This window comes from Pseudomonas sp. P108, assembly GCF_032613195.1.
Lineage (GTDB): Bacteria > Pseudomonadota > Gammaproteobacteria > Pseudomonadales > Pseudomonadaceae > Aquipseudomonas.
Map to the genome: position 1 here is coordinate 3,165,110 of NZ_CP126691.1, position 230,686 is coordinate 3,395,795.

The following is a 230,686-nucleotide window of genomic DNA, read 5'->3' on the forward strand; positions in this document are numbered from 1 at the left end:
ACGGAACCTTGAGAAGCGCGGCGAGGACTATGACGCTCAGCGCGCACTATACCAGTCCGAGAGTCTGCTGAATGACCATCTGGAACGTGTCTTCGGTCCCACTTTGGAGCGTTTGGCCGATCTGGGATATCCCGGGGTCAATAATCCTCGGCTGCTGATCAAGACTGCATTGAACCCTGCGACCATCCTGAGTAGCCATGAAGGGGCACGTGTTCACTACGCGCTCGGCGCTCTCGGAGCAGCAGAGGTCACGGCAACCTTGCCTGATAGGTACAACGGCCTCGGTTTCAAGAACCTGATTTATATGGTTGTTGAACTGCTCGATGTTCATGGTCGATGGTTGGACATTGAGGAAAACCGCCCACCGCTCCACCTGATCTTCATAGAAGAGCCGGAGGCGCATCTCCATGCTCAGTTGCAGCAGGTATTCATTCGGAAGGTGTTAGACATCCTCGCCGTGCCCGAGGAAGACGCCCCATATTGCACCAGCCAGCTTGTAGTCTCGACACACTCGCCTCACGTCCTTTACGAACGAGGCTTTAAACCCATACGGTATTTTCGGCGAGTAGCGGATGCCGGCACACAGCAATCTCAAGTGCTCAGCATGACAGCTTTTTATGAGGCGGCCGTAGATCCTAGCGACCCAAATGACCGCACTAGGGATTTTCTTGAGCGATACCTTAGGCTAACGCACTGCGACCTGTTCTTCGCTGATGCGGCCATTTTGGTTGAGGGGAACGTCGAGCGGCTACTGATGCCGCAAATGATTGCTAAAGCTGCACCTCGACTTCAGTCGAATTATTTGAGCGTTTTAGAAGTGGGTGGCGCGTTCGGCCATCGATTCAAAGGCCTTATTGATTTCTTGGGGGTCACTTCTCTGATCGTGACCGACATTGACAGTGTTTCGCCGCCCGCAGGGGGCGCTTTACCCGCAAACGGCGAGGTACCGGTTGATGAGGATCCAGCGGATGCAGAGCCTGACGACAATGAGGAAGCTGAAGAGGCTGAAGCGAAACGTACAGGGCGCAAGGCGTGCATGGTTCATGAAGCAGGAGCTCTTACTTCAAACCAGATGTTGATCAAGTGGCTGCCGGGGCACACCACGATCGACGATCTGCTGGCTGCGACTGCCGAACAGCGCACTCAACTCCGAGATGAAGAAGGCGGCGCCCTCGTGCGCGTTGCCTACCAGACACCTGTAGAGGTGGTGTGGAGCGGGGCGACTCAAGTGAGGACAGGTAGGACGTTGGAGGAAGCGTTCGCACTGCAAAATCTAACCTGGACGCAGCACCTGGACCGCAAGGATCTTGGCCTACGCATCAAGGGTTCCAACAATCTGGAAATCGAAGGTATTGCGGAGCGCCTCTACCGTAAGGTCAAAAGCTCAAGTTTTCGTAAAACTGATTTCGCTCTCGGGCTGCTGGCTCAAGAGCCGTCTGCATGGGCGGTGCCAAATTACATTTCGGATGGTCTTCGTTGGTTAGAGGATCTGGTCGCCCCACCACCGCCGGCAGTAGCTGCGGTGGAAGAACCTCTCAACGGAGGCGACGTATGACTGCACGTATCGGTCAGCCGGATACTCAAGCAGATATTGAATTGCGAATGTGCTTGGATCAGCGTCCTCAACGCAGCTTTGTCATGGTTGCCGGCGCGGGTTCTGGGAAGACGACGTCGCTGGTAAAAGCCCTTGCGCACCTCGGCCAGACGCGAAGACTAAAACTCAACGTGCGTGGTCAGAGAGTCGCTTGCATTACCTACACTGAAGTAGCGGTCAAGGAAATCTGGGGTGACGTAGGTAACGATCCGCTGTTCCACGTGTCGACGATTCATAGTTTTCTGTGGACGGTAATTAGGCCATTCCAAGTAAATTTGAAGGCTTGGGTCATCGCAAGGATCCACGAGAAAATCGCCGAGGCGCAACAACATCACGACAAGCCTAGGACTCGGGCAGCAACTCGTGAGCGGCTCGTGAAAGATATCGCGCGTTACCAGCGTCACCTTGAGTCCGTAAGGCATTTGACTCATTTTAACTACGGCGCGGGAAGCGATTTCGGACGAGGTGTACTCGGGCACTTCGACGTTATTTCGGCGGCGGTCGAGCTAATCGAGCAGAGCCAGTTGCTTCGTGATGTCATCGCCAGCAGGTATCCAGTCCTCTTCATTGATGAAAGCCAAGACACGCGTCCCGAGGTAGTGACTGCATTTAGAAGGATTGCCGAGACGACTCCTGTGGAGTTCTGCCTTGGATTTTTTGGCGATCCCATGCAAAAAATCTACCTTGACGGTGTTGGAGTTATCGAGACGGCCACAGGCTGGGAGCAAATCACCAAGCCCGAAAACTTCAGGTGTCCGCAACGAGTGCTCCAAGTAGTGAATGCTATCCGGGAGCCCGATGACGGTTTGTGTCAAACACGAGGCCGGATGAACTGGGTTGACGGCAATCCTGAACCTGTCATGGGATCTGCACGCTTCTTCCTACTGAGAGCGGATGACCATCGCTCAGTGAAGCTAGACAAAGTTCGTGAATGGATGCGGCGTGCGAACGAAGACGATCATTGGGTGAGTGATGACTCTGCCGCTGACTTCCGAGTGTTGGTGGTCGTGCATCGGATGGCTGCGGCGAGGCTCGGCTTTCCTAATCTTTACGCTGCTTTGAATGACAACGAAGCACCACCGTCCATCAAGGAGGGTCTCAAGGACGGCACCGCATGGCCACTGCGGCCGTTTCTGAGTTACTTGATACCCTTGGCAATTGCGGTTTCAGAAAACCGAAAGCTCGACGTCATGACTTTCCTGCGTTCGGAATGTCCGTTACTACAGCCAACGGCTCTTGTCGGTGGCGATCCGGTAGCGGTGCTTCGGGCATTGCAAGTATCCACAACAGAGTTGGCCAGACTCATTTTTTCGAGCGATGCATTAATGCAGGACGTGCTCGTTCACTCCCAGGCAGCAGGTCTGCTGCAGCTGGACGAAGCGTGGGAAAAATACTTGGGCCCAGACCGCCCAGCCGACGATGATGATCCTGAGATCCCTGCAGTGTCGGCTTTCCTACGTTGCGGTGTCGGTGAATTAGCTGGCTATCGTCACTACCTCGAAGATCTTTCACCGTTTGCGACCCAGCAGGGAGTGAAAGGGGCGGAATTTGAACGAGTTTTGGTGCTCATAGATGACGAAGAAGGCAGGGGGCAAAGGCAGTTCTCCTACGAAAAGTACTTCGGCATTGTGGAACCCTCAGATACTGATATGGAAAACTTTGCGCAGGGCAAGGATAGCGTGATGGATCGCACCAGAAGGCTTTTCTACGTGTGTTGTTCCCGAGCGACTAGGGATCTCGCTGTCGTCATGTTCGTGCAGGACATCGAAAATGCTCGAGAAAAAATCGCCGAGACCGGAATCTTCGAGTCTGTCGACATCGTGGATGAGTATGCTTTGGACGCCGCTCTAACTTAGCTCTGGATTGTTTCCGCGTTCATTGCCTGTGCCTTTCATGACTGTACGGCATCGGTAGAATGCCGCTTACGGCGACTGACTCATGTCGACCCAAAGCTACGCATCTCTGGTTACGACAATTGGTTTAGAACAGACATCGAGACTAGTAGAGTAGAGCCTACACTCGATTGCTAACGATCAAAACAGTTGGTGCGATGGTGGTTTGCGAGCAGTAGCGTATGATTTTTCCGAAAAAGGGCTATTGGACTTCAGGCTGGGGGCATCCTTTTCAAACCATCCAAAGCATGCCCTCTAATATGCCCCCAACGTATTAATCCACTGGAAGTGAATGGAGCTTCATGGTTTGTGGAAAGGCAGAGTGATCAGATGAACAGCCTGCCCCACGACGCCTAGAGACTCTCAGGGTCGCCAAAAAACATCTGAATCCGCGACCGTAACCACCGCTCACCCGGGTCATTATCCTGCGACCCACGCCACGCCATATGCAGTTCAAACGTGCGCGTCGGCAGCGGTGGATCTTCCGCGCGAACCCCGCCAGCCGCCGTCAGCGCATCTGCCGTGTAATCCGGTACGGTCGCCACGATGTCAGTGCCTGCCAGCAACGTACTCAAGCCATTGAACTGCGGAACGGCCAGCACCACATGACGTTTGCGGCCCAGTTTCTCCAGCTCTTCATCAATAAAGCCACTGAGGTCGCCAGCAAATGACACCAGCGCATGCGGACGTGCGCAGTAGTCGTCCAGGCTCAACGGCCCCGGCACGGTATCGGCGCGCAGCAGTTTTGGTGCGCTGCGACGCAGGACCTTGCGTTTGGCGTTGGCCGGCAGGTCCGTGGTGTAGCTGACGCCAATGGAGATCTCGCCGGAGGCCAACAGGCCCGGCATCAATATGTAGTTGACGCGACGAATCACCAACACGATTCCCGGCGATTCGGCGCGCAGGCGTTTGAGCAGCATCGGCAGCAGGGCGAATTCGACGTCGTCGGACAAACCGATCCGAAATACCGAAGTGCTGGTGGCCGGGTCGAATTCGGCCGCGCGGCTGACGGCGGTCGAAATCGAATCGAGGGCCGGGGAGAGCAGGGCGAAGATTTCCACCGCGCGGGCGGACGGTTCCATGCTGCGCCCGGTGCGTACAAACAGCGGATCATCGAACAGGCTGCGCAGGCGCGAGAGCGCCGCACTGATCGCCGGTTGACCGAGAAACAGTTTTTCTGCCGCCCGGGTCACACTGCGTTCGTGCATCAATGTTTCGAATACGATCAGCAGGTTCAGGTCGACACGACGCAGGTCATTACGATTCATCTGGAGTCCTGGCAGAGTCATCAAGCTTGACGAGAGCGGCCATATGAGAACAATGGCCGGCATGAATCTTACGGGGAAAGGCTGGTACTCTGCACCGGAAAATTCAGCTTTACTGAGACGGTGGCAGCAGTTTTTCATGGATTTTGCCAATGCCGCCCCTGTTGCGGAATCAATGACAGGCATGTCGACTATTAATAGCCACTGATAGTCTTGGGTCAAAAGCCCAGATAGAGTTCATGGCATTAGAGGTTACTTTGACGAGGTTTGCGATGTCCCGCACGATCCGTTTTCACAAGTTTGGTCCGGCCGAGGTGCTCAAATGCGAAGAGCATGCGGCCGCTCAGCCAGGTCCTGGCGAAGTGCAGGTGCGTGTCGAGGCGATCGGCATCAGCTGGTACGACACCCTCTGGCGTCAGAATCTGGCCTCGTCTCAGGCGCGACTGCCTGCGGGTCTTGGTCACGAGATGGCCGGTGTGATCACCGCTGTCGGCGACGGTGTCGATGATCTGGCAGTGGGTGACAAGGTCGCCAGCTTTCCGGCCGAGAGTGCGAACGACTACCCGGTCTACGGCGAGTCGATCGTACTGCCGCGTACCGCGCTGACCCGTTATCCGGATGTGCTCACCCCGATCGAAGCCAGCGTGCATTACACGCCATTGCTGATCGCCTACTTTGCCTACGCCGATCTGGCGCGGGTCAAACCGGGGCAGTTTGCTCTGGTCACGGACGCCAGCCATTGCGCCGGTCCTTCGTTTGTCCAGTTGGGCAAGGCGATGGGCGTACGCGTGATCGCTGCGACCAAAGAAGCAGAGGAACGCGAGTACCTGCTGTCCCTTGGTGCAGAAAAGGTCATCGTCACCGAAGAGGAAGATCTGTTGATGCGAATCAACAAGATCACCGACAACCGTGGCGTTGACGTGGTGTTCGACGGCCTCGGCGGTCCACAGATGTCGCTGCTTGGCGATGTACTGGCGCCGCGTGGCAGCCTGGTGCTGTACGGCTTGCAGGGCGGCAACCAGACGCCGTTCCCGGCCTGCGCAGCGTTCCAGAAGAACATCCAGTTCTTCGTGCACTGCATCGGCAACTTTACCGGCAAGCCGGAACTGGGCATCACTCAGGACCACGTCGCGTTGCAACGCGCCCTGCGTGATATCAACCAGTTGACCGCTGACCGTGTGTTGCTGCCGCTGAAGACGCGTGTATTCCCGTTCAACGAGTTCGTCGAAGCGCATCGCTACATGGACGAATGCCCGTGCCGCGAGCGGGTAGCGTTGCAAGTCGAACCGGCGTAAGCCCTGTTATCAGAGTCCGTGGCCCCACGGACTCTTCTGCGTTTAGCTTCCCTCCTGAAAAAACAGCGCACTGTGATAATGCCCCCATGACCGTTCAGCAACTGAACTGGTTTTTGCTCGCGATCTGTATCTTCTAATCACAATGTAAGCCCTGATAATTGAATGATTACTTTCATCTCAAGGAATGAGCCATGTCTGTGTATTCAATTTGTCCTGTGCGATATAAAACGGCTAAATCTGTTGGTCGCGCCTATTTCTGTTTAATTGTTGTAGGCCTATTCGGAAACCGCTTCTCTTTTTCTTGTACTCACTTGTCGTGGGACCTTGTGGGAAGTTTCCTAGGACTGCGTTCAGAAAAAATTATCCCAGCAATTACAGGGGGTTGAGGCTGCCATTCAGCGGCTGAAGGGGTTTTGTCAGCTCAAGTGTTTCAAATAACTTCAAACTTGTAAGTGTTAGCATTCGAACGTCTATTACTTATTGATGAATTGTCGCCTGACTGATGTTTCAGTGCGTGCGGCAGGAAACTTTCGATACTGGGTAAATACCGATGAGCACGATCCATGATCAGGCAATGAACTATGTCTACCAGCAAGTGTTGCAACGTTTGCTGAGTTTCTTTTCCCGCGCGGAGCGCACGGCGCTGCAGTTGCTGATCCAGCGACTGGCAGTGGCGGCGGGCGGCATGGAGAACATCGGTCATTTCAAGGTGCTGGTGAACCAGTCCGGGTCGCGCGACAGTTGTTACACCCTGGCATTGCTGCGGGCCGCGCAGTTGAGCATTGCTGGCCGTTCGCCTGCGACCTTTCAGCTAAGGGTGGCGACCTTGCGCTGGAACGGCAACAGTGAGACGTCCCTGCAAAACATGCACCGCAGCTACAGTGCACTGTTTCTGTATGACGACCCTCGGGTAGAGCTGGTGATGGTGGATCACCGCGAGGTTTTGCCGTTTGATCATCAGGCTCCCATTGGCGAAGCAGGTCGCGAGACCAATCGTATCAACCTGCTGTTGATCGGGCATCGTCGAGCCTGGAATGAACCGCTTGAATTGTGGGATGACGCTTATCTGGCCACCGCCGAGTTCTACGGTCAGGTTGCGCGCTGGAACAATGGCGTTGACGCGATGATCGGCAGTGAGTCCGCACGTCGTCAGCGGCACTTCCTCGACGGCCTGGAGCGCGCCACGCACAAAGCCGCGATTGCCGCGCCGCAGATGAGCACCGCCGGTTTTGAAATGCTGTTCCCGCTGCTCGACGGGCTGGGCGGCGATTATTACCGCGAGTTTTACTCTGACGAGGAGCGGGTAACCTGGCGCCCGGAAGGCCATTTCGAGGCCTGTCGGCGCACCAGTTTTATCAATATCAACGACATGATTGTCGGCAAACTCGAAGAACGCTGGCCTTTGTTGAGTGATTTTCTGGGCTTTCAGGCTGACGACGTGACGCTCTATCAAGGAGATGATGAACACGTGGAGCCAGTGGTGGCCGCGCATTTGCGAGGTTTGCAGGCGCAATTCATCGAGGGGCGGACCTATGAGGCCGGCGTCAGTGATTACCTGACCAGTCTGCTGATAACAATGCGGCAAAAGCAGGTTCCTGAGCCTGTTTGCGAACAATTGCTGGCGAGCTTCGGCGATCTGCAGGCGCCTGAGCATCTGCGTTTGCAGGCGGCAAACGCTTTGCAGGCCAATTTCGAGCTGAATGAAATCCAGCTGACATGCCTTTTGTTTGCGCCTTTTATCAACGCGGGTGCCGGGCTTGAGCGGTTCCTGCGTAATTGTCATCCCGGGATGCTGGTGGCGTTGCCGGATCTGCATCGGGCAATGCAAGGGCTGCATGCTCCGGAGCAGGTACTGAAGTGGTTGACGGATGTCAGCGGGCTGCCCGTCAGGATGGTTGTGCGTCTGTATGCAATGGGGCCTGTGAGCATGCCTGAATCCAGCGAAGGTGCAGCGCAGAACGAAAATGAGGACGACACGCTGGCTGAGCCTCCCGCCGATCGATCGGCGGAAGGTTGATTGTGCGCTGCCTGTCCGGAGGTGAACCTGTGCCCATGGGCGCGGGCTCGTGAAAACATCGAGAGAAAATGACTTCGTTTACCAGGCGGTTTATCGCTATCTGAAGTTACTGATAGACGAGGCGGGGAGTAGCCCACCGGTGCGCTTGCCGTCGCTGCGACAATTGGCTGATCGGCTCAATGTGTCGATCTCGACCGTCCAGTACGCTTATTCGCTGCTGGAGAAGGAAGGGCGGGTCTATTCGATTGCCAAGTCCGGTTACTACGCGCAGCCGCTGCACGTGATGGATTCGCCCGACAGCGGCAGTGATTTGCTGGAAACCGTTTACGTCAACGCGAGGCGACCCGGCATGTGCGTGTTGAGCGGTGATGAACCGGCCTCGCTGCAACCACTGGACAGTCCATTGCTGATGCTGGAGCGTGAACTGCTGCGCCAGTATCCTCGTCAACCGCAAGCGTTGGTGCAACCTTGCGGAGAGCTGGAACTGCGCACGGTGCTGGCCGCGCGCTACACCTCGTCTACCGCCAATTACTGGCGCGCGGATGACGTCTACATCGGCGCCGACTTGCGCGGTGTCCTGGAAATACTGATTTCGGTGCTTGAGTTGCGTCGGGCCACGGTGATCGTTGAATCGCCTTGTGACTGGGTGATCTTGCGCCTGCTGGAGGCCGCTGAAGTGCGGGTTATCGAGCTGCCGCTGCTCGCCGGTGGCGTGATCGATTCGCAGCGACTGGAGTCGTTGCTCCAAAGTGAGCCGGTGCGTTTGATTCTTTTGTCGGCGGCGTTGAGCATGCCCCGAGGCACCTTGCGCCCACTGAGCAACCAGCAGGCAATCGCGCATCTGCTCGGGCATCACGGCACGTGGGTGCTGGAAAACGATTGTTACAGCGAACTTCATGAGGGCAGTGTCGTCCTGCGATTGCGCGACTGCCTGGACCCTGATCGTTTGCTGGTGTTCTCCACGTTCGAGAGATTCATCGGTGCCGAAGCGCCTTTCGGCTTTTTGCTGTCGCGTCATTGGCGCAATGAATTGCAAAGGCATTTCCTGTTGCGCGCGTTTCGCTTGTCGCCCATCCGCCAGAAGGCCATCGCCAGGCTGCTTGGCGGTGGTCGGCTGGATCAACATCTGGCCATATTGCGGCGAATGCTCAAGGAGCGGCGCACGCAGTTGATCGACCTGTTGCGCGAGCGCCTCGGTGATGCGTTGCAGATTGTCGAACCGCAGGGCGGCGCAACCGTCTGGGTGCGCTCGCTGCGACCGGTGAACATGGGCTATGTGTTTCAGCGCCTGCTCAGGCAGCAGATCGTTATTGCGCCGGGCGAGCTGTTCAGCCTGCAAGGTCTGCATGCACACCATCTGCGTTTAAGCCCGCTAACTCATGCCGACCATGACCTGGCCTGTGTGGTCGGGCTGATCGGTGACGCCTTGCGGCTGGCTCCCGCTGACTAACGTTAAAAAACATCGGGAGAGTTCCGGATAGATCCCATCGCACTGCGGTCAAACTGCCAGTAAACTGCGCTCCATTCCTGAACCACTCTATTTCAGAGGTTTTGCATGACACTCAGTCCTTTTGCGGGCAAACCGGCACCGGCAGAATTGTTGGTCGATATCCCGCGACTGGTAACGGCTTATTACACCGGACAGCCCGACGCCTCGATTTCCACTCAGCGTGTGGCGTTCGGTACATCCGGACACCGGGGCAGCTCGTTCGACTTGAGTTTCAACGAGTGGCACGTTCTGGCCATCAGCCAGGCGATCTGCCTGTACCGCGAAGCCCAGGGGATCACCGGGCCGCTGTTTGTCGGCATCGACACGCACGCACTGTCTACTCCGGCCGGTGCCAGCGCCCTGGAAGTGCTGGCCGCCAACGGTGTCACCGTGATGATCGCCGAAGGTGATGAATACACGCCGACACCGGCCATTTCCCACGCCATTCTCTGCTACAACCGTGGCCGCACCTCGGGCCTGGCGGACGGCATCGTTATCACGCCGTCGCACAACCCGCCACAAAGCGGTGGTTACAAGTACAACCCAACCAATGGCGGCCCGGCCGACACCCACATCACCAAGTGGATCGAAGCCAAGGCCAATGAACTGTTGGCCGCGAAACTGGCCGGTGTGAAACGCATCAGCTACGAGCAGGCGCTCAAGGCCAGCACCACGCATCGTCACGATTACCTGAACACCTACGTAGCCGACCTGATCAACGTGATCGACTTCGATGCCATTCGTGACGCCAAACTGCGTCTGGGCGTTGATCCGCTGGGTGGAGCAGGCGTGCGCTACTGGTCGGCGATTGCCGAGCATTACCGCCTCGATCTGCAAGTGGTCAACAAGGAAGTCGACGCGACGTTCCGATTCATGACTGTCGACTGGGATGGCCAGATTCGTATGGACCCGTCGTCCAGCCACGCGATGCAGGGCCTGATCGGCCTGAAAGAGCGCTTCGACGTCGCGTTTGCCTGCGACCCGGATCACGACCGCCACGGCATCGTGACGCCGTCCGGTGGTTTGCTCGCGCCGAACAACTATCTGGCGGTGTCGATCGATTACTTGTTCCAGAATCGTCCACAGTGGCGCGCGGATGCCGGTGTGGGTAAAACCGTGGTCAGCAGTGGTCTGATCGATCGTGTTGCCAAGCGTTTGGGTCGTCGTCTCTACGAAGTTCCGGTCGGTTTCAAATGGTTCGCTGACGGTCTGTTCGATGGCTCGCTGGGTTTCGGTGGTGAAGAGAGCGCCGGCGCATCGTTCCTGCGCAAGGACGGTGGCGTGTGGAGCACCGACAAGGATGGTCTGATCCCGGCATTGCTCGCCGCGGAAATGACCGCGCGCACCGGTCGCGATCCGAGCCAGGCTTACAAAGCGTTGACCGATGAGCTGGGCGAGCCGTTCTCGGTGCGCGTCGATGCCAAGGCCAATCCGGAGCAGAAAGCACTGCTAAGCAAGCTGTCACCTGACCAGGTCACCTCGACCGAACTGGCCGGCGAGCAAATCCAGAGCATTCTCAGCCATGCCCCGGGTAACGATCAGGCAATTGGTGGTCTGAAAGTGATGACTGAAAACGGTTGGTTCGCCGCGCGTCCGTCGGGCACTGAGGACATCTACAAGATCTACGCCGAAAGCTTCATCAGTGACGACCACCTCAAGCAATTGGTGGTTGAAGCGCAGACCTTGGTGGATGGCGCCATCTCCAGTAAGTGATGTTCGCAAGCGCATGAAAAAAGGGGCAACCATGATGGTTGCCCCTTTTTTTGCCCGCCATTCAAGCAATCAAGCCAGATCCACCAGCACAATCTCGCTGTCCTCAATGGCCGTGACGGTCAGTACGCGTTCCTGTGCCACCGCCACACCGTCTCGAGCTTGTGCACGCAAACCATTGACTTCAATCACGCCGGTGGCCGGTACCAGATACGCGCGACGGCCTTCATCCAGACGATATTCCGCCGTTTCACCCGCCTTGAGATTGGCCGCGACCAATCGCGCATCAGCGCGAATCCGCAGGCTCTGGTCATCACCATCCTTGCCGCTGGCCAAGGTGACAAAGCCTTCGCGCTGGCCTTTCGGGAATGGTTTGGCACCCCAGGATGGCGGTGCGCCGGTTTCCGTCGGCAGAATCCAGATCTGGAAGATCTTGGTGTCTTTTGCTTCCAGGTTGTATTCGCTGTGTGCGATGCCGGTGCCGGCGCTCATCACCTGGACGTCGCCAGCCTCGGTGCGGCCCTTGTTGCCCAGGTTGTCCTGGTGAGTAATCGCGCCTTCACGGACATAGGTGATGATCTCCATATCGCGATGCGGGTGCTGCGGGAAGCCAGTGCCTGCTGCAATCACGTCATCGTTCCACACCCGCAGGTTGCCCCAGTTCATGCGCTGCGGATCGTAGTACTCGGCGAACGAAAAGTGGTGATGGGCATCCAGCCAGCCGTGGTGGGCGCCGCCCAGCGAGCTGAAAGGTCTGAGTTCAAGCATGATCGTCTCCTCAAAAGGCTCGTCATGGGGTGTGAATGGATGACACCCGACGCGACACCGGTGGTTTATGACGGCCATCATCTATCAGCTAACAATCGATAAAAAGCGTAAAAAGTGCGGCGTTATGATCGAAATGACCGATAAGAAAACACCTCGAAAGGGTTTCATCTCACCTTCAGTTCATCGCCTAAACCAATGACCTGTAAGCATTTCGCTAGAACTGAACGGCAAATACAGACACCATAGCCGCAACAGCCTCACACACTGGAGCCCGTCAGCGTGGCGCAACACACCCCCGATCTTCCTCCCGAACTTCGCCCCTTGGCCGAGATGCCTTGGTTCAAACGCCTGGCTGCACGCTTCTTCGGTCATGGTTTGACCCGTTTGCGCGCGCAGCACCGTGCGTCTTGGTTGCACGGTCAGGCCGATGGTTTCCGCAGCGGCCACACCGCTGGCGTCGAATATGGCTTTAACGAGGGCAAACTTGAGGGCTTGGAAGAGGGCCGTCAGGTGCTGCTGATCCGTGACAGTCGCAACCCGGAGCATCGCCCGCCCAGTGTCGATAACCACCTGTTTGACGATTGGCGCCTGCCGCTGACGGCCGAGCTGAAAAAGCGCATGAAGGCCGATGTCGCCCGTTTGTTGCCCGAGCACGCGCAGCCGAGTACCGCGCAATGGAAGATGATCTTCAGCGAAACACCGTCAACCTCAGTGGTCGCTGGTGCAGGCGCGGGCAAGTCCACCACGCTGGTGCTGCGCATCCTGTTGCTTAACCACTATCTGGGCTTTGAGCTGGATTCGATGACCGTGGTGACCTTCACCCGCGAGTCGCGCAAGGATTTCATCAATAAACTGATCGAACTGTTCGCGCTCTGGGGTCTGGCGCTGAATCTGCGCCAGGCGCGAGAACTGGTGCGCACCTTCCACTCGCGCATCCTGCCGATGGTGCGCAGCCTGCCGGGTTTTGAACGCTTGCAGGCGTTTGAGAACCTGAGCAATCGGCCACATGGTGCTGACGAGGAGGTCGACAGCAATCCGTTCGACTTGCGTATCAACGATGTGCAGCGCCAGCAACTCAACGGCTGTTATCACCGCCTGTTCAACGAAGACGAACGTTTCCGTCAGCTGATTCAGCCATTGTCCCGCGCCGGTCTACAGCTCAAGGAGCTGGAGCGCGATCACCCGGACGTGCAAAAACGCGTTGCGGTGACGCAGTTGGCCTCCCAGCGTGATGAAGAACTGTGCGATGCCATTGAAGATCTGTGGTTGCGCGCCGGAGCCTGGCCGATCAAAGGCATCGAGCCTAACCGCCAGAGTTTCGATATCAACGGCGCGAAATTCCATTGCCATGGCTACATTCCGAGCCTGGATGCCTGGGTGGTACTCGGTTTCGATCCACGGGAAAATCCGCAGGTCAGTCGGCCAAACGCCAAGCTCAGCGTGCGCGCAGAGTGGGCAGTGAAGCGCACCCTGTTTCAAGCTTTCTGTCGTAAGCCTTTGATTTGGCTAGATAGTTATGATGCGTCAAAGCGTGTTCTTGCGACTTTGGCAGGCGATGCCAGCGCCGGGCCGGGCTTCGATTACAAGGTCAAAGGCGAGTTGGCGTCGGCGCCGTTGCTCGACTGTTTTGTCGCCGCAGCAGGTTTCATCGAGAACCTTGGCCTGGATGTGCCTGACGCGGTCGGTCGCATGAGCTTTGCCAAGGATGACCCGGACCGGTTTTTCTTTGAGGCGTTGAGCCTGTTCTGGCGCGCCTTTGAAGATCATCTGCTCGATCAGAAACCGCCGGTCATGACCTACAACCGAATGTTCGCGTTGTTCAGCGAGCACTCACCGGAGAACCTCAAGCTGTTGAGCGATGAGCTGCTGAGGCCGTTGTCGCACCTGATGATCGATGAATTTCAGGACGTTTCCCCGCAGATCGTTTCGTGGATCCGTGCCAGCCTCACGGAAATCCGCAGTCGAGGCCCGGCGATGCATGTCGGACGGGGAGCGCAGCGCTCGTCGCTGTTGTGCGTCGGTGATGACTGGCAGTCGATTTACGGCTGGCGCGGCAGTTCGCCGAGCTACTTTATGGCGTTCGACAAGGAATTCCCGTCGCCCGCTACGACGCGGGTGATGCTCAGCGACAATTACCGCAGCCACCAGCACATTATCGACGCGGCCGAGCACATCGTTCGCGCCGCCCCGGCGATCCCCGGCAAGAAGGCCAAGGCCAGCGGCGCAGTCAAGCCACTGCAGCCGGTCAACGTGCTGGAGCGCGATGATCAGGCTTTGGGCCAGCGCCTCGCCGAACATTATCGTCAGGGCCACTCAATATTGATGCTTTATCGAAAAAGCAGCGATAAGTCATTGATTGAAGAGCATATTCAGTCCGTAGTTAATGTGGATTCGAGCTTGCCGTACCAAGCTCGACGGCTTAAGCAACTGACCTACCACAGCGCCAAAGGCTTGCAGGCTGACGCGGTCTTTCTGCTCGGTGACTGTCAGCACCTGACCAGTTCGCCCTATAAGAATCAGGTCTATCGCATGGCAGGACTGGGCAAGTCCGGCGACAGCGAGCCGTATGACACGGCGCAAAAAGACGAGATCCTGCGCCTGGCGTATGTCGGCATCACCCGCGCGGTCAGCCATTGCTACTGGTATGTCGAACCGCAGGAAGCGCAAGCGGTGAACACGCCCCGGGCGTCTGACCGGGTGGCCAAAGGCAAGCCGTTCTTCGTTGATCACCGCATCGCCAAACAAACCGCATAAGCACAAAAAAGCCCACATCGCTGTGGGCTTTTTCGTTTTAAATCAAAGGGCTATGCGTAACTCCTGAGAGACTCCGGAGGTACGAAAGCTTCCAGCTCGTCCTCCACAGCCTCGATAATTCGTTCGACATCCGCTGCATTCATCACCGTCGCACACGGGATGCCCGCGATGGCGATCATGGTTTCGCCACTGGCGCGATCAAACAGTCGGGCGATCATGCTGCCCGGCGCGTCCATCGTTGCCTCGAAACCCATAGGATGAAAATGCCAGCGCATCAGTTGGCATGCATTGGGGAACGTGACTTTGCTTGACCCTTTATTCATGTGTTGCCCGCCTTCTTCATCGAGCGCTTCCGTTTGCTCATGTTAGGAGGGAAGAGCCTTCATTGGCTCAACCGGTGACTGACATTAAAAGTAGCATCCCGATGTGAAATTCCTGTGAGATTTTTCAGTTCTTTTTGCGATTGCTTCGCATTTTTTGATGTAAGTCACGGCCTACGCAGTCATCGCCAAAAGGCCACTACGGATTAACCATTGAAGCGCGTGCCGAACTTGGGCAAGCTCGATTCTTTTTCGCCGAGCCCTTTATGCACGCCGACGACGACGGCCCAGAACAGACCAAAGCTACGGCGGCCACGGTCATGCGCTATCACCTGAGCTGGAAGCACCGCGACCTCGACAGCGTCATGGCGCTGTATCACCCGGACATCCAGTACAACGATTTCTTTCAGAACCGCGTGCTCGGTCTCGCCGAGTTGCGCGAATACGTGCGCGTCAGCATGCCGCGTGAATCCGACGAACTGCTCGAGCATTGCGACCGCATTCGCGTCGACGGCAATACCGCGTTCATTCAATACGAAGTGACCTTGCGCGGCGGCGACGGGCTGGTGTCGTTTCGCTCAAGCGAAGCGATCACGGTGAAGGACGGGCTGATCTGGCGCGTCAACGAATACGCATCACTGGTGCGTACACAAACCGACGGCAAGAGTCCGCCAAGTCAGCGCCCGGCGGTCAGTCGCCTGGGCTTGTCGCCGCGTCAATTGAGTTTCATGGCTGAAGACCTGCAACAGTACTTTGAAAAGCAGCAGCCGTATCTCGATCCTGAACTCGACTTGCAACGGGTGGCGAAGGAGTGTGGTTACAGCCGCAATCAGATTTCCTATCTGCTCAACCAGGTGCTCGGGCAAAGTTTCTATCGCTACGTCAATCAGGCGCGCCTGCAACATTTGCTGCGTGCGCTGGATAACGCCGCGCCGCCGGTGCGCATTGATGAACTGGCCTTCGCTGCCGGTTTCAATTCGTTGTCGGCGTTTTACAGCTGTTTCCGCCAGCACACTGGCCAGTCTCCGAAGGCTTACGTTAAACAAATTTCTTTGCGGACACGCGCGCAAGACATCGACTGAGCACAGCCACTAGGATCGACGCCATCGAAGGTTTTCAGTGGCGGAGTCTTGCATGCCGGCGTGGCGCACTATCAGTTTGTGGATGGATCAACTCGATGAGCCGCTGACCGCGCGGCCCGAGCTTGAGCGAGATCTGGACGTCGACGTGGCGATCATCGGCGCCGGCTACACCGGGCTGTGGACCGCGTACTACCTGAAGAAACTCGCGCCGGGGCTCGACATTGCGATTGTCGAGGCGCAGACCGCCGGTTTTGGCGCGTCCGGTCGTAACGGCGGCTGGCTGATGGGCAATCTGCTTGGCGAGGACCGTCTGCTGGCCGGGCTGTCGCCGCAGCAGCGCCGCGCTTCATTCGATCTGCTACACAGCATTCCTGATGAAGTCGAGATCGTCCTCGAACGCGAAGGTATCAACTGCGATTACCGCAAGGGCGGCGTGCTGTATTGCGCGGCGCGCTATCCGGAGCAGGAAGCGTCTCTGCGTGAATACCTGAACAAATTGCACGCCCAAGGCCTGACCGACGACGACTACCGCTGGCTCAGCCCTGAACAACTGGCGCAGCAGATCCGCGTGGCCAAACCGTACGGCGGGATTTACGCGCCGCATGTGGCGACCATCCACCCGGCGAAACTGGTGCGCGGTCTGGCGCGCACCGTGCAGAACATGGGCGTGAAGATCTACGAAAACAGCCCGGTCACCCACTGGCAGTCGGGCAGTTTACGCACCGCCAAGGCCAGCGTGCGCAGCCGCTGGATCGTGCCGGCCGTCGAGGGTTATTCGGTGACCTTGCCGCCGCTGGGCCGCTATCAATTGCCGGTGCAAAGCTTGATTGTCGCTACCGAACCGTTGTCTGCCGCGACTTGGGATGAAATCGGCCTCAATCGCGGCCAAGCCTTCAGCGAATTCAGCCGCCAGGTCACCTACGGCCAGCGCAGCGCCGACAATCGCCTGATCTTCGGCGCCCGTGGCGGTTATCAGTTCGCCGGCAAGTTGCGCCATAACTTCGATCTGACCCGCGATGAAGTCGAGCTGCGCCGCTATCTGTTCGGCGAACTGTTCCCGCAACTGAAAAACGTGCAGATCACCCACGCCTGGGGCGGCAACCTCGGCATGTCGCGGCACTTCAAACCGCACATGCTTTGCGATCGCGCCAACGGCATCGCGCTATCCGGCGGTTACGGCGGGGAGGGCGTCGGCGCCAGCAATCTCGGCGGGCGCACGCTGGCTGATCTGATTCTTGAGCGTGACACCGAGCTGGTTCATCAGCCCTGGGTGCTGCCGGACGGCGGCATTCATGCACTGCGCGCGTGGGAGCCGGAACCGTGTCGCTGGCTCGGCTATAACGCGATCATCAAAAGCTTCGTCCACGAAGACCAGACCCTGGCCAACCCGGCGACCGCGCCATGGCGGCGCAAGCTCGCCAGTCAGGTGGCGGGTTTCATGGAAGGTTTCATGCACTAAACGTCGATTTACTTCAAGAAAGCCCAAAAAACAGGTCAGACCATGAGCATTACCCAGTTCAAAAACACCGCGACATTGCAACTCGACGAGTCCAATCCGGTGGCCGTGCCGCTCGGCGAACCGGTCGCCATTGCTTCGACCACCAGCGTCGAGCGCGATGACGGCGTTGAAACCGGCGTCTGGGAATGCACCCCGGGCCGCTGGCGTCGGCAGATTACCGCGCAAGAGTTCTGCCATTTCATTTCCGGGCGCTGCACGTTCACCCCTGACGGTGGCGGCGAAACCCTGCACATACAAGGTGGCGACGCACTGATGTTGCCGGCCAATACGCTCGGGATCTGGGATATCCAGGAAACCGTGCGCAAGAGCTACGTGCTGATTTTCTGATTGTTTGATCCTTTGATTGCCTGCCAACAAAAAAGAAAACCCACACAGGAATCGATCCATGATCCGCAAGACCCTCGCTCTGGCACCGCTGATGCTCGCTGTTTCCCTTGCTCAGGCAGCGGAAACGGTCAAGGTTTACAACTGGTCCGACTACATCGCGCCGGACACCACCAAGAACTTCGAGAAAGAGACGGGCGTGGGTGTCACCTATGACGTCTACGACAGCAACGAAACCCTCGACGGCAAGTTGATGACCGGTAAATCCGGGTACGACGTGGTGTTCCCGTCCAACCACTTCATGGCTCGGCAGATTCAGGGCGGGGCACTGAAGAAACTCGACAAGAGCCAGTTGCCGAACTGGAAAAACCTCAATCCGGTGCTGCTCAAAGCCCTACAGACCAACGACCCGAACAACGAGCACGGCTTCCCGTACCTGTGGGGCAGCACCGGCATTGGTTACAACATCGCCAAAGTCAAAGCCGTGCTTGGCGACAATGCGCCGGTGGACTCCTGGGACCTGATCTTCAAGCCCGAGTACATGGAAAAGCTGCAGAAGTGCGGCGTAGCGATCCTCGACAACGGTCCGGAATTGCTGCCGGCGGCGCTCAATTACCTGGGCTTGCCGCACCACAGCAAAAATCCCGAGGACTATAAAAAAGCCGAAGCGCTGTTGCTGAAGGTGCGGCCGTACGTCAGCTACTTCCACTCGTCGAAATACACCAGTGACCTGGCCAACGGCGACATCTGCGTGGCGGTCGGCTTCTCTGGCGACATCCTGCAGGCCGAGAACCGTGCCAAAGAGGCGAAGAATGGCGTCGACATCGGCTACGCGATTCCCAAGGAAGGCGCGGCGATCTGGTTCGACATGGTCGCCATGCCGGCCGATGCGCCGGACGAGAAGGCCGGTTACGCGTTCATGAACTACCTGCTGCGCCCGGACGTGATGGCCGGCATCAGTAACTACGTGCACTACGCCAATGGTAACGAGCAGGCCGACAGCCTGATCGACCCGGCGATCAAGAACGACACCAAGGTTTATCCGAGCCCGGAGATGATGGGCAAGCTGTTTGCGCTGGAGGCGATGCCGTTGAACATTGACCGGATCCGCACGCGGGTGTGGAACAAGATTCGGACTGGTAGTTAATCACCCAGGCATACATAAATCCCTGTGGGAGCGAGCTTGCTCGCGAAAGCGGTCGGTCATTCAACATCAATGTTGTCTGGCCCGACGCCTTCGCGAGCAGGCTCGCTCCCACAATGTCTTTCAGCGTTTAACTGGTTGATATCAATACACTGGCATCGCACTAATAAAGTGCAGCAAAGTGAGACGCGCCTAACAAAAAACAACTTACCCATATTTAATATTTAAATAGAAAATCGTCAGACAATTAGGCAAAAGCCGCGCAACTAAAACATTCTTTCATCCCCGCACGCTTTGTTTACGGCAGTTTCCCGAAACAGCCCGATTTGATCTCAAAAAAATCCTTTACGGCAGATTTCAAATTGTGTCAGGTTTCTTACGCCTTCATTGGGCGAGTGATAGGACGACCTCGCCAGAGATCGTCCTGTCGGACAAAAACTGTTCCATTGCTAAACAAGGAAGTGTGTTTATGTCGAAAGTTAAAGCGAATGCTATTGATGCCGCCGAACAGGCTTTTCAGCTGTCTGCCTTCAGCTCGGCGTACAACCAGATCAATAGCTTCAGCCATCAATACGATCGTGGCGGCAACCTCACGGTCAATGGCAAACCCTCCTTCTCCGTCGACCAGGCCGCAACCCAGTTGCTGCGCGACGGCGCTGCCTACCAGGACAAGGACGGCAGCGGCAAGATCGAACTCACCTATACGTTCCTGACTTCGGCATCGTCCAGCACGATGAACAAGCACGGGATCAGCGGGTTCAGTCAGTTCAGTGCACAACAACAATCCCAGGCCAAGCTCGCCATGCAATCCTGGGCTGACGTGGCTAACGTGACCTTCACCGAGAAAGCCTCGGGCGGTGACGGCCACATGACCTTCGGCAACTACAGCGGTGGCCAGGATGGCGCTGCAGCGTTCGCGTATCTGCCAGGCACCGGCGCCGGTTATGACGGCACCTCGTGGTACCTGATCAACAGTGGCTACACGCAGAACAAGAACCCGGATCTGAACAACTACGGCCGTCAGACCCTGACGCACGAAATCGGCCACAGCCTGGGTCTCGCTCACCCTGGCGACTACAACGCCGGCAATGGCAACCCGACCTACAACGATGCGTCCTACGGGCAAGACACCCGCGGCTACAGCATCATGAGCTACTGGAGCGAAAGCAACACCAATCAGAACTTCAGCAAGGGCGGTGTCGAAGCGTATTCGTCCGGCCCGCTGATGGACGATATCGCTGCCATCCAGAAGCTCTACGGTGCCAACACCACCACCCGTACCGGTGACACCACCTACGGCTTCAACTCCAACACTGGCCGCGATTTCCTCAGCGCTTCGTCGTCGAGTGACAAAGTGGTGTTCTCGGTGTGGGACGCGGGTGGCAAGGACACTCTGGACTTCTCGGGCTTCACCCAGAACCAGAAGATCAACCTCAAAGACGCCTCGTTCTCTGACGTTGGCGGCATGGTCGGTAACGTGTCCATCGCCAAGGGCGCGATTATCGAGAACGCCATTGGCGGTTCCGGCAACGATCTGCTGATCGGCAACAGTGTGGCCAACGAGCTCAAGGGTGGTGCTGGCAACGACATCCTCTGGGGTGGCGGTGGTGCTGACAAACTGTGGGGCGGCGCGGGTTCGGACACGTTTGTGTTCGCAGCCAGTTCCGATTCCAAGCCGGGTGCGATCGATCAGATCCTCGATTTCGTCAGCGGTCTGGACAAAATCGACCTGACCGGCATCACCAATGGCGCAGGCCTGCACTTCGTCAGCAGCTTCACCGGTGCTGCCGGTGACGCCATCCTGACGTCGTCGGGTGGCAACAGCCTGCTGTCGGTGGACTTCTCCGGGTTCGGCGTGGCTGATTTCCAGGTCAGCACCGTTGGCCAGGCAGCGACCAGCGACATCGTGGCGTGATGTAGCAGTGGGAAGCGGCGTGTGATGCGCCGCTTTCTTTGCTTGCATCGTATTGGCAGGTAAGCAAGGCTACACGCCGGAGCGAATATTCCTATGATCTATAAAGCTTTTACCTGCACGGTAGCGGCGTGGCTCTCGGCGGCGCTCTTCATGATTTCAGGAGAAACCAGCATGGCAAGCAGCCTCAGACTCGAAGATCCATCGGTGTTTGCGGGGCAATGGCAAGCGACATTGTCTACCCGGGATGATGATCGAGAAGCGCAAAAGCAGCAGGACAAGCCTTCGAATACTTGTCTGATCGACCTTGAATCCAATCAGACCTTGGGCAAAGGGGCCGACTGTCTCGGTGCATGGCTTGAGCAAACCCCGATCGGCTGGTTTCCCGATCCGGACGGCCTCTCGATTACCGGCAAGGAAGGCTCAAGAATCCAGTTCTTCAGCCGACAAAGTGGCGGGCTTTACTCGACCACTTTGAAGTCGGGTCTGGTGATCACGTTAACGCACACAGTGAAACAGCCTTGATTATCGAATCCGCGACAAAGTTTTAATATAAAGCGCCACAAGCTGGTTATAAGAGACGGCGAATGACAACTGCACCGCTGTTAATTACGCAAGTTGTTATGAAAGTGTAAGCGGGTACTTGCAAGTCATCTTTCGCAGGTAAGCGGAACATTAATTGAAGCCTCGCCCAAGTGTGGCGAGACCGAACATTTCAGGAAGAATCAATGAAGATGGCGAAGGCCCCAGCCACCGCTCCGTTATTCAAGGCTTTGGGAGACTATAAAAGCATTCTGATCAGCGTCGGCTGCTTTACCGCACTGATTAACGTGCTGATGCTGGTGCCCTCCATCTATATGCTCCAGGTCTATGACCGGGTGCTGTCGTCGCAGAACGAAACGACCCTGGCGATGCTGTCGCTGATGGTTGTCGGTTTCTTCGCCTTTATCGGCCTGCTCGAAGTGGTGCGCAGCTTTATCGTGATCCGCATCGGCAGCCAGTTGGAGCGCCGCTTCAACCTGCGTGTTTACCAGGCGGCGTTCGAGCGCAACCTGTTCAAAGGCGAGGGCAACGCCGGGCAGTCGCTGGGTGATTTGACGCACATTCGCCAATTTGTCACCGGGCCTGCGCTGTTCGCGTTTTTCGATGCGCCGTGGTTCCCGGTCTATCTGTTTGTGATCTACCTGTTCAACGTCTGGCTCGGCGTGCTCGCTACTGCGGGCGCACTGTTGCTGATAGGGCTGGCGTGCCTGAACGAGTACATGACCAAAAAGCCGCTGGGCGAAGCCGCCGGTTATTCGCAGAAGTCCAGCCAGTTGGCCACCAGCCATTTGCACAACGCCGAAACCATTCAGGCGATGGGCATGCTCGGTTCCCTGCGCAAGCGCTGGTTCCAGGTGCACTCGCGCTTCCTCGGTCTGCAGAATCAGGCCAGCGACACCGGTGCGGTGATCAGCTCTGTGAGTAAAACCCTGCGTCTGTGCCTGCAATCGCTGGTGTTGGGCCTGGGCGCATTGCTGGTGATCAAGGGCGACATGACCGCCGGAATGATGATCGCCGGTTCCATCCTGATGGGCCGCGTGCTCAGCCCGATCGACCAGTTGATTGCCGTATGGAAGCAGTGGAGCGGGGCGAAGCTGGCTTACCGCCGTCTCGATGCGCTGCTGCAAGCCTTCCCGCCGAGTGACGACGCCATGGCGCTGCCGGCGCCGAAAGGCCAGATCACCTTCGAACAGGTCAGCGCCGGCCCGCCGGGGCAACGCGCGGCGACCCTGCAGATGGTCAATTTCAATCTGAATGCCGGCGAAGTGCTCGGCGTACTCGGGGCTTCCGGCTCCGGCAAATCGACCCTGGCCCGCGTGCTGGTGGGTGTCTGGCCGACCCTCGGCGGCACTGTGCGCCTCGATGGCGCGGACATTCATCGCTGGAACCGCGATGACCTTGGCCCGTACATCGGCTACCTGCCGCAAGACATCGAGTTGTTCAGTGGCAGCATCGCCGAGAATATCGCGCGTTTCAGCGAGGCCGATCCGCAGAAGGTCGTTGCCGCTGCGCAACAGGCCGGCGTGCACGAAATGATCCTGCGTCTGCCGCAAGGCTACGACACGCAACTGGGCGAGGACGGCAGCGGCCTGTCCGGCGGCCAGAAACAGCGCGTGGCCCTGGCGCGCTCCATGTATGGCACGCCAAGCCTAGTGGTGCTGGATGAACCGAACTCCAACCTCGACACCGTCGGTGAAGCGGCATTGGCCAGCGCCATCGCTGCGCTTAAAGCCCAGGGCACCACGGTGGTATTGGTGACGCACCGTTCTTCGGTGTTGGCCCAAGCCGACAAATTGCTGGTCCTGAATGACGGGCGTCTGCAAGCCTTCGGTCCGAGTCAGGACGTGCTCAAGGCACTCTCCGGCCAGCAAGAACAGCAACGGGAAAAAGCTGCACCGGCACCGGGCGGGCTCAGCATGAGCCGACAGTATCAGCCCTCGACAAGGAACTCGGGTGTATGAGCAGCGCAAGCATGAACACTGAAAACGAAGCGAGCATGGAACACGCCTACATCACCGAACGCCCGGAGCGCGATGCGAAGTTTTTCGCGCGCATGGGCTGGATTCTGGCGATCGTCGGCGCCGGCAGTTTCTTCACTTGGGCCGCTCTGGCCCCGCTGGATCAGGGCATCCCGGTGCAAGGCACCGTGGTGGTGTCAGGCAAACGCAAAGCTGTGCAGTCGATGAGCAGCGGCGTGGTCAGCCGGATTCTGGTGCGCGAAGGCGAAATCGTGAAGCAGGGCCAACCGCTGTTCCGCCTCGATCAGACGCAAGTTGCCGCTGATGTGCAGTCACTGCAAGCGCAATACCGTATGGCCTGGGCCAGCCTCGCGCGCTGGCAGGCCGAACGTGACAACCTCAAGCAAGTGACCTTTCCGGCCGAGCTGAGCAATGATCCGGACCCGCGTCTGGCACTGGTGCTGGAAGGCCAGCGCCAACTGTTCAGCAGCCGCCGCGAGGCGTACTACCGCGAGCAGGCCGGGCTGCGCGCGAGCATCGAAGGCGCCACCGCGCAACTGGCCGGCATGCGCCGCGCCCGTACCGACCTCAACGCCCAAGCCGACTCGCTGCAACAACAGCTCAGCAACCTGCAACCGCTGGCGGACAACGGCTACATCCCGCGCAACCGCTTGATGGAATACCAGCGGCAACTGTCGCAAGTGCAACAGCAACTGGCGGAAAACACCGGCGAAAGCGGCCGCGTGGAGCAGGGCATTCTTGAATCGCGCCTGAAACTGCAACAGCACGCCGAGGAGTACCAGAAGGAAGTCCGCACGCAACTGGCCGACGCGCAACTGAAAAGCGTGACCCTGTCGGAGCAACTGACTTCCGCCGGTTTTGATTTGCAACACAGCGAAATCATCGCCACCGCTGACGGTGTGGCAGTCAACCTCGGCGTGCACACTGAAGGCGCTGTGGTGCGTCAGGGTGAAACCCTGCTGGAAATCGTCCCGCAAGGCACCCGGCTGGAAGTGGAAGGGCACTTGCCGATCAACCTGATCGACAAGGTCGGCGCGCATCTGCCCGTGGACATCCTGTTTACCGCCTTCAACCAGAGCAAAACCCCGCGCGTTCCGGGTGAAGTCAGTCTGATTTCCGCCGACCAGATGGTCGATGAGAAAACCGGCGTGCCGTACTACGTGTTGCGCAGCAGCGTCAGCGATCAGGCCATGGAAAAACTCAACGGTCTGGTGATCAAGCCCGGCATGCCGGCAGAAATGTTCGTGCGCACCGGCGAACGTTCACTCCTCAACTATCTGTTCAAACCGCTGCTCGACCGGGCCGGCTCCGCGTTGACCGAGGAATAAGGATGTTCGGCTGTATGAATAAGCGTTCCCTGCTCGGCGCGGCAATGATGCTGCTCGCGAGTCACTCAGCAGTAGCGGCCATGGGGCCGTTCGAGATCTACGAACAGGCGTTGCGCAATGACCCGGTATTCCTCGGGGCGATCAAGGAGCGTGACGCCGGCCTGGAAAACCGTGCGATTGGCCGTGCCGGATTGCTGCCGCGCATCGGCTACACCTACAACAAGGGCCGCAACTCATCGAAAGCCACCTCTCTGGATGAGCGCGCGCGTAACCGTACCGATGACCGCAACTACAGCAGTTATGGCTCGGCCTTGACGCTGCAACAACCGTTGCTCGACTACGAGGCCTATGCCGCGTATCGCAAAGGCGTCGCGCAGTCGTTGTTTGCCGACGAGAATTTTCGCGGCAAGAGCCAGGAATTGCTGGTTCGGGTGCTGGATAACTACACCAAGGCGTTGTTTGCGCAGGACCAGATCGACATCGCTCAGGCGAAGAAGAAGGCTTACGAGCAGCAGTTCCAGCAGAACGAGCACATGTTCAAGCAAGGCGAGGGCACCCGCACCGATATTCTTGAGGCTGAGTCGCGCTATGAACTGGCGACCGCCGAAGAGATCGAGGCGCGCAACGAACAGGATGCCGCGCTGCGGGAACTGGGTGCGCTGGTGGGCACGCCTGCGGTGGATATCGGCGATCTGGCGCCGCTGGGCCCAAACTTCCAGACCTTCGCGCTGATGCCGGCCAATTACGACACCTGGCACGAGATGGCGGTAAGCAATAACCCGAATCTGGCCTCGCAGCGTCAGGCCGTGGAAGTCGCGCGTTATGAGGTGGAGCGCAATCGCGCCGGGCATCTGCCGAAAGTCAGTGCTTACGCGTCGATGCGCCAGAACGAATCGGAAAGCGGCAACACCTACAACCAGCGCTACGAGACCAACACCATCGGTTTTGAGGTCAGCGTGCCGTTGTATGCCGGTGGTGGGGTTTCGGCGTCGACGCGTCAGGCCAGTCGCACCATGGAGCAGGCCGAGTACGAGCTTGATGGCAAGACGCGTGAGACGCTGATCGAACTGCGTCGTCAGTTCAGTGCCTGTTTGTCCGGAGTGAGCAAGTTGCGCGCTTATCAGAAGGCATTGAGCTCGGCGGAAGCGCTGGTGGTGTCGACCAAGCAGAGCATTCTCGGTGGCGAACGGACCAACCTCGACGCCTTGAACGCCGAGCAGCAACTGTTTACCACCCGCCGCGATCTGGCGCAGGCGCGGTACGACTATTTGATGGCCTGGACCAAGTTGCATTACTACGCCGGGACCTTGAACGAACAGGATCTGGCGCGGGTGGATGAGGCTTTTGTGGTCGCTCAACAGCCCTCACCCTAACCCTCTCCCAGGGGGAGAGGGGACCGATTGGGGGATATTGCAGAAGTACACCGACTTGAACGAACGCTAGCGAATCCAACATTTCAGGTCGATGAATAACGCAAGACACCTCGGTCAGCTCCCTCTCACTTGGCGAGGATGTGCTTCACCGAATCCATAATCGACCCGATTCTTCAGGTCGATGTAAGACGCAAGACATCGCGGTCGGCTCCCTCTCCTGGGGGAGAGGGCTGGGGTGAGGGGAACAGGCAACACCGCAAAACAACCTGCATAAAACAATAAAAGTGAGTGGTGAACATGGACGTACGCATCAAGCCGGTTTCGGTCGGCACCCTGTTGCTTGTGATTTCTGCAACCCAGGCGCAAGCCCAATACCTCGAAAGCGGCCAACCCGGCGATCCCGCCAGTTGGCGCAGCGCTGAATTCCTCCGCGACTGGGGCCTGAGCCGCATGCAGGCCGAGCAAGCCTACGCCGCCGGCATCACCGGCCAAGGCGTGAAAATCGGCGCCCTCGACTCCGGTTTCGATGCCGCCCACCCGGAATTCGCCAGCGATCGTTATCACCCGGTGCAGGCCAGCGGCAGCTACATCGACGGTTCGCTGTTCAACGTCGATGGCACCCTCAATCCCAACAACGATTCCCACGGCACCCACGTGGTCGGCACCATGGGCGCCTCGCGCGATGGCAGCGGCATGCACGGCGTGGCGTACAACGCGCAAATCTACGTCGGCAACACCAACAAGAACGACAGTTTCCTGTTCGGCCCCAACCCCGATCCGCGCTATTTCAAAGCGGTCTATGACGCCCTGGCCGATGCCGGCGTGCGCGCGATCAACAACAGTTGGGGCAGCCAGCCGCCGGATGTCAGCTACCGCACACTGGCTGATCTGCACGCCGCTTATGCGCAGCACTGGAACAAAGGCACTTGGCTCGATGCCGCCGCCGATGTGTCCCGACGCGGTGTGATCAACGTGTTCAGCGCCGGCAACAGCGGCTACCCGAATGCCAGCGTGCGTTCGGCGTTGCCGTATTTTCAGCCGGATCTGGAAGGTCACTGGCTGGCCGTGTCGGGCCTCGATCAGAGCAATCAGCAGAAGTACAACCAGTGCGGCCTCGCCAAATACTGGTGCATCACCACGCCGGGGGCGAAGATCGACAGCACCATTCCCGGTGGCGGTTACGCGATCAAATCCGGCACCTCGATGTCGGCGCCGCATGCGACCGGTGCGCTGGCGTTGGTGATGGAACGCTATCCGTACATGAACAATCAGCAGGCCCTCGAAGTGCTGCTGACCACCGCCACGCAACTGGATGGCTCGGTCACCGATGCGCCGACTGACCGAGTCGGCTGGGGCGTGGCCAATCTGAATCGGGCGATGCGCGGGCCGGGGCAATTGCTCGGTGCGTTTGATGCCAGCCTGGGGGCAGGGCAGCGCGATGTCTGGAGCAATGACATCTCCGACAAGGCGCTGATTCAGCGTCAGGCCGAAGACCTCGCCGAGCACAATGCCTGGCAGCAAACCCTGCAAGACAAGGGCTGGCAGAATGGCGTTCCCGCAGGCGCCAGCCAACAGGATCAGACCGACTACGCGGTCGGCACTGCCCGTGATGCAGCGGTGGCGAGCCGGGTGTATCAGGGCAGCCTGATCAAATCCGGCGGCGGGCAGTTGATCCTCTCCGGTGACAACACCTATCGCGGCGCAACTACGGTCAATGGCGGTTTGCTGACGGTCAACGGTTCGCTGACTTCCGCTGTCACGGTGAACGACAGCGGCACCCTCGGCGGTTCCGGGCGGATCGGCGCGCTGACCGCCAACAGCGGCGCTCGCGTGGCGCCGGGCAACTCCATCGGTACGCTGAATGTGGCCGGTGACGTGACCTTCGCGCCCGGTTCGACTTACGCCGTTGAACTGTCACCGACCAGCAGCGACCGCATCGTCGCCGGTGGCACCGCCAATATCAGCGGCGCCACCGTCAGCCTGTCGCTGGAAAACAGCCCGACGCTGCTCAGCACCACCGAGGCGCAAAGCCTGCTCGGGCGCCAGTACGACATCCTGCAAGCGGCCGGCGGCATTCAGGGCCAGTTCGGTGCGGTGCTGCCGAATTATGTGTTTATCGGCGGCAGCCTCGACTACGCCGCCACCGGTATTCAGCTCGATATCGAACGTAACTCGACAACCTTCGCCAGCGTCGGGCAAACGCCGAATCAGCGCTCGGTGGCCGTTGCCGTTGAAGGTCTGGGCGCGGGTAACTCGGTGTTCGAAAGCCTGTTGCGTTCACCCGACGCGGCTTCGGCGCGACAAGCGTTCCAGCAGTTGAGCGGCGAGATCTACCCGGCGTTGAGTTCGATGCTGATCAATGACAGCCGCCAGTTGCGCGACGCGGTGGGCGAGCGTCTGCACGACACAACGGCTGCGCAAAGCAACGGCTGGATCAAGGCTCTCGGGGCATGGGGCACGACCGATTCGAGTCACGACACGGCGGGCTACAACACTTCGATTGGCGGATTGCTGGCCGGTGTCGATGGCGCGCTGGACGAGCAGACCCGCATCGGTCTGGTCACCGGTTACAGCGACAGTTCGCTGAGCATGGGTTCGGGCACGCATTCCTCGGCCAAGGTCGACAGCTATCACCTCGGCGCGTACGCCGGCCGTGAAATCGGCGCCTGGCGCTTGAGCACCGGCGCGGCGTACAGCTGGCATCGCGCCGATGTGAAACGCGATCTGCAATACGGCGACATCAGCGGCAAACAGAAAGCCAAGGTGGATGCAGCGACCACGCAAGTGTTCGGCGAAGCGGCTTATCGCTTGCACCTGCAACCATTGGCGCTGGAACCGTTCGCCAACCTGGCCTACGTGCATCTGGACACTGAAGGCTTGACCGAGAAGGGCGACGCGGCCGCGCTGAAAAGTTCGGGCGATCAACGTGACGCCGTGCTGAGCACCCTCGGCGTGCGGGCGATCAAGACCTTCAATCTTTCGCCTGCGCAATCACTCGACGTCAGCGGCCACCTCGGCTGGCAGCACAGCCTGAGCGACATCGACTCCGAACAGCATCTGCGCTTTGCCAGCGGCGGTACGCCGTACGCGGTGGAGAGTTCGGCGCTGGTACGCGATGCCGCGCTGGTCGGCGTGCAGGCGAGCCTCGCGTTGAGCAAAGACGTGCGCGTCAACCTTGATTACAACGGACAACTGGCCAGTCGCGAGAAAAGCCATGGCGTCGGCCTGAGCCTTAACTGGCAGTTCTAACCCACGCTGATCGTTCCCACGCTCTGCGTGGGAATGCAGCCCGTGACGCTCCGCGTCACTGGACGCAGAGCGTCCCTAGAGGCATTCCCACGCGGAGCGTGGGAACGATCATCGCCCTCAGTGGCAACGATCAGGATTTTTCGCAACATCACTAAGGAAGGTCGCTGGATGAATAACAACAATACCCCCGCGCAAACGGGTGGCCGCTTTGCCCTGAAAACCCTCACGCTCGCCGTGCTCTGTGCCATCGGTACAGCCCACGCCGTGCCCTACGTGGAGAGCGGTCGCACGGGCGATCCGTCGAGTTGGCGCAGTGCCGAGTTTCAGGCCGATTGGGGCTTGGGCGCGATCGGTGCCGATCACGCTTACGCCGCCGGTTATACCGGCAAAGGCGTGAAACTGGGGATCTTTGACCAGCCAGTGTATGCCGCGCACCCGGAGTTTTCCGGCAGCAATAAAGTCGTCACTCTGGTCACCAGCGGGATTCGCGAATACACCGACCCGTACATCCCGGTCAAAGCCGGCGATGCGTTCCGCTATGACGGTTCGCCCTCGGTCGGCTCCGACGGCAAACTCGGCGCCCACGGCACCCACGTCGGCGGTATCGCCGCCGGCAGTCGCGACGGCGGGCCGATGCACGGCGTGGCGTTCGGTGCGCAGATCATCAGCGCCGACAACGGCGACCCGGGCCCGGAGGACGGCATTGTTCGCGGCAACGACGGCGCGGTGTACAAGGCCGGTTGGGATGCACTGATCGCCAGCGGCGCGCGCATCATCAACAACAGTTGGGGCATCGGCATCACTGACCGTTTCGACCTCGGCGGCCGCGATCCGGCGTACCCGCATTTCACCGTCAACGACGCGCAGTTGCAGTTCAACGAAATCCGCACACTGCTCGGCACCAAACCCGGTGGCGCCTACGACGGCGCTATTGCCGCCGCGCGCAGCGGCATCGTCACGATCTTCGCCGCCGGTAACGACTACAACCTCAACAACCCGGACGCCATCGCCGGCCTCGGCTATTTCGTTCCAGACATCGCGCCGAACTGGATCACCGTCGCCGCGTTGCAGCAGAACCCGGACCTGGCCAGCGCCAACCCGTACATCATGAGTACGTTCTCTTCGCGCTGCGGCTACACCGCGAGTTTCTGCGTCTCGGCGCCGGGCACGAAGATCTTCAGCGCGATCATCGAAGGCACCAACGCCGACAACCTCACCACCGGCTACAAAAATTACAACGGCACCTCGATGGCCGCGCCACACGTGGCCGGTTCCATGGCGGTGCTGATGGAGCGCTTCCCGTACATGACTGGTGATCAAGTCGCCACGGTCTTGCGCACCACCGCCACCGATCTCGGCGCGCCGGGCATCGACGCTTTGTACGGCTGGGGCATGATCAACCTGCGCAAGGGCATCGACGGCCCGTCGATGTTCGTTACCGAGCAGGACATTCCGGCGGAATTCCGTATCGACGGCGCTTACGGTTCCGGCCAGTTTGTCGCGGATCTGCCGGGCATCGGCGCGATCATCGATCAGGGCAAACCGACCGAGCGCGTGTGCACCGACATCACTTGCGGCCTCGATACCTGGCGCAATGACATTTCCGGTCACGGCGGTTTGACCAAGCAAGGTATCGGCACGCTGGTGCTGACCGGCAACAACACTTACAGCGGCCCGACCTTGGTCAATCAGGGCCGCCTGGCCATCAACGGTTCGCTGCAATCGGCGGTGACGGTGAATGACGGCGGTATCCTCGGCGGCAATGGCCACATCGGCGCGCTGTCGGTGAACAGCGGCGGTACGGTCGCACCGGGTAACTCCATCGGCACCCTGAACGTGGCCGGTGACGTGACCTTTGCACCGGGTTCGACCTACGCCGTAGAGCTGTCGCCGACCAGCAGCGATCAGATCATCGCTACCGGCAAAGCCGTGATTGAAGGCGCCACGGTGAGCATGTCGCTGGAAAACAGTCCGACCCTGTTGACCACCAACGAAGTGCAAAGCCTGCTCGGCACTCAGTACAACATCCTGCAAGCGGCGGGCGGCATCGAAGGACGCTTCGGTCAGGTGTTGCCGGATTACGCCTTCCTCGGCGGCACGCTGGCGTACTCGGCCACTGGCATCCAGTTGGCAGTCGGGCGTAACGATGCCTCGTTCGCCAGCGTCGGTTTGACACCGAACCAACGCGCCGTGGGCGCTGCGGCTGAGCGTCTGGGCGCTGGCAATGCGCTGTTCGAAACCCTGTTGCTGTCGCCGAATGCGGCGTCGGCGCAGCAAGCCTTCCAACAGTTGTCCGGCGAGATCCATCCGGCCATTGGCACGATGCTGATCAACGACAGCCGTTACCTGCGTGAAGCGGTGGGCGAGCGTCTGCGTGAGCGTGACCTGTTCAATGCCGGCGCACCGACTGATGAGCGCAGCAACGCTTGGGTCAAGGTCTTGGGTTCGTGGGGCAAGAGCGATGGCGGGCATGACAATGCCGATTCCAACAGTTCCATCGGTGGCTTGCTGGCCGGTGTCGATGGCTTGATCGCTGAAGATACCCGTCTGGGTTTCGTTACCGGTTATAGCGACAGCTCGTTGAGCATGGGCAGCGGCACGCATTCGTCGGCGTCGGTCGACAGCTACCACTTGGGTGCGTACCTGGGGCATCAGATCGATGCGCTGCGTCTGACCGTCGGTGGCGCCTATAGCTGGCACCGTGTCGACGTCAAACGTGACCTGCAGTTCGGGGACGTCAGCAGTAAACAAAAAACCAAGCACGATGCCGCAACCACGCAAGTGTTCACCGAGGCCGCTTATGATCTGGGCCTGCAACCGATGAACCTGGAGCCGTTCGCCAATCTGTCTTACGTGCACCTCAATACCGAAAGCTTCACCGAGAAGGGTGATGCTGCAGCGTTGAAGGGGGGTGAGGACAACCGCGATGTGGTGCTGTCGACCCTCGGCGTGCGCGCCAAGCGTTCGTTCGCCTTGTCGGATCAGCAGCAGCTGGAGCTGGGTGCGAGCCTCGGTTGGCAGCACAACCTGAACAACGTCGATGCCGACAGCCATCTGGCCTTCGCCAATGGCAACAGCGCGTTCACTGTGCAGGGCGTGTCGATGGATCGCGATGCCGCGGTGGTCGGCGTACGCGCGGGTCTGGCGCTCAACCGCGATGTGCGGGTGAACCTGGATTACAACGGACTGATCGGTAGCAACGAGAAAGACCACGGTGTGGGTCTGACCCTCGACTGGCAGTTCTAAGGCGTGCTGGCAGCTCTGCAAAGAGCTGCCAGTCATTTGAAGGAAGAGAGAGCACAACATGGGACTGTTCGATTATAAAAATGCCGATGGCAAAGCGTTGTACAGCGACGCCATCGCACTGACGCTGTATGCCTACACGCCGACCGGCAAACCGTTGCCGGCCACCGCTTGGGCGCCGGTCACGGCGACGGCGCTGGGCTATCAGGGCAAGGTCGGGCCACAAGGCACGTTCTTTGGCGAGAAGGACGGCTTCACCAGCGCCGAAGCCGAAGTGCTCGGCAAATACGACGCTGCCGGCAAGTTGATTGGCATCGGCGTGGCCTTTCGCGGCACCGGCGGGCTGGGTTACAGCGATACTTTCGGCGACCTGAAAAACAACCTGCTGGCCGCCATCGGGCCTTCGGATTACGCGAGCAACTACGCGAAAAACGCCTTCGACAATCTGCTCAAGGCTGTCGCCGCGTTCGCCATTGCCAACGGCATCGGTGCCAAGGACGTGCTGCTCAGCGGCCACAGCCTCGGCGGGCTCGGGGTCAACAGCGTGGCCGAGCTGAGCGCGAGCAACTGGGGCGGCTTCTTCAAGGACGCCAACTACATCACCTTCGCCTCGCCAACCCAGAGCAGCACCGGCAATAACGTGCTGAACATCGGTTTCGAGAACGACCCGGTGTTCCGCGTGCTCGACGGCACCACGTTCAGCAGCGCGTCGATGGGCAAGCACGACAAGCCCCACGATTCGACCACCGACAACATCGTCAACTTCAACGACAACTACGCTTCCACCGCGCAGAACCTGGTGCCGTTCAGCATCGTCAATCCGCTGAACTGGTCGGCCCACAGCTCGTTGGGGTATGCCGATGGCTTGAATCGGGTCATCGATTCGAAGTTCTACAACCTGACGCATAAAGACTCGACGATCATCGTCTCCAATCTGGAAGAAGCGTCTCGCGGCAAGACCTGGGTTGAGGATCTCGGCCGTAGCGGCGAGCCGCACACCGGCAGCACCTTCATCATCGGCACGCAGAGCAACGACTGGCTCAAGGGCGGCGCGGGTAACGACTTCCTCGAAGGCCTGGGCGGCGATGACCGTTTCCGGGACGACGGCGGCTACAACATTCTGCTCGGCGGCCAAGGGCATAACACCTTCGAACTGCAGAAACCGCTGCAGAACTTCAGCTTCGCCAACGACGGTGACGGCACGCTGTACGTGCGCGACGCTTACGGCGGCATCAGCATGACCCGCGACATCGGCGCGCTGGTGAGCAAGGAGTCGGGGTCGTGGTGGGGCAGCAAGGAAATCACCTGGGGCGTCACCGCCAAGGGTTTGACCAACGGCAGCGAGCTGACCCAGTACAACCACTCGCTCAGCGGCGATGGCTACGGCAATGCGCTGCACGCCACGGCCGACGGCGACTGGCTATTCGGCCTCGGTGGCGATGACAAGCTGATCAGCGACAAGGGCCATGTGACCTTCGTCGGCGGCGCCGGTAACGACGTGATGACGGCAGTGGGTGGCAACAACACCTTCCTGTTCAGCGGCGCGTTTGGTTTCGATGCCATCAACGGTTATCAGGGCAGCGACAAACTGGTGTTCATGGGCGTCGAAGGCGCGGGGCAGGGCTACGACTACAAGCAACACGCGTCGCAGACCGGCAGCGATACCGTGCTGAAGATTGGCGACTATGCCGTGACCCTGATCGGGGTGGGAGTGGCTAACCTGTCGGACTCCAGTTTCATGTTCGCGTAGATCCAATGTGGGAGCGAGCCTGCTCGCGAATACGTAGTGTCAGTTGAAGTCTTCGTACCTGACACCCCGCCTTCGCGAGCAGGCTCGCTCCCACAGTAAAAACAGCAGTAAGTAGTACTGAAATGCTCCGGGGCGTCCCCGTGGGGCGCCCTGGCTGTGAGCTATCTCTAACAATTCCAACAAGAGAGAGGCAATAGCAATGGGTGTGTATGACTACAAGAACTTCGGCACAGCCGATTCCAAGGCGTTGTTCAGCGATGCCATGGCGATCACGCTGTATTCCTACCACAACCTCGATAACGGCTTTGCCGCCGGTTATCAGCACAACGGTTTCGGCCTCGGCCTGCCCGCCACGCTGGTCACGGCGCTGCTCGGCGGCACCGATTCACAAGGGGTTATTCCCGGCATTCCGTGGAACCCCGACTCGGAAAAACTCGCCCTCGACGCCGTGAAACAGGCCGGCTGGACGCCGATCACCGCCTCGCAACTGGGCTACGACGGCAAGACCGACGCGCGGGGAACCTTCTTCGGCGAGAAGGCCGGTTACACCACCGCGCAAGTGGAAATTCTCGGCAAGTACGACGCCCTGGGCCATCTCACCGAACTCGGCATTGCCTTTCGCGGCACCAGCGGCCCACGGGAAAACCTGATCCTCGACTCCATTGGCGACGTGATCAACGACCTGCTCGCCGCCTTCGGCCCCAAGGATTACGCCAAGAACTACGTCGGCGAAGCCTTCGGCAATCTGCTCAATGATGTGGTGGCGTTTGCCAAGGCCAACGGTCTCAGCGGCAAGGACGTACTGGTCAGTGGCCACAGCCTCGGCGGCCTGGCGGTCAACAGCATGGCCGATTTGAGCGGCGGCAAGTGGGGCGGTTTCTTCGCCGATTCCAACTACATCGCCTACGCCTCGCCAACCCAGAGCAGCACCGACAAAGTGCTCAACGTCGGCTACGAAAACGACCCGGTGTTCCGCGCCCTCGACGGTTCGACCTTCACCGGCGCCTCCGTCGGCGTGCACGATGCGCCCAAAGAGTCTGCCACCGACAACATCGTCAGTTTCAACGATCATTACGCCTCGACCGCGTGGAATCTGCTGCCGTACTCGATCCTCAACATTCCCACCTGGATCTCGCACTTGCCGACTGCGTATGGCGACGGCATGAACCGGGTGATCGACTCAAAATTCTACGACCTCACCAGCCGCGACTCGACGATCATTGTCGCCAACCTCTCGGACCCGGCGCGGGCCAACACCTGGGTGCAGGACCTCAACCGCAACGCCGAAACCCACAAGGGCAGCACGTTCATCATCGGCAGCGACGCCAATGACCTGATCCAGGGCGGTAGCGGCAACGATTATCTGGAAGGTCGCGCCGGCAACGACACCTTCCGCGACAGCGGTGGCTACAACGTCATCCTTGGCGGGCAGGGCAGCAACACCCTCGACCTGCAAAGCGCGGTGAAGAACTTCGACTTCGCCAATGACGGCGCCGGCAATCTCTACGTGCGCGACGCCAACGGCGGGATCAGCATCACCCGCGACATCGGCAGCATTGTCACCAAAGAACCGGGGTTTCTCTGGGGCTTGTTCAAGGACGATGTGACCCACAGCGTCACGGCCAGCGGCTTGAAGGTCGGCAACAATGTCACTGCGTACGAATCCAGCGTCAAAGGCACCGGCGGCGCTGATACGTTGAAGGCGCATGCGGGTGGCGACTGGTTGTTCGGGCTGGACGGTAACGATCACCTGATCGGTGGCGCGGGCAACGACGTGTTTGTTGGCGGCGCCGGCAACGACCTGATGGAGTCGGGAGGCGGGGCGGATACGTTCCTGTTCAACGGGGCGTTCGGGCAGGACCGGGTGGTCGGTTACACGTCCAACGACAAACTGGTGTTTCTCGGTGTCCAGGGTGTGTTGCCGGCGGAGGACTTCCGTGCCCATGCCGCCACCGTTGGGCAGGACACGGTGCTGACGTTTGGCAATGATTCAGTGACGTTGGTCGGGGTGTCGCTGAATAGCCTGAGTGCTGAGGGTGTTGTGATCGCCTGAGGTTGATGGGGCGCCGGTAAGGGCCCTTTCGCGAGCAAGCTCGCTCCCACACTGGATCTGTGTCGTTTACAAATCCCCTGTGGGAGCGAGCCTGCTCGCGAATAACGATAACGCGGTTTAAAAGTGACTCGACAGCCATTCTCTGACTCAAACCCCTGCGAAAACAGGAAATGCGGCCTAAAGCCAGCACGTGCACACACGTTCTATAGCTAGCCGCCATTGAGTACAGGAGATTCAAACGTGAAAGGTTTCAAGGGGTATGTCGGGTTCGTTGCACTGGCGCTGTGTTCGGCCAATGTCTGGGCCGATCTGCCTCAAAGTTCGATTCTGAGCCGTTACGGCATCACCACCGACCAACTGCCGAGTCCGCCGAAAACCGAGGCGGTCGAGCCGGTTGAAGAGAAGAGCCGCTTTCAGATTCAGCCCGAACAACCGTTCGTGACCCTGCGCCTGGGTGACGGCAAGCAGCCGCAGACCACCGGCAATCTGAGCATCGATCGCATGGCGCAGCAGGATCTGGAACGCTGCCGGCGTTTGCAGGGAGAAGTGGTCAAGCGGGGCGGCACGTACATGCCTTGTGACGGCAGCATTCCCGGTATGCCGACCTTTGAATAACACTCAATGATCGTTCCCACGCGCAGCAAAGGAATGCCTCAACGGACGCTCCGCGTTCGGCTTTGAAGGGACGCGGAGCGTCCCGGGCTGCATTCCCACGCGGAGCGTGGGAACGATCGACGCGGAGCGTGGGAACGAGCGAAACCTAGTCTTCTTCGCGCACCGTGGCGACTTCATCGGCGCGGACCTTCACCTTGGCCCCGGAAATATCCTCGAACTCATAGAAGCCGTCCTTGGTTTTGGTTTTCGGCATGTCCTTGGTCAGATACTGGGTGCCGTTCTGCAGAGTGACTACCGTCGGCGTCGAGCAACCGGCCAGTGCCAGCGCGGCGACGATGGCGAAAGGGATGCCCAGTGACTTGATTTTCATACCCACTTCTAAATCCTCATTCGATGTGATGCCGAGCATTGTCGGCCTTCTAACGCGGTTGGTGCTATCTCCGTGAGAAAAGTTCGATAGCCCGGCGAAAAAATGCCATTGATCATTTTCCGTTTGCACCGGGCGGGGCACAACTGTTATCTGTACGCATAACCAGTGCTCGCTCGCCATGGCCCCAGAATTCCCGTGACTGCCAATCCCCTCGACGATCCGTTCTATTACCTTAACAACTTCCTGCAAGTGCTTGATTGGCTTGAACTTCGCTATGTCGATGTGATGAGCGAAACGGAACACGCGTTCATTCGCGACTTCAAGGCCTTGCCCCGTGCTTCGCAAGGTTTGCTGGTGCGGATGGTGATGCGCAAGGGTGTGCATTTTCGGGCCGGCAAACTCAATTACGTTGAAATCGGTGACATCGCCGCGGCCGCGCAGCCCTTGCTGGAGCGTGGCTGGATCGACGAACACGCGCCGCTGGCCCTCGCCGAGTTGTTCGACGTGCTGCTCAAAGCCGAGATCCTGCAAGCGTTTGCAGCCTTCATCGAGCAGCCCAAGGGCCGCAAGGACGATTGGCTTGCGGTACTCGCCGAGCAGTTTGCAGACACTCGCAGCCTGCGCGATTGGGCGCCGCAGCTCGATGATCGTTTGTTCAGCCTGACCCTCATGGACCTGTGCGACCGCTTGCGTCTGATGTTCTTTGGCAACCTGTATCAGGACTGGTCGGAATTCGTCCTCGCCGACCTGGGCATCTTCACCTATGAAAAAGTCGAGTTCTGCGCCGACTCGCGAGGCCTGCGCAGCCGTGAAGACGTCGACGCCTGTCTGTTCCTGCACCACTGCCAAATGCGTTTCGAGGCCGGCGAGCCGCTGCAAACCATTGTCGAGCAGGTGAGTGCGTTGCACTTCGACAATCCGTGGCTGCAACGCCGGCGCGGCAAGGTGTTGTTCCAGATCGGCCAGTATTGCGAGCGCATCAGCGAATTTGCCCTGGCCCTGAGCATTTACCGCGACTGCGCCTATCCCGGCGCGCGTTTGCGCATGATTCGCGTGCTGGAACGCAGTGGCGAATACCCGTTGGCGTTGGAACTCGCCACGCTGGCAGAACAGGCGCCGGAGAGCGCCGCCGAGCAGCAAGGCCTGCAACGGATATTGCCAAGGGTGCGGCGCAAGCTCGGCGGCCCGCCGCTCAAACGCGCGACGGCCAGGCCGGTCGAGCGTCTGGACCTGCAATTGCCGCGTAGCGATCCGGCGTTGTCCGTGGAGTATTACGTGCAGGCCCATCTGCACGATGACGATGGCCCCGTGCATTACGTGGAAAACAGCCTGATCAACTCGCTGTTCGGCCTGTTGTGCTGGCCGGCGATTTTCGCGCCATTGCCCGGGGCGTTCTTTCACCCGTTCCAGCGTGGCCCGGTGGACCTGCTCAACGAAGACTTCCAGCAACGCCGCGCCGAGCTGTTTCAGGCGTGCCTGCGCGAACTCGATGACGGTCGCTATGCGGCGACCATTCGCCAGCGCTTCATTGACAAGTGGGGTATCCAGTCGCCATTCGTGTTCTGGGGCGCATTGAATGAAACGTTGCTGGAGCAAGCACTGGCCTGTTTGCCTGCCGAACACCTCAAGCACTGGTTCAGCCGCTTGCTGCTCGACATCAAGGCCAACCGCGCCGGCATGCCCGACCTGATCCAGTTCTGGCCGCAGCACAAAACCTACCGAATGATCGAGGTCAAAGGCCCCGGCGATCGCCTGCAGGACAACCAATTGCGCTGGCTGGAGTTCTGCCATCAACATCAGATGCCCGTGGCGGTGTGTTACGTGCAATGGGCGGAGCAGAGCGCTTGAGCTACAACATTGCCGTGCGCGCACTGTGTGAGTTCACCGCCAAGACCGGCGACCTCGATCTGCGCTTCACCCCATCACCCACGGCGCTGGAAGGCATCGCCGGCCACCGCACCGTGGCCTCGCGACGCAGCGAAAAATACCAAAGCGAAGTGGCGCTCGAAGGCGAGTTCCGGCAATTGAAGGTCAAGGGCAGGGCAGACGGTTATGACCCGGCGCAAACCTGCCTGGAAGAAGTCAAAACCTACCGTGGCGACCTGAGCAAACAACCGGCCAATCACCGCCAGTTGCACTGGGCGCAGGCGAAGATCTACGGCTGGTTGATGTGCTGCAAACTGGAACTGGAACAGATCAATCTGGCGCTGGTGTATTTCGATATCGTCAGCGAGAAAGAGACGTGTCTGGTCGAGGCCTTCAGCGCCGATAGCCTCAAGGCCTTTTTCGAACAGCAATGCACGCTCTTCCTGCAATGGGCCGAACAGGAAATGGCCCATCGTGAGGCGCGTAATCTGGCTGCGCAACAACTGGCGTTTCCCCATGCGGATTTTCGTCCCGGTCAGCGGCATCTGGCCGAGTCGGTGTTCAAAGCCGTCAGCACCGGCCGTTGCCTGATGGCCCAGGCGCCGACCGGCATCGGCAAAACCCTCGGCACGCTGTTCCCGATGCTCAAGGCCCTGGCGCCGCAGCAACTGGACAAGGTGTTCTTCCTCACTGCCAAGACACCGGGGCGCAAACTGGCGCTGGATGCCAGTCAGGTGTTGTTCGATCAGTCGCCAGCCTTGCCCTTGCGGGTGCTGGAAATGGTCGCCCGGGACAAGGCCTGCGAACACCCGGACAAAGCCTGCCACGGCGAATCCTGCCCGTTGGCCCAAGGCTTTTATGATCGCTTGCCCGCCGCCCGGGAAGCGGCCAGCCGAATCCGCCTGCTCGATCAAGCGGCCCTGCGCGAGGTCGCCGCGCAACACGCGGTGTGCCCGTATTACCTCAGTCAGGAAATGGCCCGTTGGGTGGACGTGGTGATTGCCGACTACAACTATTACTTCGATTTCAGCGCGATGTTGTTCGGCCTCGCGCAACTCAATCAATGGAAAGTCGCGGTGCTGGCGGACGAGGCGCATAACCTCGTCGAGCGGGGTCGGCAGATGTACAGCGCCAGTCTCGATCAGTTCACGTTGGGCAGCGTGCGCAAAACCGCGCCGGTGGCGCTGAAGAACTCCCTGCAACGGATCAACCGCGAATGGAATGCCCTGCATGCGCCGAAACTGGCGGCCTATCAGGCGTACGACAAGGCTCCGGAAAAACTCCTGCAGGCGATTTCGCTGTGTTGCGCGGCCATCGGCGATTACCTCAATGATCATCCGCAGGGCCTCGACAGCGCCTTGCAGAACTTCTACTTCGACCTGCTGCAATTCGCCCGGGTGGCGGAGTTGTACGACGAACATTACCTGTTCGATATCAGCACGCGTGACCTCGAGCGTAAAAAGCCGCTGTCGCAATTGTGCCTGCGCAACGTGGTGCCGGCGGCGTTCATCGGCCCGCGCCTGAAAGCGGCGCGCAGCAGCGTGCTGTTCTCCGCGACCCTCAGCCCGCGCCACTACTACGCTGACTTGCTCGGTACGCCCGACGACACAGTCTGGATCGACGTCGAATCGCCATTTTGCGCCGAACAATTGCAGGTGCAGATCGTCAGCCGCATCTCGACACGCTTCAATCATCGTCAGGCTTCGCTGGAGCCGATCGTCGAATTGATTGCGCGGCAGTTCAGCGAGCGTCCGGGCAACTATCTGGCGTTTTTCAGCAGCTTCGATTACCTGCAACAAGTGGCGTCGTTACTCGCCGAGCGCCATCCGCACATCACCCTCTGGCAGCAATCGCGGGGGATGCTCGAAGGCGCACGGCAGGCTTTCCTCGATCAGTTCACCGCCCACAGCCAGGGCATCGGCTTTGCCGTGTTGGGCGGTGCCTTCGGCGAAGGCATCGATTTGCCCGGTGCGCGGTTGATCGGCGCGTTCATTGCCACACTGGGGCTGGCGCAGTTCAATCCGGTCAACGAACAACTCAAACACCGCATGGCCGCGATCTTCGGCGCCGGTTATGACTACACCTACCTGTACCCCGGCGTGCAGAAAGTCGTGCAAGCCGCCGGGCGAGTCATCCGGACCCGCGAGGATCGCGGCGTGGTGATGCTGATTGACGACCGCTTTGCCGAGAGCCGGATCAAACAGCTGCTGCCGCGCTGGTGGGCAATCAATCATGAGACGGCCGCTTCCCAATTCGCCGGATTGACGCATACTCCCGATCATGACAATGGCTGGTGAGTGTGATGAGCGAGAAAAACAAGACCGCGGCGATCGAAGAGATGCGTTTTCGTCTGCTGATCGATGCGGTGGTCGACTATGCGATCTACATGATCGATCCCGACGGCATCATCACCAGCTGGAACTCCGGCGCCAAGCGCTTCAAGGGCTACGAAGAAGCGGAAATCCTCGGCGAACATTTCTCACGTTTCTATACCGCTGACGACCGCGCCGCCGGTCTGCCGCAACGGGCGCTCGATACGGCGATTCGTGAAGGGCGCTTCGAAGGCGAGGGCTGGCGGGTGCGCAAGGACGGCACCAACTTCTGGTCGCATGTGGTGATCGACCCGATCATTGATCCCAGCGGCAAACTGCTCGGTTTCGCCAAGATCACCCGCGACCTGACCGACCGCAAAATGGCCGAGGAAACCCTCAAGCAAAGCGAACAGCAGTTCCGCTTGCTGGTGCAGGGCGTCACCGACTATGCGATCTACATGCTCAGCCCCGAAGGCCGGGTCAGCAACTGGAACCAGGGCGCCCAGCGGATCAAAGGCTATCTGCCGGAAGAAATCATCGGCCAGCACTTTTCGATCTTCTATACCCCCGAAGACCGCGAACTCGGCGAGCCGCAACGGGCGCTGGAAATCGCCACCCTCGAGGGCCGCTTTGAAAACAAGAGCTGGCGCATGCGCAAGGACGGCACGCGGTTTCTCGCTCATGTGGTGGTCGATGCGATCCGTGGTGACACCGGCACATTGCTCGGGTTTGCCAAGATTACCCGCGACATCACCGAAGCCCATCAGGCGCAGCAGGCTTTGGAGAAAACCCGGGAAGCGCTGTTCCAGGCGCAGAAGATGCAGGCTATCGGTCAGCTCAGCGGCGGTATCGCCCATGACTTCAATAATCTGCTGACGGTGATTCTCGGCAATCTGGAAATCGTGCAAAAACGCATGGGTGACGATGCGAAAATCAGCCGGTTGCTGGAAAACGCCACTCAGGGCGCATTGCGCGGCGTGTCGCTGACCCAGCGCATGCTGGCGTTCGCCCGTCGCCAGGAACTTAAGACCGAGTCGGTCGATATCCCGCAACTGGTGCAGGGCATTACCGGTTTGTTGCGCAGTTCCCTGGGGCCGGGCATCCGCGTCGAAACACAGTTTCCCGAGGATCTGGAGCCGGTGCTGGCGGACAGCAACCAACTGGAACTGGCTTTGCTCAACCTGGCGACCAATGCCCGCGACGCCATGCCCGATGGCGGCACGGTGATCATCAGCGCTGAACCTCAAGTGGTGCTCGAACTCGGTCACGCGGATTTGCCAGCAGGACGTTATGTCTGTCTCAGCCTGATCGACAGCGGGGAGGGCATGGACGCGCAAACGCTGGCCTCGGCCAGAGACCCGTTTTTCACCACCAAAGGTTTGGGCAAAGGCACCGGGCTTGGGCTGTCGATGGTTCACGGCTACATGGAACAACTCGGTGGCCGCTTTGTCCTCAACAGCAAAAAAGCCCACGGCACTACGGCTGAACTGTGGATCCCGGTCGCTGCCGAGGGTGTGGTCAGCAAACCGCTGTATCCGCCAGCCGAACCGATTACGGTGCCGAGGCTCAGCGTACTGGTGGTGGATGACGATTCGCTGGTGTTGACCAGCACCAGCCTGTTGCTGGAAGACCTCGGGCATCGGGTGGTCAGTGCGACGTCTGGTGCGCAGGCGCTAGCGCTGTTCGATCAGGGCGAGGTGATTGACATGATGATCACGGACATGGCCATGCCGCAGATGAGCGGCGCGCAGCTGGCCCACGCAGTGCGGCTGCTTAAACCGGATCTGCCGATCATCCTGGCCACCGGTTATGCCGAACGTCTGGAAGGTTTCGCGGCACAACTGCCACGCTTGCCCAAGCCGTTCACGCAAATGAATCTGGTGGCGATCATCGCCCAGTCGATGAAGGGAGGCGGCGGTCAATCGTTCTGAACTTGCGCGCCAGTGGGGACTTCTAAATGTTTTCCCCACCCCGGAGCGTGCATCTTTTGCCTCGCATATTGACCCAGCCCACCGCTGAAGAAAGCCTGACCGAACATGACGCCAAGATGTTTGGCTCACCCAAGGAGCGGCTGGATTTTTATCGTCGGGAGATCCAGTACGAAACCAGCATTCTTGCCAACCGCACCGATGCCTATCTGGCGGCGCAGTCGTTTCTGGTGATTGCTTTCGCCTCGTGCATGGCCAACCTCAATCCGGAGTGGGGCAAGCTGTTCACGCTGGTGGTGCCACCGTTTCTGGCGCTGCTCGGGTTGCTCAGTTCACTGAACGCCTGGCCGGGGATTCGTGCGGCGTACGACATCATCGATCATTGGCATTTCAAGCAGAGCCACTTGCTCCACAGCGAGCCGCTGATGGGCCTGGCGTATGACGAATCGCCGTTGTTCAGTGAGATGGAGTCGAGCCACAAGGGGTATCGCAAGTCGCTGCTGTTTTCGGTGCGCACGCCGTGGATCTTTGCGACGTTTTGGGTGTTGCTGGGGAGTTATGCGGTGTTTATTCAGGTGACCAATCCCGGGGGGTGATTGGTCTTCACGTAAAAGCCCGGCTTATATCGCCGGGCTTTTTCATTCGCTTGGATTTTGTGTTGCCATGCAGATCGATCCCCCTCACCCCAGCCCTCTCCCCCAAGGGGGGCGAGGGGGAAGGGAGCAGATTGTTGTGCTGTTCAACATCTGAGTTCGGCTCGGTATCTCAGGTCAATGTCTGAGTTCAACCCGGTATCTCAGGTCGGCGTAACTCGACCATTCACCTCGGTCAGTCCCCTCTCCCTGTGGGAGAGGGCTAGGGTGATGGGCTGTCAGGGTTCACTCGGAAGGGAGCCGATCTTTGATGTAGTCAAAACCTGAGTCCGACTCGGTATCTCAGGTCGGCTTACCTCGACCATTCACCTCGGTAAGTTCCCTCTCCCTCTGGGAGAGGGCTAGGGTGAGGGGCTGTTCTGGCTCACTCCACGGTCTCAAGCTCTCGACGCAACGCCACCGAGTTCTGCGACGACATCGGGATCGGCGGGAAGTCTTCGTTCAACACACACAAATGATCGATAGCATCTTCAAACATCGAGTCGGCTTTCTTGCGCAGCGCCCGGTAGTGCTCAAACTGTTCAATGTCCATATCAGCCACGTCAAGCAGCGCATTGGCCGCTCGATTAAGCGTATGGGCGTTATCGAACAATTGACGATTGCGTTCCAGAGCCAGTGCTCTGCAAGCCTTGATTTGCGCCGGAGTCGAGCATTCTTTCATGACGGTAACCTTATTCTTCAAGGATTCCTTTAACAGGCTTAAACGCCGCAGTGGAACCGAACCTGCCGGGCCCCGCTGGACACATCCGGCGAGGGGTTATGCTTGTGACTGTCGGCGTTTGCCGAGGGATCCATTTTTTTAAAGAAAAAAATTCGATCAATCCTCTGAATAAATCCAAGAAACAAAAATCAGTTTTTTTGTTTTTTACGCTGTTGATAGCGAGCCAGGATCGGTTGCGTGCTGATGCCGTGAAGCAAAATGCTCAGCGCCACCACCGACAAGGTCAGGTCAGTGCATACGCTGGCCACGCTATCGGTCAGCCCATGATTCAAGGCATAAAACAGATAGAACAGGCTGCCGATCCCACGAATGCCGAACCAGCCGATCAACAGCCGTTGCCGTCCCTCCATCAGTGCACCCCAAGGCATCAGTGCAACGCAGATCGGGCGGATCAGGCAGAACAACACGCCGCCCACCAGCAATGCCCGCCAGTCCCAGTGAGCCACCAGCACCACGCCGAGCAGGGTCACCAGAAACACTTCCATGGCGCGCTCGACCAGACTGCCGAACGACAACATATCGCCCATCATTATTCCTGCAGCCACCTGACTGCTTTCCAGCCGCTCGGTATCGCCGTGCACCGCGTGCTGCGGTTCGACGTTCTGATGGCCGACCACCGGTTGCACCAGATGCTCGGCAGGCGTTTGGCTGGCGCCGGTGGATTTCACTTCAACCTGACGCAGGCCCAGCCCGGCGGCGAATACCGACAGGAAGCCGTAACCGCCGATGGCTTCGGCAACGACATAGGCCAGGGCAATCAACGACAACGCCAGATAATCATTGGGGCTGAGCGTGCTGTCGTCATTGTGGATTCGCAACGAAAGGGTCACGCGACCGATACCTCGGCCCATCCAGTAACCGGTAAGCAATCCGGCAGGCACTGCCCACAATACGTTGCGCAACACCCAGCCTTGCCATTCGGCAGCACTGCCGTCGCCGTGCATCAACAACAGACCGAGAATCACAAACGGAAAGGCAATCCCATCGTTCAACCCTGCCTCACCAGAGAGCCCGAAACGCACGCTGTCGACATCCCGCGCATCGTTGACCTGCACCAGCGCCGCCAGCACCGGGTCGGTCGGTGCCAGAATTGCGCCGATCAACAGTGACGGCCCCCAAGGCAAGTGCAACGCAAAGTGCAACAGCAGACAAACCCCGGCGATGGTCAGCACCATCACCGGTCCGGCGAGGCCAAAAGCGATTCGCCAACGCTTGTCGCGCAGGGGCAAACGTAATTTCAAACCGCAGACGAACAGGGAAAACAGCACCGCGACTTCCGTCAGGTGCTCCATCCACAGCGAGGCGTTTTCCAGTGACAGTTTCAGCAGATCAAGGCCGCTGGGGCCGATGCCGATCCCCAGCAACAAACACACAGCCGACGTCGTCACCGGCATCCAGCGCAAGTACGACGAGGTCAGTGCCAAGGTCAACAGCACGGCGCCGAGCACCGCCACCCACACGATAAAACTCATGATCTGCCGCCCTCAAGTGGTCGATGTGACGGCAATCGCACCGTGTTCAATGGGCCTTCAGTTTTACTGTAGGCGTTGGCGAAGGGGGCATCACAGCATCGGCTTACCACCGGTCACGCCATAACGCTGGCCGGTGATGTAACTGGCTTCGTCCGAGGCCAGCAGCACGTAGATCGGCGCCACTTCCACCGGTTGCCCGGGGCGGCCGAGCGGGGTGTTGCCACCGAAGTTCTGCACTTCTTCATCGGGCATGGTCGAGACGATCAGCGGCGTCCAGATCGGCCCAGGTGCCACGCAATTCACGCGGATTTCCTTGGGCCCGAGCATCTGCGCCAGGCCGCCGGTGAAGTTGGCGATCGCGCCTTTGGTGGTGGCGTAGGCGAGCAGGGTGGGTTTGGGCATGTCCGAGTTGACCGAGCTAGTGTTGATGATCGACGAGCCGGCGCGCATGTGTTTGATCGCCGCCTGACACAGGCGGAAGATTGCGGTGATGTTGACGTCGAAGGTCATCACCCATTCTTCGTCAGGGATTTCCTCAAAGTTTTCGTGAGTCATCTGGAACGCGGCGTTGTTGACCAGCACGTCGATGCGGCCAAAGCGTTCGACGGTCTTGTCGACCAAGGCCTGACACTGGGCCTTTTGCGCGATATCGCCCGGCAACAACAGACACTGACGCCCGGCCTGTTCAACCCAGCGCGCGGTTTCCTTGGCGTCCTCGTGCTCATTCAGATAGGCGATCGCAACGTCGGCGCCTTCACGGGCGAAAGCAATGGCCACGGCGCGGCCGATACCGCTGTCGGCGCCGGTGATCAGGGCGATCTTGCCGGCCAGGCGCCCGGAACCGACATAACTTTGCTCGCCGCAATCGGGATAGGGCTCCATTTTGCGTTGCGAACCGGGAACGGCTTGGGCTTGTGCGGGGAAGGGTGGTTTTGGATAGTCGGTCATCGCGGGTCTCCGAGGTCTCATGGCTGGTATGGGCGGTTGACCCGGGGTGTTTGCCGTGAGTTCGATCGGATTTACGCCGAAGATTTTGCGTGAACACACATCCCCTGTAGGAGTGAGCCTGCTCGCGATAGCGATATTTCAGTCAACATTGATGTTGAATGTCAGGACGCTATCGCGAGCAGGCTCACTCCTACAGGGGGATGTGGTGATTTCAGGTGTTGCGTTGTGTCAGGGCGCGCTCCATGCGGGCGATACCTTCTTCGAGCAACGAACGCGGGCAGCCGAAGTTCAGACGTACGAACTGCTGGTGTTGATCGCCGAAGTCCAGACCGGCGCTGAGGCCCACCTTGCCCTGCTCGAGGAAGAACTGCTGCGGGTTGTCCAGATCCAGCGCCGAGCAATCCAGCCAGGCCAGATATGTGCCCTGCGGCACGTTGATGGTCACGCCCGGCAAGCGGCTGCGTACTGCTTCAACCAGCCAGTCGCGGTTGGCCTGCAGATAGGTTTTCAGCTCGGCCAGCCACGGCGCGCCTTCGCTGTAGGCGACGCGGGTGGCTTCCATGCCCAGCGGGTTGACGCTGTCGACCATGCCGCAGCGGGCGTGGTTGACGCGCTCACGCAGGGCCGCATCTTGAATGATCATGAACGAGGTTTTCAGGCCGGCGATGTTGTAGGCCTTGCTCGCCGACATCAGGGTGATCGTGCGCCTGGCAATCTCCGGGCTCAGGGAGGCGGTCGGAATGTGCACGCGACCGTCGTAGCACAGCTCGGCGTGGATTTCGTCGGAGATGATCCATGCGTCCTGCGCCGCACAGATATCCGCCACCGCTTGCAGCTCTTCACGGCCAAAAACCTTGCCGATCGGGTTGTGCGGGTTGCTCAACAGCAGCGCGCCGCCACCGTTCAGCGATTCACGCAACACATCCAGCGGCGTCAGGTAAGTACCGTCGGCCTGCGCAATGAACTCCAGCTCGACCTTGTTCAAACCCCAGTGGCCCGGCGCGTGGCGCAGTGGCGGATAGTTCGGCACTTGCACCACGACGTTCTGTTGCGGCTGCACCAGCGCTTTCAAAGCCATGTTGAAACCGGACTCGACGCCTGGCAGAAAGATCAGCTCTTGCGGTTTGACCTTCCAGGCGAACTTGTTCCACAGGTCGGCGACGATGGCTTCACGCAGGTTGTCCTGCGCCACGCTGTAGCCCACCAGTGGATGCAGCAGGCGTTGTTGCAGCGCCTCGATGATCACCGGTGGCGCGGCGAAATCCATATCAGCGACCCACATCGGCAACACATCGGCCGGGTAGCGGCTCCACTTGGTGCTGCCGGTGTTGTGGCGGTCGAATAGCTGATCAAAATCGAAAGTCATGCGCGGTCTCGTGAAGGCGGGATTGGTCCTGCGGGCATGATAAGCCCATGGCCGTGCAGGAGCACACAAAACCTGTGGGAGCGAGCCTGCTCGCGAAAGCGGTCTGTCAGTCAATAGTTGTCTCAACTGACAGGGCCTCTTCGCGAGCAGGCTCGCTCCCACAGGTTTTCCAGTGCATGACCGATTGTCGCCGACGGTCGGTTTTCACACAGATCGTGTGGTCATTGTCTACAGTGAAAAGGTCGGCATTCGTTTGCCGCAACCGTGATTGTCCAGATAAAACCCGGCTCAAGTACCGGGTTCCACCTGATCAGGAGTGCACGATGGATCTCAGCCGTCGTCAGTTCTTCAAGGTCGCCGGTATCGGCCTTGCAGGCTCGAGCCTGGGCGCGTTGGGCATGGCCCCGACGCAAGCCTTCGCCGAGCAGGTGCGCCACTTCAAGCTTGCCCACACCCATGAAACCCGCAACACCTGCCCGTATTGCTCGGTCGGCTGCGGTTTGATCATGTACAGCCAGGGCGATGGAGCGAAGAACGTAGCGCAGAGCATCATTCACATCGAGGGCGACGCCGACCACCCGGTCAACCGCGGCACCCTCTGCCCGAAAGGCGCAGGCCTTCTCGACTTCATTCACAGCCCCGGCCGTTTGCTCTACCCGCAAACCCGTAAGCCGGGCAGCAGTGAATGGACGCGAATCGGTTGGGACGAAGCGCTCGACCGCATCGCCGACCTGATGAAAACCGACCGGGACGCCAACTTCATTGAGAAAAATGCCAACGGGCAAACGGTGAATCGCTGGCTGACCACCGGGTTCCTCGCCGCGTCGGCAGCGTCCAACGAAGCCGGTTACATCACCCAGAAGGTGATTCGCAGTCTCGGCATGCTGGGGTTCGATAACCAGGCGCGTGTCTGACACGGCCCGACGGTGGCAAGTCTTGCCCCGACGTACGGCCGTGGTGCCATGACCAATACCTGGACCGATATCGCCAACGCGAATCTGATCCTGGTGATGGGTGGCAACGCAGCAGAAGCGCATCCGTGCGGCTTCAAATGGGTGACCGAGGCCAAGGCGCACAACGCTGCGCGGCTGATCGTGGTTGATCCGCGTTTTACCCGGACCGCGTCCGTGGCCGACTACTACGCGCCGATCCGCACCGGCACCGACATCGCCTTCATGGGCGGGCTGATCAATTACCTGCTGACCGAGGACAAGATCCAGCACGAATACGTGCGCAACTACACCGACGTGTCGTTCATCGTCAAAGCAGGCTATGGCTTCGAAGACGGCATCTTCAGCGGTTACGACGTCGCCAAACGCAGCTACACCGACAAATCCGGCTGGGGTTACGAGTTGGGCGAGGACGGCTTCGTCAGAGTCGACCCGACCCTGCAAGACCCGCGCTGCGTCTATCAATTGATGAAGCAGCATTACAGTCGCTACAACATCGACCTCGCCAGCCAGATCTGCGGCATGCCAGTCGATGCCATGCAGAAAATCTGGGAAGAGATCGCCACCTGCTCGATCCCGGGCAAGACCATGACGATTCTCTACGCCCTCGGCTGGACCCAGCACTCGATCGGCGCGCAGATCATTCGCAGCGCGGCAATGGTGCAACTGTTGTTGGGCAACGTCGGCATGCCCGGTGGCGGTGTCAACGCCTTGCGCGGTCACTCGAATATTCAGGGCCTGACCGACCTTGGCTTGCTCTCCAATGCACTGCCGGGCTATCTGACCTTGGGCCAGGACAGCGAGCAGGACTACAACGCCTTCATCCACAAGCGCACGCAAGTCCCGTTGCGTCCGGGGCAACTGTCCTACTGGCAGAACTACAGCAAATTCCACGTCAGCCTGATGAAGTCGTGGTACGGCGCCAACGCTACCGTCGAGAACAATTGGTGCTACGACCATTTGCCGAAACTCGACATCCCCAACTACGACGTCCTGAAGATGTTCGACCTGATGAGCCAGGGCAAGGTCAACGGCTACTTCTGCCAAGGCTTCAACCCGATCGCTGCGCTGCCGGACAAAAACCGGGTGATGGGCGCACTGGCCAAGCTGAAATGGCTGGTGGTGATGGACCCGCTGGCCACCGAGACCTCGGAGTTCTGGCACAACGTCGGGCCGTACAACGATGTGAAAACCGACGAAATCCAGACCGAAGTCATTCGCCTGCCGACCACTTGTTTTGCCGAAGAGGACGGCTCGCTGGTCAACAGCAGCCGCTGGCTGCAGTGGCACTGGAAAGGCGCCGACGGCCCGGGCGAAGCGCAAACCGACATTCGCATCATGAGCGAATTGTTCCTGCGCCTGCGCAAGCGCTATCAGGCCGAGGGCGGCAAATTCCCTGATCCGCTGCTGAAACTGACGTGGCCGTACAAGATCGCCGACGAGCCTTCGCCAGAGGAATTGGCCAAGGAAATCAACGGCAGCGCTGTCGCTGATTTCACTGACGCCACGGGTGTGACGGTCAAAGCCGGCTCGCAACTGGCCGGGTTCGGCTTGCTCAAGGACGACGGCAGCACCGCGTCCGGCTGCTGGATTTTCGCCGGCAGCTGGACCGAGGCCGGTAACCAGATGGCGCGGCGCGACAACAGCGACCCGTTCGGCATGCATCAGCATCTCGGCTGGGCGTGGGCCTGGCCGGCCAATCGGCGGATTCTCTATAACCGCGCTTCGGCAGATGTCTCGGGCAAACCGTGGGACCCGAAAAAACGTCTGGTCTGGTGGAACGGCAAAGCCTGGGGCGGCACCGATGTGCCGGACTACAAGGCCGATGTGCCGCCGGAAGCCGGGATGAACCCGTTCATCATGAACCCCGAAGGCGTCGCGCGGTTCTTCGCCGTCGACAAGATGAACGAGGGGCCATTCCCCGAGCACTACGAGCCGTTCGAAACGCCGATCGGCATCAACCCACTGCACCCGCAAAACAAGAAAGCCACCAGCAACCCGGCGGCGCGGATCTTCGATTCGGTTTGGGAAACCCTCGGCGAGGCCAAGGATTTCCCGTACGCCGGCACCAGTTACCGACTCACCGAGCATTTCCACTTCTGGAGCAAACACTGCAAGTTGAACGCGATTGCCCAACCCGAGCAGTTTGTGGAAATCGGTGAAGTGCTGGCAAAAGAGAAGGGCATCGCTGCCGGTGATCGCGTACGGGTCAGTTGCAAACGCGGCTTTATCGAAGCGGTGGCGGTGGTGACGAAAAGGATCCGGCCGCTGCAGGTCAACGGCCAGGTCGTGCATCAGATCGGCATTCCGCTGCACTGGGGTTTCACCGGCCTGACCCGTCACGGTTACCTGACCAACACCCTGGTGCCGTTCCTCGGCGATGGCAATACCCAGACCCCGGAATCCAAGTCATTCCTGGTCAACGTGGAGAAACTGTAAATGGCCAGCCAAGACATCATTGCCCGCTCGGCCACCACCACGGTGCCGCCATCGGTGAGGAATCAGGAAGCGGTGGCGAAGCTGATCGACACCACCAAATGCATCGGCTGCAAGGCCTGCCAAGTCGCCTGCTCGGAGTGGAACGAACTGCGCGACGAGGTCGGCCACAACCACGGCACCTACGACAACCCGCAGGATCTGAGCGCCGAAACCTGGACGTTGATGCGCTTCACCGAGCACGAAACCGACGCCGGTAACCTCGAATGGCTGATCCGCAAGGACGGCTGCATGCACTGCGCCGAGCCCGGTTGTCTGGCGGCGTGCCCGAGCCCCGGCGCGATCATCAAGCACGCCAACGGCATCGTCGATTTCGATCAGGATCACTGCATCGGCTGCGGCTATTGCATCACCGGTTGCCCGTTCAATATCCCGCGTATTTCGCAGAAAGACCACAAGGCCTACAAATGCACCTTGTGTTCGGATCGGGTCGCGGTAGGGCTGGAACCGGCCTGCGTGAAAACCTGCCCGACCGGCGCCATTGTTTTCGGCACCAAGGAAGACATGAAGGAACACGCTGCCGAACGCATCGTCGATCTGAAAAGCCGTGGCTTCGAAAACGCTGGTCTGTATGACCCGGCCGGTGTTGGCGGCACGCATGTGATGTACGTGCTGCACCACGCTGACACGCCGACGATCTACGCCAACCTGCCGCAGGATCCGGCGATCAGTCCGTTGGTGGGGTTGTGGAAAGGCATCAGCAAACCTCTGGGCCTGTTGGCCATGGGCGCGGCGGTATTGGCCGGGTTCTTCCATTACGTGCGCATCGGCCCGAACCGGGTCGAAGAAGATGAACATCCAACGCCACCCGACACCTCGGTGCACGTTGTCGATCCGGCGGTGCACACCTTCGATCCACGCGGGGAGGAGCGGCCATGAGCAACAAGACGATCCTGCGTTACACCGCTAACCAGCGCACCAATCACTGGCTGGTGGCGATCCTGTTTTTCATGGCCGGGCTGTCCGGGCTGGCGTTGTTTCATCCGTCGCTGTTCTGGCTGAGCAACCTGTTCGGCGGCGGGCCGTGGACGCGGATTCTGCATCCGTACATGGGAATAGCGATGTTCGTGTTTTTCCTCGGTCTGGTGCTGAGTTTCTGGCGCGCCAACTTCTTCATCAGCAACGACGGCAAGTGGATGCGCCGCATCGATCGGGTGTTGGTCAACGACGAAGAAAGCGTACCGCCAGTGGGCAAATACAACGCCGGGCAAAAGCTGCTGTTCTGGACTTTACTGCTGTGCATGCTCGGTTTGTTGTTCACCGGGCTGGTGATCTGGCGCGCCTGGTTCAGTGCGTATTTCGGCATCACCGTGATTCGTTGGGCAATGCTCCTGCATGCGCTGGCCGGGTTCATTCTGGTGCTGAGCATCATCATTCACATCTACGCCGGGCTGTGGATCAAGGGCTCGGTCGACGCGATGATGCATGGCTGGGTCAGCCGCGCCTGGGCGAAGAAACACCATGAACTCTGGTATCGCGACGTCACCCGCGATGAACGCCAACCGGACGTGCCGGAGCGACCGATCACCAAAAAGGGCTGACTTTTGCCAACCATTCTTGAACCTGGGGAAATCGAAGCGGCGGCCAGTTCGCCGCCGTTTCTGCACCTGCCGCCGTCCAACCTGTTTGCGCTGCGGGCCGCTCGACTGGAACAACTGGCCGAGGGGCATGCGCTGGCTGAATATCTGCGGCTGATTGCCGGATTGTGCCGGGCGCAGCAGCAGGTATTCGATGATCCGCCGCTGGTGGCGCCTTTTGATCAGCAACGGATCGAGGCTTGTCAGCAGCATGGTTTGCCGCCGTTCGCGGCTGATACCTTGGTGCGCGAAGAGGGCTGGCAGGCTTATCTCGAAGCTTTGCTGCAGCGTTATGAACCTGACGAACAGCCCGCCGTTGTCGATGCGCTGGACACTTTGCGCGCCGCCAACCCCGGCCAGTTGCGCGCGTGGGCCGTGGCGTTGGTCAGCGGTCAATATTCGATGGTGCCGGCGCAGTTGGTGCCGTTTCTTGGCGCGGCACTACAAGTGGCGTGGAGTCACTGGCTGCTCAGCGCCGCCAACCTGCAACTGAAACCCGGCGACAGCCTCAGCCAATGCCCGGCCTGTGGTTCGCCAGCCATGGCCGGGGTGATCCGCCATCGCGGCAAGCACAACGGTTTGCGTTATCTGGTGTGCTCGCTGTGTGCCTGCGAATGGCATGTGGTGCGGGTCAAGTGCGTGTATTGCGAGTCGAGCAAAGGGCTTGATTATCTGAGCCTTGAGGATGATCGCCATGCCGCGAATCAGGCGCCGCTGCGGGCGGAGGTCTGTCCGGGTTGTAACAGCTATCTGAAACTGGTTTATCTGGAAAACGATGCTGATGCTGAGGCATTGTCGGCGGATCTCTCCAGTTTGCTGCTGGACATGCGACTGGCGCAGGACGGTTATCAGCGGCTGGCACCGAATCTGTTGCTGGCACCGGGAGACGAATGACGAGAGCAAAACTGTGGGAGGGAGCGTGCTCCCGAAGGGGCCATTTCAGCCACATCAGCTTTGACTGACTTACCGCCTTCGCGAGCAGGCTCGCTCTCACAGAGATTGGCTGCGTGCACTCATTTTGCAGGCCGCCCCAAAACAATGTGGGAGCGAGCCTGCTCGCGAAGGCGTGATGTCAGTCACATCCACACTAACTGGCACAGCGCTTTCGCGAGCAGGCTCGCTCCCACAGTGCGTCTACACTTCTGAAACCCTTGTGGGAGGGAGCTTGTTCCCGAAGGGGCTGTTTCAGTTGAATCAGGAGTGGCTGATGTCTTCCAGCGTTGCCCTGCGGTTGCCGTCTATTGACGGGTTGTTGCGTCACCCGGCGTGCGCGCCGTTGGCCGAGCGTTACGGCCGGGATTCGTTACTGACGGGGCTGCGTCAGCTGCTCGATGAGCTGCGGCCCAGCGTGTTGAGCGGGCAGTTGTCCGCCGTTGAAATCGGCGCTGAAGTCCTTGCCGGCCGAGTCGGCGAACGCTTGGCGCAACAGCAACGCAGTCAGGTTCGTCGGGTGTTCAACCTCACCGGCACGGTGCTGCACACCAACCTCGGCCGCGCCTTGTTGCCGGACGAAGCCATCGACGCCGTGCAAATGGCTGCGCGTTATCCGCTCAATCTGGAATTCGATCTTGCCAGCGGTAAACGCGGTGATCGCGATGACCTGATCGAAGGCCTGATCCGCGAACTGACCGGCGCCGAAGCCGTCACCGTGGTCAACAACAATGCCGCTGCCGTGCTGCTGACGCTCAACAGCCTCGGCGCGCGCAAGGAAGGCATCATCTCGCGCGGTGAGTTGATCGAAATCGGCGGCGCGTTTCGCATCCCCGACATCATGGCCCGCGCTGGCGTGCGTCTGCATGAAGTCGGTACGACCAATCGCACCCATGCTCGTGACTATGAAGCGGCGATCAGCCCACGCAGTGGTTTGATCATGCGCGTGCACGCGAGCAACTACAGCATCGAAGGGTTTACCGCGCGCGTGCCGACTGCGGAACTGGCGGAGTTGGCGCACCGGCATGGCTTGCCGTTGCTGGAGGATCTGGGCAGTGGCAGCCTGTTGGATCTGACGCGCTGGGGTTTGCCGGCCGAACCGACGGTGCGGCAGGCGTTGCTGGATGGCGCGGATATCGTCACCTTCAGCGGCGACAAATTGCTTGGCGGCCCGCAGGCCGGGTTGATCGTCGGGCGCAAAGAGCTGATCGCGAAGATCAAGAAAAACCCGCTGAAGCGCGCATTGCGGGTCGATAAATTGACCTTGGCGGCGCTGGAGGCGGTGCTCGGTCTGTACCGCGATCCGGATCGCCTCGCTGAACGTCTGCCGAGTTTGCGGCTGTTGACCCGCCCGCAGGCTGACATCTTCGCCCAGGCTTCACGGTTGCAACCGGTGCTGGCTGACAGGTTGGGTGAGACTTGGAGTGTCTGTGCAGTCGAGGCCTTGGGCATGATCGGCAGTGGCAGCCAACCGGTCGCGCGTTTGCCGAGCGCGGCGTTGTGCATGCGCCCGCAAGTTTCCAAGCGTTTGCGCGGGCGTTGCCTGCTGAATCTGGAAGCGGCGTTGCGGGCCTTGCCGATCCCGGTGCTCGGGCGCATTGACGACGATGCGCTGTGGCTGGATCTGCGCCAGCTCGACGATGAGCCGGCATGGCTCGCGCAACTGCCGCAGTTGCAGGTCGAACCGTGATTGTCGGCACGGCGGGGCATATCGACCATGGCAAGACGTCGCTGCTGCAAGCCCTGACCGGACAAACCGGCGACCGTCGCCCGCAGGAGCGCGAACGCGGGATGACCATCGACCTTGGCTATCTCTATGCCGAACTGGAACCGGGCGCGGGGCTGACCGGGTTTATCGACGTGCCCGGCCACGAGAAATTCACCCACAACATGCTCGCCGGCGCGCAAGGCATCGATCTGGTGTTGCTGGTGGTCGCGGCGGACGACGGCGTGATGCCGCAGACCCGCGAGCATCTGGCGATTGTCGAATTGCTCGGCATTCCGCGTGCCGTGGTGGCGATCACCAAATGTGACCGCGCAGAGTCGGGCAGGGTGGAAGAGGTGCAGCGGCAGGTGCTGGATCTGCTTGCTCCCGGACCGTTTGCCGAGGCGCCGATCCTGACCGTGTCGAGCCTGAGCGGGCAGGGCATTGAGGCTTTGCGCGAGGTGTTGCTGCAGACGCAAAGCGAAGTGCACGAGCGCAGTCGTGACGGCGGTTTTCGCCTGGCCATCGACCGCGCGTTCAGCGTCGCCGGTGCGGGCACTGTGGTCACCGGCACGGCGTTGTCGGGCGCGGTGGCCATCGGCGACAAACTCACCCTTGGGCCCTCCGGCAAACCGGTACGAGTGCGTGGTCTGCACGCGCAGAATCAACCCGCCGAGCAGGCCTTCGCCGGTCAGCGCGTGGCGTTGAACCTCACCGGCGAACGCCTCGACCTGGCGCAGATCCATCGCGGCCAGTGGATGTTGAGCGAGTGGCTGCACGCGCCGACGCAACGGGTCGACATCGACTTTCATCTATTGCCCGGCGAGCGCACTTTCGAACACTTTCACCCGGTGCACGTGCACCTCGGCACGCAGGATGTCATCGCCCGGGTGGCCTTGCTCGAAGGCTCACGGTTGAATCCCGGCGAGCGCATGTTCGCGCAACTGCTGATCAATACGCCGGTGCACGCGGTGAAGGGTGATCGACTGATTCTGCGTGACCAGAGTGCACAGCGCACCTTGGGCGGTGGCCAGGTACTCGATCCGTTCGCCCCGGCGCGACAACGCCGCAGCCCTGAACGTCTGACGCAACTGCGCACCTTGGCTTCTGGCGACGAACTTGAACACGTCTTGCCCGTGCTGCTCGACTACAGCGCTGGCGGCCTCGATCCGCAACGGCTGGAGCGCCAATTCAATCGCCCGCGCGCGTCGTGGTCGTTAGCGGAAAACGTCCGCCTCATCGACACCCGCCAAGGCCCGTTGCTGTTCAACGTGCAACGCTGGTCGCAACTGAAGTTCACCTTGCTGGAACAACTCGCGCAGTTTCATGAGCAGGAGCCCGATCAAATGGGCCCGGATCGTGATCGCTTGCGTCGCTTCAGTGGTCTGGCGCTGGAGCGTGCGACGTTTGTCAGTCTGCTGGATGAACTGCTCACCGCCGGATCGATCCAGGCGAGCGGGCCGTGGCTGCATCGGCCCGATCATCAGGTGCGCTTGAATGCCGAGGACGAAGCCCTCTGGCAGCAACTGCAACCGCTGTTCGAAAACGCCGAATTCGACCCGCCGTGGGTGCGCGACGTCGCGAAAATACTGGGCCAGGACGACGCCGTGGTCCGTCTGCTGCTGCGCAAACTGGCGCGGCTGGGCTTGATGCATCAAGTGGTGCGTGACCTGTTTTTGAGTGATGGGCAACTGCGCCGAATGGCCGACGTGTTGTTAAAACTGGCCAAGGAAAATCCGCAGATCCAGGTGACAACCTTCCGCGATGCGCTAGGCTTGGGACGCAAACGCTGTATTCAGTATCTGGAGTATTTCGACCGCGTCGGCCTGACCCGACGCATCGGCGAATCCCGCCAGATCCGCCCCGACAACGCGCTGGCCCACGCCGACGCCCAATGAGTTAAAGGAAGGCAATCGCGCCCGGTGGCGCGGCCGGGCTTCAAACCCGGTTGGGGACGGCATCCGTTCCCGGGCAGGTTCGACTCCGGCTGCCTTCCGCCAGTTTCCAGAAAGCCAAAGAACGGCTGCCGTTGATTGATCGTTCCCACGCTCCGCGTGGGAATGCAGCCCGGGACGCTCTGCGTCCCATCCAGAGCCGAACGCGGAGCGTCCGTTGAGGCATTCCCACGCAGAGCGTGGGAACGATCATTGAGGCCCGCTACTGCGGCAACTCCAGATTATCCATCACCCGATTCACCGCCAGCTCGCCGAGCATGATCAATTGCGCGATGCCCAACAGCGTCCTGCGCTGCGACGCGGGTATGAGATGAGCGAAGTCATGGGCGATGGTTCTGGCGGAGGCGAGTGTTTCGCTGGCATCGGCCAGCAGTTCCTCGTTTTTGAAATCTGCAGTAACGGCGTACATCCGGCGGGTTTTGCGTGGTGGCGGGGTGGAGCCGGGTGGACAGAGGTAGTGATCGAGCGCGCGTTCGGCGGCGTCGTTGAGCTTTTTTGAATCGAGAGATTCGTAGGGGGAGGCGAGGTCGGTTTCGGGCGGGTTGGGTGTTGGTTTGATCATCGGTAAAGCCTCTAGAGTAGTGAAGCTGCCACCGTTCGCTGCTAACGAAGGAGGTGGCGGCTGTACGCGGGTTAGCAGACCAGGACTCTAGAACCCGGCGCACCGAAGTGCCCCACGCAAGCCGCCATTACGGCAACAGACTTTGTGCGTCTAGAGTTAACCCGGGCTGCTAAACCCGATCACTGAAGTAATCAGCGACCGCACCACAATAGAACCCGCCCCCAAGGCGCACAAGCCGGCGGATTCTGGCGTAGCTGTAGGCAAAGGCGCAAGAATTTGTAGCCTTGAAGGCGTGTCTTGAGGTGTCTTTTAAACACTAAAGTTTAAAAGGCAAAAATCGGACGAAGATCTGCGGGGAACCGTGGGCTGTCCCTGATAACGCTTACTGGAAAAACGTAGTCTGGTCCCGTTTAGTCGGCCCCGTTTAGTCTTTCCGGTTTAAAAGGCGAAAAGTCGGGCAAAGATCTTGAGATCCCTCAGGGTCTCGCCCCGGTTACTCCTGATCAGACCTCAATCACCGAGAGCGTTAGGGATAGACTTTTGCTGACGTAAACGCGGGTACCGTCCGGGTTGACGGCAATGTATTTCGGCTTGAAAACGTCCGGGATACTCCTCATTACTTGGTTGGTCGCCGTATCAATCACTAATACCGCGTTTTCAAAGTTGCAGACATAAGCGCGGGTACCGTCCGGACTGACGGCTATCCCGTACGAATATAACCCTATCGGGATGTTGATCAGGACTTGATGAGTCGCAGTATCAATCACACTGACCGTACCGTCACTAGCGCAGCTGACATAGGCGCGGGTATTGTCCGGGTTGAAGGCGATCCAGTACGCATAGCGCCCGACCGGAATATTCGTCTGGACTCGATCCGTCGCCGTATCAATCACCGAAACTACGTTTGTAGAACTAATGGCAACATAGACGCGGGTACCGTCCGGGCTGACAGCGATCCCCATTGGAGAGCCTCCAGCCGGGATGCTCGCCACGACTCGATCCGTCGCCGTATCAATCACCGAAACCGTATTGCTTTTGTTGTTCGACACATAAACGCGGGAACCGTCCGGACTGACAGCTAACCAGAACGGATCGCGCCCGACCGGGATGCGGGCGAGGACTTGATGCGTCGCCGTATCAATTACAGAAATTATGTCTAAACGTCCGTGGCAGACATAAGCGCGGCTTCCGTCCGGGCTGAAGGCGACCCCATTCGAAGAGTCCTCGGTAGGGATGTTCAAGGCTATATTCGTAGCCGTATCAATCATCGAGACCATCGCTGGGTGAATAGTGTTGCCGACATAGGCACGTGTACCGTCCGGGCTGATGGCGATCCCGTTAGGACTCCCCTCGATCCTGACAGTACCAACCGGCCCCAGCTCCGTAACGGTTACGCTTGCGTTTGCAGTCTGCGCTCCACTGGTGGCGCTCAAACTGTAACCGCCGGGACTGCCAGTTCCTTTAACGCCACCGACGCTGAGCCTGCCGAAACCATCGGTGATGAAATCGCGCTCACCACTGCCACCATCGGCGTACGTGAAGCCTTCCGGCAGCACCAAGCTGAGCTTGCTCCCGGGCATGGGGCTTTCATCGCTGGAGACGAGGAACAGTTCAATATTTTTCAGCCGGCCAGACGGGGCGATGGTGTAGGGCGCGTTGGTGAAGCTCGGTACAGCATACTGCACTGCGCTAACCGTATAGGTGCGTACCGGGAAACTCACTGCCGTGGCATCACTGGCGACTTTGTCGAAGTTCACTCTAAAGGTCACCGTCAATGCGCAGCCGTCCTTGAGGGCCCTTAGCCAATCCATGGGGGCCAGATAGGTTAATCCGTCCGTGTAGTGGTGCGGACTTCCGACCCAAACAATATGTTCGGCCGGTGTGCCATTCTCATGGGTACTGTCATAGCGTAACCAAACGTTTTGCCCCGAAAGCTGAAAAGGCCACGCTGTCACCCGAAGGTTTTCGGTGCCCGTCAGACTCCTGACATCCAGCTTGTCGCCGATGGCACCGTCGATTTCAGGGCGGGGTAAGTCCTTCTGTTGCAGTGATTGCACCGTCAGTCTTAATGTCAGCGACGACATTGGCTCACTGCTACCGCGGGTCACGGTGTAGCTCACCACTACTGGCTTGCCAAGGTTGAAGGCCACCACTGATTTCAGCAATGGGATATTCTGCTGCCCCACCGTCGTCACCGGCCACGGCTCGGTGGTATGCGTGCCGTCCGCGGGCGTGTTTTCGCCGCCAGCCCAGGTCACGGTAATCTTGTCTCCAGTCAGCATTCCCACATAATCCACGATGGCCGTGAGGCTGGTCTGGGCGTCCAAGGGATTCAGGGTGTCGTTGGATGCTTCCTTGATGTGGGGCGCTGCCAGATCCAGCGCCTTGATCGTATAAACCTTCACCGGCGCATCAATTGCCTCGGCTTCCTCCCGACTCAACGTCAGCGCGGCTTTGAAATGCAACTCCAGCCGACTGCCATCCGCCAGATCCTTGATGGCGTTGTACGCCAGCGTATGTGTGTATTGACCGCTGTTGAACCAGTTTTGATTAACGTAGGAAGACGGCCACGGCCATACCACGTGATGGAAGGCATCGCCGTTATTCTTCGTACCTTTGAGGTTCAGTCCTACCCGATGATTGGCGGCTATAAACGCCCAGACGCCAGCGAGAATCGTTGCGCCCAACGTCACCTTCGATAGATCCAGCACCGTGCCCTCGGCTTGTTCAATGCTGATTTTGTCCAGCTCTGTCGCAGGCAGCGGCGTGACGCTGACGGTCAAAGGCAAAGATGGAGTTGTCTGGCCTGCGGTGACTTCGTAGCTGAGTGTGAAGGTTTTGGTTTCGTTGCCGATGTTGGCTGCGATGGCTGTGGCGGGAATCAGGAACTCGACGCTGCCGCTGGCAACGCCTTGTTTGGCGGGGATGTCCGGTGAGCCGGCGCCGGGCGTGCCCGCCATGGTCAGTTTGATGTTTTGTGTATCGTTCATCCCCGTGTAGGCCACGATGACCTTGGCTCCGGTCTGAGCGTCCAGAGGTGCCAGCGTCACACTCGCGCCCGAACCGTTGGCGATTGGCATCTGCGGCAAAGGCAATGGATTTTCCAGCGCCACCCCGACACTGAACTCCAGCGTATCCGAATAACTCGTCCCACCCGCTGCGCGTTTGAGTTCGTACGAGGCCTTCACTGTCCCGCCTTCATTGCCCTTGATCAGTTCGGCCTTGATGGTGAACGGCACAGGCTGGCCGGCGGTGATGGTACTCAGTTTGACCCAGTCGCTGCTTACGCCAGTGATCGAGCCTTCCCAGAAACGGGTGACGATGTCGTCCTTGAACGTCTTGAGGTAGTTCACGGTCAGCGTGGTGCTGCTGGTATCGGCTGGCAGGGCGCCGTTGACCACGCCGTCAACTGTCGGCTCCGGCAACTCTTTGCGTGGTTCGCCGATCTGCAGAATGTCGGCGTGGATCGATTCGCGGATGGCGTGGGTCTGGTTGAGTTTGCTCATGGTGGCGAGCACCGAGTCATCGATCAGCAACTGGTAATACAGCTCCAGTTTGCCGCCAATGATCGGTGTCAGGTGCTGCTTGTCGACGATGATCTGCAGCGGCAGTTGGGCGTCCATATCGCCTTGGGTAATCGGCCGCAGGTTCAGGTTCGGCAGGTAGGTGCTCAGGTCGGGGCGAGTGCCGAGCCAGAACAGCTTGATCGCTTGGCCGACGTCGAAGGCGGGGTCGAAGGCGATTTCGATGGTGACCTGTTTCAGGTCCGGATCCAGCGGATCGATGGCGCCTTGTTTGGCCTCCAGTGCCACGGGAGCGGCGAGTCGATGAATCTCGCCAATGGCGCTGATGAACTGGGTTTTGGCATTCCGTTGTGCGCTGCCGTCGGCCTTTTCCAGGCGATAAGAGAGGGCGATCTGAGCCTGAGCCAGTTGGCGCAGCACGGCGTTGGACACAGTGATCTCGGGAACGCTGGGCACGCCGATCAAGACCTTTGCCGGCAATTCAATGTCGATCGGCGGACCTTCTTTCGGGGTGCCTTTGATTCGGACAAAAATGGTGTCACCGACCTCGAAGTCAATCGGTCGAGGGGGGATTGGAGGGGGGGAAGGGTTTACGGCCACAACTTGAACCGTACCGTCGGCGTCGCCCAGTTTGTCGACGTCCAGCACGTTGTTCAGTGCCTCCTTGAGCAACGGCGCGCCCAGCCGGGTTTCGTCAAGCGTCACGACGACCCGTTGCTCGACACTCCAGCCGTCGGAGCGATTGTGGACCAGGTCGTACACTTCGAAGGCGACGGCCAGCCCGGCCTCGCCAGAGTCGCCGGCGTCCACAATGGTTTCCTTTGGAATGGTCACGATAACCGGCGTCTTGCCTTCAGCCTGTTCCTGGGTCAGCGCAGGGCCAGAAACGAACACCCCGCCCCAGCTGAATTGAGGCGTATCGCCAGCGGCGGCGAACGGATAAGGCGGCGAACCGTCCGCTTTTCCGAGGGTGATCGATATGCCAGTGCCAATGTTGTCCTGGTGGACACCGTCCTTGAGAATCTCCTCGGGAATGCGCATCACCAGTTCCGGATGCCCCGGCCCCTCGCTGTGATCAGGGCCGCCGGGGAGGGTGAGTTTGACCAGCACCTGCATCACTTCCGAGTGTTCGGGCGTACCGCCGAGGCGGGTGACGGCGTAGGAGATTGCGTGCATACCTTCGGGAAGGTGTTTGGCCTCCACGAACATTTGCAGCTCGGTGTCGACCTCATCCTTGTCAACGATTTCCAACCCTATCTGCACATCGGCATCCCGCAAGATCCGCAGCGAGTCGCGGAGACCCATCGTCCCCCAAGGCCCGGCCCGGCACAGCAGACCCTGACGCGGGAAGTTGTCCAGCAACGCGCCACGGTTGATGCCCCATATCAGAGGCGTCGGTGACACCGGACCGGTACGGCCGGGGATGTCGAGTTCCTTGAGCAGTCGCGGGGCGTTGTTGGATGGGTCGTTGTCGGACATGGCGTGGCACTCCGTGAGTTTCAGCGATGGAGTGATTGAACGGCTAAACGGCGGATTGCGCACCTGTCAGATCTGACAGGTGGCGACGAGTGGTCATTGGCGCGAGACTGAAAAGCCAAAGATCGCAGCTTTCGGCAGCACCTACAGGGATCTGTGCAGGGCATGGCGAAGGCTGCGATCTTTTGATCTTGCCGCTATCAGGCGCGCAAACGAATCTGCCGGCGCAACACATTCATCACATCTACTAACAGCCGTCGCGCACCATCACACGTCACGGCTGATACGGAATTACCTTGTCCTTGTCCATTTCCACCAGCAACTGATCAAGCATCTGCCGCTTGTTTTCAAACGCTGGAATCGGCACGTACCAGGTCATGACGCTCCAGCCTTCGCGCGAGTAGTTGTAGGTCTTGAGCAGTTCGCCGTCCTTGAAGACCGAGCCGCGCAGGTTGTCCTGGTAGTGGTAAGGCATGGGAAAGGTGAACAAGGTGAAGACGTTCACCAGCGCCAGCCAGTTGACCTTGCCGTCGTGCGGTTCGGTGATCAACAGGCTGTAGCCGTTGCGGCTGTAGCCACCATCGAGCATGGAAAAGGCGCCGGTGTTTTTCAGGGCACTGATGGTTTCGCGCTGATGCTGTTCATCAATTCGGCTGTAGGCCGGTCCGAGCCCGAGTGTGACCGGTACGTAGGCGGTGCTGGCCTTATAGTCGAGCGGTTGCAGGGTATTGGCGCAACCACCCAGCGTCAGCAGGGCGAAGAGCAGGGCGGCAAGCTTGATGACGTTGAGGTTCATTGCGCAGCCCCGTCGGCAGGGATCAGACGATCATGCTGGACGTCCTGGGCAAACGCGCGGGCGATGCGGCTCAGATTCTGGCCTTCCAGTTCACCGCCCTGATCCAGCAGCCAGGTGTATTTCTGCGTGGTGTTGCGATAGCTGTATTGCTTCAGGCGCTTGTCACCTTGATAGACCGAGAATTGCGCCTCGGTGTTGTATTCCTTGGATAACGGCAGCGTGAACAATGTGGCGCAACTGAGCAACACCAGCGGAAACGGCGGAAACTCACGCTGCATGTTCAGTTTGACCTGGACGCTGTACTCGTCACCTTTGGCGGTACCGGTCTGGACGTCACGGAACACCCCGGTCTGGCGCAGATGATTGCGCAGGGTCGATGAATTCATCGGGTCATCGACCATGACGTGGATCGGCATCAGATAATCCTGACCGTCGGCGAGGGTGCGCTCCGGCAAGGTGTTGGTGGCAGTGCAGCCAGTCAACAGGGCGGCGGTGGTGAGGGCGATGATTTTTTTCATGGTTTGACGTCCACGGCCACCGGTGCAGTGGGGCCGGCAAAGATGTAGGGTTCGGCGCGTTTCAGATCGAGTTTCAGCGGTTGCAGCGTTGGCAGCCCCGGGGTCATGCGCTGAGCGACCACTGCGTCACGGGCGTTCTGGTCGCTCCAGCGGAACGCGCAGAAACCGGCAGTCAGGCAGAACGAGCGAAATTCGCCGATGTAGTAGGCCTTGCCGGGCTCAAGTCGCATCGGCAGATTGAATTTTTCGCGCGCCTCGGCCGAGGTGAAAACCGTGCCGAGCCCAGGCTGGTAGCGGGCGGAAAAGAACTGGAAGTCATAGAACTCGTAATCGCCCGGCTTCAGGGGCAGCACGAACACGCTCGCCGCGCCGACGCCGTCCTGAATGTCCTGAGGCGTCGAGTAGGCACCGGCCAGTTTCCAGATACCGGCGGCACCGTATTCGGAACCGCGCTTGCGGAAGAAAATGCGCTGGTTGTCAGCGGCAGGGAATTTGACGGACTGCGGCCCGATCGAGCCGACGAGGTAGCTGACCGGCTCGTTGGCTTTCGGTTGCAGAGGTTCGCTGACCCATGAAGCGCTTTCGGTAATGCAGCCGCTGAGCGTCGCGGCAAGCACAAGCGCGGCGCCTAGTTTGAATAACTGGAACATGTACATCCCTGAATCTGCGTGTGTTGATTGACGGCAAACAGGAAGGTCAATCAATGCCTTCCTGGCTTGGCGTTTTTGGCGGGTGCGCAGAATAAGGGAGGTGATGGCATTTGGCTAGCCGTGAAAGGTGTGTTGCATACACGGATGTTTGGCTGAAACCCAAACCTGTGGGAGTGAGCCTGCTCGCGATAACGGTGTATCAGTGAGCATGAATGTTGCTGAAAAGACGCTATCGCGAGCAGGCTCACTCCTACAGGGGGATAGCGTTTCAAATCGGGATGGGTGGTGGGTTAGAAACCCAGCGGGTACTGGATCACCACGTAGATCCGGTCAATGTCATCACCGGCCTGTGCTTCATTGGCTCGATGTGAAACATGCGAGAGCTGCACCGACAGATCCTTCGCCGCGCCCGATTGCACGACGTATTTCAAATCGATATCCCGTTCCCAGTGCTTGCCGCCGTCACCTTGCTGCGGCTGGTAACTGCCGCTGTCAGGATCGAACGGGTTGTAGGCGCCGCCTCGGGGTGCGTGGGTGCCGTCGATGTGGCTGCCGGAGACGTAGCGGGTCATGAAGGTCAGGCCGGGGATGCCGAAGGCGCCGAGGTCGAGGTCGTAGCGCGCCTGCCAGGAGCGTTCGTTGGCACCGTTGAAGTCGGCGTATTTGATCGAGTTGGCGAGGTAGATCGAGTCGCCGCCGACGAAATCGAACGGCGTGTTGCCATTGATTCGTTGCCAGCCGAGCATTACCGCGTGCGCGCCGAACGTGTATTTGCCGGACAGGCTGAACGCGGTGTTGTCGATGGCACCGGCCAGCGCGTGGCCGGTGTCGCGGGTGTGGTAGAGATTGGCGTCGAGCAGTACGCCGGATTGCTTGAAGTGCAGATTGCCGTAGTACTGGTGCCAGGTGTCGCTTAGATCAGAGGCGTACAACGCGCCGCCGACGGGGCTATCGGTGAACAGGTCGGCACCGAGGAAACTGATCCCGCCGGCTTCGGTATTGGCGCCGTAACCGTAGAAGTCGCCTTTGCCGGATGAGCTGTCCTGATTCTTGAAGGCGGTGAAATGCCCGGCGACCAGATTGAGGTGATCGAACTCGGCGCTGTTGAGCAGGAAACCGGTGGCGTACTCCGGTTGCAGGCGTTTGTCGGAGGTGTCGAATACCGGTGTTTCGACGGTCATTTCACCGAAGGCGAGGGTGGTGCGCGAGGCTTTCAACTTGAGCGCGCCGCCGGCGCTGGAGTAATCGTTTTCGCTGCGACCGTCGCTGTCGACTGGCAGTAGACCGGTGCCGGAATGGCCCCGGCCGCCGTCGAGTTTCAGCCCGGCGAAGGCGTGGGCGTCAATGCCGAAGCCGACCGTGCCGGGTGTGAAACCGGATGAGAAGGTGCCGATAAAGCCTTGAGCCCATTCCTGTTTGTAGTTTTTGCCGGACGGTGAGGGCGAGCGGTAATCGTTGCTTAGGTAAAAGTTGCGGCTGAGGATTTCGCTTTTGGCATCGTCGAAGAAACCGCTGGCGTGGGCGGTGGTGGTCAGACCGCAGAGCAGCGCGAGCAGGGTGAGGCGCGAAGGGGCGCGGTCGATCATGATCAGTGGCCAGCGGCAATTAAGGTGACCGGGATGATCGAGTAACTGCAGGACAGGGGATTGAGCGGATGTGCTGAATTTACGGGGTTACACAAAACCTGTGGGAGCGAGCCTGCTCGCGAAGGCGGCGCATCAGGCGATATTTATGTCGGCAGACACACCGCTTTCGCGAGCAGGCTCGCTCCCACAGGGATTCAGGGGGACTCAAGATTAATGGCTACATACAATCCCTTGTAGGAGTGAGCCTGCTCGCGATAGCGGTGTATCAGTCAAATTTATCCAGGCTGACACATCGCCATCGCGAGCAGGCTCGCTCCTACAGTTTTAAGCGCGTTACGCCAGCGGCGGCGTGCGTGGCGGGATCTGCCGTTTGCTGCCGGTCGATTCAAACGCTGCCGCCAGGCGCAGCAGGTTCGAGTCGTCGTAGGCGCGGCCGGCGAAGGTCAGGCCGACCGGCATGCCGATGTCGGCCATCACGCCCATTGGCACGGTAACGGTCGGTACGCCGAGGTGGCGGATCGCGAGGTTGCCGTTAGCCACCCAGATGCCGTTGCTCCAGGCGATGTCGGCCGACTCCGGGTTGACGTCCGCATCCGCCGGGCCGACGTCGGCGACAGTCGGGAACAGCACGGCGTCGAGGCCCAGTTTGTCCATCCAGTCCTCAAGATCGATACGTCGAGTCTGCTCGAGACCGCGCAGGCCGTCGGGCACTGTGGAAATTTCATTCCACGGCGTGATGCCGCGCTCGGCCATGCGCACGTATTCGTCCATGCCCGCCACCAGATCGCCCTCACGGTTGGGCAGGGTGCCCGGTTCGTGCGGGAAGATCTTCGCCCCGTCGACGTCGACCAGACGATTCAGCTTCGGGTCGCCGTTGGCTTGCAGGAAATCGTCGAACGCCCAAGCGGTCAGATCCCATAACTCATGGTGAAGGAACTCTTTCGAGACCAGACCACGGGTGAATACAGTCGGCGCGCCGGGGCGATCGCCTTCGCAGTTGGAGACCAGCGGGAAATCGGTTTCGACGACTTCGGCGCCGGCGTCTTCGAGCGCCTGACGCGCCTGCTTCCACAGATCGATCACCGACTCACGGGTGTTGATGCGCTGGCCGGTCGGGCCACCGATGCCCGGTGCTTCGCTGGTGCCGGCTTCAGGGTCGGCATTGATGAACATGCGCGGCACGGCAAAACGCTTGCCGGCCAGCGCTTTGGCGTCGGCCGCCAGATCGGCGTAAGCGGCGGGGCGCACTTCGTTGACGCTCGGGATCGGCACCCACGGTTGCAGACGCCAGAGATCGCCACGGGTGTCCGGGTCTTCGGCCACCACGATGTCGAGGACTTCGAGCAGGTCAGCCATGGTCCGTGCGTAAGGCACGACCACGTCCATGGTCGGCGTCAACGGCCAGTTGCCACGCACCGAAATCACGCCGCGCGACGGCGTGTAGGCGCACAAACCATTGTTGGACGCCGGGCCACGCCCACTCGACCAGGTTTCTTCAGCCAGACCGAACGCGGCAAAACTCGCGGCCGTGGCGGTGCCGGCACCGTTCGACGAGCCGGAGGCAAACGGCGCAGTCAGGTAATCGGCGTTGTAAGGGCTTTCGGCGCGACCGTAGACGCCGCGCTGCATGCCGCCATTGGCCATCGGTGGCATGTTGGTCTTGCCCAGACAAATTGCCCCGGCTGCGCGCAGGCGCTCGATGGTGAAGGCATCACGATAGGCGACCAGATCAACAAAGGCCGGGCTACCGGACGCAGCGGTCAGGCCTTTGACCAGATAGCTGTCCTTGGCGGTGTAAGGAATGCCGTCGAGCGGGCCGAGGGTTTCGCCTTTGGCGCGACGGGCATCGGACGCCTGTGCTTCGTTCAACGCTTCAGGGTTGCGCACGACCACGGCGTTCAGCGCGGTAGGGGTGTCGGCGCCATCGTAGGCATCGATACGGGCGAGATACGCCTGCACCAGTTCGACTGCGGTGGTCTGGCCCGATTCCAGCGCGGCGCGCAGTTGGGCAATGGAAACTTCGGTGACTTCGATCATGCGCTCACCGCTGTTTGAATGTGGGTGTTTTTCCTGGAATGGGTGTTCATATCGGTTCTCGTTGCACAGCTATAAGCGACAAGGTTAAGACTGGCGCCTATTTAACACCAAGCGGCGTGCGGAGTAATCGGCGGGATTGATCTCCAACCGATTTTCTACCCGACTGGCCCCTTCGCGAGCAGGCTCGCTCCCACAGGGATAGCATTTCAAACAGGCATCCAGGCTGCCAAAGTGGAATGCATTCCAAATGTGGGAGCGAGCCTGCTCGCGAAGGCGTCAGCCCGGCCAACCCATCACTTCAGCCGATCACAAAACCCCGTACTCCCGCGCCGTCCGGTCCACCGCAATCCGCGTCTTGTCGATCAACTCATCGAGCTCCGTGCGCGTGGCCACCAGCGCCGGCGCCATGATCATCCGCCCCAATGTCGAACGAATGATCAAACCTTCCTCAAAGCCGATCGTGCGGCAACGCCAGGCAATGTCGTTTTCATTGGCAAAGCGCTTGCGCGTTGCTTTGTCCTCAGCAAACTGCAACGCCGCCACCAGCCCAACGCCCTGAATCTCACCGACCAACGGGTGATTGCCGAACACCTCGCGCAGGCAATTCTGCAGATACGGTCCGGTATCGGATTTCACCTGCGCGACCACACCTTCATCGCGCAAGGCCTTGAGGTTGGCAATCGCCACCGCCGCCGCAACCGGGTGCCCGGAATAGGTCAGGCCGTGGGCAAACACGCCACCTTTCTCGACCAATGCTTCAGCCATTCGCCGCGACAGAATCAAACCGCCCATAGGGATATAACCCGAGGTCAGGCCCTTGGCGATCGACAGCGTGTCCGGCTCGAAACCGAACGTCTGATGCGCGAACCATTCACCGGTGCGACCAAACCCGCCAATCACTTCGTCAGCACACAGCAGCACGTCATATTGACGGCAGATGCGCTGAATCTCCGGCCAGTAAGTCGCCGGCGGAATGATCATCCCGCCCGCGCCCTGGAACGGTTCGGCGACGAACGCGGCGACCTTGTCGGCGCCCAGTTCGAGAATCTTGTTTTCCAGTTGCCGCGCCGCGCGCAAGCCGAATTCTTCCGGGCTGAGGTTGCCTTCGTGGGCGAACCAGTACGGCTCATCGATGTGCGCCACATCCGGAATGGTGCCGCCCATCTCGTGCATGAATTTCATCCCGCCCAGCGCCGTCGCGGCCAGGGTCGAGCCGTGGTAGCCGTTCCAGCGGCCGATCATGATTTTCTTCTCGGGTTTGCCCATCACCTGCCAGAACTTGCGCACGGTGCGGATCAGCACTTCGTTGGCTTCGGAGCCGGAGTTGGTGTAGATCGCGTGACTGTAGTGCTTGGGCAGCAGGCTGAAGAGCAACTCGGACAGCTCGATCACCGCCGGGTGAGTGGTGTGGAAGAACATGTTGTAGTAGGGCAATTGTTCCAGCTGTGCGGTCGCGGCGGCTGCGAGATCCTTGCGCCCGTAGCCGAGGTTGGTGCACCACAGACCCGACATGCCGTCCAGATAGCGATTGCCGTCGTTGTCCCACAACGCCAGCCGATCACCGCTGACCATCACCCGCGGGCCTTCCTCGTTGAGGGCTTTCTGATCAACGAACGCGTGGATGTGGTGAGCAGCATCAGAGGCTTGGTAATCGCTGGTACTGCGGGTCGAATCGAATTCGGCGGACATGGCGGATCTCCAGAGAAAAGGGCAAATGAGTGCGTTCGTCGCAGCGCTGCACGGATAAAGTTTTGTCATCTAAAAATATTTTTGTAAAGAAAATATTTGTCGGTGAAAAAAGATATCCGTAGGCTGAGGGCCATTGGCAAGGATCATCAGAGGCAACATGAGCGGACTCAGAGAGCGGCAGAAGGAACAGCGCCGGCAGGTGATTGCCGAGGCGGCGCTCGAGTTGTTCAAGCGCAACGGCTTTGCGGCCACCACGCTGGACCAGATCGCCGTGCAGGCGGGGGTTTCCGCACCCACCGTGGTCAACTATTTCGGCGGCAAGCAGGAGATTTTGTTGGCGTTGCTCAAGCAACCCGACGAGCAAGCCATGCGCGAGGCGCGGGCCAATCTGGACGGGGACAGCGATCCGCTGGAGGCGTTGTGCGAGTTCGAAGGGCTGATGACCGATTACCAGCTACAGGCGATGCCGGCTTCGCTGTGGCGGGAACTGGCGCCGTTTCTGCTGACGGGGGAGTTGGCAGAGGCGATGAGTCCGTGGAATGCCGCCGTGATCGAAGAGACCAAAGCGCTGCTCCTGCATTTCCAGCAGACGGGCAAAGTGCGCGAATCGATCGATCTTGACGTGGTGGCGACGCTGTTCAACCAATACGCGAACATGGCGTTCATTCGTCTGGCGACGCAGGAAGTCCCGGACCGCACCGCGCATGCCTTGCACATGCGCGGGGTCTTGAATCTGTTGTGTCACGGCATGCTGGAGCGCTGATCGCCGCCATCAAGCGCGACTCGTGTCGGGCAACCGTCGAGACGATGTGCCAGATGTGAACTAGGCTCACAGCGGTTCAACGCTGGCCCAATCAGGAGAGCCGACATGGAAGACAAACCGCTGATAGCGTTTCAAAGTTCCAGAGCGCTGCTGGACGTGCTCATACGCGCGGGCCTGATCACCATTCTGGTGTTGTTCTGCTACGACATTTTCCATCCGTTTCTCAATGTCATGCTCTGGGCGCTGATCCTGGCGGTCACGCTGTATCCGCTGAATCAGCTGCTGGGCGCGAAACTCGGCAATCGCTACGGCTGGGCGGCAATCATTCTCGTGCTTTTAGGCCTGCTGATTCTGATGTTGCCGTTAAGCCTGTTGGGCGCGTCGATCGCCGATTCGATCAAGGGCAGCATGCACACATTTGAAGCGGGGCAGTTCGAGATTCCGCCGCCCCCGGCCAGTGTCGAAGGCTGGCCGCTGATTGGCGCGCCGCTGTACGGCATCTGGATGCATGCGTCACAGGATCTGAGCTGGGTGTTTCAGGAACTGGCGCCACACCTCAAGGACTGGAGCAAAGTGGTGTTGCATCAAGCCGCCGGTGTCGGAGCGGGCATTGTGGTGTTCGTGGTTGCCTTGATCGTCGCCGGGCTGATCATGCACCACGGCGAGCGCGGCCACCGCACAGCGGTGGCCATCACCACACGTATTTCCGGGCCGGTGCGCGGTCCGCAGATAGCCGAACTGTGCACGGCAACCATCCGCGCCGTGGCGCAGGGCGTGGTTGGCATCGCCTTTATTCAGATGCTGCTGGTGGGCGTCGCGTTGGTGATCATGGGCGTACCGGCGGCCGGCATTCTCGCCTTGATGGTGTTGCTGCTGGGCATCACCCAATTGCCGGTGCTGCTGATCACGCTGCCCATCGTGATTTATGTCTTCGCCGTGGACGGGGTCAGCGCTGGCACGATTATCTTTGCGGTGTGGATGGCGATTGCCGGGCTTGCCGACAACGTGCTCAAACCGATGTTGCTGGGTCGCGGAGTGGCGGTGCCGATGCCGGTGGTACTGATCGGAGCGCTCGGTGGCATGGTCACCAGCGGCATTATTGGTTTGTTCACCGGGCCGGTGATTCTCGCCGTCGGTTATGAGTTGTTTATCGGCTGGGTGTACCAACCGGCCGATGTCACCGAGCTTCTGGAGAGCCAGCGCAAAGAAAATCTGCCGTGACACTTACTCCTCTCGCGGACGCATTGGCGTACCCCCACACTGAGGTCTAGGCTGGTCAGTCAGTCGCCCTTCGGGCGCAACGCCCACGCAGGGACAGGAGCGGAACCGATGAAAGCCCCAGCCAGTATTGTCTGCCTGATGTTCACGTTGGTTCTCGCGCCGGGAGCCCGCGCCGAAGACCCGCCGGTAGCGCCCGCTGCCGAGGGCGCGGACGATGCGCCGTTGATCAACCCGCAAGTGGTCGACAAGCTCATCGACATGGGCAACTACCTGCGCAGCCTGCCGAAATTCCAGGTCGATGCTCAAGTCTCGCGCGACACCGTTCTGGAGTCCGGGCAGAAGATCAAGACTGAGTCCGCCAATACCCTGAAAGTGGTCGGCCATGATCGCCTGTATGCGAAAAGCGAAGGCGATGTGCGCACCCGCGAGTTTTTCTATAACGGCAAACAACTCACCCAGTACTCGCCGTACCTGAAGTACTACACCACCGTCGATGCACCGGCCACCGTCGCGGAAACCTTGCACAAGGTCGAGAACTTCTACGGAGTGCAGGTACCGATGGAGGACCTGTTTCTGTTCGGCAGTGATCAGGCGCAGATCGATGCCTTGAAAGCCGCGCTGTACGTGGGCCCGTCGGTCATCAAGGGCCAGCTCTGCGACCATTTGGCGTTTCGCCAGGAAGGCATCGACTGGCAATTGTGGCTGACCCGTTCCGACAAACCTTTGCCGTGCAAACTGGTGATCACCACCACCGACGATAAGAGCTTCCCCGAATACAGCGCGGTGTATCAGTGGAACCTCAAGCCGACCATCCCGGACACGCAGTTCACCTTCAAACCGGGCAAAGGCGATGTGGCGATTGCGTTTAAAAAAGCCAGCGATCAGGGAGGGCAATGACATGAACAAGTCGATGACGTGGAGTCTGTTGTTGTCGCTGGCCGCCGCCACGCTGCTGACCGCCGGTTATGTGGCCGAAGCCGACGCCCGGGGGCAACGCGCTCAGGGCCATGCCCGCGCCAACGTCAACCGCGCGCCGGCGCCGAATGCGCAACGGGCGCAGCGGATCAATGCGCCGCAGCGCACCAACAATGTCAGTGCCGGCAATCGGGTCAATTCGGGCAATCGGGTCAATGCCGGCAACAACGTCGGCAACCGCACGAACGTCAATAACAGCAATCGCAACGGCAACCGAAACGTCAACATCGACAACAGTCGCGATGTCGATATTGATGTCGACGGCCATGGCCGTTATGGCTACGACGATCACTACCATCCATTGGCGGCCGCAGCGGCGGTCACGGCAACCGTCGCGGTCACGGCGGCGGTGGTGGGCTCGATCTTTACCCCGGCGCAAATGCCCAGCACTTGTGTGCAGGTGATTCAGTACAACGTCGCCTACATGCAATGCGGCTCGACCTGGTACCAGCCGCAGTATCAGGGCAGTGATGTGACGTATGTGGTGGTCAACGCGCCTTGATCAGGCTTTCGGCACCCACGGTTGCATCTGCGCGAGCCTGCCTCGGCCGCCAAGGCGCAAACCCGGCCAGTGCCGGGTTTGCGCTCATTGCTCAGTTGATTCGCGGATGCTGCTGTACCAGTTCCTTGCGCTTGGCTTCCAGCGCGGCGATTTCGGCGTCGATGTCTTCGATCTTCTGCTCGATGTTGTCGTGGTGCTCTTGCAGCAGTTCTTTCGCTTCTTCAAGGTCGGAAGCAGCAGGCGCAGCGCCACGCAACGGCTTGTTGGCGGTTTCCTTCATGGTCACACCGGTGGCCAGACCGATCACGGCGATGACCATCAGGTAATACGCCGGCATGTACAGATTATTGGTGCTCTCGACCAGCCAGGCGACCACGGTCGGGGTCAGGCCGGCGATCAGCACCGAAACGTTGAAAGCCGCCGCCAGTGCGCTGTAGCGAATGTGCGTGGGGAACATCGCCGGCAGGGTGGAGGCCATGACGCCGATAAAGAAGTTCAGCAACACGGCCAGCATCAGCAGGCCGGCGAAGATCAAACCGATCTTGCCGCTGTTGATCAGCATGAACGCCGGGATCGCCAGAATGAACAAACCAATGCTGCCGACGACGATAAAAGGCTTGCGGCCAATCTTGTCACTGATAAAGCCAATCGCTGGCTGCACGAAGAGCATGCCGACCATGATCGCGATGATGATCAGCACACCACGGTTTTCGCTGTAGTGCAGGTTGTGCGACAGGTAACTCGGCATATAGGTGAGCAGCATGTAGTAGGTGACGTTGGTCACCGCCACCACGCCGATGCAGGTCATCAGGCTGCGCCAGTGTTTGGTCGCGACTTCCTTGAACGAGACTTTCGGGCCGCCGGCGAGGCCTTCGCGATCGCCTTGCTCAAGCTTTTCAACGTGCTGCTGGAACGCTGGGGTTTCTTCCAGGGCGTGACGCAAGTAGAGGCCGATCATGCCCAGCGGCAAGGCGAGGAAGAACGGCAGACGCCAGCCCCATTCCTCGAACTTCGCTTCGCCCAGCGTGGAAGAAATCAACACCACCACACCAGCACCGAGGACGAAACCGGCAATCGAGCCGAAGTCGAGCCAACTGCCGAGAAAGCCGCGTTTGCGATCCGGTGCATATTCAGCGACGAAGATCGACGCGCCGGTGTATTCGCCACCGACCGAGAAACCCTGGGCCATTTTTGCCAGCAGCAACAGGATCGGCGCCCAGATGCCGATCGAGGCATAGGACGGAATCAGGCCGATGGCGAAGGTGCTCAGCGACATGATCACGATGGTCGCGGCGAGGACTTTCTGTCGTCCGTACTTGTCGCCCAGCGCGCCAAAGAACAAGCCGCCCAGCGGCCGGATCAGGAAGGGCACCGAGAATGTCGCCAGCGCGGCGATCATCTGTGTGCCGGGGTCGGCGCCGGGGAAGAACACTTTGCCGAGCACATAGGCGACGAAGCCGTAGACACCAAAGTCGAACCATTCCATGGCATTGCCCAGTGCGGCGGCGGTGATCGCCTTGCGCATCTTGGCGTCGTCGACAATGGTGATGTCTTTCAGGCCAATCGGCTTGACGGTTTTCTTGCGTGATTTCATCCGGGTCTTCTCTTTGCTGATCCATCGTGCCGCGTAGATGCCATCTATTTGATGGCGCGTACTCTTTGGCTCAGATACATGAGGACACGAAATAATTCACTGCTCGGCGCTTTTTTTCCTGACGCACCCTGATTTTCCCTGTAGGAGCTGCCGAAGGCTGCGATCTTGTTGGGACGCGGAGCGTCCCCGGCTGCATTCCCACGCAGAGCGTGGGAACGATCAAGAAGGGGATGTGTGTTTACCGGCGGATGGCCGTATACGATTGCCGCAGGTCACTGGCCCAGCCATCCAGCACCACCTTGACGTCATCGGCAGTCAGTACCTGCTTGTCGTTCTTCAGTGGCACGCCGGTGCCTTTGCGCACCACTTCGGCAATCACTTCGCCGGTCGAACCGTCCTCGAACGACACCTCGGTGGCGACTTCGCTGTCCTGGTCACGGATGCCGGTCGCCGTGCTAACGCCCGCAGCGACAAGGGTGACCGGCAGCCACTCATAAAAGCGCAAACCCTGAGTGCTGGTCGCCACTTGGGTGATGGCGGGGCGCACCACCAGGGTGTTCGGCCCGGGTTGATTGACCAGATGCATGACCTTGCCCAGTTCCAGCCGTAACGCGGCGTCGTAGTAGTCGGTGACCCCGGACAAGGTGCTCAGCGGAATGCGCGGCGTCGGTTCGGCACTCGGGTAGAACTGACTCGGCGCCAGATAAACCTGCGTGTATCGACCCCGGGCGAGGGCCGGGCTGACCCACGCCAACACAGGCTGTCCGGACGGCGACCGGCGCTCGGCCAACACGCTGTAGTCACGTAGAAACCCGGCGTGTTCCGGCGTTTTGCTGCTGCACGCCGCCAGGCTCAGCGTAGCGACAATGGACAGCGACATTGAACGAATGCGCGACATCAAACGGCTTCCTTGTTTTGCGTCATGTTGTCCGAGCATTCGATGTGCAATCGACCGTGGGCCATGATCCAGTTCATGAGATCGGCGGTGTTGACGCTGTGCACGTATTCCACCCAGTGCGCATTGGTCGGGCTGAAATGCTCGAAATACCGGCGCAGCACTACCGTGCTCTGATCAGTGGAAACGCCCAGGCACGATTCCTGAAACACCACCGGTGTATCCGGGCCGAGCGCGGCGGTGCGCTGGCTGAGAATCAACGGCCGATTGCCATTGTGCGGCGTGATGCCTGGTTTGCTGTTCAATACCTTCATGCCAATCCCCCTGCTTGAAATAGCTGCAGAATGCCCGCGAGGTTTTGCCGGAGAATGTCCGCTTGATGTCTGGCGCGTAGAAATGTTGCTCGATTGAAATAAATGACCCGGGCGGCGAAATGGCTTTAGATTGGCTTTTTTTGGTGCATGGATCCTGTGACTGTGAGCAGACTGCTGTTCGTCGACGACGACGTGGAAATCCTCGCGCTGCTGAAGAAGTTCTTCGTGCAGCACGCCTATGAAGTCGACGTGGCGTCCCACGGCGAAGCCATGTGGGCGGCAATCGCGCTGAACCGTCCGGACACGATCATTCTTGATCTGATGATGCCCGGCGAAAGTGGCCTGAGCCTGTGTCAGAAGGTGCGCGCGCAGCTGGGCATTCCGATCATCATGCTCACAGCCATGGCCGAGTTGAGTGATCGCATTGTCGGCCTGGAACTGGGCGCGGACGATTACCTGACCAAACCTTTTGCCCCGCAGGAACTGCTCGCACGGGTGCGTGCCTTGCAGCGTCGTGCCGGCGAACAGCGCCAAACAGTTGAGCCTTCACGCCCGGTGATCGGCTTCGCCGGTTGGCATCTGGACATCACCTGCCGCGAACTGCGCTCCCCGGAAAACGTGATGATTCCGCTGTCCGGCGGCGAGTTCGATTTGCTGGTGGTGTTCCTCGATCATCCGCAGCGCATCCTCACCCGCGAGCAGTTGATCGACCTGACCCACGGCCATGGTCATGACGCCTTCGACCGCAGCATCGATGTGCAAGTCAGCCGCTTGCGCCGCAAGATCGAACCGGACAGCAAGCGCCCGGACTTGATCCGTACCGTGCGCAACGGCGGTTATCTGTTCACCGCCAAGGTCAGCCGCTCGTGATCCGCCAACTGTGGCGTGGCGATACCCTGAGCCGGCGCATTGCCCTGACCATCATTGCCGCGATGGTTGCTTCGCTGGCGTTGAATGCGCTGTTCGTGCAAGTCGCCGGGATCTGGGCGCGGCCACCGATTGAACGCACCGGCCTGCTGGAACAGATTGCCGCGACCTCGCGGGTGATCGAAGCGGCCCCGGCCAGCCTGCGCCCGCAACTGGCCGCGGCGGCGAGCAGCGCCATGCTGCACGTGTCGTGGCAAGCGCAGCGCGCGGACTTTGACCTGCCCAATGACGGCCTTCGCCTGCCAGCGAGCAGGGTGCCGGTGCTGCAGCAACTGCTGGGCATTGATCGAAAAATCGAGGTGTTCAGCCCAGGCGACTGGCCCAACGGCAGTCCCCAGGCGCATTACGCCGCCGTCGTGCAATTGGTCGATGGCAGCTGGTTGTCATTTATCCCGCCGGAGCGCAGTTGGGGCCTGGAGTTTGGCGTGCGTATCGCGATCGTCATCGCCTTGGGACTGATTGCCACACTGCTGGTTGCCTGGGTCGCCACCCGCCAACTGGCCAACCCCTTGCAGCGGTTCGCCCGCGCCGCGAGACGATTCGGCACCGATCTACGGGCACCGCCGATCAAGCTCGAAGGCCCTGACGAAATCCGCCAGGCGATCATCGCCTTCAACACCATGCAGGCGCAGATCCAGCACTTCATCGCCGAGCGCACGCACATGCTCGCATCGATCTCCCACGATTTACGTGCGCCGCTGACACGCATGCGCTTGCGCAGTGAGTTCATGGAAGACCTCGATCATCAGGGCAAACTGATTCGCGACGTTGAAGAGATGCAGTCGATGATCAACGCCGCGTTGGCGTTCTTCCGCGAAGACACCCACCGCGAGCAGACCACCGCGTTCGATCTGTCGGAGCTGCTGCAAACCATCGTCGACGATTACCGCGATCAGCAGATCAATGTCGATTTCGATGGGCCGGCGCATCTGGTGTACGAAGGTCGACCGCTGGGGATCAAACGGGTGATCGTCAATCTGCTGGAGAATGCGCTTAAGTACGCGCAGCATCCGGGCATTGCGTTGAAATATGACGAGTATTCGATCTGCATTGAGGTCAGCGATGACGGCCCCGGTATTCCCGAGGCGGCGCTGGAGCAGGTCTTCGATCCGTTCTTTCGCCTGGAGGCTTCGCGCAATCGTGACACTGGCGGTGTGGGCCTCGGGCTGTCGGCAGCAAGGGCGATTGTGCGCGAGCAGGGCGGCGAGTTGACGCTGAGCAACCGCCACGCTGGAGGGTTGTTGGCGCGCGTCGAACTGCCACTATAGGAAGGACAGCTTGTACGCATTTCTCTGGAACACTTTGAAGCATTCGAGCGGCGTGGGCGGCTATCTGGAACATTGCCGGCGCTATGCGCTACAGCATTGATCCGCGGAGCGAGTTATTGGGCCAGCCCCGCAAGCGCAATGCCCAACGGCGGCGCCGCTCCCGTCGCAGCGGCTTTCATTTCACTGCGGTAGCCGTGGGGGCTGATGCCCAAATGCTTCTGGAAGGCCCGGCGCATACGCTCCTCGCGGCCAAAACCGGCTGTTTCGGCGATGCGCTTGATCGGCTCGCGGGTGGTCTTGAGTAATCGAGTCGCCGTCTCCAGACGCAGGTTCTCCACCGCTTGCGCCGGGGTTTCTCCGGTGGCAGCGACATAGGCGCGGGCAAAATGGCGCGGGCTCATGCCAAATTGTTCGGCCAGCTGCTCGACGCGCAAGTCTCCGTTCAGGTTCGCCGCAATCCAGGCGTGCAGCCGCGCCAGACGCGCGTCCGGGTCGGTGCGTAAAGCTTTGGATTGAGCATTGAGCGAGGCACTGAGCTGTGGCTGTTCGGCATCACGCCACATAAACACCGTGAAGTACCGCGCCAGTGCCAGCGCCGCGTGGGCGCCGAGGTCTTGTTCAACCAGACCAAGGGCCAGATCGATACCGGCAGTGGCGCCGCCGCAGGTCCAGAGGTTGCCATCGTGCAGATACAGCGCATCGGTCTGGCAGCGTACTGCCGGGTAGCGCGCCTGCAGTTCGGCAGCGAATTTCCAGTGCGTCACCACTTCGCGGCCATCGAGCAGGCCCGCTGCGGCCAAGGCAAACGAACCCGTACCGATCGAGCACAGCCGACGGATGTCAACCGAGCGGCGGCGTAGCCAAGCGCACGCTGCTTCGTCAGCTTCAAGCGCGGCCATGCCCGGTCCTCCGGCGACGATCAGCGTGTCGATCACCGGGGCCATGGCATCGATCTGTTCCAGCGAACAGGTGGTCACGCTGATGCCGGAAATGGACATCACCTGACCGCCGCGCGGCGATGCCACCAGCAAGCGGTACGGCGGACTTGCGCTGTAGGGCGTAGCCAACACGCGCGGTATGGCTGCAAAGACCTCAAGCGGGCCGGCCGCATTGAGCAACAGCAAGTCATCGAACGCCAACACCACGACGGTGCGCACAGGCAGCGGCGCGGCGTCCGTCATGGCAGCAAAGGAGGGGTGTTTGGCATGGAGCGACACGGCGGGCCTCGACATACTGAAATCAATGCACAAATGAGCGCACGACAATGCCGGTAAAACTTCCTGCTGCCAAGCGTCTGCTGGCACACCCTGTAAAAGCGCTGCTGTGCGGCGTTGCGTTGCTGCTCAACCAGCTGCTGTCGGCCACTGCCGAGCCGTTGAAACTGGGCGATCAAAGCGGTTTGACCCAGGCATTGCTCCACGCCGCCGGTGAAGATCAACACCTTGCCTATGCGCTGTCCTGGCATCCGTTTCTGGCCGGGACCACCCTGCTCGAAGCACTGAGCGCCGGGGCGATCGATGCCGGTGTCGTGGGTAATGCGCCGCCGGTGTTCGCGCAGGCCGGTGGCTTCGACATCCGCATCATCGGCGTCGCGAGCGGTGCGCAAAACAACAATGCGCTGCTGGTTCCCGCAGGCTCCAGCGTCCAGCAGGTCGCCGATCTGAAAGGTCAGCGGGTGGCCGTGGCCAAGGGCAGCAGCGGGCATTATTTGTTGTTGGCCGCGCTACATAAAGCAGGCCTCGCGCCTCGGGATGTGAACATCGCCTACGTCAGTCCGGTGGACGCACAGAATGCGTTTGCCAGCGGCAAGCTCGATGCCTGGGCGGTGTGGTATCCCTTCGTCGGCCAGGCGACATCGCGCGGTGCACGGGTTCTGGTGGATGGCAGCGCCTGGCCGGAAACCGGGTTGAATTTCACCGTCGCCAGCCTGCAGGCATTGAGTGATCCGCAGCGGGCAGGGCAACTGGGCGATCTGCTCGCCAGGCTGGCCCGCGCCCAAGCCTGGGCCACTGAGCACCCTCAGGAATGGGCTGAAGTATTCGCACAAACCACCCGGCTTCCCGTTGCGCTGGTGCAGGAAATGCTCGCGCATCAGGACCTTCACTACGTGCCGATCGAGTCGTCAGTCATCACTTCGCAGCAGCGTCTGGCCGATCTGTTTGCCGCTGAGCGTCTGATTCCGCGACCGCTGCAGGTCGGGCAGATCTTCGACGATCGCTTCAACCCTTTACTGCCAAGCCACCCATAACCCTTGAGCTCACCTTGCCGCGTTGCTGGCGGCAGGTTTTCACACGCCCGGAGAAAGCCATGCCCAACCTCGAAACCACCACACTCAAGCGCCGCAAAACCGGCCTGATCGCTGTCGATCATGCCCGCAGCGCTGGCGGCTACACGCTGTTCGCACCACAAACGGCGGATGGCAATGTGTTCCTCATCGACCTTGATGGCGAGGTCGTTCATCGCTGGAAACTGCCTCAGCGCCCCGGCCGTGACGCGGTGATCCTGCGCAACGGCAACCTCGGCTACAACGGCAACCATCCTGATTCACCGGATCTTTTTCCGGGCTGGTCGGTGTGGCATGGCGGCGCGTTCAGCGAAGTGACGCCGGAAGGCGAAGTGGTCTGGGAACACACCGATCTGCTTCACCACCATGACGCGCAATGGCTGGACAACGGCCATCTGCTTTACACCACGGCCGAGCCATTGAGCGCCGATTTGGCCCGGCGCGTGGTGGGCGGCATTCCCGGCAGCGAGGCGCCGGGCGGGGTGATTTATGCCGACGTGGTCAAGGAGGTCGATCGTCAGGGCAATGTGGTCTGGGAATGGCGCAGTTGGGAGCACTTGCGCCCTGAGGATTACCCGCTGCACTCAGCGTTCGAACGTCACCATTGGCCGATGACCAACGCGGTCACCCCCGGCCGTGACGGCAAGGTGATCCTCAGCCTGCGCAGTGTTTCGTCAGTGATCGCCGTGCAGCGCGGCAGTGGTGAAGTGCTGTGGCGACTGGGCCACGATCTGGTCGCGCAGCAGCATTGCCCGAGTGAACTGGAAAACGGCAACGTGCTGGTGTTCGACAACGGCATCTTCCGCCCCCACGTGAGCATGCCGCACTCGCGCATTCTCGAAATCAACCCGTCGACGCAACGCATCGAATGGCAATACGCCGACACCCCGGGGTATGCCTTTTTCACCCCGTTCATGGGCGGCGCGCAGCGTTTGCACAACGGCAATACGCTGATCACCGAGGCCAACTTCGGCCGTTTGTTCGAAGTCACTCCGACTGGTGAAGTGGTCTGGGAGTACGTCAATCCGCACTTCGCCACGTATCCCGATGCGGCCTCGCGACGCTATTTGCCGGGCGAAAACAACGCGATATTCCGCGCCCACCGTTATCAGCGCGCAGACCTGTCTTGGCTGCGTGACTGAGCACCTTGGCTTGCCGACGTGAAATATACTCTGTAGATTTTCATGAAATTATAAAAAGATAATTTCATGAGGTCGCGAATGTTCCTGCAATCCAGCCAGCACGTCGACAGCTATTACGCCCACAGTTGCGCCGATATTCTGCGTGATCGGCCAGCGCTGGAAGGTGAACATGACACCGACGTGGTGATCATCGGCGCCGGTTTCAGTGGTCTGCACACGGCGCTGCGTCTGGCCTTGGCGGGAAAACGCGTGGTGGTGCTGGAAGCCAGTCGGGTGGCGTGGGCCGCCTCGGGGCGTAATGGCGGGCAGGCGATTCTCGGCTGGTCTTGCGATATGCCGCCGCTGGAAGCTGCGCTGGGCCATGAACGGGCCAAACGGCTTTGGGATGGCATGCGCTGGGCTGCCGACGAATTGCGCGAATTGCCCGGGCGGCATGGCTTCGATTGCGACTATCGGCCCGGGCATTTGTGGGCCTCGGTGATGCCGCGCCGGGTCAGCCTGCTAAGCGAATGGCAACACGAGGCCAGCCTCAAATGGGGCCACGATTCCTTGCAGTTCATTCCTCGTGAACAACTGCCGGAATGGGTGGCCACCGACCGCTATCAGGCCGGGTTGTACGACCCTGAGGGCGCGCACCTCAATCCTCTGAAACTGGCCTTGGGCCTGGCGACCGCCATCGAGCGGGCCGGCGGGCGTATCCACGAGCAAAGCAAAGCGTTGAGTTATCAGGAGCAGGGCGGTGGCTTCCGGGTCAACACCGAGCGCGGTTCAGTGCGCGCCGATGTACTGGTGCTGGCGTGCAACGCTTATCTCGATGAACTCGACCCGCCACTGTCCAGCTGCATTCTGCCGGTGGGCACTTACCAGGTCGCCACCGCAGCGCTGACGCCTGAGCAGGCCACGGCGCTGTTGCCGCGCAATGTCTGCGTGACCGACAACCAGTTCGTCCTCGACTACTTTCGGCGCACACCGGATAACCGTTTGTTGTTCGGCGGCGGCTGCACGTATCTCGGCGGCATGCCCAAGGACATTGCGGCGGCGACGCGGCCGTTTCTTGAGCGGGTATTCCCGCAGATGAAGGGCGTCGGTATCGAGTTTGCCTGGGGCGGACACATCGATTTGACGATCAAGCGCACGCCGGACGTTGGCGGCGCGGGCAATCGTTATTGGCTACAAGGCTATTCGGGCCACGGCGTCCTGCCGACATTGGCCGCCGCGCGCGCGGTGTCCGACGCGATTCTCGGCGAGGCGGATGAATTGGCGTTGTATCAGGGTTTGAGCAATGGCCGATTCCCCGGTGGCAAGCACTTCGCGGCACCGCTGGAGGCCATCGGCAAGGCCTGGTATCGACTGCGCGACAGTATTTGATGAGATTTTGACGATGAACAAGCAAGAAGAAATCGCCGCGCTGGCGATCCTTATCCACGACCTGCGCAAGCACAAGAAGTGGACCCTGAAGGAACTGGCCGACAAGATCGGCCGTTCGGTGGGTTTTCTCTCGCAGGTCGAGCGCGGCTTGTCACGGCCGACCGTGGCGGACCTGACCGCGATCAGTGAAACCTTCGGCGTGCCGACCACCTATTTCTACAGCCTGCCCAAGCCTAAAGAGCTGCCGTGGGTGACACGCCCGGATGAGCGCCGCACGCTGTATTACGCCAACGGCATCACCGACATTCTGGTGTCGCCGCAAATGCGCGCCTCGTTCTCGATGCTCGAAAGTCATCTCGAAGCCGGCGCCAGCAGCGGCGACCGTCATCTGACCGACAGCTCGGAGCAGGGCGGTTACGTCCTCGAAGGCGAGCTGACGTTGTGGCTGGGCGACGATGAAGAACCCGTCACGCTGAAGGCCGGCGACAGCTTCCAGTTCGACAGCCATACCCGCTGCCGCTACGGCAACCTCTCCGAGCAGCTGACTCGCGTGCTCTGGGTCTACACCTGATCACAACAAAGGATGAACACGATGGACGCTGTCTGCGCTGACCTGCTCGCCGAAGTGCGTGCCTTTCGCCAACGCTACCCCGAGGTGCGTTATGTCGACCTGATTTGCCTGGACATTCCGGGGCACTTCTATGGCAAGCGTTATCCAATCGACATGCTCGAAAAAGTCGCGGCGGGCAGTGTGCTGAAACTGCCGCAGAACTGCGTATTGCTGGGCGTGCAGGGTGGTTTGTTCCCGATCGGCGATTACTGCTTCAACGACGGCGATCCGGATGCCGTGCGCCGCTTGGTGCCGGGCACACTGAAACCGGTGACCTGGGAAGCGCAGCCGCTGGGGCAGATGCTGATCACGTCGGACGGCACCGAAAAACCGATCGAATTCGAACCCCGTGAAGTCCTCGCGCAAGTGCTCAAGCGCTTGGCGCGCAAAGGCATTCACCCGGTGGTAGCGTTCGAGCTGGAGTTCTATCTGTTCGATAAAAAGCTGCGCGACGGTCTGCCGCAGTTTGCCCGCGACGACCTGACTGACGACGCCGATGATCAACCGAACCTGCACATCGAACGCCTCTCACGCTTTGCGCCGGTGCTGGATGACATGGTCGAAGCGACGCGGGCACAGGGCATCGACGCCACGGTGATCACCGCAGAACTCGGCCCCGGTCAGTTTGAAATCAACTTCGGCCATCTCGACGACGGTTTGCGTGCGGCGGACTGGGCGGCGTTGTTCTGCCGCAGCACGCGCGGTGTCGCGCTTAAACACGGCTACCGCGCCAGCTTCATGGCCAAGCCGTACTTGCAGCATCCAGGCAGCGGCATGCATGTGCATGTCAGCCTCTACGATTCGGCGGGCAATAATCTGCTGGCCGCGAATGAGCAGCAGCCGTTACGCCATGCGGTCGCCGGGTGCCTGGAACTGCTGCCGCACAGCATGCCGATCTTCGCGCCGAACCAGAACTCGATGCGCCGTTTGGGCGGCACGGTGAATACGGCGACCAAGGCCAGTTGGGGTTTTGAAGACCGCGATGCGTGCTTGCGCATTCCCGAGTCGGACGTGAAGAACCTGCGGGTTGAATATCGCTTGGCGGGGGCGGATGCCAATCCGTATCTGGTACTGGCGGCGATTTTGGTGGGGTTGGAGCATGGGTTGGAGTTGGGCAAAGAACCGATCGCACCGCTGAATGAAGACCGCAGCAGCGGGATCGATTTTCCCAAGGATATGTTCGAGGCAGTGCGCGCGATGCAGCATCAGCGGCAGTTGCGTGAGGGGCTGGGTGCGGAGTTTGTCGATGTGTATTGCGAGAATAAACGCCAGGATCATTTGGCGTTTATGCAGGAGATCAGTGCGCGGGAGTATCGCTGGTATTTGTGAAGGGCGCCGGCTCACGCAGGGCGCCGAATCCGGCTGGCGTCTCTGGAGGGCGGACACCCGAACTGGCGACTGTACTCGCGGCTGAATTGAGATGGGCTTTCGTAGCCCACTCGATAACAGGCACTCGCCACATCCAGGCCTTCACCCAGCATCAGGCGGCGGGCTTCCTGCAGGCGAAGTTGCTTTTGATATTGCAGCGGACTCATCGCGGTGACGGCCTTGAAGCGATGATGCAATGTCGAGCTGCCCAGATTGGCGACCCTGGCAAGTTCTTCGATGCGTAAGGGTTGGTTGTAGTGTTTGTTCAGCCAATCAATGGCCCGCGTCACCCGTCGAGTCTGCGAATCACCGAGGGCAAGTTCGTACAGCCGACGTCCGTGCACGCCTCGCAGGAGGCGGTAGTACAACTCTCGTAGCGCGAGCGGCGCCAGCATGCCGATGTCTTTCGGTGTTTCCAGCAGCCGTACCAGCCGCAGCATTGTTTCGAGCAGGGGCACATCGACTTTCTCGAGAAAAAGACCCAGTTCAGGTTCGTCGGGGACGCCCGTTGCCGGCGCATCGGCGATGACCTGGGCAATATCCGTGGCCTCGAAATCAAAACGGATGCACAGGTAGGGCGCCTCCGGGCTGGCCAGCAGCACGCGCCCGGCAACCGGGAGCGTCACCGAGACCACCAGGTAACTCAGCGGGTCGTACAGGTATTGGTCGTCGCCCAGGCCGATTTCCTTTTGTCCTTGCACAATCAGGCAAAGTGCCGGTTTGTGCACGGTATGGATAAGCTCCGAAGGCGTGTCAAAACGGATGACATGCAGGGGCGCAATGGCGGTCTCATAGATCCCGGGCGTGGTAAAGCGTTGCGTCAGCAGGCGAACCAGTTCGTCGCGGTAGATGGCCGTGTTTTGCAGGATGAAAGCATCGCTCTGTTCCATTTCAAGGCTCTCACAAGTGTTCATGAGCGTCTGCGCGCAATTGTCCAGGCAGACGATATTCATCCGACATAATCAAAGTGCTCATTGCCGATAGAGGATCATGCCGGCGTGATACAGCACGTCGTCATGAAAATGCCCGTCGGCGGTGAAGCCGGTGTCGTCCCAGTACTGGATGTAGTCACCGACCATTTCGTAGCGGCCTTGATAAGCGCTCTTATTTTTACCACGGGCCTCGTCGTAACGCCCAGAGGCCAGAAGTTCGTGACGGATGAATCCATCCGCGGTGACCCACATGCCTGCGTAACGATGCTCAGGCGCGGCTTGTTTGGCGTTTTTCATTGTTCAGTCCTCATTGACGTTGTTCACCTGAGCGGCCTGCCGTGGCCTGTGTCTGCATCCGTTGCGTGCTTTCATATTACGTAGCCAAGCGCAGAGGTATTACGACGAAACTGCCGCAGATTTGCCTGATCCTCTCGGGCTTGCCGAGCATGCAGCGGCTTTTTCCTGCAGTGGCTCACCCGGCTGTGACAGTCATACCGCCGTCGGCCATGACCACTGAACCCACCATGAAGCTGGCACGATCCGAGGCGATGAACGCGACCACTTCGGCGATTTCTTCCGGTTGTGCGGCGCGGCCGATCGGTGCGGCTTCGCCATGCTGGGCAAGAAAAGCAGGGCCATCGTCGACCACATGGTTGAGGATGTTGGTCACCACATCCCCGACGCCAACCGCGTTAACGCGGATGCCGTGGCCAATGACCTCAAGCGCCAGGGTGCGCGTCAGTTGCGCCAGTGCGCCTTTGGAGGCGGTGTAGGCGGCAATGGTGGGAAAGGCGAAGTAGGAGGCGTAGGACGCGATGTTGACGATCGAGCCGGATTTATTGGGCATCATCGCTTTGACCGCTTCACGGCTATGCAGGAAGGCCGCCGTGGCATTGACCGCCTGAATGCGTTCCCAGTCCTCGCGAGTCATGTCGATGACCAGCTTGTTGATGATGATGATGCCGGCGTTATTGACCAGGATGTCCAGCCGGCCAAATTGCTCGACGGCCAACGCGACCGCACGCTCGGCGGCACCGTCCTTAGCGATGTCGGCCACCAGTGGTACCAGACCAGGGCGGGCCAGCGCTTCCACGTCGGGGTTTATATCTTCAGCAATGACCTTGGCGCCGCGGGCATGCAGCAGCAGTGCGATGGCCTTGCCGATGCCACTGGCCGCGCCAGTCACCAGGGCGACTTTACCTGCCACTTCGTTCGGGGTGCTGTGCTTGATGTCGGTCATGATGTTCTCCAGCATTGTGATCAAGTAGGGGATAAGCCGTGTCTTTCAACGGCGACGGGCCTACTGTCTCGCAGCGCGGCGAAGCCGGCTTTCGTGAGATTGCCTACGCTGTCGGGGTTTTGCGCCGAATATCAGTGAGGACGGTTCGCCGCTCGGTTCAGCCAGCGAAAAAAGCCCGATATCATCGATCCGGCCTCCCTTATTAAAAGGACCTGTTCATGGCAACTACCGTGCGAACGTCCCAGGCACCGACATCCAGCCAGGACTTGCGCATCACTGGGGAATCGATGCGTGAATATCTGCCAGGCGATGCGCAGACGTTTACACCGCGTCTGGAAATCAAGGACGTTGTGATTCAGTTGTTCACCCATCGCAGCGTCATTGAGCCCATTCTCGTGCCGGCAGTGGTAGAACCGCTGCTCGTTTTGGTTCTGGCGGGGGCGGCGAGGGTGGAGGAGCGCCTGCCGGGTGGGGCATGGGAGGCGGCAGAAGTCAGTGCCGGCGATTTTTTTCTCACCAGTTCTGATGAGCCTTATGAAATGCGCTGGCAGACGTACGGAGGCGATACCTTCGAAGTCATGCATCTTTATTTGGGGTTGCCGCTGATTGAGCAAGCGTCACGGGAGTTGTTGGGGGAGCATGCCGGGGCTGTTCGATTTCGCGATGTTTCCGGCGCACGGGATGGGCGCGTCGCGTATGTCATGGAGCAGCTGCGCACCGAACTGGTCGGGGAGCGCTTGCCCAGTGCTCTGTTCGTCCGGTCTCTGGCTCAGGCGCTGGCCGTACATCTTGTGCGCAGCTATCGCGCCGAGACCCGACCCGGACGTCGAGTCAACGCCTTGCAAGCCTACAAGCTGCGCAAAGTCACTGATGCCATGAGTGCGGATCTGGCCGCTGAGTTCAGCCTGGCAAAGTTGGCCAGACTGGCCGAACTGAGCGAGTACCACTTCAGCCGCCTGTTCAAGCGTGCGACGGGACTGTCGCCTTCGCAGTACTTCATTCGCTTGCGCATGGTGCGTGCACGGCACTTGTTGCTGGAGACCCGGCTTAGTGTCATCGAGATCGGGCTGGAGGTCGGCTACTCCAGCCCCAGTCACTTCTCCCAGGTATTTCGTCGCGAGGCGGGCGTAACGCCCAGCGATTTCCGTGGCGCTTGAGTGCCGGTCCGCCACAAAATTTGCGGGAGATGAACACAGACACGAATAGGCAAAAGTTGCGCAGGTTTTGGCACGCGCCGCGCAGGCCAGTGCCCTTAATCTTTCGACGTACCCCGCAGCAACGCCCGCATCTTCAGCGGTCGCTGCTGAACTTCAATGCAGAGAGCAGGAGCTACGGATATGTCGAACATTCAAAACAAAGTCGTCCTGATTACCGGTGCAAGCAGTGGTATTGGCGAAGCGGCGGCCAGATTGATCGCCGCCAAAGGTGCCCATGTGGTACTCGGCGCCCGCCGTACCGAACGTCTGGACAAACTGGTCGGCGAGATCCAGGCCGAAGGAGGCTCGGCCAGTGCCCGCGCACTGGACGTGACGGATCTGCAATCCATGCACGCCTTCGTGACATTCGCCAAGGCGCAACATGGCAAGGTCGATGTGATCATCAACAATGCAGGCGTGATGCCCCTGTCGCCTTTGACTTCGTTGAAGGTCGATGAGTGGAACCAGATGCTCGATGTCAACGTTCGCGGCGTGCTGCACGGTATCGCCGCCGTTTTGCCGGACATGGAGGCACAAGGTTTCGGCCAGGTCATCAATATCTCGTCGATTGGCGGTCTCGCGGTTTCTCCGACCGCCGCGGTGTACTGCGCGACCAAATTTGCGGTCAGGGCGATCTCGGATGGCTTGCGCCAGGAAACGGACAAGATCCGCGTCACGGTGGTGTGCCCGGGGGTCGTCGAGTCCGAACTGGCCGATACCATCTCTGATGAGGTGGCACGCGAGGAAATGAAAGCCTTTCGGCGTGTCGCGCTCAACGCCGACGCCATCGCGCGAGCGCTCGCCTATGCCATCGACCAGCCCGACGATGTCGATGTGAGTGAAATTGTGGTTCGTCCGACCGCCAGCCCTCACTGATAAATCCTGACAGCAATGTGCGCTGCGGTTCGGCCGCGGTCGTTGATCAGCGGCCGCTTCCGGACCCGTTGCGGTTGGCGTGATGGGTCGCCAAATCGTAGCGGATACGAAAATGAGTTGCGGTGTCATTTTCATCAGCTTTGCCAGTTGTGTTTTTTCTGGCCGCTGGCTATTGATACGCGCTTTTCCACCTTGGGCAATTCCCGCAATTGACAGCGGATGAACTACGCTCCTGAAACAACCCCGCAGATCGAAGAAACAGTGCGCAAGGTCGAGTCGACCAGAGTGATGGAGGGAACCAACAGGCCGTTCTTCGGGATCCGGCATCCCTGATCGTCACCGTCGGAGTACGCTCCGTGAAAACCCGACAGCCACTGTTTATCTTTCTGTTGCTTGTCTTGCTCTTTGCCGGTTGTGCGACCGTCAATGTTTCTCATGAACCCAGTCAGGCCCTGCCAGCGCGCGATTCGGCATTCGGTCGTTCTGTCCTGGCTCAGGCCGCTCCCCATCAGGGTAAATCGGGCTTTCGCTTGTTGTCCGAGAGTGCCGAGGCGTTCTCGGCCCGCGCCGAGTTGATTCGCAATGCGCAAAGCAGCCTCGACTTGCAGTACTACATCGTCCACGACGGCATCAGCACGCGAATACTGGTGAGCGAACTGCTGGCCGCTGCCGACCGCGGCGTGCGCGTGAGGATTTTGCTGGATGACACCACCAGTGATGACCTTGACCGGATTATCGCCACACTGGCTGCGCATCCGCAGATTCAAGTCCGCGTCTTCAACCCGTTGCACCTGGGCCGCAGTACCGTCGTAACGCGGACGATGGGCCGGCTGTTCAATCTGTCGCAGCAGCACCGGCGCATGCACAACAAACTGTGGGTGGTGGACAACTGCGTCGCCATCGTCGGTGGACGCAATCTGGGCGATGAGTATTTTGACGCGCAGCCCGACAAGAATTTCAGAGACATCGACATGCTCAGTGTCGGTCCGGTTGCGGAGCAGTTGGGGCATAGTTTTGATGAGTACTGGAACAGTGCACTGAGCAAGCCGATCGAGCAGTTTCTCTCGATCCACCCGACGACCCGCGACCTGAAAAACAGCCGCACCCGGCTGGAGGAGTCCCTGGAGGAAACGCGCAAGCAGAATCATGCGCTGTACCAGCAATTGATGACCTACACCACGCATCCACGCCTGCAGGTCTGGCGGCAGGAGCTGATCTGGGCTTGGAACAAAGCGCTGTGGGACGCGCCGAGCAAGGTCTTGTCGAAGGGCGAGCCCGCCCCGTATTTGCTGTTGGCCACCCAGTTGGCACCCGAGCTGAACGGGGTCACCCAAGAACTGATCATGGTCTCGGCCTACATGGTGCCGGGCGAACCGGGGGTGGTGTACTTGACCGGCCGTGCCGACGCCGGCGTGTCGATCAGCTTGCTGACCAACTCCCTGGAGGCCACCGATGTGCCCGCCGCGCACGGTGCGTACGCCCCGTATCGGCAAACCTTGCTGGAGCATGGTGTGCACTTGTTCGAGTTGCGGCGTCAGGCCGGTGACAATGGTGGCAGCGGCAGCGGAACGCGTCTTTTTCATAGCGGATCCTCCAACAGTTCAGACTCCAGCCTGCACAGCAAGGCGATGATTTTCGACCAGCAGAAAGCGTTTATCGGCTCGTTCAATTTCGACTCGCGCTCACTCTTGTGGAACACCGAAGTCGGGGTGCTGGTCGATAATCCGCAACTCGCCGGACGGGTGCGTGAACTGGCACTGGAAGGTATGGCGCCGGCGCTCAGTTACCACACTGTGCTGGAAAGGAATCAGATGGTCTGGGTCACCGAGGATGAGGGCAAACAGCATACGTTGACCAAGGAGCCGGGGAGTTGGTGGCGGCACTTCAATGCGTGGCTCAGCAGCGCCATCGGGCTGGAAAGGATGTTATAGCGCGTGGGTCATCGACGAACGATGGTGCGGGGCGCCGTGGTCTCTGTTGGTGCTCACTTCGATACTTTCATTGTCGCGCAGAGGATAGGGGGTGAGGGATATGGTGCGGCTTTTCAGCCTGTTGCTAGTGGTTGCGGGCAGCGGCCTTACCGCCATCGTTCCGGATGCGCAGGGCCAAACCGACCCGCAAGCCACCCAAGAGATAAAGGCCTTGCTGGACTTTGTCGAACACAGCCCGTGTCAGTTCGTGCGTAACGGAATCGAATACCCGGGACCCCGCGCGCGGGTGCATCTACAGCAGAAGCTGGATTATCTGGAAGGCAAAAACAGGGTGCACAGCGCGGAAGACTTCATCGATCTTGCTGCCACTGAAAGCAGCCTGAGTGGCCGAGCGTATGCGGTGCGATGTAAAGAAAAAGTAGAGCCAGCAAGCGCCTGGTTAAAGAGGGAACTGCAGAGGCAGCGGCAACTGCATTGATCTTGTCTGCCGTCCAATAACAGCCAGAGTGAAGGATTGCGGCATGACTTAACGCATGAACCGGCTATCGACCCTGCACACAATGATGGCAATATGGCCACTTCAGGAGAAATAGCATCCGGCGCGACGTGAAGCCGGATGTCATGCGTTCAGGGATGAGGAATATGGCTTCGATTCAGGTAGATGGTGAGGACAAGACCGCACAGATCAGCGACTGGGCGATTCGCTGGAGCGACAGGGACGCATTTCTGCAACTGACCTGTCACTATCCCTCCAGGAAAAAATACACCCGCCCGCTCAGTAATTGTCTGGTTTCGCCCACCCGCGAGTTGAGCAATGTCTTGCTGCACAAGCGCGGCGGCACCAAGCCCATCGTCAGCGCTACGATTTACGGCGAGCGCTATGCCGTCGTGCACTACCCGGGCGGCAAAAAACCTTATGTTCACAAAATGGACGGCATCGGCTTTACCGCTCCGACAGCGATGCGGGACACGCCGGTCTTCCGCTATCTCACTGCCGTGGCGCAAGCCCGACAGAGTCACGGTAAGTCGCAGGATGATCGTGAAATTGCCGACAATGTGGTGCGTCAGCTCGAAAAACTGCCCGCCATCGCTGGCACTGCCTTGCAAGCCTACTGTACGGGACGCAACGGCACGCTGGCGCCGGGGCAGGGGCTGATCTATCCGTTCGGGCTGAACGAGAGTCAGCTTAAGGCCGTCGAGCGGGCATTCAGCGCGCAAGTCAGCGTGATCGAAGGGCCGCCAGGAACCGGCAAGACCCAGACGATCCTCAACATCCTCGCCAACATTCTGTTACGCGGACAGACAGTCGCAGTGTTGTCCAACAACAATGCTGCCGTGGAGAACGTCTACGAAAAGCTGGAGAAATACGGCCTGGGCCACCTGGTCGCCAAGCTTGGCAACCAGAGCAAACGCCAGGCCTTCTTCGACGACCTGCCTGCGTGGACGCCAAGTGCGCCCGAGGCGGCACCATCCCTCGATGAGGTCCAGAACCTGCTGGCACGCTTGAAGCAGCACCTGCAAGACCACAACAGGGCGGCGCAACTGCAAATCGAGCTGGACGAGCTGGTCATCGAGCGGCGCTACCTGCAGCAGTGGCAGGCAGAAAGCGCTGTACAGGCCACCGGTACGCTCGACAAGTACGGCCTGACACCGCGCAAGACTGCGGACCTCATGGCCTACCTGGCTTACCTCGGCGAACAGCGCATCCATCTCAAAGACCGTATCGAGCTACTGTTCAAATTCAGGATCTTTCGCACCAGGCCATTCGCCGACGCCGAGGCGCGCATGGCCGTTTTCCATGCCCTGCAAATGCATTACTACGACAAGTCGCTCCGGGACAAGGAAGCGCAGCTGCAGGCGTGCCGTGATTCGTTGGCGCGCGCGAATTTCACGGCGCTGCTCAAAGAACTGACAACCGCATCGATGCAGCATCTCAAGCACCACCTGCAACTTCAGGTCCCGCCGTCGGACAGTTTTGATGTCAAAACCTACTGCGAGCGTTTCGATACCTTTATGCAGCGCTTCCCTATCCTGGGCAGCGGCACGCACTCCATCGTCAATTCGATCGCGCCGGGAGCGGTCCTCGATTACGTGATCATCGATGAAGCCTCTTTGCAGGACATCGTACCGGGCATCCTGCCGCTGGGCTGCGCAAAGAACCTGATCGTCGTGGGCGACAACCGCCAGTTGCCGCATATCCCCGTGACGCTGGGGCTGCAAGCGCCCGCCGAGGCCTACGATTGCGAGCGCTACAGCTTGCTCGATTCGTGCATTGCGGTGTTCCAGGACGCGCTGCCCAGAACCCTGCTGAAAGAGCATTACCGCTGCCACCCCAGGATCATCCAGTTCTGCAACCAGCAGTTTTACGACAACGCACTGGTGCCGATGACCGAGGACAACGGCGAAGCGCCCCTGCGTCTGGTGGTGACGGCCAAGGGCAACCACGCCCGGAAGAACACCAACCTTCGGGAACTGGACTCCCTGCTGAAGGTGCTAGAAGAGGAGGGGCAACCCGTCGGAATGGACGGTGAAGGCCGCGGTTACATTGCCCCGTACAGGGCACAAGTTAATCTGTCCGGCACGCACTTGCCGGCGGATTTCGTCAAGGACACCGTGCACAAGTTTCAGGGGCGCGAGTGCGACGAGATCGTGTTTTCCACCGTGCTCGACAAGAAGCGCTACAACCAGGGGCGAACACGCCTGGATTTCGTCGACGACCCGCGCATGATCAACGTGGCCGTTTCGCGGGCCAAACATCGCTTCACCCTAGTAACCGGCGATGAGGTGTTCACGGGCAACAATGGCCACATTGCTGCGCTGATCCGCTACATCAGCTATTACGCGCAAGACGAGCAGATCGTGCGGGCGCCGGTGGTCTCGGCATTCGACTTGCTGTACCGCGAGTACGACCAGTCTCTGGCACGCCTGGACGCTCGCTTGCGGCCTGAGGATTCACGCTACAAGTCCGAGCAGATCGTGGCCCGGTTGCTGCGCGAGGCACTGTCGGCCCCGGCGTGCCAGGCATTGAAATACCACACACAGATTCAGCTGGATCAGCTTGCATCACCGGCTGGCCTCGACTGGACGCAGCCCCAACAGGCGTTCATGCGGCGCGCCAGTTGCGATTTCGTGATCTATTTCAAAGTGGGCAAGCAACCGATAGGAGTGATCGAAGTCGATGGCGGGTACCACGACCACCCCGTACAGGCCGCTCGGGACGCCATGAAAAATGAGATTCTGGCTAAGAGCGGCATTCCCATTCTGCGGCTGCGGACCGTTGAGAGTGGCATTGAGCGCAGAATTGGCGACTTTATCGGGCAGTGGGCCCGTCCCGCGAATGGCGCATAAACACTTGGGTCAGCTCGTCAGACACTGATGGCCTGGCCCGATGTTTTCGCCCCTGAAATCTTCATTGTCGAGTGACGAGTCGGACCACCGACAGGAAACATGCATGGCCAACACATCACCCGCTCACACCCTGAGTGCATTGCCCGATCTTGATTACTATCACAGCAGTTCGATGCCTCTACCTGTTGAGATAACCACTCTTGATGCCTGGAACTTCATGAGGGCCAAGCCGGGGCTGTTCATGCGACTGGCTTTTCGGACGAGGGACGTGATTTCCTCACTGTTCGGGGTGAAGCGCATCGGCGGGTTCTCCGGCGCCAGGCGAGAAACCGTACAGACTGGAGAAAAGCTGGATTTTTTTCTGGTGGAGCATACTGCCCCCGACCTGCTCGTTCTGAGCGTGCGCGACCGACATCTGGATGTCATGATTTGCCTTTCGATAACAGATTGTGTGTTTACGATCACATCCTCTGTCGTAACGCATAACGTCTTTGGGCGCATCTACATGTTGCCGGTGGGTTTGGTCCATAAGTTGCTGGTCAATAGGGACCTTGGGCGTCTGAAACGAAATCTTGAAAGAGAATAAGGGACAAAACATGGTTCCTGATGCAACGTGATACTGATGCTTATCGGAACAAGGGATACTGAGACCAGGAAACCACAGATAACTTCAGAGACGCGCTTAATAAACTACCCAAGCATTACCTGGAAATAGCATGCAAGAAACAAGGCCTGGCTCACCAAAGAAAACAATGAAGAAACGAGTTATTACAGCTGTTGTGGTTTTACTTGCGGGGGCGTGGATTAATTATTTTTTTTGGGCCGCCAACATTTCATCACGAACAATTTTAATGCCGGAAATTCCGGAGTTGACGACATACCTGCTGACTGGCGCTATTTTTGGGGTTGTTTTTGCAGTTCCAACAATTCGCGCCGGCACAACGGCAAGAAGCACGATAAAGTCTTTTTTGGGTGGTTTCTGCCTGAGTTTGATGTTTTCTCTAAATTGTTATTCTGTCGCCGCCTACCTGTTGCCTGGTGAAACTGTCAGTTATGAGTCTGCGTATGAAGTTACTTATCCAGGGCCGCCCATCGGGAAATACAGTCGTTGCGAGGCTGGTCTGTGGATCAGTGTTCCAGACACGGATCGCAGGATTGAACTCTGCACAAACAAATCAGATTTGAACGAGCAAATTGGTCGCGGTATATATGCCGTGTGGGTGACTGCTCGCACTAATAAACTAGGCACTTACATTGTTGGCTATACATTTTTTCGCAAATAAATCTGTCAACACGAAATGTTTTATAAATGTGGTCTTTACCTGAAATCCCGAAAATGGATACCTCAGAACTGCAGCTCATCGAACATTCTTTGCAAAAAATCGTCGCCGGCGGCGCACTCAGACAGCAAGTGATACCCTAACCAGATGTCCCAACCTGCAGCGAGCGTCAGGTCCTGGCGCTCGAAGTCGGGGCAGATTGTTCCGTCCAGGCCGACAACGACTTCGCCCACGCGTCGAAAGCCCCAGGCATCAACCAGTTTGCTTTCCAGCGACTTCCAGTCGGCATCCGACAACTCACCGAATTCGATAAGTAAATGGCCATTTGCAGCGTGGAAGAGATTCATAGGTTCGCACCGGGGGAGGGGGTATAAGATCGACTGGGAACTGTCATTCAAGTAACCGCACGACGTTGGCAAGGAGCATTCATGTGTGTCATCAGCATTGATCGGGATAGCGTGCATGCCGGGGATGATCTGGAAAGTCATGGAACATCAATCAAGCTTGATCCAACGCTAACACTGCGCACATTGTGCGAAGCGATCCAAGGTATGGGGTACTTGCCTGCCATCAGTGGAGGCAAGGCGACGTGGATTATTTGTTTATCGGGCAAAGACGTAGGTGTTTTAGCTCAGCAATGGCCTGAACCCAAATTGACGATCCCCGCCGAGAGCATTCTGAGTCAGTATTTTGCAGATTCCGAACCAAGCCTACTGTTCAAATATTGGTGCCAGGCAGATCCAGACCATGTCTTTTCACAGATCAATGCAGGACGTGAACCACCGTCCCGATTGTAGGAGTGGGAGGAAGCTTTCTACTCATCAAGAAGCTGCGTCGGCGGTATTTCTCGAGCGACTGCTTCCGGCTGTTGATTCAACCCTTCAACGACATCGGTCTGTCCCCACCCGGAGGCAAGCCAAACAGCCTCCGCACCCCGTTAAGAAACGCCCCATAAGGCCGCCCCAGAACCAGCATCATCACCGCCGCACCCAGCGTGCCGCGCATCAATCCTTCGCCCGATGCACCACTGAAGGCAATGATCGCGGCATAGATCGGCACCTGAAAACTGACCAGGGCGATACTGTCCCAGCACAACCTCGACACCCGACCCTGCCCGGCGCGCGTCATCACCCAATCCCGCCATAGGCCGTAAGGTCGCGCGACCGGAATCATCAGCACCGCGCCCAGAAGGCGCGCCTGCAGAACCTGATCCCAGGTCATGCCGGCAATGAAACGTTCATTGATGATGCCGGTGGTGGTGAAAAACACGATCAGCGCCGTGGTGTCTGCCAAGAAGGCAGTCCGACGCGTTGGGCTTTGCAGGCGTGGCGGCACCTCAATTCTCCTCTCATGGCTTCAGGTTTGATCTTTCCTCAGCTAAGCGCCGGTGCTTCATCGTGCTGTGACAGCGGCTGCACCGCGAGGTGCGGCGATTCGCCGAAGTACTCGATCATCAGATCCGTGAGCACGCGGATCTTGCGCGCGGGATGCGGGCCTGGCGCGCGGAGGAGGTAGGCACCGGCCGGGGGCGGTGGATGGTTGGTCATGATCGGCACGAGTGCACCCGAGGCGATGTGTTCGTGGGTGAGGCAATCGGGCAAGTAGGCGACGCCGAGGCCGGCAGTCGCGGCCGCGGCGAGGGCAGTGCCGTTGTCAGCCTTGAAGCGTCCTTGCGGGCGCACCGTGATGATCTTGTCAGCCGCCATGAATTGCCAGGCTTCGGTGCCTTGCATGAGCGCCTGATGGGCGTGCAGTTCGTCCGGGGTTTCTGGGGCGCCGTGCGCTTTGATGTAGTCGGGGCTTGCGACGAGCTTGGTGTAGACCGGGCCGATACGCCTTGCGATCAAATTGGAGTCCTGCAGATAACCCACGCGAATGGCGCAATCGTAGCCCTCGGTAATCAGGTCAACGAAGCGATCGCTATAGCAGGTCTGCATGTGCAATTGAGGGTGACGGCGAGCCATTTCCGCCAGCACCGGGGCGAAGTGCGTCGGCCCGAACGACAACGGCACTGCTACGCGCAAGCGACCGCGCAGGGCGCCGGCGGGCAGGATGGTTTCCTTGGCGATGTCGATTTCGCTGCAGACTCGGGCGGCGTAATCGCGAAATGTCGCGCCAGCCTCAGTGAGTGAAGCCCCGCGAGTCGAGCGTGCCAGCAATTGCACACCCAGTTCTGCTTCGAGCCGGGCCAGACGGCGGCTGACGATTGATTTCGAGACCCCGAGCCGCAGCGCAGCCTGGGAAATGCCCCCGGCATCGGCCACCTCGACGAAGGTTTGCAGTTCTTCGATATCCATTTTCGCGTTCCCCTTGGCGCGACACAGTTCGCCTCGGGATGCTACTACTGCGACGGATATGGGAACAGCACAATGGCTTTTCCAGGCACGGCGTCACTCGCGTGCATTCTGGAACCCTTAGCCGCACGGGCTCCGGCCGTTTCACCCGCGTGCGTTACCCATACAAAAGGACCTGCAAATGGCAAGCGAAGCAATCCGCAACCCCCACACCGATCAACTGCTGACGCCCGAGAATTCAGCATTGATCGTCATCGACTATCAACCGGTTCAGGTGTCCTCGATCCGCTCGATGCCACGCGATGAACTGGTCTTCAACATCACCAGCGTTGCGAAAGCGGCGGTCAACTACAACCTGCCGATCATCCACTCGACCGTCAATGTCGCGACCGGCCGCAACAAACCACCGATTCAAGAGTTGCAAGCGGTGCTCGGCCATCTGCCCACCTATGACCGCACGTCGATCAACAGTTGGGAGGACACCGAGTTCAAGCAGGCAGTCAAAGCACTCGGGCGCAAGAAACTGATCATGACCGCGCTGTGGACCGAAGCCTGCCTGACCTTCCCGGTGCTCGACGCGATCCAGGAAGGCTATGAGGTTTATGTGCCGATCGATGCGGTGGGCGGCACGTCGCTGGCCGCGCACGAGGCGGCGTTGCGCCGAATGGAACAGGCGGGGGCGAAGCTCATCAGCCGCGTGCAAATGTACTGCGAACTGCAGCGCGACTGGGCGCGCGAGGTAACCGTGCCGGGCTTTATGGGCGTGTTTGAAAACTTCGACGGCTTTAACGCTGAAAAGGCGCTGCAAGCGGCGGGCAACAAGGCCTGATTAACGGGCCGTTGCTGAAGGTGGCGCTGGCGGCATTCGGCGCTGCCTTCTTTTGGTCTGTTTCGTCACCTGAAAATAATCTGAACGGCCTCGGAACCTGCTCGCCTAATGATTAGCTTGTGGTCAATCGCACAGGCGCTGTGTCAATAACGGCACACTCCGAGAGGTGGTCAACGTGGCTAAAGACGAAAAGAAAAGCAAAGACAAAAAAGGTGACGCTTCGAAAGCCAGCAAGGACTTGAAAGACAAAAAGTCATCACCCGAGAAGAAATCAGCGGCAGCCTCGGCGCTTTCGAAGTCCTCCGACAAGGACAAGAAAGACAAGAAAAAAGACGCCGAGCCCAAGAAGTCGACGAAAAAAGCGGACAGCAAGCCTGAGAAGGCCAAAGATTCAAAGAAGGCTGACAAGCCGTCTAAAAAGAAAAAGTGATCTTGAAGACAATAAAAAACCCGGCATTCGAACCGGGTTTTTTATTGCCTGCTATTTGGGGCCTCAGAGCGCAGCTTTCACCTGCAAACCAAACACCAGCGCATTGTCGATGTCCTGCCCGGAAAACGCGCCCGGCTCGATGATGTACTGCATATTCGGGCGCAGGGTCAGCCAAGGCGTGGCTTGATAACCGTAGCCGAGTTCGATCAATTGCTCGGCGCTGTCCAGGTTCGGGAACGCTGTGCCGTTGTTCAATGCTGCGTCCTGCAGCACGTCACGGCTGCGCGGGTTCGGCACGGCGCGGCCGTAACCCAGGGCGACGGTGTCTCGCGGACGACCTTCAAACGGTTTGTACAGAACCACGCCGGTGCCGTACCACTTGCTGAACGGCGAAGCCGCTTCGCTGGCCGCCGAGTATTGGCCGAAGGCGTGCAGGCTGCGGCCTTCGGACGTCGGCGAGTTCCAGACGGCCTGATCGATCAGCAGGTAATGACCGCCGCGACCGGACACTTCTTTGTCGCTGCCAATGCGTTTTACGTCGGAGCTGTCGTAGTAGTAACCGAGCTTGTATTCGCCGGGCAGGGCGCCCGCATGCTTGTACACCAGCTCGATCGGCACCACGGTGCCGGTGGTGTGTTTCGGGCCAAGATGCCAGGCGCGGCTGGAGTTGCCGTTGCTTTGCGGGTCGACGTTGAACGCGGCCACGCGCAGTTGCCACGAGGACGACAGGTCGTATTTCACCCGCACGCCCAAATGGGCATTGGGGTAGTTGGTCCAGCCGCTGCCGCCGGACATGTTCAGCGGATGGCCGCAGAAACCGGCGTTCATGAAGTTGCACAGAATGCCGCTGTCGAGGCCGCCGAGGTCATTACCCATGGCCATGTAACCGAGCTTCACGTTGAGCGCCGGGGTAAACAGGCTGCGCTCGTAACTCAGTTCGGTCAGGCGCGTGTACAGGCCACCGTAGTTTTCCTGAATCGGCAGACGGTTGCCGACCAGATCTTCCGAAGCGCTGTTGCCGCGACGGTCGTTGATGGTCAACTGGACCTTGCCGGCATTGTCGACGCCGTACAGTTTGCTCAGGTCGAACTGCACACCGAGCTTGATGTTCTGCGAGTAGCGCGCCGAGCGATGCAAACCGCCGTCGGCGTTGTAAGCCATTTCACCGCTGTAATCGCCGGTGAACTTGATGCCTTGTTCATCCATCTGGTGACGCAAGCCACCCCAGTCACCGGTGAGGGTGCTGCGGGTCAACAGATCGGAATCGTTGTCGGCCAGCGCGGGGAGGGTGGTGGTGCACGCGACGCCCAGCAACAGGCCTTTGAACAGGTGGGAACGGGAAAAACCAACAGCCGATAGCATGTAAATCTTCCTGCAGAAAACTTGAGCAATAGGGGGAAAGCAGCGCGGCACCCGAAGGTGCCGCGCTCAAAGCAAGCGTCCGCGTTTAACGTGGAAGCTGGGGGTTACGGCAGGGCGTAAGCCATCACGTAGTCGCCGCGATCGGTCGACTGACGCGCGCCACCGGCGGTGATGACGATGTACTGCTTGCCGGTTTTCGGTGAAACATAGGTCATCGGGCCGCCCTGGCTGCCGACTGGCAGACGTGCTTTCCAGACTTCTTCACCGTTGCCGCTGTTGAAGGCGCGCAGGTAGAAGTCCTGGGTGCCGGCGATGAAGATCAAACCACCTTGGGTCGACAGCGTGCCGCCGAGGGTTGGCAGACCGATCTTGATCGGCAGGTGCATGCGGATGCCCAGTGGACCGGTGTCTTCAACGGTACCGACCGGAACCTGCCAGGCGATTTTCTGGGTCTTCATGTCAATCGCCGTCAGCGTACCGAACGGTGGAGCCTGGCAAGGAATGCCGGCCACCGACAGGAAGCGGTTCTTGTTCACGGCGTAAGGCGTGCCTTTCAGCGGAACGGCGCCCATGCCGGTGTTCAGCGCTTCGCCACCGCCAGCCGCCTGGCCTTTGTTCTGCGACGGAATCATCTGAATCCACAGACCCAGGCGCATGTCGTTGACGAAGATGAAACCGTGCACCGGGTCAGTGGAGATGCTGCCCCAGTTCATGCCACCCAGCGAACCCGGGAAGCTCAGCGATTTGTCCATGCCCGGCGCGGTGTACAGGCCGTCGTAGCGCATGCCTTTGAAGTCGATGCGGCAGAGCAACTGGTCGTACGGAGTGGCGCCCCACATGTCCGATTCAGTCAGGTGCTGAGCACCGATTTCTGGCATGCCCACCGATTTCGGCTGGGTAGGGGAGTACGGTTCGTTCGGGATGTTCGCCGCTTTCACCGGTACTTCTTTAACGTCAGTCAGCGGTTTGCCAGTGGCGCGGTCGAGCACGTAGATCTGCCCGGCCTTGGTGCCGATGACCAGCGCCGGCACGGTTTTGCCGTCCTTGGTGAAGTCGATCAGGCTCGGCTGCATCGGCAGGTCGAAGTCCCAGAGATCGTTGTGCACGGTCTGGAACACCCAACGCTCGTCACCGCTGGTGGCGTCCAGCGCGAGGATCGAAGCACCGTAGGTGTGATCGAGTTTGCTGCGCTCGACACCATAGATGTCGGTGGACGAACTGCCCATCGGCAGGAACACGGTGTTGGTCGCCGGGTCATAGGACATCGGCGCCCAGCTGTTCGGCGTGCTGCGCACATAAGTGCTGCCGTCGGCCGGTGCGTTTTTATCCTGCGGGTTACCCGGGTCGAAGGCCCAACGCATGGCGCCGGTCATCACGTCGAAACCACGGATCACGCCGCCGGGCATGTCGGTCTGCACGTTGTCAGCTACGCGACCGCCAACCACCACGGTGGTGCCGGCCATCAGCGGAGCGGAGGACAACTGGTAGTAGCTGTCCGGGACATTACCCAAACCGGCCTTCAGATCTACCTGACCGTTGTTGCCGAAACCCTGGCAGAACTCGCCGGTGTCCGCATCGACCGCGATCAGGCGGGCATCAATGGTGTTGGTCAGCAGACGACGCTGGCAATTGGCGGCCGGCGCAGGCTTGGCTTCGATGATCGACGAGTTGCTTGGCTGAGCAATCGCTTTGGTGGCGTCGAAATAGGCCATGCCACGGCAGCGCTGCCAGACTTTCGACTGAGCGTTGATTGCGTTCTTCCACAGCTCTTTACCGGTGTCGGCATCGAGGGCAATCAGGTTGTTGTGCGGGGTGCAGATGAACACCTTGTTGCCAACCTGCAGCGGGGTGAGCTGGTCTTCAGCACCGTTGCCATCGCTCTCGGCGATGTCACCGGTGTGGTAGGTCCACGCGACTTTCAGCTTGTCGACGTTGCTGCGGTTGATCTGGTCCAGCGCAGCGAAGCGGCTGCCACCTTCGGTATTACCGTAGTGCGCCCAGTCCTTTTGCGCCTTGTCCGGCTCGACCGGGGTCAGGCCTGGGCCAGTGCCGGTTGCCGCCACGGTTGGATGGGCGACAAACATATTGCCGGCCGCTACAACCACGCCGACTGCCAGCACCGCCGCCACAGCGTAAGCGCCGCGACCGGCAACGCCACCGTTGGCACGTTTGAGCTGCGGATAAACCAGCGCCACGACCAGGCCGATCACACTGAACATGAACAGGCGCGAGAACACCGGCCAGAACACCAGACCGGCATCGCTCACCGCCCAGATCGCGGTGCCCACCAGGAACGCGGCGAACAACCACGCGCCGGCAAGCTTGAAGCGCGCGATCAGCAGACCGGAAACGGCCATGACCAAGCCACCCACCAGGAAGTACCACGAGCCTCCCAGGCTGACCAACTTCACGCCGCCCGCAGCCAGCGCCAAGCCGAGCAGGGCGATGACGACGCCCAGCCCGATCAGAATGAATTTTGATATGCCCGAGAGGCGTTGACTCTGCTTCACGTTGAGTGTCCCGTTGAAATGAGGCGCGCATTATATAGTTAGGTAACTACCTAGTTAAATCACTAATTCAGTAATAAAGCGTTATTGGATTTTTGATAATCCGCTTGGGCCGCAAATGGCGCTCTGACAGGCTTCAACAGAGCTTTTGAAAACCTGCAAAAGACGCCGTTTTGTCAGAAAAAATCATGGTTATGACAGCATTTCTATTTTGCTGTTTTCAGTCAGCCAACACCGTTCAACTGACGCACGGCCGTAACACCAGCTTAGCGGGTACGCGACAAATGGGGCGGCCCCCGCTCGTTACCAGTTGATGTGCGTGGTTCGACTCATACGGGCGTAGTGAGCGAAAAGGGAATGCGCAGCTCTTCGACAGGCCCTGTATCGCGCCCGCACATTTCGTCGTGCACGCATTGCTGCACCAGCACGCAGGGAAAGGCCGGCACGGTCTGCAGCAAGTCACGCAGGTGGGTGATCGAGCGCAGGTGCATCGGCTTGGCCGCGTCATCCAGCAGGGTGAACTGGCCGTGATCCAGACGGATCCGCGCCAGATAAAAACCACCTTCGAGTGACAGCAGCTCCAGTTCACGTATTTCACTGTTGGCCGCACGTTCGGTGAGGGCTTGCAGGTTCATGCTTCACTCCTTGCCTACCAGGGTAGGCGTTCTCCATCGTAGGCAAAGAAATGGCCGCTGTCGGCCGACGTCAACTGGTCTATCAAGGTCAGTAACTGTTCAGCGGCAACGTCTGCCGGACGGGCGCTGGAGGCGCCGCGAAAAGGTTGCGACAACCCCGACACCACCGTGCCCGGGTGCAGACTGAGCAAGCGACTCTGCGGGCGCGTGCGTGCCAGTTCGATGGCGGCGGTCTTGATCAGCATGTTCAACGCAGCCTTGGAGGCGCGGTAGGCGTACCAGCCGCCCAAACGGTTGTCGCCAATGCTCCCGACCTTGGCCGAAAGCATCGCCATCGCTCCCCGAGGATCGAGCAGTGGCAGGAAATGACGCAACACCAATGCCGGTCCCAGCGTGTTCACTTGAAACACGGTTTGCAGCGCCTCCGGCTCGATTGCGCTGAAGCTTTTTTCCGGTTTGATCCCTTCGCGATGGAGCAGACCGGCCGCGTGGATGATCAGTTGATACGGCGCTTCGCCTGCCAGTTCGGAGGCGGCACTGGCAATCGTTTCGGGCCGTTCAAGGTCGAGCGCGGGGAGGGTACGGCGCCCCAGCGCACGAACGTCGGCACAGCGCGGATCCTGTTTCAGCAGTTGGCAAAAGGCTGTGCCGAGGGCGCCACTGGCGCCGATCACCAGCGCGCGATAACCGTCGCCGAGCGAGGCCAGGGTCAATGCGCGGTTCATTCGCTGACTCCGGCACCCTGGCGACGGAAGAACAATGTCACCTGTCCGACCTCTACGCCGAATTTGGACATGCTGGTGCGGTTGATCAACGTGTCCTCGTCCATCAAGTACATCCAGTCGTCCATGCTCATTTCGTAAGTCGAGTCATCGACCGGCAGGTTCAGGCGATAACGCCAGTGCAACGTGTTGCCCGCGACCCGGCCCTCGGCGACACCCACCACGTCAGCCGCGCGACCGCTCCAACGCCCCTGGCCTTCGGGCGTGAGAGTCCAGACGCGACGTTGGCGGGTGCCGTCGCTGTAAAGGAAGCGCTCGTCGAGAATCAGGTTGTTGCCCTCACGCCGGCTGACGATGTTGACCTCAAAACGCTTGGCCACCTCACCGTTGCGCTTCTGAAACATCCCCCAGGCTTTGACGGGCTGGCTGAAAAAACGCTGCAGGTCCAGGGCCGGTTGTTGCTCGGCATAACGGGCAACATCTACGCTGCCGCAGCTTGCGACGCTGAGGACCAGTGCCAGTAACAGCAGAAATCGGGTCATCGCCTAACTCCCTGAAACACACAAGTGAAGAGGGTGAGATTCGAACTATCGGCTTGTACAGTGACTGTCCCCTGTATAGCTTTATCGACGTCCGATCAGTTGCAGGAACTCCTGCCGTGTCGTCGAACTATCCCGGAAAGCCCCCAGCATCACGGAGGAGGTCATGACCGAATTCTGCTTCTCAACGCCGCGCATCATCATGCACATGTGCCGCGCTTCAATGACCACCGCCACACCGGCGGCATCGGTGATCTGCTGGATGGCGTCGGCAATCTGCCGTGTAAGGTTTTCCTGGATCTGCAGGCGACGCGCGAACATGTCTACCACCCGCGCGACCTTCGACAGCCCCAGGACCCGGCCGGTGGGGATGTACGCGACATGTGCCTTGCCGATAAAGGGCAGCATGTGGTGCTCGCACAAGGAATACAGCTCGATGTCGCTGACGATCACCATTTCATCGCTCTGCGACTCGAACAAGGCACCGTTGGTGACGTCTTCCAGGCTCATGGTGTAGCCGTTGCACAGGTACTGCATCGCTTTGGCGGCGCGCTTGGGTGTCTCCAACAGTCCTTCGCGCTCGGGGTTTTCACCGACGCCGACGAGAATTTCACGGTAATGGCTGGCTAATAGTGGGTTCATTCAAGGTGCTCGCGGCAGTGCTGTGCGTGAGGCCAATCCATAGCGAAAGAGTTGTACGCAATGAAGTGCTTTGTATAGGTTTTATTGAAGATAGGCTGAAAAAAATCACCTGACAATGAATCGGCAATCTTTTTTATGCAGATGCGAAAACCTCACATCGCAAAATGTGAGACCGCGAGGAGCGGGAAGCAGAGGGGGATGAGAGTGAGCGCTCCGGGAGATGTGTGAGCGCGGTGCGATAACAAGCGATGTTGTGCGGCGTTCTGATTGATTTGGAAACCGTCAGACGTCCTGACAGTTCCCGATTGCTGCACCTCAAGCGTTTTCTTCAATCCGACGCACATCCCCCAAAGAATCACGCTGCATCGATTGCAGGTTTTTCTCGATGGTTTCGCACAGCGCTTCCATCTGAATCTGGTGTTCGCTTTGGCGAAACGGGCTTTGCAGATCGGTGCCGATGCGTTCGATGGCCAGCAGCATAAAACCGACCACGGTCGAAGCCAACGGCGTGAACCAGCCCAAAGACTCCACCAGCCCGACGGGCACGATCAGGCAGAACAGTGAAATAAACAGCCGTGGAAAATACACATACGGGTAGGGCAGCGGCGTATTGGCAATCCGCTCCATGCCACCCTGGCTGTTGGACAGATCCACCAGCGTCGACTCCAGCCGCGCCAGACGAATGCTGTCCAGGCGCCCGGCCTTGTATTCCCGCGCGAGCAAAGTCGCGGAACCGGTGAGAATGTCATTGGCAAAGTTGTTGGTCGTGCCACTGCGGGCAAACTCATCGGCGGGAATAAACGCGCGGACTTCCTCAGGGCAGGGCTGGCCTTGCAGATGCGCCGCGAGGCAATTCACATAGGCGACGTGGCGGCGTAACAGGGTCGACTTGACTGGATTGACCTCGCCATCGGGATCATCCAGCAACGTCAGCACCTGCCGGGCGAAGCTGCGCGAATTGTTGATCATCGAACCCCACAGCGTGCGTGCTTCCCACCAGCGGTTGTAAGCGCTGCTGTTGCGGAAACTGATCAGCACGATCAATGCCGAACCCAATAACGTCAGGGGCATCAATGGCAGATTCAGCTTGGCGTTGAGGAACAGCATGAAATCGACGGTGACGGCGATGTCCCAGAGCAGCAGCCAGAACAACGCCCAACCGACGTAGCCCAGAGTCTTGATGATCAAACGGTATTTTCTGACGATGGCAGCTTTCAAACGGAAACCTCGTGGCGGGCGGTAAGCGTTAACGCCTTAGCTCGGACGCTGTTTTGCGGGGAAAGGTTCGGTCAATAGTCTGGCAACCGGCATCTGGACTTTTCCGGGGTGATCATCGCCGAAAGTGTTACACCCTACGTTTTCGCTACGCCCGGCACATCCATATTGATCTTGCGCCAGAATGCTTCCGCCAGACTGTAGACCGAAAAGGCAATCAGCCCCAAAGCCATCACCATCAAAATCAGCCAGCCAGCGGGCAGATTCTGCAGCGCATCGAGCGCTTCCTTCATACCCGGTGGATCCATGGCTTGATAGGTAGAACCGCTGACCGCCAGAAGCAATGCAATCTCGATAAACACGACTCCGCGCGCTATCAGACCAAACCGGGAGACCGGTCGGACGTAGCGCATGACGTCCTCGTCGGCCTCGAAATACTTCTCGAACGTCGCTTTCCAGCCCTTGAAGATGTGAGCAATGCCGACCCCCAGCGGAATGAGGGCGATCAGGTACACCAGCCAGTTCGAGTGTTCCCAGGACAGCAGATGCGCCAGCCAGTCTTTGGTCTGTCCTGCGGAATTGCCGGAACTTTTAATCCCGCTGATGAGCAGGCCCAATGCAAAGAACGCCAGAGCAGCGTTGACCAAACCTCCGACAAACAGCCCTGTGCGAATCACCAGCCCTTTGAATTTTGTGCCGTGATGATCGACATCACGCGTTGCCTGCAGGACACGCCAGGCGGCAAATGCGAGCAGCCCCGCCACGACAAGTCCAACCAGAAAATAGCCGAATGGCTGGCCCAGCAACGCTTCCAGACTCTTGTGACTGTCCTTTGGCTTGGTTGAATCCTGGGCTGCCAGCAACGCAAAGATGCCGATGATCAGATACAGCATTCCCCGGGCGGCGTAGCCTCCCCGAGCGAGAATGACAAGGTTGCGTTGCGCGGACATGGGACGTATTCCTGAGAGGGCATACCAGAGCAGACCCTTCTTGCCGGGAGGGGTTCTATGACCTGTCGAAGAACACAGTGAGCTGGTTTGTGCAGACAACTCATCAATAGCCGGAATCGTCACCTGATAACACCACGTCGTTTCGTTGCCGGCCAATAAAGCCGACGCAGAGTAGCCGCACGGCTCATTCTGCGAGTGCTTTGGCCCTGGCAATGGAAAACGCTTTCGGCAGACTCGCGCCATTCTTCGCCGCAAGAATCTCCGCCATCACACTGACGGCGATTTCCGCCGGCGTCTTGCTGCCGATATACAGGCCGATCGGCCCGTGCAGGCGCTCAAGCGACGTCTCGGTTTCTCCAAAATGCTCAATCAGGCGTTCGCGGCGCAGTTGGCTGTTGCGCCGCGAACCGATGGCGCCGATGTAGAACGCCGGGCCGTGGAGCGCTTCGAGCAACGCCAGATCGTCGAGTTTGGGGTCATGACTCAAGGCGACGATGCAGGTGCGCAGATCGACCGCGAAGTCGCGCACCACGTCATCCGGCATGCCGACAATCCGCTCCACACCGTCTACTGCCCACGTCTCGATGTACTCGGGACGCGGATCGCACACCGCCACCTTGAAGCCGTTGAACAACGCCATGGTGGCCAGATATTCGGCCAGCGCGCCGGCCCCGATCATCAGCATCCGGTAGCCCGGTCCCAGAGTGTTGAGCATCTGCGCACCATCGAAACTGAATTGTTCCGGCGTTGCGGTGGATTCAAGTATGACCTGACCGGACTCCAGCGTCAGGCCACGGCGAACCAGTTGCCCGGCGTCCAGTTGCGCCAGCAGCTCATCAAGCGACTGCCACGCCGGGTTGAATTCAAGGATCAGTTCAAGCGTGCCACCGCACGGCAAGCCGAACCGATGCGCCTCATCGGCGCTGACGCCATAGCGCACCACTTGCGGTGCGCTGTCGCTAAAAGCGCTGCCGCCATGCGCCGTGGTGAAGCGATGGATCAGATCGTCTTCGATGCAGCCGCCGGACACGCTGCCCACCACGCGACCGTCGTCACGCAAAGCCATCATCGACCCCGTCGGACGCGGTGAAGAACCCCAAGTGCGCGCCACCGTAGCGAACAACACACGTTCGCCGGCGGCAAGCCAGTCCCGCGCTGTGCGCAGGACCAGCAAGTCGATGCTTTCCATCAGTGCCTCCTCTTAGCGCATCTGCAGGATGATCGGGCTGCTGCTGGCCGGATCGGTGTGCTCACGCAGTTTGCCCACCGTCTGCGCATCGACAGCACTGGCCTGATTGCCCCAGGTGCTGCGCATGAAGGTCAGCACTTCGGCGATCTGCTGATCCGACAACTGCTCACGGAAGGCCGGCATGCGATAGGCGTCCGGCACACCGGCGGCTACGACACGCTGCGAACCATTCAGGGTGATGTTGATCGCCGAGGCGCTTTCCTTGGCCAGTGCAGAAGTCGCGCCGGCCAGCGGCGGCATCCATTCAGGTTGACCCTTGCCGTCGAGACCGTGGCAGGAAGCACAGCGCGCCACGTAGGTATGAGCACCGGGCGAGTCCAGACGTTGCGCTGCCGAAACCGCTTGGTACTGCCAAGGCTCTCCATCGCGCTGGCGGTCGCCAGGCAACGACTTCAGGTAGTGGGCAATCGCGGTCAAATCGTCATCGCTCATGAACTGCGTGGAGTTGTTGAACGCCTCGGTCATCGAACCGTAGACCACCGCATGCTGGTTGCGACTGGTCTTGAGGAACTGCACGATCTCTTGCTCGCTCCAGCGGCCCAGCCCGGTGTTGTGGTCATCACGCAGGCTCGGCGCGTACCAGCCATCGAGCAAGGCGCCGGCGAGGTACGGTTTACCGGATTCATCCAGTGCCTTCTCGTTGAACGCCAGGCCGCGCGGCGTGTGGCAACTGCCGCAGTGCCCGGCGCCCTGAACAAGGTAAGCGCCACGGTTCCACTGTTCATCCTGCGACGGTTTGGGCGCATACGGTTCGGCATCGACAAACACACCGTTCCACAGTGCAATCGGCCAGCGCAGGTTCAGCGGGAACGGAATCGCACTCGGGATATTCGCCTGTTTCACCGGCGCCACGCCTTTCATGAAGAACGCATACAACGCTCGTACATCGTCATCACTGAGCTTGGCGTAGGACGGGTAGGGCATCGCCGGATACAGACGGCGACTGTCGGGCGCCACGCCGTGACGCACCGCCCGGTCGAAGTCCGCCAGGCTGTAGTGGCCAATGCCGGTTTCCGTGTCCGGGGTGATATTGGTCGCATGGATTGAGCCCAGCGGTGTGGCCATTTCCAGGCCACCAGCGAATGGCGCGCCTCCTGGCACGCTGTGGCAGGCCACGCAATCGCTGAGCCGGGCGACGTATTCGCCACGGGCGACCAGTGCCGGGTCGATGTCGGCCACGGCGATCTGATGAGTTTCAAGGCGCGAGACAGGCTCACGGGTGACATACCAGGCCAGCAGGCATGCCGCGACCAGGCACGGCACTGCCAGCCAGCCAGCGGTTCTTGCGAATCGGCTGTTATTCATGGACGCTCCGGCGCTGATCAAGTGAAGGTGTGTCGGCTCATCGGCAGGCTGCGCACCCGCTGACCGGTTAGCCTTGCCACCGCGTTAGCGACGGCGGGCGCGACCGCTGGCAACGGCGGTTCACCGATGCCACCCATTTTTTCCCCACTCTCGACCACACGCACATGGACCCGAGCCATCCGCGCAGGCGGCAGGATCTGATACAAGTCGTAGTTGCGCGCCCGGGGTTTGCCATCAATCCACACGGCTTCTTCCACCAGGGTTTGCGACAGTCCCAACGCCACAGCGCCGTTGACCTGCGCTTCGACAATCGCCGGGTTGACGATGCTGCCCGGGTCAATCGCCTGCCAGATGTCGTGCACCTTGACCTGACCGTTCTCGATGGACACCTCGGCGATCACCGCCGTCTCCGTACCGAACGGCGAAGCCATGGCCACACCGCGCGCACGTTTGCTGCCATCCTCGGCGGTAAACGGCCCGCGCTTCCAGCCGCCCGACAGTTCAGCCACCGCTTGCAGCAAGGTGGTCAGGCGTTTGTTATCACGCAGCAGATGCAGACGCAGGTCGAACGGGTCTTTGCCACCCTTGTCGGCGAGCTCATCGAGGAACGATTCATAGAAGAAGTCGTTGAGCGAATTGCCCACCGAACGCCAGTAACCGAGCATGGCCGGGCCTTTGACGTAGATCTGCGCGATGCGTTTGTTGGGGATCGCATAGGTTTTTCCTGACAACCCTTCAAGCGCTGTGGGGTCGAGTTTTTCACCCTGTTTGCCGGCGAGGGCTTCGGTCGGGCCTTCGGTGGCACTGATCGCTTCGATTGCCAGCGGCCAGCCGTCGTTGTCCAGCGCGGCACGGAAGTTCACCGCAGCAACGGGGCGGAGCACGTCACGCAGGAACTCTTCTTCGCGGCTCCAGATCAGTTTGACCGGACGGCCAACCGCTTTCGCCAGCGCGATTGCCTGAGGGTAGGGACTGGCCGAGTCGTAGAGGAAATGCCGGCCGAAGAACCCGCCTAGCAGCGGCGAATGCAAGGTGATGCGCGACGGATCCAGCCCTGTGCGTTTGGCAATGTCGGCACGGAACATGTCCGGCGCCTGATTCGGCAACCAGACTTCCAGCGTACCGTCCGGGTTGAATCGGGCCAGTGCCGAAGGCGGCTCCAGTTGTCCATGGTTCAGGTATTGGTTGTGGTAAGTGGCGTCAATCCGCGTCTTGGTTTCCTTGAGAATCGCAGCCACGTCGCCTTGGTTTTCATCATCTTTGGCCGGGCCTTTGTCTTCAGCGAGGCGCTTGAACCAGGCATCGCTGGAAAAGTCGGCGGGCATCGGCCGCACTTTGCTATCGGCCGTTGGCTCTTGCCAGTCGACCTGGATCGCCTCGACGGCACGTTTGGCGTGCCACCAACGCTCGGCGACCACCGCCACGGCGCCCGGCAGACGGTGCACGGAATGCACGCCTTTCATTGCTTTGACCTGATCTTCGTTGCGCAGGTTGCCGACCGTCATCCCCAAACGCGGGGCATGTTGCACGGCAGCGTGGAGCATGTCGTCGACCTTCAGATCGATGCTGTACAGCGCCTTGCCGGTGGACTTGTCGTAGGCATCGAGGCGCTTCACCGGTTTGCCGATCCAGCGGAACTGGCTCGGATCACGCAGCCTCACAGAGGCCGGATCAGGAACCGGCAGATCCATCGCGCGCTCGGCCAGTTCACCATAGGCCAGCGAGCGGCCCGACTTGGCATGCACGACTTTGCCGGGCTCGGTGCTCAACTCGCTCACCGGCACGCCAAGTTGCTGCGCACCCGCCTGCAACAACATGGCGCGGGCGAGGGCGCCGAGGCGGCGCATCACCGGGTAGCTCATGCGCACCGACATACTGCCGCCGGTGATGCGCATGCCGTTTTCCAACACCACATAGGCTTCGCCGGGCGGTGCGGCTTCGACCAGAAAGGTCGACGGATCGACATCCAGCTCTTCACCGACGATTTGCGCCATCGCCGTGAACGTGCCTTGTCCGCCTTCCATGAACGGGCAGAGCAGACGCACGCGATTGTCTGGACGGATCTCGAGAAACGCCGGCACCTGCGTGCCGCGCTCGGCCGTCGCCGCGGCAACGGCAGCTTGCACGCGTGTCGCACCGAGCGGCAGGCCGAAGCCGAGGACCAATGCGCCGACGGCAGTACCGGTGAGAAAACGTCGGCGCGAAACATTGATCGGTTCGTGCAGATCCAGTGCCGAGGCTTGCAGTGAAGGGTCGATTCGAACGTTCATCACGCGTCTCCCTTGCCGGCCAGCTCATGCACGGCGGCATGAATGGCGTTGTAGGTACCGCAGCGGCACAGGTTGACCATCGCCGCTTCGATTTGCGCATCACTCGGTTTGGGGTTTTGTTTGAGCAGCGCGGTGGCGGCCATCACCTGCCCGGACTGGCAGTAGCCGCACTGCGCGACCTGCAGATCGACCCAGGTCGCGACCACCCGTTTGCCCACTTCATCGCTTTCGATGGCTTCAATGGTGGTGACCTCGCGGCCAACCACACCGGCCACCGGCGTGACGCAGGAGCGCACCACATTGCCGTCCACCAACACTGAGCAGGCGCCGCATTGCGCCAGGCCGCAGCCGTACTTGGTCCCGGTCATGCCCAGATCATCGCGGATCACCCACAGCAAGGGTGTATCGGCGTCGGCATCGACCTGATAGGTCTTCTGGTTGATTCGTAGTTCCATGATTCACCCGCTGATCATCGGTTGACGTGCATTGTTATGAGCGGTGACACGCGGCGAGGCGCATCACCGGTGAAGCTGGTTGTTCGTTCAATTCGCTACTGTGCCGAGGGCTTCTGCCTCGAATAGCTGACCGCGCAGCAGGGCGATGTCACGACTCGGCGCGGTGCCGAACAGCCGGCCATATTCGCGGCTGAACTGCGAAGGACTTTCATAGCCGACTGCAAACGCCGCCCGGGAAACGTCGAGGCGCTCGACCAGCATCAATCGGCGAGCCTCGTTGAGCCGCAGCCATTTCTGGTACTGCAGCGGGCTCATCCCAGTGAGCTGACGGAAATGATGGTGAAAGGTCGGCGCGCTCATCTGCACCCGCGCGGCCAGATCGTCAATGCGCAGGGCATCTGCGTAGTTGAGCTTGAGCCAGTCAATCGCCTTGGCGATGCGATAACCCTGACCATCGACGGCCGTGATCTGCCGCAGCCGTGCGCCTTGGTCGGTGTGCAGCAGCCGGTAGTGGATTTCGCGCAAAATCAGCGGCGCCAGCACCGGGATCGCTTCGGGTTCATCGAGCAATGCCAGCAGTCGATCGAGAGCGCCTTCCAGGGCAGACGACATACTGCCAATCGCGGCGCCCGTGCCCGTTGCTGGCTGCCGCTTGGCCGGCAGGCCGCTCTTGGTGATGACCTCGGCGAGCATGCTGACATCCAGTTTCAGCACGAGGCCGACACAGGGCTGCTGGGGACTGGCAAGCATCACTTCGGAGTTGGCGGGCAGGTCCAGTGAAGTGACCAGAAACCGTGACGGGTCATAGCTGTAGCCCTCACCACCGACCCACAAGCGCTTTTCGCCGCGACCCACGAGAATCAGGCTGGGTTCGATCATGCACACCATGGGCGGCGCCGGTTGGTCGCGACGAAACAGCGACAAGCCGGGTATGGCCGTGGCGAAGTCACCCGGTGCGTTCACGCGCGGGTCAATGTGCAACGCCAAAGGCGATTGCTGAGCCAGAGGGGTAGGGATCATGTCGGGTCACTCCTGTTGACCGAACTCTAATCCGCGCGCGAGACGTTTCCTATCCATCACCCTGCATCGCCAGAGGATCAGGCAAGCATTCAAGAGGAATGCGCTAGGGAAGGGCCGGATTGACCGGGAGAATGTGTCTATCTGTTACAGGGGCAGTGCCCGAATGGGCTTCACGCTGCTTGCCCCTGCGCATCACATCCACAGGTTTTTCGCACCACAGGTAGTTCCCATGACGTTTCCTTCTACAGATCCTTCTAAAAGAACAGGCGGCTGGAGCGCTGTGCTGGCCATGTCGCTGGCCGCATTCGCTTTGGTCGCTTCAGAATTCATGCCCGTCAGTCTGCTGACGCCGATTGCCGCAGACCTGCACATCACCGAAGGCCAGGCCGGGCAGGGGATTTCCGTGTCGGGCGCCTTTGCCTTGATCACCAGCCTGTTGATCGCCTCGGTCGCCGCGCGCATCGAACGCAAGAAGTTGCTGCTGGGCCTGACCTTGCTGATGATCGTCTCCGGTACGGTCGTCGCGGTCGCGCCGGGCTACCCGTCATTCATGTTTGGACGTGCGTTGATCGGGATCGCGATCGGCGGTTTCTGGTCATTGTCGGCGGCGACCGCAATGCGTCTGGTGAAGCCTGAACAGGTTTCGCGAGCGCTGGCCATCGTCAATGGCGGTAACGCTCTCGCCACGGTAATCGCGGCTCCAGCGGGGAGTTTTCTTGGCTCGTTGATCGGCTGGCGCGGGGCATTCTTCTGTGTGGTTCCGGTCGCGGTGCTGGCCGCCGTGTGGCTGCTGATCAGCCTGCCGTCCTTCAAGGCCGAACGCCAGGCCGGTAGCGGCAACGTCCTGCGGTTGATGAAGCAGTTGCCAGTGGCCTTGGGCATGGTCGCTGTCAGCGTATTTTTCATGGGCCAGTTCATGCTGTTTACCTACCTGCGGCCCTTTCTTGAAGGCGTGACGGGCGTCAGTGTCTCAACGTTGTCCTTGATGCTGCTGGGGTTGGGACTGGCCGGTTTTATCGGTACCTTTCTAATTGAAAGGTTTATGGGCCGCGGCCTCTACCGCACGTTGACCGTTATCCCGCTGATCATGGCAGCCATCGCGCTGGCGTTGGTCAGCTTCGGCAAATCACCAGTGCTGACCGCCGTGTTGCTCGGACTGTGGGGATTGGTGGCCACGGCCGCGCCGGTCGGCTGGTGGACATGGCTGGCGCAGACGCTGCCGGATGATGCGGAAGCCGGAGGCGGCTTGCTTGTGGCGATTGTCCAACTGGCGATCGCCGGTGGCGCGATCATTGGCGGTCTGGCCTTCGATCTGAGCGGTTACAAAGCCACATTCGAGCTTAGCGCCGCTGTCTTGGTTGTCGCGTCAGTGCTGGCCTGGTTGGCGGGGCGCAATGCCACTGAAGTTCATCTTGTCGAACCGGCAGCTCATTCGAACGCTGTTTCCGGCGAAGCTGAGTCCCGATTTGTCTGATCAAGCAGGAAGCTGCTCAGTGCGCCAATGACGGTTGGGTCGCGACCGAGACAGTGAAGATCACAACAAACAGCACGACGACTGCCCAGAACATCACCATGACTGTCAGCATGACCACCTTAAGGCCTTGATAAAGCCTGCGCAGCCAATGGCCTTCGGGTTTTGCTTCTGCGCGGGTTCTGAGTAGGCCTTTCAAATAAAAGCCGAGCAGCGCCAATAGCCCGCCATCTATCGCCAGCGCAGGCAGGCCGGCTATGGGGAAGATGCTTTCCCACCGATAGAAAGAAGACCGGCTCAGAAAGACCACATAACAAGTCAGACCGCCGTAGGGCAGTGCTCTCCACCATTTGCCAGCCAGCGCGCCGACCATCAGGCACATGATCACCATGAACGGGCTGAGGAGAATATGGAGCATCCACTCCATTACGTTGGGCAAGTAGTCCGGGGAATGGATGCTGCGCCAGAGGTGTTCCAACATTGATCGGGTTCCTGCCTGCTATGAAGTAAGTGCTGCTGCGGTGCTTCCGTGCTGCTGCACGGTATCGGCGTGTTTTTGGGTTACATAAGGGTTGTTGTGTAAATCAGGGGCTTTAGGGGCGTGCGGACTACGCCGGAGCATGCCCGGGCGGGGGAGGAATTCAAGGGTAGACACCAGGAAGGTTGATATTACCGGCCTGACGCCACCCACCTGGCAGTCTGTATTGGCTCATGAATATGAGCCGTGGGATAACGCTCCGTTTTATATAGACACAGCCTTGACGTCTCGCTGCTTTCGAACAATATCGATCATTGGTTAGGCTCTGCGCCTTTCCTGCTATTTCAACCTGTATCTAGACTGATAACATCTAGTGGGTAAAAAGGCGTGAAAGGCCCAGGGCAATATTCCACCTTATCCAAAGTATTGCTGAACAATTGCCAAACCTCTTAGTTGTGACAATGCGCCAATGCAAGCAGTATGAGTGGCTTGATTCGGATAGCCGTGCTCCCACCATATTCGCCAAGTAATGCCTTCACTCGATCGAATGACGGCAGCCAGCTTATTGGCGCAACCCGCCGGAAGCAGCAGATCACCGTTTGCAGTGGGCAATATCCAATTTGAGGATGCTGAGGCGCACGGGATTTTGGAAATAAAAATATCAATCTTACTTGCAGCGCCATATTCATCAAACATTTGAGGGAGCTTCCTCAGAAACAGTTCTTCCGCATGGCCGCCACCTTGTTGCGGATTCTCGATGACCCTTAGAGTGCCGAGCACAGGTTGGCTACCCTGTATGAAAGGGCCTCGCAAACGGTCGGCAGGCTGAATTCTTCGCTGCTGTTTCATACCTGCCAATGTGACGAGCGCAACGCCTCCAATCCCTGTCTTTATTGGGTTGTCTCTATACCCCATACTTCCGAATGTGCATATTGTTCCGTCGTCATCATCAAATCTTGATATTAAGTAAACATAGCCGGGACTCTGTCTCGCAAACACGTCAAGTGATCGCTTGTGACGAATGAACTCAGAGCTTTCTACCAATGTCATGAGCACCTCCTTGTGAAACGTAAAATTCCAAACCTGACCTCAATCAACGCCAGTTTAGTAGATTTTCAAGCGACCGTTTTTGACCGATTACTGCCTCTTGTGGTCGGCTGAAAACAGCCCTTGTCCAACGATGGGATGAAACAGAAAGCGATCCTGCTTTATTACTCGCCTCTGGGGACTGGTTCCCACCGCCGCGCCGATCGGCTGGTGGACATGGCTGGCGCAAACGCTTCCGGATGATGCTGCGCAGGCCGGAGGCGGCTTGCTGGTGGCGATTGTCCAAGTGGCGATCGCGGGAGGCGCAATCATTGGTGACCTGGCTTTTGATCTGAGTGGCTACAAATCTACATTCGGGCTTAGCGCCGCGGTGTAGGTCGCCGCGTCGGTGCTTGCCTGATTGGCGGGGCGCAATGCCACGGAAGCTCAGGAAGGGGAGTCTGATGCTCACTTTGAGTTGACCGAGTAACGTTTCAACCGCATTTCATGGACTCAAGATCGCCGCAAGTTCCGGATGGTTTTTTGCGTAATACAGCTCTGACTCAGCGTCATCTTCCAGGAAGTGCCATATCTTTTTTGATCGCATGGAATACATGACGATAATCAGAAATACCCCGAGATAAAGCCACATCAAACTGTTTGCGCCGGATCTGGACATGATGGCGCCCGTCATCATGAATGAAACCGAGCTGCCTAGCTGACTGATCACTAATGTGGAGGCCATCAGTCGTACGCGTACGCCGGAGGGGATCGACATGAGCCTCTTGTCCATTCCGACCATAGCAATGCAAGCACTCGCCGCCCCGGCGAAAAACAGACAAGTACTCAACTGCCAGATTTCGTCGGCTTGCGTCGCTGCACAGAGTGCAAACGTTAATAGGGCCCAACATCCAAGATACTTGTTGCGCTGATTTTCCTTTTTGCTAATCAGCGGGCTTAAGAAGAACAAACCTGCAACAGCCCCACCCGCGAACAGCGCATTGAACAGGCCAACGCTACCTTCAGCTAAACCGCGAGTGTGTATGAGCGCTGGAACCAACATCGGTACCGTCGCTGTTACGGCAAAACCCAGTAGCAACCCTGAAAAAGTCAAAAATTGTTCTGCCGGTAGAGCGCATTTGAGTTTAAGCCCCAAAAGCATGTCATTAACGTGATCGGCTGATGATTTTCTGCGTAGCAGGGCAGGGGCTGCACTCACCGGTAGCATCATGGCGAACGCCACGATGACTAATCCCACGATTGACGCAAATAGCAGCGAGATTTCCAGTGAAGAAACCGTAATAACAATACCCGACAACAAGGGCCCCGCAACCCTGCCGACAGTAACGACGATGCGCCGGACGCGAAATGCCGCGTCCGCACGATGTTTATCAACGGTTTCCGCAGGATAGATACCCAACAGAGGCTGGATCATTCCAAATGCTGATGCCGCGATCACATCGATCAGTATCAGCGCATCAAGCGAATACCAGTTTGCGGCAAAAACGTATCGCAATACGCTGGCCATCAAGATCGCAAAACAGCCCACCTTGAGCGCCGTAGTGCGGCGCATCGACTCAACACGCGGCGCCAGACACAACATCGAAATGATCGCCGCGAGTGCGAGCGCTGTTTCGTAGACCGCCAGCTCCAGCAGGCTTCCTCGCTGCACGATGATCAGCGGTAGCGTGGTATTCCAGCAGCCGAGGTAGATCCAGAGTAACAAGTCCAGGCAAAGATACTTTCGAAATGTACTCAATTCGTGGGTTCCTTGCTCCGCACCTTGTCAACTCAATAAAACAACGGTGCAGTGAGGGTTCAGATTGCGTGATATCAAAAGCTCTCACCGTCGACAATGAAAAAATCACTCTGTAAATCAGCTGATTGCTGGCCAGTTAAGGTTTGGCTGGATGGCTCTGTCAAACTATTTTTTTGCGCACCATTTTGGTAAATAACCAAGGATCCGTGACGGCTTTGTTCTTTGAAGTTCAGCCAGGCGAGCATCAAAAAGAGGCACCTATAAAAGTGTTGCGCACATGCAGAGTGCGAAAGGATGGCGTGAATTGACACATGACTTCGCGAGGTTGCCCTTCAGCACGGGTTAAATCTGGCGATAACCTGTTCGGCGACTCAAGCGTTTTCTCACCGGATGTTCCCGCCGGCCCTCTATCGTTGAATGGACTTCCCATGCATCACCGCATCCATGCCGCTTACCATCAAGCAAAATTCAGTCGTAGCCGTTGTGCCTGGCTATTTATCGACAACGTACCTATCGAACAGTGGCTGAACAGTCATCTCGAATACCCCGATCAGGACCTCAACGGTCTTTCATTGATGTGGTTGCTGGACGAGGAAGAAGACGCGCTCGCCAAACGGCGCTTCGCTCCTGCAGAAGACGGGACATCGACGCCAGTTCCACTGTTGGTCTGCGGCGATGATATGGACTTCGATTGCTTTGTGTTGATGACCGAACAGGTGATTGACGGAGAGACTCTGCATTGGCGTCGTTTTGGGTTGAGCGTGTCCAGCGGCCTGGAAGTCGGTATTACCACTCGATGGGACGTCGAGAATCGGCCGATCAGTTTTTCCCTTGTGGAATTTCGCGAAGCGCTGGAGGACTTTTACAGACTGATGAAAGCCTGAAGGGCGGAGTGAGGTCGGAGTGTCATTCGCGCACGCCGAGTGTTTCGCAATGCCGGGGGAAACCTGCCCGGGATCGATAACACGGCGCCCTCATGGTTCCTCGTCCCAATAATCAAGCGTAGTCCCGGGCCGCTGCACAGCGGTGAACGCGCGCGCTCCATTGATTGTGACCATCGCCTGATATTTGCCAGAGTCCGGGTATTGGCAGACTTCGGGGGTTTCTCGGGTGCCAATGGACAGATACTTCAGCGGTGCATCCGAGGTGTTGATGATCTGATGCGGATATTCGGGGCCGGCCGGAATGAAGATGACGTCGCCGCTTCGGATCGGCAACATTTCACCCGCCACGCGCAGGGTGCCAAACCCTTCCAGGATGACGAACATCTCTTCCTGAGCATAATGAAAGTGGTAGGGACAAGAACGCTTGCCTGGCGCGACGATGTCCACCGACGCACCGAGTTTCTGCGCGACGGTGTCAGTGCCGAGGCGCGCGCCATGGCTCTCGTAAAGAGGGTCGCGGCGCTCGTATTGCAGCGGCACATCATTGAAATTGCGAATCATGCGCGCAGCTAAAGCACAGGGGTCATTGCTCATTAATCACTCCCGAAAGTATCTGTATGGGCATCCCGCCTGTCGCCCAAACGAACGGTATTACTGTTGGCGCGGACATAATAATTATCAAATTCACCGCTTTCGACAAATACGAAACCATGGCGAATATAAAAGCGATTTGAAGCGCTTTCTTTGAGAGCGCCAACTTTAACAGGGCGTCCGATCTCATCCGCCTCTCTGAAAATCCGAGTGAGAACTTCGGTGCCTATCCCTGCTCCTTGAGCGCTAGGTATCACATACAAGTGGTCGAGCAGTAGCTCGCTCTGATGGTCTTTGAGAACGACAAAACCGACCATATCACCTGATACTTCTATGCGGCGCGTGCTGCTAGCGTCGAAACCACTATGAAACCGTTCGCGCGCGCGATCAGGATCAAATCGCCCAAGCCGCTCTAGGCTTTCGCGCATGGCCTCAATCCGAATGGCTATCAGATCTTCCAGATCGCAGTTTGAAGCACGGCGTAAAACGACAGCAGATTTTTGATCAGGGAAAGGTGACATAACAAGCGCTCCAGGCATGGCCGGTGACTCATTATAGAGAGCGTGAGTGGCATAACCAGTCACGCCGGCCCATGCCCGCAACCAGAACGTACTGTCTCAGCCATACATGTACAAAAGGTCGTCGATCAGCTCTAGGTCCTGCTGCGTGAACTGGACCTTGTTGTACCGTCTAATGTCCTCAAGCACACCCCTGATCGGAACTTGCCGCGAAGGATCCTGAACAATTTCGATCAGACGGTCGTAATCGGGATCTCTTCCCTTGAGGTGTTTTTCAATCAGTTCTTTGAGCGCTACGCGCGCCACTGGATCGGATAGCACTGTCACTTATCCCGCAAGATCGTGAATTCATCTTCCAACTCAGCGCAGACATCGCACAGGATGGTGCTGGATTATATCCAGACGTCGTTCAAGGCCGTTCTTTCACCATCTTCATGCCCGGTATTCAAAATACCTCGTGGCTCGATCATCATCAGTTTTGTTTCACCTTTAGCAGCCGTCCGATGTTCAACACCACGGGGTACTACATACAGTTCACCCGGGCTCACATAGACGCAGCCATCCGGCAGGTCGATGCGCAAGGTGCCCTCCAGGACAAGAAATGCTTCGTCGGTCTCAGGATGTGAGTGCCAGATGAATTCGCCTTCGATTCGCACAACCTTGAACTGGTAGTCATTCATCTCTGCAACAACCCTGGGACTCCATTGCTGTTCGATGAGCGACGCTTTACGTGCCAGGTTTACAGGAACTGATGATTGTTGATGACGGAGCTTTGACATGACGGATCCTCTTTGGTCGAAGTCGTCATCCTATAGAGCATGGAGCAGGGCGCTCTTGTACGATCCTGCAAGTCAGCGCGCGGCCCGCAATCGTTCCAGCCAGCGCATGGGCGGAACTCCGTAGCAGCGGCTGAAGTGTCGCGTCATATGACTTTGATCGTGGAAACCCGCGACGAGGGCCGCATCCACCAAGGTGAAACCTTCAAGCACCAATGCGCGGAACCGATCCAGACGGCGCAGGGTGACAAATCGGTAAGGGCTCGTACCGTAAAGTGTTCTGAAGTCGCGTGACAGGCTCCAGCGTTCGCGCCCACTGGCATGTTCCAGCATCTCCAGCGAAATGCATGTGTGCAGATGTTCCAGGATGAATGCTCTGGCGCGCTCGGCTGCGCGGTAATCCAGACGCTTGCGCCCGCGCGGCTTGCCGCCGACCGCACGCAACGCCATCGCCAGGTCATACAGCGCGTCCTGTTCCTCCAGTATTTCCAGTGGATGATCCACCGCTTGCACGAATGCTTCACTGGCCTGGAACAGACGCGGATCGCTCGACAGTCCCCCTGCGATAAAGGGCAAGGGTTCCCCACCCAGAACGTTCTGGATCAATGACGGATCAACGTAGGCCATTCGATAACGAAAGCCTGCGTCAGTGCCGGCCATGCCATCGTGGAGTTCGTCGGGGTGAAGCACGAGCGTGTTGCCGGGAACACCGTGGCGCAGCGAGCCTGCGTAGTGAAAGCTCTGAACGCCCGCCAACGTACGGCCGATCGAGTAGGTGTCGTGTCGATGAGGATCGTAGCCGTGGCTGCCGAACCACGCTTCGATACGCTCGATGCCCCCAGGCTGAACACTGCGGATGACCCAGTCGGCGGTGCCGGCTTGGCCATTTTTCTGATCCATGAATGTGTACCTTCCCGATTCTGCGCGTTGGTGGTGAAGATTTGTCTGTCGGAAATATACAAGTGAGGGTATTTAGATGTCTGTTCCTGACCTAAAGCGGTCTTTAACGACGGCCATCAACTTCACGAGTATCCGCAAATATCAGCTTATACCTGCGCTGACATCCGGTGATGCTCCAGCAAGAAGTCGACGAACAACCGCACCCGCGCCGGCATCGCTGCGCCGCCGACGAACACCGCATGAATCGGTTCCTGGTCCCCGGGATTCCACGCTTCCAGCAGCGCAATCAGGTCGCCACGCTGCAGATCCTCACTCACGCTGAACTCTCCGATACGGGCAATGCCGGCACCCACTCGCGCGAGTTGTGCCAGCGCTTCACCACTGCTGCATTCGATGTTGCCGCTGACCTTAAGGGAAAACGCTTTGCCATCGCGGGTAAACGGCCAGTTGGGTTCGGCACGGCGGAAGTTGAAGCGCAGGCAGTTGTGCTGCAACAGGTCCTCCGGTTCCTGGGGGATGCCGTGGCGCTGCAGATACTCGGGCGATGCCACCACGACCTGGCCGGTGGTGCCGATCCTGCGCGCGCTCAGCGGGCTGTCGGGCAGATGGCCGAAGCGCACCGCGACGTCGGCTTGTCCGGCAAGAATGTCGACCACTTCGTCGCCGAGGGTGAGGTCGACGACGATGTTCGGGTAGCGGGCGCTGAAGGCTGCGACCAAGGGCACGATGGCCAGACGGCCGTGGCCAAGGGCGGCACTGACGCGCAATCGCCCTCTGGGCACGCCTTGATCGGCGATGGCTTCTTCGACTTCGTCCATGTCGGCGAGGATACGCCGGGCGCCGCGCAGGAACGCTTCGCCCTCGGCCGTGAAGGTGATCGCTCGGGTGGTGCGCAACAGCAGGCGAGTGCCAAGCCGTTGCTCGGTACGCGCGATGATCCGGCTGACTGCCGAAGGTGTCAGGCCTAGCGCACGCGCGGCGGCCGACAGACTGCCTTCCTGCGCCACGGTAGTGAACACGCTCATTTCACCTGACCTGCCGTTGAAATCCACTTGTGCCTCCTACGCAAAGGTGATTGCCAAAAACGCTATCTACCGCCTGAAAGGGCGGGATCGTAGCATTGGCAGCATAGATGAGGAGCTTTCCATGCGTATCAATCCACCACTTGTTGCACTCGCCATCGGTGCCTTCGGCATCGGCGTTACAGAATTCGCGCCCATGGGCATGTTGCCGGGTATCGCTGCGGATCTGGGCGTTTCCATTCCCGCTGCCGGTTTGCTGGTCAGTGCTTATGCGCTGGGGGTATTGCTCGGCGCGCCGCTGATGACTCTGACCACCGGCAAGATTCCCCGGCGCTCTCTGCTGATCGGGCTCATGGCGATTTTCACCCTCGGTAATCTGATGTCAGCCCTGGCCACCGATTACTACAGTCTCATGGTCGCCAGGGTCGTGACCTCACTGAACCACGGTGCCTTCTTTGGCGTTGGCTCCGTCGTCGCCGCCACCCTGGTCGCCCCGGAAAAACGTGCCGGGGCGGTTGCGGCGATGTTCATGGGCCTGACCTTGGCGACCATTGGCGGTGTGCCGCTGGCCGCCTGGTTTGGCGAACTGTTCGGTTGGCGCACGGCTTTCTGGGGGATTACCGGCCTCGGCGTGGTGACCATGGCCGCGTTGTGGTTCGCCTTGCCCAACGTGCGGGCGCCGCAAAGCGTCGGTGTCATGGCAGAAATTCGAGTGTTGGGGCGCGGCCCGGTGCTGGCCGCGCTGGCCCTGACCGTCGTCGGCTCAAGTGCCATGTTCACCGTCTTCACCTACATCGCACCGATCCTCAGCAGCGAGACCCATGCATCCACCGCCTTCATCACCGCCATGCTGATGCTTTACGGTGTCGGGTTGACGCTGGGCAACATGTGGGGCGGCAAGGCCGCTGACCGCTCGATAGATCGCACCCTGATCGTCTCGCTGAGCGTGCTGATTCTGGTTCTGCTGGCGTTCACCGTACTGATGCGTTGGCCGCTACCGGCCGCCGTGGCCATCCTGATCTGGGGTATCGCCAGTTTTGCCTTGGTGCCGCCGCTACAGATGCGTGTGATGGAAGCGGCCAAGGACGCGCCCAATCTGGCCTCGGCGGTGAACATCGGCGCCTTCAACTTCGGCAATGCGATTGGCGCAGCGCTGGGCGGTGCGGTGATCAGCAGCGGGCTGGGTTATCCGGCGATCTCCCTGGCCGGCGCGGCAATGGCGGGCCTGGGGTTGCTGATGGTGTTGGGGTTTGCGTGGCGTTCCAGAACGATTGAAGCCGCCGTGGTGTAACACGTTCAACAATGCTCGGCGAGTTGTCAGTCATCGACAGGGTGAGTAAGCTGCCCCCATGAATCAGCCATCCGTATCTACCTCCTCGCCGAGCACTCGCGGCCCCGCCGAACACGACATTCGTGACCAGATTGTCGCCGCGGCCAACGAGCATTTCAGCCAATATGGCTACGGTAAAACCACGGTTTCCGACCTGGCCAAAGCCATCGGTTTTTCCAAGGCCTACATCTATAAATTCTTCGATTCCAAGCAGGCGATTGGCGAGGCCATTTGCGCCAACTGTCTGGGCCAAATCGCTGCAGCAGTCGAACAAGCGGTTAATACCGAAGAGGTTTCAGCCACCGAGCGTTTTCGCAGGTTGGTGAAAACCGTGATCGCTACCGGTGTGGATCTGTTCTTCAACGACCGCAAGCTTTACGACATCGCGGCGTTTTCCGCCTCGGAGCGCTGGAACAGTGCCCAGGTGTATGAGGCGCAGATCAAGGCCTTTATCTTCGACATCGTGCGTCAAGGTCGAGAAGCGGGGGAGTTCGAGCGCAAGACACCGCTGGATGAGACCGTCGAGGCGATCAATCTGGCGTTGCGACCTTTCGTCAACCCGCTGCTGCTGCAACACAATCTGGATCTGATCGAGCAAGCGCCCACGCTGACCACCAACCTCATCCTGCGCAGCCTCATGCCTTGACCCATCGCTGAACAAGGTTTTCAGGCGATTCGAGTCAAGGCGACATCCCCCTTATGAAGTTTTCCTGTTCCCGGTACATGAGTGCCGGGGAGGGCGTTGAATTTTGCTTGTCGTGACCATTGACTGAATTGGTCACATGGATAATATGGCTTCGCTGTAATGCTCGATGTTCTATTCCAGTGATCTCCATAGAGTCCCGATAATGAAAAAAACAATGCTCAAGAGCCCCGTGGGCCTGGCCTTCGTGCTTGCGTCTTCCAATGTGTTTGCCGGTGGCTTTGCACTCAACGAACAAAGCATCAGCGGGATGGGCTCCGGTTTTGCCGGGCGCTCTTCATCAGCCGAAGACGCCAGTACGATCTACGGCAACCCGGCGGGCATGGCGCGGATTAAACGAGAGCAGGTCAGCGTGGGCGCGGCGACACTGTTCGCCAAGTCGGATATCAGCCGGACGCGCAGTACGTTCGGCGGCAATGAAGATGGCGACATGGTGCCGACGACCACCGTGCCGATGGGGTATTACGTCAAACCGATTGATGACCACTGGGCATTCGGCGTCGGCTTTTATGTACCGTTCGGGCTGATCACCGACTACGGCAGTGGTTTTGCCGGGCGCTATTACGCCAACAAGAGTGAAGTCACCACGCTGACTTTCCAGCCGACCATCAGCTACGCCTTTAACGAAAAAGTCTCGATCGGCTTCGGCCCGACCATTAACCGTATCAGCGGCGAGATATCGGGCATGGTCCCCAATCCACTCAGCCCGGGGCGTAATGACGGCAAGCTGAAAAGCACCGGTGATGACACCGCGCTGGGCTTCAACGCCGGTGTGCTGGTGCAGGCGACAGACCGGACCCGCCTGGGGCTGACCTATCACTCCAAAGTCAGTTACCACCTGGATGCGAAAACCAAGGTCACCGATGGCATCTTCAGCGTGCTGGGCGTCAGCGGCCGCAGCTATGACGCGTCGCTGGACGTCGACACGCCCGAGTCGGTGGACTTTTCGGTCACGCATCAATTCAATAACGACTGGACGCTTTATCTGGGCAGTACCTGGACGCGCTGGAGCCGCTTCAAGGAGCTGACGATCGAGAACAGTGGCTTGCCGCCGTTGCTGAGTGGCCAATTGGGCACGATCAGCGAAGAGCAGAACTGGCATGACACTTGGGCTCACGCGATCGGTGCGGCCTATCAATTGAGTAACCAATGGGTGCTTCGTGCCGGTTTCTCGGTTGATCAGTCACCGGCCAACAACACCAATCGGGGGCCGCGCATTCCGACGGGCGACCGAAAGATGCTTAGCTTCGGGGCCGGCTGGACGCCCGTGGAAAATGTCACGGTCGACCTGGCTTATTCCTACCTTTGGGAGGAGAGCGTCGAGGTCAACGACACCTCGGCATCGAGAGGTGCCTACAGTGCCAGATACAAGAACAGTGCGAGCGGGCTCGGGACTTCGGTGAGCTACCGTTTTTAGTCAGGCCTGACGGTCGATTCGTGGTTCGATCTCGCAGGTGGTCAGAATGCAGATTGTGACTATTGACGATATTGGTCACAAGTCTGAGAATATGATGATCATCCTATTCCTCAGTAAGGGAATCTATGCGCCGGCTCCGACCTTTCCCCATTGCCGCATGCTTGTTGCCTCTTGTCCTGGGCGCCTGTAGCGAATCTTCCAGCGTTGCAGACCCCCGTACGCAGGCGCCGCTGGTCAGATCCGCTGCGGTGCAAGCATCACCCGATGTCGCTCGCTCTTTCACCGGAGTGGTCGCGGCGCGTGTTCAGGGCGACCTGGGTTTTCGCGTGTCGGGCAAAGTGCTCGAACGTCTGGTTGATACGGGGGAGGTCGTCAAGCGGGGTCAGCCGCTGATGCGTCTCGACCCGATCGATCTCGGACTGCAAGCGCGGGCGCAGCAGGCGGCGGTCATCGCTGCTCGCGCCAGCGCCAAACAGACAGCCGACGATGAGGCTCGCTATCGCAAACTGGTCAGCGTTGGCGCCATTTCGGCATCAGCCTACGACCAGTACAGAGCCGCCGCAGAGACTGCAAAGGCGCAGCTCAATGCCGCGCAAGCGCAAGCGGACGTAGCGCGTAATGCTTCAGGTTATGCGCTGCTGGTCGCTGATGCGGACGGCGTGGTGGTGGAAACACTCGCTGAACCTGGACAAGTCGTCAGCCCGGGACAACCGGTGGTGCGACTGGCGCGTGCAGGTCAGCGCGAAGCCATCGTGCATCTGCCCGAAACGTTGCGCCCGGCAGCCGGCTCCACCGCACAAGCCAGCCTCTACGGGGTCAATTCAGCGGCGGTGACGGCAAAACTGCGGCTGCTTTCGGACTCGGCAGACCGCACCACGCGCACGTTCGAGGCGCGCTATGTGCTCGAAGGTTCGCTGGCCAATGCGCCAATCGGTGCGACCGTGACCCTCAGCATTGCCGAGGGCGCCACCCAGGCTCAAGCGTTACAAGTCCCCATCGCCGCCGTTTACGATCCGGGCAAAGGCCCCGGTGTGTGGGTCATCGCCGGAACGCCGGCAACAGTGACCTGGCGCGCGGTGCAGGTGCTCGGGTTGAGCGATGATTCGGCCCGCATCGCCGGCGACCTCACTGCCGGTGAGCAGGTGGTGGCGTTGGGCGCCCACCTGCTGCGCGATGGCGAAGAGGTGCGATTGCCGCAACAGAGCGAAGCCAGCGTTGCCGGGAGTCGTCCATGAGCCACGGGCGATTCAACCTGTCCGCCATCGCCGTGCGCGAGCGGGCGATCACGGTGTTCCTGATTTTTCTGATCGCTGTTGCAGGGACGTTGTCGTTCTTTCAGCTGGGTCGAGCGGAAGATCCACCGTTTACGGTCAAGCAGTTGACCGTGATTACCGCGTGGCCTGGTGCGACGGCGCAAGAGATGCAGGATCAGGTCGCCGAACCCCTTGAAAAGCGCCTGCAAGAACTCAAGTGGTACGACCGCTCGGAAACCTACACCCGTCCGGGACTGGCGTTCACGATGGTGTCGTTGCTCGATAGCACGCCGCCCTCGCAAGTGCAGGAAGAGTTCTACCAAGCACGCAAGAAACTCGACGATGAAGCCATCAGGTTGCCGGCCGGTGTGATCGGGCCGATGGTCAACGATGAGTTTTCCGACGTGACTTTCGCGCTGTTCGCCTTGAAAGCCAAAGGCGAGCCGCAGCGCTTGCTGGTGCGTGATGCGGAAACCATGCGCCAGCGTCTGCTGCATGTGCCGGGGGTGAAGAAGGTCAATATCATCGGTGAGCAAGCCGAGCGCATCTACGTCTCGTTTTCCCATGACCGCTTGGCGACTCTCGGCTTGTCGCCGCAGGACATCTTCGCCGCGCTGAACAGTCAGAACATGCTGACGCCCGCCGGGTCCATCGAAACCAATGGGCCGCAGGTGTTTCTGCGTCTCGACGGTGCTTTCGACAAGGTGCAGAAAATTCGCGACACACCGGTCTCCGTGCAGGGGCGCACACTCAAGCTCTCTGATGTGGCGACGGTTGAACGCGGTTACGAAGACCCGGCCACTTTTGTCGTGCGCAATAACGGTGAAGATGCGCTGCTGCTGGGCGTGGTGATGCGCGAAGGCTGGAATGGTCTGGATCTGGGCAAGGCGCTGGATGCCGAGACCGCCCGGATCAATGCGGAAATGCCATTGGGCATGACCCTCGCCAAAGTCACCGACCAAGCGGTCAATATCGACTCGGCGGTCGGCGAGTTCATGGTCAAGTTTTTTGTCGCGCTGCTGGTTGTGATGCTCGTGTGCTTTCTCAGCATGGGCTGGCGGGTAGGGGTAGTGGTCGCCGCGGCTGTGCCGTTGACCCTGGCGATCGTGTTCGTGGTGATGGCCGCCACTGGCAAGAACTTTGATCGCATCACCCTCGGGTCATTGATCCTCGCACTCGGGCTGTTGGTCGATGACGCCATCATCGCCATTGAAATGATGGTGGTGAAAATGGAGGAGGGCTACGATCGCATCAAAGCGTCCGCTTACGCCTGGAGCCATACGGCGGCGCCGATGCTGTCCGGTACGCTGGTGACCGCAATCGGCTTTTTGCCGAACGGTTTTGCCCAGTCCACTGCCGGCGAGTACACCAGCAACATGTTCTGGATCGTCGGCATCGCGCTGATCGCTTCCTGGGTCGTCGCGGTGGCGTTCACCCCTTATCTGGGCGTGAAGTTGTTGCCGGACATCAAGAAGGTCGAAGGTGGCCACGCGGCGATCTACAACACGCCGAATTACAACCGCTTCCGCCGGCTGCTGACCGCGGTGATCGCCCGCAAATGGCTGGTGGCGGGCACGGTGGTCACGCTGTTTTTCGTCGCCGTTCCAGGCATGGGGCTGGTGAAGAAGCAGTTCTTTCCGACCTCTGATCGCCCCGAGGTGATGATCGAGGTGCAGATGCCCTACGGCACTTCGATCGAGCAGACCAGTGACGCGGCCGCCAAGGTCGAAGCCTGGTTGCACAAGCAGGATGAGGCGAAAATCGTCACAGCCTATATCGGCCAAGGTGCGCCACGTTTCTTCCTGGCGATGGCGCCAGAATTACCCGATCCTTCTTTTGCCAAAATCGTCGTGCTGACGGACAGTCAGGAAGCACGCGAAACCCTCAAGTTCCGACTTCGAGAAGCAGTTGCTGAAGGCCTCGCGCCGGAGGCTCGTGTGCGGGCAACGCAAATTGTCTTTGGTCCTTATTCGCCGTTCCCGGTTGCCTACCGGGTGATGGGGCCTGATCCGGCGAAGTTGCGCGACATCGCCGAGCAGGTCCGCGGCGTGCTGCAAGACAGCCCGATGATGAGAACAGTGAACACTGACTGGGGACCGCTGACCCCGACATTGCATTTCAGTCTCGATCAGGACCGTCTGCAAGCAGTGGGGCTGACCTCGAATGCGGTTGCCCAGCAACTGCAGTTCCTGCTGAGCGGAGTGCCGATTACCGCGGTGCGCGAGGATATTCGGTCTGTCCAGGTTGTTGGGCGTGCCGCTGGCAATATCAGGCTCGACCCGGCGCAAATCAAAGGTTTCACCTTGGTCGGCGCGGCGGGACAACGCATCCCGTTGTCGCAGATCGGCGAGGTCGATGTGCGCATGGAGGATCCGATTCTGCGCCGCCGTGATCGCACGCCAACCATCACCGTGCGTGGCGACATTGCCGAAGGCTTGCAGCCACCGGATGTTTCGAGTGTGATCCTCAAGCAGTTGCAGCCGATCATCGAAACACTGCCTGCCGGTTACCGGATCGAGCAGGCAGGCGCCATCGAGGAATCCGGCAAGGCGGGCAAGGCGATCTTGCCCTTGCTGCCGATCATGATCGCCATGACGTTGCTGATCATCATGGTGCAGGTGCGTTCGATCGCGGCGATGATCATGGTCTTCCTCACCTCGCCATTAGGCTTGATTGGTGTGGTGCCGACGCTGCTGATCTTCAATCAGCCATTTGGCATCAATGCGCTGGTCGGGCTGATTGCGCTGTCGGGGATCCTGATGCGCAATACGCTGATTCTGATCGGGCAGATCCATCACAACACGCTGGAAGGACTGGACCCGTTCCATGCCGTGGTCGAAGCCACGGTGCAACGCGCGCGGCCGGTACTGCTGACGGCGCTGGCGGCCATCCTGGCGTTTATTCCCCTGACACACTCGGTGTTCTGGGGCACGCTGGCCTACACCCTGATTGGCGGCACGTTCGTCGGTACCATCATGACGCTGGTGTTTCTGCCGGCGATGTATTCCATCTGGTTCAAGATCCGTCCTGAGCACAACGCTCAGACTGAAACAGTCAAACTGGCCTGAAATCGAGGCCCGCTCTGGCGGGCCTCTTGGTCCGCACGTCAAAGCGTGGTGATCTGTCCGTTGCGATCCAGCTCATACACCTTGTTGCCCTGCAATTTCTCCTTCAGCCACCGTTCGGCCTTGCCCAGCGGTCGTTGCCGCGCCCACAGCAGGTCGACACCAATCTGCCAGTCGGTATGCGGATACGCCGAGAGCTGCAGTTCCACCAGTTCACCCTTGGCCAGTTCACGCTGAACGAGCTGGCGGGGCAGGGTGGCCCAACCGAGTCCGGCGCGGACCATTTCCAGTAACGCCAGATAGCTTTCCGCTTGCCACAACTGGGTCGAGCGCAGGTATTCGCTGCTCGGCAGTTTGCTCGCGTGGGCGCTGAAGGCCAGGCGGCGATGGACATGCAGGTCGTCGAAGGTGACGTTGTCGAGTTGCGCCAATGGATGATCGGGGTGGCAGACGTGCAGCATGATCAATTTGCCCAGTTGCTGGAACGCCAGTTCCTTGGGATAGCCGGGCTGGGAGAACGCCACACCGAGTACCGCTTCGCCGCTGCTGACCAGTTCGCTGACGTCGCCGTAGACCGGGTGACGAATGATCAGGTCGACAAACGGGAACGCGGCTTCGAAGGCTTTGAGCACCGGCATGATCGGGCCATACGGCGTTTCAATGGCGAGCGTCAGGCTGGGCTCGACGTTGTCCGACAGGCAGTCGGCGTGGGCTTCGAAGGTCATGCAGCGTTCGAGCACAGCCTCGGCCTGCACCAGCAATTTGTGGCCGCTGGCGGTGAGGGCGGGGCTGCGGTTGCTGCGGTCGAACAGGTCGACGCCAAGGTCGGTTTCGAGGTTGGCAATCGCCGCGCTGATGGTCGATTGGGTCTTGCCCAGTTTGCGCCCGGCGGCGGAAAACGATCCGCTTTTGACCACTTGGACGAACATCAACAGTTGATCGAGTGAGAAGCGCAAGCGGTGAACTCCCGGGTCGAAAATAAAGGTTTGGAGCGGCTAACGAATGCCTGATTGTGCCATCGAAAAAAGCGATGGTTGCTAATTTGTTTCATCGTAATAAACGTTCAAATATGGCCCCGCGTCAAACGATCTCCGGGGCGGATCTACCCTTCAACGCCCCTGAGCATGCCCGCGATCTCAACAGATGCCGCACCTTCAGGAGCGTGTGAAATGACCCCACAACGCATTCATCCGGTGGACGAGGTTTTGCCACTGCGACAGTTGTTCACGTTTGGCTTGCAGCATGTTTTGGTGATGTACGCGGGAGCGGTGGCGGTGCCGCTGATTCTCGGCAGTGCGATGGGCCTGACCTCGGCGCAGGTGGTGTTGCTGATCAACGCCAACCTGTTGACCTCTGGCGTGGCGACGCTGATTCAAACCCTCGGTTTCTGGAAGTTCGGCGCGCGGCTGCCGCTGATTCAGGGCTGCTCGTTTATTGCCCTGGCGCCGATGATCATGATCGGCAAGGAATTCGGCCTCAGTCAGATTTTCGGCGCGGTGATCGCGGCAGGCTTTATCACTATTGCACTGGCGCCGGTGTTCAGCCGCTTGCTACGGTTTTTCCCGCCGGTGGTGATTGGCAGCCTGATCACCATCATCGGCATCTCGCTGATGCCAGCAGCGGCGATCTGGCTGGGCGGTGGCAATCCCGACTCGGCGGATTTTGGTAATCCCGCGAACTTGTTGCTGGGCCTGGCCACGGTCAGCGTAACGCTGGTAATTTACGCCAAGTTCAAGGGCTTCATCGGCAACCTCAGCGTGCTGATTGGCTTGTTCGTCGGCAGTCTGATCGCAGCGGCTTGCGGCATGACTCACTTCAATCGGGTCAGCGAAGCCGCGTGGTTTGAGCTGAGCGCGCCGATGGCATTCGGCGCGCCGGAATTCGCGCCGGTGCCGATTCTGATCATGACCCTGGCGATGCTGGTGATCATGGCCGAGACCACCGGCAACTGCCTGGCGATCGGCAAACTGACCGGCAAACCGACTACGCAACAAACCCTCGGCAATGCGTTTCGCGCCGATGGGTTGTCGACCATGCTCGGCGGCTTGTTCAACAGCTTTCCCTACAACGCCTTCACCCAGAACACCGGTTTGATTGCGCTCTCAAACGTGAAAAGCCGCTTCGTCGTGGCCGCCGCCGGGTCAATCATGGTGCTGATGGGTTTGTTCCCGAAACTCGGTGCTTTGATCGCCGCGGTACCGACTCCGGTGCTCGGCGGTTGTGCGATCGTCATGTTCGGCATGACCACGGTGGCGGGCATTCAAGAACTGTCGCGGGTGCAATTCGAGGGCACTCGCAACGGCATCATCGTCGCCGTATCGGTAAGTGTCGGAGTGCTGCCAATGTCCTTTCCGGCGCTGTTCGAACACGTTGGGCCAACGCTGAAACTGGTACTCGACAGCGGGATTTTCCTCGGCGCGATCACCGCCATTGTCCTCAACATCCTGCTCAACAACGATAAAAAATCGACCGAAACCATCGGCGCTGAACTGGCCGACTGACTTTTGTTTTCCACTGCCCAGGAGTTACCCATGAATCAATTCACTCAGCTCATTCCGGCCGGCGTCAGCGAGCTTGATCTGGCCTTGCTGCGCCAGACCATCGCCTTGTCCGAGGCATCGAAACAACGCGGTCGCCATCCGTTCGCGGCATTGGTGGCGGATCGCAACGGCAAGGTGATTGTCGAAGCGGGGAACAACTCGATGCCGCCGCAAGGCGATCCGACTCAGCATGCCGAGTTGGTGGCGGCCGCCGCAGCGGCAAAACTGCTGTCGCCGCAAGAGCTGGAACTGTGCACGCTGTACACCAGCGCCGAACCTTGCTGCATGTGCGCCGGCGCGGTGTATTGGACCGGGATCGGGCGGGTGGTTTATGCCTTGTCGGAGCATGCGTTACTGGGATTGACCGGTGACCATCCGGAGAACCCGACGTTCTCGCTGCCATGCCGCGAGGTGTTCGCCAAGGGGCAGCGCAAGGTCAGTGTGTTGGGGCCGATGCTGGAGGGGGAGGCGGCTGAGCCGCACAAGGGTTTTTGGTCGTAACCAGCTTTGCAACGAAGCTCGAATGGGGGTGAGGTTGCGCTATCCAGAGACTTAAGAGCACTTGCTCGCCGAGAGGGAGAAGGTGCGAAGTTTTGGAACTGCCAGCCCTCGGCCGATGCCGAATGAGTAACCAGAACGAGGGCAAAGCAATGACTGAAGAAACAGCACAATTTCCAGAGGAAGAAGTACCGGATCAATCGACGCCGGCGCATTCCACAGAGGAAGAGCAAAAGCGCCTTAAAGATTTTAACAAGGAAGGCATCCCGCCCGGCAGTTGCTGATCGGTAGGCTCGGGACACATCGGCGCGTCGCTTTGCGACGCGCCATGAGGCGTTGGCCCGTGCCTGTGCGGCCATCGGCGGGGATTTCAAGCGTGTGTGTCAACGCTGAGTGTCATTTGGATCAATGTTGCCTGCAGCGCGTGGAGGTTGCCAGCGCATACAGAAATCTGATTTTGAATCTCGATTGTTCTTTGAGCCTTCTCTTCTTCTGGCATATTCATTCTTTCGGTTTTAGCCAGCTCTGCTCTGCGAGTTGCAAGTTGTTGCTGCATCTCGGCAATTTGTTTTTTTATGAGCTCGACTGCACTAATAGGCTGTTTGACCGTATTAACACCTTCTTCGCTGGACTCAATTCTAATCTTGTCGTCGCTTGTGGTTTTCTTCGTAAGTGCTAGATGATTTTGCGAATCTGATTTTATGTGTTGGTTGTTCTCTGGTTTTTTCTTATAGATGGTTACGCTCATTGCACTGATTTTTGGCATGGCTAATTCTCTTGGCTTTCTCGCCTATAGGGCGGTGGGGCTATTGATCTCACACGGTTGCGCGTGAGTGCTCACTACGCCTTTTATGGTAATGAGTCTTCTGCGTGTGGATATAGGAATTGTCTTGTTTTTATGCGCCATGGCTAGACGCGCAGAAACGACAAGGCTCTGAATAAATCAGAGCCTTGATGTTGAAGATTGAAGAATTGAACGTGTTATTTCGATGTGTCTACGCTGGTAGAGCAAGAAAGCCGGTAATGCTCATAGTTCAAATCCTTTAGCCTTTCTGGAAGCTTGTAGGGGGCGGGGCAACTCTTGCCCTGCCACTTGATTGTGATGATGCCTTGATCTTTGGTAACAAGCGCTAACGCCTTGCCGGTGGGGTCGGAAAGTGCCAGTTGTTTACCTTCGGCGTCCATCAATACGGCTCCGAATGGGAGGGGTTTGCCCTCGGCATCGTAGAGTTCGAACTGGATCCGTCTCCCTTTGCTGCCTTCGAAGCGCGCAAGCACTACTGAACCTCGTCTCGGTACGAGTTGTTGAGTGGCGTTGTCCAGCTCTATGTCACCGCCGAGATTTCGTGTGTCCAGTGTCACCCAATTCACGCGATAGGGCTGTGCGTTTGGAAGGACGGCATAGCCGTTGAGGCCGGTTTTCACGCCGGAGTAGCTGCTGACTTCTACCCCTGACATGCCAGGCACTTCCACCATTGCGAATGTTTCGCCGACGGTCTGGCCCATGTTGATTCCCCCCGCGTGAGCCACGATCGATCCGGCCGCGCTCAGGTTCTGTGATTCATAACCGCTGCCTCGGCTGTAGCCCAATCCCAGATCGCCCATCGCTGTACGGGTACTCAGGCTGAGTGAGCCGGAGCGATCACCTTGCACACTGCGCCCGGTCTGTACGGAATAGTAGGTGTCACTGTCTTCAGTCAGATAACCATTGATCCCGGCTTGTGTACTGGTGCCGGTATTCTGATGATTGCTGGAAATGTAGGCGCGAGGTGCGCGAGGTGTCGATCCGAGCGGGAATGAGATCGAAACGCTCAGTTGGGTGTCGTGAGTGGTGTCACCGCGTGCGCCGAACTCTTCGGTTTTACTCAAACTGATGTTGTAGTTCAGGTCGCGCCAATTGTTGTTGTAACCGGCGGAGAAGCTGCGCGAGCCGCCGCGATCCCAATAGCGCTGATCACTGGCATTCAAGTACAGCGAGCCGTACTGGCGCGCTTCGCCCAGGGTCTGGTTGACCGTGAGGTCGGTACGGGTTTTGGCGTTACCTGCGCGCCGCGTAGCGCCGGTGCTGGTGTCCTGAACGTGGTCGGTCAGCGTGCGGTAACCCTCGGTCGAATAACGATAGGCGGCGAGGGTGAAGCTGGTATCGGTGCCGGTGAAGGTCTTTGCATAGAGCGCGCGTACGCTGCTGCCCTGGGTCGTTTTACCGAATGCCTTGCTGGACGATTGAGTCACGTCCAGCGACATCGCGCCAATCGAAGTGTTCTTCGCCGCACCGACGGAAAGCGCCTTGAAACCATTGCTGGCCTGAATGCCGGCAATGCCTGTCAGGTTGCTGGTCAGACCGTAGGCGAAAGTGCCGCCCAGGAAGGCCGGCTTGTCGTAGCCCTCGCTGTTGTTGTTGAATTTGCCGCTCGACAGGCTGTACTTCAACTGTCCCTCACGCACCATCGTCGGCAAGGCGGAGAACGCCTGCCGGGTGACCTTGCGCCGACCATCCGCCTCGACAATGGTGATCTCCAGATCGCCATTGGAACCCGATGGATAGATATCACTGATCTCGAACGGCCCCGGCGGCACGTTGGTGGTGTAAAGAATGTAGTTATCCTGGCGGACCTCGATCTTCGCATTGGTTTCAGCCACGCCACGAATGATCGGCGCATAGCCGCGCTCGCTGTCTGCGCGCATGCCCTCATCAGAGGCCACCTTGACGCCTTGATAGCGCACGCTGTCGAACAGATCCGAATCGGAAAATATTTCACCCGCACTCAGTTGCCCCTTGATCGCCGTGAGGTCGCGCTGGATGAACGTGCGATTGCTGACAAACCGATTGGGCCGGCCGGTGGCACTGCTCAGATTGGACTCGTTGCGCAAACGCCAGGCACCGAAGTTGATGCCGTTGCGCAGCCCCAGATTATTGGAGATTTGCGTCGAGTAATCGGTTTTGCTGCGGGTGCTGCTCAACTGATAGTTGATGAATCCGGCGGCCACGCCATCGTCCCAAAGCTCTGGGTCAACATAGCCGCGCATGCCGCGTGCCATAGCAACCTGCGGCACGCTGATATTGAGGCGCAGGCGGTTGGCGTCAAAACTGATACTGGCTTGCTCGATCATCGACGCAAGATCGTAGTGATCGGCAGGCCGTTGCTCATCAACCAGACCTTGCTCACGCAGTTTGCTCATGTCCACACCCAGCTGCTGTAACAATTCCAGGGTGATACGTGGCTCGACTTTGCCGTTGAGCGGGTTGGCCGCGAAATCAACGTCGCGACGCCCGACCAGCGTGCCGTTGCTGAAAACGTCAACGCGATATCGGCCTGGCAGAACGCTGTTGGCATTCAACAAAGGTTGCAGATCGACCGCCGATGAACCTTCCAGAAACAAGGTATTGAACGCTTCACCCGCTACCGCGGCCGGGGCTTCGGCACCCATGGCGAAGCCACAAATGGCCATGTTGATGGCAAAGCACAATGGATGCAGGCAGCCCAACGCCGTTTTGCTTTTATGGCGCACAACGTGATGCTTTACACAACTTGAAGATGTGTGGTGTTGGGAGGAGAACATGCAATTTGCCTTATCAGTCCGTGTTGCTTCAACCGGAGTCCGGAACTCGTAAATAGCTTGTGAATTGGCGGGGCGGGGCGAGGAAGTTACTGGGCGGATGCATCTTTCACGCGCTCGGCATGACTTTCGATAGCGCTGAGTGGTGCATCGAATCGTTGTTGTGCGCCGTAATCATTAATGGCTGAAAAAGTCAGGCGTGGAGAACCGGGTGGCAACTCTTTCAAGTTGAACGAGCGAACTTCGCCCGGAGCGATCATTGTCGAATCAATCACCAGTTCCGCTTTATTTCCAGCAGCGACTTTCAGGTCGGCCAGCGATACGTGGTAATTGCTTTGATTTTTTACTTTCAGTACCGACTTGCCAGCTTGCGTGACCAGTTGCCATACAAGTTGCACCGGCGCTTGCGCGGCGGCTCCGGTGAGTCCGTCCGGACGGAAGAAAACCTTGATGCGCTGACGTACCGCCAGTTGCAGCGTATTGACATCGGCAGCACTGGCCTGAGGGATTTCCTGCACGTTCAGCCACACCACCGACTCTTTGTCCGCAGGCATGCCGCGGCCTTCATAAAGAATCCTCAACAGTTGCTGTTGATTGGGTTCGAGTCGGGCCAGCGGTGGAGTCACCGCGAACGGCGGCGCGCTGCCAGCCGCGTCGCCGGCATCCAGCCACGATTGCGCCAGGATGGTTTGCCCGCCGTTGCGCACGGTGACGTTTGCCTCTTTGTGCGCGCCATCGAAAATGATCCGGGTGGAACTCAAGGAGATGCTGGCGAATGCCGAGTGCGTCATCAACAACCCGGCAAGCCCCAGGCAGAGCGGAAAATAGCGACTTAACATAGTTTTCACCGATTGATCTGGTGGGGAAGGACGAGGCACAGCGGCCCCGTCCAGGTATTGCGCGCTGCTTATTCGTATTCGAGAACGAACGGCAGAGTGGCGTTACCGGTACCTGCAGTAGCGGTGGTCTTGTCGCCGGTGGTGACGTAAGCGGCTGCGAACGACAGGGTGCCGTCGCCGCCAGTGGTGCCGTCGCCGGTCAGACTGGTCTGTACTTTGGCAGTGGCTTCAGAGCTCAGGTCGATCAACTGGCCGTTGCTGTCCAGCAGCGCGATACCTACGCCTTTGGCTGCATCAGTACCTTGCAGCTTGAGAACTTTCTTGCCATCAACCAGGCCCGAACCACCGTTGACGGTTGGTTTGAACAGCATCGACACTTTGGTGCCGGCGTTGCAGTTCACTTTCAGGTTGAAATCGTTGGCAGCCACGCGACCAGCACCCGGGGCAGAATCGGTGCCCATGTCTTTGATCGACACGCTGCCCATGTCCACAGCGATCATCTTGTCGTTACCCGAAGCGCCATCTACCGAGCAAGCGTCGTTGTTGATGACGCCGGTGAAACTGATTTGACCGCTGCCGCCCTTGACGGCTTTAGCGGCTTCTTCTTCAGCCAGTGCGCCAGTGGAGGCAGCCAGTACGGAAAGAGTGAGTACTGCGAAAGCGAACTTTTTCATGTTTATATCCGAAGTTATTGTGAAGTGCTGCATTGAAATGCCAGGCCATGTTAGGTCGGTGATAGCGATGGGTCTTTGAGATTTGTCTTAAAGCGTGGCAAGTGCGAACAAGGCGGCAATATCGGAAGTGCGTATTTATATTCTCAGTAAAGTGCAGTGGACTAAATGAGACAATTCTCAAAGTCGCGCGAGCTCTACCTGATTAGTATTCGCGGACGCAGAAATTCTCAGTCAATGCAAAGTTTGTGAGCAATCTTTCTGTTGGAAGATGATTCAAGCTTTTCGCTATTAATGGCTGATAGAAAGAGGTTCCCGGTTTGTGAACACGCTTCGTATATTGGTATTGGAAGATCACGCCTTCCAGCGCACGGCTGCGGTCAGCGCGCTTAACAGTCTGGGTTACAAAAATATCTTTCAGGCGGCTGACGGAAAGGATGCGCTGGCTTTGATCTCCCAGGCAGGAGGTGTGGACGTTGCGTTGTGTGACTTGAGCATGGCCGGGATGGATGGTTTGACCTTTCTGCGCCTGGCGAGAGAGGCCGGATTGATTCGCGCAGTGATCATCTGCAGTTCACTGCCTGAAGACTTGTTACGCACGGTCGATCGAATTGTCACGTTGCAGGGCCTGGAATTGCTTGGCAGTGTCGGCAAGCCCTTGATGGTCGATGTGCTGGCGCCATTGCTGGCTCGCTATCGGCCGAACAGCCAGGTCGATGCCAAACTCGCGGAAAGTCATCTCGATCAGCCTACGGAGAACGAAGTACTGGAAGCGATACGCCGGCAGGAATTTCGCGCGTACTTCCAGCCCAAGTTTCACCTGCGCAGTGGTGAGGTGGATGGCGCCGAGGTGCTGGTGCGCTGGCAAAGCCCCAGTCGCGGGTTGCTTTCACCGGGTATGTTTCTGCCAACGATCGAGCGTTGCGGACTGCTCGACGAAATGTTTTTCAGCCTGCTCACGCAAGGACTGAGTCTGCAGCGTTTCGTGCAGTCCCACGGCAAGCCGTTCAAGCTCGCCTTCAATCTCGACGTCACGCAGATGGCCAACCCGAATCTCGTCGACCGGATCAAGGCGCTGTTGCGCATTCACGGCGCCTCGCCAGCCGGGCTCATATTCGAGCTGACGGAAACCGGTCTGCTGCAGATGCCCGAGATCAGCATGGAAAACATGGTGCGTCTGCGCATGCTCGGCTTCAGCCTGGCGATCGATGATTTCGGTGTCGGCTACTCTTCGCTGGAGCGACTGTGTCAGATGCCGTTCAACGAAATCAAACTCGACGCCGGTTTTGTGCAGAATTTCCAGCAGGCTCGCTACAGTGCGGTTATCCACGGTGCACTGGCCTTGGCGCGCGAGCTGGACATGCGAGTGGTCGCAGAAGGCATTGAAACCGCAGATCAGGTTCATCACCTGGCTCGACTCGGTTGCCAGTGGGGGCAGGGTTTCTTCTATGCCCGGCCCATGAATTGGGCGCACCTGGTCGATTGGCGTTTCGAGGGTCAAAAATCGTCCTGGCGCCGGGCAATAGGCACGTCCGACCTTTGATCTGCACGCGCGGTCTGACTTTTGGGACAAAGCCCTATTTCGTCACGTCTTCAAAACAATCATCATGTGACGAGAAATCAATCAGATGCACCTGAATGCTTCGGTGATGCCCGGGATCGGCTGCGGCTGCCAAGTGCTGATGATCCTTCAACCCTCCTCATCATGGAGCTGTTCATGCATTGGTCAGTCGTGAATCCGTTACGCGTTGCCATCCTTGATGATCACTCGCTCATACGTCTGGCGATGAAATCGCGGCTGACGCGCGAAGCCGAGTTCAGTGTCGTGGGCGTGTACGCGAGCAGTGCGCAGTTGCTCGCTGGATTGCGCGAGACCGAAATCGACCTGCTGATACTCGACTACAAGCTGCACGATGGCGAGCTGGACGGGCTTAATCTGATTCGTCTGCTGCGCAAGCAATATCCAGGCATGCGCATCCTCGTCTCATCCTCCGAAGAGCGCCCGGCAGTAGTGAACATGGCGATCGGAGCGGGCGTCAGCGGATTCTTCGGCAAGTCCCAGCCAGTCGATGACCTGATCACCGGCATCCGCTGCGCAGCGTCCGGCCAGTTGTACCTGTCGCAGGCAATGGCCTTCGAACTTGATGTGCTGCCTGTGTCAGTCGATGAGCCTGCTGGTAGCAATGATGACGGCGCGGCGCACAGCGACGATTTTCTGAGCAATCCTCTGCTGTCGCCGAAAGAGAAAGAAGTCTTGCGCTGCTGCCTCGAGGGTATGGGGGTGACGCAGATCGCTTTGAAGTTCTCGCGCAGTCGCAAAACCATCAGTGGGCAAAAACAGGCCGCTTTCAAAAAGCTTGGCATTCGTGGTGATGCAGAGCTGTTCAAGTTGCAGCACAGCCTGACAGCCGACAACCAGGGATAACTCGCTTATGTTTCATCTGTTGCGCGGTGTTTTGCTCGTCAGTGTGCTTTTCGTATTCGGTAGCGGGTCGTTGTGGGCAGCAGAGCCGCGCACTCTGCAGGTGTTCGGTCGATCGGACTGCAAGGAGGTGCAAGTCGATCTGGGCAATGAAGACTGGAGTTGGCTACGGCAGAAACGCAGCCTCGTATTGGGATCGGCGCTTCCGGATTTTCCGCCCTATGTGATGACCGCAAGCGGTACGCGTTATGAGGGGATTGCCGCCGACATTGCCTGCATTATCGGCCAGGCCTTGCATGTCGAAGTTACCGTCAAGGCTTATCCTGACCGTCGCGACGCCATGGCGGCGCTTGAACGCGGCGACATCGACATGTTGGGCAGCTCCAACAGTTTCGAGTTGATCGATGGCCTCGTCACGCTCAGCAAACCTTATGTCGAAGACGTGCCGGCGATGTTCATGCGCGGCGATGATCGGCGACCGATGCCGGCCAATCTGGCCGGTCTGCGTATTGCGGTTGCCGACGATTACCTCCCATCCAGTCAGCTGCATGGCTTGTACCCCAACGCCGAGTTCGTACTTTTCCCATCGAACGAGTTGGCACTGGCCGCGCTGGCGTTTGGCAAAGTCGATTTGTTTCTGGGCGACACGGTGTCCAGCAATTATCTTATCAATCTCAACTACTTCAACTATGTGCGCCTGCACTCTTTCGTCAAAACGCAAACCAGCGGTTTCAGCTTTGCCTTGCGCCGAGGTAATGATCAACTGCTGCGTCTGATCGACTCGGTCATCGAGTCGATGGGTGAGGGCAAGATAGCCGAAATTTCCAAGCGCTGGTCCGGTGGCGGCGGGGCACTGACACCCAAACGCATCGATCTGACACCCGGTGAAGCACGCTGGCTTGAACTGCACCCGGTCGCGCGGTTCGTGATCAATGACGATCAGGCGCCATTTGCGTTCTTTGATGGCGATGGCAATTTTGGCGGGATCGGCGCCGATCTGCTGGAGCTGATTCAGCGGCGCACTGGTTTGCAGATCGATGTAGAGCGCACCGACAGTTTTTCCAGCTTGAGCACACGCCTGCTGGATGGCAGTGCCGATATCTCGTTGCTGACGCCAACCGTCTCCCGTGAAGTCGGTATGCGTTTCACCCACCCGTTCCTCGCCAGTCCCTTTGTGATCGTCACCGCCAAGGACGCAGGCGCGCCGTCAAGCCTGCAGGAGCTACGCGGCAAGCGTGTCGCCGTCCCCGAGAGTTCGGCGGAGCGTGAGCTGCTCAAGGATTACCCCGACATCGAGATTGTCGACAGCGAAACAGTGCTGGGCGCTCTGGCTGACGTGAAGGATGGGCGAGCAGACGCGATGATTACCACGTTGCACAGTGCGCGTTACTACATCGCTCACATCTACAGCGACAGTTTGCGCATCTCCAACATCGTCGGCATGAACAAGGGTTTCCTCGCCTTCGCCGCCCGACGCGCCGATACCGAACTGGTCAGCATTCTGAACAAGGCTCTGTTGAGCATTCCACCCGATGAGCTGGACGTGATTCTCAACCGTTGGCGTCCCATTGCTGCGTTCTCGGGTTTGTCGTGGCGCGATTACAAGACGTTGATCTACCAGATCAGCGCTGGCGCATTCCTGATCATCCTCGGATCGCTGGCGTGGAATTTCTATATTCGCCGGCAGATCCGCGAGCGCAGTCGGGCAGAGCGCTTGCTCGGCGATCAACTGAAGTTCATGGGGGCGCTGATCAACGGCACGCCGCATCCCATTTACGTTCGCGATCGGGAAGGTCGGCTTGTCACCTGCAATAACAATTATCTGCAGACGTTTGGCCTGTTGGAAAAGGACGTGATTGGCAAGACCGTGCTCGAAAGCGGCAAGCGCAATCGCCAGGAGGCGTTGCAATTTCACGATGACTATCTGCGCGTCATCGAGCGGGACGAACCTTACGAGGTGGATCGCACGCTGCATGTCGGTGATACGCGGCTGATCATTTATCACTGGATTCAGCCTTATCACGACACAACGGGCGAAGTCAGAGGCGTGATCTGCGGCTGGATCGACATCAGCGAGCGCCGCGAACTGATCGAAGAGTTGCGTTCGGCGAAAGAGCTGGCCGATGAGTCGAGCCGCGCCAAAACCACATTCCTGGCGACGATGAGCCACGAAATCCGTACGCCGATGAGCGCCGTGATCGGCATGCTTGAACTCACACTCAAGCGCGCCGAGCAGGGCCACTTCGATCGACCGGCGATTGAAGTGGCCTACGACTCGGCCAAAGGCCTGCTGGAGCTGATCGGCGACATTCTCGATGTGGTTCGCATCGAGTCTGGGCATGTCAGTCTTTCGCCGAAACGTGCCAACCTGCGCGAACTGGTCGAATCCGTAGCGCGGGTCTTCGACGGCCTGGCCAGGCAGAAGAGTCTGGTGTTGAAGCTCGATATCGACGCCACCGTCGGCTGTGACGTACTGGTTGATCCGATGCGCTTCCAGCAGGTGCTCTCGAACCTGGTCGGCAATGCCATCAAGTTTACCGATACCGGGCATGTCAGCGTCTCGATTCGTGGCCAACGCCTTGCTGACGAACGTTTGCAGGTCGACTTGAAAGTCGAGGACACCGGCATCGGCATTTCCAGCGCTGATTTGCAGAACCTGTTCCAGCCGTTTTCGCAAGCCAATCACGGCCCCTCGAACCGGGGCGGCACCGGTCTGGGGTTGGCGATTTCACGTTCGCTGTGCGAGTTGATGGGCGGGCGGCTGAACATCACCAGTACGCTGGGCAAAGGCACCTGCCTGGAAGTATCGCTGTTCTTCAATATCCTCAGTCCGCTCGGCGGCAAGGTGCTGCCTGTTTCGGTCGTCCAGGACAAGCCAGTGCCGACGCTGCGGATTCTGGTAGTGGATGACCAGAGCGCCAATCGTCTGCTGCTGATGCAGCAGCTCAGCTTTCTTGGCCAGGCGGTGCGTGACGCTGCCGATGGAGCGCAGGCATTGGCGTTGTGGCGCTCTGAGCCGTTCGACATTGTCATCACGGACTGCAACATGCCGGTCATGAACGGCTATGAACTGGCCCGCACCATCCGCCAGGACGAACGCGACAGTGGTGGCGCGCCGTGTATCGTCTTGGGCTTCACAGCCAACGCGCAGCCGGAAGAAAAAGTGAAATGCCGAGAGGCGGGGATGGATGACTGTCTGTTCAAACCGATCAGCCTCAGCACCTTGTCGACCATGCTTGCCGGCTGGGAAAAGAATGTCGAAACCGAGCCGGTTCAAAGCCCGCCAGCGGCGAGTATCAAGGAGCTGGGGTCGATTCGCGAGCGTCTGACCGAACTCACCGGAGGCGATCTCGACATGATGAAAGAACTGCTGCGCGAGGCGCTGTCTAGTTGCGAGAAGGATCTGGAGGAGTTGCATTCGCTGATACCCGAAAGCGATCCCGGTTTGTTGGCTGACCTGGCACATCGGATCAAGGGCGCGGCGCGCATCGTCGCCGAGCATCAGGTCATCGAGGCGTGTAACGACCTTGAGGCCGAGTGCGAAGCGCCGGTCATCGATCCACTGGATATCAATCGCAGCGCGTTGAAGCTTGAGCATGCACAAGCTGATCTGATCAAGAAAATCAAACGGGTCGAGCTGTAACCGTATTGGCGCAGGGCCCTGCTGACTGGCCTTGTAATGAAGGGGGACGTTAAAGATCATTTTGCAACGGGCGATACCTTGGTTAATAACCATGGAGTTTCGCGATGATCATTCGACGTCCTTTATTGATTGCCTGTCTTTGCCTGCTGGGTTTTGACACCGTCAGCGCGGCCCAGTCTGCGCCCGTCAGCGGAGTGATTCGCTTCAGTGGACGGATTGTTGAGGCAAGTTGCACGGCGAGTGGCGCCAGCCATGCTTCTGTCGAGCTGCTTGATTGTCCGCAGGCGAGCACCGGTCAGATATTCTCGGTGACTAAAGTCAGTGCAGCAGGGCGGGGTGAGCCGCGCCAGCAAGTGTTCGTGAAGATGATTGCCGATTCCCACGAGCAGGAAAAATATTACGACCAGCGTTTGCTGCTCACGGACAACAAGGGCCATCAGATAACGACTGGCAATTACGTCGTGACGCTGACGCTACCTTGATGGACTGAGAAAGAATGAGTTTGCGCCCCTTGTTTCAAGGTTACTGACAACAAGGGGCGTTAATAATGAGAATTGTCTGGTTCGTACACAACCGTCCCGCGCTTCTGGCATTGCGCCGCTCGCCACCGCTGCAAAACCCCTCCCTCCAAAGACTTTGAACCATGCCGTGCCCCGCTAGCGCGGGCTTGTCAGCAAAGTGTGGTTTTCGTTCAGCGACCCCTGCGGTCATTTTGAGACAAGTCTCATATCGGACGGGCTGGCCCTTGGTTATTTTCTTGAAAGGAAGAATGGAGCTGCCAAAGGTGTCCGATGTTTCTTGAAAATAACCGAAGTCGATCCTTGCGGATCCTGATCGCCGATAGCGACGTGCGTAGAGGCCTGTCGATTGAACAGCAGTTCAACAAGCTGGGCTGTCTCAGCGTCGTGAACGTATGCACTTATCGTGACCTGAGAATACTGACGTATTACTGCCCCCAGCGGCTCAGCCTGGTCGTCGTCAATGCTGAGTTGCTCAACGAGATGGCGATGGATCCGCTCGATTTTTTTGGGGAAAACCCGCTGATTCGTCACCTGCTGATTTTCAACCCCAGTGATGATCATCAGTGGTCGAAGACCTTCTTCAACCCGCATCCGCAACGCTGGATGCGTCTGGTCTCGAAAATCAATCTGCCGCGATTGGCGGATTTTCTGATGCTGGCTGATCCCGCGCTCAATGAAAGTGCGGAGCCGGCCTCAACTGATCCCACGCTGTCTTCGTGTGCAAACCGCTAGCTGCACCCTTGCGCGGTGACGGCTGATTGTCTGCGCCAGCTTTCCTGCCAGCTCGTAAGACCCATTGTCTGAATACACTCTAAGGTAAGGCATCATGCTGCTTCGTAAACTCAACCTCGCGCCGCGATCGGCGCTGTGTTTTGGCTTGTTCTGTCTCATGATTATCGCGATCGGATTGATCGCCTTGCAGCAAGTCGACTTGCTCAACAAGGCAGAAACCTATGTCGAGACGACCATCGTGCCAAGCATCAAGCTGCTCGGCCAACTGGATCGCGAGTTCATCGAAATCAAGGGCAATAACGCCCGTTTGCGTAACCCTATCGAAACCCCTGAGCGCAAGGCTCAGGCCCTGATGGACATTCAGCAATCGCGTCAGCTCATCAAAAATCATCAACGAGCGCTCATTGATCTGCTGACTACTGACGCTGGGCGTAAAGCGTTCGAGGAGTTCGCCAAAGCACAAGCGGTCAATGATCAGGCGCAGGACCAATACCTTGAAACCGTGGCGAAAGGGCAGCTTGAAGCGGCCATTGCGCTGTCAAAGAATCAGATGCGTGCCGCCTCGGACGGCGTGCAGGTCGCGCTCAAAAAGCTGATTGCTCTCAACGAGATCGAAGCATATGAAGCGGGCAAGCAGGCCGACAATGTCTACGAACACACGCTGTTGATCGTCAGTGTGTTCATTGTCATTGCCATCGGTGCTTCCTTGGCCCTGGCGGTGTTGTACACGCGCAGCCTGACGGTGCCGATTGCAGGCTCGCTGAGGGTAGCGGAATGCATCGCTGCCAACGATTTGAGCGAAACCATTGCGCTGGATGGTTCCGATGAGGCGGCGCAGATGCTGTCTTCGTTGGCCGCGATGCAGGCCAGTTTGCGTGATGCGCTGATCATGATCCGTGACTCGTCCACGCAGTTGGCCGAAACCTCCGAAGTCATGCATGGCGTCACCGAAGATATTTCGCGTATCACTCAGCGTCAGAGTCATGAAATCGAAATGGCCGCCACCGCCGTGACTGAAATGAGTGCGGCGGTGGAGCAGGTCGCGGACAACGCCGCATCGACCTCGCAACTGACGTCGGAATCAAGCGCAGCAGCTGTTGCCGGTAAAGCCCAGGTCAGCGAAACGGTCGCGGCAATCAATCTGATGGTTTCCAGCGTGCATAGCACCTCGGCTGAAGTGCAGGCGCTTTCTACGATGGCGAGCGATATCAGCAGCGTGCTGGACGTGATCCGAGAAGTCGCCGAACAAACCAATCTGCTCGCTTTGAACGCGGCCATCGAAGCGGCACGGGCGGGGGAGGCGGGCCGTGGCTTTGCCGTGGTTGCAGATGAGGTGAGAGGGCTGGCGCAACGTACGCAGAAATCGACCGAGGACATTGAATCCATGGTCAGCTCCATTCAGTCGGGCACCAGTCGGGCGGTTTCTTCCATGAGCCACACCCGCTCTCAGGCCGAAAGAACGCTCGAGATGGCCAATATCGCCGGCGAAGTGCTGACTGACATCACTGGGTCTCTGAATCTTATCAATGAACGAAACCTGCTGATGGCGACCGCTGCCGAAGAGCAGGCTCAGGTTGCGCGCGAAGTGGATCGCAGCCTGATCAGCATTCGCGACCTGTCTTGCGAAACTGCAGAAGGCTCGAAACAGACCGCCGTTGCGTCGGCGGAGCTTTCGCAATTAGCGGCATCGCTGAATAAGTTGACCAAGGAATTCAAGCTGTAAAGAGTGAGCAGGAAGCCCTGATCACCAGGGCTTTGTTTGATCCGCGGTCAATCCTGTTGTGCAGCGGCCGCTACCTCATTTCTGTGTTGGCTGCTCGGTTTGTGCCGTCAGTTGTTCAATGCAGGTGGCGAGTTGTTTTTCATAGCTTTCAAGCACCGCTTCGGCTTCAGCTTCGCGCTCATCACGCAAGCGAAAGAAGTCATCGCGACTGAGCTGGTCCGCTACGAGGCGGATATTTTGCTCGATGATCGCGCACAGTGAATCTTCATCCTCTAACGCGGCGCTGGTTTGCGCCGCGCGTTGAGTGTTTTCGAGCTCCGTCTTTGCTGTCTCGGCGGCCTTCGCCTGTTCCTTCGCGGTAAGCAGGTCAGTCTCCAGTGCCTGCTTTTGTTCTGCCAGACGCTTGAGTTCTGCGCTCATTGACTGGATGGCATCGGCTCGCTGTGTGAGCTGGATCTCCTGCTTTTGCACCACGGCCTTCAGTGGAAACAGATTGTTGAGCTCATAACCGGCGGCGACAGTCATGGCGATCAGCGCCAGTGCCAGAATCGTCAGGCAATAGATGGCGGCGTTGCTCTGGGGTTTTGGGCTATTGAGGGTATCGAGGGCTCTCACGGAATCGTTTCTCCTTTCAAGAGTGGACAGTGTAATGACCGATTTCCGTTGCGCCTTTAAGACGAGTCTTAAATTGTCTGTTGGTTATCTGCGCTGGTAAAGGATGGTGTTCAATAACGTGTCCTTTTATAGGTTTTTCCGATTTGGCTAGTTAGCTATAAATCTATGAGAATTGTCTGTTTGTTGAATAAATAAACTTTTTGCGCAAGTGCTGTTTATTTATTATCTTCTCGTTCCGATTGTGGTGGTTTTGCTGCCGATTAAATATTCGCGCCATCGTCAGTCATTCAGTTGTTTGCATGCAATGCAGAGTCAGAGAGAGTGCTATGAAGTTATCCCGTATATCAATTGTCGGACTCTTGTATATGCTGTCGTCAAATACAATGGCGGCGGTATGCGAATTTTATCCCGATAATTCCATGGGCGACCTCCGAGTTGTCCTTCCGGCCACGATCTCGGTGCCGCGGGACACGCCGAACGGCACGGTTATCTATGAAAGCCCAATCGTGACCCTGGGAGCCATTCCCAGTTCGTTCAGGTGCTCTGCGGTACACAATGAAGGTGTTCGCAATTCTGTGGGCGTCACCCAATCAGGCGCGCAGATTTTTCCTGTTGGAAATACCGGGATCGGCTGGCAATGGATTCGACCGCCATCGGGCAAAGCATGGAAAGGCTTTCCGGGAGACACCGACGTTGCTGGCGGTTGGGGGTGGAATGGCACTCAGCACATCTTGCGTCTTGTAAAGACGGGTGAGATTTCCGGTAGTGCGACGATACCCTCAGGCCAATTGGGGAAATTTGTCGCTGCTGAAATCGAGCCTCTGGCATTGAATACAAGTGGCACGCGGGTGGTCTCACAGTCTTGCGAAACACCCGATGTAAAAGTTGATATGGGTAGCTATAACTTGAGCGATTTCCCGAAGAACGGTGCCTATGCCAAGGAGCAATACTTTTTTCTCAGTATGAAAAACTGTCCTGCCGGAATAAACAACTTCCGCTACTCCTTTTCGCCCACTGCGGGCAGCCCTGCGTGGGACGCTAATACTGGCATGGTAAATCTGAACAGTAGCTCCACTGCCAAAGGTTTGGCATTGCAGATGCGCTTCAGAGACGGGAAGCCACTCAAGCTGAATCAGAACTACATAACAAAAGCGCCTACATCGGAAGGCGGGAATGCATCTGTAGACTTGCAAGCGCGCTTCGTGCGCATCGAGCCTTCCAATGCGCAAATGCGAGCGGGCAATGCCAATGCCGAAATTGCCTTTGTCGTTGAGTATCTATGAGGAGGCCAACAGCTTCTTCACCTCAGCCACAATCATCGCAATGTCGAAAGGCTTGGGCAGCCCCACGTCGAACTTTCAAAGAAAGGCATGAGAAGCGGGTTGTCGACATACGGAACAGGTCGACTAAGCCCGAACACTTATGCATGTCAATGCATAAGCAGAAAACGGTGCCCATCAAGGGCACCGTTGTTAATCGACCATTCGACCCGTTTTAAATCAAGTCTTCTGGCTGCATCGTCAAAATGATTTTCCCGACGTTCCCGGAAGACTCCATCCGGCGATGCGCATCGGCAGCCCGCGCTAGAGCAAACGTGCTATCGACGACCGGCTCAAGGCTTCCGGCACCCTCGAAGCGATCAAGCCAGTGATCGCGGAATCGCTTGATCATGGCGTGCTTCTCCGGTTGCGTGCGTGACTTCATCACCGTGCCGATGATTTGCAAGTGGCGGTAAAGAATGTCCTCCAGCGCCACCGTGACGTTGCCGCCACCGCCAAGGATGCCGACCTGAATCAGGCGACCGCCCTTGGCAAGGGACGCGATGTTGCGGGCGAAGTAGGGCTCACCGATAAAGTCGATGATCACATCGACGCCACGCCCCTGGGTTTTTTCGGCGATCACTTGAGAGAAGTCCTGCGTCTTGTAATCGATCGCCACGTCTGCGCCCAAATGCTCGACACGCGCCAGCTTGCTGCCTTCGGTGGTCGCATACACCGTGGCGCCGGTGGCGTAAGCCAACTGCACCGCAGCAGACCCGACGCCGCCAGCGGCCGCGTGTATCAGCACCGAATCGCCAGCCTTGAGCCGAGCCAGGTGCATCATCGCTTCATGGGCCGTGACGAAGACCTCGGGAATGGCCGCCGCATGTACATAGTCAACCTGCGCAGGGATGTGCATGGCCATGCGGTAATCGATGCGTGCCTGCTCGGCGTAGGCGCCGCCGCCGACCACACCCATGACGCGATCTCCGACCTCGAACCCCGTCACCGCTTTACCTTTGCCGATCACTTCGCCAGCGATTTCCAGGCCGATGATCAGCGAGTCACCGAAATTCGGATGGCCGTACCCACCGGTCCGGTGAGTCAGATCCGCACGGTTCACCCCGGCGGCATAGACACGCACCAGCAGGTCGTCGGGACGGACTTCAGGATTGGCGACCTCGACGAGTTCGAGGACGTCTGGCGCACCGAATTCTATGATGTTGATGGCTTTCATTCAGTTGTTCTCCGTTTCGCTGAACGTGGCGTTGGCGATAGCCGATGCGGTGATGGCGCCAGGGAAGCCCACATAGAAAGCCAGGTGTGTGATCGCTGCCGCCAGTTCGTCTTGGGTTACACCGTTGCCAGCCGCGCGGCGCAGGTGAGCAGGCAACTCTTCCGAGTGTCCAGCGGCAATCAATGCCGCCACGGTGATCAGGCTACGGTCGCGCGGGGACAGCGCCGGGTCACTCCAGATCTGCGGATAAAGCGTTGAATCGACGAATTGCGCCAGCTTGGGTGTAAACGCGCGCGCGGCTTCGCGAGGACTGCTGAAATTGAGCTTGGACATGGGCAAGTTCCTTAAACCTGGCTGATGAATTTGTGGGTCAGATAGTGCTCGATGCCTTCAATGCCGCCTTCGGAGCCGTGACCGCTTTCTTTCATGCCGCCGAACGGGAGCTCGGTTGCGACGATGCGGTATTGGTTGATCCCGATCATCCCGGCCTCTAACCCGTCGGCGACGTCAATGGCCGTGCGCGCGCTGGAGGTGAACGCGTAGGCCGAAAGTCCGTAGGGCAGGCGGTTGGCTTCTTGCAGCCCATCGGCCAGCTCATCGAACCGCATCAGTACGGCGATGGGGCCGAAGGGTTCTTCGTGCATGATGCGGGCGTTCATCGGCACATCCGCCAGAACGGTGGGCTGGAAGAAGTAGCCCTCGCCTGACAAGGCTTCGCCACCGACCAATACTCGTGCACCTTTTTCGACGGCATCGGCGACCAGTTCTTCCATTTTTGCCAATTGCCTTGGGTTGGCTAACGGTCCGACCTGAGTGTCCGGATGCAGGCCGTCACCGATTCTCAGGGCTTGGGTCGCCGCGACAAAGTGATCGACAAAGGCTTGATAGGCGCCACGCTGGATCAGAAACCGAGTGGATGAAATGCACACCTGCCCGGTGCCGCGAAAGCGGTTGGCGACGCCCTCAACGGCGGCTTTTTCAATGTCGGCATCTTCGAACACCAGCACCGGTCCGTGCCCGCCCAGTTCAAGGGTGATGGGCTTCACGCCTTCGGCAGCGCGTGCAGACAGCAGACGACCGATGGGCACCGAGCCGGTGAAGGTCACCTTGCGAATGATCGGCGAGGCGATCAGATGGCTGGACACTTGATCCGGTACGCCAAACACCACTTGCAGCACACCCTTGGGCAATCCTGCATCGTCGAGTGCACGCGCCAGGGCCAGTGCTGTGGAAGGGCTTTCTTCACCGGGTTTGAGAATGACGCTGCAACCGGCGGCCAGCGCTGCCGAGAGCTTGCGTGCCGGGGTGATGGCCGGGAAATTCCACGGTGTGAATGCGGCCACTGGGCCGATGGCCTGGCGTTTGACCAGTTGCACCACGCCTGGCCGGTTAGCCGGGACCACACGGCCATCGATACGCCGGGCGCTTTCGGCGAACCATTCGAAATACTCCGCCGCACGGGTCACTTCATCCAGGCTTTCACCCAGCGGTTTGCCTTCCTCCAGGGTCATCTGCGCGGCGATCTGCGGCGCACGTTCGAGGATCAGGTCGGCGGCACACTTGAGGATCTTGGCGCGTTTGTCAGGCACGGTCTGGCGCCATTGCTCGAAGCTCAGGCGAGTCACTTCCAAGGCGTGATCAAGATCGCCTGCGGTGGCGAGCGGGACGCGGCCGATTTCCCGGCCGGTCGCCGGGTTGACGACGGCGGCAGTATCGCGCCCTTCGGCACTGATCCATTCGCCACCGATGAAAAGATAAAGCGGGTCGTAGGAGGTTTTCATGATCTGCCCTTCAGTTGGTTGTCAGAGGTTCGGATGAAACCCGGCGCCTGTTCAGGCGGCCTGTGCAACCAAGTCTATGGAAGGAGGGGCCATTGATTTAGACGGGCCAGAGGGAATCATTGTTGTTGCCAGAGGTAATATCGAGTCGCGGGCCGAACGTGTAGCATCCGGAAAAAATGCGCGTTATCACGGGTGAGCGTCAGATCTACAGGAAGGTCGCGATGGATAAACTTTCGAACATGTCGGTGTACATAAAGGTTGTCGAGATGGGCAGTTTCACGGCCGTGGCCAATCATCTGGACTCCACCGTCGGTAACGTATCGCGTGCTGTATCGGCGCTGGAAAACGTGCTCGACGCACGTCTGTTGCAACGCTCGACCCGACGCCTGTCGGTCACCGATGCCGGGCGACGGTTCTATGAGCGCTGCACGAAAATTCTCGCTGATCTGGAGAGTGCCGAAGCCGAAGCCAGCAATGCCGCGCTGGAGCCTCGGGGAACACTGCGGGTGCATTGCGTTCCTGGGCTGGCCCGGCATCTGGTCACCGGGGCCGTGCTGGAGTACCGCCAGCAATTCCCGGAGGTGACGGTGGATTTATTGCTCTCGCAACGCATGCCTAACCTGTTGGAAGACCAACTGGATGTCTCGATCCTGATCGCCCGCGCGCTCCCCGATTCGGCGTATGTCAGCCAGAAGATCGGTGTCAGCCATTGTGTGTTGGTGGCGTCGCCAGACTACTTGGCCCGGCATGCGGCTCCCGAGACGCCAGAAGACCTGCGTGATCACCAGTGTCTGCTGTTGGGCACCGTCGACTATGTGCGGGATGAGTGGCAACTCAAGAGCAAGGCCGGGGACGCGACGTTTGTCCCGACAGGGCCAAGTTTCAGCGTCAACGATATGGATGCGATGGCGCTGGCCATTCGAGAGGGCGCGGGGATTGGCTTGCTGGCCGGATTTACGGCCATCGATGATTTGCGTTCCGGCAAGCTCGTGCGGGTTTTGCCTGACTACCATACCTATGAGCGTAACGTGTACGCCGTCTATACCTCTCGGCAGTTTGTCGATGCAAAAATCACCCGGTTTATTGAAACGCTGAAAGATCGGGTTGGCAGTCAGCTGGCAGCCACGGCCAAAGAACTGATCGATTGAAATACTGCGGAGCAAAAAGGTATTTGCGCCTCGATGAGACCACTCTCCGAGGCGCAATGATGGGTAAACAGCTGACTTAGCCCTGGCTGCAACGGCCCATGACGTTATAGGCCAGTACATGGCGTTTGCCTTGCGAGTCCTGGTAAGTCATGTGCGTCGGTACCACTGCGCAAACATCCGGCACCGGTTCTTCAGAGATGACCTTGGCGACATCCAGGTGGGTACCGTAGCGATATTGCTCGACCTGTTTAGTCGTTGCAGGACCGTCCTGCGCTGCTACCACAGAGCTGAAGCCCAAGAGTGCGACGATGATCATTGCCGTTTTCATGATGAGATTTCCTAAAGTAAGTGTGATGTTGCTGGCAGGACGAACTTTAGGCTTGAGGGTGTTGCGCAAACAGGCACGGATCAGGGAAAGACTTTTATCAATTTCGAACACAATCGGGAGGTGTCTGACGTTACGGGCGCTCTACAAGGTCGGCGTGGCGGTGACAGTAACCGGGCTTGAGTGCCGCGCACCTTCGGATGCGCGGCAAGCTGTGTTTCGACGCTCACGAAACTGTCGTGAGACGAACCGCGCTTTTACAACGCAAATGTAGTCCCACGGGTATTCACAAACAGCGAATAGATCGAGTGACTGCTGGCCATGAACAATCGATTGCCTTCGCGCCCCCCAAAGCACAAATTCGGGCAGCGCTCTGGCAGGGAAATGTGCCCGATGGCCTTGCCCTGTGGATTGAAAACGCGCACGCCGTCGAGTTTTTCCAGGTCGGCCTTGGGATCACCGTTGCCGCCCCAGCCGCACCACAGGTTGCCCGCTTCGTCGCATTTGATGCCGTCGATCGCGGCATATTCCAGCCCTTCGATGTGCTTGCGGCGTTCGCCGAGTGTGCCGTCATCCTTCACGGTAATCGCCCAGATCAGCCGATTGGGCTTGGCGCGTCCTTCGACGACGTACAGGGTCTTCTCATCGGGCGAAAAGCACAGGCCGTTGGGGCCGTTGAGATCATCGATGACCCGAGTGACTTTTTTGCTCTCGCCGTCGATGCGGTACACGGCGTGGGGTTGGCTCGGGGTGATTTTGTGACCCTCGTAGTTGTTGCTGGTCTGGAATGGCGGATCGGTAAACCAGATCGATCCGTCACTTTTGCAGACGATGTCGTTGGGCGAGTTGAAGGGGTTGCCGTCGAAGCTGTCGGCCAGCACAGTGATCGTGCCATTGGCTTCGGTGCGCGTGATGCGCCGACCTTCGCTGGTGGTGGTGGAGCCTTCGCAAACAATCAAACGCCCTTGGCGATCCCGGCACATGCCGTTGGAGAAATTGGAATGTTCGCGATACACGCTGAAGGTGTCGGTGATTTCGTCCCAGCGCATGATGCGATTATTGGGGATGTCGCTGACCAGCAAATAGCGGCCATCACCGAACCAAACCGGTCCTTCAGCCCAGCGCATGCCGGTGGCAAGTTTTTCAACACTGGCGTTGAAAATACGCAGCTCAAGGAAGCTGTCGTCGAGGATGTGAATCAGCGGATCAGGGTAGCGCTGACTCAAGGGTTCGGCGGCCTCGGCGATCCGCGTCAGTGCGGTGCTGCCGACGGTGGCGAGCGTGGCGGAAACAGCGAGAGACTTTTTCAGGAAGCTGCGGCGGGTATTGCCTTGCACTCGGTCAGGGCTTTCAGGTCGAGCGGACAGGGATGAGTCCATGTAGCGGTCTCCGTGGTTTTATTTTTTTTGTGGGAGACGTAGTAATACCTTGTGATAGGACATCGTACAAGTAGCTCGTAGTGCTCAAGTTGTAGGGCGCTTGTCCATAAGCGCCCTGACAGGTCAGCGGTCAAGCCAGAGCTTGATCTGCGCGCAGACGGCTTGGGTAGAAATGCCGTAACGATCATGCAGTGTCGGCAAAGCACCCGCGTCCAGAAACGCGTCCGGCAAAGCGATCTGCCTGAACGCTGGCGTGACTCCGTTACGCAGCAGCACCCCGGCAACGGCCTCGCCGAGTCCGCCAATAATCGAGCTGTTTTCTGCGGTAACCACCAGTCGACCTGATTTGCGAGCTTCGGCAAGAATGGTTTGTTCATCCAGCGGCTTTATCGTCGGTACGTGCAACACGGCGACATCCACGCCATCTGCTCGCAGTTCCTTGGCGGCTTCAAGTGCGCGCATGGTCATCAGGCCGGTGGAGATGATCAGCACATCGTTACCGGTGCGCAGGGTTTTGGCTTTGCCGATCTCGAACTGATAGCCGTACTCGTCGAGCACCAGCGGTACGTTGCCGCGCAGCAAACGCATATACACAGGCCCCTGATGCGCGGCGATCGCGGGTACAGCCTGTTCGATTTCCAGAGCATCGCAGGGATCGACAATCATCAGGTTGGGCATGGCACGGAAGATGGCCAGGTCATCGGTGGCCTGGTGGCTGGGGCCGTATCCGGTGGTGAGACCGGGCAGGCCGCAGACGATTTTGACGTTGAGGTTTTCCTCGGCGATGGCCATGCAGATGAAGTCATAGGCACGCCGCGAAGCAAACACCGCATAGGTCGTGGCAAAGGGTACGAAACCTTCACGGGCCATGCCTGCGGCTGCACTCATCAGCAGTTGTTCGGCCATGCCCATTTGATAGAACCGGTCCGGGTGGGCCTTGGCAAAGATGTGCAGGTCGGTGTATTTGGACAGGTCGGCGGACAGGCCGACGATGTCCTGGCGTTGATCAGCCAGCGCCGCCAGCGCATGACCGAAAGGCGCGGATTTGGTGGCTTGGCCTTCTGAAGCAATGGAGGCGATCATCGCTGACGTGGTCAGGCGCTTTTTGCTCGACATCGGGGTGTTGACGGCGTTGTTCATTGGGTTTTTCCTTCTTCAAGATTGCGCAGCGCAAGATCCCATTCATGCTCTTCCACACGGATGAAGTGGGTTTTCTCGCGGGTTTCCAGGAAGGGCACGCCTTTGCCCATTTTGGTGTCGCAGATGATCACCCGCGGCTGACGGCCGGAATGATTGCGCGCGGCATCGAATGCGCTGACCAACGCATCCAGATCATTGCCGTCGACGCGCTGGGTGAACCAGCCAAATGCCTGCCAGCGATCAACGATCGGTTCGAACGAGAGGATTTCACTGGAGTGGCCGTCGGCTTGCTGGTTGTTGACGTCGACGATGGCGATCAGATTGTCGAGCTTCCAGTGGGAGGCTGACATCACCGCTTCCCAGGTCGAGCCTTCGTTCAACTCGCCATCGGACAGCAGGTTGTAGACGAAGGAGGGCGAATCTTTGCGCTTGAGTCCCAGACAGGCGCCGACCGCGATGCCCAAGCCTTGGCCCAGCGAGCCGCCGGTGATTTCCATGCCCGGGGTGTAGGCGGCCATGCCCGACATCGGCAAGCGGCTGTCGTCCGAACCATAGGTTTCCAGCTCATCGAGCGGGATGATTTCGGCTTCGATCAGCGCTGCGTACAGCGCAATGGCGTAGTGACCGATGGAGAGGTAGAAGCGATCACGCTGCTCCCATTCAGGTTCAGCGGGGCGATGATTCATCGCATGAAAATAAGACACCGCCAGCAAATCGGCAGCGCCGAGAGCCTGGCCGACGTAGCCCTGACCCTGAACCTGGCCCATGCGCAACGCATGGCGGCGAATGTTGTGCGCGCGCTCCGTCAGGCTCAGGGATGCAGCGTGTGAAAGATTAGTCGTCATGATGAAACTCCGTTAACTCAACGATTGACCAGGGCGGCGGGAATGCGCAGGACCAGACTGGCGCCGAGGAACAGCACGCCCGTAATCAGGTACATGCCGATGGCGCTGGAGCCGGTCAGGGTGGTGATCCAGCCGATCAGATAAGGCGAGCAGAACCCGGCGAGATTGGCGAAGCTGTTGACCGCGGCGATGCCAGCGGCGGCAGACACCCCGCCGAGCAGCGTGGTGGGCAGCATCCAGAACAGCGACGTCGCCGACAAAATGCCGGAAGCGGCCAGGCATAGACTGAGGATCGACAGCGTTGAGTTGCCGCCCATCATCGCCGCCAGGCTCAAGCCGATCGCCCCGGCAATCATCGGCACGATGAGGTGCCAGCGGCGTTCGCGATGTTTGTCACCACTGCGGCCCACCAACAACATCGCGACGATGGCGCACAGGTAGGGCAGGCTGGTCATAAAACCGATGTGCAGCGGGTCGGAAACCCCCGCATTGCGCACCAGTGTGGGCAGCCAGAAGGTGATTGCGTACTGGCCCATCACCACGCAGAAGTAGATGGCTGCCAGCAGCCATAACCGGCGATCGCGAATGAATTCGCCAACCGAGGCGTGGGTGACTTTTTGCTGATCGTCTTCGGCCAGTTCGCGAGTGATCAGGGCTTTTTCTTCGTCATTGAGCCAAGTGGCTTGATGCACGCCGTCTTTCAGATAGCTCAGCACCAGCAGCCCGACGATGACGGTCGGTACCGCCTCCAGAACGAACATCCACTGCCAGCCGGCCCAACCGTGCACGCCGGCGAAGTGGTTCATGATCCAGCCGGAAAGCGGACCACCGACCATGCCTGACAGCGGAATGGCGATGAACCACAGCACCGTCATGCGTGCCCGACGGTAGGACGGAAACCAGTAGGTGAGGTAGAGCAACAGGCCCGGCGCCAGACCGGCTTCGGCAATCCCCAGCAGAAAGCGCAACGCATAGAATTGCCACGCGGTTTCGACGAAGGCGAACAGCGCCGAAACGATGCCCCAGGTGATCATGATCCGCGCGATCCACACGCGCGCACCGACCTTGTGCAGAATGATGTTGCTGGGCACTTCGCAGAGGAAATAGCCGATGAAGAACACGCCGGCGCCCAGTCCGTAGACCGTTTCGCTGAGGGCCAGATCGTTCATCATTTGCAGCTTGGCGAAGCCGACGTTGACCCGATCCAGATAGGCGCACAAATAGCACAGCATCAAGAAAGGCATCAGACGCCAGGCGGTTTTGCGATAGGCAGAGGAGCGCACGGTCGAAACCGCTTCGAGCGACAGGGTAGTCATGATGGTCTGATCTCTTGTTTTTATTGACCGCCAGGCCATCAGGCCCGGCTGCATCATCGATCCAGAACCGCACGGGCCGCACAGGCCCGCCCAGAAATACTCAGTGAATCAGCATGCCGCCGTTCACATCCAAAGTGATGCCAGTCAGATAAGAGGATAAGTCGCTGGCCAGAAACAGCGCAGCGTTGGCGACGTCCTGTGCTTCACCCAAGCGACCCAGCGGAATGCCGTCGATGATTGCGTGACGGCGCTCGTCCTGCATCAGGCCGCCGGTGATGTCGGTGTGGATCAGGCCCGGCGCGATGGAGTTGACGCGAATGTTGTCCGGGCCCAGCTCCCGCGCCATGGCTTTACCCAGACCCAGCACACCGGCCTTGGCCGCGCTGTAATGCGGGCCACCGAAAATGCCGCCACCGCGTTGGGCTGACACGGACGACATGCAGACGATGCTGCCGCTGGCCTGTTGACGCATAAGCGGAATCACCGCTTGGGACATGAGCAAAGTGCCGCGCAGGCTGACGTCCAGCACCTTGTCATAGTCAGAAGGACGAATGTCGAGGGTTTTGAGTGGTTGGGTGATGCCGGCGTTGTTGACGAGGATATCAATACGACCGAAGTGCTCGATGATGGTGGCAACGGCTTGCTGAACCTGCGCCTCGTCCGCGACGTTAGCCGCCAGTCCCAGGTGACCTTCGCCCAGCGACGCAGCAGCGTCGCGCGCGGCGGATGCATCCAGATCAAGGATCACGACACGAGCGCCTTGTTGTGCGAACGTCGTCGCTGTAGCGCGGCCGATGCCACGGGCAGATGCGGCACCGGTGATGATTGCGACTTTGCCTTGGAGAAGCATGGAGGTGTTCCTCTAATTGTTTTTATGGGTTCGGTCCGCAAAGAACCGATGACTCAGCTTGTCCTCCAGACCGGCCCTGAGCAATAACGCAAACCTCACTGGGTGCTGAAAAAAATTCAGCACTCGCCAGCGCTGTCTGCCAATGCTTGAATAGCCATAAGCCCGGCCCAAGCCACTTGCAGCGGAAAAACAATCATCATGAGTTCATCTGGCGATGCACCTGCGACCCTGCCACCCCTGAAAGCCATTCAGGCCTTTGAGCAAACGGCACGCTTCGGCAACGTTGCCCGCGCCGCCGAATTGCTGGACTTGACCCCGTCAGCGGTCAGTCACCAGTTGGCCAAGCTGGAGGCGATGATCGGGCGTCAGCTATTTCTCAGAACAGCCAGAGGCGTGACACTGACGCCAGTGGGCGAGCAATACCTGACTGAAGTGTCCGGCATCCTGCACAGCCTGGCGGTGGCGACAGAGCGTGCCGCCAGCGATGTCAGCCTCGATTGCCTGCGGTTGCACTCGTCGCCCAGCTTCGGGCTGCTGTGGCTGATGCCGCGGCTGGAACAGTTTCGCCAGAGTCATCCCGACATCCAGCTCAATCTGTCGTGTTCGTACGAATCACTGCATTTCAGTCGCGACAAGATCGATGTCGACATCCGTCACGGCATGCCCAATTGGCCAAGTTTCGAAGTCCGTACGGTGCGCAATGAAAAAATTGCCGTGCTGGCGTCGCCGAAATTGCTGCAGCAACGCCCGATCCGCACAGTCGCGGATCTGCTCGACTGCAATCTGATCCTGTCGGAAGCGACGCTGATCAAGTGGCCGCAGCTGTTTGCTCAACATGGCCTGTCGCGTCCTGAAAAACCCTATTCACTCAGCTTTGACCGCTCCTACATGACATTGGAGGCGGCCAGCCACGGTCTTGGGTTCGCGTTGGAAAGCACACTGCTTGCGCAGGATTATCTGGCGCGTGGTGCTTTAGTCGAGGTAGCGCCGGGGCTGAGTGCCCCGATCACCGCACACCACCTGGTGTTCCCGAGAGCGCACGCCGGTTTTCCGCGGGTCAGGCGATTTCTGGAGTGGATGCAGAATGAGCTGGGGCACGACTTCAACTACTGACAGTTATGTCATGAAGCCTGTGCCCGAATGTCGGGTATCTACTGATGTATCTCGGTCACGGACATGGTGAACACCAACCTGGATCTGCCCGCGTTGGAATAGGAGTGAGGCACATCAGTTTTCGCCACTGCCGAACTCCCGGCAGGAATGATCAGCTCTGTTTCCCCGATCATGCATTTCAACGTGCCTTTCTCTACATGGAACAGTTCAAGCGTGCCTTGAGGGTGCCCCGGTGAAGCGAACGATTCACCAGGATGCATTTCCCAGCGCCATAACTCGATCATGTTCGGGCCGGACGTTCCTGCAAGAAGTCGCGCAGTGCCTCCAAGGTCACCGGTCCAGAGCGTGGGGATATCCTGGCTTTCGATGATATGGGCAGAGGGTGCCTCGGTCACATTGACGATGTCGGCAACCGACAGGCCCAGCGCGGCGGCGATTTTGCAAAGAATGCCGATACTGGGATTCGCGGTGCATTTTTCTATTTCGACGACCATTCCTTTGCTCACGCCTGAGCGCCGAGAAAGCTCGTCCAGCGTGATTTTCTGTGCCTTGCGGGCTTGTTTGAGTGTGCGTGCGACGGCCAGGCTGACGGCTTGAGCATCAGCACCTGGGGTAGTCGACAAGCTGGTATTCATGGTCATTGATCAGGTTCATGAAAAAAAGTGCTGGAATTTTCGGCCCTTAACGATCGTGGCGTCAATCGACTCACCCACTGAAGCGGAACATGATGGTCATTATATTGACTAAATCGGTCATCGATAGATAGCATGAAACACCATTTGAATCCTGGAGGTTTTTGATGCTGTCCGTACTGCCGTTGATCGATCCAGCCGTTGCAGAACTGGCTCCGGGGTTCCGGGCCCTGAGCATTGTGGTGGAAGCTGCACCACTCACCCGTCCTGAAGTTGCCCGGGCCGCCCTGGATCACGCTTGCAAGGCTGTGCAGGCGGGTGGTCCAAGCTGGGGAGACGCTCACCTTGCCGCCTGGGCCGACGCCTTCAGAAAGTTCGGGGTCAAGCCACAGCGCACGCCTTGTTCAGCCGAAGCGTTGCGTAAAAGGGTTTTACGTGACCGGACCTTGCCGAGCCTCGATCCCATCGTCGATCTCTACAACGCCATCAGCATCGAGTACGCCATTCCGGTAGGCGGGGAAAACATAGAGGCTTATGCAGGCGCTCCGCATCTTGTCGTCGCCGATGGCAGCGAGCCCTTTGACACGATGAAAGAGGGCGTTCCCGCTGTCGAGTATCCAGATGCCGGCGAAGTGGTCTGGCGCGATGACAAAGGCGTGACCTGCCGCCGCTGGAATTGGCGGCAAGGTGTCAGAACCCGCCTTGGGGCCGATGCGCAGAACATGTGGTTCATTCTCGAGAGTTTGCCAGCGATGCCGCTTGAAGCCTTGACTGAAGCAGGGGACAAGCTGATCGCAGGTTTGCAGCAAATGATGCCCGGCGTGCAGATTGAAAGCTCGCTGATTGGTCCCGGGGCCAAATAGTCGATAGACCACTGAACAGAATGATGAACCGCCTTGCTGGAAGAAGGGCACACGTCGGGAATGCCCTTCTGGAGTTCAAGCGTTAGGAACGATATGGGACCTTAGTCAACCATCAGCTCATCCAGTGCCTGCTCCAGCAGGCTGACCGTGCGCTCGATATTCTGCAGCTTCTCCAGGCCGAACAGGCCGAGGCGGAAGGTCTGAAAGTCGGCCGGCTCATCGCATTGCAACGGCACGCCGGCAGCGATCTGCAAGCCGTGCTGGGCAAATTTCTTGCCGTTCTTGATGTCGGCATCATCGGTGTAGCTCACCACGACTCCGGGTGCCTGAAAGCCCGCAGCGGCCACGCTTTTGAAACCCCTGTCGATCAACAACGCACGCACCCGATCGCCCAGCGCCTGTTGCTCGTCGCGAACCTTGTCGAACCCGTACGCTCGCGTCTCTGTCATCACGTCATTGAACCGCGCGAGGGAATCGCTGGGCATGGTCGCGTGATAGGCATGTCCGCCTTGTTCGTAGGCCTGCATGATTTGCAGCCACTTTTTCAGGTCGCAGGCGAAGCTGCTGCTTTGCGTCTGTTCGATACGCTCGAGCGCCGCAGCACTGAACATCACCAGGGCGCAGCAAGGGGAGGCGCTCCAGCCTTTCTGTGGTGCGCTGATCAGCAGGTCGACGGCGCATTGGTGCATATCCACCCAAATGGTGCCGGAGGCAATGCAGTCCAGCACAAACAGACCACCCACCGCATGCACGGCGTCGCCGACGGCTCGCAGGTACTCGTCGGGCAGGAGGATTCCGGATGAGGTTTCAACGTGGGGCGCGAAGACCACCTGCGGTTTCTGTGCGGCGATGGCTGCCAGCACTTCGTCCAGCGGCGGCGGGGCGTAGGCTGCCTGGCGACCCGCCTCGATCGGCCGGGCTTTGAGCACCGTGGTGGCCGCCGGGATATTGCCCATATCCAGAATCTGGCTCCAGCGATAACTGAACCAGCCGTTGCGTATCACCAGGCATTGCTGGCCGGTGGCGAACTGCCGCGCCACCGCTTCCATGCCGAATGTACCGCTGCCCGGAACCACCGCCACCGCTTCGGCGTTGTAGACCTGTTTAAGGGTCGTGGAAATGTTCTTCATCACGCCTTGAAAGGACTGCGACATGTGGTTCAGCGAGCGGTCGGTGTAGACCACTGAGTACTCGACCAATCCCTCGGGATCGATGCTCGGATAAAGCTTGGACATGGTGACTCCTTTGGCAGAGGGCTAAACATCATTGGCAAGCAAGTGTAGGCAAAGGGCAGGGATCAGCTCATCGATTTGCGCAAATGAGGTTAGAGTGCTCGGCAATGTCTCAATCGTTGCGTGAACCATGAAGCTGCCGCTGTTTATTTCTCTGGACGGGCCCAAGGGCACCGGCAAAACCACATTGCTGGAGGCCGTTACCGCAGCGCTGCGGGCAGACAAGCACAAAGTCATCCGCCTGTGCGAGAGAAAAAGCGATCCGTACCGCGGCGAAACCATGGCCCTGGTCAACCAGCTCGCCAGACATCCCTCGCGGGAGTTGGAGTGGGCAGTGTGTCAGCGCCTTGCCGATAGCCGTCGCTGGATTTCTGAGCGGGTGCTGCCCAAACAGCCGCTGGACAGCATCATCCTGATCGACCGCTGGTATCCGTCGGACGCCGCATTTCGCCATAGCGTGCCGTTTGCCGAGATTCTGCAGTTGAACATCGAGCGAGGCGTGCGCGTGCCGGATCTGCATGTCGGCGTTGTCACCGCACCGGATATTTCATGGGCGCGGGCAACGGCACGAACACGAGGACTGGGCGGCACGGTGATCCAGAAACACGCCGAGCACGTCGTGTGTAGCGAGATGTTCGAGCAGGCGGTTGCCGATCACGGCTGGGTGTTGTGCCGTAACGAAGGAACCATCGAAGCCGCAACGACTCAGGTAGTTGCAGAGATCTATAAAGTGCTTGGCTGATTGTCGAATCAGCGCCGCCTGATCTAGTTTGAATGCCAGGTTTCTCTGACCTGAACTCACCGTACTGACGGATCACACGCCCCCCATGCTCACAAACCTTTGGTATGTCGTTGTCCCATCGTCACAGCTGACTGATGGACTGATGCCGGTTCAATTGCTCGGACAACCGTTCGTTGCGTTCCGCGATGACGCGGGCGTCGCTCACCTGCTTTCAGATATCTGCGTGCATCGCGGCGGCTCACTGTCAGCCGGCAGCAAAGTGGGCAACAGCGTGCAGTGTCCCTATCACGGCTGGCGGTTTGGCACTGATGGCGTGTGCACGCAGATACCGGCGCATTCCCGCCAAGGCGCGAGTCGATGCGTACCCGACGCTGGAGCGCTACGGCTGGATCTGGGCGTTTTTAGGTGATCTGCCGGAATCTGAGCGTCCACCCTTGCCCACGCTCGACTGGATGGACGATCCCGCCATCCGCGTGGTCTCGGGACACTTTGACTGGCAGGCCAGTTGGGACCGGATTATTGAAAACGGTCTGGATTTCGCGCACGCACCGTTTGTCCATGGTTCAACCTTCGGTGATCCGGATCATCCCGAGATTGAATCGTTCGAGGTCGACAGTGATGCGTGGAGCGGCAGCGCCCAAATGCTTATGCGCAGGCCGGCGCGCAAAGGGTTGCTGAGACGCAAATCCTCCACCGAGTTTGTCAGTGTGGTCACTGTTCCGGGGTTTCACCTGTCCGGCCCTTGTACAACGCTTGAGCTTGAGTTGCCCAACGGCTGGCGGATCTACATCGTCTCGGCGCATGTGCCGATTGATGCCAATCGCACGCGCACCTGGTGGATGATGGGCAGAACGTTTCTGCGCTCCCGATTGCTCGATCGCAGGTTCATTGCGAGCAATATCCGTATCTTTGAACAAGATCATGCCGTGCTGAAAAATGTGCGGCCCGAACGTGTGCCGGACTCTTTCCAGCAGGAGGTTTCGTTGAAATCCGATGCGCTGCAGATTGCCTTTCGCCGAGACGTGCAGGCACTGGAGTTGCGCGGTTGGCGGATCGATGAAGACCGCCTCGCTCGAACCTTCACCGGACGCAAGGCTTGCGCGATACCCAGCCCTGAACGTCGTCAGATTCGCGCTTGGGCGATAGAGCCGATTCCGCTCGTGGATATCACCCACGAATCTGAATAGCGGTGCGAGCCAGCCTGCGCTTGGCACAGACTGGCGAAAGCCTTAGCGCGTCTCACATTGCGGCGAAGGCTCGCCGCTCAATGCATCCACCATCGGCGGATGCTCCTGCACCGCTTGACGCAGATCTTCAGTCACCCGCAGCTCCGCACCTGTCGGTGAGAACGTGGCTGCCGCTGCAAACGGCGCGGGATTGGCCGGAACCGGGCGCTTGCCACGGCGCCACAGGAAGAAGGTGACCATGCACAGATTGACCAGCGCAAACACCCAGAACAACCCATTGGCGCCGAACGAATTCATCACCGGCGAAATCATCATCGGGCTGATCGCCGAGCCCAGTGAGTTGATCAGCAGCAAGCCCTGAATCATCGGCACCAAGGCTTCGGCCGGGGCACGGTCGGCGGCGTGGCTGACGGCAACCGGGTACAGCGCAAACACACCGCCACCGAGCAGAAACAACATTACCGCGAGCATTGTCGCGGACAATGGCAGCAGGACGATCAGCAGCGACAACACCGTGCACGCCACCGTCAGAATGGTCAGCACCTGCAAGCGATCCTTGCGATCAGACCAGCGTCCGACCGGGTATTGCAAAAGCATCGCACCAAGAATCGTCCAGGCCATCATGCTGCCGACCTCACCGACATTCAGACCGCTGCGCTGCAGATACAACGGCAGCAAGGTGTAAATCGCCGCGATGGTCACACCCGAACCGAAACAGCCGACCAGCCCGGTCGGCGTCACGCCCAGCAGTTGCCGTGGTTTGAGTGGTTCAACCTGATCGAGCAATGGCGACACGCGCGGCAGGATCACGATCGGCAGCACCGACAACGAAGCGAGCATGCCGGCGACCATGAACGGTGCGCTGTCGCTCAACCCGGTGATCTTGCCCAACGTTGCCTGACCCAGCACACCGGCGCCGTACAGGACGATCATGTACAACGCGAGCAAGCGCCCACGAATCTTCGCGTCGCCGGCCAGCAGCAGCCAGCTTTCGATCACCAGAAACACACCGACCGTGGCCCAGCCGTTGATCAGGCGCAGGGCGAACCAGCCCCAAGTGTCGTAAAACAATCCCTGCAGCAGGATGGTCACGGCGATCAGCGAAGCAAAGCTGCCATAGGCGCGGATATGGCCGATGCGCAGAATCAAGCGGTCATTGAACACGGCGCCCAGGGTCAGGCCGATGAAGTAGGCCGAGGAAACGACACCGATCATCGTCGCCGAAGCGCCGGCGGCGTCGAGTCGAAGGGTGGTCAGCGAAGACAAAAAGCCGTTGCCCAGCGCAACAATGAACAGCCCGAGCAGGGGCGCCAGCGCCATGGCCAGCAAACGCGGAGACATAAAAACCTCTAGAGATCGAACAGCGCAACGTGCGCCTCTGCGCATGCGATTGCCAAGCCGGTGTGTGTGGTGCGGGCAGACACCGAGAGGGCTGCAAGAGAGCGCGGGATTCTAAGGCTTGTGCAGGATTTGCCAATAGCTGTTTGCTGCGACGTTAGGACGCAGGTGTTGCCATTTATGCTTGTCCTGAGCGGACGGAGAAAAAACAGCTTTTTGCCATCACCTAAGTGCTAAATTGCCTCGTGTACGGTCAGTGTTGCGCAATCACGCAAGTTTCTGGAGATCAACAGCATGGAAGCCACCCCGATAGGCCGAACAGCCGCAACACGTTACCTCGCAGCATTTGGCCTATCGCTGCTGTTCAACCCTTCAACCCCGGCCTTCGCCTTCAACCCCGACCTGCATTCGGCCTATGCACTGAGAGCAGCGCAGGCGTATCAACGCTGCCCGGGGGTGAAGTTGCCCGAGCAGTTGGCCGAGGCTTTGGCGGCAGGCACTGACGCTGAGGATTCAAACCTGCTGACGCTCCCTCAGCGCGCTACCAATTGGCACTTCTATAACCGCAACAAAAAGCTTGAGCCCTTCTGGTTCGCCAATCGCAGCCTGGATGTGATTTTTTCCAAACGCATTGAAAAGCTGAACGCGCTGCTGGCGGAACCTGATGCCGATCCCGTTGAGGTATACGAGCAAGCGGGAAGGGTCCTGCATTACATACAGGACATGAGCGTCCCCGGCCATGTAGTCCCGGCTTACCACGCCAAGTTGCCGGGCAATCCTGCCGATCCGTTTGATGAGTTCGAGAGCATTGAAGCGCTGCCAGTGTTCGATTTGTCTGAAGCGCAGTGTCAGGCGCTTCGTGATGAGGCAGGTCAAGCCGATGCCACTCCTCAGCATTTTTTGAATGCCGCCGCGACAGCCACCTTGCAGGCGATAGAGCAGATAGACGCAGCCGGTAAACCTGTCGTCGACGGTGCATGGAAAGCGTATTGGGTGTATCCCGCCCGAGATGCTGCCGACGCTCGCAAAGGCTGGGGCCAATACGCTAGCTGCGAGTTTACAAAGGGCGATGTCAAGGCTGAGTGCAAGCGTGAAGAGGAGCTTGTGGCGTTGTTTGAGCAGCAATCTCGACAGGCTCAGACAAATTCGGTGTTGATGCTTTTTTATGTACAAAAGAAGATGGCCGAAGCAGGCCAAAAAGACGCCAGTGCAATGGCTAATCAATAGCCCCATGAGAATGCCGGCGTAGCGCATCTGCCGGCATCGCGCTGGAAGGCCCGCAACAAGCCTTCCTTTTTTCTGTTGCTTTCAGGTAATCCGCTTTTCGTCAGACATTTTGAACCTAACCCGAAATCGGTTGCTCAACCGGGAAATGTTCGGGGTGGGCGAAATGAACGCGTTCAAGAATCAACTGACATTCGCACAAGAAACCAGATTACTCGCTTTGGCGGCCTGGCAACGTGCACTGGAAAACCTTGAATTGCGCATGGACTGTCCAGACGCCTATCACGACGAACTGGTACGCCAGTCGGATGAAATGGACCGCTTGGGCATGCTCAGTTGGGACGAGTGGCGCGACCTGCGAAGAGAAGCAGACGACGCGTACCTGCGCGCAGTCGCTGGAGACGATTACCATTGAGGTCATGTACGGTCGTTATCCGGGTCCGCTGAAAAGATCGAATCAACAAAACAGGAGATTTCCATGCCCGAGCCGTTGTCCTCATCAGGCGCACCACCTCGCTCCTTGTTCGCTCGATTCTCAGAGTCTGGGTGGGGCGGTCGCGTCTTCTGGTCAGTTCTGATCGGGGTGACAATCTTCCTGCTGATCAGCGGGTATGGCGCCTTCGTCGGGGCCAACAAACAGAATCTGTACTTCGCCTTTATCGGTGGCATGACCGGCTTCGCTGCGACGGCAATGGGCGCTGTCGTAGCGATCGCGTTACGAGACATCGCCGCCCGAACCCAAGACATCATGCTCGGCTTCGCCGCCGGGATGATGCTGGCCGCCAGTTCGTTTTCGCTGATTCTGCCGGGCATAGAAGCGGCTCAGGCGCTTTGCGATAACCAACTGCTCGCAGCCTGCGTCGTCGTTGCAGGGTTGGGATTGGGCGTAGCGCTGATGGTCGGTCTTGATCGTTTCGTGCCTCACGAACACGAGAAAAGCGGACGCCGGGGGCCGGATGCGCAGCGCATCAATCGTGTCTGGTTGTTCGTCCTGGCAATCACACTGCATAACCTGCCGGAAGGTATGGCCATTGGCGTGAGCTTCGCCAACGGCGACATGAAGGTCGGATTGCCGCTGACCGCGGCGATCGCCATTCAGGATATTCCCGAAGGTCTGGCTGTCGCCCTGGCATTACGCGTGACAGGCATCTCAGCACTTCGCGCCGCGCTTATTGCGGTGGGCTCAGGGTTGATGGAACCGATTGGCGCCATTGTTGGACTGGGTATTTCCAGCAGCTTTGCGTTGGGATATCCCATTGCGCTCGGTTTGGCCGCCGGGGCGATGATTTTTGTGGTCTCCCATGAGGTCATTCCCGAGACTCATCGCAACGGGCATGAGACCCCGGCGACCTTGGGGCTGATGCTCGGTTTTGGGGTGATGATGTTTCTCGATACTGCTTTGGGTTAATCACGAACCTGACCACTGGAGAGAAACCCTCACGCACTGGCTTTAACCTCAGCCTTGACCACTGATTTACGATAAGTCAGCAACACGATGCCCGTGACCACGATCACCCCACCGAGAATCTGTCCGTTGCTGAGCATTTGGTCCAGCACAATCCAGCCCATCAGCAGCGTTGCCAATGGCTCGATGTTCATGACCGGCGCATTGCGCGGCATGTCGAGGCGAGGCACGGAAATGAACAGGACGATAAAACCTGTGCCGTACAGCACCACCAGAGTGGCGAGCGCCAGCCATCCGGTTGAGGTGGCGGGCAGGTTCAATCCGCCTGGGAGGACGCCCGTCAGCCCTGCGAGGTTGACGCTGCTGAACACGATGAAAATGGTCAACAGACTGCGCACCGAGCCACGTACCTGAGACAGTTTGTGGTCGGTGATCCACAGCGCGCAGGCGAACACGCTGGCGGCGCAGAACGCGAGCGCGACGCCCGTCAGCCATTGCGCACTGACGTCTGTCGCAGTCGAGAGCCGCCCGGGGACGTCCAGCACAAACACCAGGCCCAGCAGAATCAAACCCATCAACGTCGCGGTGCGTGCGCTCGGTCGCGGGCCACCCAACGCCCATGTGAGCAATGCCAGCAGAATGGGGAACACGTTCGCCACCAGCAGGGCCAGCGCCACCGGCACCCGTGCGACAGCGGAATACAGACACAGACTCTGCGCAGTGATCAGCAACCCCAGCAATAGCTGCCAGCGCCAGGCACCCGCCGGCAAGCGCAGGCTTTGTCTTTGCCACAGCACCAGGATGGCGAGCACCAGCAAGGTCCCGCCGGAACGCATCAAAATCGCCAGCAGCACACCCGCACCATCATCAAAGGCGACTCGCGCCGCCACATGATTGCCGGCAAACGCACAGCCCATGCACAACAGAATGATCACGGCCAGGTAACGGGGGTAGGGCGGCGGTACGGTTTGCGTAGCGGTAGGGCGAGGCATGGCAGATCTCAGGATTGTTAGCCGTTCGAACGACTTGGTTTTTATTAGTTGTCGTACAACCAGCCCGTTTTATCGCATTCGGCGACGTCGGGCAATAGACCTGAAAGCGCACATCTACGCATATGTTTGACGTTACGGTGGATTTCCCACGCCTTTGATTAGGCACAGAGATCGTATGACCTAATAAAAAAGGGGCGAGTCCGCCCCTCCCATAGGTCTGCATTTGTTCAGGCATGAAATGGATAATCGATGTACCCACGCTGATCCCCACCGAAAAAGCTGCTCGGATCCGGCGCGTTGAGCGCCAGACCATCGTGCAGCCGACGCGGCAGATCCGGGTTGGCCAGGAACGGGCGGCCAAACGCAATGATGTCGGCACGATCGGCAATCAGTGCCTGTTCGGCAGATTGCGCGTCATAGCCGCCAGCCAGAATCAGCACGCCGTTCCACGTTTTGCGCAACTGGGCAATGATCGCGTCCCAGCGCGGATCGAAGTTCTCATCTTTGACTGTGCCGACCATCGCCGGCTCGACCAGGTGCAGGTAGGCCAGATTCCATTGATTGAGCGCCTCGACGAGGTGGCCGAAGGTCGCCTCCGGAGTGTCGTCGCCCATGCCCATGAAACGACCCATCGGCGTCAGGCGTACGCCCACTCGTTCGGCGCCGACTTCTTCAGCCACGGCCGCGACCACTTCCAGCAGAAACCGCGCGCGATTTTCCACGCTGCCGCCATAGGCATCGTCACGCTGGTTACTGTTGCTGTTAAGAAACTGATCGAGCAGGTAACCGTTGCCGGCATGGATTTCCACACCGTCCATGCCCGCCTGCAATGCGTTGCGCGCTGCCACGCGGTAGTCCTCGACGATGCCGGCGAATTCCGCGGTTTCCAGCGCGCGCGGCACCGGCACATCACCCCAGACGCCGTTACCGTTTTCATCGACGATAAACGTCTTGCCCGGCACCGGCAGCGCGCTGGGTGCAACCGGCAGGCCGGCATCAGGTTGAAAGCTGGGGTGGGACACCCGACCGACGTGCCACAGCTGCATGAAGATCAACCCGCCGGCCTCATGCACCGCCGCGCTGACGTCACGCCACGCCTCAACTTGCTCAGGGCTGTAGATGCCCGGCGTCCAGGCGTAACCCTGAGCTTGCCGGGAGATTTGCGTGGCTTCGGTGATGATCAGCGCGGCACTGGCCCGCTGGCGGTAGTACTCGGCGTTCATCGGCGTCGGCACATCGCCCGGTTGGCCGGCGCGTGAGCGCGTTAACGGCGCCATCGCCACGCGATGGGCGAGGGTGTAAGGACCGAGTGCGAGGGGTTGGAACAGACGACGGGTCATGGGTAGCTCCATATTTCAATAGAAGGAATTCAAGCGCGGCAGCGGGGCCGCGAACCAGTGCCGCTAACTTAACCGCGCTCAGCGGGGCTGATAATCGGTGACCGGCGCTACGCTGTTTTGCGCAGGGCGCAACGACGCCCGTGCTCATTAGCGATGAACACGGGCGTGGCTCAGGCGGGTTGGTTTGAGCGCGTGAGTGGCAGGTTCAGCCAGCGACGGCCGGTGGCGTTGGCCACGGCGTTACCAAGGGCGGCGGCCATCGGCCCCTGGACGATTTCAGCAGCACCGAGGAACGGTTCTCCCGGTTGGTCGAGCAAATGCACATCGACTTTTTTCGGCAGCTGTGTGAAACGCAGAATCGGATAACCGCTCCAGTCGTAGCTGCGAATGCCCCCCGCGTCGTAGGCGACTTTTTCGTACAGGGTCCAGCTCGCGGACTGCACGATGCCGCCCTCGACCTGATTGCGCAGGCCATCGGGGCTGACGATCTGGCCGACATCCACCGCCGTCACCACGTGATCGATGCGGATCTCGCCAGTCTGCGGATGCACGCGAAGTTTCACCGCGATGGCGCAGTAACCCATGATGTTTTTGTAGCGGGCAAAGGCGAAACCGATACCGGCGCCGGGCTCGCTGCTTTTTTGCGGCCAACCGATCTCATCACGCACACGTTCTACGACCGCGCGAGCACGCGGGTCGCTGAGATGAGCCAGACGCAAGGCGACCGCGTCGATGCCGGCCCTGATCGCCAGCTCGTCGATACTCGCCTCGATGGCGAAGATATTGATGTGCGCACCCAGCGAACGCATGGCCGAGGTGCGAAACGGCATCTCGGTGACGAAGGTCATGTTGATGCGCGTCGAGTTGAGGTCGTACAGCGGCACAGCGTTGCGATCACCATCGCCTTCGGGCTGGGCGATCGGCACGGACGGCGCCGAGTCGAAGGGCCGCGCGAGCAAGCGTGCCGGCAGCAGACGCCCGGCGTTGACGATGCGTTCGTTGTGCGGTGTGGTCCAGAGTTCGTAGGCCCAGTCCTGCAGGCGGCCTCGGGAGAGGCCGGCGTCGACTTCAGTGACCATCGCCGAGCTATACGGCTCCCAAAGATTTTCCTGTTCGCGCATCCATTGCACGCGTACCGGCGTACCGGGCACGCGCAGGGCAATCAATGCCGCATCGGCGGCGGCATCATCGGCGCCGTTATGCCCGTAGCACCCTGAGCCTTCGGTATGAATACAGCGCACCCGCTCAGGCGGCAGATCGAGCATTTCGGCAATGCCGGCGCGCAGCGGGTAAACGCCTTGGGTGTGGGTCCACACGGTGAGAACGCCGTCCTTGAACCAGGCCACTGCGCAGGACGGGCCGATCGAGCCGTGCATCAGGTATTGCTTGGTGAGCCGCGCCTGAAAACGCGTGTCAGCCGCGCCGCTCGGCGTGCCACTGTTGCTGATCGGATAGCGCCGTGAGGGCAGGCGTTTGAGCAGACCATGAATCTCGGCCGCCTCGGGAATCGCTTCGCCTTCGCTCCATTGCGTCACCTCACTGGCACGGCGCATGGCTTTGATCGCTTGCCACTCATCACCGGCGACCACCGCCAGATAGCTGCCGTCACGGATCACTTTGACCACGCCAGCCAACGCCTCGATGGACGCCGTATCGAATGCTTGCAACGTGCAGCCCGGACGGGGCGGGCGGATCACCCGCGCATGCAGCATGCCCGGCAGGCGCATGTCCTGGACGAATGCTGCGCCACCGCTGACCTTCGCCGGAATGTCGAGGCGCGGCAACGAATGGCCGATCAGTTTGAAGTCAGCGGCGGCCATCGCCGGTGACTGCGCCTTGGCATATTGATGCACATCGACATGCTTGACCGCGTCGACGTAACTCATCCGCTGAGCGGCCGGGCCTTCGATCACACCGTCGCGAGTGCTCAGCAGCGCTGCATCAACCTGCCAACGGCGCGCGGCGGCATCGACGAGCATTTCGCGTACCTGCGCGGCGGCGTTGTACAACGCGGTGCCGCTGTCGAAAATGCTGTGACTGCCGGCGGTGTAGCCTTCATTGGGCGTCAGCGCGGTGTCGGCGGTGAGCAGGTTGATAGCGGTTGCCGGCACCTGCAAACGTTCGGCAGCAATTTGCAGCAATGCGGTTTTCACCCCGGTGCCCAATTCGACCTTGCCGGTGTAGACGGTAATGCCGTCGGCGCCGATGCGGATCCAGGCGTCGAGAAACGGGTTGGTGCGCAGGCTTCCGGGCAGGTCGGGCGCGAGGACCACGGTGCCGAGCGTATCGACTTCCGTATCCGCCAACACACGCCGCGCGACCGGCAGCAGGGTGAACGCCATCAGCAACGCACCACCGCGCAGGAAGGCGCGTCGGCTCGGATTCAGTTCATTCGACTCGCTCATGTCAGACTCCCGTTGTGCCCGGCCACCTGTTTGATCGCCTCGATGATCCGCAAGTGCGTACCGCAGCGGCACAGGTTGCCGGCCATGTATTCGCGAATGGTCGCCTCATCCGGGTGGCGATTACGCTCAAGCAACGCTTGCGCGCGCATCAGCATGCCGGCGATGCAGTAGCCGCATTGCGCAGCCTGTTTCTCGATGAACGCCGCTTGCAGAGGGCCAGGTTGTTCCGCGCTGCCGAGGCTTTCCACGGTGCGGATTTTTTTGCCTTCGAGACCGGCGCAGGGCGTCAGGCAGGCGAACACCGGTTGATCATCGACGATCACCGTGCAGGCACCGCATTGCCCGAGACCGCAGCCGTATTTGGCACCGTTGAGGTTCAAGTGATTGCGCAGCGCATACAGCAGCGGCATGTCCGGCTCCAGCTCAAGCGGTTGCGCGGCTCCGTTGACGTTGAGGATGATCTGGCTCATTTCGTCTCCTGACGTAACGCTTCAATAGTGGAAGAGAGGTCGGCCCACGGTTGATCGGGGCTGGCTTGCTGACGCAGATACGCGGCCAGTGCACCGAGTTGCGCGTTGTCCAGACTGGCGGCGAACGCCGGCATTACCGGGCCGGGCGATCCGGGTGTGGCGGGCAAGCCTTCAAGTACGGTTTTGAGGAAGTTGCGCGAACTGGCCGCTTGCAACGCCGAGGTGTTTTGCAACCCCGGGCGACCATCGAGGGTGCGCATTGGTGCCGCCGGGCCATGGCAGCCGGCGCAGGCGCTGCTGAAGAGCAGGGCGCCGGTCGCGTGGTCTGCCGCTTCACTGGCAGGCGTCTTCGGCGTTGTCTCTGTCACCGAAGGCGAGTTTTCCAAGCTCAGCAAATACTCGGCAATCGCCTCGGCTTCACTGGCGGGCAAGCGCGCCAGACTCAAGCTGACCGGACGCATCGGCCCGGCGGGTGTGCCGTGGCCATCAACGATCTCGGCGCGCAGATAGCCGACCAGTTGCTCACGACTCCACGGGTTGCCGCGCTGGCCCATGCCGACCAGCGCGGGCGCTTGCCAGCCATCGACGCTGCCGCCCTGCAGATACTCCGAGGATTTTTCCGCGCCGATCAGGTTCAGCGGCGAATGGCAGCCGGCGCAATGGCCCGGACCGTCGACCAGATAGCGTCCGCGATTCCACGCCTCGCTGCGCCCCGCTAGCGGTGTCAGCGGCTCACCGTGCAGGAACAGCAGGTTCCAGAACGACACCAACGGGCGAATGTTCATCGGGAAATTCATCTGGTTCTGCGCGGCCGGCGCGTGCACGGCAGGGCCGCTCATCAAGTAGGCATAGGCGTCGGCGATATCTGCTGCACTCATGCGCCGGTAGTGCACGTAGGGGAACGCCGGATAAAGGAAGTGACCATCGCGAGCAATGCCCTGACGCATCGCCCGCTCGAAGGCCGGCAGTGACCATTGGCCAATACCGGTCTCTACATCTGGGGTGATGTTGGTGCTGTACAGCGTGCCGAACGGCGTTACCAGCGGTAGCCCGCCGGCCAGATATTCTCCACCGGGGCGGGTATGGCAGACCGCACAGTCGCCGGCCTCGACCACCCGCGCCCCGCGTTGCAACTGCGCAACATCGAACAGCGTCGGGCGCTCGATTGGCGCAATCGCCGGGCGCCACATCAGCCAAACGGCGACGATCAGACCGAGCACGGCGACGACTGCCACGCTGATCCATAGCGTTCTGGACTTCAGAAATGAGCTGTTCATGGGACGGAGAAAAACGCGGCAGGCAATGGCAGAACGGATCGGATACGGGTCATGACAACGCTCCTTGTAACAGCCGGGGAAGGGCACCGCTGGGGACGACGGCGCCAGGGGCCAAAGCGTAGAGAAACCGTCTGCGCGGGAGAATCAGCGGCGCGCGCAACAGCGCGTTGCGCGAGAAGCAACACCTGCGCCGTTGCGCCGGACGCATCAGTGCATTGCCCGCCGCGTGGATTCTGCGCATCGCCACAGGGCCGTAGCCTTGGCAGCACTTTCCTGAACTCAATGAGGTGTCATCATGCTTACGGGCAATCCGGCCGTTGCGGCGAATGCCGAACAGCCAACTTCACTTTCCGGCCTGATGGTCGCGTTCCTGGCATTTTGCTGTGGCGCGGTCGTGGCCAATCTTTATTACGCGCAGCCGATCGTCGAACTGATTGCACCGCAGATCGGTCTGTCGAGCGCCAATGCCAGCCTGATCGTTTCGCTGACGCAGTTTGGCTACGCGCTGGGCCTGTTAATGCTGGTGCCACTGGCCGACCTGATGGAAAACCGCCGTCTGGTGGTCGGCTTCACCTTGGCGGCGAGCGTCACGCTGTTGTGCGCCGGCCTGACTCATTCGCCGTCGATGTTCCTATTGTTGTCTTTGCTCATCGGCCTAACGTCCGTGGCCGTGCAGATCCTCGTGCCGCTGGCGGCACACCTGGCGCCCGAAGCCAGCCGTGGCCGCGTCGTCGGCAATATCATGAGCGGCCTGCTGCTGGGCATTCTGTTGTCGCGGCCACTGTCGAGCCTGTTGGTTGAAGTGTTCGGCTGGCGCGAGGTGTTTTACAGCGCAGCGGCCCTGATGGCGGTCATCGCTCTGATTACCGCTGTGGCACTGCCGCGTCGGCTGCCGACACATAAAGCCACCTATGCTGCGCTGATCGGTTCGGTGTTTGCCTTGGCCCGGCGCTATCCGCTGTTGCGTCAGCGCTCGCTGTATCAAGGGCTGCTGTTTGCCAGTTTCAGCCTGTTCTGGACCCTCGCGCCGATTGAACTGATGCGTCACCACGGCTTCACTCAGGCCCACGTGGCGATCTTCGCGCTGGTCGGTGCAGTGGGTGCCATTGCAGCACCGATTGCCGGGCGTCTGGCCGATGCCGGGCATGGTCGTCGCGGCACACTGGTCGCATTGTTGCTGGCGCCGGTTTCGCTGTTGATCGCCGCGCTCCCGGGCAGCGGCTATGTCTGGCTGGTGGTGTGCGCGGTGCTGCTGGATTTCGCTGTGCAATTGAACATGGTGCTCGGCCAGCGTGAGGTGTACGCCCTCGATCCCCACAGCCGTGCGCGCCTTAACGCCGTGTACATGACCAGCATTTTCGTCGGCGGCGCCGTGGGCTCGCTGGTCGCCAGTCCGCTGTACGAGCATTTCGGCTGGAACCTGTCCGCGGTCGCGGTGGCGCTGTTACCAGCGCTGGCGCTCGGGTTGTTCCTGAGTCGCAAGGCCGATGACTGAACAGCCGGCGAGTGTGTTCAAGCACGGCGGTACAAGACGTCGGGGGAACAGTGATGCACAATCATCCGCGTTCCCTTTCGACCGGACCCCGCTTATGGACAAGTTGTTGGCACTGAAGATGTTTGTGGAAACCGTGCGCTGCGGGGGCTATTCCTCGGCAGCGCGCAAACTCGGGATATCCACGTCGTCAGTGACACGGCAAGTGGCCGGGCTGGAGCACGAGTTGGGCGCGAGCCTGCTCAATCGCACCACGCGCAACACCAGCGTGACCGTTGCCGGCCAGACCTATTTCGAAAAAGCCGTGGCGATTCTCGATGCGATCGACGAAGCCGATGCCGTCGTCGCCGATCGTGGCGCCGAAGCGCAGGGCCGTCTGCGCATCAGCGTGCCGGTGGAGTTCGGCCGACGCCTGATCGCGCCGCACCTGAGCCGCTTGCTCGAGCGGCATCCGGGTCTGGAGATCAGTCTGTCGCTGAGCGATCAGGTCAGCGACCTGCTCAGCGAGCAGATCGATGTTTCGGTACGACTCGGATCGTCGGTGGTCAGTGAAGACATCGTCAGCAAACGCGTGGGGCAGTTCGAACGCTGGGTGGTGGCCAGCCCGGATTATCTGGCGAGTAGCGCGGCGCTCAGTCATCCACGGGATTTGCTGGAGCATCAATGCCTGCGTTTCGATTACGGCGGCACCCACCAGCACTGGACCTTTCAGAATGAAGACGCGCCCATTCAGCTCAACGTCCATGGGCGCCTGCAAAGCAACAACGCCGACATCCTGCGCGAAGCAGCCATCGGCGGCGGCGGGGTGACGCTGCTGGCCGACTGGCTGGTCCGCGACGACGTCGCAGCCGGCCGGCTGACCCGCTTGCTTGAGCACTACGAGGTCAATCCCGGCAGTGCCAGCACCTGCATCAACGCCTTGTATTTACCCAATCACCGAGGCTCCAGCCGGATCAATGTGTTTATCGATTTCCTGATGGAAATTCTCAGCCCGGCGCCCGCGACCACGCCCGCAGCGTGATGCCTGCGGCTCAACGGCGCCCGGTCCGCGTACTCACATCCACCCAAACCGCCAACACCAAAATGCTGCCCTTGACGATCATCTGCCAATAGCTGTCGACGTCGAGCATCGACATGCCGTTGTCGAGACTGGTAATAACCAGCGCGCCGAGGAGGGCGCCATACACCGTGCCGGAGCCGCCGCGCATGGAGGTGCCGCCGATAAAGCAAGCGGCGATGGCGTCGAGTTCGCCCATGCTGCCGGCCGAAGGTGAACCGGCGGCCAGGCGCGCGGTGTTGACCACGCCGGCGAGGGCGCACATCACGCCCATGATCCCGAAGATCCACAGCTTCACCGCCTGCACATTGATCCCGGACAGGCGCGTCGCTTCCATGTTGCTGCCCACGGCATACACGCGCCGCCCGAACACGGTCTGACTGGTCACGTAGCTGAACACGCCGAGCAGAATCAGCAGCAACAAGACCGGCACGGGAATGCCGTCATAGCTGTTGAGCGTCTGCACGAAACCGGCGAGTACGGCACCGATCACCAAGACGCGGATGACATCGCGCACCAATGAATGCGCCGCGAGGCCGTGCAGGGCGCGATTGCGCCGTTGTTTCCAGGTCAGGAACACTGTCAGCGCAAACAGTAGAACGCCGAGGCCAGTGCCGATCGCGTGGGGCAAGTAACCCTGGCCAATGTAAACCAGCTCTGGCGATACCGGCGCGATGGTCGTGCCGCCGGTAATCCCCAGCAGAATCCCGCGAAAAGCCAGCATGCCGCCCAGGCCGACGATGAACGAGGGAATGCGCAAGTAAGCTGTCATGTAGCCGTTGGCGAGGCCGATCATCAGGCCGCACAGGGCGACCAGACTCAGGTTCGCCAACAGCGGAATGTGGTAGACCACATCAAGAATCGCCGCGAGGCCACCGAGCAGGCCGAGCAATGAACCGACCGACAAATCGATCTCGCCGCTGATGATCACCAGCACCATGCCGCAGGCAAGAATGCCGGTAATCGACATCTGCCGCAGCAGATTGGACAGGTTGCGCGGGGTCAGGAACCCGCCGTCGGTCTGCCAGCTGAAGAACAGCCAGATCAGCACCACGGCAAACACCAGCGCGAGCATTTTGTAGCGGGTGAACAGTTGTTTGACCTGATTCATTTACGCGGATTTCCGATCATTATTGTTATGACTGCCAGGCTGGCTGAGGGCAGCGGCGAGCACCTGTTCCTGGGTAAGTTCATGGTTGATGAAGTCGCCCCGCAACTGGCCTTCACCGATCACCAGCACACGGTCGGAAACGCCGAGCACTTCCGCCAGCTCCGACGAGACCATGATGATCGACACGCCGGCGGCGGCCAGCGCGCCCATCAACTTGTAGATTTCGTATTTGGCGCCGACGTCCACGCCTCGGGTCGGCTCATCGAGAATCAGCACCCGGGGTTTGGCCAGCAGCATCTTCGCCAGCACGGCTTTTTGCTGATTGCCACCGGACAGACTGGTGATTGGCAGGAACGGGCTGGCGGTCTTGAGGTGCAGGCGCGAGATTTCCTGATCGATGCAGCCCAGTTCGGCTTCGGCATCGATGCGGGTGAGTTTCGAATAGTTGTCCAGCACGGCGAGGGTGATGTTCTGGCCGACGCCCAGGTCCGGAATGATGCCTTGGCGTTTGCGGTCCTCGGGCACCAGGCACAGGCCGGCGCGGATGGACTTGAGCGGCGTGCGGGTGTCGATGGCTTGCCCGTCCAGCCAGACTTCGCCCTCGTGGCGACCGGGGTAAGCGCCGAACAGCGCAGTCACCAGTTCGGTACGGCCGGCACCGACCAGCCCGGCGATGCCGAGGATTTCGCCGCGCTTGAGGACGAAGGAAATATCGTCGACCCGTTTGCGCTTGGGATTGTCGACGTCGTAGCAAGTGATGTGGCGGGCCTCGAAAATCACCTCGCCAATATCGTGTGGCTCGCTGGGGTAGAGGTTGCTCATTTCCCGCCCGACCATTTGCGTGATGATCTGTGGAATATCCATGTCGGCCATGGCGGTAGTGGCGATGTGTTTGCCGTCGCGGATCACCGAAATGGTGTCGCACACGGCGGCCACTTCATCGAGCTTGTGCGAGATGTAGACGCAGGCCACACCTTTGGCTTTGAGGTCGCGGATGATGTCCAGCAACACCTCGATTTCCGAGCGGCTCAAGGCTGATGAAGGCTCGTCGAGGATCAGCAGGCGGGCCTTTTTGTTCAGGGCCTTGGCGATTTCCACCAGTTGCTGATAGCCGCCGCCGTACTGTGAAACCGGCAGCGAGACGTTCATGTCGGGGACTTTCAGTTCGCGCATCAACGCTTCGGCGCGGTGGATCATCGCCGGGTAATTCATCCGTCCGCCGGGCAGCGTCAGTTCATGGCCCATGAAGATGTTTTCGGCCACCGACAGGTCGGGCACCAGCGTCAGTTCCTGGTGAATGATGACGATACCGGCGGCTTCCGTTTCGCTGATCGATTGCGCCTTGAGCGGTTGCCCGTCCCAGAGGATTTCACCGTCCCAGGTGCCGTGCGGGTAGACCGCCGAGAGGATTTTCATCAGTGTGGATTTGCCGGCGCCATTCTCGCCGCACAGGCCAACGCACTCGCCGGGTCTGACCTTGATGTCGATGCCGTTGAGCGCTTTGACACCGCCGAAGGTTTTGACGATGCCGTTCATTTGCAGCAGATAGTCGGACATGGACAGGGCTCGTATATCAAAGACTCACACACCTCGAAACCTGTGGGAGCGAGCCTGCTCGCGAAAGCGTCAGTTCAGACAATGCTTCGTTGACTGACACACCGTCTTCGCGAGCAGGCTCGCTCCCACAAGGGTTTTCGCATCACCGGAGATCACTTCCCGGCAATTTGCGCCTTGGTATAGAAGCCGTCCTGTTCGAGCAGGTCGATGTTGTCCTTGGTCAACGGGGTTGGCGTGAGCAGGATGGTGTCGACTTTTTTGCTGCCGTTGTCGTACTGCGAGCTGAAGGCGGGTTTTTCGTTGCGCGCCAGTTGCACCGAGAGCTTGGCCGCTTCGCTGGCGATCAGTTTCAGCGGTTTGTACACGGTCATGGTTTGCGTGCCGGCGATCACGCGCTTGACTGCAGCAAGGTCAGCATCCTGCCCGGAAATCGGCACCTTGCCGGCCAACTGCTGCGCCGCCAGTGCCTGAATGGCTCCGCCGGCCGTGGCGTCGTTGGAAGCGACGATGCCGTCGATTTTGTTGTCGTTGCGGGTCAGGGCGTTTTCAACAATGCTCAGCGCTTCGGTCGGGTTCCATTCCTTCACCCACTGCTGGCCGACGATCTTGATATCGCCCTTGTCGATGGCCGGTTGCAGCACTTTCATCTGGCCTTCACGCAGGATCTTGGCGTTGTTGTCGGTGGGCGCACCGCCGAGCAGGAAGTAATTGCCCTTGGGCGCGGCATTCAGTACGCCGCTGGCCTGCATCTCGCCGACCTTTTCGTTATCGAAGGAAATGTAGGCGTCGACATCGGCGTTGAGAATCAGACGGTCATAGGACACGACTTTGATCCCGGCTTTCTTCGCTTCGGCCACCGCATTGGTCAGCACCGTGGCGTTGAACGGCACGATGACGATGACATCGACGCCCCGGGAAATCAGGTTTTCGATCTGGGAAATCTGCTTCTGCTCGTTGGCATCCGCCGACTGCACGAAGACCTTGGCATCCATTTTTTCGGCCGCTGCGACGAAATAGTCTCGGTCGCGCGACCAGCGCTCCAGGCGCAGGTCATCAATGGAGAAACCGATTTTCGGGTGGGCAGCGTCAGCCAGCACCGGCAGAGACAGCAAGGCCAGAGCAGTGGCCAATAGCGTGCGTTTTACGTTCTTCATAGTGGGGCGTCCTTTTATTGTTGTTGGAAAGACACGGCCTGACGATGAGTATCGGGCTGGTAAAACTGTAGAGAATCGGCAGACGCCGCAGGCACAGATTTGTCGTAGAAATGTCACCGCGTCGATGCGCCCGCAGACTCCCTGTGTGATCAGCGATAGATAAAGCGGTTGACGATGTTCTCAAGCATTTCCTGGCGGCCGCTGACGGCTTGCGGGTTCAACTCGTTGGTGAACGCGTGCTCGGCCAGCGATTCAAGATTGAAGTCACCGGCCATCAACGCCTGCCCGAACGGCTGCTGCCAACCGGCGTAGCGTTGATCCTTGAGCCGTTGCAGTTCGTCGTTCTGCACCATGGCCGCTGCGCGTTCCAGAGACAGCGCGAGAACGTCCATGGCGCCGACGTGGCCATGGAACAGATCGATCTGATCGAGGCTTTGCCGACGAACCTTGGAGTCGAAGTTGAAACCGCCATTCTTGAAGCCGCCGGCCTTGAGGATTTCATAGGTGGCCAGGGTCATCTCTTCGACGCTGTTGGGGAATTGGTCGGTGTCCCAGCCGTTTTGCGGATCACCGCGGTTGGCGTCGATGCTGCCAAAAATCCCCAGCGAGACGGCCGTCGCAATCTCGTGATGAAAGCTATGACCGGCCAGTGTCGCGTGGTTGGCCTCGATGTTGACCTTGATTTCGTGCTCCAGCCCGAACTGCTGAAGAAAGCCGAATACGGTGGCGCTGTCGTAATCGTATTGGTGCTTGGTCGGCTCCTGCGGCTTGGGTTCGATCAGCAGGTCACCGGTGAAACCGATCTTGTGCTTGTGCTCGACCACCATGCGCATGAAGCGGCCGAGCTGTTCGCGCTCACGTTTCAAGTCCGTGTTGAGCAGGGTTTCGTAGCCTTCGCGACCACCCCACAACACGTAGTTGGCGCCTTTCAGGCGATGGGTCGCGTTCATGGCGCTGAACACCTGAGCAGCGGCGCAGGCGAACACTTCGGGATCCGGATTGCTCGCGGCGCCGGCAGCGAAACGCGGATTGCTGAAGCAATTGGCGGTGCCCCACAACAGCTTGATGCCGCTGGCTTCCTGGTGTTGCTCGAGGTGATCAACCATTTGCGCGAAGTGGTTGCGGTATTCCCTCAGTGACTGGCCTTCCGGGGCGACATCGGTGTCATGGAAGCAGTAATAGTCGATACCCAGTTTGGAAAAGAATTCGAAGGCCGCTGCTGCCTTGCCGATCGCCAATTCCATGGGATCGCCGGCGTGTTGCCATGGGCGCTTGAACGTCCCCGCGCCGAACACATCGGAACCTGGCCAGACGAACGTATGCCAGTAACAGGCTGCCATGCGCAGGTGTTCGCGCATGGGTTTGCCGAGGATGATTTTATCGGCGTCGTAGTGACGAAAGCAGAGGGGAGAATCGCTGTTTGGGCCTTCGTAGCGAATCGCATCGACATCGGGGAAATACTGCATGGACCTTGTCCTTGTTGTTCTTGGCGGTGTCTCGATACTAGCAACGGCCCTGTACCCGCTGATTATGAAAAACATCAACACCGAGTGCGATTTTGCGTATTGAGCTTCTTCAGCCACGGGCCTAGTCTGTGCCAATCGCCTCCGTGACCAGAGGCCCGGAACAAGCATAAAAACAATGAAAACCGTACCGCCTGTTCACCGCATCGCCCTGTTGTTCAACGGCAGCAAGATCTACGACCGTGGCATCATCAGCGGCATCGGCAACTACCTGAGCAGCACCCGCGCTTCCTGGGACCTGTTTCTCGAGGAGGATTTTCTCTGTCGTTTGAAAGGCATCGAGCGCTGGCAGGGTGACGGGATCATTGCCGACTTCGACGATCCGCTGATTGGCGAGGCGCTGGCCGACATTCAGTTGCCGGTGGTAGCGGTAGGGGGCTCGTACGAGGATAAGCGCGCCTATCCCAAAGCGATTCCCTACGTCGCCACCGATAACAACGCGCTGATGACGCTGGCTTACAAGCATTTGATCGAGGCGGGCCTGCAACGTTTTGCCTGCTTCAGCCTGCCGGAAGCGCAAGCCAATCGTTGGGCGCAGGAGCGCGAAAAAGCCTTTCGCAAACTGATGAAACGCGATGGCTTGCACGGCGAAATCTATCGCGGCATGGGCACCAGCGCACCGCTGTGGGACAGTGCCGTCGAACAACTGATCGCCTGGCTGCACAGCCTGCCCAAGCCCATCGGCATCATCGCCGTCAGCGACGCCCGCGCCCGCCAATTGCTGCAAGCCTGCCTGACCGCCGGCATTGCCGTGCCGGAGCAGGTGGCATTGATCGGCATCGACAATGATCCGCTGACACGCAGCCTGACCCGGGTGCCGCTGAGCTCGGTTATTCAGGGCACGGAAACCATGGGCCGTACCGCCGCGCAATTGCTTCACCAGATGCTGCACGGCATGCCGTCCGCCGGCACGCAAATCCTGATTCCCCCGGATGCGGTCAACGTGCAGGTGTCGAGCTTGCACCAGCCGTTGGGCAATCCCTATGTCATGCAAGCGCTTTTGTTTATTCGCCAATATGCTTGCCAGGGCATCAAAACGGCGCAGGTGGCGGCGTATGTCGGTGTGTCGCGTTCGTCACTTGAAGCGCATTTTCGTGCGGAGCGAAGCTGTAGCGTGCATGACGAGATTTTGCGTTTCAAATTGGCAGCGGCCACCAGCGGCTTGAAAAATACTGACTCGGTGATTGCCGACGTGGCGCGCAGTTGTGGGTTTAAGTCTGCGCAGTATTTGCACACGGTGTTTCGACGGGAGTTTGGTTGTACGCCGCGGGAGTATCAGCAAGGGGCAGGGATGCGCTAAGGGAATACCCTACGGACTCGGCGCTATTGTTCGAGCGTGCTTGCCGCGAATCATTGCGTTAGGGGTAGCCAGTGCAGAAGAGGTAGAAATCGAAGCGTTGCAAGAGCGTCTGGATCAGGAGCGTTCAGCCTTTTCAGGCATCTACGTCGGTGATGTGATGTTCGGAAGCTGGGCGCGGAAGTTTTGACGTTTTGAAAAGTGGATATAGCGGACTCGCGTAAGCGAATGTCTGCTATTGGCCGTTTTCTGCCCGTCGCGAGAGGCAGAAAACGACCCATAGCAGGGCAATGTCGCAACCGCTGGCGGCGGCCTGGCATCGCAGTATCTGGCCGCCTGGTTCACTTCCCGCCTAGCGGGTGTAGAGGCTGAGCGCAGTGCGCTTCATTACGTTGCTCTAAATGCAGATTCCACCCAATCCGAAAAGTCAGGCTGTCATTGCCCGATTGGTGGCAATAATTTGCTGGTGAGTAAACTGACTGCCGGGAGTCATGAACTTAGCGAGCAGTGCGTCGCGGTTTTGAGGTGCTCGTGCCTTGTCTGCAGCTTTCAGTGCTAATTTGAGTTCTGGCAAGGTCAGTTCAGTGCAGTAAGCAGGTGTACCTGGTTGCTGGCGCCATGAATCCTCAATGTTGCCTGCGGCCAGAGCGATAAAGCCAGTGTCCTCTACGAGATCCTGTGCAATTGCCTCAGCATTAATATCATCGCCGGCTACAGGTAAGGCAATGCGTTCTGACGACCGCGCTGGTTGACCCTTGTCGGCAAGAGTCGCTGCGAGAACGGCGTTCCAAGCCTTAATCACCGGTCGGCCAATCTGTTCGCTTACCCAGATGCTCTCAGGCTTGCCGTCGTCAACTTCTTTGATCGCCCCGTCGCGCCCCGGATAATAATTGGACGTGTCAATGACGACGGTCTTCTCAGGGACACTGCTCAATGTCTGTTTGAGATCAGGGTATTTTGCGAAGGGGATCGAGAGGATTACAACTTCTACTCCGGACACCGCATCTTCCTTGGTTACCGCGCTCACGCCGATTTCATTGGCAAGGTTCTGAATGCTCTCAGGGTCTTTCGAGTTTGCCAGCTTAACTTCATGGCCGCACGCAGCAAGCTTGCGGGCAAGCGTAGCCCCAATATTACCGGCGCCAATAATTCCGATTTTCACTTCAACCTCCTTACCTACAACCAATACTTGAGTGACCGCTTGGTTGGATATACGAATGAATTAAGCATGTCACGCAGCCACTTCGCTCTGGGGCACGCATGTCGCCTGGCTCAGGTAAATACGACTCTTCAAGAGTGAAAGGTCACGCTGTCAGTAATTGGCACGCGATCCATATGCATGCGGTTGCCTGGAGCACTCTCGTCTGGGTAGCCAAATGACATGCCAAACAGCATTTTCATTTCTTCAGAAATGCCTAACACCTCGCGGATCGTTTCTGCATAGAAACCAAGCGAGGTTTGCGGGATGCCGCCTAACCCACGGGCAGCGAGTGACAGTAGGAAGGTTTGGCCGTACATACCAATGTCGCCAGCAGTTCGAACGCTGTCGCCAAACACCGGCATGAATAAAAAAACTGCCTGGGGAGCATTGAAAAAAGACAAGTTCAGGGCTGCGGCCCGCCGACGCCCCTCCTTGTCTTCGCGCATAACATTCATAGCCTCGTAGTAGGCTTTGCCTTGCGCATTCTTACGATCCCCATACATGCCGTAAAAAGCATCCATATTGAACGAAAAGTCTGGCGTGAATTCGCCTGCAGTATTTTTTGCGTGGAGGATTTGCGAAAGCTCTTTTAGTTTTTGACCGCGAACGATGTGCACGTCCCAAGGTTGGGTATTGCAGTTGGAGGGGGCGCACTGGGCATCCTTCAACACCTCCTGAATGATGTGATCGGGTACGGAGGTGTCCAGAAACCCTCGAAAAGACCGCCGAGTACGTGCCGTCTTTTGAAATTGAAGGGTGTCATCCATCGCTGTATCAGCATCGAATCTAGATATTGAAATAGTCATGATTTCCTCTTTGTGCAAGGCGTGAAAAATACTCAGTCGGTTGCCGGATGACCGAGCGCATCGAGTGTTTGTCGAAGCTCATCGATACCCCGCTCATCAAGCTGGCAAGCTGACTTAATTTTGCTAGTGATTCCCCGAATGTCAGCTTCCAACATGCGGCTATTAGGCGTCAGGTCGATCATCACGCGGCGCTCGTCGGCAGGATCCCGTGTGCGGCTGACGAGTTCGGCAGCCTCAAGCCTTTTCAGCAATGGCGTTATGGTTCCAGCGTCCATCGCAAGCCGGGTTCCGAGTGCTCCCACAGTGAGTGGCGAACCGTTTAGAAGCTCCAGGATGACCAGATACTGAGGGAAGGTTAGGCCCAACGGCTCCAGATAGGGTTTGTGCAATCGCACGACCCGATTTGCCGCCGCGTAGAGTGAAAAAGACAGCTGGGTACCCACCCGTTTCAGGTTTGAGGTCATTTCATAGCTCGCTATTGTATAGTGCACTACATATTTAAGTAGGAGAGTCGCTCTGTCAACCGACGCCTTCGGCGCTCGACGAATGGCTCATCTAGCTAAGTAGCATATGCCTTGCACTTGCTGTGATTTGAGGCGGACGCCTGGTCATGCGGTAGGAAATGGCCAATCCCACTTGCCAGAGGGGTAGGCCAGCGTTTCAGGCTGCATCGGACTGCTCCGCTGGGTAGCCAAATTTACGGGCGTGAGATTGCGCACTGCATCCATCTACGCGCTCCAATTGGATGATCAGCTTTGCCGCCATTTTCCCTTGATGAATAGGAGCAACAAAAAACTGTGCGCCCAGTAGGCAGATGCTAGCTGCTTATTTGGACGCATCAGGTGTGCCCGCAAGGTAAACGTTACTCTGTCGGTGGCTTGTATCCCGCGAGCATTTTCAAGACATCACCATGTGATCCGCTCGCTTCCGCAAATCGTAATGGCTTCGCGCGTTCAACGACAAGTTCAGGCGGGGTCGGAGAAATCTTGAGCAGTTCGAAGATTTCATCCAAAAACTCCTCCAAAGGCATAGCATTTTCGTCGTTTTCCTGTCCAAGCAATGTGGTACGTACCCCTGGCGGCGCAAGCTCGATGACCTCGACGGACGAGGCTTCTAGCTGCACTCGAAGACTTTGAGTGAACGAGTGAACCGCCGCTTTAGTTGCGCTGTAGGTCGGTGTGGCTGGCAGCGGTACGAATGCCAACGCCGAGCTGACATTCACTATCGTTGCACTGATCTGCTTGATCAGCTGGGGAGTGAATGCGTACACCATTCGAATCGTGCCAAGCAAGTTCGTTGTCACGAGATCTTCGGCGGTGCTCAGGCTTTCCGGATCAGTCAGATCCTCCCAGTGCATGATCCCAGCGTTGTTTATGAGAACGTTCAGATTCGGATGGCTGATCGCAAGCGCTTCGCTGGTACGCTGGATGGATTGGGGATTTGAGACGTCAAGCAATACTGATTCAATGCCAGGGTGTTCTGACACGACCTTGTCGAGCAGAGCCTTGCTACGCCCAGCGATGATGACTTTGTTGCCCGCCTTGTGAAATCTCAGCGCCAGACCGAGGCCGATGCCTGAGGTGCCGCCAGTAACCAGAATCGTGTTGCCAGTGCTGTTCATAGTAAACTCCAGAAACGATGCCTAAGCGGACAGCTGTCCACTTTTCGACCGTACCGGACAATTGTCCGCTTAGCAATGCAGTGAAGGAAAACTTTTTCATGACTGATGAGTTGGTGATGCGTTCTGACGCAAAAAAAAACCGGGAACGGATTTTGGCGGTCGCGGTGGTAGAGCTGACAAGCGACCCTGCGATGCCTTTAAGCACGATTGCGAAGAAGGCAGGGGTAGGGCAGGGCACGTTCTATCGCCACTTCCCTACCAGGGAGAAGTTGGTGTTCGAGGTCTATCAATTCGAAATGCAGCAGGTGGCCTCCTTGGCGGAAGAGTTACTCGCGACAAAACCACCTAAGGAAGCCCTCCGAGAGTGGATGGACTGCCTCGCTGAATATGCAATGACAAAGGCAGGACTCGCTACTGCGATCCAACAAGCTGCTTGCGTTTACGAGTTCCCTGGGAAGTCGGGATACGCTCCTGTCCAAGGAGCCGCCGAGTTGCTTTTGAGGGCAAATGAAAAGGCAGGAACGATTCGTAGCGGGATTACAAACGACGACTTTTTTCTAGCCATCGCGGGAATATGGCAAATGGATGCCCAGAGCGAATGGCGCTTACGTCTCGCCAGATTGATGAATTTGGTGATGGATGGTCTGTGCGCTGGCAGCCCTGAGAGCCTGAAAAAGAATAACGCCTAGCATCAAAATCAGGACACGCGTCGGCGAGAACAGGAAACGGAGCGCATCGGCAAATAGTCGATCTTGTTTAGAGCGGCTTAAGCTTGAGTAGGCGACCCAACCTATAGCCGCGATCCATCCTGAGCGGTGGCCATACCGCCAGCGTCCTTGTCGTCACTGCTGCGTCCATCTGCGTCCTAGCCCGTGAGTGTTCACGAGGTCTCTTGGTTGCCGTCCTTCGAGACCCGTAAGCAAATTTTCCAATGCGCGCAGTGCCATCGCATTGCGTGTATCGCTTGTTGCAGAGCCGATTTGAGGCACGGTGACAACGTTCTTCAATTTGAAAAGACCTGAACTCACTTGTCTTTTTCATGACGCTTTATTTCACCTGTTTCAAACTCAATTTGAATCGTGTCCTGACTTCAAATAGGTTTTCGCCCACTCACGGTAATTGTCCGAGAGTGTGTATTTAGAAAGCAGATCGGGAAGCGATAGCTCGCTACCCTTTGTGCCGCTTTGTTCGCGCAGCGCCTCGTACGTCGCTTTGATTGCGGACAAATACGGCGCATGCCCATTGACGACAATCCGCACATTGGCAGCACTCAGTTTCTCAACATCACTAAGAGCCGGATTTCCATAATTGATCAGCATGATCGGCACGCTGAGATGTGCTGTGAGTGCTTCCAAATGTTGGAAGTTTTTTACCCCGACGAGGCAAATCGCGTCGGCCCCGGCTTTTTCATAGGCCGTGGTGCGTGCAATGGAATCTTCCAAAGTGGTAACGGCCACATTCGTTCGGGCGATGATGATGAGCGCATCGTCTGATCGCGCAAATCGCGCAGCGTAAATCTTGCTCGCGGCTTCTTCCCTCTCGATGAGCACATGCGATTGCTCGTCGTACTTGGCCGGTAGGTGGGTGTCCTCCAGCGTTAGGGCGGCGACGCCGGCTTTCTGCAGCTCGGTCACAGTTCGCATTACATTCAGTGCGTTTCCGAATCCATGGTCAGCATCCCCAATGATTGGGATTTGGCTGGCTCGTCCGACTCTGGAAACCTGCTCGACATACTCATCCAGCGTGAGCAGTGCGATGTCCGGTGCCCCGAGCACCTGAAGCGAGGCGACGGAACCACCTTGAATGGCGACCTCAAAGCCAAGGTCGGAAGCCATACGAACCGAGATCGGATCGAATACGGAAGCAGCGAATTTGCAGACGGTACCCTGGAGTAAATCACCAAACGCCTTGCGCAGTTCATGATGTGATCGCTCGATCATTTTTGGCTCCATCAAATTCTTACAAGTAATTTGTAGGTCTCATTCGATTTGAACGAGACCTGGAAGGCACTCCCGGTCATAACCGTTTCTAAGGCGAGATGACCGGCTTCCCTTTGCAGATTATTTCTGCGCCAACAATGCCTTCCTGGCCGCTTTTTCGTGTTTCATGGCGGCGATTTCACGCTCGCAGGCCTCGACATCGAACGAGTTATCCCACTTGGCAATGGCGATGGTGCCGATGCCGTTACCGATCAGGTTGGTCACGGCCCGTGCTTCGTTCAGGAATCGGTCAATGCCCAGTAGCAAGACGAGGCCGACCAGAGGAATGGAGTGGATGGTTGTTAGCGTTGCCGCAAGGGTTATGAACCCGGCACCCGCTACGCCAGCGGAGCCTTTTGAGGTCAGCAGGAAGACGCCCAACAGAATCATCTGATCCATAAACGTCAGTGGCGTATTGGTTGCCTGTGCGATAAAAATCGCCGCCATGGTGAGGTAAATGCAGGTGCCATCTGCATTGAAGGCATATCCAGTGGGTAGCACCATGCCTACCACTGACTTCTTGCAGCCCAGCTTTTCAAGTTTCACCATCATTCGCGGAAGCACGGCTTCGGTTGAGCAGGTGCCAAGCGTGATGAGAATTTCATCTTTGAAATAACGAAGAAATTGCATCAGCGGCATGCCCGACCATCTGGCAACCGTACCCAGCACTACCACGATGAAAATCAAGGTGGTGATGTAGAGCGCGACCAGCAACTGGCCGAGCGACAGCAAGGTACCAATGCCGTACTTGCCTATAGTGAAAGCCATCCCGGCGCCGGCACCAAGGGGAGCAAGGCGCATCACCATTGCCACGATCTTGAAAAGCCCTTGCAGAAACAAGTCGATGGTATTGATCAGCGGTTTGCTGGTTTCGCCCATCTGAACGAGGGCTACGCCCATCAATACCGAAATCAGAATGACCTGAAGCATGACGCCATTCGAGAATGCGCCAATGAAGGTGCTCGGGATGATGTTGAGAAAGAAATCGATGGTGCCGCCCTGTTCCGAGGCGGCTTGGCTGTACTTGGCGATAGCGCTGGCATCAAGCGTGGTAGCGTTGATATTCATCCCGGCGCCTGGCTTTGCGATGTTGACCACGATGAGGCCGATGACTAGCGCAATGGTTGAAAGGATTTCAAAGTAGAGCAGCGCCTTGACGCCGATCCGCCCAACCTCCTTGATGCTGCCCATCTTGGCGATACCAACCACGACGGTACCGAAAATAATAGGCGCCAACAGCATTTTGATGAGTTTGATAAAGCCATCAGCAAAAGGTTGAAGCTTGGCTCCGAATTGCGGTTCAAAGTGACCAATCGCAGCACCGATGACGATGCCGATCAGCACCTGCACATATAGCTGGCTGTACCAGCGGGACTTGGAAATTTCCACGGAAGCACCTCATTTTATTTTTGTGATGGGCATGTGGTTTGGCGTCAACGGATGACGCCTGAGTCTCCGGTCTCTTTAAAAGAAACCGCAGATCGAGGTTGATCAGCCTTCGCCTAGCTCGCGCATAACTGCGTACAAGGCGGACTTGGCTTCGAAGCCAACACCTGGAATGTCTGGCAGGCCGACATAACCATTTTCCACCATGATTCCGTCGGCGAAGCCGCCGAAAGGCTGGAACACGTCAGGGTAAGATTCGTTGCCGCCGAGGTGCAGACCGGCTGCGATGTTCAGGGACATCTGGTGACCGCCGTGCGGTACTACGCGGCGGGAAGACCAGCCCATCTCTTCCATCACTTTCAAGGTGCGCATGTACTCCACGAGCCCGTACGACAGCGCACAGTCGAACTGGAGGAAGTCGCGATCCGGACGCATGCCGCCGTGACGCAGCAAGTTACGAGCGTCCTGGTGGGAAAACAGGTTTTCCCCGGTCGCCATGGGCAGTTCATAGTGATTGGCAAGCTCAGCCTGAAGTGCGTAATCGAGCGGGTCGCCGATCTCCTCGTACCAGAAGAGGTTGTACTTTTTGATGGCTTCCGCGTAAGCAATACCGGTCTGAAGATCGAAGCGTCCGTTGGCATCGACCGCCAGTCGGCGACCGTCCCCAACTACTTCGAGTACTGCTTCGATGCGACGGATATCTTCGTCCAGTGGCACCGCACCGATCTTCATTTTGACGACGTCGTAGCCACGATCCAGATAGCTCTGCATTTCTGCTTTGAGTTTGGTCTGGTCTTTGCCTGGGTAGTAGTAGCCACCTGCTGCGTAGACCCAAACTTTGTCATCGGCCACGCCGTTACGGTAACGATCAGCCAGCAGACGATAGAGAGGTTTGCCTTCGATCTTGGCGACGGCATCCCATACAGCCATGTCGATGGTGCCAACTGCTACTGAGCGCTCACCGTGACCACCAGGCTTTTCGTTGGTCATCAGGGCTTTCCAGATGGCAAACGGATCCAGGTTGTTGTTTTCATGATCGACGAGCGTGTCTGGATCAGCTTCGGTAATACGCGCCAGGAAGCGATCACGCATCAAAGCGCCTTGGCCATAACGACCGTTGGAGTTGAAACCGTAGCCGATGACAGGTTTGCCATCGCGAATCACATCCGTGATAACAGCGACGACCGAGCAGGTCATTTTGGAGAAATCGATATAGGCGTTGGCAATTGGGGAGGCAATAGAAACAGTTTTTTCACGGATGTCTACGATACGCATGACGGGTTCCTCTTGTTGTTTGTGACCCCACGTTATGCGTTGCGATGACACCCGCCCAATGCTATTAATGCCGCGCCCTATGCACAGGAGGCATGGCCCTTGGAACTCGTTTGGCTAGAGGATTTTTCAGCACTCGCGGAATACGGAAGCTTTGTTCGGGCGGCTGAAGCGCGCCACGTAACTCAGCCTGCCTTCAGTCGTAGAGTCCGTTCTTTGGAGAACTGGATGGGCGTCGAATTGTTCGTACGCACTCCCCAAGGAGCGACCTTAACCGAGGCTGGAAGACAGATTTTACCTAGCGCTCAAGAGGCCGCCAGACGTTTGTACCGGATGCGGTCTGAGGCTCAGGAAGTGGCAGGGATGGCCGCAAAAACACTGCAATTTGCAGCCACTCATTCCTTGTCATTCACCTTCTTCCCAAGATGGTTGAGAAGTGCGGAAAATGGCGCACCGATAGATGCAGTACGCCTGCATTCAGACAGCATGGCTGTTTGCGAACAGATGCTAATTCACGGTCAAGTTGAGTTTCTGCTTTGCCACCGCCACCCAGATGTGCCGCCTTTGCTAGCCCCTGATCAGTTCACTGGAAAGAAGATTGGGGAGGATGTACTCGTTCCACTGGCGAGCCCCTCTGCCCATTTCGGTACCGCCCCTGAAACACTGCCTTACTTGGCTTACACGCACGAATCCGGTCTTGGCCGAATCGTCGCTCACCGACTCCACGGCAAAGAAGACTATCTTCATCTCAAACCTCTTTTCAGCAGCCATCTTGCTGCCGTTCTAATGTCTATGGCATTGGAGAGCAAAGGGGTCGCCTGGTTGCCTAAAAGCCTGACGGAACAGGAAATGACAGATGGACGTCTTGTTAGGGCTCTCGACGAGAGCTGGGATATTCCTCTGGAAATCCATCTCACGCGTCCGACTGCCCCCATTAGCCCCGCAGCAGAGGAATTCTGGGCCAGAGTAGGCAACGATAAGGCGCGTTCTGTATGACACGTGGCGCTGCTCAATAGGAATATACTCGGCAAGGCAAATAAGTGGCTGCAGTTAGTTCAGCCCTGTAAATTCAAGATATGATTTTGGTATAACCTTCTCACACAACACATATCGAGAACTTTCATGTCCAAACTTGCCGAATTCCGCCAGCTCGAAAAACACCTCGCCGAACAGCTCCAAGCGCTCGAAGCCTTAAAGGGCGATGCCGGCCTCAAAAAAGAAATTGAGTTCGAAACAAAACTGCGTGATTTGCTCGCAAAATACGGCTACAGCTTGAAGGACGTGATCAAACTCCTAGATCCGCAAACTGGTCGTCGCGCTCCAGCTGTCGAGCCCAAAGCGGGCAGCCGCAAGCCTCGCCAATTGAAGGTTTATAAAAATCCTGAAACGGGCGAAGTCGTAGAGACCAAGGGCGGGAATCACAAAACGCTCAAGGAATGGAAAACAAAGCACGGCGCCGCGACAGTTGAGTCCTGGCTGAGTAACTAATTACCTTCGAGAGAAGGCCCTTATAGGGCCGTTTTGCTCATCTTGGTACGTGCGGAACAGCTTCATCGCTCGCTGGATAGTCAGAGTAGTCAGGCTGATATGGTTATAGAAGACCTGAAAATCAGATGGTTGACTTAAATCTTTGGCGATACTCATTCGGGGTCACGCCAAAAAACTTCCAAAATTTCCGTATCAAGCTTGCTTCATGTCCTAAACCGGTCAGGTACGCAATTTCCTTAAGAGGGCATTCCGTGCTCACAAGCAGGTGACGCACCGCATCAATTCTTAATTTTTCGACCATCTTGCTCGGAGTCTGGCCTGTAGTAGTCCTATACCTTCTTACGAATGTACGCTCGCTCATGTTCATTCTCTTAGCGAGAGTGGGAATTGATAGATCTTCTACAAGATTTTCATTCATCCACGCGTGCAGATCTGAAAAAGTTGAGCTTCTGGTTTGCATGTCTAAGCTAGAACTGAATTGATTTTGATCGCCAGGCCTCTTCAAGAAAACAACCAAGTGCTTGGCCACTTTCAAAGCAAGGGCGTGTCCTAAATCAGATTCAACGAGTGCTAATGCTAAGTCGATACCCGAGGTGACGCCGGCTGATGTCCAGATACGTCCGTCGTTGACAAATATTGGCCCACGATTGAGTAAAACATCGGGATGGTTTCGCTCAAGCTCATCATACGCAGACCAGTGCGTCGTCACCTCACAGCCTGAAAGCCCTCCCGTTGCGGCTAAGGCGAATACCCCGGTGCATACGGAGACCAGTCGTGTAGCTCTTCCAGCGTGTCTCTTAAACACAGTATCGAAGCGCGGATTTTTGCAGAAGTCATTTATCCCTAACCCACCCGGGACAATCAATGTGTGCGGGGCAGGTGTGTTCTGATCTAAAGGTATTGAGTGGAGGTGCGTGCCAGGAAGGACAGTCGAGATACTATCGAGCGAAGCTATCGATAGATTGTAAGGTAGGGCTTTCGGATCCGAAAAATAGTTTGCTGTTAAAAATACTTCAAGTGGCCCTGCGAGGTCGATTAGGTTCGCATTAGAAAATGCCATGAACTGAATCGTTTTAGTAAGCATTCAGCGTCCCCTGCACGCACTAATGTAGGGCGTATGTATTCATTTTTGGCGTAAATCGTCAACCTATTGTCATTTATTTTAGACGAAATGATAGCGTAATATCATCACGCCGGCGATTTCTCGCTGCCGATTAAACATCGGAATATCTGATAGTTTTGACAGTGTTGATTCACTTTCGCAGGCAGTCCTGGATCGAGCGTAGGTATACCTCGGAAGCGAAGGAGACTAGGCAAAGCAGTTCTGGCTCAGCTTTAGTGTGCTCATCGTAATGGAATACAAAAAAAATAATTCCATAACAGCTAACGAACATTGCTGGTCTACTATTATGTCAAAATTATATAACTATGTTGAAGCAACTAAGAAATGCGAAGAGCTCACCATGCAAATGGTGGAAGACGTTGGCGGCATTGTTTTCTCAGTGAGAGCACTGGAACACACCTTCTTGCTTGCTAACCTTGAGGTTGAAAAAGCCGCGCAAATTGATGTTAGTGACTCCGGCAAAGCTACATCTCTGCCGTCTTATATGCTTGCTAGGGAATTAAAAAAGCTTAACTTTTCTCTAGAGGCTTTGAAGACGACAATCAAGCGTAACATTGGCGAAAGTCTCAGTTATCTAAACTCCGTCACAACTAGTCTCGAAATTGATATCCATGAAGATCCGGATGATCCACTTTCAGAGGCGTTTTGTGAGTATAAGAGAGTGTTGATTAAAAGTATTCGTACTTTGAAGAAGCTTGATGATGAATTGTTCAATGCAGAGATTAGTCTCGTAGATAATAAGTAGTGATCAGTTTGCAGGCTTTATTCGTGGCGAGCAGATATCAGCTTTTGAAAAAGTTGTGCTTCGCATTACCAAATAATATTTCTATGAAAAGTCATCCGCATCCTGAGTGTTTCGCTCGCGATGAAAAACGACTGTCGGAGTCACTATGTATTTCAGAAATTTAAGTATCTCTAAAAAAGCTACTCTATGCTTTGGGATTATCACTGCTATTCTAATCGCGCTGGGTGGGTTTTCTTATATTCAGTTATCACATCTGCGGGCCGCTGGACAGCAGTTGGCAGAGAATGCGCTTCCAAGCACGCAAACTATTGATGATATCCAAATCTCTTTGCTAAATGCTCGCTTGGAAAGCATCAGAATGCTCGCGAATTCAACGAACGTAGCGGGAAAGCTGGCGGCAGAGTCTAAAGTCCAAAATGCTGTGCAAACTTTGGAGGCTCGAAGTGAATATTATCGAAAGAACCTAATTTCCGACGATCAAGACTTGGCTCGTTTTGACGCCGCAGACCAAGCAATGAGGATTTACATTGCAGGACTCGAACAATTAACTAAGCTTGATTCATCCGAGCATGAGCGCGCGCTAGCTTTCGCCAATACTACTCAAGCGGATAATGCCAATTTATTTCAGGATAAACTAAACGTAATTAGGCAGTTCAATGCAGAGCAAGCTAAAGCCCTGGGTGTCGAAGCTGGCGAGGTTTATGAAAAGAGTGTTGAAGTACTTGCTGCTGTTGTTCTTGTATCTTTGTTGCTCACGGTCGTATTAGCTATAGGGTTGACACGTAGCATTGTAAGACCAATAGGAGATTCGCTCAGGTTGGCAGAAGAAATTGCATCAGGAGATCTGACCCGTCGCCTTGAGATTTCAGGATCGGATGAAGTGTCTAGGCTTATGGTCGCACTCAATTTAATGTCAAAAAATCTCCAAGGGACAGTTTTGGAAATTTCTGAAGCCTCCATGCAGTTAAGTTCAGCCGCCGTCGAAATGACGTCTATAACCGAGGCTGCGGATCGACTTCTTCAACAACAAAATAGCGAAATCGAACAGGCTGCTACGGCTGTCACAGAAATGACTTCAGCGGTGGAAGAAGTTGCTCGTAATGCCACCTCAACCTCACAAGCTGCCCAAGAGTCTAGTGAGTCAGCTAAGCGCGGTAACCTCCGTGTTTCTGAGACCTTGAGCGCCGTTGAAACCCTGACAGATCTCGTAGAAAGTTCGTCTTCTCAGGTGGTTAAGCTGGCAGCGCAGGCGGAAGATATAAGTCAGGTTGTGGGAGTTATCCGAAGTATAGCGGAGCAAACCAACTTGTTGGCCTTGAATGCAGCTATCGAAGCCGCGCGCGCAGGCGAACAAGGGAGGGGGTTCGCTGTTGTCGCTGATGAAGTCAGAGCACTTGCTCATCGAACTCAAATTTCCACTTTGGAAATTGAAAAAATGATAGCAGCCATCCAGAGTGGGTCATCAACTACTGTCGAGTCTATCCGTAAGAGCACTGAGGAGGTTTATAACACCAAACGGACAGCTGAGGGCGCGGGCCAGTCTCTGCAGCAAATCACTGACTCCGTTCTTCAAATCAACGAGCGTAATTTGCAGATCGCGGTGGCGTCAGAGCAACAAGCTAATGTCGCGAGGGACGTTGATAGGAGTTTGATCAGCATTCGATCTTTAGCCATCCAAAGCAGCGAGGGTGCGAATCAAACAATCACCGCAAGTAATGAACTAAGTCGGCTTGCGGTTAACTTGAACAGCCTCGTTCAAAAATTCAAAGTTTGACATGAGTGCCAGATACATCAACAGGCCTTAGCTTCCCTTCACAGCTTGCTTTTTGTAATGCGCAGAGGAATTGTACGGATGCTGATCAAAAATTCGATCAAGTCTCGCATGCTTATAATGGTGGGGGCGTGCCTTGGCTTGATAGTCGTATCTCTCGTTACGATTGCTATCTATAGAGCTGACGTTAATACACGCTTAGTTAGCGCGGAGGCCCAAGGTCTTCTAAAGGACGCAGCCGACAAAATATTGGTGGCTGAAGCTGGGCTTCAAAGCGCAGCTGTTCAGAAATATTTCCAGGGCGCGTATCAGAGCGGGCTCGACATTTCGACCAGTGCGGTTCAAGTCCGCAAAATGATAAGGGATGGAAGTCTGGAGTCGCTAACGGGAAGGATTGAACTAATAAATTTAGTTTCGGATAATCTAAAGTCGCACCCTGAACTGCTCAGTTTTTATATCATTTTCGAGCCTAACTCACTCGATGGGAATGACAAGTTATTTATGGGAAGGGATGACCTTGGGAGCAACGAGGTCGGTCGATTTTCGTTCTATGCGGCGCAGCAGGACGGACGCCTTGTTGTTCAGGCGACACCTGAGTCTGTTATCTCTGATACGGCCCTGACACTTGATGGTACTGAGTTCAATCGTTGGTATACCTGTCCCCAAACATCCGCTAAGCCGTGTTTGTTATCTCCTTATTTTGACGACTCGTCGGGTCGGAAAACATTGATCACCACGCTTTCGTTTCCTCTTTTGGATGGTCAAAAGGTACTTGGAGTGGTTGGTATGGATATTAGCTTGGAGTCGGTGCAACAGTTGGTACAGGAAGGTAACACGAAGCTTTTCGGAGGAACGGGGCAAGTGAGTATATTCAGCCCAACCGGACTCTTGGCGGGCCACAGTGCAGATTCAAAAAAACTGGGATTGCCCTTGGTTAAGGCCGGCATTGATGATGCGATGGAGCTACTGAACTCCGTTAGAGGCGGCTCGACGTCTGTCGCTTTGCTGCATGGCAACCAGCGGGTGTCTCTCCCGGTGCAGCCTATTCCAGACTCCGCTAATTGGGGCGTTGTGCTAGACGTTCCTAATCACGTTGTAATGCAGCCAGCCCATGCTTTGACGGCGAAATTGGTTGAGCGCAATTTCTCTGATGCAGTTTGGTCAACACTTTATGGAGCCGTCGCTCTAAGTTTGGGATTATTGATAGTTTTCTTGATTGCTCGAAGAATCGTAACTCCGATCCACCAAGTTTCGGAAATGCTTAAAGAGGTTGCAGGTAGTGGGGGTGATCTTACAAAACGACTGCACTATTCCCGTAAGGATGAACTAGGCGTTCTGGTGATGTGGTTCAACACATTCCTCGGTAAGCTTCAGCCAATGATGTCCGATTTGAAGCGACTGGTATTAGAGGCGCATAGCAATGCCGATAGATCAGCAACCATCTCGGATAAAATCAGCGCTGAAATGCAGCAGCAATACCGGGAGATTGACCAAGCGGCTACCGCGTCGAATGAAATGAGCTCTTCAGCTCAAGAAGTGGCACATAGCGCGACCAGGGCAGCCAATGCTACAGGTGAAGCTGGAGTCGCAACGCAGGATGGGCAGCGAATTATCAAGGCGACATGTGACACGATTGAGGGTTTGGCGAAGGAAATATCGACGGCCATGTTAAAGATCGAAGGGCTAGCCGGCAGTAGCGATCGTATCGGCAGCGTACTCGAGGTGATCCAGGCAGTAGCTGAGCAGACTAACCTTCTCGCTTTGAATGCGGCTATTGAGGCTGCAAGAGCGGGAGAGGCGGGCCGGGGCTTTGCAGTTGTGGCTGAGGAGGTTCGCAACCTCGCGAGCAACACCAGTGATTCCATTGAAGAAATTCGCGACGTGATCCAGCAATTGCAGAGAAATACGCTCGAAACAGTCAGCGCAATGAAAAAAGGGGTAGCCCAGGCTCAAGTAGCAGTAACGCATGTGGGCGATGCTTCAAAAGCATTTGATCGGATTAATGAGTCTGTGGGCGTCATTAACGATATGAATTTTCAGATTGCCTCTGCAGTTGAGGAGCAGAGCAGAGTGGCAGGCGAGGTTAGCCAAAACGTGATCACAATTCGGGATGTTACGGAATCGCTTTCAACGCAGGCGCGAGAGTCTCAAGAAGTCAGCAGAGCAATTAATTCGTTGGCCATTCAGCAACAGGCACTGGCCAACCAGTTTGTTACGTAACTAGCCAGGGTGGCATCTAGCGACGCCGATAATGTTGTCGTTTCGTCTCACAATACAATTAAAACTGTCTCTTTTCATGCTAATAACAAGACGGCTTGCGTGTCTACACTGTTCACGCAAGCCGTTATTTTTTAAGCGTAAATCAGACGAATGATGTCCTTGGTGGTTTCAATGTAGCCGTTGACGTCCTCGTCTGTCATCGGGAGTGTGAGACCCACTTGGCCCCGGTGTACCGGGTAGTAGCCCCGAGTCGCCATTTCGAGTGCGTAGATACCCATGCTGTTTTCATCGATTTTATGCCAATAGTCACGATGTGTGTTGATAGTCTGGCCAAGCTCTTTTGTGAATGCGTATGCGAATACCGAAAAGGAGCCGAAAACGGTAAATGGATATTCGGACTCTTTGGCCCAATCATTCAGTTCGGATTTGATCTTCGCTGCCATTTCGTTGAGTCGTCGATAAGCATGCTCATCCATGGCTTTAAGGCAGGCAATGCCAGCAGCACAGGCCAATGGATGCCCATGGTGGGTGCCAGAAATCATAACCTGGTTTTCCTCGATAACGCGGAAGACCTCTTTGCTGCCGCCAACTGCCCCGATGGGTAGGCCACCACCGATCATTTTCCCGAGGACTGTCAAGTCCGGCTTAATTTGATACTCGCTTTGCAGCCCTTTGAAATTCGCACGGAGTGTAATCGTTTCATCAGCGATGAGAAGGATGCCCAGCTCTTCAGTAAGAGCTCTAAGCTTTTGTACGAAGTTTTTATCTAGCTCTACAATTCCGCCCGCACAAGTTTGTAATTCCATGATCAAACATGCAATTTCGTCTGCGTTGCCACGAAGAACTTTTTCGCAAGACTCGAAATCATTTTGAGTCAGAACGATTACGTTGTCGCTTTTGTAGGCAGGAATTCCGTCGGAATCTGGAAGCGCTTTTGGATTTGAGTCGGGGCCGGGAAAATTGTTTGGATTAGGGTGGGCGGAAATGGCCAAGTCATCCGAAAAACCGTGATATCCCCCCTCAAATTTGGCAATTTTTTTACGGGCTGTATAGCCTCTGGCGATACGGACGGCACTCAAGCATGCCTCGCTAGCGGAGCAAAAAAACTTTACTTGCTCAACGGAATCGATGCGCTCACAAATCAGCTTTGCCAGATCGAGTTCATGATTGGTAGGATTACCGAATGAGAAACCATTGGGTAGTGTTTCTTGGATTGCATTTATTATCGCTGGGTGATTATGGCCCAGTACATTGGTTGCAAAATTATTATTGAGGTCGAGAAGTTTTTTACCTTCGATGGTATGAAGATACTGAGCTTCGCCTTTATCTACGAAAATTGCATGCGGGCCATAGCCAAATGTGCGCCTGCTAAAACCTCCTGGAATATATTCCTTTCCTTTCGAGGTTTCTTCTTTGGAAAGAGAAAAGGCTTCAGAGAAATTTTTAAGCGATTGCTGGTAATTAAGCTTCATGGCTATTTCCAAATGTACTTAAATTATGGTTGTTTTGAATTATCTCAGACTTTGCCAATATTTTTATGCACATTACGAATTAGATCTCGACACCAGAGTTGACGCTCATGAGGGTTCGTAGTCTCCTCATTGATACAGCTTCGGCTTCTGTGCACTTGACGAAAGCTAAGGTCATATTATTTTCACAATAAGTATGGGAGCAATGGGGGTTTATAGATCGTTTGATCAGCATTTGTGATTGCTGATTTTTTTCAAAAACTGCGAGTTCTATGTAGATTGGCCTTTCAAATCCATACGCAGTGAGATCCATTGTTCAGACTCGAATGGAATATGGCCGCCAAATGAAAAGCATGGCACCCTACATGGTTGAATAGTAAGGGCCGGAATCGCAGTATTTTAAAGTGTTACCTCTCAAAGCGATTGTTACGGTCTGCGCCCTGGCTGCCCGCTATCAGGCGGGTTTTTCGTTGAGTCGCCGAGCATTCGCAGCTTTTGGGAAATAAGCTACAGAGTCGCTGTGTGAACTGGGGGGACTACAAGCTTCATCCAGATCCTGTATTGACATAAATTTGAGCGTTCTGCACTGATTGGGTGCATCATTCAATCAGCCAGCCGAGGCGGGATCCGCAGGTCGGGTAGAGCTTCGATGCTTTTTCGCGAATGCAGTAATTTGCATGATATTTGCAAGGGATAGCTCTTCCACACGCTCCGTGAGTAGCAGGTACCCAGCAATGGACACAAAACAGCTTCTCTTGGCAACCCGGCTTGCTGAGACCCTCCATTTTGGTAAGGCAGCCGAGATCGAGAACATTGCCCAATCGGGCTTGAGTGCTCAAATTGCTAAGCTTGAGAGTGAGTTGGGATTCAGATTATTTGAACGTACCAGTCATCGTGTTTCATTGACTGAGGCAGGTCAGGCTTTCATAGACCAAGCTCGCACGCTTCTAGGGAGCATGAACAATACGATCCTGGAATGCCGTGCCCTAGCTGAAAACAGTCGTGGTGTTCTAAAGTTAGGCTTTTTTGGTGATGCTGCGGGTGAACTCACCCACCTTATTTTTACACTCTTTCAGCAGAGCAATCCTGGTATCCGGTTGGTGTTTACTGAGCTGTCCATGACAAATCAGGTGCAAGCGCTCATCTCTGGCAAAGTAGATGCTGCGCTCGTTAGGCTACCTATTTGCGATCCGCGTCTTGAGCTCGATGTGATGTTTGATGAGCCGCGAGTCGCTGCCGTACCGGCCAATCATGAAATGGCACATGCCTCGATCCTTACTATTTCAGACTTGATCGAGCAACCATTCGCGGTAGCTGGTGAGGGAGCTCCCACCGAATGGGCTGCTTACTGGAGTTTGGGGTCGGAGCGGCATGAAGCCTGCCGGATTGGAGCTTATGTCCAATCGATTCCTGAGAGCTTGGCTGCTGTGGCCTATGGTGGGGCGTTTGATACGTTCCCTCTGACAGCCACACGCTTATTCAGCCACCCAGGCGTGCGTTACGTACCTCTGGCTGACGCTCCACGTAGCTCATTGGCTTTGGCAACACTTGCTGGTAACAGGTCGCCATCAGTTAGATCGCTTCGTCGCTGTGTTGCAGAGACTCTTGAAAGCTCTCTGTCCTGCATTCCTGAGGCTCGTCGCAGCGATGTGGCGTAATTGCTCCGAGCCCCAAGAGTGTATGCACCTACCCTCCAATCAGTTCGTAAACTGATGGAGCTTACTCAGAAGGGATAGTGGCGTGGTTCCCGCTGAACAGATACCCATTGAGTAGTTGTGAACTCATCAATTGCCCAGTCGCCATTGAATCTGCCTAGGCCTGAGTTCTTCTCCCCACCAAATGGGACGTTAGGTGCATCTGCAACCGGCATGTCGTTCACATGAGCCATACCGGAATAGATCCGTCGAGCAAATTGCACCCCGCGTTCGATGTCTCCCGAAAAGACCGCAGCTGAGAGTCCAAAACGTGTAGCGTTCGCCAGCTCCAGTGCATGATCGGCATCCCGCGCACGCATTATCCCGGCGATAGGCCCGAAAATTTCTTCGTAGGCTAACTCCATGTCGGACGTCACTTCAGTGAAAACGTGCGGTGCAAATACGAGCCCTGCGGATTCGCCAGCGTACGCTAAGGTTGCGCCATCGGCTTTTGCTTGGTCGACCTTGTGAGCTAACCCGGCGAACTGTTTGCGGTTGATTACGGGCCCAACCGAGGTCGCCGGGTTCTTAGGATCACCGATGACCAGGTTACTAACGCGCTGAATGAACAGGGAAACAAATGAGTCGTAAATCGGCTCTTCCACAATGATTCTGTTGATAGCCATACAAATTTGGCCCTGATGCAGGAATTTGCCTACAACAGCCGCGTGAACAGCTTGCTTGAGATCCGCATCAGCTAGCACTACGAAAGGGTTGTTGCCGCCTAACTCCAACGCCACATGTTTCAAATAGTCGCCGCTACCAGCTTGGCGGGCGATGTTTTGCCCAATGGGGGTTGATCCTGTGAAGGAAATAAAGCTTGGTGCAGGATGGAGAACGAAGTCATCGCCGATCTCTGATCCCGCTCCTACCACCACGCTGAGAACTCCTTCTGGGAGCCCTGCTTCTTCGAAGATGCGCGCAAGCAGTAGGCCTCCGGTGACGGGAGTGTCACTGGCCGGTTTCACAACTACAGCGTTGCCGAGAGCCAATGCTGGTGCCAGAGATCGCTGGGTAAGATGGAAAGGGAAGTTCCAAGGACTGATTACCCCAACGACGCCAAGTGGGCGCCGATAAACGCGGCTTTCTTTATTGGGGACATCGGATTCCACGATGCGGCCATGAACCCTGCTTGGAAATGAAGCAGCCTCTAAAGTGATAGCTTTAGCTGATGCCCATTCGATCTCAGCTTTTATCCGCGTGCTCCCTGATTCAGAGATGATCCATTCAACCAATTCGTCATGGCGCTCATCAAAAATCTGAGCAGCTCGTAGAAGCACTGCCGCTCGTGTAGACGGGCCCTTTGCCGCCCAACCGGGTTGTGCCGCTGTGGCTTTAGCATAGGCTTCATTCAAGTCGTCCTTGTTAGCCAAGGCAATCTCAAGCAGCGTTTGCTGGGTAAACGGGTCGCTAACAGTCATGGAACGGCCCGTCCGGCCTTCGCGCCAAACTCCTCCGATCAACTGCAGATTTAGGTCGCTGTAAGGATGATTATTGTTCACGTTATTCTCCGAATTTGATGACGACCGTAGCTTTGGATTCTGGGTCGATTGCCTTACTAGGGTGGCCCCACAACTAGAGCACCACCCGTTGATATTTTTTCAATGTTGCTAGTGGGGAGGTAGTCGCTTCAGGAAATCGCCGGTGTTACAGGGAAATCCCGTTTGGCTCGGAGTCCATTAATAACCCCTAGTAAAGCTGCTACGACAACCAGCCAGGGCAGAAGCGTTGCGATACCTTCCTTAGCACCGGTCAGTTCGTCGAAATTCGCTACGGCAAGAACAACGGCAGATGCCAGTCCACACCCCCCCAGAGTTGGAGCGATTACACCCTGCCATTTACTGCACTTTTGAGTCTTGAAAGTAAATCCAACGACAGCTGCAGCACCTAGCGTCTGTAGGGCCAGGACTGCGAGGGTGCCAAGCCCAACCATCCACAGATAGAGATGCTGTATCGGGTCTGCATTGGTGACCATGAAGACCCCGACCGCGATGACGGTCGTGACCGAAAGCACAACGCTTGCAACATGTGGGCTAGCGTGTTTCGGATGTACTTGGCTGAGCTTTCGCGGTAGGAAGCTGCTGCGAGCCAGTGCGAAAAGATAACGGCTCAGGGCATTGTGGAAAGAAAGTAAAACCGCGAATACGCTTGTGACTACCAAGATTTTCATGATTTCTGTGGAAAGGGCGCCGACATACTGCGTATTCGCACTGAATACGAAGTTGATCATGTCAGCGCCGGCGACACTCTGAACATCGCTATTCGCATATGCCAGGCCGAGGCACCACGTCGTAAGCGTGTAAAAAATACCAATGATGGCAATGGCTACGTATGTAGCAAGGGGAACGGTGCGACTTGGGTTCTTCGCTTCTTCCCCATAAATGGTTGTGGACTCAAACCCAACAAAGCAACAAAACGCGAACATCAATGCCACCCCGAGACCAGGTGTGAATATCTGAGAGGGCATGAAGCCATTCCATGAGAAATTCTTTGCATCCGTTTGGGCGATGACCGCAATGTCAAAGACAAGGAGGATTAGGATCTCGAAAATCATCAGCACGCCTAACACCTTGGCTGACACTTTTACGTCCATATATCCGAAGATCCCTACCAGTCCGATGATGAGAAGAGCTACCACGCGCCAGTCGACATGCAGTCCCGCCATAGACTGTGCAAGGTCTGCCCCGAAGGCAGCGAATTGACCGTAGATGCCGGTCAACATAGCGATATAGGCAAGTATCGCGATTCCGCCAGCCGCATTGCCTGCTGCTCGGCCTAATCCGTGGGTAACAAGTTCCGCGAAACCACCAGCGCTGATCACATGGCGACTCATCGCTGCAAATCCAATTGCGAAAAGGAGCAGGACAAGCGATGCGATCAGATAGATGCCCGGGGCACCTGCACCTCCCATAGCGAAAACTACAGGGCCGGCGCCAAGGGTAGCGCCGAGCGGGGCCGCAGCTGCAATTACGAAAAAGACGATGTCGGAGACACCTAACGATTTGGGCTTAAGCCCTGGTTGTGACGGCTCACTTTTCATACAGGCCTCCCCTACATCAAGACGGGATTTGAATTGTTATTGGTAGCCTGATTTTTCGCTCAGTGAATCGGGCTGGCAATCCGCAAACGCTGATCGTTCGATCTTAGTCGGTGATTGAACTGACGCTTGGTCGTAATCAAGTGTAGGTATGCATTGACCTTGGTTGCTCGGTTGGGCGATTGCATCATCGCGCTTTGATCTTAAGTTGAGATCATTCGATCAGCAAAACACCATTGCCAAATACACCTCAAGGCTTAAAAAATCAGTCCGCCTGACGCCAAATTTTTTTTGGGGTGGTTGGGTTTGATTTTTGCGCACATGAAATCATTAGACCTTGCTGGAGAATGTCGGTTTTCGTTGTAACTAAATTCTGCCAAATTAATTCCTGATAAATATAATAAATAGAAGGGCGCATTATGCCGTTTAATTCTGAAAGTAAAAAATCTGGTTGTGCTTCGGTGGCATTGGCGATAGGCGCTTTAGCCTTGCCCATAGAGTCCCGAGCTTATGAATTATATAGTCAGGACGGTAATGTACTTAACTCCAAAGTCGAGGCGGTCTTCGCTGTGATGCACAGTGACGAAAATTACGCCACAACTGGTACGAAAGATTCAGGTTCTTCAAACTGGCGAGAGGGCTTCATCAAATATGGGTTGAATGGAAGCAGCAAATTTCAAAACCAATCGAGTCTATACGGTGCCTTTAGCCTCCTGAGTTCAGGGACGTGGGGTGATGGCGATGCAGCGGGCTTTACAAAAGGCTCCGAGCGGCGGACTGCAGTTGAAGATGCCTATCTTGGCTGGCGTTCTGGAAGCCTTTTTTCTAGTCTTGGCGAAAACGGTATTGAAATTTCAGCCGGTCGCCAAGAGGTAATCGTTGGGGATGGTTTTTTAATTAAAGGTGATGCGCTTAGTCTAGGCGATGTCGATCTTGGTAATAACTTTGATCGGGGCGGCGCTTATTATTTAGCTCCTCGCAAAGCATTTGATGGAACTGCCGTGCTCCGTATTGGTGGAGAAAAAGGGTGGAGGGGTGACCTGATGTGGCTGGGCTCAGATAATCGAGCTCAAGCCGAAACAAAGTTAGCTGTCGCTACTTTAGAGAATGTGGCCGATGAGGGGACTTTAGGCCTCACATATATTAAAGGCCTGGATGTAAATGAACGTTTTGCTACTCCATTCCAATCAGAGCGTGACGGTATGCAAACCGTTAGCCTACGAGGAGCAGGTTCTTTAGGAATCGAGAATTTGAATCTAGCTGTCGAGTACGCGACCCAAGACAGAGACAGTGGTCGAGAAAATGCTTGGTATATGGAGGGCAGTTGGACTTTTGCATCTGTTCCATGGTCGCCCAAAGCCACATATCGTTATAGTCGCTTTTCTGAATCTTTTGACCCGCTGTTTTATGGCAATAGTCGAGGATATGGCACTTGGTTTCAGGGCGAAGTGGCATCTAATTATGCAGGCCCTTTCAATAGTAATATCCGTGTTCACCACGTCGGATTGAAGGTCACTCCACGCGAAAATCTCACAATAGGAGCGCTTTACTTCGACTTTGATCCAATTGATCGCAGCCTAGCTAACCTCGGTGGAAGAGAATTCGATATATATGCTGAGGTGGCGGTTTCGGATCATGTCTTCATCAGTCCTGTATTGGGGTTGTATAAGCCAGATAAAGCTGCGAGCCAGGGAGGTTCGCAGTTAGGTAGTCAAAATACTAATACTTACGTACAGCTCATCGTAGGAACTTCCTTCTAGATTGTCTCGTTCAAACGCGTCTAGCTTGATGAGTTGCTTTGTGTGAGTTCGGCATAAAGCATTCTACAGAATTGAAATAAGAAGAATCGCCATGGTGGCATTCACCCGCTTAGGACAAAAAATGAGAACAAAAGTTGCAATTATCGGTGCTGGCCCTTCTGGTCTCTTGCTTGGTCAACTGCTCCTAAAGGCTGGCATTGATAATGTCATTATCGAACGGCAGAATCCTGACTATGTCCTGGGGCGTATCCGTGCGGGCGTGCTTGAGCAAGGGACTGTCGATTTGCTGCGACAAGCGGGTGTTGCCGAACGAATGGATCGCGAAGGTCTCGTTCATGACGGATTTGAATTAGCGTTCGATGGGCGTAGTGAGCATATAGACCTTAAAGGTTTGACCAATGGTAAAACTGTAATGGTTTATGGTCAGACCGAAGTTACTAGGGATCTAATGGAGGCTAGAAGCTCCAGCGCAGGCATTACTTACTACAACGCCACGAACGTACAGCCGAAAGATATAAAATCCACGGCGCCTTACATCACCTTCGATCATGATGGATCGACTGTTCGCTTGGACTGTGACTACATCGCAGGCTGCGATGGATTCCATGGTGTGTCGCGAAAGACTATCCCGGATGGGGTTCTTAAGGAGTTTGAGCGTGTCTATCCATTCGGCTGGTTAGGGGTGTTAGCGGATACACCTCCCGTGAGTGCTGAACTCATCTATGCCAGCCATGAACGCGGTTTCGCTTTATGCAGTATGCGGTCACCTACGCGCACCCGCTATTACATTCAGGTACCTAGCGATGAAAAAGTCGAAGCTTGGTCTGACGATCGTTTCTGGCAGGAGTTGAAAAAACGGCTCCCTGCAGAAACCGCTGACAGGCTCATAACTGGCCCGTCCATTGAAAAGAGTATCGCTCCACTTCGCAGTTTTGTCGTTGAGCCTATGCAGTACGGAGCCCTTTTTCTGCTGGGTGATGCGGCGCATATTGTGCCTCCAACCGGTGCAAAAGGCCTTAACCTTGCGGCCAGCGATGTGAGCACACTTAGCCGCATTCTTGTGAAGGTTTATCAAGAAGGCCGTACAGATCTTCTCGAACGCTATTCTGAAGTTTGTTTGCGTCGAATCTGGAAGGCTGTGCGTTTCTCATGGTGGATGACTTCAATACTGCATCGCTTCCCAGGTAATGATGATTTTGGACAGCGAATTAAGCAGGCCGAGCTCGACTATTTTGTGCGCTCTGAAGCGGGGCGTCGGACTATCGCAGAAAACTACGTGGGACTCCCTTACGAGGCGATTGAGTAAGTAAAGAAAGTCTGAGGTATCTCAAGCTACTCGCGTCATTTGTTGGGATAAGATGGGCGATCGCGAACTACCCTGGTGGGCTTGGAGTGTGTAAGGCATCAAAGTGAGTTGAGAATCGGTTCTCATTGCTTTTGACCAGATTCGCTGCGCTCACGTTTTGGCAGTAACGCCATCGCGACACCCCCCAGTACGATGCCTGAGATCAACAATAGGTGCAGCGATATAGGCTCATTCAAAACCAGTATACCTCCAAGCGAAGCGATTATCGGAACGCTTAGCTGGAGAGTGGCGGCCTGTTGAGAGCTAATGTGCTTGATTGTGCTGTACCAGAGCGCATAACCGCAGCCTGATGCCAAGACACCTGAAGCAAGCGCATACATCACTCCAGGAGCGCTGATCTGAAGAGCGTTTCCGTACAACATGGCTGTACCAAGTATGAGCATGAATGGAAGACACCTCACAAAGTTGCCGGTGGTCTGGGCAAGTGGATTCGCAGCGCCCTTTCCGAGCAGCGAATAGGCACCCCATGCCACACCGGAAATTGTCATTAGCAGCGCACCATCCCAAGGAGGGGAGCTGGTGCCAGGTAGCAACAACATGAACAAGCCGGAAGAAGCAATCAGCATGCCGATCACCACCCTCTTATGAAAACGTTCTCCTTGAACCCACGAGAAAATAAACATTGTTACCTGCACTGCACCGAACAAAATCAGAGCGCCCATGCCCGCACCTAGCTGAACGTAAGCGATTGAGAAGAGATAGGCATATACGAAAAGGGAAAGGCCTCCCTTCCAACTGCCACCGACAGTTAATCTGGAATTGCGAATCTTGGTTAGCATCAGCAAAAAAAGCCCACCGCTGAGCAATCGAATCATCGTAAATGACTCAGGGTCAATCTGCCCCTCCATCAACGCTTGTCTGCAGAATACTGAGTTTGCCGCGAATGCCACTAAGCACAATATCACTTGAATCACCAAGCGAGGATGACTTACACGGTCTTCTATTTTTTTCCTAGTTACTTTCATTGCGTCAGACCTGCACGACGGTAAATCGGAAATGACTTTGAATGCCATTAGATAGGGGGGTGAGCGCTGCGCAGTGTTAGAACTCGTTGCTTGCTCCATACGCGTCTGGGCCCATTCCAAAACCGATAGGGAGAGGATTCGTTTACTTTCACGCAATACTGTATGGAAACGACAAGGGGCCCTAGGGCCCCAAGACTTACAGTCGCTTAGTCAGGCCGATAGATACTCGTCCACAGACTGAACAGTGGCGTAGCCGAACTCGAACGCGGCCATTATTGCCGCATGCGCCTGAGTGGCAGGTACGGAAACACCACGAAAGGTGAGATCCAATGTGGCGCACGCATCATGCAACACAGTCACCGGATAACCCATGTCCGCTGCTGCACGTACCACGGCGTCAATGCACATGTGGCTCATTGCACCTATGACCACGATTTCGTTGACATCAGCGGCTTCTAATTGCTGCTTCAGATTCGTTTCCCTGAATGCGTTGATATGTTTTTTTATGATTACGGGTTCATTACCTTGCGGAACTACGTCTGGTTGAGTTTCCGCACCAGTCGATCCCTTTGCGAAGATCGGAGCATCTTCAGCGGACTCATGCCGAATGTGAAAAACAGGAACACCCGTATCGCGCGCGTGGCTGATGACCCGGATAGCATTCTCTACAGCTGCGTCGATGCCGGTTAAAGGCAACTTTCCGGTTGGTAGATATTCGTTTTGTAGGTCAACTACTACAAGACCTCGTTTCATGAGGGTCTCCCGTCGATTATCCAATGATCTGAATATTGAGCTGGGATCGCGCTTAAAGAGCTTTAATCCCGACCCAAGAAGGTTTAAGTCAAAATTCCAGTGAAGCGCCGTCCTCTGGAATATCTACGCGATTTTCGATTCCTTGCTCCTTGACGTAGGTTCGTAGTGCTTCACGTGTCAGCGAGGTATGGTTGATTGCATTCATATGCACGGCGACTATCTTCGCCGTTGCCGCCGCCTGGGACGCATGCAGGACGTCGTCTTCACCCATGATGATCGCACTATCGAATCCATTCACCTTTGCTTTACCTGTATTGAGCACGATGACTTCTGGATGGTATTTCTGAATGGTCTGATCAACCTCCTTACGCCAAATGGTGTCACCGGCAAGGTAGACGGTCTTGTAGCCAGGGGCTTGAAAAACAACGCCCATGGCCTCACCCAAAAGCTTTGCGAGTGGGGGCACAGCATACATTTCGTCTGTACCGTGCTGTCCGCCTGCCTTGGTGAGTTTCACTCCACCGAATTCAGTTTCATCCTTCAGTACCTTCACATTTGTGAAGCCTTGGGAACGAACCAGCTTGGCATCGTCTTCGTGTTGCGTGAACAGCGGGATTTCTTTAGGCAGCGCTTTCTGCGCAGCTTCATCCCAATGATCGAGATGGGTATGGGTGAGGATGACCGCATCTACACCAGCGATAACTTCGGCTGGCGATTCGGTGAGATCGACCATTGGATTACGGAGATTGCTACGGTAGGTATTTTCAAATCCTGGGTAGGCTCCTTTTTTTGCAAGCATCGGATCGACTAGAAACGTAGTGTCCCCATAAGTGATTTTGACCGTTGCGTTACGAATTTGCTGCAAGTCCACTTTGTGGGCGGTGATTGGTGCTGACGAGACATCAGTATTGGCAAACGCCCATGTGCTGGCGGTAGCGCAAGCGAGGCTGAGGACGAGACGAAGTTTTCTTAAAGTCATTGGATTGATCCTATTAATGCATCGAGAGATTCATTCTTGCCGACTGCGTAGCACCACAACAGTGGCCTGAATGACATATTTCGATATAATTGGGCCAGCCGATCATTGTAGATGTGAGATACGGCGAATGAAGCCCTTGCTGCTCGAATGCGCGCTTATTTAGGCGATCAACCTGAGGCATATTTTATGCAATCCATACGCGTTGCCGTTCTGGCTTTTGAAGGCGTCAGTCTGTTTCATCTTTCCGTTCCTGGAATGGTGCTGGGGACTGCTCAATCCGCACCTGGCGAGCCTCAGTACGTAGTGAGTTATTTTGCAGAGAGCACGGGAATGGTGACTAGCGACCAAGGCATTGACCTCGCTGTCACTCATGGATTGGAACTGATGGAGGAATCTGACGTAATCGTCGTTCCCGCGTGGGGCGATCAATTAAAACCTGCATCCGCGCAACTGGTGACGGCGCTCCAGCGCGCCAATTCCCGAGGCAAGCTGATAGTCGGGTTATGTTTGGGCTCGTTCGTCCTTGGAGATGCTGGGTTGCTTGATGGCAAGGAAGCAACCACCCACTGGGCCGCCCGAGAAGAGTTTGCGCGACGGTTCCCTGAAGTGCGCTTTAGACCCGAGGTTCTATATGTCTGTGCCGGTAACATCATCACCTCGGCGGGTACTGTGGCGGCAATTGATTGTTGCCTTCATTTGGTACGCCAGCGTCTTGGCGCTGATGTTGCGAACCGCACCGCGAAAATGCTTGTAACGCCACCACACAGGCAAGGTGGGCAAGCCCAATATGTTGAACATCCTGTACCGCAGCTATCTAGCGAAACTTATCTGTCTGATGTAATGGCATGGGCTCGAGTAAACCTGACCAACGATCTGTCGCTGGATGTGCTTGCGGACATGGCGAAAATGAGCAGGCGCACATTTACGCGGCGATTCAAAGAGGCGACAGGGAGTACCGTTTCGAAATGGCTAAATGCGCAACGCGTTGCTAGAGCTCAAGAACTATTGGAAACAACTGACCTGCCAATCGAATGTGTTGCCGGGGAGGCGGGGTTCGGAACGCCTTTATCGCTGAGGCAACAATTCGGCGTTTACCTAGGCACGTCGCCTTCTGAATATCGACGTAATTTTTTTCGCGAAGTGAATCCAAGCCATAAGGCAGGCGTCAGCGAGACTAAAAGCCGAGCTTTCGACTAAATCTCCTGCCGAGGCTTAATGCTCTTGGCGTTCATGCAGCCGCACTCCTGACAAGATCCAGCAGCGCTTGCAATGGATGTAAAACGGTTACTCCGTCCTGTCGTTTCACTTGGCTTCGACATGAATATCCGTCTGCGAGTAATCGGCCAGAAGTATTATATTTTTTAACAAGAGGCGCCCAGGATTGCTTGTAGATCACTATAGAAGTGCCTGCGTTCTTCGTCTCATGCCCATATGTGCCGGACATGCCGCAGCATCCGCTGGCTTGAACGCTCATTTTCAGCCCCATCCGCTCATAGACTTGTTGCCAAAGGCCGATGCTGTTTGGCTCATTTGTCTTTTCAGTGCAGTGGGGAAGAAAGTGGTAGGGATCGGCATTTTTTACAATCTGCGACTGTGGAAGCGTATTGGCCAGCCACTCCTGCGGCAGTAGTACGGTAGGAGCCTGGTGGCTGCCAAGTGTCTTCGCATACTCCTGGCGATACACCAATGTCATCGCGGGATCGAGGCCCACCAGCGGTATTTCGTACTCCTGAAGCTGGTGCAGCGCTTCACCGTTGAAACGTGCGGCCTTTTCAAAAGCTTTGATGAAGCCTTGTACCTGAAGCGGTTTACCATTGGGTGCAAAGGGTGCGATGTAAACCTGATAGCCAAGCCTCGAGATCAGTTCGATCCAGTCGGCTAGTACGGGAGTTTCGAAGTATCGGGTAAAAGCATTCTGGACGATGATCACGCTGCGATCACGCTGCTGTTTACCCAATGTCGACAGCAACTCAGGCGTTGCAGTCTGAACACTCCACCGGCGGCATGCAGCGTCGAAGTCAGTGATGCTGAGCAATGGGCTATCGACCATCCCGGCCACATGCTCAAGCACATAGCGTACGGGGCGGGCGCCCATGACAAAGTTGTATAGACGCGGTGAGCGTGCGATGTAGGGAATCGTATATTCGAGCGACCCTATCAGGTAGTCCTTCAGCGGGCGCAGATAGCGGCTGTGATACAGCTCCAGAAACCGGGAGCGGAACTCGGGTACGTTGACCTTGACCGGGCACTGCCCCGCGCAGGATTTACACGCCAGGCAGCCTGCCATCGCCTCGTAGACTTCGTGGGAAAAGTCTTGCTGCCCCATTCTTTGCCCAATCGTATTCACGGCTCGTTTTGCGATGCTGGTGACATTGCTGGTGGATTGAGCGTGATCACTCGCCGCCACTACATCAACGCCTTGCTGGCCCTGAAGTCTGAGCCATTCGCGAATCAGTGAGGCACGTCCCTTCGGTGAGTGAACGCGGTCACGGGTGCCTTTCCATGAGGGGCACATGGCGTCGTCAGGGTCGAAGTTGTAGCACGCGCCGTTCCCATTGCAATGAAGTGCGGTGTCGTAGCTTCGCCAAACTCGCTCATCAATCGTGCGGTCGAGCTCACCCCGCAACGTTACCTCGTCAACCCGCGTAAGTCGGGTATCTGACAGCGTTTTAGGCGTTGCGATTTTACCGGGGTTGAGTTGATTCCAAGGATCAAACGCCGCTTTCAATTCCTGCAGGGCCGGATAAAGCTCGCCGAAGTAGTCGGGCACGTATTGGGATCGCAATCCCTTCCCGTGCTCGCCCCACAGCAAGCCGCCGTGTTTTTGGGTTAAGGCTGCGACGGCGTCGGAAATGGGACGGATCAGGCCTGCCTGAACAGGGTCTTTCATGTCGAGAATCGGGCGCACATGCAGTACGCCAGCGTCGACATGGCCAAACATCCCGTATTGCAAATTGTAGCTGTCCAGCAGTGCCCGGAACTCCTGGATGAAATGAGCGAGATTCTCAGGAGGGACGGCAGTGTCTTCTACAAAAGGCTGGGGTCTGGCTTCACCCTTGACGTTACCCAGCAATCCAACAGCCCGCTTGCGCATCGCGTAGACGCGCTTCAGTGCATCGGCGCCAATGGCCAGCGTATGACCCAGGCGCACCACGGAGGTATCGCGCTGCAGATGCAAAACAAAGTCATGAACGCTCTGCTGAACAGCGGCTTCATCGTCGCCACTGAACTCGATGAGATTGATGCCCAAGGTAGGTGTGCGTGGATCTTCAGGGAAGTAGTCGGCAACGCCATGCCAGACAATGTCCTTCATCGCCAGCATCAGAACTTTTGAGTCCACTGTCTCAATCGACAAAGGCTCGAGAAGCATCAATGCCTTTGCATCACGCAAAGCGTCCATGAAGCCTGCATAGCGGACGTTGACCAAGATCGAATACTTCGGGATCGGCAAGACGTTGAGTTTGGCTTCAACAATGAAACCCAGAGACCCTTCGGAGCCGCACAGCACACTGTTGAGGTTGAACCGGTCACCCTGCTCGCGAAGATGTGCCAGGTCGTAGCCGGTAAGGCAACGATTCAATTTCGGAAAGGTTCGTTCGATCAGATCGGCCTGATTATCCGCAATGCCGACAGCGCATCGATAAACTTCACCGATCCGATCCTGACGCGCAGTTTCTCGCATCAGAGCGCTTTTACCCACCACGCCGCTAAGGAGTAAATCACCGCCAAGCAATACCGTAGAAAGCTCCAGCACGTGATCACGGGTTTTGCCGTAGGTGCAACTTCCTTGGCCGCTGGCATCGGTGTTAATCATGCCGCCAATCGTTGCGCGGTTGGAGGTGGACAGTTCCGGCGCGAAAAACAGTCCGTAAGGTTTCAGCGCGGCATTCAACTGATCCTTGACCACGCCACTCTGAACGCGCACCCAGCGCTCTTCAGCATTGATTTCAAGAATGCTGTTCATGTGACGTGACAGGTCGACGACGATCCCATCGGTCAACGACTGACCATTGGTTCCCGTTCCGCCACCTCGTGGTGTCAGGACGACGGCTCTATGGTCGGAATCAGCTGCCAGCGTCGCAAGAATCTGAACGTCTTGAGCATCCAGTGGGAACACAGCTGCTTGAGGTAAACGCTGATAAATCGAGTTGTCTGTTGCAAGCACCATCCGCTGGCCATAGCTGTGAGCGATTTCTCCCCGGAAGCCCGATTTAGCAAGCTGCTGCAGAAATTCGTCGTAGTTCACGCTTTGATTTTTGGACGGAAGCAACCGTGCGATCATGATAAAACTCCAACCGGCATGCGGCTACTTTGACCCGTCTTAAAGTGCACACACTCGTTACGGTCAGTGTGGATGGTCTAGTGTTATTCAGAGGGGGCTTGATAACACCTCCTCTGCAGTCGTCTACGATTCTCAGCGAATACTCGCGCGGACTTTCTCTCTAAAACTGTTCTCGATCCCGTCCTGGGCTTTGAGCTTCTCGGCGAGCGATGGAACCAAGTGGCGACTGATAACGACGATTCCGTCTCTGTCTCCCAAAATTGCGTCGCCCGGGTTGCAAACCACATTGCCGCAAGCGACAGGTGCACCGACCTGTCCGGGGCCGTACTTGGAGGGGCCGGCTGGATTCACGGCGCGCGCATAGGTCGGAAGCCCCATAGCAGTCAGCTCCTCCACATCTCGAACCGCGCCGTCGATGACCACAGCTGCGACCTTGCGAGCCAGACACACTTCACCCAGTAGATCACCAAAGACCGCACGGTTACTTTCACCGTTGCCGTTGATCACTAGAACATCACCTGGCTTTGCATCATCCAATGCCCTGTGGATGGCCAAGTTGTCACCCTCCCAAGTGAGGATAGGCAGCACCGTTCCGTAGAACGAAGCTTTACCTGCCACATGGTGGATAGCGGAGGCCATCATTCCTAGGCGCTGCAAGACATCGCCGATCAATGCGACTGGGTAATGCGATATCTTTTCAATTTGTTTAAGGGACGCGCGCTCCCAATCTTCGCTCACGGTGATGCTTTCATCAGATACATTGATAAACATGGTGACCTCGGCGTGAATCCGTTTAAAGCGCTATTAGTTGAACGTCTTGGATGCAGGTTTGTTGACTGGGTGCAGTGGGGCTTCGCCGCGCAAAACTGCGGAGATCGCCTCTACCGCGCTCATACCAACGCGCAGCAACGACTCATTGGTTTGACCGGCAACATGGGGCGTCACGAGCAGGTTAGGTAAGTCGGAAACAGGGAATGTGTTGCAACTGAAAGGTGTGATCATGTCGATGTTTTCTGCAGCCAGCACGTCGACACCTGCACCACCCAGCTTGCCGCTGCGAAGCGCATCAGCAACCGCAGCTTCATCGATCACTCCACCACGGCTGGTGTTAACCAGGATGGCCCCGGTTTTCATTTTCTCGATTTCGGCACCGCCAATGAGGTTCTCAGTGCCTGCCTGCAGTGGAACGTGGAGGCTCACCACGTCTGCTTGAGCCAGCAAGGTATCGAGATCGACCAAGCGTTTATCGAAGCTCGAATCATAAGCAGGGTCAGTCGCCAGAACCTTCATTCCGAAAGCTTCAGCAACAGGCGCAACATGTCGACCAATGTCGCCAAATCCAATCAAGCCCAAAGTGCGACCCTCGAGCTCGATACCTGTAAGGGACAGTCGATCTGCCGCCCAAATATTGTCGCGTGTCTGATCTGTGGCCAGTTGAATCTTGCGACTAATACCCAGCAGCAGAGCAAATACGTGCTCCACAACACTTCTTCTGTTTGCGCCAGGCGTGTTGGTGACCCAGACCCCCAGCTCAGCTGCTGCTTTGTAGTCGACATTGTCATAGCCCGCGCCGTGCCGGGCGACGATCCGAAGCTTCGGGGAGTCGGCAATCATCTCCGCAGAGATGTGGCCACCGCGCAGAAATACGGCATCTACCTGTTGTTGGATGTCGGCATAGGAAACTGCATTCGGGCCGTAGCCGAGTCGAACTTCACCCAGAGGTGAAAGGGCTTCCAGTACGTCTGGATGGATCGGGCTTGTCACATAAATCAAAGGCATGATCATCACCTTAGGAGAATTGATGGGTGTTGGCGTCATCGCCCGCCGCCGGTGCATTTTTACGAACGGTCGAGATAACGATCAGCCCCAAGAGACCTGAAGCGCACAAAATGAATGCGGGCGTGGATTGATTACCGGTTGCGCCAATCAGCCAGGTGGCTAGGAACGGGCCCGAACCCCCGCCAATGACAGCGCCTACGCTGTGGCCAAATGCGACGCCGGTGTGGCGAATATGCATCGGGAAAAATTCCGGCATCACCGAATAGGTACCCGCCTGGCAAAATGCGTACGGGATCATGCCGAGGGCGAGACCTGCCATTGCCAGGTTTACCGAGCCTTGTTGCATCAGCATGAAGGACGGTATCGACAATACGGCGTAGGCCAGGTAGGAGTAACGCAGGATGGACTTACCGCCGCGATAAGAGCCGAGTTGGCCGGCGAGAGGAATCAGGAACGCGGCAAGAATCACGGCAATTAGAACGATGGTGGATGCTTCACCTTTCGAGTACCCCAGGATGGAGCTGAAGTAGGCGGCGATGAATACGGTACCGATGTAGGTACCGATATTCTGAACCATCGCGATCATGATCACTTTGATTAGTGGCTTGCGAAAGTCGCGGATCAGCTCAGCGAAAGGCTGGCCTTTCTTGACTTCAGCATCGTTTTTCTTGGACGCGAACTCAGGGCTGTCTTCAATGCTGAGTCGCATGTAAAGGCCGATGATTCCCAGCGGCAGAGCCAGCAGGAACGGAATACGCCAGCCCCACGAAAGCATCTCCGGATCTGTGAGTGTCGCCGCAGCCAGACCTGCAATTGCAGCTGCCAGGCCTTTACCGAACTGAGCAATCGAGGGCAGGAAGGAAATGTACAAGGCGCGACGTTTGGGCGGAGCCCACTCGCGGATGTAGCTTGCAGCGCCACCGATTTCGCCACCAGCGGAGAAGCCCTGCAACATGCGCAGCACGACCAGAAGACTCGGTGCCCAGACACCAATCTGCGCATAGCCGGGCAACAGGCCAATTAACGTGGCCGCAGCCCCCATCAAGGTGATGCTGGCGATAAGACTGAAGCGTCTGCCTACCTTGTCGCCGAGCCAGCCGAAGGCGATAGCGCCGAGCGGCCTCACCAAGAAAGCAGAGCCGAACACGAGGAAAGTGTTCAGCAGGCCGGTCGTTGCATCATCTGAAGGAAAGAAAACCATGGCGAGGGTTGCAGCGACATACCCGTAGACGCTGAAGTCGTAATACTCGACAAAGGTTCCAAATACAGCGGCCCTCGTGGCCTTCTTGGCTTTCCTCGTCTGCTCCGTTTCTTCAACGGTCTGAACGACAGGCTCGGCCATAACGTTATTGTTGTTCATGGGCACCTCGGGTTATAGGACGTAGGCTCAACTCAAAAAATGGGACAGCGTCCTGATTTTGTTTTTTCTAGATTCTAGAAGCGGGACACGCTTGTCAACAGGCAGGTGCGATTTGCGGTTGGGCAGCTTTTGCCCCCAGAATGGGGCTCCAAAACCTCGATTTCTCTAAAGATGGCTCAAGCAAAACGCTCTATTACCTCATCTACGCCGGCGCACCCTGCATCGAGCCATACCAGGCTGATAGATGTAGTGGACGCACTTGTCAGGAGAACGGGCGGAGAGCCTTGGGGGGTTCGAGAGCTTGCGGCAGAGCTTTCGGAGAGTCGGAGTACCGTTAATCGGATTTTAGTCTCCTTGGTTGAAGTGGGCCTTGCGAGTGAGCTTGGAGTTGGTAAGTACGGCATAGGGCCTCGGATCGACGTCCTTACCAAGACGCTCAGTGATTCAAGTGTGCTTCTTGGACGGAGCGGAGGATTGTTGAGTGAGCTGGCAGATTCATCACAAGGCACTGCGCTCGTCTCGATCTACTGCCCCTCTAGTAACGGCTATTTCGTAGCTGCATGCCGCGAGGCTAAAGTTACGCTTACGTTCAAGCCAGAATTGGGTGTTGTATTTCCGCTTACATTCGGAGATATCGGTCGGCAGTTTGCTGAATTTATCGAAAGCAACTCTCCAGATTCAAATGTGCTGAGCAATTCACGAGAGTCTGACCATAGTGCGTGTCACCACCTTGGATTGCTATCTGAGGCCGAATTTCCCAGCGCGTTGTCGATTGCTACAAAGAGTCTTGCGAATGGATTAGTCGTGTCCATCTCCGTCCATTCTGTCGGTAGCGCCGGGGCAAAAAAGAATTCGAATATTGATTCAGATGTGCAACGAGTGGCTGAAGAAATACATGCGACTGTAAATTCTCGAATTTTGGGCAGCCTTCAGCGAGCGCCTAGCTTATTGATTGAGGAGACTAAGTCCACCGTTACTCGTCTCGAAAGACTCTTGCTACTGGCATGCGCTTTTCCGGACGGTCTGAAAAAATCTGCGGGATTGCCTGAGCAACTATTGTGCAATGAGGCTACTGCCAAACGGCTGATACAGTCTGGAGTTCAAGCGGGGATTGTTACATTATCTGACTCCACTTTGTTCCCGGGTTCAAAGCTATATCGATGGGCCTCTAGGATCGGCAGCGACCTCCGCACATTTGCGGATCTCACTCGGTCAATTTTGTCAGATTTAGTCCAAGAAACTGGTGAGACAATCGCGTTCCTCGCCTACGACGACACATCTAAGAAAGCTGAGTTTCTTGATGTAATTCAAGGATGGCGCCCGATTCAATACAAGCTACAGGTAAATGTGGAAGTACCACTTTATGCCGGTGCAGCTGGTAAGGCGGTTTTGGCTTTTTGTGGAGAAGATTTAGCCGATTCGATTGAACTAATAAAAATCACTGAAGCAACTATTACTTCGCGTGAAGTTCTCAAGCAAGAGCTCAAGGTTATTCATGAAAGAGGCTGGGCCACTGGTGAGGGGGAGCGAGTGCTCGGAGCCTTCGGCTTGGCAGTACCATATTTTATCGATGGTAAAATTCGAGGGTCGGTTTCAGCCACTATTCCTCAATATCGCAAAAGTGAGCGTGACCTTCCTATGCTGACCTTATTGATGCGCGAGGCTACTAAAAAGATCGAGAGACTTCTTTCTTTAGGTCTCAACCTTGAGCGTTGATTAGTGCAGTGCTTGCGGGTCATAACTGGTCAAACTTTGGCAAGACCTACCAGGCGCCACGCGCTTTTATTAGCCGCAGTATAGCCCCGGGGCGAGTATCTTGTGCTTGCTGATCCTCCATCCGTAACCAACATGGTTCCCAACTTGCTGACTCCTTACGGAGCAATCTTGCTTCACGATTCTTTGCTGTAGACGGGCCGTCCTATGAACGAAGGATGAACGAAATATTTAAGGCTATAATATTTGCAGAAAGACTGGTAATTAGTAAAGCCACATGCGTAAGCAATTTCTTTTGGTTTGAGCGTATTTTCTTCCATGCTGAGCAAACACCTTGCTTTTTCTAGCCTTTGCTCGCGCAAAAAAACAATAGGGGTCATGTTCTTGAACTGCCTAAAGCCCATTTGTAGAGAGCGAACGCTAAGGCCCGCATGGGCAGCGACTTCGCACACGGTTAAATGAGGATCTACACTGGATGCCATGTATTCCGCGGCCCTGTTGATTGAATGAGGGGTAGGCGTTATGCTCTTTTTGGGGGCGAGAATATTCATTGTATAATTATGGTGAAAGTTTGAAAGACAGAAGCCTATTAAACTCTCTTTTAAACTGTCAGCTACTTTTCTGACAAAAATCGGCGACCTCTCAGCGAAATCCATAATGGTTTCCACAAGCTTTTGAATGGTGTTAATTTGCCAGCGTTCGCAGAGTTTCTTGTCAAAAAATATGCGCGTTCTAGGCGGGTAGCCTAAAATTAAGGTAAGTTGTTTAACTATATCTGCATTGGAAAGATATATCGTTGTATAGCTTATGTCTGCGGCATAATTTGCAAAAAATATTTCTCTCTGATCAGCTACAACAATGGCCCCTCGTTCAGCCCTGTGAGTGCCGTTATAGTTTCGCCATTGCATAAAGCCGGAATGTGGCATTGTAATTAAGAAGCCGTCCATCTCGTTAGATGTCCTATATCCCCATCCAGACGGGCTATAAGAAAGGCTTACGAATGACGTACCCAATACACAAAACCTTTTTTCGTAATCTAGCATTCCGCTCGAGCCTGGAACTATCGACATGAAGTTGTCGTAGCTTTTGAAGTGCTCAGACGCCTCATCTATGTCATAAAAGTGTAGTTTTTGTGCCCCGTAGATATCCATGGTTTCGATCGTGATTGTGGGCGATGTGAGGATTATAGCTGTCGCTTCGTCAAGCATTCAACTACCTATTATTGCGTTTTTATTGACAATCCAAAAAAAACGCAGAGTTAAAGAAAAGCGCATGTTTATTTAGGCACGTTGCTGGTATTCATGAGGCAAGATAATTAATCTACCTGCGCACTCAAGGTAGCAATTCTGTTTTTATCACTTTGGTGTAGTGATGTGCACCCGCAGAGCGCATTTGAGACTAACAAATAATTTTTTAAGCCTGCATGGAATTAACCACCCATCTCGCTACGATCTTTCAAGGTGTGACCATGTTCAACAAAGCCCTTAAATTAAAATTAGCCGATATGGAAGCTCAAAACAGCGAGCTCAACGAGTTATTTGCGGTACTCGATCGATCAGCAGCTATCATCGAATTCAACCTAGCTAAGAAGGTGGTGCGCGCAAATAATAATATTTCGCGATTGCTAGGGTATAGTGTTAATGAAGTTCTTAATAAAACGCATAAAGACTTTTGTTCAGAAAGCTTTACTCAAAGTGCGGAGTATTCTTCCTTTTGGCAAAAGCTATCATTAGGAGAATCTATTTCTGGAACGTTTCCGAGAATCGCAAAAGGCGGCGAGGTGATATGGCTTGAAGCCACCTATAGCCCACTGATAAGTGCATCTGGTAAAGTGGAAAAAATAATTAAGTTTGCTTTTGATGTAACGGATAAAGTCACTCGGGATGCAGAGTTGCGAGCAAAGCTGCACGCTATCGATAGGGCAATGGCAATTATTGAATTCGATGTGCTAGGAAATATAATATGTGCGAATCAAAATTTTCTAGATGTTCTGGGCTATCAGTTTTCTGCTTTGTACGGAAAGCATCATAGTTTGCTTTGTGAGCCAGAGTTGGTAAGCAGTCAAGGATACAATGATTTTTGGCGACGCCTGAACGCAGGCGAATTTTTTAGTGGTCAGTTCAAAAGAATAAGCAAGGACGGAAAAACGGTATGGTTAGAAGCAAGTTATAATCCTGTTTACGATAATGGAGGGCAATTAATAAAAATCATAAAGTTTGCAAGCGACATCACCGCTCGTATTGAGAAAATTGACAAAGATGCTCAAGGCGCATTACGTGCATATCACATCTCAGCTGAAACTGAACGAGTAGCCCAGCAAGGTGCGCAAGTGATTCATGAGACAGCAACAGAGATGCGCTCAATAGCGGAGAGCATTGGAGAGTCTGCCCGATTAATTGGACAGTTAGGAGACAGATCCGAGCAAATAACGGCGATCGTAAATACTATTCGTGGCATTGCTGAACAGACCAATTTACTTGCGCTGAATGCTGCAATCGAGGCAGCACGCGCGGGCGATCAAGGCCGAGGTTTTGCGGTAGTAGCGGATGAGGTTAGACAGCTTGCGGGACGAACGAGTCGCTCAACAGCAGAAATTGCGGAAATGATTGGAAAAATCCTAACAGAGACGCGCGATGCGGTTGCGAGTATGGGAAAGACGCGCGACGGCGCACAGCGCGGTGTGATGCTGGCTGATCAAGCGGGAGAGGTTATATCCCAAATCCAAACGGGAACAAGCGATGCGGTTGAGGCGGTGAGCATGTTTGCTTCTAAATGTGACTGAAAGCAATCTATTCATAGGTTGAGTTTAGTAGACCCTCTGATAGGGCGTCTCCGGGTGTCAAAAATGCTAGCAGGAATTTCTGCGCTTCAGTTGCGAAAGGCTCTTGAGTTGGCTTTTCGACCACTTTCGTGCGATTGTACATTGAGCGCAGATGGCACCCTTACTATCAAACTTTACGAACCTTGTTCTGGCCGTGTGGATCTTCTTGTTACCGCTGTCCGTGGTGATATCCTTGCGTCCAGTTCCGCACTTTCGACGCTGATCGAAGAGCTGAGCTTTGAGATCGCCACTTGCCGACGTTCGTTTCTCTCAAATCGGTAGGAGATAAGTCTTTTTCCATACCCCAACATTTTTTCCGCTCGTGTGCCTTCATTCTGCTCACGGTAAAATATTCATGCCGACTCTTACCCGGAGCAACCGAAATTGTTTGCTAAAAGGCGATAAAGTCGGGTGGGAGACATCCCGTGCTATACTTATGCATGCCCACCGTGTGTTTGGCACCCATTACTTTCGGGGGAAGGGATTAGATGAGAGTGACCTCTTTTGGTAAACTCTAACTTGCATTAATGGACTGGTTGAATGCCTCACATATGTTTTTCCAGACTCGAAGGGTCGGGCACGCCAAGCAAGTCCACATCACGTTTTATTTCTGTGCAAAGATCGGATTGCCGCGATGCGCAGCTTCGATCCGATAGCGTTTTTTTGAAACGTACCCAGACGAATACTGCTTTAGCGTCGTGACTCATCACTTTGATGGGCAGCTTTCATCGCTTGCCATCCATGGGTAATCCCACCACCCGCTCGAAGCGCTGTCGCTACCATGATCGCCTCGGCTACATCTTGCTTCGACCCCCCCGCGCTGATGGCTCGCTTCGCATGGTCGGTAATGCAATAAGAACACTGTGTAGTCACTGCTACGCCAACAGCGATTAATTCCCGCGTGGCTAAATTCAGGCTACCGACATCCTTGTTGAATACAGCTTTGTCAAAGTTGAAAAATGCCGCGACCATTTCGGGGGCAGCCTCTTGGAGATCTCGCATGAAGTTAGCATCAGCCTGATGGTTGTGCATTTTTGTATACCTTTAAATTCATTATTGGAGCGTGGAATTTGATCCTTGGTGCTGCTTGATTGAGTTCACGCTCATGCGGTGGCCAGACTCAAATACTTTAAGCCCACGCTGTGTCAGCTTCCTACCGACCTGCGATGGCGGCTCGTATGCAGCGAGAAAGGCGAGACGCTCAGCCGCACGTTGTGTAAGCCAGTTGGCTGACAATCGCTTTTTCCGCATTTTTTCCAAGTCGGAATTGAGTGTTCTGATAATCCGTTGCTGCTGCCATATGGCTTTGGGCGGCCCTAGCAGATCAAAAGCTGCGTAAAGCATTCCTAGGCCCGCTGCGATCCCCAGTCCAGTGAACAGGCATTGATGGATTGCAAAGGTCATGTAGTTGCTTGGCTGAACAAGCACCGCCAGGGTCAGACAGAAACCTAGACCGTAAGGGGTGAGTAACGGTGAAGTCATGCTCATCAGCCCCAGAAAAAGAGGCGCAGAAAGCACCAGGATCAACGTCTCGAAATCGCCCGAACCCTGCGCTAGCGAACTGAGTACGAGCAGGGTGGCGACAGGGATGGCGATCAAGGCTCCACCGAGTAACTTTGCGGTGGACAGGCGTGGAGCCGGGTGTGAGGACAATATCTGGGAGAGGAGAACAGGTAGTGCGATCATCATGATGAGTGCGGCTCGTTCGCCTGACAGAATCCATACCCCGATAGCGCTCAGGAAAACAAGTGAGCTTCGCAGCGCCGTTCTTAGTCCGACGAGCCAGTCACGATGTCGATTGAAACGTGGAAAGCGTTGCGTTTCGCGCGAGCCTTCAGCCGCTGAATCGCAGGTTCCATGAATAGCTGAGAGTGCCTCGGATACTTTGTCCAAGCACACTGCCTCAAGCGAGCTGCAGCCATGAGCGTCTTGATCGACGAAGCGAGCTAACATACACGCCAACCGCTTAGGGTTATCACTCAATATGTGCTCGATGGTTTGCCCCCATGCAACGATGGTCAAGGCGTTGCTAGCGGTGAGTAGGGCTGCATCGACATTGCTTGCCAGCTCATAGCGTCCCGCATTGGCGTCATCGTTATGGATGTGGACAAGGCGATGATGCCTATGCGCTGTTGATGGACAGCTGTTGGATTTGATTGCGCCTGAAGAATCGCCGAGACATGGGTGAGGCTCAAATCCCGTAGGCGATTCATACCCGCCTCCAGCACCTTCTTCACCTTGAAGGGATAAAGCAGGACGCTGGCCAGGATGGCACTGGTGGCTCCGACCAGAACTTCGCTCAACCGAGCGCGAACCACTATAAAGATCGATCCGCTGCTGGTGTTTGCAGGATCGGCCATGGCGAAAAGTACAATCAGAATCGCTGTGACACTCACTAATGACATTGCGAATATAAAATTGACATGCCGCATGGTTGAGGCGATTGCCGACGTGACGGCAACGCACAGCGCGAGTGCTCCAATAGCTAAGACAGGGTATGGCGTCAAATTGTCCAGGATCAGTACCGCTATAACGGCGCCGACCGTTGATCCAAGAACAAGGCATGCCGCTTTTTCGATGACCAATCCGGCCTCGGGGCGAGCCTGGAGCATCATCGACGCCACCATCGCCCAGAATGGCTTGTCCAGATCCAGGCTCATTGAAATCGCTAGAGCGAGCGCAACGGCAGAAAGCCCCTTGCAAGCGAACACTATGCTGCGAAGGTCAGGTGCCAGGTAGTGCATCAGGGCGGCTCTCATTGGCTGCCCACCTCAGCGGCTTGTTCGTGGACTCTCACGGATGCGCTCATGCCAGCAATCAAGCGAGTGCCTGCAGAGCTCTCATCCAGCTTTATGTCGACCGGTATGCGTTGCGCCAATCGCACCCAGTTGAACGCCTGTTGCACTTGAGGCAGCAGCATTGGATCTGCTTGCGTGTTGGTGTTGGCGACACCTTTGGCGATGCTCAGGACACGGCCAGTGATGGACGGCCCTCCGGTCATGAGTGAGACATCGGCCAAATCCCCCTCACGGATGTCGAGGAGCTTGGTTTCTTCGAAGTAAGCAGTCACGTAGAACGAATCATTTTTGACGAGTGAGAAGGCGGGAGAACCTTGGGCTATGTAGTTGCCTTCCTGCAGTCTGACGTTAGTGATCGTACCGTCAGCTGGCGCTGTAATGGTTGTTCGGGCCAAGTTGATCCTGGCAGTTTCCCACTGCGCCTTGTTGACCTCATATTGGGATTTGGCCAGCAAGACTTGGGCATGTGCGTTATCCAGATCCATGTATTGGCAATTCGCACGGCCTAATTATTTTTTCGACTTGGAGATTGGTTTTATGTCGGGGTTTATGAAGAGCGCTTTGGGGTTCGAAGTGAACATGGATGATGAATTTGCAGATAAGGATTGTAATATTCTTGGGCTGTTGGAGAGTGGTTCTTCAGGTGTTGCAGGATGTGAATTGAGGAAGGTCGCGGAATTGAATAGTTGGATAATCGAATTTATTTGGCGCGACGAACAATCTATGCATGCTCATTTTCGATCATGTCAACTGCAAGAACTGATTAAGCTGTTGGCTTCTAGATCGCGTAAGATTGTATTCGAATGCGACAGTGAGTGAGCCTAATACATATAGATTTCTCAGGCGATTAGTTGCCAACCAGCTATATCTTAGTTAATCGGATTGCGGT

At 57.7% G+C, this 230,686-nt stretch carries 191 protein-coding genes, 1 tRNA gene and 6 pseudogenes (1 of these 198 only partly in view); 100 read left to right on the forward strand and 98 right to left on the reverse strand.

All coding sequences use genetic code 11. The features are described 5' to 3' along the window. Both QOM10_RS13865 and QOM10_RS13870 read left to right on the forward strand, forming a co-directional pair. Window positions 1–1,555, forward strand: partial view of an ATP-dependent endonuclease gene (locus tag QOM10_RS13865; protein ID WP_316918287.1) — the 3' portion only. It extends 767 nt beyond the left edge of the window; the window shows 1,555 of its 2,322 coding nt (coding positions 768–2,322); the start codon falls outside the window, past its left edge; its stop codon occupies window positions 1,553–1,555. Beyond that, window positions 1,552–3,450: a UvrD-helicase domain-containing protein gene (locus QOM10_RS13870; protein ID WP_316918288.1), complete on the forward strand. Its 1,899-nt coding sequence runs from the start codon at window positions 1,552–1,554 to the stop codon at window positions 3,448–3,450. The genes QOM10_RS13865 and QOM10_RS13870 overlap by 4 nt, the downstream gene beginning before the upstream one ends. A gap of 389 nt (window positions 3,451–3,839) precedes the next feature. On the opposite strand, the gene QOM10_RS13875 is transcribed toward QOM10_RS13870, so the two are convergent. Then, window positions 3,840–4,754 carry a LysR family transcriptional regulator gene (locus tag QOM10_RS13875; protein WP_077573006.1) on the reverse strand — a complete coding sequence of 305 codons (915 nt, stop codon included), beginning with the start codon at window positions 4,752–4,754 and terminating at the stop codon, window positions 3,840–3,842. 269 nt (window positions 4,755–5,023) lie between these two features. On the opposite strand from QOM10_RS13875, the gene QOM10_RS13880 reads away from it, so the two are divergent. The 4 genes from QOM10_RS13880 to pgm all read left to right on the forward strand — a co-directional run bounded on the left by QOM10_RS13880 (window position 5,024) and on the right by pgm (window position 11,265). After that, a complete protein-coding gene (locus QOM10_RS13880; RefSeq protein ID WP_127927357.1) occupies window positions 5,024–6,046 on the forward strand; it encodes a zinc-dependent alcohol dehydrogenase family protein in 1,023 nt (340 codons plus the stop codon). A 550-nt stretch (window positions 6,047–6,596) separates the two neighbouring features. Then, window positions 6,597–8,063, forward strand: a complete 1,467-nt coding sequence (locus QOM10_RS13885) for a hypothetical protein (RefSeq protein ID WP_316918289.1) — start codon at window positions 6,597–6,599, stop codon at window positions 8,061–8,063. Between the two features lie 49 nt (window positions 8,064–8,112). After that, window positions 8,113–9,513: a PLP-dependent aminotransferase family protein gene (locus tag QOM10_RS13890; RefSeq protein WP_316918290.1), complete on the forward strand. Its 1,401-nt coding sequence runs from the start codon at window positions 8,113–8,115 to the stop codon at window positions 9,511–9,513. 105 nt (window positions 9,514–9,618) lie between these two features. Further along, a complete protein-coding gene (gene pgm, locus QOM10_RS13895; protein ID WP_316918291.1) occupies window positions 9,619–11,265 on the forward strand; it encodes a phosphoglucomutase (alpha-D-glucose-1,6-bisphosphate-dependent) in 1,647 nt (548 codons plus the stop codon). Window positions 11,266–11,334: 69 nt separating this feature from the next. Here pgm and QOM10_RS13900 read toward each other — a convergent pair whose 3' ends face one another. Further along, entirely contained in the window at window positions 11,335–12,030 is a 696-nt protein-coding gene (locus tag QOM10_RS13900; protein WP_127927365.1) for a pirin family protein, read from the reverse strand. 279 nt (window positions 12,031–12,309) lie between these two features. Between QOM10_RS13900 and QOM10_RS13905 the strand changes: the two genes are divergently transcribed. Further along, the gene (locus QOM10_RS13905; RefSeq protein ID WP_316918292.1) at window positions 12,310–14,784 is read left to right on the forward strand and encodes a UvrD-helicase domain-containing protein; all 2,475 of its coding nucleotides are present in this window, start codon (window positions 12,310–12,312) and stop codon (window positions 14,782–14,784) included. A gap of 50 nt (window positions 14,785–14,834) precedes the next feature. Here the strand turns inward: QOM10_RS13905 and QOM10_RS13910 are convergent, their stop codons facing one another. Then, window positions 14,835–15,107 carry a DUF1652 domain-containing protein gene (locus tag QOM10_RS13910; RefSeq protein WP_038367758.1) on the reverse strand — a complete coding sequence of 91 codons (273 nt, stop codon included), beginning with the start codon at window positions 15,105–15,107 and terminating at the stop codon, window positions 14,835–14,837. A gap of 263 nt (window positions 15,108–15,370) precedes the next feature. Between QOM10_RS13910 and QOM10_RS13915 the strand changes: the two genes are divergently transcribed. The 14 genes from QOM10_RS13915 to QOM10_RS13985 all read left to right on the forward strand — a co-directional run bounded on the left by QOM10_RS13915 (window position 15,371) and on the right by QOM10_RS13985 (window position 37,218). Continuing rightward, window positions 15,371–16,186, forward strand: a complete 816-nt coding sequence (locus tag QOM10_RS13915; RefSeq protein ID WP_316918293.1) for a helix-turn-helix domain-containing protein — start codon at window positions 15,371–15,373, stop codon at window positions 16,184–16,186. 52 nt (window positions 16,187–16,238) lie between these two features. Continuing rightward, window positions 16,239–17,645 carry an FAD-dependent oxidoreductase gene (locus QOM10_RS13920; RefSeq protein ID WP_316918294.1) on the forward strand — a complete coding sequence of 469 codons (1,407 nt, stop codon included), beginning with the start codon at window positions 16,239–16,241 and terminating at the stop codon, window positions 17,643–17,645. A 42-nt stretch (window positions 17,646–17,687) separates the two neighbouring features. Continuing rightward, on the forward strand, window positions 17,688–18,032 hold the full coding sequence (locus QOM10_RS13925; protein WP_093431317.1) for a cupin domain-containing protein: 345 nt from the start codon (window positions 17,688–17,690) through the stop codon (window positions 18,030–18,032). 58 nt (window positions 18,033–18,090) lie between these two features. Beyond that, window positions 18,091–19,176, forward strand: a complete 1,086-nt coding sequence (locus tag QOM10_RS13930; RefSeq protein ID WP_095120851.1) for a polyamine ABC transporter substrate-binding protein — start codon at window positions 18,091–18,093, stop codon at window positions 19,174–19,176. A gap of 466 nt (window positions 19,177–19,642) precedes the next feature. Further along, the gene (locus QOM10_RS13940) at window positions 19,643–21,088 is read left to right on the forward strand and encodes a serralysin family metalloprotease (RefSeq protein ID WP_150751493.1); all 1,446 of its coding nucleotides are present in this window, start codon (window positions 19,643–19,645) and stop codon (window positions 21,086–21,088) included. A 93-nt stretch (window positions 21,089–21,181) separates the two neighbouring features. After that, window positions 21,182–21,610, forward strand: coding sequence for an AprI/Inh family metalloprotease inhibitor (locus QOM10_RS13945; RefSeq protein WP_316918295.1), 429 nt, complete (start codon window positions 21,182–21,184; stop codon window positions 21,608–21,610). A gap of 203 nt (window positions 21,611–21,813) precedes the next feature. Further along, window positions 21,814–23,589 carry a type I secretion system permease/ATPase gene (locus tag QOM10_RS13950; RefSeq protein ID WP_316918296.1) on the forward strand — a complete coding sequence of 592 codons (1,776 nt, stop codon included), beginning with the start codon at window positions 21,814–21,816 and terminating at the stop codon, window positions 23,587–23,589. Beyond that, window positions 23,586–24,935: an HlyD family type I secretion periplasmic adaptor subunit gene (locus tag QOM10_RS13955; protein WP_116255491.1), complete on the forward strand. Its 1,350-nt coding sequence runs from the start codon at window positions 23,586–23,588 to the stop codon at window positions 24,933–24,935. Before QOM10_RS13950 ends, QOM10_RS13955 begins: the two co-directional genes overlap by 4 nt. Window positions 24,936–24,937: 2 nt before the next feature. Next, window positions 24,938–26,308, forward strand: coding sequence for a TolC family outer membrane protein (locus QOM10_RS13960; RefSeq protein WP_150751492.1), 1,371 nt, complete (start codon window positions 24,938–24,940; stop codon window positions 26,306–26,308). A 297-nt stretch (window positions 26,309–26,605) separates the two neighbouring features. After that, on the forward strand, window positions 26,606–29,557 hold the full coding sequence (locus QOM10_RS13965; RefSeq protein ID WP_316918297.1) for an autotransporter domain-containing protein: 2,952 nt from the start codon (window positions 26,606–26,608) through the stop codon (window positions 29,555–29,557). Between the two features lie 168 nt (window positions 29,558–29,725). Further along, entirely contained in the window at window positions 29,726–32,803 is a 3,078-nt protein-coding gene (locus tag QOM10_RS13970; RefSeq protein ID WP_316918298.1) for an autotransporter domain-containing protein, read from the forward strand. A gap of 58 nt (window positions 32,804–32,861) precedes the next feature. Beyond that, a complete protein-coding gene (locus QOM10_RS13975; RefSeq protein ID WP_150751489.1) occupies window positions 32,862–34,550 on the forward strand; it encodes a polyurethanase in 1,689 nt (562 codons plus the stop codon). A 199-nt stretch (window positions 34,551–34,749) separates the two neighbouring features. Further along, window positions 34,750–36,603 (forward strand): polyurethanase, encoded by a 1,854-nt coding sequence (locus QOM10_RS13980; RefSeq protein WP_316918299.1) that lies wholly within the window; start codon window positions 34,750–34,752, stop codon window positions 36,601–36,603. Window positions 36,604–36,843: 240 nt separating this feature from the next. Further along, window positions 36,844–37,218, forward strand: coding sequence for a hypothetical protein (locus tag QOM10_RS13985; RefSeq protein ID WP_127927391.1), 375 nt, complete (start codon window positions 36,844–36,846; stop codon window positions 37,216–37,218). A gap of 145 nt (window positions 37,219–37,363) precedes the next feature. Here QOM10_RS13985 and QOM10_RS13990 read toward each other — a convergent pair whose 3' ends face one another. Then, window positions 37,364–37,588 (reverse strand): YgdI/YgdR family lipoprotein, encoded by a 225-nt coding sequence (locus QOM10_RS13990; RefSeq protein ID WP_122600478.1) that lies wholly within the window; start codon window positions 37,586–37,588, stop codon window positions 37,364–37,366. Window positions 37,589–37,783: 195 nt separating this feature from the next. Here QOM10_RS13990 and QOM10_RS13995 point away from each other — a divergent pair, with 195 nt between their 5' ends. Genes QOM10_RS13995 through QOM10_RS14010 form a run of 4 tightly spaced genes read left to right on the forward strand, consistent with a single transcriptional unit; the run spans window position 37,784 to window position 44,290 of the window. Then, window positions 37,784–39,436: a VRR-NUC domain-containing protein gene (locus tag QOM10_RS13995; protein WP_316918300.1), complete on the forward strand. Its 1,653-nt coding sequence runs from the start codon at window positions 37,784–37,786 to the stop codon at window positions 39,434–39,436. Beyond that, window positions 39,433–41,751: an ATP-dependent DNA helicase gene (locus QOM10_RS14000; RefSeq protein ID WP_316918301.1), complete on the forward strand. Its 2,319-nt coding sequence runs from the start codon at window positions 39,433–39,435 to the stop codon at window positions 41,749–41,751. The genes QOM10_RS13995 and QOM10_RS14000 overlap by 4 nt, the downstream gene beginning before the upstream one ends. 5 nt (window positions 41,752–41,756) lie before the next feature. Continuing rightward, window positions 41,757–43,697 (forward strand): PAS domain S-box protein, encoded by a 1,941-nt coding sequence (locus QOM10_RS14005; protein ID WP_316918302.1) that lies wholly within the window; start codon window positions 41,757–41,759, stop codon window positions 43,695–43,697. 56 nt (window positions 43,698–43,753) lie between these two features. Then, the gene (locus QOM10_RS14010; protein ID WP_127927399.1) at window positions 43,754–44,290 is read left to right on the forward strand and encodes a hypothetical protein; all 537 of its coding nucleotides are present in this window, start codon (window positions 43,754–43,756) and stop codon (window positions 44,288–44,290) included. 421 nt (window positions 44,291–44,711) lie between these two features. Here the strand turns inward: QOM10_RS14010 and QOM10_RS14015 are convergent, their stop codons facing one another. From QOM10_RS14015 to QOM10_RS14030, 4 genes are all read right to left on the reverse strand, one after another. Beyond that, complete coding sequence (locus QOM10_RS14015; RefSeq protein ID WP_016984229.1) at window positions 44,712–45,008, reverse strand: hypothetical protein; 297 nt, start codon at window positions 45,006–45,008, stop codon at window positions 44,712–44,714. Between the two features lie 188 nt (window positions 45,009–45,196). After that, window positions 45,197–46,540: a cation:proton antiporter gene (locus tag QOM10_RS14020; RefSeq protein WP_316918303.1), complete on the reverse strand. Its 1,344-nt coding sequence runs from the start codon at window positions 46,538–46,540 to the stop codon at window positions 45,197–45,199. A 90-nt stretch (window positions 46,541–46,630) separates the two neighbouring features. Beyond that, the gene (locus QOM10_RS14025; protein ID WP_316918304.1) at window positions 46,631–47,488 is read right to left on the reverse strand and encodes a glucose 1-dehydrogenase; all 858 of its coding nucleotides are present in this window, start codon (window positions 47,486–47,488) and stop codon (window positions 46,631–46,633) included. A 211-nt stretch (window positions 47,489–47,699) separates the two neighbouring features. Further along, window positions 47,700–48,854 carry a PatB family C-S lyase gene (locus tag QOM10_RS14030; protein WP_316918305.1) on the reverse strand — a complete coding sequence of 385 codons (1,155 nt, stop codon included), beginning with the start codon at window positions 48,852–48,854 and terminating at the stop codon, window positions 47,700–47,702. Between the two features lie 323 nt (window positions 48,855–49,177). On the opposite strand from QOM10_RS14030, the gene fdnG reads away from it, so the two are divergent. From fdnG to QOM10_RS14065, 7 genes are all read left to right on the forward strand, one after another. Beyond that, complete coding sequence (gene fdnG / locus QOM10_RS14035) at window positions 49,178–52,243, forward strand: formate dehydrogenase-N subunit alpha (RefSeq protein WP_316918306.1); 3,066 nt, start codon at window positions 49,178–49,180, stop codon at window positions 52,241–52,243. Next, window positions 52,244–53,179, forward strand: a complete 936-nt coding sequence (fdxH, locus tag QOM10_RS14040; RefSeq protein ID WP_034154153.1) for a formate dehydrogenase subunit beta — start codon at window positions 52,244–52,246, stop codon at window positions 53,177–53,179. Beyond that, window positions 53,176–53,841, forward strand: a complete 666-nt coding sequence (locus QOM10_RS14045; RefSeq protein WP_127927410.1) for a formate dehydrogenase subunit gamma — start codon at window positions 53,176–53,178, stop codon at window positions 53,839–53,841. The genes fdxH and QOM10_RS14045 overlap by 4 nt, the downstream gene beginning before the upstream one ends. A 3-nt stretch (window positions 53,842–53,844) precedes the next feature. Then, window positions 53,845–54,771 (forward strand): formate dehydrogenase accessory protein FdhE, encoded by a 927-nt coding sequence (gene fdhE / locus QOM10_RS14050; protein ID WP_316918307.1) that lies wholly within the window; start codon window positions 53,845–53,847, stop codon window positions 54,769–54,771. Window positions 54,772–55,084: 313 nt separating this feature from the next. Continuing rightward, window positions 55,085–56,497: an L-seryl-tRNA(Sec) selenium transferase gene (gene selA / locus QOM10_RS14055; protein ID WP_316918308.1), complete on the forward strand. Its 1,413-nt coding sequence runs from the start codon at window positions 55,085–55,087 to the stop codon at window positions 56,495–56,497. Then, window positions 56,494–58,410, forward strand: a complete 1,917-nt coding sequence (selB, locus tag QOM10_RS14060) for a selenocysteine-specific translation elongation factor (RefSeq protein WP_150751540.1) — start codon at window positions 56,494–56,496, stop codon at window positions 58,408–58,410. Before selA ends, selB begins: the two co-directional genes overlap by 4 nt. Before the next feature lie 6 nt (window positions 58,411–58,416). Continuing rightward, window positions 58,417–58,512 (forward strand) — tRNA-Sec (locus QOM10_RS14065). Window positions 58,513–58,669: 157 nt separating this feature from the next. On the opposite strand, the gene QOM10_RS14070 is transcribed toward QOM10_RS14065, so the two are convergent. The 8 genes from QOM10_RS14070 to QOM10_RS14105 form a co-directional block, all read right to left on the reverse strand. Further along, entirely contained in the window at window positions 58,670–59,029 is a 360-nt protein-coding gene (locus tag QOM10_RS14070; RefSeq protein WP_008083868.1) for a DUF6124 family protein, read from the reverse strand. 503 nt (window positions 59,030–59,532) lie between these two features. Further along, window positions 59,533–64,032 carry a hypothetical protein gene (locus tag QOM10_RS14075; protein ID WP_316918309.1) on the reverse strand — a complete coding sequence of 1,500 codons (4,500 nt, stop codon included), beginning with the start codon at window positions 64,030–64,032 and terminating at the stop codon, window positions 59,533–59,535. Window positions 64,033–64,303: 271 nt separating this feature from the next. Further along, window positions 64,304–64,825 carry a hypothetical protein gene (locus tag QOM10_RS14080; RefSeq protein WP_150751471.1) on the reverse strand — a complete coding sequence of 174 codons (522 nt, stop codon included), beginning with the start codon at window positions 64,823–64,825 and terminating at the stop codon, window positions 64,304–64,306. Next, a complete protein-coding gene (locus QOM10_RS14085) occupies window positions 64,822–65,343 on the reverse strand; it encodes a hypothetical protein (RefSeq protein WP_150774358.1) in 522 nt (173 codons plus the stop codon). The genes QOM10_RS14080 and QOM10_RS14085 overlap by 4 nt, the downstream gene beginning before the upstream one ends. Further along, window positions 65,340–65,993: a hypothetical protein gene (locus tag QOM10_RS14090; RefSeq protein ID WP_316918310.1), complete on the reverse strand. Its 654-nt coding sequence runs from the start codon at window positions 65,991–65,993 to the stop codon at window positions 65,340–65,342. The genes QOM10_RS14085 and QOM10_RS14090 overlap by 4 nt, the downstream gene beginning before the upstream one ends. Window positions 65,994–66,283: 290 nt before the next feature. Then, window positions 66,284–67,579: an OprD family porin gene (locus tag QOM10_RS14095; protein ID WP_316918311.1), complete on the reverse strand. Its 1,296-nt coding sequence runs from the start codon at window positions 67,577–67,579 to the stop codon at window positions 66,284–66,286. A gap of 333 nt (window positions 67,580–67,912) precedes the next feature. Continuing rightward, window positions 67,913–69,616, reverse strand: coding sequence for an amidase (locus tag QOM10_RS14100; RefSeq protein ID WP_316918312.1), 1,704 nt, complete (start codon window positions 69,614–69,616; stop codon window positions 67,913–67,915). A 306-nt stretch (window positions 69,617–69,922) separates the two neighbouring features. After that, on the reverse strand, window positions 69,923–71,305 hold the full coding sequence (locus QOM10_RS14105) for an aspartate aminotransferase family protein (RefSeq protein WP_316918313.1): 1,383 nt from the start codon (window positions 71,303–71,305) through the stop codon (window positions 69,923–69,925). Window positions 71,306–71,462: 157 nt separating this feature from the next. Here QOM10_RS14105 and QOM10_RS14110 point away from each other — a divergent pair, with 157 nt between their 5' ends. The 4 genes from QOM10_RS14110 (at window position 71,463) to QOM10_RS14125 (ending at window position 74,766) form a co-directional block, all read left to right on the forward strand. Further along, window positions 71,463–72,068, forward strand: a complete 606-nt coding sequence (locus QOM10_RS14110; protein ID WP_127927432.1) for a TetR/AcrR family transcriptional regulator — start codon at window positions 71,463–71,465, stop codon at window positions 72,066–72,068. Window positions 72,069–72,173: 105 nt separating this feature from the next. Continuing rightward, the gene (locus QOM10_RS14115) at window positions 72,174–73,289 is read left to right on the forward strand and encodes an AI-2E family transporter (RefSeq protein ID WP_316918314.1); all 1,116 of its coding nucleotides are present in this window, start codon (window positions 72,174–72,176) and stop codon (window positions 73,287–73,289) included. Window positions 73,290–73,397: 108 nt separating this feature from the next. After that, window positions 73,398–74,186, forward strand: a complete 789-nt coding sequence (locus tag QOM10_RS14120; protein WP_316918315.1) for a DUF2092 domain-containing protein — start codon at window positions 73,398–73,400, stop codon at window positions 74,184–74,186. A 1-nt stretch (window position 74,187) separates the two neighbouring features. Further along, on the forward strand, window positions 74,188–74,766 hold the full coding sequence (locus tag QOM10_RS14125; protein WP_316918316.1) for a hypothetical protein: 579 nt from the start codon (window positions 74,188–74,190) through the stop codon (window positions 74,764–74,766). A gap of 91 nt (window positions 74,767–74,857) precedes the next feature. Here QOM10_RS14125 and proP read toward each other — a convergent pair whose 3' ends face one another. The 3 genes from proP to QOM10_RS14140 all read right to left on the reverse strand — a co-directional run bounded on the left by proP (window position 74,858) and on the right by QOM10_RS14140 (window position 77,569). Then, window positions 74,858–76,360, reverse strand: coding sequence for a glycine betaine/L-proline transporter ProP (gene proP, locus QOM10_RS14130; RefSeq protein WP_127927442.1), 1,503 nt, complete (start codon window positions 76,358–76,360; stop codon window positions 74,858–74,860). 238 nt (window positions 76,361–76,598) lie between these two features. Continuing rightward, complete coding sequence (locus QOM10_RS14135; protein ID WP_316918317.1) at window positions 76,599–77,258, reverse strand: DUF3313 domain-containing protein; 660 nt, start codon at window positions 77,256–77,258, stop codon at window positions 76,599–76,601. Next, a complete protein-coding gene (locus tag QOM10_RS14140; protein ID WP_127927446.1) occupies window positions 77,258–77,569 on the reverse strand; it encodes a hypothetical protein in 312 nt (103 codons plus the stop codon). The genes QOM10_RS14135 and QOM10_RS14140 overlap by 1 nt, the downstream gene beginning before the upstream one ends. A gap of 147 nt (window positions 77,570–77,716) precedes the next feature. On the opposite strand from QOM10_RS14140, the gene QOM10_RS14145 reads away from it, so the two are divergent. Both QOM10_RS14145 and QOM10_RS14150 read left to right on the forward strand, forming a co-directional pair. After that, complete coding sequence (locus QOM10_RS14145; RefSeq protein WP_127927448.1) at window positions 77,717–78,439, forward strand: response regulator; 723 nt, start codon at window positions 77,717–77,719, stop codon at window positions 78,437–78,439. Further along, on the forward strand, window positions 78,436–79,764 hold the full coding sequence (locus QOM10_RS14150) for an ATP-binding protein (protein ID WP_316918318.1): 1,329 nt from the start codon (window positions 78,436–78,438) through the stop codon (window positions 79,762–79,764). Before QOM10_RS14145 ends, QOM10_RS14150 begins: the two co-directional genes overlap by 4 nt. Before the next feature lie 113 nt (window positions 79,765–79,877). Here QOM10_RS14150 and QOM10_RS14155 read toward each other — a convergent pair whose 3' ends face one another. Beyond that, window positions 79,878–80,981, reverse strand: a complete 1,104-nt coding sequence (locus QOM10_RS14155) for a GlxA family transcriptional regulator (RefSeq protein WP_316918319.1) — start codon at window positions 80,979–80,981, stop codon at window positions 79,878–79,880. Between the two features lie 47 nt (window positions 80,982–81,028). Here QOM10_RS14155 and QOM10_RS14160 point away from each other — a divergent pair, with 47 nt between their 5' ends. The 5 genes from QOM10_RS14160 to QOM10_RS14180 all read left to right on the forward strand — a co-directional run bounded on the left by QOM10_RS14160 (window position 81,029) and on the right by QOM10_RS14180 (window position 86,497). Continuing rightward, the gene (locus QOM10_RS14160) at window positions 81,029–82,012 is read left to right on the forward strand and encodes an ABC transporter substrate-binding protein (RefSeq protein WP_316918320.1); all 984 of its coding nucleotides are present in this window, start codon (window positions 81,029–81,031) and stop codon (window positions 82,010–82,012) included. 59 nt (window positions 82,013–82,071) lie between these two features. After that, on the forward strand, window positions 82,072–83,190 hold the full coding sequence (locus tag QOM10_RS14165; protein WP_150775520.1) for an aryl-sulfate sulfotransferase: 1,119 nt from the start codon (window positions 82,072–82,074) through the stop codon (window positions 83,188–83,190). A gap of 78 nt (window positions 83,191–83,268) precedes the next feature. Continuing rightward, window positions 83,269–84,558 (forward strand): FAD-binding oxidoreductase, encoded by a 1,290-nt coding sequence (locus tag QOM10_RS14170; RefSeq protein WP_316918321.1) that lies wholly within the window; start codon window positions 83,269–83,271, stop codon window positions 84,556–84,558. Window positions 84,559–84,571: 13 nt separating this feature from the next. Next, on the forward strand, window positions 84,572–85,129 hold the full coding sequence (locus QOM10_RS14175) for an XRE family transcriptional regulator (RefSeq protein WP_316918322.1): 558 nt from the start codon (window positions 84,572–84,574) through the stop codon (window positions 85,127–85,129). A gap of 21 nt (window positions 85,130–85,150) precedes the next feature. Further along, window positions 85,151–86,497: a glutamine synthetase family protein gene (locus QOM10_RS14180; protein ID WP_316918323.1), complete on the forward strand. Its 1,347-nt coding sequence runs from the start codon at window positions 85,151–85,153 to the stop codon at window positions 86,495–86,497. Window positions 86,498–86,508: 11 nt separating this feature from the next. Here QOM10_RS14180 and QOM10_RS14185 read toward each other — a convergent pair whose 3' ends face one another. From QOM10_RS14185 to QOM10_RS14195, 3 genes are all read right to left on the reverse strand, one after another. Continuing rightward, window positions 86,509–87,426, reverse strand: a complete 918-nt coding sequence (locus tag QOM10_RS14185) for an AraC family transcriptional regulator (protein WP_127930395.1) — start codon at window positions 87,424–87,426, stop codon at window positions 86,509–86,511. 81 nt (window positions 87,427–87,507) lie between these two features. Beyond that, window positions 87,508–87,765 carry an Atu4866 domain-containing protein gene (locus QOM10_RS14190; RefSeq protein WP_160039925.1) on the reverse strand — a complete coding sequence of 86 codons (258 nt, stop codon included), beginning with the start codon at window positions 87,763–87,765 and terminating at the stop codon, window positions 87,508–87,510. 175 nt (window positions 87,766–87,940) lie between these two features. Continuing rightward, entirely contained in the window at window positions 87,941–88,708 is a 768-nt protein-coding gene (locus QOM10_RS14195) for an SDR family oxidoreductase (RefSeq protein ID WP_316918324.1), read from the reverse strand. A 218-nt stretch (window positions 88,709–88,926) separates the two neighbouring features. Between QOM10_RS14195 and QOM10_RS14200 the strand changes: the two genes are divergently transcribed. The 7 genes from QOM10_RS14200 (at window position 88,927) to QOM10_RS14230 (ending at window position 97,342) form a co-directional block, all read left to right on the forward strand. Next, on the forward strand, window positions 88,927–89,865 hold the full coding sequence (locus tag QOM10_RS14200; RefSeq protein ID WP_127927467.1) for a helix-turn-helix domain-containing protein: 939 nt from the start codon (window positions 88,927–88,929) through the stop codon (window positions 89,863–89,865). A gap of 180 nt (window positions 89,866–90,045) precedes the next feature. Continuing rightward, on the forward strand, window positions 90,046–90,780 hold the full coding sequence (locus tag QOM10_RS14205; RefSeq protein WP_127927469.1) for an SDR family oxidoreductase: 735 nt from the start codon (window positions 90,046–90,048) through the stop codon (window positions 90,778–90,780). A gap of 356 nt (window positions 90,781–91,136) precedes the next feature. After that, window positions 91,137–92,711, forward strand: coding sequence for a phospholipase D family protein (locus QOM10_RS14210; protein WP_316918325.1), 1,575 nt, complete (start codon window positions 91,137–91,139; stop codon window positions 92,709–92,711). 100 nt (window positions 92,712–92,811) lie between these two features. Continuing rightward, window positions 92,812–93,189, forward strand: a complete 378-nt coding sequence (locus QOM10_RS14215; RefSeq protein WP_127927473.1) for a DUF5329 domain-containing protein — start codon at window positions 92,812–92,814, stop codon at window positions 93,187–93,189. A 164-nt stretch (window positions 93,190–93,353) separates the two neighbouring features. Then, a complete protein-coding gene (locus tag QOM10_RS14220) occupies window positions 93,354–96,059 on the forward strand; it encodes an AAA domain-containing protein (RefSeq protein ID WP_127927475.1) in 2,706 nt (901 codons plus the stop codon). A 103-nt stretch (window positions 96,060–96,162) separates the two neighbouring features. Continuing rightward, a complete protein-coding gene (locus QOM10_RS14225) occupies window positions 96,163–96,645 on the forward strand; it encodes a DUF2867 domain-containing protein (RefSeq protein ID WP_127927477.1) in 483 nt (160 codons plus the stop codon). A 130-nt stretch (window positions 96,646–96,775) separates the two neighbouring features. Further along, complete coding sequence (locus QOM10_RS14230) at window positions 96,776–97,342, forward strand: hypothetical protein (RefSeq protein WP_127927479.1); 567 nt, start codon at window positions 96,776–96,778, stop codon at window positions 97,340–97,342. A gap of 62 nt (window positions 97,343–97,404) precedes the next feature. Here QOM10_RS14230 and QOM10_RS14235 read toward each other — a convergent pair whose 3' ends face one another. Continuing rightward, entirely contained in the window at window positions 97,405–97,686 is a 282-nt protein-coding gene (locus tag QOM10_RS14235) for a hypothetical protein (protein ID WP_316918326.1), read from the reverse strand. Window positions 97,687–97,767: 81 nt separating this feature from the next. Here QOM10_RS14235 and QOM10_RS14240 point away from each other — a divergent pair, with 81 nt between their 5' ends. After that, the gene (locus QOM10_RS14240) at window positions 97,768–98,136 is read left to right on the forward strand and encodes a hypothetical protein (RefSeq protein WP_127927483.1); all 369 of its coding nucleotides are present in this window, start codon (window positions 97,768–97,770) and stop codon (window positions 98,134–98,136) included. A gap of 76 nt (window positions 98,137–98,212) precedes the next feature. Here QOM10_RS14240 and alaE read toward each other — a convergent pair whose 3' ends face one another. Both alaE and QOM10_RS14250 read right to left on the reverse strand, forming a co-directional pair. Next, complete coding sequence (gene alaE, locus QOM10_RS14245; RefSeq protein ID WP_316918327.1) at window positions 98,213–98,632, reverse strand: L-alanine exporter AlaE; 420 nt, start codon at window positions 98,630–98,632, stop codon at window positions 98,213–98,215. A gap of 80 nt (window positions 98,633–98,712) precedes the next feature. Further along, on the reverse strand, window positions 98,713–99,636 hold the full coding sequence (locus QOM10_RS14250) for a LysR family transcriptional regulator (RefSeq protein WP_316918328.1): 924 nt from the start codon (window positions 99,634–99,636) through the stop codon (window positions 98,713–98,715). Between the two features lie 178 nt (window positions 99,637–99,814). Between QOM10_RS14250 and QOM10_RS14255 the strand changes: the two genes are divergently transcribed. Both QOM10_RS14255 and QOM10_RS14260 read left to right on the forward strand, forming a co-directional pair. Further along, window positions 99,815–100,462, forward strand: a complete 648-nt coding sequence (locus QOM10_RS14255) for a hydrolase (protein ID WP_316918329.1) — start codon at window positions 99,815–99,817, stop codon at window positions 100,460–100,462. A 166-nt stretch (window positions 100,463–100,628) separates the two neighbouring features. Continuing rightward, a complete protein-coding gene (locus QOM10_RS14260; protein WP_316918330.1) occupies window positions 100,629–100,892 on the forward strand; it encodes a hypothetical protein in 264 nt (87 codons plus the stop codon). A 63-nt stretch (window positions 100,893–100,955) separates the two neighbouring features. On the opposite strand, the gene QOM10_RS14265 is transcribed toward QOM10_RS14260, so the two are convergent. From QOM10_RS14265 to QOM10_RS14325, 13 genes are all read right to left on the reverse strand, one after another. Beyond that, window positions 100,956–102,254 (reverse strand): carbohydrate porin, encoded by a 1,299-nt coding sequence (locus tag QOM10_RS14265; protein ID WP_316918331.1) that lies wholly within the window; start codon window positions 102,252–102,254, stop codon window positions 100,956–100,958. 104 nt (window positions 102,255–102,358) lie between these two features. Continuing rightward, a complete protein-coding gene (locus tag QOM10_RS14270; RefSeq protein ID WP_316918332.1) occupies window positions 102,359–104,764 on the reverse strand; it encodes a glucose/quinate/shikimate family membrane-bound PQQ-dependent dehydrogenase in 2,406 nt (801 codons plus the stop codon). A 326-nt stretch (window positions 104,765–105,090) separates the two neighbouring features. Then, a complete protein-coding gene (locus tag QOM10_RS14275) occupies window positions 105,091–105,396 on the reverse strand; it encodes a DUF6482 family protein (RefSeq protein WP_077572938.1) in 306 nt (101 codons plus the stop codon). Window positions 105,397–105,410: 14 nt separating this feature from the next. Next, window positions 105,411–106,121, reverse strand: coding sequence for an SDR family NAD(P)-dependent oxidoreductase (locus QOM10_RS14280; protein WP_077572937.1), 711 nt, complete (start codon window positions 106,119–106,121; stop codon window positions 105,411–105,413). Further along, on the reverse strand, window positions 106,118–106,660 hold the full coding sequence (locus QOM10_RS14285) for a DUF3833 domain-containing protein (RefSeq protein WP_150729248.1): 543 nt from the start codon (window positions 106,658–106,660) through the stop codon (window positions 106,118–106,120). The genes QOM10_RS14280 and QOM10_RS14285 overlap by 4 nt, the downstream gene beginning before the upstream one ends. An 81-nt stretch (window positions 106,661–106,741) precedes the next feature. Then, window positions 106,742–107,299, reverse strand: a complete 558-nt coding sequence (gene folE, locus QOM10_RS14290; protein ID WP_150729247.1) for a GTP cyclohydrolase I FolE — start codon at window positions 107,297–107,299, stop codon at window positions 106,742–106,744. A gap of 315 nt (window positions 107,300–107,614) precedes the next feature. Beyond that, complete coding sequence (locus QOM10_RS14295) at window positions 107,615–108,517, reverse strand: bestrophin family protein (protein ID WP_316918333.1); 903 nt, start codon at window positions 108,515–108,517, stop codon at window positions 107,615–107,617. A 134-nt stretch (window positions 108,518–108,651) separates the two neighbouring features. Further along, window positions 108,652–109,464, reverse strand: coding sequence for a DUF1206 domain-containing protein (locus tag QOM10_RS14300; protein WP_316918334.1), 813 nt, complete (start codon window positions 109,462–109,464; stop codon window positions 108,652–108,654). Between the two features lie 184 nt (window positions 109,465–109,648). After that, the gene (locus tag QOM10_RS14305) at window positions 109,649–110,653 is read right to left on the reverse strand and encodes an XdhC family protein (protein ID WP_316918335.1); all 1,005 of its coding nucleotides are present in this window, start codon (window positions 110,651–110,653) and stop codon (window positions 109,649–109,651) included. A gap of 12 nt (window positions 110,654–110,665) precedes the next feature. After that, complete coding sequence (locus tag QOM10_RS14310; protein WP_316918336.1) at window positions 110,666–112,018, reverse strand: cytochrome c; 1,353 nt, start codon at window positions 112,016–112,018, stop codon at window positions 110,666–110,668. 17 nt (window positions 112,019–112,035) lie between these two features. Then, window positions 112,036–114,288 (reverse strand): xanthine dehydrogenase family protein molybdopterin-binding subunit, encoded by a 2,253-nt coding sequence (locus QOM10_RS14315; protein WP_316918337.1) that lies wholly within the window; start codon window positions 114,286–114,288, stop codon window positions 112,036–112,038. Then, complete coding sequence (locus QOM10_RS14320; protein WP_116030274.1) at window positions 114,288–114,743, reverse strand: (2Fe-2S)-binding protein; 456 nt, start codon at window positions 114,741–114,743, stop codon at window positions 114,288–114,290. Before QOM10_RS14320 ends, QOM10_RS14315 begins: the two co-directional genes overlap by 1 nt. Before the next feature lie 87 nt (window positions 114,744–114,830). Next, entirely contained in the window at window positions 114,831–115,763 is a 933-nt protein-coding gene (locus tag QOM10_RS14325; RefSeq protein WP_316918338.1) for an AraC family transcriptional regulator, read from the reverse strand. A gap of 229 nt (window positions 115,764–115,992) precedes the next feature. Between QOM10_RS14325 and QOM10_RS14330 the strand changes: the two genes are divergently transcribed. Then, window positions 115,993–117,237: an MFS transporter gene (locus QOM10_RS14330; RefSeq protein WP_316918339.1), complete on the forward strand. Its 1,245-nt coding sequence runs from the start codon at window positions 115,993–115,995 to the stop codon at window positions 117,235–117,237. A 16-nt stretch (window positions 117,238–117,253) separates the two neighbouring features. Here QOM10_RS14330 and QOM10_RS14335 read toward each other — a convergent pair whose 3' ends face one another. Further along, on the reverse strand, window positions 117,254–117,715 hold the full coding sequence (locus QOM10_RS14335; RefSeq protein ID WP_316918340.1) for a hypothetical protein: 462 nt from the start codon (window positions 117,713–117,715) through the stop codon (window positions 117,254–117,256). Between the two features lie 163 nt (window positions 117,716–117,878). Here QOM10_RS14335 and QOM10_RS14340 point away from each other — a divergent pair. Beyond that, window positions 117,879–118,034, forward strand: a pseudogene (locus QOM10_RS14340) (kinase); the annotation flags it as partial. Window positions 118,035–118,126: 92 nt separating this feature from the next. On the opposite strand, the gene QOM10_RS14345 reads toward QOM10_RS14340, so the two are convergent. Further along, complete coding sequence (locus QOM10_RS14345) at window positions 118,127–118,762, reverse strand: hypothetical protein (protein WP_316918341.1); 636 nt, start codon at window positions 118,760–118,762, stop codon at window positions 118,127–118,129. Between the two features lie 169 nt (window positions 118,763–118,931). Here QOM10_RS14345 and QOM10_RS14350 point away from each other — a divergent pair. Beyond that, window positions 118,932–119,159, forward strand: a pseudogene (locus tag QOM10_RS14350) (MFS transporter); the annotation flags it as partial. An 84-nt stretch (window positions 119,160–119,243) separates the two neighbouring features. Here QOM10_RS14350 and QOM10_RS14355 read toward each other — a convergent pair. Both QOM10_RS14355 and QOM10_RS14360 read right to left on the reverse strand, forming a co-directional pair. Continuing rightward, the gene (locus tag QOM10_RS14355; protein ID WP_316918342.1) at window positions 119,244–120,497 is read right to left on the reverse strand and encodes an MFS transporter; all 1,254 of its coding nucleotides are present in this window, start codon (window positions 120,495–120,497) and stop codon (window positions 119,244–119,246) included. A gap of 74 nt (window positions 120,498–120,571) precedes the next feature. Next, window positions 120,572–120,742 carry a hypothetical protein gene (locus QOM10_RS14360; protein WP_316918343.1) on the reverse strand — a complete coding sequence of 57 codons (171 nt, stop codon included), beginning with the start codon at window positions 120,740–120,742 and terminating at the stop codon, window positions 120,572–120,574. 183 nt (window positions 120,743–120,925) lie between these two features. Between QOM10_RS14360 and QOM10_RS14365 the strand changes: the two genes are divergently transcribed. Beyond that, entirely contained in the window at window positions 120,926–121,381 is a 456-nt protein-coding gene (locus tag QOM10_RS14365; RefSeq protein WP_316918344.1) for a hypothetical protein, read from the forward strand. Between the two features lie 90 nt (window positions 121,382–121,471). Here the strand turns inward: QOM10_RS14365 and QOM10_RS14370 are convergent, their stop codons facing one another. The 6 genes from QOM10_RS14370 to QOM10_RS14395 all read right to left on the reverse strand — a co-directional run bounded on the left by QOM10_RS14370 (window position 121,472) and on the right by QOM10_RS14395 (window position 125,218). Then, window positions 121,472–121,975 (reverse strand): cupin domain-containing protein, encoded by a 504-nt coding sequence (locus QOM10_RS14370; protein WP_316918345.1) that lies wholly within the window; start codon window positions 121,973–121,975, stop codon window positions 121,472–121,474. Further along, a complete protein-coding gene (locus tag QOM10_RS14375; protein ID WP_160040017.1) occupies window positions 121,975–122,493 on the reverse strand; it encodes a GNAT family N-acetyltransferase in 519 nt (172 codons plus the stop codon). The genes QOM10_RS14370 and QOM10_RS14375 overlap by 1 nt, the downstream gene beginning before the upstream one ends. A gap of 96 nt (window positions 122,494–122,589) precedes the next feature. Next, window positions 122,590–122,811, reverse strand: coding sequence for a hypothetical protein (locus tag QOM10_RS14380; protein ID WP_160040019.1), 222 nt, complete (start codon window positions 122,809–122,811; stop codon window positions 122,590–122,592). 71 nt (window positions 122,812–122,882) lie between these two features. Next, window positions 122,883–123,269, reverse strand: coding sequence for a cupin domain-containing protein (locus tag QOM10_RS14385; RefSeq protein ID WP_127927582.1), 387 nt, complete (start codon window positions 123,267–123,269; stop codon window positions 122,883–122,885). A gap of 72 nt (window positions 123,270–123,341) precedes the next feature. After that, the gene (locus tag QOM10_RS14390; protein ID WP_127927584.1) at window positions 123,342–124,166 is read right to left on the reverse strand and encodes an AraC family transcriptional regulator; all 825 of its coding nucleotides are present in this window, start codon (window positions 124,164–124,166) and stop codon (window positions 123,342–123,344) included. A gap of 146 nt (window positions 124,167–124,312) precedes the next feature. Then, window positions 124,313–125,218: a LysR family transcriptional regulator gene (locus QOM10_RS14395; protein WP_316918346.1), complete on the reverse strand. Its 906-nt coding sequence runs from the start codon at window positions 125,216–125,218 to the stop codon at window positions 124,313–124,315. 94 nt (window positions 125,219–125,312) lie between these two features. Here QOM10_RS14395 and QOM10_RS14400 point away from each other — a divergent pair, with 94 nt between their 5' ends. The 5 genes from QOM10_RS14400 to QOM10_RS14420 all read left to right on the forward strand — a co-directional run bounded on the left by QOM10_RS14400 (window position 125,313) and on the right by QOM10_RS14420 (window position 132,959). Continuing rightward, a complete protein-coding gene (locus QOM10_RS14400; RefSeq protein WP_316918347.1) occupies window positions 125,313–126,479 on the forward strand; it encodes an MFS transporter in 1,167 nt (388 codons plus the stop codon). A 58-nt stretch (window positions 126,480–126,537) separates the two neighbouring features. After that, the gene (locus QOM10_RS14405) at window positions 126,538–127,164 is read left to right on the forward strand and encodes a TetR/AcrR family transcriptional regulator (protein ID WP_316918348.1); all 627 of its coding nucleotides are present in this window, start codon (window positions 126,538–126,540) and stop codon (window positions 127,162–127,164) included. Between the two features lie 202 nt (window positions 127,165–127,366). Beyond that, a complete protein-coding gene (locus QOM10_RS14410) occupies window positions 127,367–128,638 on the forward strand; it encodes an OmpP1/FadL family transporter (protein ID WP_316918349.1) in 1,272 nt (423 codons plus the stop codon). A 125-nt stretch (window positions 128,639–128,763) separates the two neighbouring features. Continuing rightward, window positions 128,764–129,873, forward strand: a complete 1,110-nt coding sequence (locus tag QOM10_RS14415) for an efflux RND transporter periplasmic adaptor subunit (protein ID WP_316918350.1) — start codon at window positions 128,764–128,766, stop codon at window positions 129,871–129,873. Continuing rightward, window positions 129,870–132,959, forward strand: coding sequence for an efflux RND transporter permease subunit (locus QOM10_RS14420; RefSeq protein ID WP_316918351.1), 3,090 nt, complete (start codon window positions 129,870–129,872; stop codon window positions 132,957–132,959). The genes QOM10_RS14415 and QOM10_RS14420 overlap by 4 nt, the downstream gene beginning before the upstream one ends. A 38-nt stretch (window positions 132,960–132,997) precedes the next feature. Here QOM10_RS14420 and QOM10_RS14425 read toward each other — a convergent pair whose 3' ends face one another. After that, entirely contained in the window at window positions 132,998–133,912 is a 915-nt protein-coding gene (locus QOM10_RS14425) for a LysR family transcriptional regulator (protein WP_316918352.1), read from the reverse strand. A gap of 213 nt (window positions 133,913–134,125) precedes the next feature. Between QOM10_RS14425 and QOM10_RS14430 the strand changes: the two genes are divergently transcribed. The 3 genes from QOM10_RS14430 (at window position 134,126) to QOM10_RS14440 (ending at window position 136,278) form a co-directional block, all read left to right on the forward strand. Further along, window positions 134,126–135,457 carry a nucleobase:cation symporter-2 family protein gene (locus QOM10_RS14430; protein ID WP_316918353.1) on the forward strand — a complete coding sequence of 444 codons (1,332 nt, stop codon included), beginning with the start codon at window positions 134,126–134,128 and terminating at the stop codon, window positions 135,455–135,457. Between the two features lie 30 nt (window positions 135,458–135,487). Then, on the forward strand, window positions 135,488–135,997 hold the full coding sequence (locus QOM10_RS14435; RefSeq protein WP_127927602.1) for a nucleoside deaminase: 510 nt from the start codon (window positions 135,488–135,490) through the stop codon (window positions 135,995–135,997). 149 nt (window positions 135,998–136,146) lie between these two features. Beyond that, the gene (locus QOM10_RS14440) at window positions 136,147–136,278 is read left to right on the forward strand and encodes a hypothetical protein (protein WP_086936038.1); all 132 of its coding nucleotides are present in this window, start codon (window positions 136,147–136,149) and stop codon (window positions 136,276–136,278) included. An 86-nt stretch (window positions 136,279–136,364) separates the two neighbouring features. On the opposite strand, the gene QOM10_RS14445 is transcribed toward QOM10_RS14440, so the two are convergent. The 4 genes from QOM10_RS14445 to QOM10_RS14460 form a co-directional block, all read right to left on the reverse strand. Next, on the reverse strand, window positions 136,365–136,760 hold the full coding sequence (locus QOM10_RS14445; RefSeq protein WP_316918355.1) for a hypothetical protein: 396 nt from the start codon (window positions 136,758–136,760) through the stop codon (window positions 136,365–136,367). 215 nt (window positions 136,761–136,975) lie between these two features. After that, complete coding sequence (locus tag QOM10_RS14450) at window positions 136,976–139,423, reverse strand: fimbria/pilus outer membrane usher protein (protein ID WP_127930400.1); 2,448 nt, start codon at window positions 139,421–139,423, stop codon at window positions 136,976–136,978. 218 nt (window positions 139,424–139,641) lie between these two features. Continuing rightward, on the reverse strand, window positions 139,642–140,391 hold the full coding sequence (locus tag QOM10_RS14455) for a molecular chaperone (protein WP_034154083.1): 750 nt from the start codon (window positions 140,389–140,391) through the stop codon (window positions 139,642–139,644). Window positions 140,392–140,459: 68 nt separating this feature from the next. Next, entirely contained in the window at window positions 140,460–141,065 is a 606-nt protein-coding gene (locus QOM10_RS14460) for a fimbrial protein (RefSeq protein ID WP_034154082.1), read from the reverse strand. A gap of 319 nt (window positions 141,066–141,384) precedes the next feature. On the opposite strand from QOM10_RS14460, the gene QOM10_RS14465 reads away from it, so the two are divergent. The 6 genes from QOM10_RS14465 to QOM10_RS14490 all read left to right on the forward strand — a co-directional run bounded on the left by QOM10_RS14465 (window position 141,385) and on the right by QOM10_RS14490 (window position 150,103). Then, entirely contained in the window at window positions 141,385–142,605 is a 1,221-nt protein-coding gene (locus QOM10_RS14465) for an EAL domain-containing protein (protein WP_034154081.1), read from the forward strand. Between the two features lie 174 nt (window positions 142,606–142,779). Next, window positions 142,780–143,487, forward strand: coding sequence for a response regulator transcription factor (locus tag QOM10_RS14470; protein ID WP_034154080.1), 708 nt, complete (start codon window positions 142,780–142,782; stop codon window positions 143,485–143,487). A 7-nt stretch (window positions 143,488–143,494) separates the two neighbouring features. Next, on the forward strand, window positions 143,495–147,127 hold the full coding sequence (locus QOM10_RS14475; RefSeq protein WP_316918356.1) for a transporter substrate-binding domain-containing protein: 3,633 nt from the start codon (window positions 143,495–143,497) through the stop codon (window positions 147,125–147,127). 104 nt (window positions 147,128–147,231) lie between these two features. Further along, window positions 147,232–147,609 carry a type 1 fimbrial protein gene (locus QOM10_RS14480; protein WP_223026763.1) on the forward strand — a complete coding sequence of 126 codons (378 nt, stop codon included), beginning with the start codon at window positions 147,232–147,234 and terminating at the stop codon, window positions 147,607–147,609. A 309-nt stretch (window positions 147,610–147,918) separates the two neighbouring features. Beyond that, window positions 147,919–148,380, forward strand: a complete 462-nt coding sequence (locus QOM10_RS14485; RefSeq protein WP_077572901.1) for a hypothetical protein — start codon at window positions 147,919–147,921, stop codon at window positions 148,378–148,380. Window positions 148,381–148,474: 94 nt separating this feature from the next. Beyond that, window positions 148,475–150,103 (forward strand): methyl-accepting chemotaxis protein, encoded by a 1,629-nt coding sequence (locus QOM10_RS14490; RefSeq protein ID WP_077572900.1) that lies wholly within the window; start codon window positions 148,475–148,477, stop codon window positions 150,101–150,103. A gap of 75 nt (window positions 150,104–150,178) precedes the next feature. On the opposite strand, the gene QOM10_RS14495 is transcribed toward QOM10_RS14490, so the two are convergent. Beyond that, window positions 150,179–150,718: a hypothetical protein gene (locus tag QOM10_RS14495; RefSeq protein WP_093431579.1), complete on the reverse strand. Its 540-nt coding sequence runs from the start codon at window positions 150,716–150,718 to the stop codon at window positions 150,179–150,181. Window positions 150,719–151,137: 419 nt separating this feature from the next. On the opposite strand from QOM10_RS14495, the gene QOM10_RS14500 reads away from it, so the two are divergent. Next, on the forward strand, window positions 151,138–152,001 hold the full coding sequence (locus tag QOM10_RS14500; RefSeq protein ID WP_410479223.1) for a fimbrial protein: 864 nt from the start codon (window positions 151,138–151,140) through the stop codon (window positions 151,999–152,001). Window positions 152,002–152,212: 211 nt separating this feature from the next. On the opposite strand, the gene QOM10_RS14505 is transcribed toward QOM10_RS14500, so the two are convergent. Genes QOM10_RS14505 through QOM10_RS14515 form a run of 3 tightly spaced genes read right to left on the reverse strand, consistent with a single transcriptional unit; the run spans window position 152,213 to window position 154,995 of the window. Further along, window positions 152,213–153,214 (reverse strand): NAD(P)H-quinone oxidoreductase, encoded by a 1,002-nt coding sequence (locus tag QOM10_RS14505; protein WP_316916328.1) that lies wholly within the window; start codon window positions 153,212–153,214, stop codon window positions 152,213–152,215. Then, the gene (locus QOM10_RS14510) at window positions 153,215–153,547 is read right to left on the reverse strand and encodes a carboxymuconolactone decarboxylase family protein (protein WP_316916329.1); all 333 of its coding nucleotides are present in this window, start codon (window positions 153,545–153,547) and stop codon (window positions 153,215–153,217) included. An 11-nt stretch (window positions 153,548–153,558) separates the two neighbouring features. Beyond that, on the reverse strand, window positions 153,559–154,995 hold the full coding sequence (locus QOM10_RS14515) for an NAD-dependent succinate-semialdehyde dehydrogenase (RefSeq protein WP_316916330.1): 1,437 nt from the start codon (window positions 154,993–154,995) through the stop codon (window positions 153,559–153,561). Window positions 154,996–155,216: 221 nt separating this feature from the next. Between QOM10_RS14515 and QOM10_RS14520 the strand changes: the two genes are divergently transcribed. Then, entirely contained in the window at window positions 155,217–156,143 is a 927-nt protein-coding gene (locus QOM10_RS14520; protein WP_122661952.1) for a LysR family transcriptional regulator, read from the forward strand. A 76-nt stretch (window positions 156,144–156,219) separates the two neighbouring features. On the opposite strand, the gene QOM10_RS14525 is transcribed toward QOM10_RS14520, so the two are convergent. The 6 genes from QOM10_RS14525 to QOM10_RS14550 form a co-directional block, all read right to left on the reverse strand. After that, window positions 156,220–156,471 carry a DUF2790 domain-containing protein gene (locus tag QOM10_RS14525; RefSeq protein ID WP_016984519.1) on the reverse strand — a complete coding sequence of 84 codons (252 nt, stop codon included), beginning with the start codon at window positions 156,469–156,471 and terminating at the stop codon, window positions 156,220–156,222. Window positions 156,472–156,725: 254 nt separating this feature from the next. Next, a complete protein-coding gene (locus QOM10_RS14530) occupies window positions 156,726–157,847 on the reverse strand; it encodes an SMP-30/gluconolactonase/LRE family protein (RefSeq protein WP_316916331.1) in 1,122 nt (373 codons plus the stop codon). A 123-nt stretch (window positions 157,848–157,970) separates the two neighbouring features. Next, window positions 157,971–158,987, reverse strand: a complete 1,017-nt coding sequence (locus QOM10_RS14535; RefSeq protein WP_316916332.1) for a transketolase family protein — start codon at window positions 158,985–158,987, stop codon at window positions 157,971–157,973. Then, window positions 158,984–159,832 (reverse strand): transketolase, encoded by an 849-nt coding sequence (locus QOM10_RS14540; protein ID WP_316916333.1) that lies wholly within the window; start codon window positions 159,830–159,832, stop codon window positions 158,984–158,986. The genes QOM10_RS14535 and QOM10_RS14540 overlap by 4 nt, the downstream gene beginning before the upstream one ends. A 17-nt stretch (window positions 159,833–159,849) precedes the next feature. Next, a complete protein-coding gene (locus tag QOM10_RS14545) occupies window positions 159,850–161,148 on the reverse strand; it encodes an MFS transporter (RefSeq protein ID WP_016984522.1) in 1,299 nt (432 codons plus the stop codon). Between the two features lie 100 nt (window positions 161,149–161,248). Next, window positions 161,249–161,998, reverse strand: coding sequence for an SDR family NAD(P)-dependent oxidoreductase (locus QOM10_RS14550; RefSeq protein WP_122843954.1), 750 nt, complete (start codon window positions 161,996–161,998; stop codon window positions 161,249–161,251). A gap of 198 nt (window positions 161,999–162,196) precedes the next feature. Here QOM10_RS14550 and QOM10_RS14555 point away from each other — a divergent pair, with 198 nt between their 5' ends. After that, window positions 162,197–163,111: a LysR substrate-binding domain-containing protein gene (locus QOM10_RS14555; protein WP_316916334.1), complete on the forward strand. Its 915-nt coding sequence runs from the start codon at window positions 162,197–162,199 to the stop codon at window positions 163,109–163,111. Window positions 163,112–163,149: 38 nt separating this feature from the next. Here the strand turns inward: QOM10_RS14555 and QOM10_RS14560 are convergent, their stop codons facing one another. Beyond that, the gene (locus tag QOM10_RS14560; protein WP_127927623.1) at window positions 163,150–163,752 is read right to left on the reverse strand and encodes a helix-turn-helix domain-containing protein; all 603 of its coding nucleotides are present in this window, start codon (window positions 163,750–163,752) and stop codon (window positions 163,150–163,152) included. A gap of 158 nt (window positions 163,753–163,910) precedes the next feature. On the opposite strand from QOM10_RS14560, the gene QOM10_RS14565 reads away from it, so the two are divergent. After that, entirely contained in the window at window positions 163,911–164,606 is a 696-nt protein-coding gene (locus tag QOM10_RS14565; RefSeq protein ID WP_316916335.1) for a B3/4 domain-containing protein, read from the forward strand. A 101-nt stretch (window positions 164,607–164,707) separates the two neighbouring features. Here the strand turns inward: QOM10_RS14565 and QOM10_RS14570 are convergent, their stop codons facing one another. Then, window positions 164,708–165,841, reverse strand: coding sequence for an aminotransferase class V-fold PLP-dependent enzyme (locus QOM10_RS14570; protein WP_316916336.1), 1,134 nt, complete (start codon window positions 165,839–165,841; stop codon window positions 164,708–164,710). 127 nt (window positions 165,842–165,968) lie between these two features. Here QOM10_RS14570 and QOM10_RS14575 point away from each other — a divergent pair, with 127 nt between their 5' ends. The 3 genes from QOM10_RS14575 (at window position 165,969) to QOM10_RS14585 (ending at window position 167,767) form a co-directional block, all read left to right on the forward strand. Further along, on the forward strand, window positions 165,969–166,580 hold the full coding sequence (locus QOM10_RS14575) for a dTMP kinase (RefSeq protein WP_316916337.1): 612 nt from the start codon (window positions 165,969–165,971) through the stop codon (window positions 166,578–166,580). A 142-nt stretch (window positions 166,581–166,722) separates the two neighbouring features. Further along, window positions 166,723–166,989 carry a Rieske 2Fe-2S domain-containing protein gene (locus QOM10_RS14580; RefSeq protein ID WP_316916338.1) on the forward strand — a complete coding sequence of 89 codons (267 nt, stop codon included), beginning with the start codon at window positions 166,723–166,725 and terminating at the stop codon, window positions 166,987–166,989. Between the two features lie 43 nt (window positions 166,990–167,032). Next, window positions 167,033–167,767 (forward strand): hypothetical protein, encoded by a 735-nt coding sequence (locus QOM10_RS14585; protein WP_316918380.1) that lies wholly within the window; start codon window positions 167,033–167,035, stop codon window positions 167,765–167,767. A 42-nt stretch (window positions 167,768–167,809) separates the two neighbouring features. On the opposite strand, the gene QOM10_RS14590 is transcribed toward QOM10_RS14585, so the two are convergent. After that, complete coding sequence (locus QOM10_RS14590) at window positions 167,810–169,153, reverse strand: MFS transporter (protein WP_331470854.1); 1,344 nt, start codon at window positions 169,151–169,153, stop codon at window positions 167,810–167,812. A gap of 246 nt (window positions 169,154–169,399) precedes the next feature. On the opposite strand from QOM10_RS14590, the gene QOM10_RS14595 reads away from it, so the two are divergent. The 3 genes from QOM10_RS14595 (at window position 169,400) to QOM10_RS14605 (ending at window position 171,737) form a co-directional block, all read left to right on the forward strand. Next, window positions 169,400–170,332, forward strand: a complete 933-nt coding sequence (locus QOM10_RS14595; protein WP_316916339.1) for a hypothetical protein — start codon at window positions 169,400–169,402, stop codon at window positions 170,330–170,332. Window positions 170,333–170,495: 163 nt separating this feature from the next. Then, window positions 170,496–170,744, forward strand: a complete 249-nt coding sequence (locus QOM10_RS14600) for a hypothetical protein (RefSeq protein WP_316916340.1) — start codon at window positions 170,496–170,498, stop codon at window positions 170,742–170,744. 63 nt (window positions 170,745–170,807) lie between these two features. Next, a complete protein-coding gene (locus tag QOM10_RS14605) occupies window positions 170,808–171,737 on the forward strand; it encodes a ZIP family metal transporter (RefSeq protein WP_316916341.1) in 930 nt (309 codons plus the stop codon). A gap of 29 nt (window positions 171,738–171,766) precedes the next feature. On the opposite strand, the gene QOM10_RS14610 is transcribed toward QOM10_RS14605, so the two are convergent. The 5 genes from QOM10_RS14610 to QOM10_RS14630 form a co-directional block, all read right to left on the reverse strand. Continuing rightward, a complete protein-coding gene (locus tag QOM10_RS14610) occupies window positions 171,767–172,726 on the reverse strand; it encodes an EamA family transporter (RefSeq protein ID WP_127927637.1) in 960 nt (319 codons plus the stop codon). Between the two features lie 227 nt (window positions 172,727–172,953). Then, window positions 172,954–174,066 (reverse strand): alkene reductase, encoded by a 1,113-nt coding sequence (locus QOM10_RS14615; protein WP_316916342.1) that lies wholly within the window; start codon window positions 174,064–174,066, stop codon window positions 172,954–172,956. A gap of 170 nt (window positions 174,067–174,236) precedes the next feature. After that, on the reverse strand, window positions 174,237–176,471 hold the full coding sequence (locus QOM10_RS14620; protein WP_316916343.1) for a xanthine dehydrogenase family protein molybdopterin-binding subunit: 2,235 nt from the start codon (window positions 176,469–176,471) through the stop codon (window positions 174,237–174,239). Continuing rightward, the gene (locus tag QOM10_RS14625) at window positions 176,468–176,941 is read right to left on the reverse strand and encodes a (2Fe-2S)-binding protein (RefSeq protein WP_137217028.1); all 474 of its coding nucleotides are present in this window, start codon (window positions 176,939–176,941) and stop codon (window positions 176,468–176,470) included. The genes QOM10_RS14620 and QOM10_RS14625 overlap by 4 nt, the downstream gene beginning before the upstream one ends. Further along, on the reverse strand, window positions 176,938–178,176 hold the full coding sequence (locus tag QOM10_RS14630) for a c-type cytochrome (RefSeq protein WP_410479162.1): 1,239 nt from the start codon (window positions 178,174–178,176) through the stop codon (window positions 176,938–176,940). The genes QOM10_RS14625 and QOM10_RS14630 overlap by 4 nt, the downstream gene beginning before the upstream one ends. A gap of 337 nt (window positions 178,177–178,513) precedes the next feature. On the opposite strand from QOM10_RS14630, the gene QOM10_RS14635 reads away from it, so the two are divergent. Continuing rightward, entirely contained in the window at window positions 178,514–179,713 is a 1,200-nt protein-coding gene (locus QOM10_RS14635; protein WP_316916345.1) for an MFS transporter, read from the forward strand. Between the two features lie 94 nt (window positions 179,714–179,807). Beyond that, window positions 179,808–180,731: a LysR family transcriptional regulator gene (locus QOM10_RS14640; RefSeq protein ID WP_127927647.1), complete on the forward strand. Its 924-nt coding sequence runs from the start codon at window positions 179,808–179,810 to the stop codon at window positions 180,729–180,731. Between the two features lie 10 nt (window positions 180,732–180,741). Here QOM10_RS14640 and QOM10_RS14645 read toward each other — a convergent pair whose 3' ends face one another. From QOM10_RS14645 to xylA, 4 genes are all read right to left on the reverse strand, one after another. Then, window positions 180,742–181,878: a sugar ABC transporter permease gene (locus tag QOM10_RS14645; protein WP_316916346.1), complete on the reverse strand. Its 1,137-nt coding sequence runs from the start codon at window positions 181,876–181,878 to the stop codon at window positions 180,742–180,744. Next, on the reverse strand, window positions 181,879–183,435 hold the full coding sequence (xylG, locus tag QOM10_RS14650; protein WP_316916347.1) for a D-xylose ABC transporter ATP-binding protein: 1,557 nt from the start codon (window positions 183,433–183,435) through the stop codon (window positions 181,879–181,881). It lies immediately after the preceding gene. A 152-nt stretch (window positions 183,436–183,587) separates the two neighbouring features. Continuing rightward, window positions 183,588–184,589, reverse strand: a complete 1,002-nt coding sequence (gene xylF / locus QOM10_RS14655) for a D-xylose ABC transporter substrate-binding protein (RefSeq protein WP_122598279.1) — start codon at window positions 184,587–184,589, stop codon at window positions 183,588–183,590. 149 nt (window positions 184,590–184,738) lie between these two features. After that, a complete protein-coding gene (xylA, locus tag QOM10_RS14660; RefSeq protein WP_316916348.1) occupies window positions 184,739–186,055 on the reverse strand; it encodes a xylose isomerase in 1,317 nt (438 codons plus the stop codon). A gap of 175 nt (window positions 186,056–186,230) precedes the next feature. Between xylA and QOM10_RS14665 the strand changes: the two genes are divergently transcribed. Next, window positions 186,231–187,412: a XylR family transcriptional regulator gene (locus tag QOM10_RS14665; protein ID WP_316916349.1), complete on the forward strand. Its 1,182-nt coding sequence runs from the start codon at window positions 186,231–186,233 to the stop codon at window positions 187,410–187,412. A 424-nt stretch (window positions 187,413–187,836) separates the two neighbouring features. Here the strand turns inward: QOM10_RS14665 and QOM10_RS14675 are convergent, their stop codons facing one another. The 4 genes from QOM10_RS14675 to QOM10_RS14690 all read right to left on the reverse strand — a co-directional run bounded on the left by QOM10_RS14675 (window position 187,837) and on the right by QOM10_RS14690 (window position 191,037). Continuing rightward, on the reverse strand, window positions 187,837–188,571 hold the full coding sequence (locus tag QOM10_RS14675) for an NADPH-dependent F420 reductase (RefSeq protein WP_137217019.1): 735 nt from the start codon (window positions 188,569–188,571) through the stop codon (window positions 187,837–187,839). A gap of 128 nt (window positions 188,572–188,699) precedes the next feature. After that, window positions 188,700–189,416 (reverse strand): nitroreductase, encoded by a 717-nt coding sequence (locus QOM10_RS14680; RefSeq protein WP_137217018.1) that lies wholly within the window; start codon window positions 189,414–189,416, stop codon window positions 188,700–188,702. A gap of 32 nt (window positions 189,417–189,448) precedes the next feature. Beyond that, entirely contained in the window at window positions 189,449–189,880 is a 432-nt protein-coding gene (locus tag QOM10_RS14685) for a MarR family winged helix-turn-helix transcriptional regulator (RefSeq protein WP_137217017.1), read from the reverse strand. A 398-nt stretch (window positions 189,881–190,278) separates the two neighbouring features. Then, window positions 190,279–191,037: an SDR family oxidoreductase gene (locus QOM10_RS14690; protein WP_137217016.1), complete on the reverse strand. Its 759-nt coding sequence runs from the start codon at window positions 191,035–191,037 to the stop codon at window positions 190,279–190,281. 98 nt (window positions 191,038–191,135) lie between these two features. Here QOM10_RS14690 and QOM10_RS14695 point away from each other — a divergent pair, with 98 nt between their 5' ends. After that, window positions 191,136–191,726 carry a TetR/AcrR family transcriptional regulator gene (locus QOM10_RS14695; RefSeq protein ID WP_161986523.1) on the forward strand — a complete coding sequence of 197 codons (591 nt, stop codon included), beginning with the start codon at window positions 191,136–191,138 and terminating at the stop codon, window positions 191,724–191,726. A 378-nt stretch (window positions 191,727–192,104) separates the two neighbouring features. Here QOM10_RS14695 and QOM10_RS14705 read toward each other — a convergent pair whose 3' ends face one another. From QOM10_RS14705 to QOM10_RS14715, 3 genes are all read right to left on the reverse strand, one after another. Further along, the gene (locus QOM10_RS14705; RefSeq protein WP_137217015.1) at window positions 192,105–192,977 is read right to left on the reverse strand and encodes an oxaloacetate decarboxylase; all 873 of its coding nucleotides are present in this window, start codon (window positions 192,975–192,977) and stop codon (window positions 192,105–192,107) included. A 120-nt stretch (window positions 192,978–193,097) separates the two neighbouring features. Further along, window positions 193,098–194,405: a C4-dicarboxylate transporter DctA gene (dctA, locus tag QOM10_RS14710; RefSeq protein WP_316916350.1), complete on the reverse strand. Its 1,308-nt coding sequence runs from the start codon at window positions 194,403–194,405 to the stop codon at window positions 193,098–193,100. A gap of 102 nt (window positions 194,406–194,507) precedes the next feature. Further along, entirely contained in the window at window positions 194,508–195,677 is a 1,170-nt protein-coding gene (locus QOM10_RS14715; RefSeq protein ID WP_316916351.1) for a mandelate racemase/muconate lactonizing enzyme family protein, read from the reverse strand. Window positions 195,678–195,776: 99 nt separating this feature from the next. Here QOM10_RS14715 and QOM10_RS14720 point away from each other — a divergent pair, with 99 nt between their 5' ends. Both QOM10_RS14720 and QOM10_RS14725 read left to right on the forward strand, forming a co-directional pair. Continuing rightward, a complete protein-coding gene (locus QOM10_RS14720) occupies window positions 195,777–196,670 on the forward strand; it encodes a LysR family transcriptional regulator (RefSeq protein ID WP_316916352.1) in 894 nt (297 codons plus the stop codon). A 126-nt stretch (window positions 196,671–196,796) separates the two neighbouring features. Beyond that, window positions 196,797–197,162: a histone-like nucleoid-structuring protein, MvaT/MvaU family gene (locus QOM10_RS14725; protein WP_316916353.1), complete on the forward strand. Its 366-nt coding sequence runs from the start codon at window positions 196,797–196,799 to the stop codon at window positions 197,160–197,162. Between the two features lie 121 nt (window positions 197,163–197,283). Here the strand turns inward: QOM10_RS14725 and QOM10_RS14730 are convergent, their stop codons facing one another. Beyond that, the gene (locus QOM10_RS14730) at window positions 197,284–198,246 is read right to left on the reverse strand and encodes a GlxA family transcriptional regulator (protein WP_316916354.1); all 963 of its coding nucleotides are present in this window, start codon (window positions 198,244–198,246) and stop codon (window positions 197,284–197,286) included. A gap of 268 nt (window positions 198,247–198,514) precedes the next feature. On the opposite strand from QOM10_RS14730, the gene QOM10_RS14735 reads away from it, so the two are divergent. The 5 genes and pseudogenes from QOM10_RS14735 (at window position 198,515) to QOM10_RS31295 (ending at window position 203,021) form a co-directional block, all read left to right on the forward strand. Next, the gene (locus QOM10_RS14735; RefSeq protein ID WP_316916355.1) at window positions 198,515–199,030 is read left to right on the forward strand and encodes a hypothetical protein; all 516 of its coding nucleotides are present in this window, start codon (window positions 198,515–198,517) and stop codon (window positions 199,028–199,030) included. 145 nt (window positions 199,031–199,175) lie between these two features. After that, a pseudogene (locus tag QOM10_RS31280) lies at window positions 199,176–199,946 on the forward strand (MCP four helix bundle domain-containing protein); the annotation flags it as partial. Between the two features lie 69 nt (window positions 199,947–200,015). Beyond that, on the forward strand, window positions 200,016–200,804 hold the full coding sequence (locus QOM10_RS31285; RefSeq protein ID WP_410479224.1) for a methyl-accepting chemotaxis protein: 789 nt from the start codon (window positions 200,016–200,018) through the stop codon (window positions 200,802–200,804). A 351-nt stretch (window positions 200,805–201,155) separates the two neighbouring features. Further along, window positions 201,156–202,163, forward strand: a pseudogene (locus QOM10_RS31290) (HAMP domain-containing protein); the annotation flags it as partial. 102 nt (window positions 202,164–202,265) lie between these two features. Then, the gene (locus QOM10_RS31295) at window positions 202,266–203,021 is read left to right on the forward strand and encodes a methyl-accepting chemotaxis protein (protein WP_410479225.1); all 756 of its coding nucleotides are present in this window, start codon (window positions 202,266–202,268) and stop codon (window positions 203,019–203,021) included. Between the two features lie 131 nt (window positions 203,022–203,152). On the opposite strand, the gene QOM10_RS14750 is transcribed toward QOM10_RS31295, so the two are convergent. Then, the gene (locus QOM10_RS14750; RefSeq protein ID WP_227974120.1) at window positions 203,153–204,493 is read right to left on the reverse strand and encodes an aspartate aminotransferase family protein; all 1,341 of its coding nucleotides are present in this window, start codon (window positions 204,491–204,493) and stop codon (window positions 203,153–203,155) included. Between the two features lie 731 nt (window positions 204,494–205,224). On the opposite strand from QOM10_RS14750, the gene QOM10_RS14755 reads away from it, so the two are divergent. After that, on the forward strand, window positions 205,225–206,148 hold the full coding sequence (locus tag QOM10_RS14755) for a LysR family transcriptional regulator (RefSeq protein WP_258638200.1): 924 nt from the start codon (window positions 205,225–205,227) through the stop codon (window positions 206,146–206,148). Between the two features lie 65 nt (window positions 206,149–206,213). On the opposite strand, the gene QOM10_RS14760 is transcribed toward QOM10_RS14755, so the two are convergent. Both QOM10_RS14760 and QOM10_RS14765 read right to left on the reverse strand, forming a co-directional pair. After that, complete coding sequence (locus QOM10_RS14760) at window positions 206,214–207,686, reverse strand: aldehyde dehydrogenase family protein (RefSeq protein ID WP_258638198.1); 1,473 nt, start codon at window positions 207,684–207,686, stop codon at window positions 206,214–206,216. A 128-nt stretch (window positions 207,687–207,814) separates the two neighbouring features. Next, window positions 207,815–209,224, reverse strand: a complete 1,410-nt coding sequence (locus tag QOM10_RS14765; RefSeq protein ID WP_258638197.1) for an APC family permease — start codon at window positions 209,222–209,224, stop codon at window positions 207,815–207,817. Window positions 209,225–209,640: 416 nt separating this feature from the next. Here QOM10_RS14765 and QOM10_RS14770 point away from each other — a divergent pair, with 416 nt between their 5' ends. Further along, the gene (locus tag QOM10_RS14770) at window positions 209,641–210,981 is read left to right on the forward strand and encodes a hypothetical protein (protein WP_316916356.1); all 1,341 of its coding nucleotides are present in this window, start codon (window positions 209,641–209,643) and stop codon (window positions 210,979–210,981) included. 121 nt (window positions 210,982–211,102) lie between these two features. Further along, window positions 211,103–212,287: a 4-hydroxybenzoate 3-monooxygenase gene (gene pobA / locus QOM10_RS14775; RefSeq protein WP_258641469.1), complete on the forward strand. Its 1,185-nt coding sequence runs from the start codon at window positions 211,103–211,105 to the stop codon at window positions 212,285–212,287. 122 nt (window positions 212,288–212,409) lie between these two features. Here the strand turns inward: pobA and QOM10_RS14780 are convergent, their stop codons facing one another. The 3 genes from QOM10_RS14780 to QOM10_RS14790 form a co-directional block, all read right to left on the reverse strand. Continuing rightward, window positions 212,410–213,312 carry a DMT family transporter gene (locus QOM10_RS14780; protein ID WP_316916357.1) on the reverse strand — a complete coding sequence of 301 codons (903 nt, stop codon included), beginning with the start codon at window positions 213,310–213,312 and terminating at the stop codon, window positions 212,410–212,412. Window positions 213,313–213,522: 210 nt separating this feature from the next. Then, complete coding sequence (locus QOM10_RS14785) at window positions 213,523–214,065, reverse strand: cysteine hydrolase family protein (RefSeq protein ID WP_258638193.1); 543 nt, start codon at window positions 214,063–214,065, stop codon at window positions 213,523–213,525. 88 nt (window positions 214,066–214,153) lie between these two features. Then, window positions 214,154–215,044 carry an MBL fold metallo-hydrolase gene (locus tag QOM10_RS14790; RefSeq protein WP_258638191.1) on the reverse strand — a complete coding sequence of 297 codons (891 nt, stop codon included), beginning with the start codon at window positions 215,042–215,044 and terminating at the stop codon, window positions 214,154–214,156. Window positions 215,045–215,230: 186 nt separating this feature from the next. Here QOM10_RS14790 and QOM10_RS14795 point away from each other — a divergent pair, with 186 nt between their 5' ends. Next, window positions 215,231–216,241 carry a GlxA family transcriptional regulator gene (locus QOM10_RS14795; RefSeq protein ID WP_258638190.1) on the forward strand — a complete coding sequence of 337 codons (1,011 nt, stop codon included), beginning with the start codon at window positions 215,231–215,233 and terminating at the stop codon, window positions 216,239–216,241. A 31-nt stretch (window positions 216,242–216,272) separates the two neighbouring features. On the opposite strand, the gene QOM10_RS14800 is transcribed toward QOM10_RS14795, so the two are convergent. The 4 genes from QOM10_RS14800 to QOM10_RS14815 form a co-directional block, all read right to left on the reverse strand. Further along, window positions 216,273–219,326, reverse strand: a complete 3,054-nt coding sequence (locus QOM10_RS14800; RefSeq protein ID WP_316916358.1) for an FAD-binding and (Fe-S)-binding domain-containing protein — start codon at window positions 219,324–219,326, stop codon at window positions 216,273–216,275. Between the two features lie 132 nt (window positions 219,327–219,458). Then, window positions 219,459–220,097 (reverse strand): RraA family protein, encoded by a 639-nt coding sequence (locus QOM10_RS14805; RefSeq protein ID WP_258638188.1) that lies wholly within the window; start codon window positions 220,095–220,097, stop codon window positions 219,459–219,461. A 33-nt stretch (window positions 220,098–220,130) separates the two neighbouring features. Then, entirely contained in the window at window positions 220,131–221,105 is a 975-nt protein-coding gene (locus tag QOM10_RS14810; protein ID WP_258638187.1) for a hydroxyacid dehydrogenase, read from the reverse strand. 10 nt (window positions 221,106–221,115) lie between these two features. After that, window positions 221,116–222,465 (reverse strand): MFS transporter, encoded by a 1,350-nt coding sequence (locus tag QOM10_RS14815; protein WP_258638186.1) that lies wholly within the window; start codon window positions 222,463–222,465, stop codon window positions 221,116–221,118. A gap of 171 nt (window positions 222,466–222,636) precedes the next feature. On the opposite strand from QOM10_RS14815, the pseudogene QOM10_RS31300 reads away from it, so the two are divergent. Further along, window positions 222,637–222,831: pseudogene (locus QOM10_RS31300) on the forward strand (helix-turn-helix domain-containing protein); the annotation flags it as partial. A gap of 111 nt (window positions 222,832–222,942) precedes the next feature. Beyond that, window positions 222,943–224,181 (forward strand): IclR family transcriptional regulator, encoded by a 1,239-nt coding sequence (locus tag QOM10_RS14820; protein ID WP_258638185.1) that lies wholly within the window; start codon window positions 222,943–222,945, stop codon window positions 224,179–224,181. Window positions 224,182–224,354: 173 nt separating this feature from the next. Here QOM10_RS14820 and QOM10_RS14825 read toward each other — a convergent pair whose 3' ends face one another. After that, the gene (locus QOM10_RS14825; protein WP_258638184.1) at window positions 224,355–225,329 is read right to left on the reverse strand and encodes a helix-turn-helix domain-containing protein; all 975 of its coding nucleotides are present in this window, start codon (window positions 225,327–225,329) and stop codon (window positions 224,355–224,357) included. A 317-nt stretch (window positions 225,330–225,646) separates the two neighbouring features. Between QOM10_RS14825 and QOM10_RS14830 the strand changes: the two genes are divergently transcribed. Together QOM10_RS14830 and QOM10_RS14835 are read left to right on the forward strand one after the other, a co-directional pair. Next, a complete protein-coding gene (locus QOM10_RS14830) occupies window positions 225,647–226,960 on the forward strand; it encodes a methyl-accepting chemotaxis protein (RefSeq protein WP_258638183.1) in 1,314 nt (437 codons plus the stop codon). Window positions 226,961–227,023: 63 nt separating this feature from the next. Then, window positions 227,024–227,281, forward strand: coding sequence for a DUF1652 domain-containing protein (locus tag QOM10_RS14835; RefSeq protein ID WP_258641468.1), 258 nt, complete (start codon window positions 227,024–227,026; stop codon window positions 227,279–227,281). Window positions 227,282–227,689: 408 nt separating this feature from the next. Here QOM10_RS14835 and QOM10_RS14840 read toward each other — a convergent pair whose 3' ends face one another. The 3 genes and pseudogenes from QOM10_RS14840 to QOM10_RS14855 all read right to left on the reverse strand — a co-directional run bounded on the left by QOM10_RS14840 (window position 227,690) and on the right by QOM10_RS14855 (window position 230,282). Further along, window positions 227,690–228,031 (reverse strand): carboxymuconolactone decarboxylase family protein, encoded by a 342-nt coding sequence (locus QOM10_RS14840; protein WP_258638181.1) that lies wholly within the window; start codon window positions 228,029–228,031, stop codon window positions 227,690–227,692. Window positions 228,032–228,052: 21 nt separating this feature from the next. Continuing rightward, window positions 228,053–229,758, reverse strand: a pseudogene (locus tag QOM10_RS31305) (FUSC family protein). Beyond that, window positions 229,755–230,282, reverse strand: coding sequence for an HlyD family efflux transporter periplasmic adaptor subunit (locus QOM10_RS14855; protein WP_258638178.1), 528 nt, complete (start codon window positions 230,280–230,282; stop codon window positions 229,755–229,757). The pseudogene QOM10_RS31305 and the gene QOM10_RS14855 overlap by 4 nt, the downstream one beginning before the upstream one ends. Between the last annotated feature and the right edge of the window lie 404 nt (window positions 230,283–230,686).

Bases quoted from the DNA above. Each gene is read 5' to 3' on its own strand.
- QOM10_RS13870 (WP_316918288.1), top strand. From the start codon at position 1,552: ATGACTGCACGTATCGGTCAGCCGGATACTCAAGCAGATATTGAATTG.
- QOM10_RS13875 (WP_077573006.1), bottom strand. From the start codon at position 4,754: ATGAATCGTAATGACCTGCGTCGTGTCGACCTGAACCTGCTGATCGTA.
- QOM10_RS13880 (WP_127927357.1), top strand. From the start codon at position 5,024: ATGTCCCGCACGATCCGTTTTCACAAGTTTGGTCCGGCCGAGGTGCTC.
- QOM10_RS13885 (WP_316918289.1), top strand. From the start codon at position 6,597: ATGAGCACGATCCATGATCAGGCAATGAACTATGTCTACCAGCAAGTG.
- pgm (WP_316918291.1), top strand. From the start codon at position 9,619: ATGACACTCAGTCCTTTTGCGGGCAAACCGGCACCGGCAGAATTGTTG.
- QOM10_RS13900 (WP_127927365.1), bottom strand. From the start codon at position 12,030: ATGCTTGAACTCAGACCTTTCAGCTCGCTGGGCGGCGCCCACCACGGC.
- QOM10_RS13910 (WP_038367758.1), bottom strand. From the start codon at position 15,107: ATGAATAAAGGGTCAAGCAAAGTCACGTTCCCCAATGCATGCCAACTG.
- QOM10_RS13915 (WP_316918293.1), top strand. From the start codon at position 15,371: ATGCACGCCGACGACGACGGCCCAGAACAGACCAAAGCTACGGCGGCC.
- QOM10_RS13920 (WP_316918294.1), top strand. From the start codon at position 16,239: ATGCCGGCGTGGCGCACTATCAGTTTGTGGATGGATCAACTCGATGAG.
- QOM10_RS13925 (WP_093431317.1), top strand. From the start codon at position 17,688: ATGAGCATTACCCAGTTCAAAAACACCGCGACATTGCAACTCGACGAG.
- QOM10_RS13930 (WP_095120851.1), top strand. From the start codon at position 18,091: ATGATCCGCAAGACCCTCGCTCTGGCACCGCTGATGCTCGCTGTTTCC.
- QOM10_RS13940 (WP_150751493.1), top strand. From the start codon at position 19,643: ATGTCGAAAGTTAAAGCGAATGCTATTGATGCCGCCGAACAGGCTTTT.
- QOM10_RS13945 (WP_316918295.1), top strand. From the start codon at position 21,182: ATGATCTATAAAGCTTTTACCTGCACGGTAGCGGCGTGGCTCTCGGCG.
- QOM10_RS13950 (WP_316918296.1), top strand. From the start codon at position 21,814: ATGAAGATGGCGAAGGCCCCAGCCACCGCTCCGTTATTCAAGGCTTTG.
- QOM10_RS13955 (WP_116255491.1), top strand. From the start codon at position 23,586: ATGAGCAGCGCAAGCATGAACACTGAAAACGAAGCGAGCATGGAACAC.
- QOM10_RS13960 (WP_150751492.1), top strand. From the start codon at position 24,938: ATGTTCGGCTGTATGAATAAGCGTTCCCTGCTCGGCGCGGCAATGATG.
- QOM10_RS13965 (WP_316918297.1), top strand. From the start codon at position 26,606: ATGGACGTACGCATCAAGCCGGTTTCGGTCGGCACCCTGTTGCTTGTG.
- QOM10_RS13970 (WP_316918298.1), top strand. From the start codon at position 29,726: ATGAATAACAACAATACCCCCGCGCAAACGGGTGGCCGCTTTGCCCTG.
- QOM10_RS13975 (WP_150751489.1), top strand. From the start codon at position 32,862: ATGGGACTGTTCGATTATAAAAATGCCGATGGCAAAGCGTTGTACAGC.
- QOM10_RS13980 (WP_316918299.1), top strand. From the start codon at position 34,750: ATGGGTGTGTATGACTACAAGAACTTCGGCACAGCCGATTCCAAGGCG.
- QOM10_RS13990 (WP_122600478.1), bottom strand. From the start codon at position 37,588: ATGAAAATCAAGTCACTGGGCATCCCTTTCGCCATCGTCGCCGCGCTG.
- QOM10_RS14005 (WP_316918302.1), top strand. From the start codon at position 41,757: ATGAGCGAGAAAAACAAGACCGCGGCGATCGAAGAGATGCGTTTTCGT.
- QOM10_RS14015 (WP_016984229.1), bottom strand. From the start codon at position 45,008: ATGAAAGAATGCTCGACTCCGGCGCAAATCAAGGCTTGCAGAGCACTG.
- QOM10_RS14020 (WP_316918303.1), bottom strand. From the start codon at position 46,540: ATGAGTTTTATCGTGTGGGTGGCGGTGCTCGGCGCCGTGCTGTTGACC.
- QOM10_RS14025 (WP_316918304.1), bottom strand. From the start codon at position 47,488: ATGACCGACTATCCAAAACCACCCTTCCCCGCACAAGCCCAAGCCGTT.
- QOM10_RS14030 (WP_316918305.1), bottom strand. From the start codon at position 48,854: ATGACTTTCGATTTTGATCAGCTATTCGACCGCCACAACACCGGCAGC.
- fdxH (WP_034154153.1), top strand. From the start codon at position 52,244: ATGGCCAGCCAAGACATCATTGCCCGCTCGGCCACCACCACGGTGCCG.
- QOM10_RS14045 (WP_127927410.1), top strand. From the start codon at position 53,176: ATGAGCAACAAGACGATCCTGCGTTACACCGCTAACCAGCGCACCAAT.
- selA (WP_316918308.1), top strand. From the start codon at position 55,085: ATGTCTTCCAGCGTTGCCCTGCGGTTGCCGTCTATTGACGGGTTGTTG.
- QOM10_RS14070 (WP_008083868.1), bottom strand. From the start codon at position 59,029: ATGATCAAACCAACACCCAACCCGCCCGAAACCGACCTCGCCTCCCCC.
- QOM10_RS14075 (WP_316918309.1), bottom strand. From the start codon at position 64,032: ATGTCCGACAACGACCCATCCAACAACGCCCCGCGACTGCTCAAGGAA.
- QOM10_RS14080 (WP_150751471.1), bottom strand. From the start codon at position 64,825: ATGAACCTCAACGTCATCAAGCTTGCCGCCCTGCTCTTCGCCCTGCTG.
- QOM10_RS14085 (WP_150774358.1), bottom strand. From the start codon at position 65,343: ATGAAAAAAATCATCGCCCTCACCACCGCCGCCCTGTTGACTGGCTGC.
- QOM10_RS14090 (WP_316918310.1), bottom strand. From the start codon at position 65,993: ATGTTCCAGTTATTCAAACTAGGCGCCGCGCTTGTGCTTGCCGCGACG.
- QOM10_RS14095 (WP_316918311.1), bottom strand. From the start codon at position 67,579: ATGATCGACCGCGCCCCTTCGCGCCTCACCCTGCTCGCGCTGCTCTGC.
- QOM10_RS14100 (WP_316918312.1), bottom strand. From the start codon at position 69,616: ATGATCGAAGTCACCGAAGTTTCCATTGCCCAACTGCGCGCCGCGCTG.
- QOM10_RS14105 (WP_316918313.1), bottom strand. From the start codon at position 71,305: ATGTCCGCCGAATTCGATTCGACCCGCAGTACCAGCGATTACCAAGCC.
- QOM10_RS14110 (WP_127927432.1), top strand. From the start codon at position 71,463: ATGAGCGGACTCAGAGAGCGGCAGAAGGAACAGCGCCGGCAGGTGATT.
- QOM10_RS14115 (WP_316918314.1), top strand. From the start codon at position 72,174: ATGGAAGACAAACCGCTGATAGCGTTTCAAAGTTCCAGAGCGCTGCTG.
- QOM10_RS14120 (WP_316918315.1), top strand. From the start codon at position 73,398: ATGAAAGCCCCAGCCAGTATTGTCTGCCTGATGTTCACGTTGGTTCTC.
- QOM10_RS14125 (WP_316918316.1), top strand. From the start codon at position 74,188: ATGAACAAGTCGATGACGTGGAGTCTGTTGTTGTCGCTGGCCGCCGCC.
- proP (WP_127927442.1), bottom strand. From the start codon at position 76,360: ATGAAATCACGCAAGAAAACCGTCAAGCCGATTGGCCTGAAAGACATC.
- QOM10_RS14135 (WP_316918317.1), bottom strand. From the start codon at position 77,258: ATGTCGCGCATTCGTTCAATGTCGCTGTCCATTGTCGCTACGCTGAGC.
- QOM10_RS14140 (WP_127927446.1), bottom strand. From the start codon at position 77,569: ATGAAGGTATTGAACAGCAAACCAGGCATCACGCCGCACAATGGCAAT.
- QOM10_RS14145 (WP_127927448.1), top strand. From the start codon at position 77,717: ATGGATCCTGTGACTGTGAGCAGACTGCTGTTCGTCGACGACGACGTG.
- QOM10_RS14160 (WP_316918320.1), top strand. From the start codon at position 81,029: ATGCCGGTAAAACTTCCTGCTGCCAAGCGTCTGCTGGCACACCCTGTA.
- QOM10_RS14165 (WP_150775520.1), top strand. From the start codon at position 82,072: ATGCCCAACCTCGAAACCACCACACTCAAGCGCCGCAAAACCGGCCTG.
- QOM10_RS14170 (WP_316918321.1), top strand. From the start codon at position 83,269: ATGTTCCTGCAATCCAGCCAGCACGTCGACAGCTATTACGCCCACAGT.
- QOM10_RS14175 (WP_316918322.1), top strand. From the start codon at position 84,572: ATGAACAAGCAAGAAGAAATCGCCGCGCTGGCGATCCTTATCCACGAC.
- QOM10_RS14180 (WP_316918323.1), top strand. From the start codon at position 85,151: ATGGACGCTGTCTGCGCTGACCTGCTCGCCGAAGTGCGTGCCTTTCGC.
- QOM10_RS14185 (WP_127930395.1), bottom strand. From the start codon at position 87,426: ATGGAACAGAGCGATGCTTTCATCCTGCAAAACACGGCCATCTACCGC.
- QOM10_RS14190 (WP_160039925.1), bottom strand. From the start codon at position 87,765: ATGAAAAACGCCAAACAAGCCGCGCCTGAGCATCGTTACGCAGGCATG.
- QOM10_RS14195 (WP_316918324.1), bottom strand. From the start codon at position 88,708: ATGACCGACATCAAGCACAGCACCCCGAACGAAGTGGCAGGTAAAGTC.
- QOM10_RS14200 (WP_127927467.1), top strand. From the start codon at position 88,927: ATGGCAACTACCGTGCGAACGTCCCAGGCACCGACATCCAGCCAGGAC.
- QOM10_RS14205 (WP_127927469.1), top strand. From the start codon at position 90,046: ATGTCGAACATTCAAAACAAAGTCGTCCTGATTACCGGTGCAAGCAGT.
- QOM10_RS14215 (WP_127927473.1), top strand. From the start codon at position 92,812: ATGGTGCGGCTTTTCAGCCTGTTGCTAGTGGTTGCGGGCAGCGGCCTT.
- QOM10_RS14220 (WP_127927475.1), top strand. From the start codon at position 93,354: ATGGCTTCGATTCAGGTAGATGGTGAGGACAAGACCGCACAGATCAGC.
- QOM10_RS14225 (WP_127927477.1), top strand. From the start codon at position 96,163: ATGGCCAACACATCACCCGCTCACACCCTGAGTGCATTGCCCGATCTT.
- QOM10_RS14230 (WP_127927479.1), top strand. From the start codon at position 96,776: ATGCAAGAAACAAGGCCTGGCTCACCAAAGAAAACAATGAAGAAACGA.
- QOM10_RS14235 (WP_316918326.1), bottom strand. From the start codon at position 97,686: ATGAATCTCTTCCACGCTGCAAATGGCCATTTACTTATCGAATTCGGT.
- QOM10_RS14240 (WP_127927483.1), top strand. From the start codon at position 97,768: ATGTGTGTCATCAGCATTGATCGGGATAGCGTGCATGCCGGGGATGAT.
- QOM10_RS14250 (WP_316918328.1), bottom strand. From the start codon at position 99,636: ATGGATATCGAAGAACTGCAAACCTTCGTCGAGGTGGCCGATGCCGGG.
- QOM10_RS14255 (WP_316918329.1), top strand. From the start codon at position 99,815: ATGGCAAGCGAAGCAATCCGCAACCCCCACACCGATCAACTGCTGACG.
- QOM10_RS14265 (WP_316918331.1), bottom strand. From the start codon at position 102,254: ATGCTATCGGCTGTTGGTTTTTCCCGTTCCCACCTGTTCAAAGGCCTG.
- QOM10_RS14275 (WP_077572938.1), bottom strand. From the start codon at position 105,396: ATGAACCTGCAAGCCCTCACCGAACGTGCGGCCAACAGTGAAATACGT.
- QOM10_RS14280 (WP_077572937.1), bottom strand. From the start codon at position 106,121: ATGAACCGCGCATTGACCCTGGCCTCGCTCGGCGACGGTTATCGCGCG.
- QOM10_RS14285 (WP_150729248.1), bottom strand. From the start codon at position 106,660: ATGACCCGATTTCTGCTGTTACTGGCACTGGTCCTCAGCGTCGCAAGC.
- folE (WP_150729247.1), bottom strand. From the start codon at position 107,299: ATGAACCCACTATTAGCCAGCCATTACCGTGAAATTCTCGTCGGCGTC.
- QOM10_RS14300 (WP_316918334.1), bottom strand. From the start codon at position 109,464: ATGTCCGCGCAACGCAACCTTGTCATTCTCGCTCGGGGAGGCTACGCC.
- QOM10_RS14305 (WP_316918335.1), bottom strand. From the start codon at position 110,653: ATGGAAAGCATCGACTTGCTGGTCCTGCGCACAGCGCGGGACTGGCTT.
- QOM10_RS14310 (WP_316918336.1), bottom strand. From the start codon at position 112,018: ATGAATAACAGCCGATTCGCAAGAACCGCTGGCTGGCTGGCAGTGCCG.
- QOM10_RS14315 (WP_316918337.1), bottom strand. From the start codon at position 114,288: ATGAACGTTCGAATCGACCCTTCACTGCAAGCCTCGGCACTGGATCTG.
- QOM10_RS14320 (WP_116030274.1), bottom strand. From the start codon at position 114,743: ATGGAACTACGAATCAACCAGAAGACCTATCAGGTCGATGCCGACGCC.
- QOM10_RS14325 (WP_316918338.1), bottom strand. From the start codon at position 115,763: ATGATCCCTACCCCTCTGGCTCAGCAATCGCCTTTGGCGTTGCACATT.
- QOM10_RS14330 (WP_316918339.1), top strand. From the start codon at position 115,993: ATGACGTTTCCTTCTACAGATCCTTCTAAAAGAACAGGCGGCTGGAGC.
- QOM10_RS14335 (WP_316918340.1), bottom strand. From the start codon at position 117,715: ATGTTGGAACACCTCTGGCGCAGCATCCATTCCCCGGACTACTTGCCC.
- QOM10_RS14345 (WP_316918341.1), bottom strand. From the start codon at position 118,762: ATGACATTGGTAGAAAGCTCTGAGTTCATTCGTCACAAGCGATCACTT.
- QOM10_RS14360 (WP_316918343.1), bottom strand. From the start codon at position 120,742: ATGCTCGCCTGGCTGAACTTCAAAGAACAAAGCCGTCACGGATCCTTG.
- QOM10_RS14365 (WP_316918344.1), top strand. From the start codon at position 120,926: ATGCATCACCGCATCCATGCCGCTTACCATCAAGCAAAATTCAGTCGT.
- QOM10_RS14370 (WP_316918345.1), bottom strand. From the start codon at position 121,975: ATGAGCAATGACCCCTGTGCTTTAGCTGCGCGCATGATTCGCAATTTC.
- QOM10_RS14375 (WP_160040017.1), bottom strand. From the start codon at position 122,493: ATGTCACCTTTCCCTGATCAAAAATCTGCTGTCGTTTTACGCCGTGCT.
- QOM10_RS14385 (WP_127927582.1), bottom strand. From the start codon at position 123,269: ATGTCAAAGCTCCGTCATCAACAATCATCAGTTCCTGTAAACCTGGCA.
- QOM10_RS14390 (WP_127927584.1), bottom strand. From the start codon at position 124,166: ATGGATCAGAAAAATGGCCAAGCCGGCACCGCCGACTGGGTCATCCGC.
- QOM10_RS14400 (WP_316918347.1), top strand. From the start codon at position 125,313: ATGCGTATCAATCCACCACTTGTTGCACTCGCCATCGGTGCCTTCGGC.
- QOM10_RS14405 (WP_316918348.1), top strand. From the start codon at position 126,538: ATGAATCAGCCATCCGTATCTACCTCCTCGCCGAGCACTCGCGGCCCC.
- QOM10_RS14410 (WP_316918349.1), top strand. From the start codon at position 127,367: ATGAAAAAAACAATGCTCAAGAGCCCCGTGGGCCTGGCCTTCGTGCTT.
- QOM10_RS14415 (WP_316918350.1), top strand. From the start codon at position 128,764: ATGCGCCGGCTCCGACCTTTCCCCATTGCCGCATGCTTGTTGCCTCTT.
- QOM10_RS14420 (WP_316918351.1), top strand. From the start codon at position 129,870: ATGAGCCACGGGCGATTCAACCTGTCCGCCATCGCCGTGCGCGAGCGG.
- QOM10_RS14430 (WP_316918353.1), top strand. From the start codon at position 134,126: ATGACCCCACAACGCATTCATCCGGTGGACGAGGTTTTGCCACTGCGA.
- QOM10_RS14435 (WP_127927602.1), top strand. From the start codon at position 135,488: ATGAATCAATTCACTCAGCTCATTCCGGCCGGCGTCAGCGAGCTTGAT.
- QOM10_RS14440 (WP_086936038.1), top strand. From the start codon at position 136,147: ATGACTGAAGAAACAGCACAATTTCCAGAGGAAGAAGTACCGGATCAA.
- QOM10_RS14445 (WP_316918355.1), bottom strand. From the start codon at position 136,760: ATGCCAAAAATCAGTGCAATGAGCGTAACCATCTATAAGAAAAAACCA.
- QOM10_RS14450 (WP_127930400.1), bottom strand. From the start codon at position 139,423: ATGGGTGCCGAAGCCCCGGCCGCGGTAGCGGGTGAAGCGTTCAATACC.
- QOM10_RS14455 (WP_034154083.1), bottom strand. From the start codon at position 140,391: ATGTTAAGTCGCTATTTTCCGCTCTGCCTGGGGCTTGCCGGGTTGTTG.
- QOM10_RS14460 (WP_034154082.1), bottom strand. From the start codon at position 141,065: ATGAAAAAGTTCGCTTTCGCAGTACTCACTCTTTCCGTACTGGCTGCC.
- QOM10_RS14470 (WP_034154080.1), top strand. From the start codon at position 142,780: ATGCATTGGTCAGTCGTGAATCCGTTACGCGTTGCCATCCTTGATGAT.
- QOM10_RS14475 (WP_316918356.1), top strand. From the start codon at position 143,495: ATGTTTCATCTGTTGCGCGGTGTTTTGCTCGTCAGTGTGCTTTTCGTA.
- QOM10_RS14480 (WP_223026763.1), top strand. From the start codon at position 147,232: ATGATCATTCGACGTCCTTTATTGATTGCCTGTCTTTGCCTGCTGGGT.
- QOM10_RS14485 (WP_077572901.1), top strand. From the start codon at position 147,919: ATGTTTCTTGAAAATAACCGAAGTCGATCCTTGCGGATCCTGATCGCC.
- QOM10_RS14490 (WP_077572900.1), top strand. From the start codon at position 148,475: ATGCTGCTTCGTAAACTCAACCTCGCGCCGCGATCGGCGCTGTGTTTT.
- QOM10_RS14500 (WP_410479223.1), top strand. From the start codon at position 151,138: ATGGGCGACCTCCGAGTTGTCCTTCCGGCCACGATCTCGGTGCCGCGG.
- QOM10_RS14505 (WP_316916328.1), bottom strand. From the start codon at position 153,214: ATGAAAGCCATCAACATCATAGAATTCGGTGCGCCAGACGTCCTCGAA.
- QOM10_RS14510 (WP_316916329.1), bottom strand. From the start codon at position 153,547: ATGTCCAAGCTCAATTTCAGCAGTCCTCGCGAAGCCGCGCGCGCGTTT.
- QOM10_RS14515 (WP_316916330.1), bottom strand. From the start codon at position 154,995: ATGAAAACCTCCTACGACCCGCTTTATCTTTTCATCGGTGGCGAATGG.
- QOM10_RS14520 (WP_122661952.1), top strand. From the start codon at position 155,217: ATGGATAAACTTTCGAACATGTCGGTGTACATAAAGGTTGTCGAGATG.
- QOM10_RS14525 (WP_016984519.1), bottom strand. From the start codon at position 156,471: ATGAAAACGGCAATGATCATCGTCGCACTCTTGGGCTTCAGCTCTGTG.
- QOM10_RS14530 (WP_316916331.1), bottom strand. From the start codon at position 157,847: ATGGACTCATCCCTGTCCGCTCGACCTGAAAGCCCTGACCGAGTGCAA.
- QOM10_RS14535 (WP_316916332.1), bottom strand. From the start codon at position 158,987: ATGAACAACGCCGTCAACACCCCGATGTCGAGCAAAAAGCGCCTGACC.
- QOM10_RS14540 (WP_316916333.1), bottom strand. From the start codon at position 159,832: ATGACGACTAATCTTTCACACGCTGCATCCCTGAGCCTGACGGAGCGC.
- QOM10_RS14545 (WP_016984522.1), bottom strand. From the start codon at position 161,148: ATGACTACCCTGTCGCTCGAAGCGGTTTCGACCGTGCGCTCCTCTGCC.
- QOM10_RS14550 (WP_122843954.1), bottom strand. From the start codon at position 161,998: ATGCTTCTCCAAGGCAAAGTCGCAATCATCACCGGTGCCGCATCTGCC.
- QOM10_RS14555 (WP_316916334.1), top strand. From the start codon at position 162,197: ATGAGTTCATCTGGCGATGCACCTGCGACCCTGCCACCCCTGAAAGCC.
- QOM10_RS14560 (WP_127927623.1), bottom strand. From the start codon at position 163,752: ATGACCATGAATACCAGCTTGTCGACTACCCCAGGTGCTGATGCTCAA.
- QOM10_RS14565 (WP_316916335.1), top strand. From the start codon at position 163,911: ATGCTGTCCGTACTGCCGTTGATCGATCCAGCCGTTGCAGAACTGGCT.
- QOM10_RS14570 (WP_316916336.1), bottom strand. From the start codon at position 165,841: ATGTCCAAGCTTTATCCGAGCATCGATCCCGAGGGATTGGTCGAGTAC.
- QOM10_RS14575 (WP_316916337.1), top strand. From the start codon at position 165,969: ATGAAGCTGCCGCTGTTTATTTCTCTGGACGGGCCCAAGGGCACCGGC.
- QOM10_RS14580 (WP_316916338.1), top strand. From the start codon at position 166,723: ATGCCGGTTCAATTGCTCGGACAACCGTTCGTTGCGTTCCGCGATGAC.
- QOM10_RS14585 (WP_316918380.1), top strand. From the start codon at position 167,033: ATGGACGATCCCGCCATCCGCGTGGTCTCGGGACACTTTGACTGGCAG.
- QOM10_RS14590 (WP_331470854.1), bottom strand. From the start codon at position 169,153: ATGCGCAGAGGCGCACGTTGCGCTGTTCGATCTCTAGAGGTTTTTATG.
- QOM10_RS14595 (WP_316916339.1), top strand. From the start codon at position 169,400: ATGGAAGCCACCCCGATAGGCCGAACAGCCGCAACACGTTACCTCGCA.
- QOM10_RS14600 (WP_316916340.1), top strand. From the start codon at position 170,496: ATGAACGCGTTCAAGAATCAACTGACATTCGCACAAGAAACCAGATTA.
- QOM10_RS14605 (WP_316916341.1), top strand. From the start codon at position 170,808: ATGCCCGAGCCGTTGTCCTCATCAGGCGCACCACCTCGCTCCTTGTTC.
- QOM10_RS14610 (WP_127927637.1), bottom strand. From the start codon at position 172,726: ATGCCTCGCCCTACCGCTACGCAAACCGTACCGCCGCCCTACCCCCGT.
- QOM10_RS14615 (WP_316916342.1), bottom strand. From the start codon at position 174,066: ATGACCCGTCGTCTGTTCCAACCCCTCGCACTCGGTCCTTACACCCTC.
- QOM10_RS14620 (WP_316916343.1), bottom strand. From the start codon at position 176,471: ATGAGCGAGTCGAATGAACTGAATCCGAGCCGACGCGCCTTCCTGCGC.
- QOM10_RS14625 (WP_137217028.1), bottom strand. From the start codon at position 176,941: ATGAGCCAGATCATCCTCAACGTCAACGGAGCCGCGCAACCGCTTGAG.
- QOM10_RS14635 (WP_316916345.1), top strand. From the start codon at position 178,514: ATGCTTACGGGCAATCCGGCCGTTGCGGCGAATGCCGAACAGCCAACT.
- QOM10_RS14640 (WP_127927647.1), top strand. From the start codon at position 179,808: ATGGACAAGTTGTTGGCACTGAAGATGTTTGTGGAAACCGTGCGCTGC.
- QOM10_RS14645 (WP_316916346.1), bottom strand. From the start codon at position 181,878: ATGAATCAGGTCAAACAACTGTTCACCCGCTACAAAATGCTCGCGCTG.
- xylG (WP_316916347.1), bottom strand. From the start codon at position 183,435: ATGTCCGACTATCTGCTGCAAATGAACGGCATCGTCAAAACCTTCGGC.
- xylF (WP_122598279.1), bottom strand. From the start codon at position 184,589: ATGAAGAACGTAAAACGCACGCTATTGGCCACTGCTCTGGCCTTGCTG.
- xylA (WP_316916348.1), bottom strand. From the start codon at position 186,055: ATGCAGTATTTCCCCGATGTCGATGCGATTCGCTACGAAGGCCCAAAC.
- QOM10_RS14665 (WP_316916349.1), top strand. From the start codon at position 186,231: ATGAAAACCGTACCGCCTGTTCACCGCATCGCCCTGTTGTTCAACGGC.
- QOM10_RS14680 (WP_137217018.1), bottom strand. From the start codon at position 189,416: ATGACTATTTCAATATCTAGATTCGATGCTGATACAGCGATGGATGAC.
- QOM10_RS14685 (WP_137217017.1), bottom strand. From the start codon at position 189,880: ATGACCTCAAACCTGAAACGGGTGGGTACCCAGCTGTCTTTTTCACTC.
- QOM10_RS14690 (WP_137217016.1), bottom strand. From the start codon at position 191,037: ATGAACAGCACTGGCAACACGATTCTGGTTACTGGCGGCACCTCAGGC.
- QOM10_RS14695 (WP_161986523.1), top strand. From the start codon at position 191,136: ATGACTGATGAGTTGGTGATGCGTTCTGACGCAAAAAAAAACCGGGAA.
- QOM10_RS14705 (WP_137217015.1), bottom strand. From the start codon at position 192,977: ATGATCGAGCGATCACATCATGAACTGCGCAAGGCGTTTGGTGATTTA.
- QOM10_RS14715 (WP_316916351.1), bottom strand. From the start codon at position 195,677: ATGCGTATCGTAGACATCCGTGAAAAAACTGTTTCTATTGCCTCCCCA.
- QOM10_RS14725 (WP_316916353.1), top strand. From the start codon at position 196,797: ATGTCCAAACTTGCCGAATTCCGCCAGCTCGAAAAACACCTCGCCGAA.
- QOM10_RS14730 (WP_316916354.1), bottom strand. From the start codon at position 198,246: ATGCTTACTAAAACGATTCAGTTCATGGCATTTTCTAATGCGAACCTA.
- QOM10_RS14735 (WP_316916355.1), top strand. From the start codon at position 198,515: ATGGAATACAAAAAAAATAATTCCATAACAGCTAACGAACATTGCTGG.
- QOM10_RS31285 (WP_410479224.1), top strand. From the start codon at position 200,016: ATGACGTCTATAACCGAGGCTGCGGATCGACTTCTTCAACAACAAAAT.
- QOM10_RS31295 (WP_410479225.1), top strand. From the start codon at position 202,266: ATGCAGCAGCAATACCGGGAGATTGACCAAGCGGCTACCGCGTCGAAT.
- QOM10_RS14750 (WP_227974120.1), bottom strand. From the start codon at position 204,493: ATGAAGCTTAATTACCAGCAATCGCTTAAAAATTTCTCTGAAGCCTTT.
- QOM10_RS14755 (WP_258638200.1), top strand. From the start codon at position 205,225: ATGGACACAAAACAGCTTCTCTTGGCAACCCGGCTTGCTGAGACCCTC.
- QOM10_RS14765 (WP_258638197.1), bottom strand. From the start codon at position 209,224: ATGAAAAGTGAGCCGTCACAACCAGGGCTTAAGCCCAAATCGTTAGGT.
- QOM10_RS14770 (WP_316916356.1), top strand. From the start codon at position 209,641: ATGCCGTTTAATTCTGAAAGTAAAAAATCTGGTTGTGCTTCGGTGGCA.
- pobA (WP_258641469.1), top strand. From the start codon at position 211,103: ATGAGAACAAAAGTTGCAATTATCGGTGCTGGCCCTTCTGGTCTCTTG.
- QOM10_RS14780 (WP_316916357.1), bottom strand. From the start codon at position 213,312: ATGAAAGTAACTAGGAAAAAAATAGAAGACCGTGTAAGTCATCCTCGC.
- QOM10_RS14785 (WP_258638193.1), bottom strand. From the start codon at position 214,065: ATGAAACGAGGTCTTGTAGTAGTTGACCTACAAAACGAATATCTACCA.
- QOM10_RS14790 (WP_258638191.1), bottom strand. From the start codon at position 215,044: ATGACTTTAAGAAAACTTCGTCTCGTCCTCAGCCTCGCTTGCGCTACC.
- QOM10_RS14795 (WP_258638190.1), top strand. From the start codon at position 215,231: ATGCAATCCATACGCGTTGCCGTTCTGGCTTTTGAAGGCGTCAGTCTG.
- QOM10_RS14800 (WP_316916358.1), bottom strand. From the start codon at position 219,326: ATGATCGCACGGTTGCTTCCGTCCAAAAATCAAAGCGTGAACTACGAC.
- QOM10_RS14805 (WP_258638188.1), bottom strand. From the start codon at position 220,097: ATGTTTATCAATGTATCTGATGAAAGCATCACCGTGAGCGAAGATTGG.
- QOM10_RS14810 (WP_258638187.1), bottom strand. From the start codon at position 221,105: ATGCCTTTGATTTATGTGACAAGCCCGATCCATCCAGACGTACTGGAA.
- QOM10_RS14815 (WP_258638186.1), bottom strand. From the start codon at position 222,465: ATGAACAACAATAACGTTATGGCCGAGCCTGTCGTTCAGACCGTTGAA.
- QOM10_RS14825 (WP_258638184.1), bottom strand. From the start codon at position 225,329: ATGGATATCTACGGGGCACAAAAACTACACTTTTATGACATAGATGAG.
- QOM10_RS14830 (WP_258638183.1), top strand. From the start codon at position 225,647: ATGTTCAACAAAGCCCTTAAATTAAAATTAGCCGATATGGAAGCTCAA.
- QOM10_RS14835 (WP_258641468.1), top strand. From the start codon at position 227,024: ATGCTAGCAGGAATTTCTGCGCTTCAGTTGCGAAAGGCTCTTGAGTTG.
- QOM10_RS14840 (WP_258638181.1), bottom strand. From the start codon at position 228,031: ATGCACAACCATCAGGCTGATGCTAACTTCATGCGAGATCTCCAAGAG.
- QOM10_RS14855 (WP_258638178.1), bottom strand. From the start codon at position 230,282: ATGGATCTGGATAACGCACATGCCCAAGTCTTGCTGGCCAAATCCCAA.